The organism is Mycolicibacterium houstonense (genome assembly GCF_900078665.2).
Classification (GTDB): Bacteria; Actinomycetota; Actinomycetes; order Mycobacteriales; family Mycobacteriaceae; genus Mycobacterium; species Mycobacterium houstonense.
Genome location: NZ_LT546207.1, coordinates 856,569 through 1,045,257 on the forward strand (window position 1 = coordinate 856,569; position 188,689 = coordinate 1,045,257).

General features: G+C 65.3%; 154 protein-coding genes, 1 tRNA gene and 8 pseudogenes. 89 read left to right on the forward strand and 74 right to left on the reverse strand.

The genetic code is table 11. The features are described from left to right. Positions 1 to 202: 202 nt before the first annotated feature. The 8 genes from BN4332_RS04385 to BN4332_RS04420 all read left to right on the forward strand — a co-directional run bounded on the left by BN4332_RS04385 (position 203) and on the right by BN4332_RS04420 (position 11,492). Entirely contained in the window at positions 203 to 394 is a 192-nt protein-coding gene (locus tag BN4332_RS04385; protein WP_066897347.1) for a hypothetical protein, read from the forward strand. 530 nt (positions 395 to 924) lie between these two features. Further along, a complete protein-coding gene (locus BN4332_RS04390) occupies positions 925 to 1,335 on the forward strand; it encodes an MmpS family transport accessory protein (protein ID WP_084459175.1) in 411 nt (136 codons plus the stop codon). Next, entirely contained in the window at positions 1,332 to 4,229 is a 2,898-nt protein-coding gene (locus tag BN4332_RS04395) for an MMPL/RND family transporter (RefSeq protein ID WP_066897348.1), read from the forward strand. Before BN4332_RS04390 ends, BN4332_RS04395 begins: the two co-directional genes overlap by 4 nt. Positions 4,230 to 4,269: 40 nt before the next feature. After that, complete coding sequence (locus BN4332_RS04400) at positions 4,270 to 7,137, forward strand: MMPL/RND family transporter (protein ID WP_066897349.1); 2,868 nt, start codon at positions 4,270 to 4,272, stop codon at positions 7,135 to 7,137. Between the two features lie 100 nt (positions 7,138 to 7,237). After that, positions 7,238 to 7,576, forward strand: a complete 339-nt coding sequence (locus BN4332_RS04405; protein WP_066897350.1) for a hemophore-related protein — start codon at positions 7,238 to 7,240, stop codon at positions 7,574 to 7,576. A gap of 94 nt (positions 7,577 to 7,670) precedes the next feature. After that, complete coding sequence (locus BN4332_RS04410) at positions 7,671 to 8,642, forward strand: sulfotransferase family protein (protein ID WP_435405146.1); 972 nt, start codon at positions 7,671 to 7,673, stop codon at positions 8,640 to 8,642. Between the two features lie 66 nt (positions 8,643 to 8,708). Beyond that, the gene (locus tag BN4332_RS04415; protein ID WP_066897352.1) at positions 8,709 to 10,115 is read left to right on the forward strand and encodes a hypothetical protein; all 1,407 of its coding nucleotides are present in this window, start codon (positions 8,709 to 8,711) and stop codon (positions 10,113 to 10,115) included. Positions 10,116 to 10,220: 105 nt separating this feature from the next. Next, positions 10,221 to 11,492, forward strand: a complete 1,272-nt coding sequence (locus tag BN4332_RS04420; RefSeq protein WP_066897353.1) for a glycosyltransferase — start codon at positions 10,221 to 10,223, stop codon at positions 11,490 to 11,492. 28 nt (positions 11,493 to 11,520) lie between these two features. On the opposite strand, the gene BN4332_RS04425 is transcribed toward BN4332_RS04420, so the two are convergent. Then, positions 11,521 to 12,276: a GAP family protein gene (locus tag BN4332_RS04425; protein ID WP_235654011.1), complete on the reverse strand. Its 756-nt coding sequence runs from the start codon at positions 12,274 to 12,276 to the stop codon at positions 11,521 to 11,523. 292 nt (positions 12,277 to 12,568) lie between these two features. Between BN4332_RS04425 and BN4332_RS04430 the strand changes: the two genes are divergently transcribed. Next, the gene (locus tag BN4332_RS04430) at positions 12,569 to 13,873 is read left to right on the forward strand and encodes a glycosyltransferase (protein ID WP_066897355.1); all 1,305 of its coding nucleotides are present in this window, start codon (positions 12,569 to 12,571) and stop codon (positions 13,871 to 13,873) included. A gap of 86 nt (positions 13,874 to 13,959) precedes the next feature. Beyond that, positions 13,960 to 14,760, forward strand: a complete 801-nt coding sequence (locus BN4332_RS04435) for a class I SAM-dependent methyltransferase (protein WP_066897474.1) — start codon at positions 13,960 to 13,962, stop codon at positions 14,758 to 14,760. Between the two features lie 4 nt (positions 14,761 to 14,764). Here the strand turns inward: BN4332_RS04435 and BN4332_RS04440 are convergent, their stop codons facing one another. Beyond that, positions 14,765 to 15,553 carry a GAP family protein gene (locus BN4332_RS04440; protein WP_066897356.1) on the reverse strand — a complete coding sequence of 263 codons (789 nt, stop codon included), beginning with the start codon at positions 15,551 to 15,553 and terminating at the stop codon, positions 14,765 to 14,767. 279 nt (positions 15,554 to 15,832) lie between these two features. Here BN4332_RS04440 and BN4332_RS04445 point away from each other — a divergent pair, with 279 nt between their 5' ends. From BN4332_RS04445 to BN4332_RS04455, 3 genes are all read left to right on the forward strand, one after another. Next, positions 15,833 to 16,741 carry a class I SAM-dependent methyltransferase gene (locus BN4332_RS04445; RefSeq protein ID WP_084459168.1) on the forward strand — a complete coding sequence of 303 codons (909 nt, stop codon included), beginning with the start codon at positions 15,833 to 15,835 and terminating at the stop codon, positions 16,739 to 16,741. Positions 16,742 to 17,028: 287 nt separating this feature from the next. Beyond that, positions 17,029 to 17,868 carry a TylF/MycF/NovP-related O-methyltransferase gene (locus tag BN4332_RS04450; protein WP_066897475.1) on the forward strand — a complete coding sequence of 280 codons (840 nt, stop codon included), beginning with the start codon at positions 17,029 to 17,031 and terminating at the stop codon, positions 17,866 to 17,868. A gap of 170 nt (positions 17,869 to 18,038) precedes the next feature. Further along, positions 18,039 to 19,304: a glycosyltransferase gene (locus BN4332_RS04455; RefSeq protein WP_066897358.1), complete on the forward strand. Its 1,266-nt coding sequence runs from the start codon at positions 18,039 to 18,041 to the stop codon at positions 19,302 to 19,304. Between the two features lie 72 nt (positions 19,305 to 19,376). Here BN4332_RS04455 and BN4332_RS04460 read toward each other — a convergent pair whose 3' ends face one another. Beyond that, the gene (locus BN4332_RS04460) at positions 19,377 to 20,732 is read right to left on the reverse strand and encodes a cytochrome P450 (RefSeq protein WP_066897359.1); all 1,356 of its coding nucleotides are present in this window, start codon (positions 20,730 to 20,732) and stop codon (positions 19,377 to 19,379) included. Between the two features lie 659 nt (positions 20,733 to 21,391). Here BN4332_RS04460 and BN4332_RS04465 point away from each other — a divergent pair. The 8 genes and pseudogenes from BN4332_RS04465 to BN4332_RS04490 all read left to right on the forward strand — a co-directional run bounded on the left by BN4332_RS04465 (position 21,392) and on the right by BN4332_RS04490 (position 55,809). Next, the gene (locus tag BN4332_RS04465; protein ID WP_066897360.1) at positions 21,392 to 21,622 is read left to right on the forward strand and encodes an MbtH family protein; all 231 of its coding nucleotides are present in this window, start codon (positions 21,392 to 21,394) and stop codon (positions 21,620 to 21,622) included. Beyond that, positions 21,525 to 22,652, forward strand: a pseudogene (locus tag BN4332_RS35345) (condensation domain-containing protein); the annotation flags it as partial. The gene BN4332_RS04465 and the pseudogene BN4332_RS35345, both read left to right, overlap by 98 nt. Positions 22,653 to 22,778: 126 nt before the next feature. After that, positions 22,779 to 45,569: pseudogene (locus BN4332_RS04470) on the forward strand (non-ribosomal peptide synthase/polyketide synthase); the annotation flags it as partial. A 4-nt stretch (positions 45,570 to 45,573) separates the two neighbouring features. Continuing rightward, positions 45,574 to 46,212: pseudogene (locus tag BN4332_RS35350) on the forward strand (AMP-binding protein); the annotation flags it as partial. Then, positions 46,176 to 47,366: pseudogene (locus BN4332_RS35355) on the forward strand (condensation domain-containing protein); the annotation flags it as partial. The pseudogenes BN4332_RS35350 and BN4332_RS35355, both read left to right, overlap by 37 nt. 106 nt (positions 47,367 to 47,472) lie before the next feature. Then, positions 47,473 to 49,788, forward strand: a pseudogene (locus BN4332_RS35360) (condensation domain-containing protein); the annotation flags it as partial. Further along, positions 49,783 to 55,098 (forward strand): non-ribosomal peptide synthetase, encoded by a 5,316-nt coding sequence (locus tag BN4332_RS04485; protein WP_435405186.1) that lies wholly within the window; start codon positions 49,783 to 49,785, stop codon positions 55,096 to 55,098. The pseudogene BN4332_RS35360 and the gene BN4332_RS04485, both read left to right, overlap by 6 nt. Before the next feature lie 102 nt (positions 55,099 to 55,200). Then, positions 55,201 to 55,809 carry a hypothetical protein gene (locus BN4332_RS04490; RefSeq protein WP_066897364.1) on the forward strand — a complete coding sequence of 203 codons (609 nt, stop codon included), beginning with the start codon at positions 55,201 to 55,203 and terminating at the stop codon, positions 55,807 to 55,809. Between the two features lie 25 nt (positions 55,810 to 55,834). On the opposite strand, the gene BN4332_RS04495 is transcribed toward BN4332_RS04490, so the two are convergent. Further along, positions 55,835 to 56,509, reverse strand: a complete 675-nt coding sequence (locus BN4332_RS04495; protein ID WP_066897365.1) for a methyltransferase family protein — start codon at positions 56,507 to 56,509, stop codon at positions 55,835 to 55,837. A gap of 160 nt (positions 56,510 to 56,669) precedes the next feature. Between BN4332_RS04495 and BN4332_RS04500 the strand changes: the two genes are divergently transcribed. Next, the gene (locus BN4332_RS04500; protein ID WP_066897366.1) at positions 56,670 to 57,014 is read left to right on the forward strand and encodes a hypothetical protein; all 345 of its coding nucleotides are present in this window, start codon (positions 56,670 to 56,672) and stop codon (positions 57,012 to 57,014) included. 8 nt (positions 57,015 to 57,022) lie between these two features. Here the strand turns inward: BN4332_RS04500 and BN4332_RS04505 are convergent. After that, positions 57,023 to 57,096: transfer RNA gene (locus tag BN4332_RS04505), tRNA-Leu, on the reverse strand. Between the two features lie 83 nt (positions 57,097 to 57,179). Here BN4332_RS04505 and BN4332_RS04510 point away from each other — a divergent pair. From BN4332_RS04510 to BN4332_RS04540, 7 genes are all read left to right on the forward strand, one after another. Then, positions 57,180 to 57,806 carry a two-component system response regulator PdtaR gene (locus tag BN4332_RS04510; RefSeq protein ID WP_066897367.1) on the forward strand — a complete coding sequence of 209 codons (627 nt, stop codon included), beginning with the start codon at positions 57,180 to 57,182 and terminating at the stop codon, positions 57,804 to 57,806. 197 nt (positions 57,807 to 58,003) lie between these two features. Further along, a complete protein-coding gene (locus BN4332_RS04515) occupies positions 58,004 to 59,218 on the forward strand; it encodes a branched-chain amino acid ABC transporter substrate-binding protein (RefSeq protein ID WP_066897368.1) in 1,215 nt (404 codons plus the stop codon). Positions 59,219 to 59,301: 83 nt separating this feature from the next. Further along, on the forward strand, positions 59,302 to 60,339 hold the full coding sequence (locus BN4332_RS04520; RefSeq protein ID WP_066897369.1) for a branched-chain amino acid ABC transporter permease: 1,038 nt from the start codon (positions 59,302 to 59,304) through the stop codon (positions 60,337 to 60,339). After that, complete coding sequence (locus BN4332_RS04525) at positions 60,336 to 61,538, forward strand: branched-chain amino acid ABC transporter permease (RefSeq protein WP_066897370.1); 1,203 nt, start codon at positions 60,336 to 60,338, stop codon at positions 61,536 to 61,538. Before BN4332_RS04520 ends, BN4332_RS04525 begins: the two co-directional genes overlap by 4 nt. Positions 61,539 to 61,546: 8 nt before the next feature. Next, positions 61,547 to 62,389 carry an ABC transporter ATP-binding protein gene (locus tag BN4332_RS04530; protein WP_066897476.1) on the forward strand — a complete coding sequence of 281 codons (843 nt, stop codon included), beginning with the start codon at positions 61,547 to 61,549 and terminating at the stop codon, positions 62,387 to 62,389. Then, positions 62,373 to 63,122, forward strand: a complete 750-nt coding sequence (locus BN4332_RS04535; protein ID WP_066897371.1) for an ABC transporter ATP-binding protein — start codon at positions 62,373 to 62,375, stop codon at positions 63,120 to 63,122. The genes BN4332_RS04530 and BN4332_RS04535 overlap by 17 nt, the downstream gene beginning before the upstream one ends. Before the next feature lie 89 nt (positions 63,123 to 63,211). After that, entirely contained in the window at positions 63,212 to 63,538 is a 327-nt protein-coding gene (locus tag BN4332_RS04540) for a YnfA family protein (RefSeq protein ID WP_066897477.1), read from the forward strand. Positions 63,539 to 63,543: 5 nt separating this feature from the next. On the opposite strand, the gene BN4332_RS04545 is transcribed toward BN4332_RS04540, so the two are convergent. Next, entirely contained in the window at positions 63,544 to 64,431 is an 888-nt protein-coding gene (locus BN4332_RS04545; RefSeq protein ID WP_066897372.1) for an SCO6745 family protein, read from the reverse strand. Positions 64,432 to 64,439: 8 nt separating this feature from the next. After that, positions 64,440 to 65,156 carry a FadR/GntR family transcriptional regulator gene (locus BN4332_RS04550; RefSeq protein WP_066897373.1) on the reverse strand — a complete coding sequence of 239 codons (717 nt, stop codon included), beginning with the start codon at positions 65,154 to 65,156 and terminating at the stop codon, positions 64,440 to 64,442. A gap of 122 nt (positions 65,157 to 65,278) precedes the next feature. On the opposite strand from BN4332_RS04550, the gene BN4332_RS04555 reads away from it, so the two are divergent. Continuing rightward, on the forward strand, positions 65,279 to 65,794 hold the full coding sequence (locus BN4332_RS04555; protein ID WP_066897374.1) for a gluconokinase: 516 nt from the start codon (positions 65,279 to 65,281) through the stop codon (positions 65,792 to 65,794). Beyond that, positions 65,791 to 67,239, forward strand: coding sequence for a GntP family permease (locus BN4332_RS04560; protein ID WP_066897375.1), 1,449 nt, complete (start codon positions 65,791 to 65,793; stop codon positions 67,237 to 67,239). The genes BN4332_RS04555 and BN4332_RS04560 overlap by 4 nt, the downstream gene beginning before the upstream one ends. Before the next feature lie 63 nt (positions 67,240 to 67,302). Here BN4332_RS04560 and BN4332_RS35365 read toward each other — a convergent pair whose 3' ends face one another. After that, the gene (locus tag BN4332_RS35365; RefSeq protein WP_435405147.1) at positions 67,303 to 68,046 is read right to left on the reverse strand and encodes an RDD family protein; all 744 of its coding nucleotides are present in this window, start codon (positions 68,044 to 68,046) and stop codon (positions 67,303 to 67,305) included. On the opposite strand from BN4332_RS35365, the pseudogene BN4332_RS04570 reads away from it, so the two are divergent. The 4 genes and pseudogenes from BN4332_RS04570 (at position 67,945) to BN4332_RS04585 (ending at position 71,647) form a co-directional block, all read left to right on the forward strand. Further along, a pseudogene (locus BN4332_RS04570) lies at positions 67,945 to 68,963 on the forward strand (FGGY-family carbohydrate kinase). The gene BN4332_RS35365 and the pseudogene BN4332_RS04570 sit on opposite strands and share 102 nt — an antisense overlap. Then, complete coding sequence (locus tag BN4332_RS04575; protein WP_066897376.1) at positions 68,960 to 69,658, forward strand: MBL fold metallo-hydrolase; 699 nt, start codon at positions 68,960 to 68,962, stop codon at positions 69,656 to 69,658. Before BN4332_RS04570 ends, BN4332_RS04575 begins: the two are co-directional and overlap by 4 nt. Before the next feature lie 43 nt (positions 69,659 to 69,701). Next, complete coding sequence (locus tag BN4332_RS04580; RefSeq protein WP_066897377.1) at positions 69,702 to 70,520, forward strand: acyl-CoA thioesterase domain-containing protein; 819 nt, start codon at positions 69,702 to 69,704, stop codon at positions 70,518 to 70,520. A gap of 56 nt (positions 70,521 to 70,576) precedes the next feature. Beyond that, positions 70,577 to 71,647 (forward strand): M20/M25/M40 family metallo-hydrolase, encoded by a 1,071-nt coding sequence (locus tag BN4332_RS04585; RefSeq protein ID WP_066897378.1) that lies wholly within the window; start codon positions 70,577 to 70,579, stop codon positions 71,645 to 71,647. Between the two features lie 13 nt (positions 71,648 to 71,660). Here BN4332_RS04585 and BN4332_RS04590 read toward each other — a convergent pair whose 3' ends face one another. Next, positions 71,661 to 72,128: a GtrA family protein gene (locus BN4332_RS04590; protein ID WP_066897379.1), complete on the reverse strand. Its 468-nt coding sequence runs from the start codon at positions 72,126 to 72,128 to the stop codon at positions 71,661 to 71,663. Positions 72,129 to 72,276: 148 nt separating this feature from the next. On the opposite strand from BN4332_RS04590, the gene BN4332_RS04595 reads away from it, so the two are divergent. The 3 genes from BN4332_RS04595 to BN4332_RS04605 are packed head-to-tail and all read left to right on the forward strand — an operon-like array spanning position 72,277 to position 73,719. Next, a complete protein-coding gene (locus tag BN4332_RS04595; RefSeq protein ID WP_066897380.1) occupies positions 72,277 to 72,474 on the forward strand; it encodes a TetR family transcriptional regulator in 198 nt (65 codons plus the stop codon). A gap of 35 nt (positions 72,475 to 72,509) precedes the next feature. Then, positions 72,510 to 73,343 (forward strand): EamA family transporter, encoded by an 834-nt coding sequence (locus tag BN4332_RS04600; protein ID WP_066897479.1) that lies wholly within the window; start codon positions 72,510 to 72,512, stop codon positions 73,341 to 73,343. A 19-nt stretch (positions 73,344 to 73,362) separates the two neighbouring features. Continuing rightward, on the forward strand, positions 73,363 to 73,719 hold the full coding sequence (locus BN4332_RS04605; RefSeq protein ID WP_066897381.1) for a hypothetical protein: 357 nt from the start codon (positions 73,363 to 73,365) through the stop codon (positions 73,717 to 73,719). Positions 73,720 to 73,722: 3 nt separating this feature from the next. On the opposite strand, the gene BN4332_RS04610 is transcribed toward BN4332_RS04605, so the two are convergent. The 9 genes from BN4332_RS04610 to BN4332_RS04650 form a co-directional block, all read right to left on the reverse strand. After that, positions 73,723 to 74,568 carry an ABC transporter permease gene (locus BN4332_RS04610; RefSeq protein WP_066897382.1) on the reverse strand — a complete coding sequence of 282 codons (846 nt, stop codon included), beginning with the start codon at positions 74,566 to 74,568 and terminating at the stop codon, positions 73,723 to 73,725. Further along, complete coding sequence (locus BN4332_RS04615) at positions 74,565 to 75,440, reverse strand: ABC transporter permease (protein ID WP_066897383.1); 876 nt, start codon at positions 75,438 to 75,440, stop codon at positions 74,565 to 74,567. Before BN4332_RS04615 ends, BN4332_RS04610 begins: the two co-directional genes overlap by 4 nt. Before the next feature lie 4 nt (positions 75,441 to 75,444). Further along, a complete protein-coding gene (locus BN4332_RS04620) occupies positions 75,445 to 76,638 on the reverse strand; it encodes a polyamine ABC transporter substrate-binding protein (protein WP_066897384.1) in 1,194 nt (397 codons plus the stop codon). Positions 76,639 to 76,699: 61 nt separating this feature from the next. Beyond that, positions 76,700 to 77,881 carry an ABC transporter ATP-binding protein gene (locus BN4332_RS04625; RefSeq protein WP_084459178.1) on the reverse strand — a complete coding sequence of 394 codons (1,182 nt, stop codon included), beginning with the start codon at positions 77,879 to 77,881 and terminating at the stop codon, positions 76,700 to 76,702. A 270-nt stretch (positions 77,882 to 78,151) separates the two neighbouring features. Next, positions 78,152 to 79,618 carry an MFS transporter gene (locus BN4332_RS04630; RefSeq protein ID WP_066897385.1) on the reverse strand — a complete coding sequence of 489 codons (1,467 nt, stop codon included), beginning with the start codon at positions 79,616 to 79,618 and terminating at the stop codon, positions 78,152 to 78,154. 74 nt (positions 79,619 to 79,692) lie between these two features. Continuing rightward, entirely contained in the window at positions 79,693 to 80,763 is a 1,071-nt protein-coding gene (locus tag BN4332_RS04635; protein ID WP_066897386.1) for an isocitrate/isopropylmalate dehydrogenase family protein, read from the reverse strand. A gap of 16 nt (positions 80,764 to 80,779) precedes the next feature. Then, a complete protein-coding gene (locus tag BN4332_RS04640) occupies positions 80,780 to 81,631 on the reverse strand; it encodes an alpha/beta fold hydrolase (protein WP_066897387.1) in 852 nt (283 codons plus the stop codon). 95 nt (positions 81,632 to 81,726) lie between these two features. Beyond that, positions 81,727 to 82,638, reverse strand: coding sequence for a thermonuclease family protein (locus BN4332_RS04645; RefSeq protein WP_066897388.1), 912 nt, complete (start codon positions 82,636 to 82,638; stop codon positions 81,727 to 81,729). A gap of 124 nt (positions 82,639 to 82,762) precedes the next feature. Continuing rightward, positions 82,763 to 83,782: a hypothetical protein gene (locus tag BN4332_RS04650; RefSeq protein WP_160110804.1), complete on the reverse strand. Its 1,020-nt coding sequence runs from the start codon at positions 83,780 to 83,782 to the stop codon at positions 82,763 to 82,765. A gap of 215 nt (positions 83,783 to 83,997) precedes the next feature. On the opposite strand from BN4332_RS04650, the gene BN4332_RS04655 reads away from it, so the two are divergent. Both BN4332_RS04655 and BN4332_RS04660 read left to right on the forward strand, forming a co-directional pair. Next, positions 83,998 to 84,645 carry a LysM peptidoglycan-binding domain-containing protein gene (locus BN4332_RS04655; RefSeq protein WP_066897390.1) on the forward strand — a complete coding sequence of 216 codons (648 nt, stop codon included), beginning with the start codon at positions 83,998 to 84,000 and terminating at the stop codon, positions 84,643 to 84,645. Between the two features lie 176 nt (positions 84,646 to 84,821). Beyond that, positions 84,822 to 85,700, forward strand: coding sequence for an ESX-1 system-associated protein (locus BN4332_RS04660; RefSeq protein ID WP_096866832.1), 879 nt, complete (start codon positions 84,822 to 84,824; stop codon positions 85,698 to 85,700). A 68-nt stretch (positions 85,701 to 85,768) separates the two neighbouring features. On the opposite strand, the gene BN4332_RS04665 is transcribed toward BN4332_RS04660, so the two are convergent. Both BN4332_RS04665 and BN4332_RS04670 read right to left on the reverse strand, forming a co-directional pair. Next, positions 85,769 to 86,074, reverse strand: a complete 306-nt coding sequence (locus BN4332_RS04665) for a hypothetical protein (protein WP_066897392.1) — start codon at positions 86,072 to 86,074, stop codon at positions 85,769 to 85,771. 152 nt (positions 86,075 to 86,226) lie between these two features. Beyond that, positions 86,227 to 87,072, reverse strand: coding sequence for an alpha/beta fold hydrolase (locus BN4332_RS04670; RefSeq protein ID WP_066897481.1), 846 nt, complete (start codon positions 87,070 to 87,072; stop codon positions 86,227 to 86,229). 615 nt (positions 87,073 to 87,687) lie between these two features. Between BN4332_RS04670 and BN4332_RS04680 the strand changes: the two genes are divergently transcribed. After that, complete coding sequence (locus BN4332_RS04680; protein ID WP_066897393.1) at positions 87,688 to 88,989, forward strand: TrpB-like pyridoxal phosphate-dependent enzyme; 1,302 nt, start codon at positions 87,688 to 87,690, stop codon at positions 88,987 to 88,989. Between the two features lie 13 nt (positions 88,990 to 89,002). On the opposite strand, the gene BN4332_RS04685 is transcribed toward BN4332_RS04680, so the two are convergent. Further along, positions 89,003 to 89,884, reverse strand: a complete 882-nt coding sequence (locus BN4332_RS04685) for a L,D-transpeptidase (RefSeq protein WP_066897482.1) — start codon at positions 89,882 to 89,884, stop codon at positions 89,003 to 89,005. A gap of 311 nt (positions 89,885 to 90,195) precedes the next feature. On the opposite strand from BN4332_RS04685, the gene BN4332_RS04690 reads away from it, so the two are divergent. From BN4332_RS04690 to BN4332_RS04700, 3 genes are all read left to right on the forward strand, one after another. Next, positions 90,196 to 91,725 (forward strand): multicopper oxidase family protein, encoded by a 1,530-nt coding sequence (locus BN4332_RS04690; RefSeq protein ID WP_235654013.1) that lies wholly within the window; start codon positions 90,196 to 90,198, stop codon positions 91,723 to 91,725. Positions 91,726 to 91,836: 111 nt separating this feature from the next. Further along, the gene (locus BN4332_RS04695) at positions 91,837 to 92,226 is read left to right on the forward strand and encodes a BlaI/MecI/CopY family transcriptional regulator (protein WP_066897395.1); all 390 of its coding nucleotides are present in this window, start codon (positions 91,837 to 91,839) and stop codon (positions 92,224 to 92,226) included. After that, on the forward strand, positions 92,223 to 93,161 hold the full coding sequence (locus tag BN4332_RS04700) for a M56 family metallopeptidase (protein WP_066897396.1): 939 nt from the start codon (positions 92,223 to 92,225) through the stop codon (positions 93,159 to 93,161). The genes BN4332_RS04695 and BN4332_RS04700 overlap by 4 nt, the downstream gene beginning before the upstream one ends. A gap of 2 nt (positions 93,162 to 93,163) precedes the next feature. Here BN4332_RS04700 and BN4332_RS04705 read toward each other — a convergent pair whose 3' ends face one another. The 4 genes from BN4332_RS04705 to BN4332_RS04720 all read right to left on the reverse strand — a co-directional run bounded on the left by BN4332_RS04705 (position 93,164) and on the right by BN4332_RS04720 (position 96,318). Then, complete coding sequence (locus BN4332_RS04705; protein WP_074132967.1) at positions 93,164 to 93,601, reverse strand: hypothetical protein; 438 nt, start codon at positions 93,599 to 93,601, stop codon at positions 93,164 to 93,166. Positions 93,602 to 93,679: 78 nt separating this feature from the next. After that, on the reverse strand, positions 93,680 to 94,408 hold the full coding sequence (gene ripB / locus BN4332_RS04710) for an NlpC/P60 family peptidoglycan endopeptidase RipB (RefSeq protein WP_066897398.1): 729 nt from the start codon (positions 94,406 to 94,408) through the stop codon (positions 93,680 to 93,682). Positions 94,409 to 94,565: 157 nt separating this feature from the next. Then, entirely contained in the window at positions 94,566 to 95,594 is a 1,029-nt protein-coding gene (locus BN4332_RS04715) for an NADP-dependent oxidoreductase (RefSeq protein WP_200820259.1), read from the reverse strand. A 148-nt stretch (positions 95,595 to 95,742) separates the two neighbouring features. Further along, positions 95,743 to 96,318 carry a TetR/AcrR family transcriptional regulator gene (locus BN4332_RS04720; protein WP_066897400.1) on the reverse strand — a complete coding sequence of 192 codons (576 nt, stop codon included), beginning with the start codon at positions 96,316 to 96,318 and terminating at the stop codon, positions 95,743 to 95,745. A 47-nt stretch (positions 96,319 to 96,365) separates the two neighbouring features. Here BN4332_RS04720 and BN4332_RS04725 point away from each other — a divergent pair, with 47 nt between their 5' ends. The 3 genes from BN4332_RS04725 to BN4332_RS04735 all read left to right on the forward strand — a co-directional run bounded on the left by BN4332_RS04725 (position 96,366) and on the right by BN4332_RS04735 (position 99,280). Beyond that, positions 96,366 to 97,220 carry a phytanoyl-CoA dioxygenase family protein gene (locus BN4332_RS04725; protein ID WP_066897401.1) on the forward strand — a complete coding sequence of 285 codons (855 nt, stop codon included), beginning with the start codon at positions 96,366 to 96,368 and terminating at the stop codon, positions 97,218 to 97,220. A 94-nt stretch (positions 97,221 to 97,314) separates the two neighbouring features. Then, entirely contained in the window at positions 97,315 to 98,055 is a 741-nt protein-coding gene (locus BN4332_RS04730; protein WP_074132968.1) for a TetR/AcrR family transcriptional regulator, read from the forward strand. Between the two features lie 208 nt (positions 98,056 to 98,263). Further along, complete coding sequence (locus BN4332_RS04735; RefSeq protein WP_074132969.1) at positions 98,264 to 99,280, forward strand: AurF N-oxygenase family protein; 1,017 nt, start codon at positions 98,264 to 98,266, stop codon at positions 99,278 to 99,280. 59 nt (positions 99,281 to 99,339) lie between these two features. Here BN4332_RS04735 and BN4332_RS04740 read toward each other — a convergent pair whose 3' ends face one another. Further along, a complete protein-coding gene (locus tag BN4332_RS04740; protein ID WP_066897403.1) occupies positions 99,340 to 100,545 on the reverse strand; it encodes a DUF7373 family lipoprotein in 1,206 nt (401 codons plus the stop codon). A 267-nt stretch (positions 100,546 to 100,812) separates the two neighbouring features. Between BN4332_RS04740 and BN4332_RS04745 the strand changes: the two genes are divergently transcribed. Next, positions 100,813 to 101,166 carry a hypothetical protein gene (locus BN4332_RS04745; RefSeq protein ID WP_235654014.1) on the forward strand — a complete coding sequence of 118 codons (354 nt, stop codon included), beginning with the start codon at positions 100,813 to 100,815 and terminating at the stop codon, positions 101,164 to 101,166. 159 nt (positions 101,167 to 101,325) lie between these two features. Next, positions 101,326 to 102,033, forward strand: a complete 708-nt coding sequence (locus tag BN4332_RS04750; RefSeq protein ID WP_160110805.1) for a GNAT family N-acetyltransferase — start codon at positions 101,326 to 101,328, stop codon at positions 102,031 to 102,033. A 52-nt stretch (positions 102,034 to 102,085) separates the two neighbouring features. Here BN4332_RS04750 and BN4332_RS04755 read toward each other — a convergent pair whose 3' ends face one another. The 3 genes from BN4332_RS04755 to BN4332_RS04765 all read right to left on the reverse strand — a co-directional run bounded on the left by BN4332_RS04755 (position 102,086) and on the right by BN4332_RS04765 (position 103,969). Further along, the gene (locus tag BN4332_RS04755) at positions 102,086 to 102,889 is read right to left on the reverse strand and encodes a MerR family transcriptional regulator (protein WP_308208427.1); all 804 of its coding nucleotides are present in this window, start codon (positions 102,887 to 102,889) and stop codon (positions 102,086 to 102,088) included. Positions 102,890 to 102,997: 108 nt separating this feature from the next. Then, a complete protein-coding gene (locus tag BN4332_RS04760; RefSeq protein WP_235654015.1) occupies positions 102,998 to 103,336 on the reverse strand; it encodes a hypothetical protein in 339 nt (112 codons plus the stop codon). Between the two features lie 129 nt (positions 103,337 to 103,465). Continuing rightward, on the reverse strand, positions 103,466 to 103,969 hold the full coding sequence (locus tag BN4332_RS04765; RefSeq protein ID WP_074132971.1) for an SRPBCC family protein: 504 nt from the start codon (positions 103,967 to 103,969) through the stop codon (positions 103,466 to 103,468). Between the two features lie 60 nt (positions 103,970 to 104,029). Between BN4332_RS04765 and BN4332_RS04770 the strand changes: the two genes are divergently transcribed. Then, positions 104,030 to 104,416: a MerR family transcriptional regulator gene (locus tag BN4332_RS04770; protein ID WP_235654016.1), complete on the forward strand. Its 387-nt coding sequence runs from the start codon at positions 104,030 to 104,032 to the stop codon at positions 104,414 to 104,416. A gap of 31 nt (positions 104,417 to 104,447) precedes the next feature. Here BN4332_RS04770 and BN4332_RS04775 read toward each other — a convergent pair whose 3' ends face one another. Together BN4332_RS04775 and BN4332_RS04780 are read right to left on the reverse strand one after the other, a co-directional pair. Next, on the reverse strand, positions 104,448 to 105,926 hold the full coding sequence (locus BN4332_RS04775; RefSeq protein ID WP_066897406.1) for a zinc-binding metallopeptidase family protein: 1,479 nt from the start codon (positions 105,924 to 105,926) through the stop codon (positions 104,448 to 104,450). Between the two features lie 679 nt (positions 105,927 to 106,605). Further along, a complete protein-coding gene (locus BN4332_RS04780) occupies positions 106,606 to 107,583 on the reverse strand; it encodes a universal stress protein (RefSeq protein WP_084459172.1) in 978 nt (325 codons plus the stop codon). Positions 107,584 to 107,897: 314 nt separating this feature from the next. Here BN4332_RS04780 and BN4332_RS04785 point away from each other — a divergent pair, with 314 nt between their 5' ends. From BN4332_RS04785 to BN4332_RS34850, 3 genes are all read left to right on the forward strand, one after another. Beyond that, positions 107,898 to 108,914, forward strand: coding sequence for an AurF N-oxygenase family protein (locus BN4332_RS04785; RefSeq protein WP_066897408.1), 1,017 nt, complete (start codon positions 107,898 to 107,900; stop codon positions 108,912 to 108,914). Between the two features lies 1 nt (position 108,915). After that, positions 108,916 to 110,436 (forward strand): flavin-containing monooxygenase, encoded by a 1,521-nt coding sequence (locus BN4332_RS04790; RefSeq protein ID WP_066897409.1) that lies wholly within the window; start codon positions 108,916 to 108,918, stop codon positions 110,434 to 110,436. Between the two features lie 116 nt (positions 110,437 to 110,552). Next, positions 110,553 to 110,909 carry a WhiB family transcriptional regulator gene (locus BN4332_RS34850; protein WP_084459179.1) on the forward strand — a complete coding sequence of 119 codons (357 nt, stop codon included), beginning with the start codon at positions 110,553 to 110,555 and terminating at the stop codon, positions 110,907 to 110,909. 219 nt (positions 110,910 to 111,128) lie between these two features. Here BN4332_RS34850 and hsaA read toward each other — a convergent pair whose 3' ends face one another. Next, positions 111,129 to 112,307, reverse strand: coding sequence for a 3-hydroxy-9,10-secoandrosta-1,3,5(10)-triene-9,17-dione monooxygenase oxygenase subunit (gene hsaA, locus BN4332_RS04800; RefSeq protein ID WP_066897487.1), 1,179 nt, complete (start codon positions 112,305 to 112,307; stop codon positions 111,129 to 111,131). 107 nt (positions 112,308 to 112,414) lie between these two features. Then, positions 112,415 to 113,599 (reverse strand): 3-ketosteroid-9-alpha-monooxygenase, oxygenase component, encoded by a 1,185-nt coding sequence (locus tag BN4332_RS04805; protein ID WP_435405148.1) that lies wholly within the window; start codon positions 113,597 to 113,599, stop codon positions 112,415 to 112,417. A 433-nt stretch (positions 113,600 to 114,032) separates the two neighbouring features. Between BN4332_RS04805 and BN4332_RS04810 the strand changes: the two genes are divergently transcribed. Further along, positions 114,033 to 115,577 (forward strand): Rieske 2Fe-2S domain-containing protein, encoded by a 1,545-nt coding sequence (locus BN4332_RS04810; RefSeq protein ID WP_066897410.1) that lies wholly within the window; start codon positions 114,033 to 114,035, stop codon positions 115,575 to 115,577. A gap of 149 nt (positions 115,578 to 115,726) precedes the next feature. On the opposite strand, the gene nrdF is transcribed toward BN4332_RS04810, so the two are convergent. Continuing rightward, a complete protein-coding gene (nrdF, locus tag BN4332_RS04815; RefSeq protein ID WP_066897411.1) occupies positions 115,727 to 116,710 on the reverse strand; it encodes a class 1b ribonucleoside-diphosphate reductase subunit beta in 984 nt (327 codons plus the stop codon). Beyond that, complete coding sequence (ctaD, locus tag BN4332_RS04820) at positions 116,710 to 118,407, reverse strand: aa3-type cytochrome oxidase subunit I (protein ID WP_066897412.1); 1,698 nt, start codon at positions 118,405 to 118,407, stop codon at positions 116,710 to 116,712. Before ctaD ends, nrdF begins: the two co-directional genes overlap by 1 nt. Before the next feature lie 427 nt (positions 118,408 to 118,834). On the opposite strand from ctaD, the gene BN4332_RS04825 reads away from it, so the two are divergent. Beyond that, positions 118,835 to 119,428, forward strand: a complete 594-nt coding sequence (locus tag BN4332_RS04825; RefSeq protein WP_066897413.1) for an Rv1733c family protein — start codon at positions 118,835 to 118,837, stop codon at positions 119,426 to 119,428. A 195-nt stretch (positions 119,429 to 119,623) separates the two neighbouring features. Here BN4332_RS04825 and BN4332_RS04830 read toward each other — a convergent pair whose 3' ends face one another. Then, positions 119,624 to 120,631: an acyl-ACP desaturase gene (locus BN4332_RS04830; protein WP_096866834.1), complete on the reverse strand. Its 1,008-nt coding sequence runs from the start codon at positions 120,629 to 120,631 to the stop codon at positions 119,624 to 119,626. 279 nt (positions 120,632 to 120,910) lie between these two features. Here BN4332_RS04830 and BN4332_RS04835 point away from each other — a divergent pair, with 279 nt between their 5' ends. Further along, positions 120,911 to 121,615, forward strand: coding sequence for a DUF5642 family protein (locus BN4332_RS04835; RefSeq protein WP_066897414.1), 705 nt, complete (start codon positions 120,911 to 120,913; stop codon positions 121,613 to 121,615). Positions 121,616 to 121,684: 69 nt separating this feature from the next. Here the strand turns inward: BN4332_RS04835 and BN4332_RS04840 are convergent, their stop codons facing one another. Next, entirely contained in the window at positions 121,685 to 122,098 is a 414-nt protein-coding gene (locus tag BN4332_RS04840; RefSeq protein ID WP_066897415.1) for a CBS domain-containing protein, read from the reverse strand. A gap of 230 nt (positions 122,099 to 122,328) precedes the next feature. Here BN4332_RS04840 and BN4332_RS33135 point away from each other — a divergent pair, with 230 nt between their 5' ends. Next, on the forward strand, positions 122,329 to 122,481 hold the full coding sequence (locus BN4332_RS33135) for a hypothetical protein (RefSeq protein ID WP_160110807.1): 153 nt from the start codon (positions 122,329 to 122,331) through the stop codon (positions 122,479 to 122,481). A gap of 1,482 nt (positions 122,482 to 123,963) precedes the next feature. On the opposite strand, the gene BN4332_RS04845 is transcribed toward BN4332_RS33135, so the two are convergent. The 4 genes from BN4332_RS04845 to BN4332_RS04855 are packed head-to-tail and all read right to left on the reverse strand — an operon-like array spanning position 123,964 to position 126,873. Then, entirely contained in the window at positions 123,964 to 124,419 is a 456-nt protein-coding gene (locus BN4332_RS04845) for a TIR domain-containing protein (RefSeq protein WP_235654018.1), read from the reverse strand. A gap of 24 nt (positions 124,420 to 124,443) precedes the next feature. Next, complete coding sequence (gene thcA / locus BN4332_RS33140) at positions 124,444 to 125,094, reverse strand: Thoeris type III anti-phage system protein ThcA (RefSeq protein ID WP_160110808.1); 651 nt, start codon at positions 125,092 to 125,094, stop codon at positions 124,444 to 124,446. Continuing rightward, positions 125,091 to 126,233, reverse strand: coding sequence for a Thoeris type III anti-phage system protein ThcB4 (gene thcB4, locus BN4332_RS04850; protein ID WP_074132973.1), 1,143 nt, complete (start codon positions 126,231 to 126,233; stop codon positions 125,091 to 125,093). The genes thcA and thcB4 overlap by 4 nt, the downstream gene beginning before the upstream one ends. 46 nt (positions 126,234 to 126,279) lie before the next feature. Then, positions 126,280 to 126,873 (reverse strand): TIR domain-containing protein, encoded by a 594-nt coding sequence (locus tag BN4332_RS04855; RefSeq protein WP_235654019.1) that lies wholly within the window; start codon positions 126,871 to 126,873, stop codon positions 126,280 to 126,282. Positions 126,874 to 127,606: 733 nt separating this feature from the next. Between BN4332_RS04855 and BN4332_RS04860 the strand changes: the two genes are divergently transcribed. From BN4332_RS04860 to BN4332_RS04880, 5 genes and pseudogenes are all read left to right on the forward strand, one after another. Further along, positions 127,607 to 131,323 carry an NACHT domain-containing protein gene (locus BN4332_RS04860; RefSeq protein WP_160110809.1) on the forward strand — a complete coding sequence of 1,239 codons (3,717 nt, stop codon included), beginning with the start codon at positions 127,607 to 127,609 and terminating at the stop codon, positions 131,321 to 131,323. An 894-nt stretch (positions 131,324 to 132,217) separates the two neighbouring features. Beyond that, positions 132,218 to 132,682: pseudogene (locus BN4332_RS04865) on the forward strand (DEAD/DEAH box helicase family protein); the annotation flags it as partial. 101 nt (positions 132,683 to 132,783) lie between these two features. Then, positions 132,784 to 133,161, forward strand: coding sequence for an antitoxin VbhA family protein (locus BN4332_RS04870; protein ID WP_066897420.1), 378 nt, complete (start codon positions 132,784 to 132,786; stop codon positions 133,159 to 133,161). A 975-nt stretch (positions 133,162 to 134,136) separates the two neighbouring features. After that, a complete protein-coding gene (locus tag BN4332_RS04875; RefSeq protein WP_066897421.1) occupies positions 134,137 to 134,346 on the forward strand; it encodes a hypothetical protein in 210 nt (69 codons plus the stop codon). 113 nt (positions 134,347 to 134,459) lie between these two features. Then, on the forward strand, positions 134,460 to 135,011 hold the full coding sequence (locus BN4332_RS04880; protein WP_066897491.1) for a YaeQ family protein: 552 nt from the start codon (positions 134,460 to 134,462) through the stop codon (positions 135,009 to 135,011). 65 nt (positions 135,012 to 135,076) lie between these two features. Here BN4332_RS04880 and BN4332_RS04885 read toward each other — a convergent pair whose 3' ends face one another. The 8 genes from BN4332_RS04885 to BN4332_RS04925 form a co-directional block, all read right to left on the reverse strand. Then, positions 135,077 to 135,586 (reverse strand): ATP-binding protein, encoded by a 510-nt coding sequence (locus BN4332_RS04885; RefSeq protein WP_235654020.1) that lies wholly within the window; start codon positions 135,584 to 135,586, stop codon positions 135,077 to 135,079. A 16-nt stretch (positions 135,587 to 135,602) separates the two neighbouring features. Beyond that, entirely contained in the window at positions 135,603 to 136,061 is a 459-nt protein-coding gene (locus tag BN4332_RS04890; protein ID WP_096866835.1) for a GNAT family N-acetyltransferase, read from the reverse strand. 90 nt (positions 136,062 to 136,151) lie between these two features. After that, positions 136,152 to 136,364: a CsbD family protein gene (locus BN4332_RS04895; RefSeq protein WP_064848386.1), complete on the reverse strand. Its 213-nt coding sequence runs from the start codon at positions 136,362 to 136,364 to the stop codon at positions 136,152 to 136,154. Positions 136,365 to 136,466: 102 nt separating this feature from the next. Beyond that, the gene (locus BN4332_RS04900; RefSeq protein ID WP_066897423.1) at positions 136,467 to 137,021 is read right to left on the reverse strand and encodes a hypothetical protein; all 555 of its coding nucleotides are present in this window, start codon (positions 137,019 to 137,021) and stop codon (positions 136,467 to 136,469) included. Then, on the reverse strand, positions 137,018 to 137,794 hold the full coding sequence (locus BN4332_RS04905) for a hypothetical protein (RefSeq protein WP_066897424.1): 777 nt from the start codon (positions 137,792 to 137,794) through the stop codon (positions 137,018 to 137,020). The genes BN4332_RS04900 and BN4332_RS04905 overlap by 4 nt, the downstream gene beginning before the upstream one ends. Positions 137,795 to 137,796: 2 nt before the next feature. Continuing rightward, positions 137,797 to 137,979, reverse strand: coding sequence for a hypothetical protein (locus tag BN4332_RS04910; RefSeq protein WP_066897425.1), 183 nt, complete (start codon positions 137,977 to 137,979; stop codon positions 137,797 to 137,799). Between the two features lie 213 nt (positions 137,980 to 138,192). Then, the gene (locus BN4332_RS04920) at positions 138,193 to 138,501 is read right to left on the reverse strand and encodes a hypothetical protein (protein ID WP_066897426.1); all 309 of its coding nucleotides are present in this window, start codon (positions 138,499 to 138,501) and stop codon (positions 138,193 to 138,195) included. Beyond that, a complete protein-coding gene (locus tag BN4332_RS04925; protein ID WP_066897427.1) occupies positions 138,498 to 138,968 on the reverse strand; it encodes an Asp23/Gls24 family envelope stress response protein in 471 nt (156 codons plus the stop codon). Before BN4332_RS04925 ends, BN4332_RS04920 begins: the two co-directional genes overlap by 4 nt. A 150-nt stretch (positions 138,969 to 139,118) precedes the next feature. On the opposite strand from BN4332_RS04925, the gene BN4332_RS04930 reads away from it, so the two are divergent. Together BN4332_RS04930 and BN4332_RS04935 are read left to right on the forward strand one after the other, a co-directional pair. After that, positions 139,119 to 139,664: an RNA polymerase sigma factor gene (locus BN4332_RS04930; RefSeq protein WP_084459180.1), complete on the forward strand. Its 546-nt coding sequence runs from the start codon at positions 139,119 to 139,121 to the stop codon at positions 139,662 to 139,664. A gap of 71 nt (positions 139,665 to 139,735) precedes the next feature. Continuing rightward, positions 139,736 to 140,263 (forward strand): hypothetical protein, encoded by a 528-nt coding sequence (locus BN4332_RS04935; protein ID WP_066897429.1) that lies wholly within the window; start codon positions 139,736 to 139,738, stop codon positions 140,261 to 140,263. 13 nt (positions 140,264 to 140,276) lie between these two features. On the opposite strand, the gene allB is transcribed toward BN4332_RS04935, so the two are convergent. Next, the gene (allB, locus tag BN4332_RS04940; RefSeq protein WP_066897493.1) at positions 140,277 to 141,644 is read right to left on the reverse strand and encodes an allantoinase AllB; all 1,368 of its coding nucleotides are present in this window, start codon (positions 141,642 to 141,644) and stop codon (positions 140,277 to 140,279) included. A 224-nt stretch (positions 141,645 to 141,868) separates the two neighbouring features. Here allB and BN4332_RS04945 point away from each other — a divergent pair, with 224 nt between their 5' ends. After that, complete coding sequence (locus tag BN4332_RS04945) at positions 141,869 to 143,374, forward strand: NCS1 family nucleobase:cation symporter-1 (RefSeq protein ID WP_066897494.1); 1,506 nt, start codon at positions 141,869 to 141,871, stop codon at positions 143,372 to 143,374. A gap of 11 nt (positions 143,375 to 143,385) precedes the next feature. Beyond that, positions 143,386 to 144,108 (forward strand): aspartate/glutamate racemase family protein, encoded by a 723-nt coding sequence (locus BN4332_RS04950; protein ID WP_066897430.1) that lies wholly within the window; start codon positions 143,386 to 143,388, stop codon positions 144,106 to 144,108. A gap of 74 nt (positions 144,109 to 144,182) precedes the next feature. On the opposite strand, the gene BN4332_RS04955 is transcribed toward BN4332_RS04950, so the two are convergent. Beyond that, entirely contained in the window at positions 144,183 to 144,998 is an 816-nt protein-coding gene (locus tag BN4332_RS04955; RefSeq protein WP_066897431.1) for a bifunctional allantoicase/(S)-ureidoglycine aminohydrolase, read from the reverse strand. An 8-nt stretch (positions 144,999 to 145,006) separates the two neighbouring features. After that, on the reverse strand, positions 145,007 to 146,284 hold the full coding sequence (locus tag BN4332_RS04960; RefSeq protein ID WP_066897432.1) for a DUF6986 family protein: 1,278 nt from the start codon (positions 146,282 to 146,284) through the stop codon (positions 145,007 to 145,009). A gap of 177 nt (positions 146,285 to 146,461) precedes the next feature. Between BN4332_RS04960 and BN4332_RS04965 the strand changes: the two genes are divergently transcribed. Beyond that, complete coding sequence (locus BN4332_RS04965; protein WP_066897433.1) at positions 146,462 to 147,223, forward strand: IclR family transcriptional regulator; 762 nt, start codon at positions 146,462 to 146,464, stop codon at positions 147,221 to 147,223. 30 nt (positions 147,224 to 147,253) lie between these two features. Here the strand turns inward: BN4332_RS04965 and BN4332_RS04970 are convergent, their stop codons facing one another. Continuing rightward, complete coding sequence (locus tag BN4332_RS04970; RefSeq protein WP_074132980.1) at positions 147,254 to 147,901, reverse strand: TIGR03086 family metal-binding protein; 648 nt, start codon at positions 147,899 to 147,901, stop codon at positions 147,254 to 147,256. A 56-nt stretch (positions 147,902 to 147,957) separates the two neighbouring features. Between BN4332_RS04970 and BN4332_RS04975 the strand changes: the two genes are divergently transcribed. The 3 genes from BN4332_RS04975 to BN4332_RS04985 all read left to right on the forward strand — a co-directional run bounded on the left by BN4332_RS04975 (position 147,958) and on the right by BN4332_RS04985 (position 151,607). Beyond that, entirely contained in the window at positions 147,958 to 148,914 is a 957-nt protein-coding gene (locus BN4332_RS04975) for a helix-turn-helix transcriptional regulator (RefSeq protein ID WP_276079885.1), read from the forward strand. An 81-nt stretch (positions 148,915 to 148,995) separates the two neighbouring features. Then, a complete protein-coding gene (locus BN4332_RS04980) occupies positions 148,996 to 149,805 on the forward strand; it encodes an LLM class F420-dependent oxidoreductase (RefSeq protein WP_066897434.1) in 810 nt (269 codons plus the stop codon). Between the two features lie 116 nt (positions 149,806 to 149,921). Next, positions 149,922 to 151,607, forward strand: a complete 1,686-nt coding sequence (locus tag BN4332_RS04985) for a GMC family oxidoreductase (protein WP_066897435.1) — start codon at positions 149,922 to 149,924, stop codon at positions 151,605 to 151,607. A gap of 84 nt (positions 151,608 to 151,691) precedes the next feature. On the opposite strand, the gene BN4332_RS04990 is transcribed toward BN4332_RS04985, so the two are convergent. The 3 genes from BN4332_RS04990 to BN4332_RS05000 form a co-directional block, all read right to left on the reverse strand. Then, entirely contained in the window at positions 151,692 to 152,243 is a 552-nt protein-coding gene (locus BN4332_RS04990) for a nuclear transport factor 2 family protein (protein ID WP_066897436.1), read from the reverse strand. A gap of 379 nt (positions 152,244 to 152,622) precedes the next feature. Next, positions 152,623 to 153,774, reverse strand: coding sequence for an MCE family protein (locus BN4332_RS04995; protein ID WP_084459181.1), 1,152 nt, complete (start codon positions 153,772 to 153,774; stop codon positions 152,623 to 152,625). Between the two features lie 434 nt (positions 153,775 to 154,208). Further along, on the reverse strand, positions 154,209 to 155,618 hold the full coding sequence (locus BN4332_RS05000) for a flavin monoamine oxidase family protein (RefSeq protein ID WP_084459173.1): 1,410 nt from the start codon (positions 155,616 to 155,618) through the stop codon (positions 154,209 to 154,211). A gap of 375 nt (positions 155,619 to 155,993) precedes the next feature. Here BN4332_RS05000 and BN4332_RS34120 point away from each other — a divergent pair, with 375 nt between their 5' ends. Together BN4332_RS34120 and BN4332_RS05010 are read left to right on the forward strand one after the other, a co-directional pair. After that, positions 155,994 to 156,434, forward strand: a complete 441-nt coding sequence (locus BN4332_RS34120) for a TetR/AcrR family transcriptional regulator C-terminal domain-containing protein (RefSeq protein ID WP_235654022.1) — start codon at positions 155,994 to 155,996, stop codon at positions 156,432 to 156,434. A 33-nt stretch (positions 156,435 to 156,467) separates the two neighbouring features. Continuing rightward, entirely contained in the window at positions 156,468 to 157,526 is a 1,059-nt protein-coding gene (locus BN4332_RS05010) for a DNA polymerase III subunit beta family protein (RefSeq protein WP_066897439.1), read from the forward strand. Positions 157,527 to 157,614: 88 nt separating this feature from the next. Here BN4332_RS05010 and BN4332_RS05015 read toward each other — a convergent pair whose 3' ends face one another. Together BN4332_RS05015 and BN4332_RS05020 are read right to left on the reverse strand one after the other, a co-directional pair. Further along, positions 157,615 to 158,223 carry an LGFP repeat-containing protein gene (locus BN4332_RS05015; protein WP_066897440.1) on the reverse strand — a complete coding sequence of 203 codons (609 nt, stop codon included), beginning with the start codon at positions 158,221 to 158,223 and terminating at the stop codon, positions 157,615 to 157,617. Positions 158,224 to 158,368: 145 nt separating this feature from the next. Then, a complete protein-coding gene (locus BN4332_RS05020; protein WP_074132981.1) occupies positions 158,369 to 158,797 on the reverse strand; it encodes a cellulose-binding domain-containing protein in 429 nt (142 codons plus the stop codon). A gap of 213 nt (positions 158,798 to 159,010) precedes the next feature. Here BN4332_RS05020 and BN4332_RS05025 point away from each other — a divergent pair, with 213 nt between their 5' ends. Next, positions 159,011 to 159,661 carry a maleylpyruvate isomerase family mycothiol-dependent enzyme gene (locus BN4332_RS05025; protein WP_160110811.1) on the forward strand — a complete coding sequence of 217 codons (651 nt, stop codon included), beginning with the start codon at positions 159,011 to 159,013 and terminating at the stop codon, positions 159,659 to 159,661. A 70-nt stretch (positions 159,662 to 159,731) separates the two neighbouring features. Here BN4332_RS05025 and BN4332_RS05030 read toward each other — a convergent pair whose 3' ends face one another. Further along, positions 159,732 to 160,292, reverse strand: a complete 561-nt coding sequence (locus BN4332_RS05030) for a hypothetical protein (RefSeq protein WP_235654023.1) — start codon at positions 160,290 to 160,292, stop codon at positions 159,732 to 159,734. 905 nt (positions 160,293 to 161,197) lie between these two features. Here BN4332_RS05030 and BN4332_RS05035 point away from each other — a divergent pair. From BN4332_RS05035 to BN4332_RS05045, 3 genes are all read left to right on the forward strand, one after another. Then, a complete protein-coding gene (locus BN4332_RS05035; RefSeq protein WP_338066797.1) occupies positions 161,198 to 161,803 on the forward strand; it encodes an HAD family hydrolase in 606 nt (201 codons plus the stop codon). Between the two features lie 180 nt (positions 161,804 to 161,983). After that, on the forward strand, positions 161,984 to 162,436 hold the full coding sequence (locus BN4332_RS05040) for a DUF1942 domain-containing protein (RefSeq protein ID WP_066897445.1): 453 nt from the start codon (positions 161,984 to 161,986) through the stop codon (positions 162,434 to 162,436). A 78-nt stretch (positions 162,437 to 162,514) separates the two neighbouring features. Continuing rightward, positions 162,515 to 163,381: a coiled-coil domain-containing protein gene (locus BN4332_RS05045; RefSeq protein ID WP_066897446.1), complete on the forward strand. Its 867-nt coding sequence runs from the start codon at positions 162,515 to 162,517 to the stop codon at positions 163,379 to 163,381. Positions 163,382 to 163,397: 16 nt separating this feature from the next. On the opposite strand, the gene BN4332_RS05050 is transcribed toward BN4332_RS05045, so the two are convergent. Genes BN4332_RS05050 through BN4332_RS05060 form a run of 3 tightly spaced genes read right to left on the reverse strand, consistent with a single transcriptional unit; the run spans position 163,398 to position 165,056 of the window. Continuing rightward, the gene (locus BN4332_RS05050; RefSeq protein ID WP_066897447.1) at positions 163,398 to 163,982 is read right to left on the reverse strand and encodes a TetR/AcrR family transcriptional regulator; all 585 of its coding nucleotides are present in this window, start codon (positions 163,980 to 163,982) and stop codon (positions 163,398 to 163,400) included. A gap of 10 nt (positions 163,983 to 163,992) precedes the next feature. Continuing rightward, positions 163,993 to 164,331 (reverse strand): zinc-binding dehydrogenase, encoded by a 339-nt coding sequence (locus tag BN4332_RS33145; protein WP_160110812.1) that lies wholly within the window; start codon positions 164,329 to 164,331, stop codon positions 163,993 to 163,995. Then, positions 164,322 to 165,056 carry an alcohol dehydrogenase catalytic domain-containing protein gene (locus tag BN4332_RS05060; protein ID WP_220096853.1) on the reverse strand — a complete coding sequence of 245 codons (735 nt, stop codon included), beginning with the start codon at positions 165,054 to 165,056 and terminating at the stop codon, positions 164,322 to 164,324. Before BN4332_RS05060 ends, BN4332_RS33145 begins: the two co-directional genes overlap by 10 nt. 102 nt (positions 165,057 to 165,158) lie before the next feature. Here BN4332_RS05060 and BN4332_RS05065 point away from each other — a divergent pair, with 102 nt between their 5' ends. Then, positions 165,159 to 165,500, forward strand: coding sequence for an ArsR/SmtB family transcription factor (locus BN4332_RS05065; RefSeq protein WP_066897450.1), 342 nt, complete (start codon positions 165,159 to 165,161; stop codon positions 165,498 to 165,500). After that, on the forward strand, positions 165,497 to 165,967 hold the full coding sequence (locus tag BN4332_RS05070; protein ID WP_066897451.1) for an SRPBCC domain-containing protein: 471 nt from the start codon (positions 165,497 to 165,499) through the stop codon (positions 165,965 to 165,967). The genes BN4332_RS05065 and BN4332_RS05070 overlap by 4 nt, the downstream gene beginning before the upstream one ends. 4 nt (positions 165,968 to 165,971) lie before the next feature. On the opposite strand, the gene BN4332_RS05075 is transcribed toward BN4332_RS05070, so the two are convergent. Beyond that, the gene (locus tag BN4332_RS05075) at positions 165,972 to 166,517 is read right to left on the reverse strand and encodes a dihydrofolate reductase family protein (RefSeq protein WP_066897452.1); all 546 of its coding nucleotides are present in this window, start codon (positions 166,515 to 166,517) and stop codon (positions 165,972 to 165,974) included. 56 nt (positions 166,518 to 166,573) lie between these two features. On the opposite strand from BN4332_RS05075, the gene BN4332_RS05080 reads away from it, so the two are divergent. Further along, on the forward strand, positions 166,574 to 167,494 hold the full coding sequence (locus tag BN4332_RS05080) for an alpha/beta fold hydrolase (protein ID WP_066897453.1): 921 nt from the start codon (positions 166,574 to 166,576) through the stop codon (positions 167,492 to 167,494). A 15-nt stretch (positions 167,495 to 167,509) separates the two neighbouring features. Here the strand turns inward: BN4332_RS05080 and BN4332_RS05085 are convergent, their stop codons facing one another. Beyond that, entirely contained in the window at positions 167,510 to 168,223 is a 714-nt protein-coding gene (locus tag BN4332_RS05085; RefSeq protein ID WP_435405149.1) for a GNAT family N-acetyltransferase, read from the reverse strand. A gap of 38 nt (positions 168,224 to 168,261) precedes the next feature. Between BN4332_RS05085 and BN4332_RS05090 the strand changes: the two genes are divergently transcribed. After that, entirely contained in the window at positions 168,262 to 168,762 is a 501-nt protein-coding gene (locus tag BN4332_RS05090) for a DinB family protein (protein ID WP_066897455.1), read from the forward strand. 91 nt (positions 168,763 to 168,853) lie between these two features. Beyond that, positions 168,854 to 169,768 carry an MBL fold metallo-hydrolase gene (locus BN4332_RS05095; RefSeq protein WP_066897456.1) on the forward strand — a complete coding sequence of 305 codons (915 nt, stop codon included), beginning with the start codon at positions 168,854 to 168,856 and terminating at the stop codon, positions 169,766 to 169,768. A gap of 65 nt (positions 169,769 to 169,833) precedes the next feature. Here BN4332_RS05095 and BN4332_RS05100 read toward each other — a convergent pair whose 3' ends face one another. From BN4332_RS05100 to BN4332_RS05110, 3 genes are read right to left on the reverse strand one after another with little or no spacing between them, the layout of a single operon-like run. Beyond that, positions 169,834 to 171,435 carry a diol dehydratase reactivase ATPase-like domain-containing protein gene (locus tag BN4332_RS05100; protein ID WP_066897457.1) on the reverse strand — a complete coding sequence of 534 codons (1,602 nt, stop codon included), beginning with the start codon at positions 171,433 to 171,435 and terminating at the stop codon, positions 169,834 to 169,836. Continuing rightward, positions 171,432 to 171,791 (reverse strand): diol dehydratase small subunit, encoded by a 360-nt coding sequence (locus BN4332_RS05105; protein WP_066897458.1) that lies wholly within the window; start codon positions 171,789 to 171,791, stop codon positions 171,432 to 171,434. The genes BN4332_RS05100 and BN4332_RS05105 overlap by 4 nt, the downstream gene beginning before the upstream one ends. Then, positions 171,788 to 174,067, reverse strand: a complete 2,280-nt coding sequence (locus BN4332_RS05110) for a propanediol/glycerol family dehydratase large subunit (RefSeq protein WP_066897459.1) — start codon at positions 174,065 to 174,067, stop codon at positions 171,788 to 171,790. Before BN4332_RS05110 ends, BN4332_RS05105 begins: the two co-directional genes overlap by 4 nt. 260 nt (positions 174,068 to 174,327) lie before the next feature. Here BN4332_RS05110 and BN4332_RS05115 point away from each other — a divergent pair, with 260 nt between their 5' ends. The 5 genes from BN4332_RS05115 to BN4332_RS05135 all read left to right on the forward strand — a co-directional run bounded on the left by BN4332_RS05115 (position 174,328) and on the right by BN4332_RS05135 (position 178,723). After that, a complete protein-coding gene (locus BN4332_RS05115) occupies positions 174,328 to 175,758 on the forward strand; it encodes an APC family permease (protein WP_066897460.1) in 1,431 nt (476 codons plus the stop codon). A gap of 174 nt (positions 175,759 to 175,932) precedes the next feature. Beyond that, a complete protein-coding gene (locus BN4332_RS05120) occupies positions 175,933 to 177,012 on the forward strand; it encodes a PucR family transcriptional regulator (RefSeq protein WP_066897461.1) in 1,080 nt (359 codons plus the stop codon). 83 nt (positions 177,013 to 177,095) lie between these two features. Continuing rightward, positions 177,096 to 177,425 (forward strand): ArsR/SmtB family transcription factor, encoded by a 330-nt coding sequence (locus tag BN4332_RS05125; RefSeq protein ID WP_066897462.1) that lies wholly within the window; start codon positions 177,096 to 177,098, stop codon positions 177,423 to 177,425. Continuing rightward, positions 177,416 to 178,108 (forward strand): cation efflux transmembrane domain-containing protein, encoded by a 693-nt coding sequence (locus BN4332_RS05130; RefSeq protein WP_066897463.1) that lies wholly within the window; start codon positions 177,416 to 177,418, stop codon positions 178,106 to 178,108. The genes BN4332_RS05125 and BN4332_RS05130 overlap by 10 nt, the downstream gene beginning before the upstream one ends. Before the next feature lie 12 nt (positions 178,109 to 178,120). Continuing rightward, positions 178,121 to 178,723, forward strand: coding sequence for a methyltransferase family protein (locus BN4332_RS05135; RefSeq protein WP_066897464.1), 603 nt, complete (start codon positions 178,121 to 178,123; stop codon positions 178,721 to 178,723). 7 nt (positions 178,724 to 178,730) lie between these two features. Here BN4332_RS05135 and BN4332_RS05140 read toward each other — a convergent pair. The 4 genes and pseudogenes from BN4332_RS05140 to BN4332_RS05155 form a co-directional block, all read right to left on the reverse strand. Then, positions 178,731 to 179,980, reverse strand: a pseudogene (locus BN4332_RS05140) (S1C family serine protease). A gap of 334 nt (positions 179,981 to 180,314) precedes the next feature. Continuing rightward, positions 180,315 to 180,893: a GNAT family N-acetyltransferase gene (locus BN4332_RS05145; protein ID WP_235654025.1), complete on the reverse strand. Its 579-nt coding sequence runs from the start codon at positions 180,891 to 180,893 to the stop codon at positions 180,315 to 180,317. A gap of 93 nt (positions 180,894 to 180,986) precedes the next feature. After that, positions 180,987 to 181,397, reverse strand: coding sequence for a transglycosylase family protein (locus BN4332_RS05150; RefSeq protein WP_066897466.1), 411 nt, complete (start codon positions 181,395 to 181,397; stop codon positions 180,987 to 180,989). Positions 181,398 to 181,796: 399 nt separating this feature from the next. Beyond that, positions 181,797 to 183,155 carry an alpha/beta hydrolase-fold protein gene (locus BN4332_RS05155; RefSeq protein WP_066897467.1) on the reverse strand — a complete coding sequence of 453 codons (1,359 nt, stop codon included), beginning with the start codon at positions 183,153 to 183,155 and terminating at the stop codon, positions 181,797 to 181,799. Between the two features lie 139 nt (positions 183,156 to 183,294). Between BN4332_RS05155 and BN4332_RS05160 the strand changes: the two genes are divergently transcribed. The 3 genes from BN4332_RS05160 to BN4332_RS05170 all read left to right on the forward strand — a co-directional run bounded on the left by BN4332_RS05160 (position 183,295) and on the right by BN4332_RS05170 (position 185,384). Next, positions 183,295 to 184,311 (forward strand): TIGR03617 family F420-dependent LLM class oxidoreductase, encoded by a 1,017-nt coding sequence (locus tag BN4332_RS05160; RefSeq protein ID WP_066897468.1) that lies wholly within the window; start codon positions 183,295 to 183,297, stop codon positions 184,309 to 184,311. Positions 184,312 to 184,381: 70 nt separating this feature from the next. Continuing rightward, positions 184,382 to 184,771: a TA system antitoxin ParD family protein gene (locus BN4332_RS05165; protein WP_066897469.1), complete on the forward strand. Its 390-nt coding sequence runs from the start codon at positions 184,382 to 184,384 to the stop codon at positions 184,769 to 184,771. 34 nt (positions 184,772 to 184,805) lie between these two features. Continuing rightward, entirely contained in the window at positions 184,806 to 185,384 is a 579-nt protein-coding gene (locus BN4332_RS05170; RefSeq protein WP_066897470.1) for an ATPase, read from the forward strand. Between the two features lie 19 nt (positions 185,385 to 185,403). Here the strand turns inward: BN4332_RS05170 and katG are convergent, their stop codons facing one another. The 3 genes from katG to BN4332_RS05185 all read right to left on the reverse strand — a co-directional run. Beyond that, complete coding sequence (gene katG, locus BN4332_RS05175) at positions 185,404 to 187,659, reverse strand: catalase/peroxidase HPI (RefSeq protein WP_066897471.1); 2,256 nt, start codon at positions 187,657 to 187,659, stop codon at positions 185,404 to 185,406. 36 nt (positions 187,660 to 187,695) lie between these two features. Next, positions 187,696 to 188,127, reverse strand: coding sequence for a Fur family transcriptional regulator (locus BN4332_RS05180; RefSeq protein ID WP_066897472.1), 432 nt, complete (start codon positions 188,125 to 188,127; stop codon positions 187,696 to 187,698). A gap of 114 nt (positions 188,128 to 188,241) precedes the next feature. Continuing rightward, on the reverse strand, positions 188,242 to 188,689 hold a 448-nt coding region (locus BN4332_RS05185), incomplete at its 5' end, for a histidine phosphatase family protein (protein ID WP_066897498.1).

Genomic DNA, 188,689 nt, shown 5'->3' on the forward strand with positions numbered 1-188,689 from the left:
CGCCGCACCGGCGGCGCCGGTCGGCCCCGTCGCACCGGCTCCTGTCGCATCACCTCCGGTGGTCGTCCCGGCGGTGCCGGCGCTTCCGGCCCCCGTCCCGTCGGCGCCACCGGTGGTCGCGCCTCCCGCCGCTCCGAGTGCACCGGTCATTACCCCGCCACGGTCCGCACCTCCGGCGGCGCAGCCGCTTTCGGTTCCCGCCGTGCCGGAGTCCTTCCGGCTCGGGTACACCGACTATCTGCGCACCGCAAGCACCACCGATCTGCTGTTCGCCGTGCTGCCCGGGCTCGGCGGGATCGTCTTGATGACGGCGGCCGGCGGAGTCGTGGGCTTCCGGCAGGCTCGGGCCGCGCAGACCCTGCCGTCGCCACAGATCGCCCGCTTCCTGCCGTAGCGACCATCCGCTGTCACGTGCCGCATGCCGGTGCGTGAGGGTGGCCGGCCGGCCGGCCGGCTTCGGCGTGTGCTTGGATGGATTCATCATCATCCGACAGCCGGCCCACAGCAACGGCGCAGTTCCTAGTCCAATGCACTAACCGCGCTACTCGCGACCGGTCGCACCCGGCGAATCGGTCGCGGCGCGTGGGGCCGAGCTTGTCGTCTCTTGCCAGGCCGTCCAGGGCGTTCGGTGGTGTGCCAGCGGCTCGGTCTTTGCGGTGATTGTCAAGGCGTTGAACCGATTCCGACGATCTACGTCGTTTGCGCCATATTGACGCACCGGCATGGTTTACTCTTCGGGATCGGGTGCGCTCAGCGAGGCGCGCCGTATGTTTGTGGCAGCTTTCGCGCACGCTCAAGTCTGCGATGCAGCCGCATTCGTGGCTCATTGTTCGCATCCGATCTGCAAATGCATGTTTGAACACTTGCACGGTGTCGGCACGGAGACAGTCGGAGGAACTCGCGATTTTCAGGATCCTGAAGCGGCTGTGGATTCCGCTGGTGCTGGTAGTGGTCGGAGTCGCAGGCGGGTTCACCGTGTCCCGGTTGCACGGTGTCTTCGGCAGCCAGACCCGGCCCGCCTACACCAGTGCAGAACGTGAGGAGAAGCGCCCCCACGACCCCAAGCACCTGGTTTACGAGGTGTTCGGGCCCCCGGGGACGATGGCAACCATCAGCTATTTCGACGCCGATGCCGAGCCGCAACTCATCAGGGATGCGCCGCTGCCGTGGTCGATGGAGTTCCCCATCTCCGATGCCACGGCGATGGGAAACATCTCCGCACAGGGCAACACTGACAGCATCGGATGCCGTATCACCGTCGGCGACGAAGTCAAGGACGAGAAGGTCCGCCACGGCGTCAGCGCCTTCACCTTCTGTGTCCTGAAGGCAGCATGAGCACGGACAGCGAACCCGCAACGGAGCCGTTGCCGCTGAGCAAGCGACCGCCCTTCATCGCGCGGATGGTCCGTACCCTGTCGGTGCCGATCATCCTGGGGTGGCTGGCCGTCACCGTCATCTTGAGCGTCGCCGTGCCCTCGCTCGAGCAGGTGGAGAAAGAGCACGGGGTCGCGATGGACCCCACCGCGGCACCGTCGTTCGAGGCGATGCAGCGCATGGGCGAGCTGTTCGGCGAATCCGGTTCGAATGCCGTCGCGATGATCGTGCTGGAGGGCGAGCAACCCCTCGGCGACAGCGCACACGGCTACTACGACGAGATGGTCCGCCAGCTGGAGGCCGATACCACCCACGTACAACACGTCCAGGATTTCTGGGGCGATCCGCTGACTCAGGGTGCGGCCCAGAGCGTCGACGGCAAGGCCACCTATGTGCAGGTGACCCTCACCGCCAACAAAGACATCTCGGCGATCAAGTCCGTCGAGGCCATGCGGGCAATCGTCGACCGGATACCGCCCCCGCCGGGAGTCAAGGCATACGTCACCGGGCCCGCGGCTTTCGCCGCCGATCTGGGGCCCGCCGGCAACAGAACGGTTGCACTGGTCACCTCCCTGACCTTCTCGGTGATCTTCGTGATGCTGTTGCTCGTCTATCGGTCGGTCATCTCGGTCGTCCTCATGCTGGTGGTCGTCGCCATCGAATTGACCGTCGCCCGAGGGGTGGTCGCACTACTCGGCAGCCTCGGCGTCATCGGGATCACCACATTCGTGGTCAACCTCCTGGTCGCGCTCGCGATCGCGGCGGGTACCGATTACGGCATTTTCTTCACCGGGCGCTACCAGGAGGCGCGGCAGGCCGGCGAGGACAAAGAAACCGCGTTCTACACGACGTTCCGCAGCGTCGCGAAGGTGGTGGTGGGCTCCGGTCTGACCATCGCCGGCGCGGTTCTCTGTCTGCACTTCACCCGGCTGCCCGTCTACCAGACTCTCGGCGTTCCGACCGCCGTCGGCATGGCTGCCGCCGTGGCGGTGGCCGTCACGCTCGTTCCCGCGGTCATCGCGGTGGGCAGCCGTTTCGGTCTGTTCGAGCCCAAGCGCAAGATCACGGTGCGTCGGTGGCGGAGGGTCGGCACGGCGGTCGTCCGGTGGCCCGGCCCCATTCTCATTGCGACGTGCGCGGTTTCGCTCATCGGGCTGTTGGCCCTTCCCGCGTACAAGCCGAGCTACAACGACCAGCAGTACATCCCGCAAGACATCCCGGCCAATGTCGGGTATGCGGCGGCGACGCGACATTTCCCGCAGTCGCTGATGATGGCGCCGGACATCCTGCTGATCGAGGCCGACCACGACATGCGGAACCCGGTCGACTTCCTGGTGCTGAACAAACTCGCCAAGGGTGTGCTGGCGGTGCCGGGTGTCTCGACCGTTCAGGCGCCGACCCGGCCCGGCGGCGAGCCGCTCAAACACTCGACGATTCCGTTCATGCTCAGCATGAGCAACGCCTCGCAGACGCACCTGATGCCGTTCCAGAAGGATCGCATGGACGACCTGCTGGTGCAGGCCGAGGACATGACGAAAACGATCGCCATCGTGAAGCGGATGCAGGCGCTGACCGAAGAGATGGTCAACACCACTCACCAAATGGTCGCCGATACCCATGAGTTGCAAGAGACCACCAACCAATTGCGTGATCACGTCGCCAATTTCGACGACTTCTTCAGGCCGATCCGCAATTACTTCTATTGGGAACCGCACTGTTACACGATTCCGATCTGCTCATCCATCAGGTCGGTGTTCGACACGCTCGACGGCATCGATCAGATAACGGTCAAGATGGTCGATCTCGTCGCCAATCTCGATCGGCTCGACGAGATCCTGCCGCAGTTGGCCGCTCAATTCCCGGTGATGATCTCCACCATGGAATCCACCCGAACCATGATGCTGACGATGCACAGCACCATGTCCGGAATCATGGATCAAATGGAGGAAACCTCCAACAATGCCACCGCGATGGGCAAGGCATTCGACGCGGCGCAAAACGACGATTCCTTCTACCTGCCGCCAGAGGTCTTCGAGAACAAGGACTTTCAACGCGTCATGGACATCTTCCTGTCTCCGGACGGGAAGGCCGCGCGCATGCTCATTTCACAACGCGGCGATCCCGCGACGACCGAGGGCATGTCGCTGGTCGATCCGATAGAGACAGCGGCCGAGGAAGCGCTCAAAGGCACGCCGCTGCAGAACGCCACGATCTATGTCACCGGCACCGCGGCGTCGGTGAAGGATCTGGTGGAGGCGTCTACCTACGACCTGCTGATCGCGGCGGTCGCCGCGCTCTGCCTGATTTTCGGCATCATGCTGGTGGTGACCCGGAGCTTCGTGGCGGCCCTGGTGATCGTCGGCACGGTGGCGCTGTCACTGGGCGCGGCCTTCGGACTGTCGGTGCTCATCTGGCAGCACATCCTCGGCATGCCGTTGAACTGGGTTGTCCTCGCGATGTCGGTGATCGTGCTGCTGGCAGTGGGTTCGGACTACAACCTGCTGCTGGTGTCGCGGATGAAAGAGGAGATCGGGGCCGGGATCAACACCGGCATCATCCGGGCGATGGCCGGCAGCGGCAAGGTCGTGACGGCCGCAGGTCTGGTGTTCGCGTTCACGATGTTGGCGATGGTGGTCAGCGACCTCGTGACGATCGGCCAACTGGGTGCCACCATCGGCGTCGGTTTGTTGTTCGACACCCTCGTGGTGCGCGCGTTCATGACCCCGGCGATCGCGGCTCTGCTGGGGCGCTGGTTCTGGTGGCCGCAGCAGGTGCATCCACGGCCTCTCAGTGCATTACGGCCTGCCGGCCGAGGCCAGCTGGTGCGTTCCATCCTGTCGAGGGACGAGCGCTGACGGTGATGAACGCGGCTTCGTTCGGTGCGGTGAAGGCCGCATGAGCAATCGGCAGACCAGCGATCGGCCACCGTTGATCGCTCGGGCGATCTATCGACTGTCGGTGCCCATCATTCTCGGCTGGTTGGCGCTCATCGCGGTCGTCACCTTCGCCGTACCGTCGTTGGAACAAGTCGGACGGGAGAGCTCTGTCTCCCTGGTTCCCAAGGATGCGCCGTCGTTCCGGGCGATGCAGCGCATGGGCGAGGTGTTCAAGGAATCCGATTCCGACAGCGTCGCGATGATCGTGCTGGAGGGTGAGACCCCGCTCGGTGAGGACGCTCACCGCTATTACGACGAGCTGATCCGCCAGCTGCGAGCAGACACGACGCATGTGCAGCACGTCCAGGATTACTGGGGTGACTCACTCACCGCGTCGGGCGTTCAGAGCGCCGACGATCTGAGTGCCTACGTGCAGTTGAATCTCGCAGGCAACCAAGGCCAGGCGCTGGCCAATGAATCGGTGGAAGCGGTCCGGGGCATCGTCGAGCGGACACCGCCACCGCCAGGGGTGAAGGCCTACGTCACCGGCCCGGCGCCTCTGGTGACGGACATGAACCATGCCGGCGACAGCTCGATCATGAAGATCACCGTGGTCACCCTGGTGGTGATCTTCACGATGCTGCTGTTCGTATATCGCTCGATCGTCACCGTTGTTCTCCTGCTCGTGATGGTCGGGATCCAGGTCCAGGCGGCCAGGGGAGTGGTCGCGTTCCTGGGCGATCATGAGGTCATCGGACTGTCGACGTTCGCCGTCAATCTGCTGGTGTCGCTCGGGATTGCGGTCGGCACGGACTACGGAATTTTCTTCATCGGGCGATATCACGAGGCGCGTCAGGCCGGCGAGGATCGCCAGACCGCGTTCTACACCACGTATCGCAGCGTGGCCAAGGTCGTCGTGGCGTCGGGGCTGACGATCGCCGGTGCCCTGTTCTGCCTGAGTTTCACTCGGCTGCCGTATTTCGAAACGATGGGTATCCCTTCCGCTCTGGGCATGGCGGTCGCCGTCGCGGTGGCCGTGACGCTGGTTCCGGCCGTCATTGCGGTGGGCGGTCGCTTCGGGTTGTTCGAACCCAAGCGGAAACTCATGGTCCGGCGCTGGCGTGGGGTGGGCACCGCGGTGGTCCGGTGGCCGGTGCCGATTCTGGCCGCGTCGTGCGCCGTGGCGTTCGTCGGATTGCTGGCCCTGCCCGGTTATCAGACCAGCTACGACGACCGCCTTTACGTGCCGCAGGGCATTCCGGCGAATCAGGGGTATGCCGCGGCGGAGCGGCATTTTCCCGAATCGCGAATGACGCCAGACATATTGATGCTCGAGGCCGATCACGACATGCGGAATCCGACGGATTTCCTGGTGCTGCACAAACTGGCCAAGCAGGTCTTCGCCGTTCCGGGAATCGCCACGGTGCAGAGCATCACCCGGCCGGAGGGCGCTCCGATCGAACGCACGTCGATCCCGTTCCAGATCAGTCTGCAGAGCGCGGGCCTGCTTCAGATCATGCCGTTCGCCAAAGATCGCATGGACGGCATGGTGAAGCAGGCCGACGACATGCAGCGGATGATCACGCAGATGGAGGGCACCTACAACCTGATGCGGTTGATCGGTGAGATCACCCACAACACGGTCGAGTTGACCGGCGAGACAGCCGAACTCACCGATCAGCTGATGGCGACCGTGGCGAGTTTCGACGACTTCTTCCGGCCGCTCCGCAACTACCTCTACTGGGAAAAGCACTGCTACAACATTCCCGTTTGCTTCGCGATCCGATCGGTGTTCGACGCGCTCGACGGCACCGACAAGCTCAGCCTGCAAATGCACAAGCTGCTCGACAACCTGGTACGGGTAGACGGGCTGCAGGCGCAACTGGTCACTCAGCTGCCGCCGATGATCGAAATCATGAAATCCATGCGGACGATGATGCTGACGATGCACAGCACCATGTCCGGGATGATCGCCATCATGGACGACACCACGTCCAATGCCACGGCGCTGGGAAAAATCTACGACGCGTCCCAGAACGACGATTCCTTCTACCTTCCCCCGGAAGTGTTCGAGAACAAGGACTTCCAGCGCGCGATGAGCCTGTTCTTCTCGCCGGACGGCAAGGCGGTACGGCTGATCCTCACGCATCGGGGTGATCCTGGTACCCCGGAAGGTATCTCGCGCGTCGATGCCGTCCGGATGGCCGCCGAGGAAGCCATCAAGGTGACGCCCCTGGAGAATGCCTCGATCCACCTCGCCGGTACCGCCGCGACGTACAAGGATCTGCGGGACGGCTCCAAGTACGACCTGTTGATCGCGGGTGTGGCGGCGCTCTGCCTGATTTTCGGCATCATGCTGGTGGTGACCCGGAGCTTCGTGGCGGCCCTGGTGATCGTCGGTACGGTGGCGCTGTCGCTGGGCGCGGCCTTCGGGCTGTCGGTGCTCGTCTGGCAGCACATTCTCGGTATCGAGTTGCACTGGCTGGTGCTGGCGATGTCGGTGATCGTGCTGCTGGCGGTGGGTTCGGATTACAACCTGCTGTTGGTGTCGCGGATGAAAGAGGAGATCGGGGCCGGGATCAACACCGGCATCATCCGGGCGATGGGCGGCACCGGCAAGGTCGTGACGATCGCCGGTCTGGTGTTCGCGTTCACGATGTTGTCGATGGTGGTCAGCGACCTGCGCATCATCGGGCAGGTCGGGTCCACCATCGGGTTGGGTTTGTTGTTCGACACCCTGGTCGTACGTGCATTCATGACGCCGACCATCGCGGCCCTGCTGGGACGGTGGTTCTGGTGGCCGCTACGGGTCCGGCAGCGGCCGTCGAGCCCGGTACTGGGCCCGGTGGCCACACCCGCCGGGTCACTGGTCAAGCAGGAGACCTGATTTCGCGTCGCGGTCGACCTGCGCAAAGCGCGGGTGAGATCGAGCCCGGCCGATTACAGTCGGAGGGTCGGGCAGCAATGGTAGGGAGGAAATTTTGCATATGTTCCGTCTGTCGTTGACCAGAATGGCCATCGGACTCGGGGGACTGGCATTGTCGCTGACCGCTGGGGCCGGCATCGCATCGGCGGGGCCCAACCTGGACTCCGCGATCAACACCACCTGCACGTACCCGCAGCTGGTGGCGGCCCTCGATGCGCAAGACCCCCAGGTCCGGATGGCATTCGATCAATCGCCGATACTGCAGCGTGGTTTGCGTGAGTTCCTCACCGATGCACCGGAGAAGCGGGCACGGACGGCTCAAGACGTGGCGAACGCTCCGATGTTCCAGCCGTACCTCGGCACCATCGAGCAAGCCTTCAACACCTGCAACAACTTCTGATCCCAGGAATCGCAGGCGCGGGGTCGGAGGGCCAAGAGAATTTGCGGCATAGCGCAATTCGCGGCCACAGTGCCGAACAAACGAATATTCTTCCGTGGTGAGTCATGTCGGGAACGGCGGGTCCACGACCCGTCCAGTCGCGTTGTTCGTGTTGGGGGTCCCTCGATCCGGCACGTCGGCGGTCACGCGGGTTCTTTCGCTGTGCGGCGCCACTCTCCCGGCGGGGTTGTCGGGTGCAGATCCGCGTAACCCGCGTGGGTACTGGGAGCCACGGGCGTCCCTGCATCTCAACAACACCATCTTGCGCCGCTATGGCAGCGCCGTGTTCGACCCGTCACTGCGCCTGCAGGAGGACGGCGCGCTGGATGCCGATCAGAAGGCCGCCTGTATCACCAAGATCGGCGCGTTTCTCGCCACGCTGCCCGATGCCCCGCTCGTCCTGATCAAGGACCTGCAGATAACGCTGTTGTCCGACATGTGGTTCGAGGCCGCACGTCAGGCCGGCTATGACATCGCAGTGGTGAACATGGTGCGCCCACCACAGGAAGTCATCGCCTCAGGTGCTGCGGATTTCCTGACGGAGCCAGAACTCGGCAGTGCGTTGTGGCTGAAGTTCAACCTGTTGGCCGAGAGAGCCACCCGCGAACTGCCCCGTGTCTTCGTCGAGTACGCCAACCTCCTCGACGATTGGCGCCGGGAAGTGAAACGGATCTCGGTTGCGCTCGGGATCGATCTGGACAACCGGGATGACGACGCGATCGACGGCTTCCTCACCCCGGACCTCCACCGCCAGCGACACACCGGTCCGGTGACGGAACCCTTTGGGACCGAATGGATTTCTGCCGTATACGACGCCCTGAGTGCGGCCGCACGCGACGAGCCGCTGGACCGGTCCCTGCTGGACCGGATATATGCCGCATACCGCACGGGAGAACAGGGGTTCCGGGCGGTGTTCGAGAATTCGAACCGCTTGCACAAGCTCAACCGGTTCATCCGGCCGTCCATCCTGAAGCTCCGCTACGAGGCCGTCGCGATGGCTCACCGGCGCCGCGGGACGTGGGCCTGAGCCGCCCCGGCGGCATCCGCGACAACCGAACGCCGCTATGCGCACGGTGGAAGACGAAAGAGGCTGATGGTGGCACAACGAGTCGGTCGCGCGCGTGAGAGCACGCGTCGCACGCCCGAAGGATCTGCGCGACCGGACAATCGACTGGCGTTGGCAGATGAGGCCCTGCTGGCCGAGCATCGCGCCGCCGGCATGAATGTGGTCATACAGGTCACCTGGCTCTATGACCGCGCCGTCGATCTCGACGGGTTACGGCGATTCCACCATTTCCTCGGTCAAGGCCTGCTCGGTCGCCGCGTCGAGCGGCCGGCATTGCCGATCGCCCGGCACCGGTGGGTAGTAGATCGCGGGCCGGCAGACATCGAGGTGGCCGAATCGGTCCGTCCTCGCGGCGAACTCAGTACGTGGGTCCACGAGCGGTCGCAACGTCACGTCAATGCCGAAACCGGTCCGGGCTGGCACATCGGGGTACTTCCGCTCGATGACGGCCACACCGCCGTGAGTCTCGTCCTTTCACACAATTTGATCGACGGACTCGGGCTCGCTCTCGTCATAGTCGAAGGGGTGCTGGGTAAAACGCGTGAGCTCGGATACCCTGCACCGCTGTCGCGCACGGGTCTTCGGGCGCTGGGAGAGGATGCCCGACAGACTGCGCGGGACGTGCCGGACGTCGCCCGGGCGCTTGTCGCCGCGGTGAGGTCGGCCAGGAAGCAGGCTCGCACCACCACCACCACCGCTCACCGCTCGCCGAAGCGGCCGCCGGATGACGGCGCCGATGATGTCGTCCTGGTACCGGCCTTGACGATCTACGTGAGCCTCGATGACTGGGACGCGCGAGCAGAAGCACTCGGCGGAGCGAGTCACACCCTTGCCGCGGCCTTCGCCGCCAAGTTCGGCGAGCGGTTGGGCCGGGCCCGCGCATCGGACGGCGCCGTCACCCTCCAGATTCCGATCAGCGACCGCACCTCGGTCGACGACACCCGGGCGATGGCCTTGTCGTACGCCCGGGTCACCGTCGACCCGGCCCAGGCCACAACGGATCTGAGCGAAGTCCGGGCCGCGGTCAAACAGACGCTGAGCAGCTTGAAAGAGACACCGGATGAGACCAAACAGCTCCTTTGGCTGCCGTCCTTCGTGCCGAAGCGCATGCTGAAACAGATGGTCGCCAGGGCCCCGGCCGACCCCGACCAACCGATATTCTCTTCCTACCTCGGCGATCTGAGCTCGCTGATCAGCCAGGCCGATGGCACCCCGGCGCCGTACGCCAATGCTCGTACGACCGGGCAACGAGAATCGCGACAGCTCCTCGACCGAACCGGTGGTCGCGCCGTCATCCTGTCTGGGCGATTGAGCGGCAAGATCTTCATCAGCATCGGCGCTTATCAACCGGGCGCCGAGAACACCACAGGTGCGTTACGTGAACTGGCTGCGCGCACACTGGCCGAATTCGGGCTTACTGGCGAGATTCACTGACGCTCGCGTAGAACGCTGGGTAGCCTTACCGTTCGACCCCGAACAGCCGGTGCTACAACGTGTTCGCATCAGGTCGAGTGGTGATCTCATGTCGGAAGAAGCGCTATGAAGTTGGTGCTGGCGAGCTATGGGACTCGCGGCGATGTCGAGCCCTGCGTTGCGGTCGGCCGGGAGTTGCAGCGCCGCGGGCACGATGTGCGCTTGGCGGTGCCGCCTGATCTGGTCGGATTCGCTGAGGCCGCGGGGCTTGCGACGGTGCCGTACGGGCCGGACACGGCGGTATGGTCGGATGCGCACCGCGACTTCTGGATCCGGTTCTTCGCGAACTTCTGGAAGATCGGGAAACTGATCGAGCTGGTCCGTGAGATGCGTGAGATCGGGGAGTCGGTCGTCCGGTTCTGGGAGGAGATCACGGCGACGCTGACGTCGTTGGCCGACGGCGCCGACCTGCTGATCACCTTTCTGAATTTCGAGCCGCCGGCGCTGAATGTGGCTGAACATTACGGCATTCCGTTGGCGACGGTGCACGTCTCGCCGGTGCGGCCCAACGGCCGGATGTTGGCGTTCCTGCCGCCGTCGTTGGGCCGCTACACACTGATGCTCTACGAATGGGCAAACTGGCGCGGGGTGAAGAAGTTCGACGACGCGCAGCGCCGTCAGCTGGGCCTGCCGAAGGCCACCCGCTCCTCGCCACGTCGGATCACCAAACGGGGCTCACTGGAAGTGCAGGCCTACGACCAGGTTTGCTTTCCCGGATTGGCCGCCGAATGGGCGAAGTGGGAGAACCAGCGGCCTTTCGTCGGCGCGCTGACGATGGAATTGACAACCGAGGCCGATGACGAGGTCGCGACCTGGATCGCCGCCGGCCCGCCGCCCATCTTCTTCAGCTTCGGCAGTACTCCGGTCAAGTCACCCGCTGACACCCTCGCGATGATCGAGGCGGCCTGCGAGCAGCTCGGCGAGCGGGCGTTGGTGTGTGCCGGGTCGAGCGACTTCAGCCAGACAGTCGCATCCGATCGGGTGAAGGTCGTGGACACGATGAATTTCGCGGCGGTGTTTCCGGCCTGCCGCGCGCTGGTACATCACGGCGGCATGGGTACCATGTCCGCGGGTCTGCGCGCCGGCGTACCCATGCTGGTGTTCTGGACCGCGCTCGATCAGGCGCTCTGGGCGGCCCGCGTGAAACGGCTGAAAGTTGGTTTCGGACGGCGCATCTCGGCAGCGACCAGCGAAAGGCTGGTCGCCGACCTACGCACGATTCTCGAACCGAGATACCTTGCCCGGGCCCGCGAGGTAGCCACCCAGATGACCAAACCCGAAGACAGCGTTGCCAACACGGCGGACCTGCTGGAACGCTTCGCCAAATCCAGGCGATGACCGGCACCCATCGCGTCGGCGTGCGACGTCAGATGACGCCCAACCCTTTTACTATCTGCAACAACCCGATCATCACGAAGATGCCGATCATCACTTGGCGACGGTTGGCCAGCGCCCAGTCGTGCACGGGTTGGAGCACGGCCTGGGTCCGCGCCGGTGCGATCAGATGGCTCACGACGGCCACCTCGAAAACCGTGAACATCGCGACGACGAACAGGATCACGGCGACGATCTGTGTGCTGGTGCTGGCTCCGGAGGACACGACCGTGGTCGCCACGAACAGGACGAGAGGGAATCCGGGCAGAAAGCCCATGCCGCACACCAGCGCGACCCACAATGCGCCACTGTCCCAGGCTCGTTGCAGACGGCCGAACAGGCGGCGAATCGCGGATCCGCCTTCTGCTGACTCGGCCACGCCGACGAACGGCGACGAGATGGGCCCCGACCCTGCTGATTCCGGCGCGTTGGTGGACGCGGCCGTGCTCGGTGCCGGTACCCGGGATCGCCGGCGCAACCAGAACCGTACGGCGATCAACCCGGCGACGGTCAGGACCAGCACACCCAGACCGAGTTGTATGTGCCGGGTCGCGGCACTGGCCGCCGGGGCTTCGGGACTGAACAGGGGAGCCCGGTGCAGCAACATCACCGGGACCAGCAGCGCCGGGATATTGGTGATGAGTGCGCCGATCCAACAGACGAGCAAGTTGTGTACCGGTCTTGGGCGCGAGATCACCAGCAGGATGAGGGCCAGCAGCGCGGGATTGAACGCCATCAGAGTCGCCATCCCGAGTAGTGAACCCCACACGGCCCGGAACACTACCGGCTACGTAAATTTATTTTGGGTCATTCGCAACCCTGATCGATCTTGATCTGGCCGCACCCGCCGGCAAAGTGGCAGCCGGCCGGTACGGGCGCCGGAAAGCGACCCCGGATGGCGTGATCCCACCCGAAACATGCCCAGTTGCTTCCGGATTCACCTCGCCGGTTTTGGACCGCAACTGACCGGGGATGGGGATAATGGCCACTGCCTCGGGCAGCTCACGGGCGTGGCAACTGAAAGGTTAGAGGTCTCCGCGATGAAATTTGTGCTGGCGTTCTATGGGACTCGTGGTGATGTCGAGCCAGGAGTTGCGGTCGGCCGCGAGTTGCTGCGCCGCGGGCACGAAGTGCGGATGGCCGTATCGCCCGACTTGGTCGAGTTCGTCGAGGCGGCCGGTCCCGTGGCCATACCGTGCGGTCCCGATGTGCGGGTGTGGCAAGACCTGAACCGAGACTTCTGGTCCCGGTTCCTGCGGCAATTCTGGCGGAACTTCTGGCGGGTTCGGGATCTGGCCGGATTGCTGCGCGAAGAATGGCACCTTTTCGACCAGTACTGGCAAGAGGTCAGCCGGACGTTGATGTCGTTGTCGGAGGGGGCAGATCTGCTGTTCACCGGTGTGATCGGCGAGGAGGCCGCAGGCAACGTCGCGGAGGCTTGCGACATCCCGTTCGCCATGCTGCACGTTTTCCCGATGCGGCCCAACGGTCAACTCGTCCCGGCACTACCGGCCGGCTTGGCTCGCCCGATGATGAGGGCCTCCGAATGGCTGAGTTGGCCGATGATGAAGCGGCTCGAGGATCCGCAGCGCCGTGAGCTCGGCCTGCCGAAGTCCACTGGCCCGTCGGCATGGCGGGTGGCAGAACGCGGTTCGCTGGAAATCCAGGCCTACGACGAGGTGTTCTTTCCCGGGCTGGCGCAGGAGTGGGCACGATGGGAGGGCAACAGGCCATTCGTCGGTGCGCTCACGATGGAGTTGCCGACCGATACCGACGACGAGGTCGCCACGTGGATTTCCGCCGGATCACCGCCGATCTGTTTCGGATTCGGCAGTATGCCGGTCGACTCGGGGGCTGACATGTTGGCGATGATCAGCGCGGCATGCGCCGAGTTGGGCGAACGCGCGCTGGTATGCGCCGGCTCCAGCGATTTCACCAACATCGCACATTCCGATCACGTCAAGGTCGTCGACACCTTGAATTACGCAGCCACCTTCCCCGCATGCCGCGCGGTGGTACATCACGGTGGTGCCGGGACCACGGCCGCGGGTTTACGCGCAGGCAAGCCCACATTGGTCCTGTCCACCGACCTCGACCAGACGCTGTGGGGAGCCCGGGTCAAGCAGATGAAAGTCGGTACCGCGCGGAGGCTTTCGGCCACCACCCAGAAGTCGATGATCGATGATCTGCGCACCGTTCTCGAGCCGCTGTACGCTGCACGTGCCCGCGAGTTGGCCACCCGGATGACCAATCCTGCCGAAAGCGTCGTGACCACCGCGGATCTGCTGGAGAAGTTCGCCTCCCTCAAGCAGGTGTCGCCGCGTCCGAAGCTCCTGGATTTCTGACCGCTGCGACGTTGTAGCCAACCAGAGTTGGGCGCATGTCGATGACTTTGCGGCTTCGGCCCGGTTCGCGACCGAGATGATCCATGATGTTGTGCGTGGACAGCAGAATCCGCGATATAGCAACCATGCCCCGGGGCGGGCCGGACGCCTCCTGGCTGGACCGTCGATTACAGACCGACCGATTGGAGTACCTGGATCGCGACGATGTCGATGATCTGAAGCACAAGGTCATGGATTCACTCGACCGCGCCGGCCGGCGCCGGGGGATCGGTATTCATGACAAATGCGTCCAGATGGTGCTTCGTGAGGTGGCCGATGTGCCCGCTCCGAGGATCCTCGAACTCGGCGCCGGCCTCGGGGGATTGTCGCGAAAGCTGCTCGAGAAGCATCCCACCGCCCAGGTGACCGTGACCGATATCGAGCCGGCCTTCGTCGCGGGTATGGCCGCCGGCGATCTCGGCAGTCACCCCCGGGCCACCGTGCGCGAAATGGACGCCACCGAAATCGACGTACCCCCAGGCTCTTACGACCTCGCGGTGTTCGCGTTGTCTTTGCACCACCTGCCTCCTGAGCTCGCCGCCCGGGTATTCGCGGCGGGCACCCGCGCAGCGAAGAAGCTCCTGATAGTCGACCTTCCGCGGCCCCCGGCGCCGCTTCACATCGTGTTACTGGCGGCGGTGCTGCCCCTCATCAGGATCTCGCCGCTGCAGCACGATGGATTCATCAGTTCGCTGCGCGCCTACAGCCCGGCCGCGCTGCGCGCATTGGGTCGTCATGCCGACCCGTCGATCACCGTCGAGTTCCGGAGCCGGCGAGGGCTCGGGCCCACGGTGGCGGTCGCTAGTCGATCGACACGGCACCGGCAACCCGAGGGCAGTGGCGTCTAGTCCGTCAGATGCTGTTCAGGCCCTTGGCGATCAGCATGACACCGGCGAGCACGCACATGGCTACCAAGATCTTCCGATGGTGGGTCCACGCCCAATCGTGCAGCCTTTGCAGTGTCGATTCGGTCTTCGAGGGTGCAACGAGATAGCTGACCAGGACTATCTCGACTACCGCGAGCATCCCGACGATGAACGCGATCGTGGCGGCGATCTGAGTGCCGACAGCGGCGCCAGAGACCACGACGATCGCGAGCAGGAACAGCGCCACGTCGGGTGGCGTGCCGGCGAACGAGAATCCGATGACGAACGAGACCCACAGGGACCCGCTCTCCCACGCGTCGTGGCCGCGTCTCAGCAACCGCCGGAACACAGATCCGCCCTCGGCCGGCGTATCTCGTGCGCGGGCCAGCAGCCGCGAGACCGGAGTCTCCGGATTCGAATCCGAGACCAGCGTGGACGACCCGCCGTCGGCGGCCGCGACCTTCGTCCGTTGACGTACCCAGAAGTGCACGGTCAATGCCGTGGCAGTCGTCAGCGCGAGCAGACCCATGCCGATTTGAATATAACCGCCGGTCGAGCTCTTGGCCCAGGATTCCGCTGTGGTCTTGAACATGGGCGTGCGGTGCAGCAAGGTCAGCGGAATCACCAATGTGGGAATGCACGCGGTTACGCAGCCGGCCCCGAAGGCGAGCAGATTCTGTACCGGCCGCGGCCTCGAGATCACGAGCAGGGTGATGCCGAGGCGCATGGGATCGAGCCCGACCAGAATTCCCAGAGCAAGCACCGAACCCCACACGGCCGAAACACTACCGGGTTGCTGTTGGCTGTCAGCGATTTTGGCGCCTAGGTTGCTGTGAGTTTGCGGGCGTGGGCGGCCAAAGTCGGCCTGCCCGTGAGAAGTTCGCTCACCCAACCGCTGTGGTGGCTCAGGCGGTTTCGGCACGGGCGACCGACCGCGCCGGTATGCTTTCTCGGTTGCGTCGAGTTCCCTGAGGATGGTCGAGTGAACGCGGTTACCACAGATTGCCGACTTTGCGGATCGACTGGTCCCCACCGGACAATTGAAGTTCGTGAGATGATGTTCGGCACCCGCGAATCTTTTGAATACTTTTGTTGCGACGAATGCGAAACGTTGCAGATTCACACAGCACTCGAGGGCGAGGAACTACTGCGCCATTATCCGCCAAATTACTACTCGCACAGCGCGTCAGCTGAGCCGGGCGTATTCCGGTGGCTGGTGACCCACCATGACGAGTTCAAGCTGCGTGGGGGCGGTCGGGTGCTCGGTGCCATAATCAGGGCCCGGGTGTCTGAGGGAATCTTCCGCGTGCTTCTCGGCGGTGACGTCATCAGAATGCTCGCCGAGCTCAATATTGAGCATGATGCGCGAATCCTCGACGTGGGGTGCGGTACCGGCGGATTGCTCGACAGATTGACCAGGATTGGTTTCAACAATTTGCGTGGGGCGGATCCGTTCATCGACGCCGACGGCGAATCCGCCGAGGGTGTGCCGCTGATGAAGCGTGATTTGAGCGGTGTGCCCGGCGAATTCGATCTCATCATGTTCAACCATTCTCTCGAGCATGTTCCTGATCCGGTCTCGACCCTCAAGGCGGCGTACGAGAAACTCGCGGAGGGAGGCATGTGCCTGGCCCGGGTGCCGACGACGTCGTCAGAGGCCTGGGCCACCTACGAGGCGGATTGGGTACAAGCCGATGCACCCCGGCACATGGTCATCCCTTCGCGACAAGGAATGGCGGCGGCCGCCGCGAAGGCCGGACTGCGCGTGGAGCGGACGTTCGACGATTCGAATTTGGGTCAGTTTCTCGGCAGCGAAGCCTATCGGCGCGACGTCCCGGTGACAGACCCGAAGATCCTTCGAATGTTCGGGCCCAAGCAGCTGTGGGAGTGGGAGAAACGCGCCGTCCGGCTCAACCGGCTGGGTCGCGGCGATCAGACCGGGTTTGTCCTGCGCGCGATGTGAGGCGTCGGGTGGCGCCGCCGAGGTGAATCGCCGGGCATGCCGGTTGTTGCCTTGTGCAACGGCCGGTCTGAACCGGTTCGCCAGCCTGGCCTCCATCCATGCGCGGGGAACACGCAGAACTGCAGTCGTTTTCGCCGGCAAGTTCAGACATGTGGCTCGGCTGGGCCGCCCCCACCTCCGGCGCCCAATCAACCAAACCGGGCCGAATGCGCACCTGGTCGCGGCTACAGTCATCGAACCAAGCCATCGAAACCAGCTGGATATCCGCACCCCGGGGGCCCATTCACGTGACCGATCTCGACGTTCGATCTCTCTACCTCGACCTGATCCGAAGAAATCTGACCAGGTATGGGATGCCCGAGCGGATGCCCGCGCAATGGACCCTGCGGCGACGTCTCTACTTCAAGACCCTCAATCGAATGATGGTTCGCGGCGGGGCGCATCGACTCGCACGCACCACTCCGAACGACAGCCGCAGCACGCTGGTTCGGCACAAGCGGGACTTGGGCATCGATTGGCCGGCGGAGGCCGAGACGATGATCGGAATGCAGCGACTCACCAGTCTGCAGCAGTGTGTCGAGACGGTGCTGGCCGAAGACGTCCCCGGCGACCTGATCGAATGCGGAGTGTGGCGCGGCGGGGCCTGCATCCTGATGCGGGCCGTCCTGGCGGCGTACGGCGACCAGACGCGAAGTGTCTGGGTGGCGGATTCGTTCGAGGGCCTGCCTCCGGCGGATCCGGAGAACTACAAGGCAGACAAGGGGCTCCGGACGCAGAGCCTCGCCGGCATCCTGGGCGTGTCCGAGACCGAGGTCAGGGCGAACTTCCGGCGCTACGGACTGCTCGATGACCAGGTCCGTTTTCTTCCGGGCTGGTTCAAGGACACGCTGCACGATGCGCCGATCGATCGGATCGCGGTCCTGCGGATCGACGGCGATCTGTACGAATCCACGATCCAGGCGCTCGAAGCGCTGTACCCACGGCTCTCGACGGGCGGCTTCTGCATCATCGACGACTATCACGATCTCAAGCCATGCCGGGAGGCGGTGACCGACTACCGGGCCGAGCACGGGATCACCGCAGACATTGTCGACATCGACGGGACGGCCGTGCTCTGGCGCAAGTAGCGTGCGGTGGGACACAGTGCCATACAGGGGAATCCGACCGTTGTGCCGAACTTCCGGATCTCGCGTCAGCGGTGCACGTATCGCGTTATGCTGCCGAGCAGTTGAGCTTCGGCTGCGCCGCGGCCGCTGTGATTTGGCTCGTGCAAGGAAGTCAGAGGCGAGAATCTGCGATGAAGTTCGTCCTGGCGAGCTACGGAACACGCGGTGACATCGAGCCGTGCGTCGCCGTGGGCCGCGAGCTACTGGAGCGCGGACACGAGGTCCATATGGCCGTCCCGCCCGACCTGGTCTCCTTCGCCGAGGCGGCCGGGCCGTCCGCGGTCCCGTACGGCCCGGATCTACAGTCCGTGCTCGACGCCCACCGCGATTTCTGGACGCACTTCTTCCGCAATTTTTGGAAGATCCGCGAACTGGTCGAGTTGCGGCGCGAGGTCGTCGAACCGTTTCTCCAGTGCTGGAAGGACATCATCGCGACCCTGACGTCGCTGGGTGAGGGGGCCGATCTCCTGTTCACCGGTGTGAACTTCGAGGACGCCGCGGGCAACGTCGCCGAGTATTACGACATTCCGCTGGCCACGCTGCACCTGTTCCCCTTGCGGGCCAATGGACAGTTCGTTCCGTTCCTACCGGCGCCGCTGGGGCGGTCCGCGATGAAGGCATCCGAGTGGGTGGCCTGGCGCAACGCGAAGAAAGTCGAGGGCGTACAGCGTGGTCAACTGGCACTGCCGAAGGCGACGTCGCCCTCGCCGTGGCGGCTCACGCGCCGTGGCTGCCTGGAGATCCAGGGATATGACGAGGTCTGCTTTCCCGGATTGTCCGCCGAATGGGCGCAATGGTCTGAACAAAGGCCCTTTGTCGGGGCCTTGACAATGGACTTGCCCGGAGATTCCGATGACGAGGTTGCCGCGTGGATTGCCGCAGGTACACCACCGATCTTCTTCGGCTTCGGCAGCTTGCCGATGGAGTCCGGCGCCAAGACGCTGGCCATGATTGACTCCGCCTGCGCTGAGCTTGGCGAGCGGGCGCTGGTGTGTGCGGCCGGAACCGACCTGAGCGATGTCCCGCGATCCGGGCACGTCAAGGTCGTGGGCGCGATGAACTACTCGACCGCGTTTCCGGCCTGCCGCGCGGTCGTGCACCACGGTGGGCTGGGCACCACGGCCGCGGGCCTGCGCGCCGGTGTTCCCGCCGTGATTCTGTCGACCGACCTCGATCAGACGCTCTGGGGAAGGCGGGTGAAACGACTCAAAGTGGGAACAGCCCGGCGGTTTTCGGGCACCACCGAGAAAACCTTGGTCGCCGACCTGCGCACGGTCCTCGCCCCGGACTACGCCGCGCGCGCCCGTGAGATCGCCGGCCAAATGACCAAGGCGGCCGACAGCGTGATGGTCGCCGCCGACCTCGTGGAGAAGTATGCCGGCCTCGGTCGACGCTGACCGAGGCCGTTTCCGGTGTCGTGGCCTTCTATGGCTGGGACGAGTCGGTGTGCTGCCGCTGGCGGGGCATTCCTACGGAACCGGGGCGGTCGCCACGACGTTCCTGGTGGCCCTGATGTGGATCATGCCGCCGCGATGTGGCACGAAGGTGACGTGCTTTGCCCGCTGCTTCTCGTCCGGCGCCGTGGTGGTGCTCAACTCGACCCGGCACAGAATCTCCCGTAACACCAGCCGAATCTCGACCATCGCGAACGTGGCACCGAGGCACCGTCGGTTTCCGCCGCCGAACGGCAGCCAGGTGGTCGGGCTCAGGGAGGCGCCGAGCATGCGGTCCGGGTCGAACCGATCCGGGTCCGGATACACGTCGGCGCTCGCATGGACCAGTCCGATCGCCGGGTCCACCATCACTCCCGCCGGCAGCAGGTAGCCGCCGATCTCGGTCGGCTCCTTGAGAATCCGGCCGGAGCTGAACAACACGGGACGGATCCGCAGCGTCTCCTTGATCACCGCATCGAGGTATTCGTTTCCGGCCGCATCGCCGGCGGCGCTGGCATCCGCGGCTCGCACTGCCTTGGCAAGCGCGGCCGGATGGCGGGTAAGCCGCTCGAGCGCCCACGACAGTGCCGTGGCGGTGGTCTCGTGCCCGGCCGCGATCGCCGTCAGGAGCTGGTCGCGCAACTCGCTGTCGGACAGGGTGCGACCGTCGTCTCCCGTCGCCCGGACCAGCATTGCCAGCACGTCGGTGCGTTCGTCCAGGTTCGGGTCCGCCCGACGATCGGCGATCTCGGCGAACAGCAGTTCGTCGGCTTCCTCGAAGCGGCGGGCCACACCTCGCCACGGGTGGTGACGCCGCAGGCTTGGTTTCGTAATCGCTGGTGTTTCCCACGATTTCATGTACAGAAGCCGGGGGATGACTCGACGCAGCGCGGCCAGCCGAGCCGGGTCGCTGGCGCCGATGACCGTCCGCAGGATCACCTCCAGCGTGATCTCGGTGGTCTTGGGGGCCACCGGGAAACTCTTGCCGACCGGCCAGGAGGCGATGTTGGCGGCTGAGATCTCCGACATTTGAGCGGCCTGGCGTGCCACCGCGTCGCGGTGGAATGCCGGCATCGTCAGTCGACGCAGCGTGTGGTGCTCGTCGCCGTCGAGGACGAACAACGAGCTGTCGCCGAGAAGGCCACGAAAGAACCAATGGGCTTCGCCGGAGTGGTAGACCCGAGGGTCGCCGGCGTACACGGTCTTGATGTCGGCGGGATCGGCAAGGTACACCACGGTTCCCGACAGCGGGATGCGCAGCGTGAACACGTTGCCGTAGCGGCGCTGACATCCGGTCAGGAAGCGTAGACCGTAACTGGCCATCAATGCGGACTGCACCACCATGGGAAGTGGAGGTCCAGGCGGCAGTGCGGTTTTCGCGGTATCGCTCACTTTTGGGTGATCCCTAGCTGCTAGTCGGTTCATGCGCAAACATGACGGCCACGAGCTGCCACCGAGAATATGAGTGCCGGTCGCGGGGAGCGCCTGCCCCGGTCGATCCACGGTCGCAGCTCCGGGCTCAACGGTAAATCTCAACGGTACGAGTCTTGGGTGGGGTACGGGGCGAATTCGGCAGAGACGCCACGCGTTGCCCAGGTGCGCCGGTGAGGTTCGCGGTCAGCCGCGCGGGATGAATCGATGAGGGCATCGTCCAGGCGCGCACGATGGCGCCAAGCTGTGCTGGTGCTCAGCATCTGTTGATCGGATGAATTTGTCTTGCCGACGGGCCGTAGCGGCGCCTGCGGTATGGACCAGCTGACCGGGCCCTGGAACAAGTCTCGCAATCAGCAAACTTTTGATCGATTGGTAATGACATCGCAACGCCTGGTGGTGGCTGCATCGGCGAGTGAACTACATGTCGTAAGCCCAGCGTTGGTGGCTAATTCGCCATGTTAACGGTGGCTGTTGCGGTCGGCGACGCGATGGACGTCGTCCACCGGTTGGAGAACAGCAAATATTGACGATTTTCCTAAAACCCGCTGCGTCACCGTCCGTGTGAGCTACGTTTAGAACGTGTTCCATTTGACTCGCCTCGATGGTCGGGAGAACCGGTGAGCATCAATCCATTCGACGACGACAACGGCAGTTTCTTTGTCTTGATCAACGACGAGGAGCAACACAGCTTGTGGCCCGTCTTCGCCGACGTTCCGGTCGGCTGGCGGGTGGTCTTCGGCGAGGCGGACCGTGCCGCCTGTCTGGACTACATCGAGCAACACTGGCCTGACATTCGGCCGAAGAGTCTCCGCGAGAGGTTGGCACAGGGTCAGACTGTTGATCAGTAGGCCACCGACTGGAACGTCTGGAAGTGAGCATGCGCCACTTCCGCTCACCCGGGGCCAACTGGATATTTGGCTGTCCGAGGAGACCGGACTCGCCGGCGCCAAGTGGCAGCTGGGCATGCTTGCGCGGATCGACGGCGTCATCGAGCCCGCCCAGCTCGAACGGGCGATCCGTCACGTCCTGCGTGAAGCCGAGCCGCTCAGAGCAACTTTCACCGAAGTAGATGGCCGGGTCTTCCAAACCGTCGCCGACTACCCGGACGTCGAACTCGTCCGATACGACCTGACGGATTCGCCGGCTCCGGTGCAGGATGTCTATCGGGTAGCGTCATCGATCCGACAAGCACCGATGCCGCTCAGCGGGCCACTGTTCAAGTTCGCGCTGCTGCAGACCCGTGCCGACGAGTTTTACTTTTTTGTGTGCTGCCACCACATCGCGATCGACGGAATCGGGATGGGCCTCGTCTGCCACCGGATTGCCGCTGTTTACACAGCAATCGTCACCGACGCGCCGAATCCACCCGCGATCTTCGGGTCGTTGAAGAGTCTCGTCGATTGCGAGTCAGACTACGAGGCTACCGACGATTACCTCGAGGATCAGGCTTACTGGGCCGAGAACGCTCCGCCGGAGAACGAACCTCGTCATCACCCCGGACCCGGAGTCGCAAACCACGCCCGCGAGTATGAGCCTTCTGCACCGGTCCTGCTGAATCCCTGCGTCGTCGCCGGGGCCCGCGAACTGGCGAAATCCTTGGGGGTGCGCCGTGCGTCGGTGATCACCGCCGCCTATGCGTTGCTGGTACACGCCGAGATCGGGGGAGCCGAGGTCGTACTCGACTTTCCGGTCAGTCGAAGGGTGCGTCCCGAGGCCCTGAAGGTTCCCGGGATGGTGTCCGGCGTGGTGCCGTTGACGGTCAAGACATCACCGTTTGGCACCGTCGCGGGGCTGTGCGCGCACGTAGACGTGCGCATCGAAGAAGCGTTGCGCCATCAGCGATTCCCCCTGCGCGCCATCGAGAACAAGGCGAGATTCCAGGGCACCGGGCAGTCGTCGCCCCGCCCTGCCATCAACTTTCTTCCGACGATCCCAGTTGCGGACTTCGGTGGGGCCCCTGGGTCGGGTACCGCGACCCACACCGGACTGGTGGACCAGTTCGGTGTGGTTTTCCTGAAGAAGGATGACGATCTCCTGCTCAGCACGACGGGCGTAGGACAACTGTTCGCCGACTGCGACGCACGCGACGTGGCGGACCGCTTGGAACGGATTCTGGCCGCGATGACCGCCGACCCGGCTGCGTTGTTGGCGACCATTAGCGTCCGTGGTGAACTCGGTGAACTGGACGAGTGGGGCAACGGGGCTGCTGTGGGCAGCCCGGTGCCGACGCCGGCGCCGATTCCGGAGTTGTTCGCCGAGCAGGTGATCCGTCATCCGGAAGCCGTGGCCGTCAGCTTCGGCGACAGTTCGATTTCCTACCGCGGGCTCGATACCGCGGCGAATCGATTGGCACACTTGCTCGTCGAGCGAGGAGTCGGGCCGGGCCAGCGGGTGGCGTTGGTGTTCTCCCGGTCGGTCGAAGCCGTCGTGGCGATCCTGGGAGTGCTGAAAACCGGTGCGGCCTATGTGCCGATCGATCCGGCGGTGCCCGATGCCCGGTTGGACTTCGTGCTGGAGGACGCCCGACCTGCGGTGGCCGTCACCACCGCAGACCTGGCATATCGGTTGGATGGCCACGGTCTGGCCGTGATCGATGTGCACGACCGCGCCGTCTACGCTCAGCCAAGTACCGCATTACCGGCGGGACCAGGTCCCGACGACATCGCATATTTGATCTATACCTCGGGTACGACGGGTGTGCCCAAGGGCGTGGCGATTCCGCATCGGAACGTGGCGCGGTTGCTGGATTCAATCGATCGCGATGTGGCGTTGTCGGCCGGTCAGGTGTGGACGCAGTGTCATTCGTTGGCGTTCGACTTCTCGGTGTGGGAGATCTTCGGCTCGCTGCTGCACGGTGGCCGGCTGGTGGTGGTGCCCGAAGCCGTGACACGGTCGGCGGACGAGCTGCACGCCCTGTTGGTGGCTGAGCGGGTCAGCGTGTTGAGTCAGACGCCGTCGGCGTTCTACGCGCTGCAAGCCGCGGATGTGGCCCGGCCGGAGAACCGGTTGGCGCTCGAGGTGGTGGTGTTCGGCGGCGAGGCGCTCGAACCATCCCGGCTGCGTCCCTGGGTGGCCGAACATCCGAGGCTGCCGCGGTTGATCAACATGTATGGCATCACCGAGACGACGGTGCATGCCTCGTTCCGTGAGATCACCGGCGCCGATGTGGACAGTGCGGTCAGTCCGATCGGCGTGCCGCTGGCGGATCTGGCGTTCTACGTACTCGACGAGTGGTTACGTCCGGTGCACCCGAATACGGTGGGCGAGTTGTATGTCGCCGGTGCGGGTTTGGCCACCGGGTACCTGGGTCGGGCCGGGTTGAGTGCGTCGCGGTTTGTGGCGTGTCCGTTCGGCGCGTCGGGTCGCCGGATGTATCGGACGGGGGATCTGGTCTGCTGGCGCGCGGATGGTGAGTTGCAGTATCTGGGGCGGGCCGATGAGCAGGTCAAGATCCGTGGGTATCGCATCGAGTTGGGGGAGATCCAGGCGGCGTTGATGGCGCTGGACGGGGTCGAGCAGGCGGTGGTGATCGCCCGTGAGGATCGTCCGGGTGACAAACGCCTGGTGGGCTACCTCACCGGCTCCGCCGATCCATCGGCCGCCCGCACGGCGCTGGCGGACAAACTCCCGTCTTACATGGTGCCCACCGCGGTGGTGGCCATCGCTGAGTTGCCGTTGACGGTCAACGGCAAGCTCGACAAGAAGGCCTTGCCCGCACCGGAATACCAGCACACCGATGACTACCGGGCCCCGGCCACCCCGACCGAAGAGATCCTGGCGGGCATCTATGCCGAGATCCTCGGCCTGGACCGCGTCGGTGTCGATGCGTCGTTTTTCGAGTTGGGCGGCGACAGCATCCTGTCGATGCAAGTGGCTTCACGTGCTCGGGCCGCGGGTCTGACGTGTCGCCCCCGGGACATCTTCGTCCAGCAGACCGTGGCCCGGCTGGCCCAGGTGGCCGGGGCTGCACGGGTCACCGACGAGCCTGCGGACGAGGGACTCGGCCCGGTGGTGGCGACCCCGATCATGCGCTGGCTCAAGGACCTGGAGTCTGCCGGCGGCCCGATCGACGAGTTCAACCAGACGGTCCTGCTGCAGGCACCCGCGGGTGTTACCGAAGCCGACGTCGTAATCCTGTTGCAGGCCCTGTTCGATCGCCACGGCATGCTCCGGTTGCGTGCCGCGGACGACGGAGCCGGCGGTTGGTCTCTGACCGTGCCCGAACCGGGCTCGGTCGACGCCGCCGGGTGTGTGCATTCGGTGGACGTGCTGTCCGACGAGGCGCTGGTGGCGGCGAGGTCAGAGCTGAATCCGGCCGCCGGGGCGATGCTCCGCGCCGTGTGGGTGACGTCGACCAGTCAACTGGTGTTGGTCGCGCACCACCTGGCGGTCGACGGCGTGTCGTGGCGAATCCTCTTGGCAGACATCAACACCGCCTGGGCACAACATGGCGGCGGCCGGCCCGTCACCCTCGTTCCCACCGGCACGTCGTTCGCGCGATGGGCAGACCTCCTGACGAAGGCCGCGCGGAACCCGGACGTGGCGGATCAGGCCGAGATCTGGCGGCACGTGGCGGCACTGCCAAAGGCATTGCCCGCGCCGCAGCCGGATGTCGATACCTACGACGCTGCCGGGCAGCTGACCATGACGTTGGATGCCGAGACCACTCATCAGCTTCTCGGTGAGGTACCGGCCGCGTTCCATGCCGGGACACAAGACATTCTGCTGATCGCGTTCGGGATCGCGCTGGCCGAGTTCACCCGTGGCGGCACGCCCGTCGTCATCGACGTGGAGGGCCACGGACGCCACGAAGAGCTGGGCGGAAGCCCCGGGCTCGACCTGTCACACACGGTGGGCTGGTTCACCACCAAATACCCGGTGTCATTCGACTTCCATCGCGCACATCCGTTGCCCTGGGCGCGAGTGGTGGCCGGCGATGGCGAGATCGGCGCACTCGTGAAAGGCGCCAAGGAACAGCTTCGTGCCCTGCCTGACGGTCTGTCCTACGGCCTGGTGCGCTACCTGAACCCCGATGTGGATCTGTCCGCGCCGGATCCGGTGATCGCATTCAACTATCTGGGCCGGCTCGGAGGCGACGCCGGCCACGCCTCCGATGACACCTGGCGGATCCGCCCCGACGGCCTGTCGCTCACCCGGCGCGCCGGCGCGGTGCCCACCTCTCTCGGCCACAGCGTCGAGCTCAACGCGGCTGCCGTCGACGCCGACGGTGCCGTGCAACTGAACGCCGACTGGACGTGGGCCGTCTCAGTCCTCGATGGCGCGAGTATCGGCCGGCTGGGCCAGCTGTGGTTCGAGGCGTTGACGGGTATCTGTGCGCACGTCCGACGCGGCGGTGGCGGGCTCACGCCGTCGGATATCGCCCCCGCGCAGCTGAGCCAGCAACAGATCGACGACCTCGGCCGACAACACCTGATCGACGACATCTTGCCGCTGACCCCGCTGCAACAGGGGCTGCTGTTCCACGCCGGGACCGCACGGGGTGCCGCCGATGTGTACGCGATGCAGCTCGATATCGCGGTGAGTGGCCCACTCGATCACGAGCGGTTGCGCGAGGCGGTTCAGGCGGTCGTCCACAGGCATCCGCACCTGGCGGCCCGCTTCTGCGAACGGTTCGAACGGCCGGTGCAGGTGGTACCCGCCGATCCCGAGGTGCCGTGGCGGTGTATCACCGTGGCTGCCAACGGCATCGGGGTGGACGAGCAGGTCCAGGACATCTGTGCGGCCGAACGCGCCGCGGTCTGTGACCTCCGCACCGAGCCCGCCTTCCGCGCCTGCATCATCCGCGCGGCCGATGACCGGTACCGGTTCGTGCTGACGGCGCACCACATCGTGCTCGACGGTTGGTCGATGCCGATTCTGCTGCGAGAGATCTTCGCCGGCTTCAGCGGGCATCGGTTGCCGCCGGCCCCGCCGTACCGCAGTTTCCTGAGATGGCTGGCCGACCGCGACCAGCAGGCCGCACATGAGGCGTGGCGCGGGTATCTGGCAGGCTTCGACACTCCCACGTTGGTCGGCCCCGCCGATCGAAACAGTCTGGGAGAGCGCGGTATCGAGACATTCCGGCTATCCGAGGAAACCACCCGGGCACTCGGCGAGCTGGCCCGCACCCACCACAGCACCGCCAACGTGTCGTTGCAGGCTGCCTGGGCGGTGCTGCTCAGCTCACTGACCGGTCAGTACGACGTCGCTTTCGGCGCGACGGTCTCCGGGCGCCCGGCCGAGGTCGACGGCGCCGATTCGATGGTCGGGCTGCTAATCAACACGGTGCCGGTCCGGGTCACCCTGACCCCGGCCACCACGACCGCCGACCTCTTGCACCAGTTGCAAGGCGGCCACAACGACACGCTCGAGCACCAGCACATGGCGCTCAGCGATATTCACCGGATAGTCGGCCATGACCAATTGTTCGACACGCTGCTGGTTTTCGAGAACTACCCGATCGACCGCGCCACGTTGTCGGATGTCGGTGGGGTGGCCGTCACCGAATTCAGCTTCCGCGAATCCAACCATTACCCGTTGGCGGTGCAGGCCCTACCGGGCCGGGAGATGACGCTTCGCGTCGAGTTCGACTCCGAGGGCTTCGATCTCGATACCGTCGACGCGCTGATCGCACGTCTGCAAGCGGTGCTCGCAGCGATGGTCGCGGATCCGCAGCGGCCGTTGTCGTCGATCGATCTGCTCGAGGCGGCTGCGCACGCCCGCCTCGACGAGTGGAGCCACCTGGCGGCGCTGGCCGAACCAGCTACGGCGGAGACGATCCCGGCGTTGTTCGCCCGTCAAGTGGCCGGCACACCAGATGCTCCCGCGGTGACGTGCGAGGGCCGGTCGATGACCTATCGGGAGCTCGATGACGCCGCGACCCGGTTCGCGCACGTGTTGTCGGCACACGGTGCACGCCCGGGCAAGGTTGTGGCGCTGCTCTTCTCCCGTTCCAGTGACGCCATCGTGGCGATTCTCGCCGTGCTGAAAACCGGTGCGGCGTATCTTCCGGTCGACCCGGCGCTACCGATGCCACGCATCGAATTCATGATGTCCGACGCCGCGCCGGTGGTTGCGGTCACCACGGCGGGCCGGCGTTCGCGCCTGGCCGGGTGTGGCGTGCCAGTGCTCGCCATCACTGACTTCGCGTCGTCCGCAGCGGAACCCCGAACGGGCGCGGTCCTGCCGGGTCCCGACCCCGCCGACATCGCCTACATCATCTACACCTCGGGCACCACCGGCGTACCCAAAGGTGTTGCCATTGCGCACCGGAACGTGCCGGGTCTGTTCGGTTCCCTCGATTCCCATGTGTCATCGGGACCGGGGCAGGTCTGGACACAGTGGCACTCGTACAGCTTCGACGTGTCGGTGTGGGAGATCTTCGGCGCGTTGCTGCATGGTGCGCGGCTGGTGGTGGTCCCGGAATCGGTCGCCGCATCGCCCGACCACTTCCGTGAACTCCTGCTGACCGAAGGCGTCACCGTCTTGAGCCAGACACCGTCGGCCGCGGGCATGATCGCGGCCGACGGGCTGGAGTCGGTGGCCCTGGTGGTGGCCGGCGAGGCCTGTCCACCTGAGCTGGTGGACCGCTGGGCGGCCGCTCGGATGATGATCAACGCCTACGGCCCGACCGAGGCCACCGTCTACGCATCGATGAGCGCACCCTTGACCAGCGGGTCGGTCGTGCCGATCGGCGCCCCGGTGGCCGGCGGAGCGTTGTTCGTCCTCGACGCGTGGTTGCGTCCGGTACCTCCTGGGGTCGTCGGCGAGCTGTACATCGCGGGCCGCGGTGTGGGAAGCGGGTATTGGCGCCGATCCGGCCTGACGTCGTCGCGGTTCGTCGCCTGTCCGTTCGGGATTCCGGGCACCCGCATGTACCGCACCGGCGATCTGGTGCGGTGGGGCCTCGACGGTCAGGTGCACTACCTCGGACGCGCCGATGAGCAGGTCAAGATCCGTGGGTACCGGATCGAGCTCGGTGAGGTACAGACCGCACTCGCCGCGATCGACGGAGTGGCCCAGGCTGTCGTGATCACGCGCGAGGACGACCCCGGAGTCAAACGTCTGGTCGGTTACGTCACCGGAACCGCTGACCCGGTTCAGATTCGGATGCAACTGGCCGAGCGACTCCCGAGCTACATGGTGCCGTCGGCGATCGTGGTGATCGATGCGGTGCCGCTCACGGTCAACGGCAAACTCGACCGTCGGGCCTTGCCGGCACCGGATTTCTCCGGATCCGATCGCCATCGCGCCCCCGCCAATCCGGTCGAGGAGATCCTGGCCGACACCTATGCCCGTGTTCTCGGCTTGGACCGGGTGGGCGTCGAGGATTCGTTCTTCGACCTGGGCGGTGACTCGTTGTCCGCGATGCGTCTGATCGCCGCGATCAACTCGTCTCTGGAGGCGGGCATCACGGTGGGCTCGTTGTTCGACGCCCCGACGGTCGCGCAACTGGCGTTGCGGGTCGGCGGGGACGCCGCCCGATTGGAGCCGTTGGTGGCCGTCGAGCGGCCACCGGTGGTGCCGCTGTCGTTCGCCCAGTCACGGCTGTGGTTCCTGGACCAATTGCAAGGGCCGTCACCGGTGTACAACATGACGGCTGCCTTCCGCCTCGCCGGTGCACTGGATGCCGGGGCCTTGGGCTCCGCGTTGGTGGATGTGGTGGCTCGGCACGAGAGCCTGCGCACCCTGTTCGACGCGCCCGCCGGGGTTCCGCGTCAGGTCGTGACGGCCGCCGATCGCGTGGACGTGCCATGGGACGTCGTCGACGCGACCGGTTGGACGCCGGCACAGCTGCGGGCGGGCATCGAGGACACCTCCCGGCACCCCTTCGACCTGGCGACCGAGATTCCCGTGCGGGCCAGGCTGTTCCGGCTGAGCGAGGACGAGCATGTGCTGACGGCGGTGCTGCACCACGTCGCCGCGGACGGCTGGTCGGTCATCCCGCTCGTGACCGATCTGGGTCGGGCTTACGCCAACCGGTGCGCCGGGCACGGGCCCGACTGGGCACCGCTACCGGTGCAATACGCCGATTACACGCTGTGGCAGCGCGCACAGTTCGGCGACCTCGACGACAGCCGGAGCCGGATCGCCACACAGCTGGCCTACTGGCGGGACGCGTTGGCGGGGCTGCCCGAGCGTATCGAGTTGCCCACCGACCGGCCGTTCCCATTGATGGCCGACCAGCGCGGTGCCACCATGACGGTGGACTGGCCGGCCGAGTTGCAACGCCAGGTCGCACGGGTGGCGCGTGAACACAACGCGACCACCTTCATGGTGATTCAAGCGGCGTTGCTGACGCTGCTGTCGAAGCTCAGCGCGAGTTCCGATGTGGCCGTGGGATTTCCGATAGCCGGCCGCCGCGACCCCGCTCTGGATGACCTGGTCGGCTTCTTCGTCAACACGCTGGTGCTGCGGGCCGACCTGGCCGGCGACCCGACCGTCACCGAGGTACTGGCTCAGGTGCGCGCTCGCACTTTGGCCGCGTTCGACAACCAGGATGTGCCATTTGAAGTCCTCGTCGACCAACTGAACCCGGCTCGATCCCTGGCACACCACCCGGTGATCCAGGTGGCACTGGCATGGCAGAACCTCGCCGAGCACGACATCAACGATTCGTCCGCCGGAATGGTCTTGGGCGACGTGCAGGTCAGCCGGATACCCGTCGATACACACACCGCCCGGATGGATCTGAACTTCTCGCTGGCCGAACGCCGAACCCAGAACGGCGAACCCGCCGGCATCGGCGGAACGGTGGAGTTCCGCACCGACGTGTACGACGCCGACACCGTGGCAACCCTGGTCGTTCGGTTACGGCGGGTATTGACGGCCATGACCGATGACCCGGCCGCCCGGTTGTCGTCGATCGATCTGCTCGACGACGACGAGCACGCCCGCCTCGCGGCCCTCGGCAACCGCGTCTCGCTGACCCGCCCGGCGCCCAGACCGATCTCGGTTCCGGCGCTCTTCGCCGAACATGTCTCGCGGACCCCGGAGGCGGTCGCGCTCACGTTCGGTGAACGTACGTGGACCTACCGCGAACTCGACGAGTCCGCGAATCGACTGGCGCACTTGTTGATCGGGCGCGGGGCACGACCGGGAGAGTGCGTCGCGCTGCTGTTCAACCGGTCCGCCGAGGCGATCATCGCCATCCTGGCGATCCTCAAGACCGGTGCGGCATATCTGCCGATCGATCCCGCCGTGCCCGATGCACGGTTGGAGTTCGTGCTGACCGACGCCGGTCCGATTGCCGCGGTCACCACCACCGACCTGGCCGACCGGCTGCGGCGGCGCGGGGTGGCGACCTTCGATATCAACGAGCTCGGGGCCGCTGTGCATCCGCCGGGCGAGTTGCCGACGCCGCACGCCGACGATATCGCCTATCTGATCTACACCTCGGGCACCACCGGGGTGCCCAAAGGCGTTGCCGTCACCCACCACAACGTGACGCAACTACTCGAATCCCTCGATGCCGGGCTGCCCAGGCCCGGGGTATGGCCCCAGTGCCACTCCCTGGCCTTCGACGTCTCGGTCTGGGAGATCTTCGGCGCCCTGCTCCGTGGCGGTCGGGTGGTGGTCGTCCCCGAAGAGGTGACGGTCTCACCGGAGGACTTCCACGCCTTGCTGGTGCGTGAACACGTCGACGTGCTCACCCAAACACCCTCTGCGGTAAGGGCGTTGCCGGCCAATGGACTGGAGTCGGCAGCGTTGGTCGTGGTCGGGGAGGCCTGCTCGCCCGAGGTGGTCGACCAGTGGGCGCCGGGGCGGGTGATGATCAACGCCTACGGGCCCACCGAGACCACGATGTGTGTGGCGATCAGCGCGCCCCTGAAAGCCGGGCAGCCGGGATCGTCCGTTGTCCCGATCGGTTCACCGGTACCCGCGGCCGCACTGTTCGTGCTCGACGAGTGGTTGCGCCCGGTGCCGGCCGGCGTCATCGGCGAACTGTATGTGGCGGGTGCCGGTTTGGCATACGGCTATGTCGGTCGCACCGGGTTGACCGCATCACGATTCGTGGCGTGCCCGTTCGGTGGTGCGGGGATGCCCGCGACACGGATGTACCGGACCGGCGATCTGGTGTGCTGGCGGCCGGACGGGCAGTTGCAGTATCTGGGCCGGGCCGATGAACAGGTCAAGATCCGCGGATATCGCATCGAACTCGGTGAGATCCAGGCCGCTCTGGCCGGCCTCGACGGCGTGGAGCAAGCGGTGGTGATCGCGCGCGAGGACCGACCCGGTGACAAGCGGCTCGTCGGGTACATCACCGGTGACGCCGATCCGGCCGGCATCCGTGCCGACCTCACCGACCGGCTGCCCGCCTACATGGTGCCGGTCGCGGTCGTGGCGCTCGATGCGCTGCCCCTGACGGTGAACGGAAAGCTCGACACCCGAGCGCTTCCCGCCCCCGATTACGGCTCGGGCGACGACTACCGGGCACCGGCCGACGCCGTCGAAGCGGTCCTGTCCGACATCTACGCCCAGGTTCTCGGGCTGGAGCGGGTCGGTGTCGAGGACTCGTTCTTCGACCTGGGCGGTGACAGCATTCTGTCGATGCAGGTGGTGGCCCGGGCCCGGGCTGCGGGTCTGGTGTGCCGCCCGCGCGATGTGTTCGTCGAGCAGACGGTGGCGAGGTTGGCCCGGCTGGTTCAGGTAGCCGGGGCGTCCGGTGGTTCGCGAGGCCCGATCGACGAAGGCGTCGGGCCGCTTGCGGCCACTCCGATCATTCGGTGGCTCAACGGCATCCAACGCAACGGCCCGGTCGATGAATTCAACCAGACGCTGGTGGTGCAGGCTCCCGGCGGCGCCGATCTGGCGGACGTGGTGACATTGTTACAGGCGTTGATCGATCGGCACGGCATGCTCCGGTTGCGGGCCGTACCCGACGATGCCGGGAGCTGGTCGCTGACGGTTCCCGAGCCTGGTTCGGTCGACGTGCGTGGGTACGTGCGATCGGTGCCGGCGCTGACGGACGAGGCGTTGGTGGCGGCGCGGTCGCGGTTGAATCCGGCTGCCGGCGCGATGGTGAGCGCGCTGTGGGTGACGGACACCAGCCAGTTGGTGTTGATTGTGCATCACCTGGCCGTCGACGGGGTCTCGTGGCGAATCATCTTGGAAGACCTCAACATCGCCTGGACGCAACATCGCAATGGGCATCCGGTGGCCTTGCCGCCGACGGGTACGTCGTTCGCGAGGTGGGCCGAGCTGCTGCGCGCGCATGCCGAACACCCGGACGTGGTCGCCCAGGCCGACGCCTGGCGACGGTTGACGTCCGTTCCCGCGGTATTGCCTGCAGGGCGACCGGACGTGGATACCTACGAGACCGCCGGCCAGATGCGAATGTCGTTGGACCCCGAAACCACTGGCCTGTTGCTGGGTGAGGTGCCGGCGGCGTTCCATGCCGGTGTGCAGGATGTGCTGTTGATCGCGTTCGGGCTGGCGGTGGCCGAGTTCGGGCATGCGGCAGCCATCGACGCGGCGCCGGTCGCCATCGATGTCGAGGGGCACGGTCGTGTCGACGTTCTGGGTGGATCTCCCGAACCGGATATCGATCTGTCGCGCACCGTTGGGTGGTTCACCGCCAAGTATCCGGTGGCATTGAACTTCGGGGATCTGGCCGGCGGGCTGTCCTGGTCTCAGGTGGTCACCGGCGATGCGGCGCTGGGTGCCGCGGTCAAAGTCGCCAAGGAGCAGCTCCGCTCACTGCCCGCGCCGTTGACCTATGGGCTGCTGCGTTATCTCAACACCGATGTCGACCTCGACGGCGCCGAGCCGACGATCGGCTTCAACTACCTGGGCCGTCTCGGCGGGTCGACCGAACCGACCGACGACATGTGGCGGCTGTCCGCGGATGGCCTGGCCGAAACGGGCTCCGTCGCGGCGATACCGATGCCGTTGACCCACACCATCGCGCTCGACGCGGGCACCGTCGACACCGGGAACGGCCCGCAGTTGCAGGCGAACTGGACGTGGGCCCGGTCAGCGGTCGATGAGGCACAGGTCAACCGGCTCAGCAGATTGTGGTCGGAAGCCCTGTCCGGCATCTGCGCACACGTTCGGACCGGCGGGGGCGGCCTCACGCCGTCTGACATCGCGCCTGCCCGTCTCGGCCAGCACGAGATCGACGAGCTGTCGAAGCAGTACCGGATCGCAGACATCCTGCCGCTGACCGCGTTACAGCAGGGGCTCATCTTCCACAGCAGTAGCGCCGAGGGGCCCGACGACGACCTGTACGTGGTGCAGTTGGACATCACCGTCGCGGGCGCGCTCAACGAGCACCGCCTGCGGGACGCCGTCCAGGCGGTGGCCAAGCGGCATCCTCAGCTCGCGGCCAGATTCTGCGAACAGTTCGACGAGCCGGTACAGATCATCCCGGCCGATCCCGTCGCGGGCTGGCGGTATGTCGAATTGGTCACGGCCGCAACCGAGGAGCAGGTCCGGCAGATCTGCGCCGAGGAACGCGCGGCGGTGTGCGATCTGGCTCACCCGCCGGCATTCCGGGTGGCGGTGATCCGCACCGCACACCATCGCCACCGGGTGGTGCTCACCAATCATCACATCGTGCTCGACGGCTGGTCGCTGCCCATCTTGCTGCAGGAGATCTTCACCATCTACCACGGTCAGCGGCTGCCTGCGGCCACGCCGTATCGCAGCTTCATCAGCTGGCTGGCCGAGCGCGACGTCGACGCCGCCCATGCCGCCTGGCGAGAAGTGCTGAGTGGCTTCGACACTCCGACGCTCGTCGGCCCGTCGCAGAAGTCTGAGCTGGGGATGCGCGGGGTACGGGCCCACCGGCTGTCCGCATCCACCACCCGGGCGCTCAACGACCTGGCCCGTTCACACCGCACCACGGTCAACATCGTGCTGCAGGGTGCTTGGGCGCTGCTGCTGAATTCATTGACTGGCCAGCGTGACATCGCCTTCGGCACCGTGGTGTCCGGGCGGCCGGCCGAGGTGATCGGCGCGGAGTTGATGGTGGGCCTGCTGATCAACACGGTGCCGGTGCGTGCGGACATCTCCGCGACCACCACCACGACCGATCTGCTCGAGCACCTGCAACACGCGCACACCAAGACCCTTGAGCACCAGCATCTCTCGCTCAGTGAGATTCACCGCATCACAGGCCAGGACCGGCTGTTCGACACGCTGTTCGTGTTCGAGAACTACCCGGTGGACACCGGTGCGCTGTCCAGCGCCGGGGACGGCCTGCAGGTCCTCGAATTCACCAGTCACGAGTCCACCGACTATCCGCTGACGATGCAAGCCATTCCCGGCGACGAGCTCCGGCTGCGGATCGAGTACGACACCGCCGTGTTCGACACCGCCGCGATCGACGTCCTCACCGAGCGGATCGAGGCCGTACTGCAGGCGATGACCGCTGACCCCGGGCGCCCGGTATCGGCAGTGAATCTTCTCGACGAGGCCGAGCGCGCGCGTTTGGCCCAGTGGGGCAATCAGGCCGTGCTGTCCCACCTGGCGCAACCGGGATCGGTGCCCGAGTTGTTCACCGCGCAGATGGAACGCACGCCCGAGGCGGTGGCGCTGGTCTGCGGGGACCAGTCGATGACGTACCGGGAACTCGACGAATCGGCGAATCGGTTGGCGCACTGGCTGGTCGGCCATGGCGTCGGCCCGGGCGAGCGCGTCGCGCTGATGTTCCCCCGATCGGCCGAGGCGATCGTGGCGATCCTGGCGGTGCTCAAGAGCGGTGCGGCGTACCTGCCGATCGATCCGGCGCTGCCCGAGGCGCGGGTCGAGTTCATGCTGACCGACGCCGCCCCGATCGCCGCGGTCACCACCGCCGCATTCGCTGACCGGTTCAACGGTCATGGCCTGACGATCGTCGATGTACAGAACCCAGCCATCCGCACCGCCCCCGGCACACCGTTGGCGCTGCCGGCACCCGACGACATGGCCCACATCATCTACACCTCGGGCACCACCGGGCAGCCCAAAGGGGTGGCGGTCACCCAGCGCAACGTCGCCCAGTTGTTCGACTCGCTGCAGATCGGGGTACCGCTCGAGCCGGGACAGGTGTGGACCCAGTTCCACTCGTACGCATTCGATTTCTCGGTGTGGGAGATCTGGGGCGCACTGCTGCACGGCGGACGGCTTGTGGTGGTGCCGGATACGGTGACCCGCGCCCCCGAGGACTTCCACGACCTCGTGGTGCGCGAAGGGGTGACCGTGCTGACCCAGACCCCGTCGGCGGTCGGGGTGCTGCCCGTCGAGGGTCTGGACGGAACGGCGTTGGTGATCGGTGCGGAGCCCTGTCCGCCGGAACTGGTGGATCGCTGGGCGCCGGGACGGGTGATGGTCAACGTCTACGGCCCGACCGAGACCACGATGTGGTTGTGTGCCAGTGCGCCGCTAGAAGGCGGGCACGCCGGTCCGCCGCCGATCGGTGCGCCCACGGCGTGGGCCGCGTTCTTCGTGCTCGACGAATGGCTGCGCCCGGTACCCGCCGGGGTGGTCGGCGAGCTGTACCTGGCCGGGGCCGGCGTCGGCGTGGGCTACTGGCGCCGTTCGGGTTTGACCGCGTCGCGGTTCATGGCCTGTCCGTTCGGGGAACCCGGTGCTCGCATGTACCGCACCGGTGATCTCGTGCGGTGGCGAGCCGACGGCCAGCTCGACTACTTCGGCCGTGCCGACGAACAGGTGAAGATCCGCGGGTACCGTATCGAGCTCGGCGAGATCCAATCGGCGCTCACCGCGCTGGACGGCGTGGATCAAGCGGCGGTCATCGCGCGCGAGGACCAGCCGGGCGACAAACGCCTGGTGGGTTACATCACCGGGACGGCCGATCCGGTGGAAGCACGTGGCGAACTGGCGGAACGGCTGCCGGGCTACATGGTGCCCGCTTCGATTGTGGCCCTGGCGGCGCTGCCGGTGACGGTCAACGGCAAGCTCGACGTGCGGGCGCTTCCGCCACCGGACTACCGGGATGTCGACCACTACCGCGCGCCTGCCAGTCCCGAAGAGCAGATCTTGGCCGGAATCTACGCCCAGGTGCTGGGTGTGGAGCGCGTCGGCGCCGACGATTCCTTCTTCGATCTGGGCGGGGACTCCGTTTCGACCATGCGTCTCGTGTCGGCGATCAATGCCGCCCTGGACACCGAACTTTCGGTTCGCGTGGTGTTCGAAGCACCGACAGTCGCCCAGCTGGCGCTGTGTGTCACCGAACGGGCCGGACGGCTGGAGCCGCTGGTCGCCGGCGAGCGGCCCGCGGTGATACCGCTGTCGTTCGCGCAGAACCGGCTGTGGTTCGTCGACCAGCTGCAGGGGCCGTCCCCGGTGTACAACATGCCGGTCGGTCTGCGTCTGCACGGCCGGGTCGATGCCGACGCGTTGGGTGCGGCGTTCGGTGATGTCGTGGCCCGCCATGAGAGCCTGCGGACCCGGTTCGACGCGCCAGACGGAACACCTTGCCAGGTGGTGCTGCCCGTCGATCGCGCCGAGTTCGGGTGGGATGTGGTCGACGCCACCGGCTGGGCGCCCAGCGCACTGGACGAGGCAATCGATGCAGCGGTCCGGTACAGGTTCGACCTCGCCAACGAAATTCCCCTGCGCGCCAAGCTGTTCCGGGTCGAAGAGAACGAACACGTCCTGGTGGCCGTGGTGCACCACATCGCGGCCGACGGCTGGTCACTGGCCCCGCTGGTGCGCGATCTGAGCACGGCCTACGCCAGCCGGTGTGCGGGACGGGAGCCCGACTGGACCCCGCTGGCTGTGCAGTACGTCGACTACACGCTGTGGCAGCGCGGGCAGTTGGGTGACCTCGACGACGAGAGCAGCCCGATCGCCGCGCAGTTGGCGTATTGGGAAGACGCACTCGCCGGCCTTCCGGAACGCCTGGCGTTGCCCACCGATCGGCCCTACCCGCAGGTCGCCGATCAACGCGGCGCCACGGTAGAGGTGCACTGGCCGGCCGAGTTGCAGCAGCGTGTGGGCGCGGTGGCCGGTGAGCACAGCGCGACGAGCTTCATGGTGATGCAGGCCGCGCTCGCGGTGGTGTTGTCCAAGCTGAGCTCGAGTACCGATGTGGCCGTGGGATTCCCGATCGCCGGGAGGGGTAACCCGCTCCTCGACGAGCTGGTGGGATTCTTCGTCAACAACTTGGTGCTGCGGGTGGATCTGGCCGGCGATCCCACCGTCAGGGAATTGCTGGCCCAGGTCCGTACCCGTACCCTGGCCGCCTTCGACCACCAGGACGTGCCGTTCGAAGTTCTGGTGGAGCGGCTGAATCCCACCCGGAATCTGACCCATCACCCGCTGGTTCAGGTGGCCCTGGCGTGGCAGAACCTGCCCTGGCAGGACACCGGCCCGGCAGGCGGGCTCACGCTGGGTGACCTCGATTTCACGCCGTTGCCGGTCGAAACCAAGTCTGCCCGCATGGATCTGACCTTTTCCCTCGGTGAACGCTGGACCTCGCAAGGTGAGCCCGACGGAATCGGCGGGGCAGTGGAGTTCCGCACCGACGTGTACGACACCGCCAGCATCGAAACCTTGATCGCGCGGTGGCAGCGCGTCCTGACGGCGATGACGGCCGACACGAGCCTGCGGCTGTCGGCCATCGATCTGCTCGACGAGGCTGAACACGCCCGGCTGGATGCGTGGGGCAATCGGGCGGTACTCGAGACCGCAAAAGCCGCCACAGCAACGGCTTCCCTGACGATTCCGCAACTGTTCGCTGGTCAGGTGGCCCACACGCCCGAGGCGGTGGCGATCAGCTTCAACGGTCGACATATGTCCTACCGGGAGGTCGACGCGGCCGCCGATCGGCTGGCCCGCACCCTGGCCGCCAACGGTGTGGGTCCGGGATCCGGTGTGGCATTGCTGGCGGAACGCTCCGTGGAGGCGGTCGTTTCCATGCTGGCCGTACTCAAGGCCGGGGCGGCATACCTGCCGATCGACCCGGTATTGCCCGATGCGCGCATCGAATTCATGCTCGCCGACGCCGCGCCGACCGCCGCTATCGTCACCAGCGGCCTGGCCGATCGGCTGGCCGGCTGCGACCTGCGGGTGATCGACACCAGTGACATCGCAGCCGAGGCGGACCCGCATCCCGGCGCGGGCAGGCTGCCTGCCCCGGGACCGGACGATATCGCCTACGTCATCTACACCTCGGGAACCACCGGCGTTCCCAAGGGCGTGGCGATCACCCATCGCAATGTCACCGAGCTACTGGGGTCGCCCGACACCTTCCTGGCCGGGCAGACGTGGACGCAGTGGCACTCGTACGCCTTCGACGCCTCGGTCGAGGAGATCTGGGGCGCCTTGTTGCATGGCGGGCGGCTGGTCATCGTTCCGGAATCGGTGGCCCGCTCGCCAGAAGACCTGCAAACCTTGCTGATTGCCGAACAGGTCACCGTCTTGAGTCAGACGCCCTCTGCGGCGGCACTGCTGTCGCCGGACCGTTTGGGCCCGGTCTCGTTGTTGGTGGCCGGTGAGGCCTGTCCGGCCGAGGTGGTGGATCGCTGGGCCCCGGGCCGCACGATGGTGAACGCCTACGGACCGACCGAGACGACGATATGTGCCTCCAGGACAGCACCGCTGGCGCCCGAGACCGGAGCGCCGTCGATCGGAACGCCGGTGCCGGGTGCGGCGCTGTTCGTGCTCGACGCTTCGCTGCGCCGGGTGCCGCCCGGCGTGGTCGGAGAGCTCTACGTGGCAGGCCGCGGTGTGGCCGTCGGCTATCTGGGCCGGGCGGAACTGACCGGAACTCGTTTTGTGGCTTGCCCGTTCGGTGGCCCTGACTCGGCCGGACAACGGATGTACCGCACCGGCGACCTGGTGTGCTGGGATGCCGACGGGCAGCTGCGCTACGTCGGCCGGGCCGACGAACAGGTCAAGATCCGCGGGTACCGCATCGAACCCGGTGAGATTCAGGCGGTCTTGGCCGGGCTGGACGGCGTGGACCAGGCAGCCGTGATCGCTCGTGCCGACCGCCCCGGCGACACGCGGCTGGTGGGTTATGTGACCGGAACGGCGGATCCCGCCAAGCTGCGCACCCAGCTTGCCGAGCAGCTCCCGGCCTACCTGGTTCCGGCCGCGATCGTCACCTTGGCGACGTTGCCGTTGACTCCCAACGGCAAATTGAACACCCGCGCCCTGCCGGCACCCGAGTACCAGGACATCGACAACTACCGCGCTCCGGGAACGCTCACCGAGGAGATCCTGGCCGGGATCTACGCCGACGTGCTGGGTGTGGAGCGGGTCGGCGTCGACGATTCATTCTTCGACCTGGGTGGAGACTCACTGTCGGCGATGCGTTTGGTGGCCGCGGTCAACACCGCGATGGATGCCGGCCTTGCGGTGCGCATCTTGTTCGAGGCACCCACCGTGGCGCAACTGGCACCCCGGCTGGGTGGGGAAGAGGCGCGGCTGGATCCGCTGGTGGCCGGTGAGCGGCCGGCGGTGGTCCCGCTGTCATTCGCACAGTCCCGGCTGTGGTTCCTCGACCAACTGCAGGGCCCGTCACCCGTTTACAACATGGCGACCGCGCTGCGGATCCGTGGAAAGCTCGACGTCGACGCGCTCGGTGCCGCGCTGAGTGATGTGGTGGCTCGTCACGAAACCCTGCGTACCGTGTTCCCGGCCGCGGACGGAATTCCGCGGCAGTCGGTCGTGGACGCGGAGTCCGCGCGATTCGGTTGGGACGTCGTCGATGCCGGTGGCTGGACGGCAGAGCGATTGCACGAGGCGATCGGCGCGGCCGCGCGTCACACATTTGACCTGTCTCGTGAAATTCCGCTGCGCGCAAAACTTTTCCGAGTCTCGGAGGAAGACCATGTGCTGGCGGCGGTGGTGCACCACATCGCCGCGGACGCGTGGTCACTCACCCCGCTGATGGCCGATCTGAGCGTGGCCTACGCCGGCCGCTGCGCCGGGCACGCCCCGGCCTGGACCGATCTGGCCGTCCAGTACGTCGATTACACGCTGTGGCAGCGCGCACAGTTCGGTGACTTCGACGACGATCGGAGCCGTATTGCCACCCAGCTGGCCTACTGGCAGGAGGCGCTGGCCGGCATGCCCGAACGGCTGGCGCTGCCGACCGACCGGCCCTACCCGCCGGCCGCAGACCAGCGTGGCGCTCTCGTCTCGCTCGACTGGCCCGCCGAACTCCACCAGCAGATCGGCCGGGTCGCACGCGAACACAACGCGACCAGCTTCATGGTGATACAGGCGGCATTGCTGACCCTGTTGTCGAGGCTCAGTGGAAGTTCCGACGTGGCAGTGGGTTTCCCCATCGCCGGTCGTCGTGATCCCGCCCTCGACGAGTTGATCGGGTTCTTCGTCAACACATTGGTGCTGCGGGCCGATCTGAGCGGGGACCCGACGGTCGCGGAGTTGTTGGCGCAGGTGCGGCTGCGCAGTCTGGCCGCCTACGACCACCAGGATGTGCCGTTCGAAGTGCTCGTCGACCGGCTCAACCCCACCCGCTCGCTGACCCACCACCCCCTCGTGCAGGTGGCGCTGGGATGGCAGAACGTTCCGGGCCAGTCCGGTGACGGCCTGGCCCTGGGCGATCTGGTGGTCGATCAGATGCCCGCGGACACGCACACCGCACGCATGGACCTGAGTTTCTCCCTGGCGGAACGGCGGACGCCGGCGGGCGAGCCCGCCGGAATCACCGGGTCGGTGGAGTTCCGCACCGACGTGTTCGACACCGCGACCATCGAAACGATGATCAAGCGGTTCGAACTGGTGTTGTCGGCGATGACCGCCGATACCGACCGGCCGCTGTCCTCGATCGATCTGCTCGATCCCGACGAACACGACCGCCTGGAGGCCATGGGCAACCGGACCGTGCTGAACGGCCCCGTCGCGCCGGCGGTGTCGGTGCCGGAGTTGTTTGCGGCTCAGGTCGACCGTTGTCCCGGGGCGGTCGCGGTGACCTCGGGCGGTCGCTCCTTGACCTACCTGGAACTGGATGCGGACGCGAACCGGTTGGCGCACCGGCTCATCGAGCAGGGCGCCGGGCCGGGGTGCTGTGTGGCACTGCTGATGGAACGTTCGGCGGACGCCATCGTCGCGATGCTGGCCACGCTCAAGGCGGGGGCGGCATATCTGGCGATCGATCCCGCGCTTCCCGCTGCCCGCATCGCCTTCATGCTCACCGACGCCGCGCCGGTTGTCGCTGTCACCACCGCCGGCCTGGCCGACCGGCTGGGCGGACATCGCATACCGGTGATCACCTTCGACGATTCGGCCATCGACCAGCAACCCAACACCGCGCCTGCACCACCGGCGCCCGAAGACATCGCCTACCTGATCTACACCTCGGGAACCACCGGTCTCCCCAAGGGCGTGGCCGTCACCCACCACAACCTCGGCCACCTGGCACGATCCACGCCCCCGCACCTGCCGGCCGACCAGGTGTGGACCCAATGCCATTCGTACGCATTCGATTTCTCGGTCTGGGAGATCTGGGCCGCCCTGCTCGGTGGTGCGCGCATGGTGGTGGTGCCCGAGTCGATCGTGAGCTCACCCGACGAGTTCCACGCTCTGCTGGTCAGCGAGCAGGTGAACGTGCTGACCCAGACCCCGTCGGCCGCGGGCGCCCTGTCTCCGCGAGGGCTGGATTCGGTTGCGTTGCTGCTCGGCGGGGAGGCCTGTCCGGCTGAGGTGGTCGACCGCTGGGCACCGGGCCGGGTGATGATCAACGCGTACGGCCCCACCGAGATCACGGTGTACGCGTCGATGAGTGCGCCGCTAGAAGATGGATCCGGCGCCGCGCCCATCGGTGCGCCGGTGCCGACCTCGGCGCTGTTCGTCCTCGACGAATGGTTGCGCCCGGTACCACCGGGAGTCGTCGGTGAACTCTATGTCGCCGGGGACGGCGTGACGTGCGGGTATCTGGGCCGGTCAGGTTTGACCGCAACACGATTCGTACCGTGTCCGTTCGTCGACGCCGGTGGGGGAGCCCGCATGTATCGGACCGGTGACCTCGTGAGTTGGCGTCCCGACGGACAGCTGCAGTATCTGGGTCGCGCCGACGATCAGGTCAAGATCCGTGGCTATCGCATCGAACTCGGCGAAGTCCAGGCCGCGCTGGGCGGGCTGGACGGTGTGGGTCAGGCCGTCGTGATCGCCCGCGAGGACCACCCGGGCGTGACCCGACTGGTCGGCTACGTGACCGAAGTGGCGCCCGGGTCGGTGGACCCCGCCGGGACGCGAAATGCGTTGGCCGACCGGCTGCCTCCGTACATGGTCCCCGCCGCCGTAGTCGTCCTGGAAGCGCTGCCGTTGACGGTCAACGGCAAGCTCGACACCCGCGCCCTGCCGGAACCGGACTATCAGGACGCCGACCGGTACCGGGCTCCCCAGACGGCCGTAGAGGAGATCCTCGCGGGCATCTACGCCCAGGTTCTCGGTCTCGAACGGGTCGGGGTCGACGAGTCATTCTTCGACCTGGGTGGCGACAGCATCCTGTCCATGCAGGTTGTGGCCCAGGCCAGGGCACATGGCGTGCTGTGCCGGCCCCGCGACATCTTCGTCGAGCAGACCGTGGCCCGGCTGGCCCACGTGGTCGACGTCTTCGACGAGGACGCCGGTCCGGTCGACGACGGTGTCGGGCCGGTGACCGGGACGCCGATCATGCGGTGGTTGGAAGAGGTGGGCCGGGCAGGCGGTCCGGTCGATCAGTTCAACCAGACGGTGGTGGTGCAGGCCCCGCCGGGTGCCGGCGAGTCGGACGTCGCACCCGTTCTGAATGCGCTGCTGGACCGGCACGCGATGCTGCGTCTGCGGATCGACGAGAGCGACAGCGGCACCTGGTCATTCGAGGTATCCGAGAAGGGTTCGGTGCGTGCGCATCTGGAGAGTGTGGACGCCCTGTCCGACGAGGTACTGGTAGCGGCCCGGTCGAGGCTGAACCCGACGGCGGGCGAGATGGTCAGCGCGCTGTGGGTGGTATCCACCGGCCAGCTGGTGCTGACGGTTCACCACCTGGCGATCGACGCGGTGTCGTGGCGAATCCTGCTCGAAGACCTCAACATCGCCTGGGCCCAACACAGTCAGGGCCAGCCGGTCGTATTGCCCGTCGGCGGAACCTCATTCGCGCAGTGGACGACGCTGCTCGGTGAGCACGCACGGTCGGCGGCGGTGGTGGACCGGGCCGATACCTGGCGACAGGTGTTGGCGACTCCGTCGGCGCTGCCTGCGGTCCGGTCAGAACTCGACACTTACAAAACCGCGGGACATCTCACCGCATCGTTGGATGTCGAGACCACCCGTGTGCTGCTCGGTGAGGTGCCCGCGGCGTTCCACGCCGGAGTACAGGACATCCTGCTGGTCGCCTACGGCCTGGCGCTGACCGAATTCCTCGGGGTGACGTTACCGGTCGCCATCGACGTCGAGGGCCACGGCCGCAGCGAAGACCTGGGCGGAAGCGCCGACCGAACCATCGACCTGTCCCGCACCGTCGGCTGGTTCACCACCAAGTACCCGGTGGCCCTGAGCACGGCCGGCGACCGGGGCCGGCTCCCGTGGTCCGCGGTGGTGGCCGGTGATCCGGCACTGGGCCGAATCATCAAGGACGCCAAGGAACAACTACGAGCCCTGCCCGACGGATTGACCTACGGGCTCCTGCGGTACCTCAACCCCGATATCGACCTGGCTGGGGCCGACCCGACGGTCGGTTTCAATTATCTCGGCAGGATGGGTTCGCCCGGTCCGGCCCAGCCGCAGGTGGTCGCGGGCCTGTGGCGGCCCAGTGGTGACGGGGCGGCGGTCGCCGCCGTCGCCTCCGCCGTACCCATGCCGCTGGGCCACGCGGTCGAACTCAACGCGAGCACCGCCGAAACTGATGCCGGCCCAAGCCTTCACGCCTCGTGGACGTGGGCTCGCTCGGCTCTGGACGAGAAACAGGTCAGTCGGTTGGGCCGACTCTGGTTCGAAGCACTGGCCGGAATCTGCGCGTACGTGAACGCCGGTGGCGGAGGCCTGACCCCGTCGGACATCGCGCCGGCCCGGCTCACCCAGCCGGAGATCGATGAGCTGACCGCGCATCACCGGGTCGCGGACATCCTGCCACTGACGCCTTTGCAGCGTGGACTTCTGTTCCAGGCCAACGCGACGACCGGCAACGACGATGACCTCTACGCCATGCAACTCGACGTCACCATCACCGGCCCCCTCGATCCGCAGCGGTTGCGTGAGGCAGTGCGCGTGGTGGTCAGCCGGCACCCCAACCTGGCTGCCCGGTTCGACAAGCGCTTCGACGAACCGGTTCAGATCATCCCGGCCGAATCCACGTTGCCGTGGCAGTACCTCGACATGGCCACGGGCACGGTCACCCTCGATGAGCAGATGGCACAGGTGTGCGCGGCCGAACGCGCGTCGGTGTGCGATCTGGCGCACCAGCCGGCATTCCGCAGTGCCTTGATCAAGACCGGGGACACCGAACACCGGTTCGTCATGACCTACCACCACATCGTGCTCGATGGTTGGTCACTGCCGATCCTGCTGCGGGAGATATTCGCCGGCTATTACGGGCAACGCCTTCCCGCTGCCGCGCCCTATCGCAACTTCGTGGCTTGGATGGCCGATCGGGATGTCGAGGCGGCCCACGCCGCCTGGCGGGAGGTCCTCGCCGACCTCGCCACGCCGACGCTGGTCGCGCCGGGCCGGACAGCCGCGGGACGGCGTGCCACCGAATCGTTCCGGCTGCCCGCCGAGACGACCCGGGCCGTGAGCGAACTCGCACGCGCACAACACACCACCGCCAACACGGTGTTGCAGGCCGCGTGGGCCCAGGTGCTGATGTGGCTCACCGGTCAGCACGATGTCACGTTCGNTCCTGGGAGTGCTGAAAACCGGTGCGGCGTATGTGCCGATCGATCCGGCGGTGCCCGATGCCCGGGTGGAGTTCGTGGTTGCCGATTCGGGTCCGGTGGCCGCGGTGACCACCGCCGATCTGGCCGATCGCCTCGACCGACATGGCTTGCCGGTGATCGTCATCGACGACGCCGCGGTGACCGCTCAGCGCAGCACCGCGCCGCGCGCCGCCGCGGCGCCTGATGACATCGCGTACCTGATCTACACGTCGGGCACCACCGGTGTGCCCAAGGGCGTGGCGATTCCGCATCGGAATGTCGCCCGCCTGCTCGACGCGATCGATCGGGACGTGAAGTTGTCGGCCGGTCAGGTGTGGACGCAGTGTCATTCGTTGGCGTTCGACTTCTCGGTGTGGGAGATCTTCGGCGCGCTGCTGCACGGCGGGCGGCTGGTGGTGGTGTCCGATTCGGTGGCTCGGTCACCCGAGGATTTCCACGCCCTGTTGGTGGCTGAGCGGGTAAGCGTGTTGAGTCAGACGCCGTCGGCGTTCTACGCGCTGCAAGCCGCGGATGTGGCCCGGCCGGAGAACCGGTTGGTGCTCGAGGCGGTGGTGTTCGGCGGCGAGGCGCTCGAACCGCCGCGGCTCGCACCCTGGTTGGACNCGCCACGCCGACGCTGGTCGCGCCGGGCCGGACAGCCGCGGGACGGCGTGCCACCGAATCGTTCCGGCTGCCCGCCGAGACGACCCGGGCCGTGAGCGAACTCGCACGCGCACAACACACCACCGCCAACACGGTGTTGCAGGCCGCGTGGGCCCAGGTGCTGATGTGGCTCACCGGTCAGCACGATGTCACGTTCGGGGTCGCGGTCTCGGGTCGGTCGGCCGAGGTGGCAGGTGCGGGTTCGATGGTGGGCCTGCTGATCAACACCGTGCCGGTTCGCGCCACCATCACACCGGCCACCACCATCGCCGGTCTGCTCGACGCACTGCAACGCCAGCACACCGACACCCTCGATCATCAACATTTGGCGCTCAGCGAGATCCACCGGGCGATGGGTCACGATCAGCTGTTCGACACGCTGTTCGTCTATCAGAACTATCCGGTGGAGACGGTGGCGTCGTCGATGGGCGATGGGCTGGCCATCACCGCGGTCAACGGACGCGAGTACAACCACTATCCGCTGACCATGCAGGCGATGCCAGGTACCGAACTGGTTCTGCGAGTCGAATTCGACACTGATGTGTTCACCGCGAAACGCGTGAACAAGATCGTCGCTCGGTTCCAGCGAGTGCTGGACGCCATGACCGGGGAGGAACCGCGATCGTGACTGCCGAGGCCAACCGGCGATTGTTGTCGATGGATCTCGATGACGACGATGAACTCGAGGAACTGGACGAGTGGGGTAACCGGGCCGCCCTGACCGGGACGATGTCACCGTCGGGAACGATTCCGGAATTGTTCGCCCAGCAGGTGATCCGTGATCCGGGGGCGGTGGCGGTCAGTTCCGGCGGCTGCCACATCACGTACGCCGACCTCGACCAAGCCGCCAACCGGTTGGCGAACGTGTTGATCGAGCGCGGTGTCGGGCCGGGTCAGCGGGTGGCGTTGGTGTTCTCCCGGTCGGTGGAAGCCGTCGTGGCGATCCTGGGAGTGCTGAAAACCGGTGCGGCGTATGTGCCGATCGATCCGGCGGTGCCCGATGCCCGGGTGGAGTTCGTGGTTGCCGATTCGGGTCCGGTGGCCGCGGTGACCACCGCCGATCTGGCCGATCGCCTCGACCGACATGGCTTGCCGGTGATCGTCATCGACGACGCCGCGGTGACCGCTCAGCGCAGCACCGCGCCGCGNCGCCGGCTTTCTACGCGCTGAAAGCCGGGGTTGTGGCCGGGCCGGAGAACCGGTTGGTGCTGGGGGCGGTGGTGTTGGGCGGCGAGGCGCTCGACCCGCCGCGGCTCGCACCATGGTTGGACCGCCACACCACATCACCGCGGTTGATCAACATGTACGGGATCACCGAGACGACGGTGCATGCCTCGTTCCGTGAGATCACCGCCGCCGATGTGGACAGTGCGGTCAGTCCGATCGGCGTGCCCTTGGCGGATCTGGCGTTCTTCGTGCTCGACGATTGGCTGCGCCCGGTACCGGCGGGTGCGGTGGGCGAGTTGTATGTCGCCGGTGCGGGTTTGGGGTACGGCTACGTCGGGCGCGCACCGTTGACCTCGACGCGATATGTGGCGTGCCCGTTCGGTAGTCCGGAAATGCCGGCCACCCGGATGTATCGCACCGGCGATCTGGTCAGGTGGGGTACCGATGGGCAGTTGCAGTATCTGGGCCGGGCCGACGAGCAGGTCAAGATCCGTGGATATCGCATCGAGTTGGGGGAGATCCAGGCGGCGTTGATGGCGCTGGACGGGGTCGAGCAGGCGGTGGTGATCGCTCGTGAGGACCGTCCGGGTGACAAGCGTCTGGTCGGCTACATCACCGGGCCGGCCGACACTGCTCTGCTGCGTGACGCGCTGGGGGAGCGGCTGCCGGCCTACATGGTGCCGACGGCCGTCGTCGCAATCGAGGCGCTACCGTTGACGGTCAACGGCAAGCTCGACAAGAAGGCCTTGCCCGCACCGGAATACCAGCACACCGATGACTACCGGGCCCCGGCCACCCCGACCGAAGAGATCGTGGCGGGCATCTATGCCGAGATCCTCGGCCTGGACCGCGTCGGCGTCGCCGACTCCTTCTTCGATCTCGGCGGGGATTCGCTACAGGCCATGCGCCTGGTCGCCGCGCTCAATCGAACCCTGGACGCCGGCCTGGAAGAGCGGGTCGTCTTCGACGCTCCGACGGTCGGGGAGTTGGTACTTCGCATCGGTGGCGGCGCCGGCAACCACCAGCCATTACTGGCCGGTGAGCGACCGGAGCTGATGCCGCTGTCGTTCGCGCAGAGCCGGTTGTGGTTCATCGACCAATTGCAGGGCCCCTCACCGGTGTACAACCTGGCGGCCGGGTTGCGTCTGTCCGGATCGCTCGATGTCGATGCGCTGGGAATGGCCATCGCCGATGTCCTGGAGCGGCACGAGAGCCTGCGTACCTTGTTCCCGACGGTCGACGGGACGCCTCATCAGCTGATCGTTCCGCCGGATCAGACCGGGTTCACCTGGGACGTCGTCGACGCAGGCGAATGGTCGCCAGAGCGGTTGCAGCAGGCCGTCGAGGACACCGTGCGGCACGGATTCGACCTGAGTGCCGAGATCCCGTTCCTGGCAAAGATTTTCCGCGTCACCGACGACGAACACGTGCTGGTGGTCGTGGTGCATCACATCGCCGCAGACGGGTGGTCGATCACCCCGCTGGTGGCCGATCTGGGCGTGGCCTACGCCGGGCGGTGCGCCGGGCACGCACCCGGCTGGGCGCCGCTGGCAGTCCAGTACGCGGACTACACGCTGTGGCAACGTGCGCAGCTCGGCGATCTCGAAGACGCCGACAGCCGGATCTCCCAGCAATTGAGATTCTGGACCGATGCCCTGGCCGGAATGCCCGAATGCGTGGCGTTGCCGACCGACCGCCCCTATCCCTTGGTGGCCGACCAACAGGGCGACCGCATAGATGTGGACTGGCCGGCCGAGCTGCAGGAGCGGGTGGCCCGCCTGGCCCGCGATCACAACGCCACCAAGTTCATGGTGGTCCAAGCGGCGCTGCTGACCCTGTTGTCGAAGCTGAGTTCGAGTTCCGATGTGGCGGTGGGATTTCCCATCGCCGGGCGTCGTGATCCGGCCCTCGACGAGCTGGTCGGGTTTTTCGTCAACACCTTGGTGCTGCGGGTGGATCTGGCGGGAGACCCGACTGTCACCGAGGTGCTGGCTCAAGTACGTGCCAACAGCCTCGGCGCCTTCGAACACCAAGACGTGCCGTTCGAGGTGCTCGTCGAGCGGCTCAATCCGAGCCGGTCGCTGACCCATCATCCGCTGGTGCAGGTGATGATGGCCTGGCAAAACGTTCCCGGCCAGGCCGGCGGGTCGGGTGGTGCACTGGCACTCGGAGACCTGCAGGCCACCCCGCTGCCACTGGACACGCACACGGCACGCACGGACCTGTCGTTCTCGCTGGCCGAGCGTTGGACCGAAACCGGCCAGGCCGCAGGAATTTCCGGGACGGTGGAGTACCGCACCGATGTGTTCGACGCCACCACGATCGAAGCCCTGATCGCCCGGCTGCACCGTGTGCTCGAAGCGATGGCAGCGGATCCGGCCCGACGATTGTCGGCCATCGACGTGCTCGACACCGACGAACAGATGCGCCTGGACTTGGTGGGCAACCGCGCGACGCTGACCAGTCCTGAGCCTCAGCCTGCCTCGATCCCGGCCTTGTTCGCGGCACAGGTGGCGCGGGATGCCGATGCGGTGGCGGTCAGCTCCGACGGAAGTCACGTCACGTACGAAGATCTCGACCGGGCCGCGAATCGTCTGGCTCGCTTGCTGATCGAGCGTGGCGCCGGGCCGGGGCAGCGGGTGGCGGTACTGCTCTCCCGGTCGGTCGAGGCGATCGTCGCCATTTTCGGAGTCCTCAAGTCCGGCGCGGCGTATGTGCCGATCGATCCGGCGGTGCCCGATTCACGGCTCGAATTCGTCCTGGCCGATGCCCAACCCGCGGTCGCGGTCACCACCAACGATCTGGCCGACCGCCTGGCCGGGCACCCGGTGACGGTCATCGCCGTCGACGACGCTGCGGTGGCCGGCCAGGGGGACAGCGCGCCGCCCCTGGGGCCGACACCGGACGACATCGCCTATGTGATCTATACCTCGGGCACCACGGGTGTGCCCAAGGGCGTGGCGATTCCGCATCGCAACGTGATTCGGCTGCTGCGGGCGTTGGATGCGGATCTCGAGTTGTCGGCCGGTCAGGTGTGGACGCAGAGTCATTCGTTGGCGTTCGACTTCTCGGTGTGGGAGATCTTCGGGGCCCTGCTGCACGGTGGCCGGCTGGTGGTCGTGTCCGATTCGGTGGCTCGGTCACCCGAAGATTTCCACACCCTGTTGGTCGATGAGCGGGTCAGCGTGTTGAGTCAGACGCCGTCGGCGTTCTACGCGCTGCAAACCGCGGACGAGTTGTCGCCCGCGTCCGGGTCCGAACTCGAACTTGAGCTGGTCGTCTTCGGCGGCGAGGCGCTGGACCCGACAAGGCTGGGCGACTGGCTGGAAGACCACCCGGTACTCCCGCGGTTGATCAACATGTATGGCATCACCGAGACGACGGTGCATGCCTCGTTCCGTGAGATCACCGCCGCCGATGTGGACAGTGCGGTCAGTCCGATCGGCGTGCCACTGAAGCACCTGGCCTTCTTCGTGCTCGATCGCTGGCTGCGTCCGATGCCGGTCGGTGTGGTGGGCGAGTTGTATGTCGCCGGTGCGGGTTTGGCGGCCGGGTACGTGGGTCGGTCTGGATTGAGTGCGTCGCGGTTTGTGGCGTGTCCGTTCGGCGCGCCGGGTCGCCGGATGTATCGGACCGGGGATCTGGTCTGCTGGCGCGCGGACGGTGAGTTGCAGTATCTGGGCCGGGCCGATGAGCAGGTCAAGATCCGTGGGTACCGCATCGAGTTGGGGGAGATCCAGGCGGCGTTGATGGCGCTGGACGGGGTCGAGCAGGCGGTGGTGATCGCCCGTGAGGACCGTCCGGGCGACAAGCGCCTGGTGGGCTACCTCACCGGCTCCGCCGATCCATCGGCCGCCCGCGCCGCGCTGGCGGACAAACTCCCCTCTTACATGGTGCCCACGGCCGTCGTCGCGGTCGACGCGCTACCCCTGACGGTCAACGGCAAACTCGATATTCGCGCGCTGCCCGCGCCCGAATACCAGGACGTCGACCACTACCGGGCGCCGGCCACCCCGGTTGAGGAGATCCTGGCGGGCATCTTCGCCCAGGTTCTCGGGCTGGAACAAGTCGGTGTCGACGACTCGTTCTTCGACCTCGGCGGCGACAGTATTTCGGCGATCCAGGTGATCTGGCGCGCCCACAGTGCCGGCCTGACCGGTCGTCCACGCGACATCTTCGTCCAGCAGACCGTGGCCCGGCTGGCGCGGGTGGTCCGGTTGGCCGACGGCTCGGGCCGGGTGATCGACGACGGGATCGGCCCGGTGGTGGCGACTCCGATCATGCGCTGGCTCAAGAGCCTGGAAACGGCTGACGGCCCGATCGACGAGTTCAACCAGACCGTGGTGCTGCAGGCTCCCGCCGGAGCCGGCGAGGACGACATCGTAATTCTGTTGCAGGCCTTGTTCGATCGCCACGGCATGCTTCGGTTGCGCGCGGAGGACGACGGAGCCGGTGGATGGACGATGAGCGTGCCCGAGGCCGACGCGGTTGACGCCCGCGCGCACCTGCACACCGTCGACGTGTTGACCGAAGACGCCCTGGCGGCGGCTCGTTCGCGGTTGAATCCGGCGGCCGGGGCGATGCTCAGCGCCGTGTGGAGTTCGGCTACGGGCCAATTGGGACTGGTGGTCCACCATCTGGCCATCGACGGCGTGTCGTGGCGAATCGTGTTGGAGGACCTGAACATCGCCTGGACCCAGCATCGTGGCNCCGTGGTGCTGCAGGCTCCCGCCGGAGCCGGCGAGGACGACATCGTAATTCTGTTGCAGGCCTTGTTCGATCGCCACGGCATGCTTCGGTTGCGCGCGGAGGACGACGGAGCCGGTGGATGGACGATGAGCGTGCCCGAGGCCGACGCGGTTGACGCCCGCGCGCACCTGCACACCGTCGACGTGTTGACCGAAGACGCCCTGGCGGCGGCTCGTTCGCGGTTGAATCCGGCGGCCGGGGCGATGCTCAGCGCCGTGTGGAGTTCGGCTACGGGCCAATTGGGACTGGTGGTCCACCATCTGGCCATCGACGGCGTGTCGTGGCGAATCGTGTTGGAGGACCTGAACATCGCCTGGACCCAGCATCGTGGCGGTCAGCCGGTGCTGTTGCCGCCGGCGGCAACGTCGTTCACGGGGTGGGCGAACCTGCTTGCCGAGCATGCCCGCCACCCCGATGTGGTCGCCCAGGCCGGCACCTGGCGGCAGGTGACGTCGGTCCCCGCCGCGTTGCCGGCGCCGCAACCCGCCGAGGATACGTTCGCCACGGCCGGATATCTGACCGAGTTCCTGGACGCCGAGACCACCCACATGCTGCTCGGCGATGTACCGGCGGCATTTCACGCCGGTGTGCACGAGATCCTTTTGATCGCTTTCGGTTTGGCGTGGGCGCAGTACTTGGGCACCGAGGGCGCGCCGATCGCCATCGATGTGGAGGGGCACGGCCGCCAAGAGGAATTGGGCGGCGCGGTCGACTCCGAGATCGACCTGTCGCGCACGGTCGGATGGTTCACCACCAAGTACCCGGTATCACTGAGCTTCGGCGGCCGCGGCGGCGGGCTGCGCTGGACTCAGGTGGTGGCCGGGGATGCCGCGCTCGGGGCGGTGATCAAGGACGCCAAGGAGCAGCTGCGCGCGCTGCCGGACGGCCTGACCTATGGCCTGCTGCGCTATCTCAACCCCGACGTGGACCTTCCCGGAGCCGATCCTGTCATCGGCTTCAATTACCTCGGACGGCTGGGATCCCCGGCAGCCTACGCGTCGGGTGACGTGTGGCGCTTCAGCAATGAAGGCCTGTCGCTCACCGGCGCCGCCGGGGCCATTCCCATCGCGCTGGCCCATTCGGTCGAGCTCAACGCCGTCACCATCGACACCGACACCGGCCCGCATCTGAATGCCACCTGGACGTGGGCGCCCACCGTGCTGGACCGCACGGCCGTCACCCGGATCAGCAGGCTGTGGTTCGACGCCTTGGCGGGAATCTGCGCTCATGTCAGACGCGGCGGCGGCGGGCTGACACCGTCGGACATCGCACCGGTTCGGTTGAGCCAGCAGCAGATCGACGCCCTGCACGACGCAGATCCCATCGCCGACGTGTTGCAGCTGACGCCCTTGCAGCAGGGCCTTCTGTACCACGCCGGCATCGCGAACAGCTCCGGCGACGATGTCTATGCGGTGCAGCTGGATCTGGCGTTGAGTGGACCGCTCGACGTGCACCGGCTCCGGGATGCCGTGCAGACGGTGGTCGGCCGACATCCGCATCTGGCCGCCCGCTTCTGCCCACAGTTCGAACAACCGGTGCAGGTCATTCCCGCGGATCCGGTAGCGCCATGGCGATATATCACGTTGGACAGCAACGGGATCGGTATCGACGAACAGATCGAGGAGATCTGCGCGGCCGAACGTGCCGCAGTCTGCGACCTGGAGAACCAGCCCGCGTTCCGGGCCGCCCTGATCCGTGTCGCCCACGACCGGCACCAGTTCGTGCTGACCAATCACCACATCGTCCTGGACGGTTGGTCGATGCCGATCCTGATGCAGGAGATCTTCGCCGGGTACCAGGGGCTGCGGTTGCCCGCGGCGTCGCCGTATCGCAGCTTCACAACGTGGCTGGCTGAACGCGATCACCAGGCCGCTCACGCCGCGTGGGGCGAGGTGCTCGCCGGATTCGACACCCCGATCCTGGTCGGACCGCCGCAGCGGCTGCGGTTCGGGGAGCGTCGCGTTTACTCGTATCGGTTGCCTGCGAAGACCACGCGCGCAGTCACCAAGCTGGCGCGAACGCATCACACCACCGTCAACATGGTGTTGCAGGGCGCCTGGGCACTGCTGCTCAGCTCACTCACCGGCCGATCGGACGTCGCGTTCGGCACCGTCGTGTCGGGCAGGTCTGCCGAGGTCGACGGCGCGGATTCGATGGTCGGTCTGCTGATCAACACCGTGCCGGTACGGGCCACCTTCACGCCGGACACCACCACGGCCGATCTGCTGGATCAACTTCAGCGTGCCCACAACGACACGCTTGAGCACCAGCACGTGGCGCTCAGCGACATTCACCGCATCACCGGCCAGGACAGCCTGTTCGACACCGTCTTCGTCTACGAGAACTATCCGATCGAGGGCGGCACGCCACCCGGTGGCGACGGGCTGGCCATCACCGGGTTCAGCAGCCGGGACTACTACCACTACCCGATCTCGGTGCAAGCCGGGCCGGGCCGCGAGCTGGAACTCCGCGTCCAGTACGACACCGACGTGTTCGACGCGGAGGCCATCGAAGCGCTGATGGAGCGGTTCAAGAAGGTCCTGGGGGAGATGACGGCCCATCCGGGGCGCCGCCTGTCGTCCTTCGACCTCCTCGAAGGCTCGGCACGGCCGCGACCCGCCGGCTGGGTCGGTGGGGCTGAGCCCGAAGCCGCGGCAGCCTCCGACGTGGGTGCGACCGGCGATGCCTACCGTCCGCCGGCGACCTTGATCGAGCAGATCGTGGCCAGCATCTACGCCGAGGTACTCGGCGTGCACCGGGTCGGGGTTCAGGAGTCGTTCTTCGAGTTGGGCGGCGATTCGATTTCGGCGATGCGTGCCATCGCCGCGATCAACGGCGCCCTCGACGTCGAGCTGACGGTCCTCACGCTGTTCGACTTCCCGTCCGTGCGCGGCTTGGCCCAGCAGTTGGAGAACACGCCGGCGCAGTAGGGCGACGGTTCGTCGCGTGCGCATCGGACCTCGGGTATGAAGGTAGGCGCCCGCGATTCGCCCCGTTGATCGTCGGCCGAGCGGAAAGGTGCATCGACAGCGGTGGATGGCCGAGCCCCTACCTCACGGGCGGTCTCGATCGCCGCGCAGGAAGACTACGGTGACTACCGGCTCTCGTACCGCGTCAATCGTGCCCACGACAGGCGTATGCAGGTGGCCCTGCTTCTACTGCTCGTCGCGCCGTTCCCGTTTCTGCAGATGGCATACGAGGCCTCGCCGTGGAGCGGCAACGCAATGGGTCCCTCGACGTCCGGCATGTTGGCCTCGGGCATCACCGGCCTGCTGTTCCTCGGCCTGGCGCTCGTCGTAGCAGTCCCGCTGCTGACCGGTATGGTCCGGGGCAGGGGCGCCCACCTGCACTTTTTCGAACGAGGAGCCATCGCCGAACGCGTCCGTGGCCACCTCTACGCCTGGCCATATCAGCGCGCCACCGTCCGCTACGTCTGTTGGCGCGAGTCGAATGACGGCCAGTGGCGTGACCGTCCCCAGATCTGGGTCACGTTCCACGAGGACGACGAGACCATCTGTTTCGATGGACTCGCCCCGTCGGACCGGGCCGGGTTGCCGCACATCGCACGCGAATTCGGCATCAGCGATCAGCCTGAACACGTCGACGAGGTCTACCGGAACACGGCGCCCACACCGTTCTGACGCGGGGGTGAGCATGGCGCAAGCATCACCACATATATGGCACCAGTCGGTAGCGGGCCTTCTGCGCGTACTCGCGGTATCCGTCCAACTCTTCGACCAGGAGCTTCTCCTCATCGCGGATGCGGATGACGAGCATGGTCAGGCCGGCCACTACGGGCAGGAGCCCCCAATACGAGCCGAGCGCGAGGGGGAAGCCGATGATCGTCAGCAGGTTGCCGGTGTACATGGGGTGACGCACCACCCCGTACAGGCCGGTCGAGACGACCTTCTGGCCTGATTCCACCTGAACCGTGGAGGCCGCGAAGCTGTTCTGGATGACCACCAGGCTGGTGACCCCCAACCCGACGACCACCAGAACATCACCGGCCACGCAGATCGCGGTCGGCACCGCCGACCAGCCGAATCGATGGTCCAGTGCGCTGATCACCACCATGGCCGCCAGCGACAGGTACCAGGCGCCGATGAGGACCTTCTGCAGCATCCGGGTTTCGGCGGCCGGGCCGGCGTGCTTCCGGCGCCGGTGCGCCTCGGGATCTGCGCGCTGCAGGAAGATGCTCGGGATCCAGGTCGACAACGCGAACACCGCGAGAAAAACCCAGGCCTGCCAGAAGTCGAGCGTTCCGGCGAGCGAGAACAGCACCAGGCCGAATACGAAGAGTTCGACAACCCCGAATGCCACTACTCTCGCAACGGCTTTCACGAATCCTCCTGTCGGGCACCGCAGCGCCGACGATCGGCGGCCACAACGAAGCGCAGGCCTAAACTACCGTCGCTCACACGGGCGCCGGGTGGGATTGGCGCCAAGCAATAGCCGGCGGTGCTCACCTTGTCGCCGGACCTCTGCCGTAGCGTGCGGTCGCATGTATGAACTTCCCGATGACCGAGGGAAGATCGCCACCACGGTCGCCGCGGCGTCGGCTTGCGTCCTGCTCGCGTCGTTCCTCGTGCTCTTTCTCGTCATGAGGAGTGACGCGCTGACGTCGAATATGATGGGCGGCCGCTACCCGTCGACCGGGGCGGCGATGCGGACGCGCGGGGGAGCGGCGCTCAGCGTCGTGCTCGCGGTAGTCGGCTACGGCGGGCTGGTCCGGGCCGCGGTCCTCCGCAAGACCAGCGTGGTGAGAGTGCTGAGGGTGCTGTTCGGCGCCGCGCTCGTGGGATATCTACCCGTCGCGCTCTTCGTCTGCCTCACTGCTTTCCAGTGACGATGCGGTGCCCTCGGTGAGATTCGAACTCACACTGTACGGGTTTTGAATCCGTTTCCTCTGCCAGTTGGGATACGAGGGCGTCTCGATCAGTACTGCGGCCTACCACCATAGAGGATGCCCCCGCGGTCGCCGAACAGCGGCCTCCACGACACAATGTTCCCCATGACCGGCTCACCGACAGACGCAGACCGACCCCGCCGCGTGCTCGTCGCCGAGGATGAAGCGCTCATCCGCCTCGACCTCGCCGAGATGCTGCGCGAGGAGGGCTATGAGGTGGTCGGTGAGGCCGGCGACGGCCAGGAGGCCGTCGAGCTCGCCGAGTCGCTGCGCCCCGACCTGGTGATCATGGACGTCAAGATGCCGCGTCGTGACGGCATCGATGCCGCCTCCGAGATCGCCAGCAAGCGCATCGCCCCGATCGTGATCCTTACCGCGTTCAGCCAGCGGGAGCTGGTGGAGCGCGCCCGCGACGCCGGGGCCATGGCGTATCTGGTCAAGCCCTTCAACATCACCGACCTGGTTCCCGCCATCGAGGTGGCGGTGAGCCGGTTCAGCGAGATCGCCGCGTTGGAGAACGAGGTCGCCACCCTGGGCGACCGGCTCGAGACGCGCAAGCTGGTCGAGCGGGCCAAGGGTTTGCTGCAGAGCAAACACCAGATGACCGAGCCGGAGGCGTTCAAGTGGATTCAGCGGGCCGCGATGGACCGCCGAACCACCATGAAACGGGTGGCCGAGGTGGTGCTGGAAACCCTCGAGGACGCCAAGGAAGAACCCGCCCAAGAGAACTGATCGACCGGCCCGGTTGTTAATTGTGGGTTTCTGCCGGGCCGAAATTGCGCGTTCAGCCAGTACGAGCTGACGGAGCATTCCTTCAACATCCCGCACTCGGGCCGGTGGTTGGCTATGTTCTACCCCGAAGCTCCGGCGCCCCCCTTCAGAAGGTCAGGGCACCGGTGCCGCCGACAACTCTGACCCGGAGGTGAAGCGTGCGCGGTCGCGTGGCACGGAAAGCATTTGCTCTCGGAAGTGCGGGTGTGGTTGCCCTGGCGATTGCCGGTTGCAACCAGTCGGCGCCGGGGGGAGGCGAGGCATCGCCGACCGATCTGAAGATCGTCGAGAAGGTTCAGATCGACGAGAACGGTGCCGAGGTCAAGGCCGCCGAGGGGGTCACCCCCGCCGATCCGGCGGGAGACGGCAAGGCCACCTGCCCGCCGGTGATGATCGGCATGATGGGCGCGCTCAACGGTCCGGATGCCGCTTTGGGCATCAACATCAAGAACGGCGTGCAACTCGCGATCGACAAGCACAACGCCGCCAATCCCGGCTGCCAGGTGCAGCTCAAGAGCTTTGACACCGAGGGCGACCCGCAGAAGGCCACCGGGGTGGCACCGCAGATCGTCGACGAGCCGTTCATCATCGGCCTGGTCGGACCGGCGTTCTCCGGAGAGACCAAGGCGACCGGCGACGTCTTCAACCAGGCCGGGCTGGTGGCCACCACGGCGTCGGCCACCAATGTCACCCTGAGCGAGAACGGGTGGCGGACCTTCTTCCGCGGCCTGGCCAACGACGGTGTCCAGGGCCCCTCGGTTGCCAACTACCTGAAGAACACGCTCGGCCACAAGAAGGTGTGTGTGGTCGACGACAGCACCGACTACGGACTCGGCTTGGCCGAGGCGGTACGCGAAACCCTTGGCCCGGTGGCGGATTCGGCGTGCAACATCTCGGTGAAGAAGGGCGACAAGGAGTTCTCGGCGGCCGTCACCCAGATCAAGGGTGCCGCCCCGGAGTCGGTGTTCTACAGCGGCTACTACTCCGAGGCCGCGCCGTTCGTGCAGCAGCTCAAGGACGGCGGTGTGACCGCGACGTTCGTCAGCGCCGACGGCACCAAGGATCCCGAGTTCGTCAAGCAGGCCGGCGGATCGTCGCAGGGCTCGTTGCTGTCCTGCCCGTGCGGTCCGGCATCCGGAGCGTTCGCCGACGAGTACACCCAGAAGTTCGGCCAGGCGCCCGGCACGTACAGCACCGAGGGTTATGACCTCGGCACCATCCTGCTCAAGGGCATCGACTCCGGGGCCATCACCCGGCCGGCGCTGCTGGACTTCGTCCGCAACTACGACGGACAGGGCGTGGCCCGCAAGTACCAGTGGACTGACAAGGGCGAGCTGACCACCACCCTGATCTGGATGTACGAAGTCCAGTAGCCACCAGGCGAAACGCGTCCGAGACCGGCACCAGGACTCGGACGCGTTTCGCTTCACGACTCGGAGTCAGGAGCCGCCACCGGATGATCCACGAGTGCGTCGAGCAATCCGCCTGCCTGGCAGCCAATATCAGCTTCAACCTGGATGGCCTGCGAGACGGCTTCTGGCAGTTGACGATCGACGGCCTTTCGTGGGGCGCGATCTATGCGCTGGTGGCGGTGGGCTACACCCTGGTCTTCGGTGTGCTGCGCCTGATCAACTTCGCCCATTCCGAGATCTTCATGCTCGGGATGTTCGGTGCGTACTTCTGCCTGGACGTGATCCTGGGCTTCACCCCGAGCGGCAACGCCTACAACAAGGGCATCGCACTGACCGTGTTGTATCTCGCGATAGCGATGCTGTTCGCGATGCTGGTATCGGGTTCGGCCGCGGTCGGTTTGGAGCTCGTCGCATACCGGCCGCTGCGCAAGCGCAACGCCCGCGCGTTGACCTTCCTCATCACCGCGATCGGCATGTCGTTCGTGCTGCAGGAGTTCGTGCACTTCGTGCTGCCGAAGCTAATGAAGGGCTACGGGGGTAGTAACGCGCAACAACCGATCGTGCTGGTCCAGCCGAAGTCCCAGTTCACGATCTTCGGCGCCACCGTGTCGAACGTGACGCTGGTGATCGTGGGCGCGGCGCTGGTGCTCGCGCTGCTGACCGACATCGCGATCAACCGCACCAAGTTCGGACGCGGGATCCGCGCGGTGGCACAGGATCCGACCACGGCCACCCTGATGGGTGTCTCCCGGGAACGCATCATCATGCGGACCTTCCTCATCGGTGGCCTGCTGGCCGGTGCCGCGGCGCTGCTCTACACCCTCAAGGTGCCGCAGGGCATCATCTACTCGGGCGGATTCCTGCTGGGCATCAAGGCATTCTCGGCGGCGGTGCTGGGCGGCATCGGCAATCTCCGCGGGGCCTTGCTGGGCGGTCTGCTGCTGGGAATCATGGAGAACTACGGGCAGGCGGTGTTCGGCACTCAGTGGCGCGACGTCGTGGCGTTCGTCCTGCTGGTGTTGGTGCTGCTGTTCCGGCCGACCGGCATACTCGGTGAAAGCCTCGGGAAGGCGCGGGTATGAGCGAGCAGCACGGTTCAGAGGCCGCCGGTTCGGTGACGAGAACACTGCTGGCCCCCGGCGATGCCCTGCGGGATTCGTGGTCGGGCCTGCCGCGGGTGGGCAAGTGGCTGGTCGGCGTGGTGGGGTTCACCCTGCTGGGCCTGCTGCCGCTGTTCACCCCGAGCTTCCTGAACACACCCGGCATCAGTTTCGGCGGCACCATGGCCCAGTTCGCGATGGTCGCCATCATCGCCATCGGCCTCAACGTGGTGGTCGGCCAGGCCGGTCTGCTCGATCTCGGCTATGTCGGCTTCTACGCCGTCGGCGCCTATACCGTCGCCCTGCTGACCAGTCCCGACAGCCCATGGAACAAGGTGGGTCCCGACGGGTTCTTCAGCAAGGACTGGGCCTGGCTGTCATGCGTACCGCTGGCCATGGCCGTCACCGCGCTGGCCGGCCTGATCCTGGGCACGCCCACCCTGCGGCTGCGCGGCGACTACCTGGCCATCGTCACACTCGGCTTCGGCGAGATCATCCGGCTGTTGGCCGACAACCTGTCCGACATCACCAACGGTTCGCGCGGGCTCAACCAGGTGGCCTATCCGCGGGTCGGGGAGAGCGAGAAACTGCCCAACGGGGTGTTCTCCAGCGGTAATTCGGCCGGTGAGGCCAACTACGGCACGTGGTGGTTCTGGCTCGGCCTGACCCTGATCGTCGGCATCCTGCTGTTGGTCGGCAACCTCGAACGCAGCCGCGTCGGCCGGGCCTGGGTGGCCATCCGGGAAGACGAGGACGCCGCAGAGGTGATGGGCGTCAACACCTTCCGGTTCAAGCTGTGGGCCTTCGTGATCGGCGCCGCGATCGGCGGGCTGTCCGGGGCGCTCTACGCGGGCCAGGTCCAGTACGTCGCGCCGCCGACGTTCAACATCATCAACTCGATGCTGTTCCTGTGCGCGGTGGTGCTCGGTGGGCAGGGCAACAAGCTCGGGGTCATCTTCGGCGCCTTCATCATCGTGTACCTGCCCAATCGGCTGCTGGGGGTGGAGTTCCTCGGGATCAACCTCGGTGACCTGAAGTACCTGTTCTTCGGCCTGGCTCTGGTGGTGCTGATGATCTTCCGCCCGCAGGGTCTGTTCCCGGTCCGGCAGCAGCTGCTGACCTACGGGCGATCGGCCCGACAACTGTTGCGCGGCAACACGGAGAAGGAGCCGGTGCTGTGACCGATCCCATGCCCGGTGCGACGGAGAGTGTCGAAGAACTGGCCGGGGTACACCGCGACATCCAGGCCGCCGAGGGGGAGGTGCTGCTGGAGACCCGGGATCTCACCGTCAAGTTCGGCGGTCTGGTGGCGCTGGACTCGGTGAGTTTCGACATCCGTCGCGGTGAGATCCTCGGCCTGATCGGGCCCAACGGCGCCGGAAAGACCACGTGCTTCAACGCGATCACCGGGGTGTACCGGCCGAGCTCGGGGTCGGTGACGTTCGACGGCGCCCCGCTGGGCCGGATCAAACGCCACCAGATCACCCGCCGTGGCGTCGCCCGCACGTTCCAGAACATCCGGCTCTTCGGCGAGATGACCGCGCTGGAGAACGTCATGGTGGGAACCGATGCGCGACACAAGACCTCGGTGCCGGGAGCCCTGGTCCGGTCGCCGCGGCACCGCCGCGAGGAATGGTCGGCGATCGAGCGGGCGGCGGCATTGCTCCACTTCGTCGGGATCGCGCACCGCGGTGAGGAGAAGGCCAAGAACCTGCCCTACGGGGATCAGCGCCGCCTGGAGATCGCCCGGGCCCTGGCCACCGAGCCCAAACTGTTGTGCCTGGATGAGCCGGCCGCCGGATTCAACCCGGCCGAGAAGGCGTCGCTGATCGAACTGATCCGCAAGATCCGTGACGACGGCTACACCGTGCTGCTGATCGAACACGACATGCGGCTGGTGATGGGCGTGACCGACCGCATCGTGGTGCTGGAATTCGGCCGCAAGATCGCCGAGGGCCTGCCACATGAAATCCGCGAGGACCCGAAGGTCATCGCCGCGTATCTGGGGGTGCCCGATGACGAACTCGGCTGAGACCGGCGGGCCGCGCGTCCTGCTCGAGGTGCGTGACGCGGTGGTGCACTACGGCAGGATCAAGGCGCTGCACGGGGTTTCGCTCGTGGTGCACGAGGGGGAGCTGGTCACGCTGCTCGGTTCCAACGGGGCGGGCAAGACCACGATGATGCGGGCGATCTCGGGTCTGCGGCCGCTGACGTCAGGCTCGATCTGGTTCGAAGGGCGTGACATCTCCCGGGTCAAGGCCCATCAGCGTGCCATCGACGGGCTGGTCCAGGCGCCGGAGGGGCGCGGCGTGTTTCCGGGCATGACCGTCGTGGAGAACCTGGAGATGGGTTGCTACGGGCGCAAATTCGCCACGCGGCAGGAGCATGTCGAGCGATTGGACTGGGTGTACGAGACCTTCCCCAGGCTCGCTGAGCGACGCACGCAGGTGGGCGGCACCCTATCCGGGGGCGAGCAGCAAATGCTGGCGATCGGCCGGGCGCTGATGGCCCGGCCCCGGGTGCTGCTGCTCGACGAGCCCTCGATGGGCCTGGCGCCGATGGTGATCTCGCAGATCTTCCGGATCATCTCCGAGATCAACGCCCAGGGCACGACGGTGCTGCTGGTCGAGCAGAACGCCCAGCAGGCGCTGAGCCGGTCAGACCGGGCCTACATCCTGGAGACCGGCAGTGTGACCCGCACCGGCAATGCGCGGGAGTTGTTGGCAGACGACAGTATTCGCGCTGCCTACCTCGGTGTCGCCTAACCCCTCGGCCCCGCGAGCGTGCGGCTCTGCCGACGACACGCCGCACGGAGTTCGGCATTTGCGCACGCTCAGGGCACGCTGAGGTGGTGATGGTGGCCAAATCGATCGTGCTGTTCGTGCTCGCCGCGGTCTTGGAGATCGGCGGCGCCTGGTTGGTGTGGCAGGGTGTGCGCGAGCATCGGGGCTGGCTGTGGGTCGGCGCTGGTGTGCTGGCGCTCGGTGCCTACGGGTTCGTGGCGGCGTTCCAGTCCGACGCGCACTTCGGCCGGGTGCTGGCGGCTTACGGCGGGGTGTTCATCGCCGGATCGCTGGTGTGGGGCATGGTGGCCGACGGCTTCCGCCCCGATCGATGGGACATCGCCGGCGCCCTGGTGGCACTCGCCGGCGTCGGGCTCATCATGTATGCGCCGCGCTGAGTCCGTCAGCTCAGATGGGCGCTGTCGTCGTCGAGCTCGCTTCGGTTCAGACCCATCGGGGTCGCCGCGGGCACGTCACCGGCAGCCACCACGTGCCGCGTGATCGGGGTCAGCACCCTGAACAGCGTGGCGACCTCGTCGTCGGTCAACGCTTCGAGGGCGCCCAGCGCCAAGGCATCGGTGCGATCTTCGACCGCCTGCTTGGCCTCGCGCCCGGCGGCGGTGAGTTGGCCGTCGCCGTCGAGCCAGCCACGTGAGCGCAGCCGGTCGACGTAGTGCTCCCACTGCTCATCGTCGTAGTCGCGGCTGCGCATGATCATGTCGCGCGGCACCCGGCCGGCCGCGGCGTGCAGCACGTTGGATTCCCGGCCACTGATCCCCTCGGCGACGAGCACGGCGATGTGGGCGTCGCCGCGCTGTTCACGCAGCAGTGTCGCCGCGTGCCAGAGCTTGGCAACGGGCTCGTCGGGCCAGGGCAGCGCCCGATTCGCCGCGTAGAGGGGCCGCCCGTCCAGCGGAGCCGTGCGGGCCGCCTTGGCCGCGAGGTCGGCGGCCTGACGGGTGGCGTCCGAGTCGGTCACCCCGGATCGGCGCAAGGCCGCCACGGCCGAACTCAAGCGCAACTCCAAGATCTGGGCCGGCGTGGACATCTCCCAGACCGCGGGCAGGGCTTTGGCCACCCGCTCGGTGGTGAAGTTGTAGAAGGCCGCGGCGACGACCTCGGGCGCCACCACGCCCAGCGGCGCCGAGCGGGCGGCGAAGTAGCCCATCCAGAACCCGCGATAGCCCACTCCGTCGAGCGCCGCGCGGCATTCCGGGGCGAAGTAGGTGACTCCGTGGACCGGCTCGAACCGGTCGAAGAAACGGCGTGCCAGTGCGGGAGAGCGACCCATTCTGCTAGTTAAACATCGTGGCTCTCGCGGTCGCTCACCGCGGTGGCGGCCTCGTCGATGATGGCCCGCATGGCCCGCTCGGCGGCATCCTCATCGCGCAGGCGGATGGCTCGTGCCACCTCGTCGTGCAGCGCGATGGCCGCCGGGTCGGGGGTATCCGGCATCAGGCCGTGCTGAGTGCGCCCGGCCAGGACCTCGGCCACGACGTCGTTGAGCGCCCGGAACATCTCGTTGCCGCTCGCCTCCAACAGTGTCTGATGGAAGAGCTTGTCCGCCAACAGGTATGAGTCGAGATTGCCGGACCGGCCATGGACCACCATGTCGGAGACAGCGGCGGCCATGATGCGGCAGTGGTCCGGATTGGCCCGGCGGGCGGCAAGAGCGGCAGCGGCCGGCTCGAAACCCCGCCGAAGTTCGGACAATGACGCGAGTTGAGCGGCGCGGTCACCGGCGTGCAGGCGCCATCGAATCAGCCTGGGGTCGAAGACGTTCCACTTTCGCGCGGGCAGGACGGTGATCCCGACCCGGCGTCGTGATTCCACCATGCCCATCGATTCGAGCACTCGGATCACCTCGCGGGCGACGCTGCGCGACACGTCGTGCTCGGCGCTGAGCCGGTCCAGGGTCAGCACCTGGTCGGCCGCGAGCTCACCGGAGACGATTCCGGTGCCGAGTGCGGTCAACAGGCTGGCATGCAGCGCGCCGACGTTTGAGGGCGAGGACACAGATACATCCTGTCATATCTGGCAGATCGCACCTTAAAAACAGATGTTTCGGCGGGATCGTTGCAAAAGTATGCCTTTTGCGCCATGATGTGTGACGGCAAACACATTCGTGAGGCGGTTTCATGGGGTCACCAGTCGTGGTCATGGGCGTATCGGGGTCGGGCAAGTCGACGGTCGGCGCGGCGCTGGCGCAGCGGATACGCGTCCCGTTCGCCGACGCCGACGACTTCCATCCGGAAGCCAATATCGCCAAGATGTCCGCCGGGCATGCGCTCGACGACGATGACCGCTACCCGTGGCTGGAAGCGATCGGAGAGTGGCTCGCCGACCATCACGACGGCGGGGTGATGAGTTGCTCGGCGCTCAAACGCAAGTACCGCGACCAGTTGCGCAGGCACTGCCGCGACGTCGTCTTCCTGCATCTGAGCGGATCGCCGGAGGTGATCCGCCGCCGTCAGGCCAGCCGACCGGGGCACTTCATGCCGCCCGCACTACTCGATTCCCAATTCGCGACGCTCGAGCCGCTCGGACCTGACGAGGACGGCATCGTCATCGACGTGGACCAGAGCATCGACGCCATCGTCGACGAATACGTAGCTCAAACGTCCACTGCGGCAACAGAACAGGAGAATCGATGACCTCGGAGCTCACCCACCTCGCGGCCGGGTCCGATCTGGTGGAGCCGGTGGCGGGCGGCGTCCAACTGGTGACGGCCGCTCTCGCCGGCATTGCGCTGATCGTCGTGCTCATCACGATCGCCAAACTGCATCCGTTCCTGGCTCTGATCTTCGGCGCGCTGACCGTGGGCGTGGTCGCGGGGGAGAACGTGGGCGACGTGCTCGCGTCGTTCTCGAGCGGGTTCGGCAGCACCGCCGCCAGCGTCGGCATTCTGATCGCGCTCGGTGCCATGTTCGCCAAACTCCTCGCCGATTCCGGCGGCGCCGACGAGATCGTCGACACCATCGTCGGGCACGCCTCGCCAAGGGCGCTGCCGTGGGCCATGGCGCTGGTGGGGGCGATCATCGGTCTGCCGATGTTCTTCGAGATCGGCTTGGTGCTGTTGATGCCGGTGATCTACCTGGTGGCCCGCCGTTCCCAACTGTCGTTGATCACGGTGGGCATCCCTGCCCTGGCGGGCCTGTCGGCCATGCACGGGTTCGTGCCACCGCATCCGGGACCGGTCGCCGCGATCTCGTTGCTCAATGCCGATCTCGGCGTGACGCTGGCCCTGGGCGTGCTGGTCGCGATCCCGACGATCGTGGTGGCCGGTCCGCTGTTCGGCAAGTTGGCCGGTCGCTGGGTGGTGCTGGAGGTCCCCGACCGTTTCGACAGCCCGGACACCATGGGCAACACAGACGCCACGGCAACCGGTTCCGGCGACGGTGGCACCGCCACCACCACCGAGACCCGGACACGACCGAGCTTCGCAATCACCATGTTCAGCGTTCTGCTGCCGGTGGCGCTGATGATGGGCAAGGCGCTCGTCGACATCTTCGTCGACGACGAGTCACAGTTGCTGCGTCAAACGTTCGACATCCTCGGGCAGCCGCTGATGGCGTTGTTGATCGCGGTCGTGGTCGGGATGTTCACCCTCGGTGGCGGTGCCAGGATGACCCGCGACCAGATCGTGAAGAGCATCGAATCGTCGCTGCCACCCGTGGCCGGCATCATCCTGATCGTCGCCGCCGGTGGCGGTTTCAAACAGGTTCTGGTCGATACCGGGATCGGCACCCTGCTCGCCGAATGGGCCAAGCAGGCCAATCTGTCGGTGGTGCTGCTGGCCTGGGTGTTGGCCGTATTGATCCGGCTGGCCACCGGGTCGGCCACCGTGGCCACCATCACCGCGTCGTCGCTGATGCTCGGCCTGGTCGAGGGAATGAGTCCCGGCCAGGTATCACTCGTGGTGCTTGCGGTGGGCGCCGGATCGCTGTTCTTCTCACACGTCAACGACGCCGGATTCTGGCTCGTGAAAGAGTATTTCGGGATGTCAGTCGGCCAGACGATCAAGTCCTGGTCGCTGATGGAGACCGCGTTGTCGGTGGCCGGTCTGGTTGTCGTCCTGCTGCTGGGCTTGGTGATCTGAACCCGTAATGCCACGCCGCCGCGTGAGGTGCCTGTTGTCGAACGGCACCTCACGCAACGGTTTTCAGCCTCGGACCACCTGGGTGCCGCCGGCGAGCTCGTCGTGCTTGCCTTGCTTGGTCGCGCTGGCGCTGATGGTCACCGCGATAACGATCATCGCGATGATGCCCAGGAGGCCGCCCACGAACGGGATGATCGGAAACAGGGTGAACGCGTTGCGGATCGCCGACTCCTTGGCCGTCGGCTTGGGTGTGTTGCCCGCACCGTGCACCGCCAGACCGAGCAGCTTCTTGCCCGGTGTCGCTCCCGTCGCCACTTCGAGACCGACGAAGTANCCGGCCGCCAGCAGAAGACCACCGGCCACCTGCACCGCGGCGTTCACGCGTGCCACCGTGCGGGCATCGGTCGGCACGTTGGCGCCAACGGGCCCGGGCATCGCACTCATCGCGCCGAGCGTGCTGCGTGCCGTCTCGGTAGCGGCAGTGGGGTCCCGCAGGGTCTCGACACCGCGGGCGATGAACGTGGCAGACAACATGGGGCGGGCGATTCGTCTGATCAACATGGGGTAGTAGTTCCCCGAGCCCGCCGGGGCAAACCTGTGCGGTGCGGGAACGTCGACCGGCACAACCGACCCGAGGACCACCGTGCTGTGCACGCCTTGTTTGCACGGCCGCCAGACCCGGTATCCGGGTGTAGCTTCGCAGTCGTGAGTCTCGTGGCCGGCATCGACTCGTCGACGCAATCGTGCAAGATCGTCGTCTGCGATGCGGCATCCGGAGCGGTGCTGCGCTCGGCGTCGTCGCCGCATCCCGACGGTACCGAGATCGACCCCGCGCGGTGGTGGGATGCGTTGCAGAACACCGTCGCCGCGATAGGCGGTCTCGACGACGTCGACGCGGTGTCGGTCGGAGCGCAGCAGCACGGCATGGTGTGTATCGATGACACGGGCGATGTGGTCCGGGATGCCCTGCTGTGGAACGACACTCGGTCCTCGNCGGCGCCGGCGACAACGCGGCGGCCGCGCTGGGCCTCGGGGCCGGTCCCGGCGATTGCATTGTCTCGCTCGGAACCTCAGGTGTCGTCAGCGCGGTGGGTGACGCGGTGGCCCACGACACCGAGGGAATCGTGGCCGGCTTCGCCGATGCCACCGGCCGGCAGCTGCCACTGGTGTGCACTCTCAACGGCGCTCCGGTGCTGGCCGCCACCGCCGCCATGCTGCAGGTCGATTTCACCGAGTTCGACCGCTTGGCACTGTCGGCGCAGCCGGGGGCCGAGGGGTTGGTGCTGGTGCCGTACCTCGAAGGTGAGCGTTCCCCGAACCTGCCGAGCTCTCGCGGCGCGCTGCACGGCATCACGACCCGGAACTTCAACTCGGCCAACGTGGCCCGGGCCGCGGTCGAGGGCCTGCTGGCATCGATGGCCTACTGCATCGACAAGATCGTCGATCACGGCATACCGATCGACCACATCACCCTGATCGGTGGGGGAGCCCGGTCGGAGGCCGTGCGCAGCCTGGCGCCGGCGATCTGGGGACGACCGGTCGACGTCCCGTCGCCCGGCGAGTATGTGGCCCTGGGGGCGGCTCGGCAGGCGGCGTGGACCCTGGGCGGACACGATGCCCCGCCGAAGTGGGGTTCCGGTGGCGGGACCACCTACCGCGCCGACACCACGCCGTGGGTGGTCGACCGGTACCGGACCGTGCAATCGCTGACCCTCGGGCAGTGAACTACCTCTGGGAATCGCTGGGGCCAAGCGTGTGGCGCACCCGGTTGCCCTTTCTGGATGTGACGGTCGGACTGGTCGGCGGCAGTGCCTGCGCCATGCTGATCGATTCCGGCACCACCTTGTCCGAGGCTCGCGGCATCGAGTCAGATGTCGCGGCCCTCACCGGACATCGTGTCGCTCATATCGCGCTGACTCACAACCATTTCGACCATATTCTCGGGGCGTCGTGGTTTCGTGGTGCCGAAATCCACTGCGCGCCTGAGGTTGCGGCAACCATGTCGTCGGACCGGATTCGCCTGCGCGCCGACGCGATCCACCACGGCGCCGACGTCGCTGAGGTCGACAGCGCGATCGCCGCGATATCGGCGCCGGCGCGCCCGGTGTACGGCGGCGTCATCGATCTCGGTGATCGCGCCGTGGTGATCCGGCATCCCGGCCGCGGCCACACCACCCACGATCTGATCGTGACGGTACCGACGGAACCCACGGTCGTGTTCTGCGGTGATCTCGTCGAGCAGTCGGGGGATCCGGTGATCGACGCCGATTCCGATCTGGCGTCCTGGCCGGCCACGTTGGAGGCGGTACTGGCCGCAGGCGGCGACGATGCGTTGTTCGTTCCGGGGCATGGCGCCGTGGTGGATGCCGAGTTCATCCGGCGCCAACAGGCGTGGCTGAGGATTCGCCACGGTTCGTGATCCCGCCGGTGGATTTAGTTAGCCCATATGCGACGATTCGCCGATGACCGAGGTTGTCGCCCATTTCGTGCAGTCCGAGCAGGACCGGTTCCAGCCGACCCGCTTCGCCCAGAGCCACTGGGGTGAGGACCATCTGAACGGTCCGGCCCTGGTGGGTCTGGCCGCCACCGCGCTGGAGACCGCGTTCGGACTGCCCGAATTCCTGCCGGCCCGGTTGACCGTCGACCTGTTCAAGGCTGCCCGCGGGTTGCCCACCACGACGAAGGTGGCGCTGATCCGGGATGGCCGCCGGGTTCGCAACTCCGAGTGCGAGCTGGTGCAGGACGGGGTGACGGTGGCGCGCGCGACGCTCGTGCAGTATCGGTTGAGTGCCCCGCCGCGTGGCGAAGAGTGGATCGCTCCGACCAGCTTCGAGCCGCCGCCGACGCTCGACGGTGGCCGCACCACCTACATGGGCAGTGACGCCGGTGGTTGGGGCCGTGCGATCGCCGACCATCAGAACGCGTCCCGCAAGCGGTTCATGAACCGGACCATCACCGTGGTGCAAGACCGAGAGAACTCGCCGTTCGTGCGGGCGGCGATGGCGGCCGAGGGCACGAGCCTGGTGACCAATCTCGGCACCGCGGGCGTCGGCTACATCAACGGCGACCTCACCGTGGCGCTGTCCCGGCTGCCCGGCGACGATTGGATCGGTGTGCAGGCCGATTCCCATTGGGCCTCCGACGGCGTCGCGGTCGGCGCGTCCACGCTGTTCGACAGTGCAGGAGCGTTCGGCACCGGACTGATCACAGCCATCAGCAATCCGGCAGCTCAGATCGATTTCGCCAACGATCCGTTCCCGGAGCGCACCGCACCGCGGTGACCTGCCGTGCAGGGCCCGGAGGTTTCCGTAGCCGCGGTACCGGCAACTCAGCCCGGATGGCGGAATGGGGCGACGATCTCGAGGGTGAGCTGCTGCAGGAGCTGCTGAGGGCGTACGGCCCGTGCGGCCAGGAAGACGCGGTCCGCGATATCTGTCGTCGCGAGCTCGGACCCTACGCCGACGAGCTCTGGACCGATGCCGCCGGAAATCTCGTCGCCACCTTCGGCGGTTCGGACCCCGCGTCGCCCGCCGTCAGGGTCCTCGCCCATCTCGACGAACTGTCGATGCTCGTCAAACGGGTGGAGCCCGACGGCACCCTGCGATTGACGCCGCTCGGCACGATGTATCCGGCGAATTTCGGCCTGGGACCGGTCGCAATCCTCGGAGATGACGAAACCCTCTGCGGTGTCCTGGCATTGGGGTCAGAGCACACCACGCAAGAGACGGAGCGCATCTGGCGGACGAAACCGGATCAGGGCGACAAGGCACTGGACTGGCCGGACGTTTACGTGTTCACCGGTCTGGAGCCCGACCAGCTGGCGAAATCGGGAATCGGGCCGGGCACCCGGGTGTGCATCGACCGCAGCAAGCGCGAACTCATCGAGGTCGGCGATTATCTGGGCTGCTACTTCATGGACGATCGCGCCGCGGTGCTGACTCTGTTGCTCCTGGCTCGTCAGATCCACACGACCGGCCGGAGACCGGCCGGCGACCTCTATCTGGTGTTTACCACGAATGAAGAGGTCGGCGGAGTCGGGGCTGCGCATGCCTGCCGCACGCTGCCGGGCGATACCACTCTCGCCGTGGAAGTCGGGCCGACAGAGGCCGAATACGGCACCACGGTGACGGGTGGGCCGATCGTGGCGTACAGCGACGCGCAGTGTGTGTACGACAAGGCCGTCGCCGATCGGTTGTGCGCGATCGCGCGCGACCTTGGCCACACACCGCAGGCCGCGGTGCTCGGCGCGTTCGAGTCCGATGCGTCGCACACCAAGGCGGCCGGCTTGTCGCCCCGGGCCGGGTTGCTGTGCCTGCCGACGCTGAGTACCCACGGCTATGAGGTGATCCCGCGGTCGGCGATCGCGGCGGTGACCGAGGTTCTGATGGACTTCGTCGTGCCGCGTTGAGGGTCGGCGCAGGTCAGCGGCGGAATACCACCCACCGCATCGCGCTGTACATGTAGATCGCCTCGCAGCCGCCCGCAACGATCCGGGCCAGGTGGTACTCCAGTCCCAGAGCGGCCAGCCCGCTCGACACCCCCAGGATGAACGCCAGGTAGTTCACGATCACCACCGCCACGTACACCATCAGCTGGGGGCCGACGGCCGCATGGGAGCGGAAGTTCATGGTTCGGTTGAGGTAGTAGGCCAAACCGAAGGCACCGGCGTATCCGACCGTCACCGCAACGGGAAGCGGCACGCGGAATCCACCGTGCAGGACGGTCAGGATGGTCAGATCGACACCGAAGGTGAAGGTGTTTATCAGCACGAAGCCGAGGAATGTCGGTGGTACTGCGGAATTCAGCGGCGCGGGCAGCTTGCGCACGACCAGCACACAAAAACGGTGGAACCGTTCGGCCGCGGATATCCGGCTCGTTTCGCCTCGCACGTGGACACCGTGGCATCGGAAGGTGTCAGCACCGTGAGCAGTGAGCGAACTTCACTCCGAGATGTCTACTCCTTCATAGCCGGTCAGCATCTCGGTGTTGCGGTGGTGCCGTGACGGGCGCTGGCTAACGTTTGACAGGATGGGGCCCATGGCCGAACGCTGGACGACGCAACGCCGCTTGCAGCACGCCCGCAACGTCCTGCTGGCTGCTGCCGAGGAGAGGTTCGCGCGCAAAGAGTTTGACGGTGCCGCTCGCGAGAGCATCGCCGAGGTCGTCGGGTACGCCCGAGGCACCACCTATTCCCACTTCGGCAGCAACGTTGTGTCCGAGGGCAATAGCTCGTGACCAAGACCGGGCATCCGGCGCGCACCGGTGCGTTGATGGCCATGGCGTCGATGCTGTGCGTGCAGATCGGCCTTGCGGTCGCCGTCGGCCTGATCGACGACATCGGTGCCGAGGGCGCCGCATGGTTGCGCCTGGCATGGGCCGGCGTTCTGATGCTGGTGATCGTGCGCCCGCGTCCCTCGGCGTTCACCAAGTCCGCATTCTGGACCTGCGTCGCGCTCGGCGTCGTCACTGCCGGTGTCACGATCCTGTTCATGGCCGCACTGTCCCGGATCCCGCTCGGCACGGCCAGCGCGCTGGAATTCCTCGGCCCCCTCGGGGTTGCGGTCGCACACGGCAAGGGCCGGAGTCGAATCCTGTGGCCAGGGTTGGCGGCCGCCGGCGTGGTGCTGCTCACCGAACCGTGGTCGGGCCACGTCGATCTCCTCGGCGTGATCTACGCGCTGGGCGCCGCGCTGTGCTGGGCTTGCTACATCCTGTTGACTCAGCGGGTCGGCGACGAGGTGGCCGGCATCAAGGGCCTTGCGGTGTCCATGCCGGTCGCCGGTCTGGTCGGCACCGTGGCCGTCGGACCGTCGGTGTTCGGCCAGTTGACACCGCAGTTGCTGTTGATCGGCGTGGGGCTGGCGATCCTGTTGCCCGTGGTTCCGTTCGCCCTCGAGATGTCGGCGCTGCGCTATCTGAGCACCGCGGCGTTCGGCACGCTGATGGCGCTGGAGCCGGCCTTCGCGATGTTGGTGGGTCTGGTCATGCTGCGTCAGGTGCCGAACCCCGCCGCCGTGGTCGGCATCTGCCTCGTGGTGGCGGCGGGCATCGGCGCGGCGCGCACCGGAGCGCGTACTCCGCCGGTCCCGGCCGAGATCGGCTGAACTGGCTACCCTGGGGCCAATGGCACGCGGAATCTTCAATTCCCCAGTCGTCCACTGGTTCAATGCGGCAGCGGTCGGCCTGTCCCGGCTACCCGTGCTCGACCGGCTGATCGGCCACGGAGTGGTGGTGATCCGCTATACCGGGCGCCGGTCGGGCCGGACTTTCGAGACGCCGGTTTCGGTGCGGCTCGACGGCACGAAGGTGACCATCAACGTGATGACACCGGACAACAAGAACTGGTGGCGCAACTTCCTCGGCGAAGGCGGTCCGGTCACCTTGGTGAACCTGGACGGCAAGGACCGCACGGGCCACGCGGTCGCCCACCGTGACGGCCAGGGCAAGGTGGCCGTCACGGTGCGGCTCGACGAACCCTGACCGTCAGACGTCGATGCGCTTGCGCCGGTAGAGCGTTCCGGCCATCAGCAGCAGCAGGCTCACCACCAGGATCGCCGTGGCCAGCACGTTGATCTGCGGGGGTACCGCGGCTTTGACCGCCGCATTGACGTACAGCGGATACGTGACGGCGGAGCCACTGACGAAATACGTGATGATGAAGTCGTCCAGTGACAATGCGAACGACAGCATCGCCGCGGCCACGATGCCGGGAACGATCAGCGGCAGGGTCACCCTGAAGAATGTCCGGGTGGGGCTGGCGCCGAGATCCATCGAGGCGTCCTCGAGCGTCCAGTCGAAGCCGCGCACCCGCGCCCGAACCGTCATCGCGATGAAGCTCACCTGGAAGGCGATGTGGGCCAACACGATCGTGGTGTAGCCGGTGGCCCAGCCCAGATCGAGGAACAGTGTCAGCAGCGAGGCACCCATCACCACCTCGGGGGCGGTGAGTGGCAGCACCAGGAAGGTGTCGACCGCCTTCTGGCCGCGGAATCGTTGGCGCACCAGAGCGATCGCCACCAGCGTGCCCAATACCAGGGCGACGCCGGTAGACACCGCGGCGACGTTCAGGCTCAACTTGAGCGCCTCGGTCAGCGCCGGGTATTTGAACGGGTCCGCCCAGTTCTCGAGGGTGAATCCCTGCCAGGTGTAGTTGAACTTGCCTGCGGGCTTGTTGAACGAGAACAGCACGATCACGAAGATCGGCAGGAACAGGTACAGCAGCACCAGCCCGGCCACCAGTCGCAGCATCAGATCGCCCCACCTGGGGGAGCCCTTGACGACTGTGGGTTTGGGCTGTTCCAGCGCCTCGGTCATGGCCTGGGTGGTCATACCAGATCCTCCGTACCCAAAGCCCGGGTGTAGAGCAGCACACCCACCAGGATGATCGCCATCAACACCATGCTCAGCGCGGCGGCCGCGGGATAGTCCTTGACCACCAGGAACTGCTTCTGGATCACGTTGCCGATCATCGTGGTCTGCGTACTGCCCAGGTAGTCGGCGTTGATGAAGTCACCGGCCGCCGGGATGAAGACCAGCATGCTTCCGGCCAGCACCCCCGGCATCGACAGCGGCAGAATGACTTTCGTGAAACTGCGGGTGTTCGACGAATAGAGGTCCTTGGAGGCCTCGATCAACCGGGGATCGATCTTCTCCAGGCTCACGTACAGCGGCAGGATCATGAAGATGATCCAGTTGTAGGTGAGCCCGCCTATGACTGCCCAACTCGTCGACAGCAGACGCCCCTCGCTGGGCAACAGTCCGATGGCACCGAGCGTGCTGACCACCCAGCCGTCGTCGGCCAGGATGGTCTTCCACGCGATGGTGCGGATCAGGAACGTCACGAAGAACGGGAGGATCACCAGGCCGAGGATCAGGTTCTTGTATCGGCCTGCCTTGAACGCGATGACGTAGGCCAGTGGGAAGGCCAGCAGCGCGCACAGCACCGTCGCCACCAAGGCGTAGCCGAATGTCCGCAGGATTTGATCCTGGTACTCGCTGAAGGCGTGCAGGTAGTTGCCGAAGTTCCAGTCGAACTCCAATGTCGGCAGGTACACCGAACCACCTGACGTCGACAACGAGGTGCGGGCCAGCGAGAAGAACGGCACCACGAAGAAGACCGCGAGATACACCAGGGCAGGCAGGATCATCAGATACGGAGCGACCTTGCTCCGCTGCCGGCTACTGGTGGCTACTCCTGCCACGCGTTCAGCCCCCGGTCACTGCGGCGTAGAGGTCGTTGAACTCCTTGGTCTGCTCGTCGGTCAGCGCAGCCCACGATTTCAGGTTGTCCGACATCGATGCGGGCGGATTGATCAGGGGGTTGCTTGCGATGGCCGGATCGATCTTGTTCAGCTCGTCGGTCATATCCGACAGCACGGGCACGAACTGGGTAAAGGCGATCAGCTTGGCGTAGTTGGCCCGGTCGTAGACGTAGTCGATCCAGGCCTCGGCGGCCTTCTGGTTCTGCGTGGTGTAGGGAATCACCATGGTGTCGATGAACCAGTCGCCGCCGGATTCCGGCACCACGAACTTCAGGTCGGGGTTGTCGGCCTGAAGCTGGACCACGTCGCCGGAATATGCCTGCGCGACAGCGATATTGCCGGCCGCGAGGTCGTCGGCGTAGTCATTGCCGGTGAACCTGCGGATCTGTCCCTTGTCCTTCTGCTCGCGGACGAAGTCGACGGCCTTCTGGACGGCTTCGGTGGACGGTTCCTCGACGGAGTTGCCCTGCCACTGCATGATCATGCCCAGGCCGTCCTGGACGTCGGAGAACAAGCTGACCCGACCCTTGAACGCCGGGTCCCACAGGTCCTCGATCTTGGTGATGTCGCGTCCGGTGGCGGCGCGGTTGTAGGCCAGGCCGACCATGCCGGTCATGTACGGCGCAGTCACCTTGCGGCCCGGATCGACCTTCGAGTTCAACAGGTCCTGGCGCAGGTTCTTCTTGTTGGGGACACGGGTCTCGCTGATCTCGTTGAGCCACTTGAGGCCGTTGAGCCGGGCGGCCATGAACTCGGTGGGCACCACCAGGTCGGCACCCACGTCCTGCTTGCGGGCCAACGGTTCCTTGACCTTCGCGAACCACTGCTCGTTGTCGTTGAAGTCTTCCTTGTAGTCGACCGTCAGGCCAGAGGCGGTCTGGAATGCCGCTACGAATCCTCCGGCCATGTAGAGCGGCCAGTTGGAGATTCGCAGCAGGCCGCTCGCCGGTGAACCGTCATCGGGTGCTGCCGAAGTGGCTGGGGCACTGGAATTCTCGCCCGAGCCGCAAGCGGCCAGGACGGAGGGTCCCAGTGCCAGTGCGGCTGCTGCTGCGGCGCCGCCGCCCAGGAACCGGCGACGTGAGGTGCGGTTGGAAGCGAGCCGGGCAAGCAGGCGGGGGTCGGTGTTCTCGGGCATGTGCGGCCTTTCGGTGGATTCGGGCGCGGTCGTCGATGAAGGGGGGAGTGGCGGAGCCTGTCTAGGCGTCGTCGAGCATCTCCTCGAGATCTTCGGTGGTCGGGATGTCTGCGGCCGGAAGCACCCGCGAAGCCTCCGGCGACCAACTGACGTGTACGGGGTCGCCGGGACGCAGCATGGGCAGGTCCTGTTCGGGACCGACATGGGCGATGATCACCGAATCATCCGGTGCGGCAAGGGAAAGCCGGAGGACCGGTCCCTGGAAGGTCAGATCCTTGACCGTCGCTGCCACCGTCGCCACGTCGCCGGTGGGCTGATCCAGTGAAACCCGCACCCGCTCAGGGCGAATCATCAACGTGGCGTGACCGCCCGGTTCGATCGTGGTGTCGCCGGGCTTGGCCTTGAGCGTCGTTCCGAGCACATCGATTTCGACGAAGTCCCGATTCGCCCGGCCCGTCTGCCGGCCGGGCCACAGGTTGGCCTGGCCGATGAAACTGGCGACGAACACCGTTGCCGGGCGGTCGTAGATCTCGGTGGGGCTGCCGATCTGTTCGACGTTTCCGTTGTTCATCACCGCGATCCGGTCGCTCATCGTGAGCGCCTCTTCCTGATCGTGGGTGACATAGATGAAGGTGATGCCGACCTCGCGCTGGATGCGCTTGAGTTCGAACTGCATGGCATGACGCAGCTTGAGGTCAAGGGCGCCGAGCGGCTCGTCGAGCAGCAGCGCGCTGGGGTAGTTGACCAACGCGCGAGCCAGCGCCACCCGCTGTTGCTGGCCACCGGACAGCTGGCCCGGCTTGCGCTTGGCGAAGTCGGTGAGCCGCACGATTTCCAGCAGCTCGTCGACGCTGCGTTTGATCTCGGATTTTTCCTTCTTCATGCTGCGCGGTCCGTAGGCCACGTTGTCCCATACGGTCATGTGCGGGAACAGCGCATAGTGCTGGAAGACGGTGTTGACGTTGCGCTTGTGCGGTGGCACGCGGGAGACGTCGACTCCCTCGAGCCGGATCGCGCCCTCGGTGGGGCTCTCGAATCCGGCGATCATGCGCAGCGTGGTCGTCTTCCCGCAGCCTGAGGGACCGAGCATCGAGAAGAACTCGCCCTGCGCGATCGAGAAGTCCGCGTCGGCGACTGCCACGTAGTCGGCGAACCGCTTCGTGACATGGTCGATCTCGATGACGGGCGTGCCGCTGTCGCGCGGCGCGCCGTCCTGTCCCGTCGGTTTGTCGACGGCGGTGATATCTGGGCCGGTCAGCGGTCTCCTCCTCCGGTGCAGCCGTGGCAGCTGTCGGTAAACAATCGCGGATTCCCTCGGTCTGCGCAAGGGATTCCGCAACGATTTAACATTTTTACAATGGATTCCTTCGTCCAGTGGCGCTTTTGCTGCTTGTTCCATAGTTGAGCAACCACCGATGGCGTGATCGGTCCGACCTCGGGCGGCGGTGCCCGGCGGGCTCAAGTTTCGCAGTTCAGCGGGGTGTCCCGGCAGAAAAACCGGTGACTGGAGGAATCAGCCCCACTCGTGGTTCATCGCGCGCGACTCGGACAGCGCGCGCACCGACTCGCGATGGCGGTCCGGCGCGCGGGACACGGCGATCAGCGTCATCGCCAACGCGGCGGTCACCGCGCCGGCGACGAAGATTGTCACGAAGCTGACCTCGGACGGCACCAGGCGATGCCCGAGGAGCACCGCAACGATCGCCGCCGCTACCGAACTGCCGATGGTTCGCGCGATGGCGTTCATGCTCGTGGCGATACCCGTCTCACCGGCATCGACCTCACTGACGACAAGTGCGGGCAAGGCGCCGTAGCCCAGGCTGATGTAAGCGTTGGCCAAGACACCCGCCAAAACGACCTGCCAAGGCCGATCGTGGGCGACCGCGAGCATCACGAACCCCGCGATACCGGCCACCGCGGCCACGATCAACACGCGGCGGGCGCCATACCGGTCGATGTACCGGCCGCTGATCAGTGCCACGACGAAACCGGTGAGCGCCCCGGGCAACAGGAAGTACACGCTGGCCTGCAGCACACTGGCCCCGAATCCGTAACCGGCGGTCTGGCGCGACGTCTGCACGAACTGCGTGAGACCGAGGAAGGCGAAGTACAGGCCCATCCCGACCAGGATCGTGGCCAGGTTCGTCAGCAGGATGGGGCGGCGGGCCAGCATCGTGGTCGAGACCAGCGGATCGGTGGCGCGCCGTTCCCACCACCACCAGCCGAGCAGCACACCCACTCCGCCGATCAGGAACCCTATGGTGCCGGGATGCCGCCATCCCCAGGAGTTCCCCTGCGTGATCGCCAGCAACACCGACGACAGACCGATTGCCAGCCCGAGGGCACCCAGCCAGTCGATCGCACCGCGTGCGTCCGGCCGCCGGTGCGGAACGACGGCCACCGCGACCGCGATCACCACGACGGTGAAGGCCGTGGTGAGCCAGAAAACCCGGTGGTAGCCGGCGTCGCCGGACATCAGCAGCCCGGTGACGACCAGGCCGACACCGCCGCCGAACCCCAGCGTCCCCGACAGCACCGACATCGCTCCCACCAACCGGTCCTCGGCAAGCTCCTCGCGCAGGATCGCGATGCTGATCGGGTAGAGCGCATACGAGGCGCCCTGGAGAACGCGCGCCACCACCAACAGCGGTACCGACGCCGTGACGGCGGCCAGCACCGAGCCGGCCAGCACGACCGCCAGCACACCGAGCAGCACGTGCTTCTTGCTGTGGATATCGGCCAGTCGCCCGATCAGCGGTGTGGTGGCTGCGGCGGCCAGCAGATTGGCGGTCACGGCCCAGCTGACCGCTACCGACGTGGTGTTGAGCTGTTGGGCGATGATTCCCAGGACGGGGACCACCGCGGTCTGCAGGATCGCCACGGTGAGTGCCACCAGGCTGAGTCCCGCGATCAGCACACCGGGCCGCGGAACCGACTCGCGGGTGGGAGAGGCGGACCGGCTGGTTTCGGTCCTGGCCACGTCCGCTCCGATCGTTAGCTCATCTTGACGTTTGTCGATTATGGCTTTCGACCGTCGCGGGCTGCCACACGGGGCTACGCCTGCGGCAGGGCGGCGACGACGTGCTCGGTGAATGAGGAGGTCGAGGCCCCACCGCCGATGTCGGCCGTGCCCACGCCGGCGTCGAGGGTGCGTCGTACGGCCTCTTCGATGCGTTGCGCGGCAACCCGCAGCGCAGGCGTACCGCCGTCGCGGTCGGCAAGCCACCGCAGCAGCATCGCGGTCGACAGGATCATCGCGACCGGGTTGGCGATATCGCGTCCGGCGATGTCGGGGGCGGACCCGTGCGCGGCTTGGGCCATCGCGTGGGTGTGGGAGGCGTTCACTGACGGAGCCATCCCGAGTGAGCCGCTCAGCTGGCCCGCCAGGTCGGACAGGATGTCGCCGAACATGTTCTCGGCCACGATCACGTCGAAGGAGCCGGGATGGCTGACCAGTCGCGCAGCCAGGGCGTCGATGTGCTCGCCACGGACGTCGACATCCGGGTAGTGCGCCGCCACTGTCAGACACGCGTCGCGGAACAGCCCGGTGGTCTTGGCCAGCACATTGGCCTTGTGTGCGACAGTCACCGACTTTCGCCTGGTCGACGCCAGCCGGAACGCCTCATGGGCGATCCGCTCGGCGGCTGACCGGGTGAACACCGCCACCGCGAGCGCGACGTCGGGAGTCGGCATGAATTCGCCCGCGCCGTCGTACATATTGCGGTCGGCGTAGAAACCTTCGGTGTTCTCCCGGACGATGACCACATCGAGTTCCGGGCACACTGCGGTGACCGATTCACTGAGGGCACGCGCCGGCCGGATATTGGCGAACAGGTTGAAGTGCTTGCGGATCGCACCTCCGGGCGACAGTGTGCCCCGGAACCGGTCGGGGTAGCCGGCGTTGTCGTGCGGACCGAGGATCCATCCGGCGAGCCCGGACAGTGCGGCGAGCGTCGACTCCGGCAGCGGAGTACCGAACTCGGCGATCGCCGACCGCCCGAAGGGCAGCTCGCGCCACTGCACGCCGACCGAGACACCGCTCAACGCCTGTTCGGCCACCTGGATGGCCGAGGCCACGATTTCGGGTCCGATACCGTCTCCAGGCAACACTCCCAGGGTCAGCACCTGGTCACACTTCCGCTCAGACGGGATGGTCGCCGATCCATTGCACCATCATCTCCGCGACCTCGGCCGGCTTCTCCTCCGGGATCCAGTGCGAGGCCCCACCGAGGACCTCGAACCGGTACGGTCCGGTCACGTATCGCGCGGTGTCGTGCGCCGGTTTGGCGGTGATCGCGATGTCGCGGTCGCTCCAGACATACAGGGTCGGCACAGTGATCTTCGGCGGCGACGACCCCGGGCCCGACCGGTTCAGTGGCATGGCCCGATACCAGTTGAGCGCGGCAGTCAGGGCCCCGGGCTCGGCCATGTGTCGCGCGTCGCGCTCGGCCGCCTCGGGCGGCAGGCCGCTGCGGATCAGCGCTTTCACCATGGCCCTGCCGTTGCCGTCGCGCCCGAGCATGAGCCGCTCGGACAGCCGCGGTAGTTGGTTGACGTACATGTACCACGACGCCAGACCCTGTCGGCTGGTGACCATCGCTCGCAGGAACGCCATCGGGTGGGGCACCGACAGAGCAGTCAGCGATGCCAGCCGCTCGGGAGCGTGCCCAGCCAGGCCCCAGGCCACGGCCGCGCCCCAGTCGTGCCCGACGAGATGGACCCGATCGGCACCGCTCGCATCGATCAGCGCGAGGGCGTCCTTGACCAATTCCGCGGCGCGGTAGTCGCGGCGGCGAGCGGGCCTTGCCCGGGGCGAATACCCGCGCTGGTTCGGAGCCAGGCAGCGGTAACCGTGCTCGGTGAGGATCGAGATGATCGGCAGCCAGCTGGAATTCTGTTGTGGGAAGCCGTGCAGCAGGACGACCACAGGACCGTCGGCGGGACCGGCATCGAGGACGTCGAACACGAAATCCCCGCGGCGGTACTGATCCATACGCACCCTCATTCGGTAGAGCCGGCAACCGGTTGGGGAGGGCGCGGTGCGCCGACCCATCCCCGCATCATGCCAAGTCCACCACCGATGGGCGGCTAGGCCGCACCCACCAGGAGCGGTGAGGGGGTGAGGTTGAGCCGCGCCACCGCCTCCCGGACGTCTGCCTGCCACAACCACAATCGGTAGACCGGATCGATCTGGAAGTAGTCCTCGGGTCCGAACAACACCCGGGTCCGCATGTCGACGCAGTAGCGTTCACGCCAGCCGAACCGGTCGCCCACGGGCTCGCCGTCCACGATGATCGCCTTGGCGATGGCGTAGAGGCGTTCGGCCGAGCGGTATTCGTAGGCGGGCAGCGAGTGCTCGTCGGCCCAGATCCCGAGTTTTCGCTCAACCGCGTTCTCGGCGGCCTCGAGCATCAGCGGCAGGTCCAGTTCACCGGGGATGGACGGATAGAGGATGAAGGGTACAGCCCACCCGGCGCGCACCATGTCGAGGTTGAATGTGGAGCGTTCGGCGCGCGGAATCGATTGGAGTTCGGCCTTGGAGTAATTGGGCGCGACGTAGGCCAGCAGCCTGCCGTGGCCCTCGAACGGAGTGTCCGCGGTGCGTACGAACAGCAGGCGCTTGGTGCCGTCTGGACGGGTAAGTCGTTGTTCGGCATTGGTTTTCGCGAAGTCTGCGGCGGCAGTGCCCTGCGTGAACTGCAGGGTGCCCGCGGTACCGGTGGCGAGCTTGGGCACCAGGTAGTCGGCGAACCGGCGTGAGATCGGCACATCGCCGGGGCGCTCCTGGATCCACTGCGCCAGCTGGGCGAGTTTGAGGTCTACCCGGGCGGCCCCCTCGGCGGAGCGGGCGGTGACCTCGGGAGTGTCGATCGACAGCATCCGCACCGGCATGCGGATCGACGGGGTGTCGCCGTCGTGGATGTCGACCAGTGATTTGGTGTCCAGCGACGGCAGACTCACACCGCTCGGAGACCAGAAGATCTGTACCGCGTCGATCACGATGGTTTCCTTTTCTGTGGGCCGGACCGGGCCGGGTGACGCGAGGCTGACACCACGACGCTAGGTGCCGTTTCGCGTCATACGCGCGCGTAGTCCGCTACTCGATTTCCGCTGCCCGCGGGGGTTACGCGTTGTCTTTGGACGCGACGTTGTTGAGCAGGCTTTGAGCCTGCCGGTCCACCAGTCCGGTGATGCCCTGCTGCGATGCTCCGAAGAGCAACGAGTACGCCACCACGTGGGCGCTGTTGGTGATGTTGAAGCCCTCCCCGGCGATCCCCGCCTTGACCATCATCAAGCCGGCCACCGCGGTCAGCGCCCCGGTCGGCAGCTTCAGCAGCAACGACGCCATCGGCAGCGCGTATGCCGTCGATGTCCCCTTCATCCGGCGGATGGCGACCGCACCAACAAGACTGGCGCTCACCAAACCCAGCAGCTCTGCGATGGCGATGTCGGCACGAGGCATCGAGGTGCCGGTCGAGACCAGACCGAACGTGTCGGGCCTCAGCGCGCCCACGACGCCGAAGCAGACGGCCAACAACGCGAGCGCGGCCGTGGCACCGAGGAGGATGTTGCGGAAACTCCGCAGCCGGATGCTTTCGCTGTCGGACGCCGCGTGCACCGCCTTGGCGCTGTGCGCCAACGCTTCCCGGTCCTGGCCGGTCCATTCCGCACGCTCCATGATGGCACGCAGGGTCGTCACGGCCTCATGATTGTCGCCCAGCAGTTCCTTTCCGGTGGCCACGATCTCGGGCAGCCGGGCCCGGACGAGGTCCGGCCCGGCGAGGCGTAGCACCGCGATATCGATCGCGTGGATCCGAATCCAGCTGGCCTCAACGGCTGCCCCGTTCAGTAGTCCACGCAAGCTGGGCGGGGCATCGACGATCTGTTCGGCCTCCATCAGCCGGTGCCGCGCGTCGAGAAACCGGGGGTCGTCTCGGCACTCCGAAGGAAGCCCGTAGAGGTCGGCCCGCAGATCGGCGAGCCTGCCGCGGGCGACTTCTCGCCACACGGAGGACGGCCGGTGACGCAACGCGTTTCGAATGCCTGCCGGCGGCTGGTCGCCTGCCGGCGCCTTGTCGGCCCCGGCGAGGGTGAGTGCCGGGCGATCAACGGCCGGCGCGTGTCCGGCGGCCAGCACAGTCATGGCCACACCTCGTATCCCATCGTCATCACCGTCCGGTCTCGAACTGACAGGTGGAGCCATCTCAGGATGACTGCAGCCGCACTGGGCGGTCACGCGTAGCGGGCTACCTCAATCTCGACCAGGTTATCGGGTAGCCGGCTACCCGCGACGACGACCTGGCGGGCATCTGACACTGAGCCGATCGACGCCTCCACGCGATCAGAAAGGCAACGTAGATGAAGAACTACACCGTGGCGCCCGGGGACACGTTGTTCGGCATCGCGCAACGCGAATACGGCGACGGTGGTCTCTATCCCGTCATCGCCGAGCAGAATCACCTCAGTAATCCGGATCTGATCAGCGTGGGACAGGAACTGCTGATCCCGTACGTCACCTACCGTCATCTGTTCACGACGGACGACGGAACCACCGCCCGTAGACAACTCACCCAGTCCTTCTACGGGACCCAAGATCCGGGGATTCAGTTCATCTGGGAAGTGGTGAACGGTGTGGCACAACGCCCGATCCAGCGGGGAGCGTGGTTGCTGCTGCCCGATCTCGCCGATGTCGGTCACCACACCGTCGTAGCGGGGGAGAGCTTTGCGGGACTGGCGGGCCGGTGGTACGGCGACGACCACCTATCGGTCGTCATCGCCAATGCCAACAACCTCGATCCCGTAGCGGACCCAGCACCCGGTCAGGTGCTGCTCATTCCCGGGCTCAACCGACGTCGCCATGCGGCCGGCGACACCCTCGAGTCGTTGTGTATCGATGAGTACGGCGACCACGATGTAGTCACCCGCGCTGCCGTCGCCGCCGCGGCCAACTACCTCGGCCGGCCACACTCGCTGTTCGCCAACCAGGTGGTGTACTTCCCGTCGTGAGGCGAGAGTGGTTGTTTGCCAGCCGATCCCGGCGCCGCGCCGAGCTGAACGGGCGTGATCTCCCGGTGGCTGACTTGTGATCGCAACGTGGCGCTGATCTGGCGCTCGTCCGGTTGCAGCGCACATATCGGGTGTTGTACCAATCATCTGGTGTGCGCGGGAAGAAGGGCGATCGGATGACCGGGGCTGGCACAGCGGATGTTCCAGGGCACTGGCTGACCGCAGGCGAGGTCGCTCGGGCATCCCAGTTGCGTGAGGATCTGGTCACGCGTTTCTTGCCCGCCATGCAACCGCAGGAGAACCTCTACAGCCGTGATCTCGTGTCGGTGGCCCGCTTCGTCAAGGCCCTCACCGATCTGGGCACCCCCACCGCCGCCGTCGAAGTGGCTGTCGCCGAGCTACGCGCTCGCCCGGACGCCGCGTTCACCGTGGCCCTCGGCAGCGGGAGCGTCAGTCGTCGCAGGCCGCTGACGTCCCTGTTGAGCAGCAATCGGTCGCGGGCCTGGACCGCGGTCGGCCTCACGGCCGCGGCGGCCTTGATCGCCGGCGGGGTGGTGGCCGTCGCCTTGCCAAGGCACGACGATCAGCAGGCGGTCGCCGGCCCGGCATCGTCCGGCGCGCCCAAACCTGTTCCCGCCGAAGTGGTTGCGCCGGCAGTCATGAACGAGCCCGGCCCGCATTCCGCGCAGGCGTTCGCCGCGGCCAAGCCCGATCCGGTGTGCGGTCAGTGGCAGCGGGTCAGCGCCGGATTCGACGGCAAGCAGCAGGCCTGGGCCAAGACCGATCACCGGATTCCGGCGGCGCGCTGGTCGCCCAAACAGCGATCGGTGACTATGGCCGTCGTCCCGGTGATGCGCGAGGAAGCCGCCGAGCTGCGCCGCCTGGCGGACAAGGCCAAAGACCCACTGTTGATCGGCCTGCTGCGAGCCCAGTCTCGTTACGTCGACAACTATGCCGCCAAGCTGCCGAAGTTCCAGCCCGGCGACCATGCCGGCTGGAACGCGGCCACCGCGATGGACGGTGCGGTGAAGGCGGTGTGCACGACGCCACGTTGAGCTGCGCGAGGATCTCGTGGGGGCGCCCCGGTTCGGCAGTGCGGCGCCCCCACCGGAAACCGGTTCTCCTACAGCGGAATCCAAGTACCCAGAAACCAAAAGCCCCAGCCATGACCGTCCGCGGCGGGTACCGGGGTAACCCGCTGTCCGTTCCAATCGAAGGGCTGGTGATCGCGGCGGCCCTGATCGATGCCGCGATTGTGCCACTCTTCGGGGGCTGGGCCCCGGTCGTCGCGACGGTCGCAGGGAGCGCCCGGGCGGTCGCAGCCCTGGCCGGGATCAGCGGCGGCGGTACTCATTCCGGTGCCGAACAACCCGGCCAGGCCGACGCCTGCCGCCATCACCGAAACACCGACAGTCTTCTTGAAACGCATTGCCTTGCTCCGTTTCTCACCAGTGCGACGACGTGCCGCACGGAAGGCAACGCTAATTCGGTGGCTTGTGTCAGCCCTGTGTCGATCGTTGGTGCCCGCTGTGTGATCTCGACGGCCGAGGACGCTTCGGACGGCCGACGGGCCCGGATCCGTCAGCCGCGGGTCAAGAAGCCCAACACGGTCTGCTCGAAAGCCTGTTTCGCCTCGATCATGGCCCAGTGCCCGCAGTTGGGGAACACGTGGAGTTCGGCGTTCGGGATGGTCCGCATCGGGAGCAGGGCCATGTCGAGCGGACTCACCCGGTCGTCGCGGCCCCAGGTCAACAGGGTGGGGGCGGCGACCTTGTGCATCTGCGCCCACGGCATCGGCGCGTCTGAGGCACGCATGGCGGCCATCATTCCCGCGAATGCGGCCTTGCCGTACATGCGTTTGGCTGCCGCCAGCGTCGTGGGATCGGTCGCCAGCTCCCACCGCTGCTCGATCAGCTCGTCGGTGACCAGCGCCGGGTCGTAGACCATCGAGTTGAGCCAGTCGACGAGGCGCTGACGTGTCGGATCCTCGGTGAACTCCTGCAGCAGCCGGATTCCCTCACTCGGTCCCGGGCTGAACACATTGGTTCCGATACCACCGATCGTCACGAGCTTGCCGATGCGGTCGGGGTGATGAATTGCGAAATTGATGCCGACGCCGCCGCCCATCGAGTTGCCGACGATGTGGACGCACTCCACACCGAGGGCGTCCAGGAAGGGGCCGACGACGGCTTGCGCGGTCACCATCGGATGACCACCGATGTCGTCGGTGACACCGAATCCCGGGAATTCCAGGATGAGACAACGGAAGTGGCTTGCGAAGGTGGGGAGAATCCCATGGAAGTTGCGCCAACCGGTCACCCCTGGACCCGAGCCGTGCAGGAACAACAGCGCCGGTCCCTCGCCGGTGTCGTAATACCGCAACACTCCGGCAGGCGTGTTGATCTCCTTCAGTTCCAGGTCGGTCATGCCGAGAAACATACGGCGTCGCCACCCACACCTTCGTCGGCAGTCCCGCCCGATGGAACGCGCGATGTGAGGCCGTTCAGAGAAAGTTCCGCCACCGCAGGCGGTCACCTGCGATGACGGAGAGTGGGGTCGGTCCCGACTAGAACGTCGGCACGAACACTCCGTTCATCCAGACGCCCCAGTGGTTCCAGCCCTCATCCCAAACCTGAGGGTTGCCCGCACCCCAAGCCGGTGCCGCAGGCGCCGGCGGAGCCCATGTGGGCGGCGGGCCCGGGTTCGGACCCCCTGGAATCGTCATACCAATCATCGGCTGCGGGGGCGCGGCGCTTGCGGTGGCTGCGCTCAGTCCGACGGCCCCGGCCGCCATTGCCCCTGCAACAGCTGCGGTACCAATGATCTTGGTGATCTTCATGCCGTAGACCTCCAATCCGTATTCGGATGAATCTCACGGACCCGTTGGCTATCCGGTCCCGGCCTGTTGTAAACATCCTGAAGTCAAAGAAAATTCGTTCGAATGACGCGCCAAGGTCAGAGTGGTCAGGGGCACATGCTTTCGATCGCGGGAGCAATTGCACTGGTCGAGGGCTTGGAAGTGCGCCCGGCTACAGTGTCGGCATGACGCTGCACGCCGACGCCACCCATCCGGACCTGGTTACCGTCGAGGTGCCGACGCACTGGTACAACCTCGCCGCCGAGCTCGATCAGCCGATCCCGCCGCACCTGCATCCGGGCACCAAGGAGCCGGTCGGCCCCGACGATCTGGCGGCGCTGTTCCCGAGCGGGCTGATCGCGCAGGAGGTGTCGACCGAGGCGTACATCGCGATCCCGGACGTGGTGCGCGACATCTACTCGATGTGGCGTCCGTCGCCGTTGATCCGGGCCAGGAGGTTCGAGAAGTCGCTCAACACCGGCGCCCGTATCTACGTCAAGTACGAGGGGGTCAGCCCGGTCGGCAGCCACAAGACCAATTCCGCTGTGGCGCAGGCCTATTACAACAGCATAGACGGGGTGCGTAAGCTGACCACCGAGACCGGTGCCGGGCAGTGGGGCAGCGCATTGTCCTTCGCCGGAGCGCAGTTCGGTCTCGAGATCGAGGTGTGGCAGGTCCGTGCGTCGTACGAATCGAAGCCCTACCGCGGACATCTGATCCGGACCTACGGCGGCACCGTCCACTCGAGCCCGTCGAATCTCACCGCGGCGGGGCGCGCGATCCTGGCGAAGAACCCGGACACCAGTGGAAGCCTCGGTATGGCAGTCAGCGAGGCGGTCGAGGTGGCCGCGGGCGATCCCGATACCCGCTACGCCCTGGGCAGCGTTCTGAACCACGTCGTCCTCCACCAGAGCGTCATCGGCCTGGAGGCCGTCGCGCAGCTCGCGGCGTTCGAGTCCGGCGGTGCCGATGTGGTGTTCGGTTGCGCCGGAGGTGGTTCCAACCTCGCCGGGCTGGCCTTCCCGTTCCTGCGCGAGAAGATCCACGGTCGATCGAACCCGAGGGTGGTGGCCGCTGAGCCGGCCGCGTGCCCGTCGATCACACAGGGGGAGTACCGCTACGACCACGGCGACGTGGCCGGGCTGACGCCGCTGCTCAAAATGCACACGCTCGGTATGGATTTCGTTCCAGACCCGATCCACGCCGGGGGGCTGCGTTATCACGGCATGGCACCCGCGCTCAGCCACACCGTCGAACTCGGGTTGGTCGAGGGCCTCGCAGTCTCGCAGCATGACGCCTTCTCGGCCGGCGTCCGGTTCGCTCGTACCCAAGGCATCGTGCCGGCCCCCGAATCGACTCACGCAATCGCGGCCGCGGCGGCCCATGTGGCCGACGATCCGACCGAGCAGGTGATCGTGATCGGGCTGTCGGGCCACGGCCAGCTCGATCTGCCGGCGTACGCGGACTTCCTGGACGGCAATTTCTGAGCTGGCGCGGGTCCTAGATCTGCCAGTCGTTCGCGCCGTCCGGTTGGGTGTACACGCCGACAGAGTTCTTGACGACCACCGGGTCGCCGCTGCCGAAGTTGTCGAAGAACCACTGCGCATTCTCCGGGCTCAGGTTCGGGCAACCGTGGCTGACGTTGCGCTTGCCCTGATCGGCGACAGACCAGGGCGCACTGTGCACGAAGATCCCGCTGTTGCTGAGGCGTACCGCATTCTTGACCTTCAGGCGGTAACCTTCGCCCGAATTCACCGGCACGCCATAGGTTGACGAGTCCATCACGATGTCGGCGAACTTCTCGAGCACGTAATAGGTGCCGTTGGGGGTTTCGTAACCCGGCTTGCCGAGGGAGACCGGAAACGTCTTCTCCAGCCGTCCGTTGCGGTGAACCTGCATCTGGTGAGTTGCGTCGTCGATGGTGGCAACGACCGAGTCGCCCACGCGGAAGCTCGACTTCGTGCCGCCGGCATCGATATTGACCACCGTGCCCGCCGGCCAGAAATCAATTGGGCGCCAGCGAACTTGAGTATCGCTCATCCAGTAGAACTTTCCGGGCACCGGCGGGTTGGACGAGATGTGGATGGCGTCTTCTGCCATTTGGCGGTCGGCGATCGGCCGCTGGAAGGTGATGTAGATCGGCTTGGCCACGCCGACCATTGATCCGTTGGCGGGATTGAATGCGGGCGGGAGAAATGGGGATTGGCCGGTGAAGGGGAGCGGATTCTGGCCGGCCGGGATCCCGACGTTGGCCGCCTCGCCGATCGGTGCTCCGAACGGCAGCGGCGTCGAGCTCAGGTGTGGCGCCGGTTCGGCGGGTTGCGGGTGCCCCTCGGGTTCAGCCATTGCCGACGTGGCGGCCACCGTTGATGCACCGAGCATGACGGTCGCGACGATCGCGGTGATCCACAGGGGTCTGGCGGGGTACTGCACGAGGCCTCCATCGACGAGGTGTCATTGACGACCACGCCCGTTCGGGCGGATCCACAACCTGGTCCGACCCAGTCTACTAGGTACGTACGTGGATAGTAGATAGGTGAGCCCGATCACTACTTACGTGCGTACGTAGTTACTCCATATGTCATGAGGGCGCAGCTCCTGCGCGCTTCTTCAACGAACCTTCATACAACCCATACCGATTCCCTGTTCTCCGTCGCCAGGGTGGATGCGGGGGTGACACACCGTCGGCCCCGATGAAACCGACACCGGAGAGCCACGTCATGACCGAGATCGCCAGCCCACCGCCCATCAGTCGCCGCGGATTCCTCCTCGCCTCCGCGACACTGGGTGCGACGGCAGTCGCGGGTTGCACCCGGGACGCGGGCGCGGTGGGCACCATGACCACCCCCGATGCGATTGCCGCAGCCGAGGCCCGTCGCTCACACAGCGGCCGTACCGTGTCCACCATCCTGACCGCGCGGCGAACACAGGCGGACCTAGGCGGCACGGTCGCCGAGACGATCGCCTACAACGATGTCGTGCCCGGCCCGCTCCTGCGGGCATCGGTCGGCGATGACCTGGAGATCACCGTGCGCAATCGGCTCGGCCGTCCAACCTCGATGCACTGGCATGGCATCGCGCTCCGCAACGACATGGACGGCGCGTCCCCGGCCACCCCCGACATCCCAGACGGCCGCGATTTCACCTACCGGTTCTCGGTTCCTCATCCGGGGACGTACTGGGCTCATCCACATACCGGGCTCGACGCCGACACCGGCCTGTACTTCCCGATCATCGTCGACGACCCGAACGAGCCGGGCAGGTACGACGAGGAGTGGGTGGTAATGCTCGACGATTGGACCGACGGCGTCGGATCGAGCCCGATCCAGGTCTATGACCGGCTGCGCACGTCCACTGGAGCTGGGCACCACATGCCGGGAATGCATGAGATGCCAGGTATGAGCGGCGGCGATCGGGGTCCACTGGGCAGCGACCCCGGTGACGTGGACTATCCGATGTACCTGATCAACGGCCGGGATCCCCGGAATCCCACCAGCTTTCGGGTACGACCTGGCCAGCGGGTCCGGATCCGGTTGATCAACGCCGGTTCCGACACCGCGTTCCGGGTGGCACTGGCCGAGCACCGCATGACCGTCACCCACACCGACGGTTTTCCGGTTGTTCCCACCGAGGTGGATGCGCTACTGATCGGGATGGGTGAACGCTACGACGTCGTCGTCACCGCGGGAGCGGGCGTGTTCCCGCTGGTGGCCGCCGCCGAGGGCAAGAACGCGTCGACGCGGGCGCTGTTGGTGACCGCAAGCGGTGCGAATCCGCCACTCGATTACACACCGCGGGAGTTGCGGGGCCGACTCGGAACGGTCGGGTCATTCAGCGCACCTCCGGAAGTCTCGTTCGATTCCACCCCCGCGGATGCCGAGCTGCCGGTCGAGCTGGGCGGTTCGATGGCCGATTACCAGTGGACGATCAACGGTCGTGCGTTCGCGCATGCGCAGCCACTCACCGTGCGGGAAGGACATCGCGTCGCCATGGCCTTCCGGAATTCCACGATGATGTGGCATCCGATGCATCTGCACGGACACACGTTTCAGGTGCTCGCTAGCGATGGCCGTCCTGGCGCCCGTAAGGACACGGTGGCGGTCCTGCCGGGGCAGCGGCTGCGCTTCATTTTCGATGCCGACAACCCGGGAGTGTGGATGTTGCACTGCCACAACACTTACCACCAGGAGGCGGGAATGATGACCAGCATTGAGTACCGCTGACGATCTAGCGAAGTGCTACGTACTGACCTGACCAGTAGAACCCGTGCCGCGTCGGGACGCGGTTCACGCCTTGCCCGCGGTAGTCTCAGGTGACCGATCGGGGAGGGTGTAGTGCGGGTACGAGGATTCGGCGAACTCGAAGCCGACATCATGGATCGCATCTGGAACCGCGATCCCGCCGCAGTCACCGTGCGCGAGGTCTTCGACGAGCTCTCCCGGGAGCGTCGCATCGCGTACACCACCGTGATGTCGACGATGGACAACCTGCACACCAAAGGTTGGCTGGAGCGTGACCGCGACGGCCGGGCCTACCGCTACTGGGCGACGCTGAATCGCGAACAGCACTCGGCTCGGCTGATGCGCGAGGCGCTCGACGGCGGCGGCCGGTCGGATCTGGTGCTCAGCTACTTCATCGAGCAGATCGATCCGCAGGATTCCGATCGCTTGCGCGCCGCCCTCCGCACTTTGGCGAGACGATCGGCGAGGGCGAAGAAGCAGTGAATGTCGCCGCGGGCCTGCTGATTTACAGCGCGGCAATGGTGGTGCTGGCACCGCGGCTACTGAGCGTGCTCACCGGCAGCGGGGCGGCTCCGAGATTCGGGGTCGCGGTGTGGTTGACCGCGATCCTCAGTGTGTTGGCCACCTGGACGGCGATTCCCGTCCTGGTCCTGGTCGACGTGGTCTTCCACGATGGACAACGCAGATCGTTGCTGACGGCCTGCGTGCGGTTTCTCTGTGAGATCGCTGCCGGACGCGTGGGCATCGCGGCCCAACTGGCCGTGGTGGTGGTCGCTCTCGGCCTGCTCGCAACTGGCATCGGTGTGGCGATCAAACTGGCCCGCACCATTCGGCGGCTGAACTCCCACGCTCACGGGCACGCACAAGCAGTGCGGCTCGTCGGCCGTCCGACGGGTCAGGCGGACGTCTTCATCATCGACGCCGGGGAGCGCACGGCGTACTGCGTGGCGGGTCGGCCCCCGGCGATCGTGGTCACCAGTGGTGCGGTGGCCACGCTGGACCGGGACGGGTTGCTGGCAGTCCTGGCCCATGAGCGGGCGCATCTGGCCGGGCGGCATTCCGAGATCGTGACCGCGCTACGTGGGTTGGCGATGGTCCTCCCGCGGATGACGCTGATCACCAGGGGAGCCCGCGAGGTTTCTCGGTTGTTGGAGATGTGCGCCGACGACGCCGCGGCACGCCGCCACGGGCAACACACGCTCCTGACCGGGCTCATGGCCCTGGCGGGCGCGACGCCTGCCGAGGCCATGGGTGCGGCAGATGTGGCATTGCTGAGCCGGGCTGAGCGACTGGTGCTCCCGCCGGCGGTGTGGTCGCGCATCAGCACACGGCTGGGCCTGTGCGGTGCGATGACGGTGATTTTCATGGTCCCGCTCGCGACGTTCGTGCTGGGCACCTCAGGTCTGTTCTGTGGGTGACGTCAGTGTTCGCGGTCGAAAAGGACCAGCGTGTCGACCAAGTTGCCGTCGACGAAGTATGCGCGGCAGGTGAAGGGGTCGTGGATCGTGCTGCCGACCTCGGTTTCGGCCTCGACCGTTCCGGAGACATTCCACACCGTGATACGTGACTGATCGACATCCTTGAGCGGTTGATTGGTGGTCAGGGCGAACAAGTCACGGGTGTCGGGCTCGAGCTCAGCGACCGTCGCCCGCACGCCGGCAAGCTGTGCTGCCTCGGGTGAAGCCAGCTTGCCGCGCACATCGGTTTCGCACCGGTCCAGCACCGCGCGTTCCGCCGTGTCGGTGACGCCGAAGACGTTGGTTTTCACCGTGATCGCCGCGATGACGCCGACGATGACGGCGCAGACCAGCAGCCACATCCGGGCGCGAGGCCTGTTCGGAGATGGCTGGTTGCGCATTTCCCCACCTTTCCCGGTTCGTGGTCCTGGCAAACAATACAACTACGGCCTGCCACGCCTGTCCCGGCTGCCATCGCGTCAGTATTCGATGATGCGCGTGACGAACGGCGTCATTCCCGCGGTGCGAACCGGCGAGATCTTGACCGGGACTCCGGTCTGCTGGGCCTCGAGCATCTGACCACCGCCGAGGTAGAGCGCCTCGTGTTGTCCGCCGCCGGGGCCCCAGAACAGCAGGTCACCACGCTTGGCGTGGGACGGCGGCAGCTGGCGGCCCGCGGTGTACTGGTCGCCCGAGTAGCGGGGGAGCAGTACACCGACGCCGGCGAACGCGTAGCGAACGAGCCCGGAGCAGTCGAAGCCGACGGTGTTGGCACCGGAATCGACGCCACGGCTGGGGCCGGTCAAGCTGCCGCCGCCCCAGGAGTAGGGCACACCGAGCTGACTGCCGGCCCGCCGGATGACGTACTCCACGGCCTGCCGGCCATACACCCGGTTACCGCGAAGTGCAGGGCCCGCACCGGTGTCGGGTACAAGACCCAGGCTTCCCAGAAACTTTCGGCCCAGGTCGAACGTCGTCTGCGCGGCCTGCGCACTCGCCTGCAGCGAGGCATTGGCGATGGCGACCGGATCGCCGGGGGCACCTGCACTCAGCAGGTTGGGCAGGGTCGGGTCCCATTGTCCGGCGGCGGGCTCAGCGTGTGCGGCCGGTGCACCCAGCGCGGCCAGTGTGCCCGCCGCGAAAAGTCCGGAGCGCAACAGTGTTCGGCGATCCCAGACCGGTCGTTGTCCGTGCGGAAGCGAAGGCATCGCCGCATTCCCCTCCCACGTTGCGTAGGCGCCGGCAGTCGATATTGGAACCACCGAGCTACGTATAAACTACGTAGGTACGTACTCTATACCACAGTAGCCACAGGAGTCACAGCGTTACCGAATCACAACATTCGGCGGCGGTTTCGCCGTCCTGTCAGCCGCGGCTCGGGTCGTTGATCTTCACCAGCATCTTGCCGATGTTGGCCCCGGTGAACAGTCCGTTGAGCGCGTCGACGCTGGATTCGATTCCGTCGTAGACGGTTTCGCGGTGCACCAGGAGGCCCTGCTGTTCCCAACCGCGGAGTGCGTCGAACGCCTCGTCGAAGTGCGCCCATTCCTCGAGGGCGTTGAAGCCCTGCATCGTCGCCGTCTTGGACAGCAGGTTGACGTAGTTCGACGGCCCGGGGTGGTCGCCGGTCAGGTAGCTGGAGATGATGCCGCACATCACCACGCGCGCTTTGTGCGCAAGGTTGCCGAGCGCCGCGTTGAGGATGTCGCCGCCGACATTGTCGAAGTAGACATCGATCCCGTCGGGACACTGCTCCTTGAGGGCGGCGACGAGGTTGCCGGCCTTGTAGTCGATACAAGCGTCGAAGCCGAAATCCTCGACCACGGCCCGGCATTTGTCCGGGCCGCCGGCGATGCCGACCACCCGGGCCCCGGCGATCTTGGCGATCTGGCCGGCCACGGAACCGGTGGCGCCGGCCGCGGCCGATACGACGACGGTTTCGCCGGCCTGCGGCTTGCCGACACCCTTCATGCCGAAATAGGCCGTCGCACCGGTGGGCCCATAGATCGACATCACGGCCAGCGGATCGGTGTAGCCGACCACGGGCGTGCTGAAGAGGTCATCGCGGATGATCGCGTAGTCCTGCAGTCCGGTCAACGTGGTGACAACGTCGCCGACCTTGTAGGCATCGCAACGTGTTTCGACGACCTCGCCGATGCCGGCCACCCGCACCACATCGCCCAGCTCTAGCGCGGGAAGGTAACCCGGCTCGCCGTCCAGCCACGTGCGGGCGGCAGCGTCGATCCCGACATAGGTCGTCCGCAACAACGCTTCACCCTCGGCAGGCATCGGCGCGGGCGTGGTCACCATCTCCGTGTCGTCGTGGGAGACCAGCCCTTCGGGGCGGCGGCGCAGCAGGACCTGACGGTTCTGGCGGGTTGCGGAGTCTGTCATGGTGCTGTTCATTTCTCTGGCAGTCGAGATGGTCCTCCGAATCTTCTATTGATTCTGAGAACTTGTATCGGTTATCCGGAGTGCGCGACGAAATCGAGACGGGATGCGGCCATCTTCGCGCCATTGTCTACGCGGGCGGCCCGCCGGCCTAGGCGATGCCGAGGACGGCGGCGGTGAAGCGCCAAAGCGTCCGCGTCGCTTCGTCGGCGTTCGGCGTCGGCGTGGCCCGCAGTTGTTGTGCGATGCCATGGCGCAGACCGCCGATGACGTATGCACCGGCACTCTCGGGATCCAGATCTGCCGGCAGTTCACCCCGTTGCTGTCCGTGGCGGATGTTGGCGGCGGCGTTGTCCATCAGGTCGTGAATGTAGGCGGCTTCGAGCTCGGTCAGCTGCGGGTCGCTCGCGGTGCGGTTGAGCAGGATCGGTGCCAGCGGGTCGGCGAGGTGATAGGCGACGAAACGGTGGGTACGGTCACGCTCGCGAGTCGCCCAGTCGCCGGTGGGCAGGAGAGCATCCGCGATCGCGTGGCGCAACCCGTCGTAGAAGCCGTCGTAGATCGCCGCCAGCAGACCGCTCTTCGAACCGAAGTGGTGGTAGAGGGCGCCGGTGCTGAGTCCGGCGCGACGGGTCAGACCGCTCAGTTCGATAGCCCCGTTTCCGTGGACGAGTTCGTCACGGGCGGCGTCGAGTAACTGTTGACGTCCGATCGGGGCCCGTGCCATATTCGAACCATAACAGAAGTCAGTTATGTTTCGGGTAGGGGCAGGCCATGAGCACCGAAGTGACATCGTTGACCGAACTGGCCGGCGACCTGGCGGGTACGTACCGACGGACCCCCAGCAGCGGCCAACAGATCGACCCGGCGATCGCCGACGCCGACCTGGCCGCCGTACTGCGCGACGGGTACGTGATCCTGCCGGGCCTGCTCACCGACGCCGAACTCGACCTGATTCGGGCGGACGTCGAACCGCTGCTGGATCGGCGGGGCCGCAACGGATTCGAAGGGCACACCACCCAGCGGGTGTACAGCGTCTTGAACAAAACCCGGAGCTGTGACCGGATCGCCGACCATCCGCGCGTGCTGGCGCTGCTGGATCGGCTGTTGATGCCGAACTATCTGCTCTCGATGTTGCAAGTGATCAACATCCTGCCGGGGGAGCAGGCCCAGTTCTTGCACACCGACGACGGATTCTATCCCTTGCCGAGACCCCGAAAAGCCTTGAGTGCGGCCACAATCTGGGCCATCGACGAGTTCACCTCCGACAACGGCGCCACCGATATCGTCGCGGGCAGTCACGAGTGGGGCGACCGGTTGCCCGAAGCCGCCCAGCGCGAACCGGTGGTGATGACCGCTGGTTCCTGTGTGTTCTTTCTCGGGACGCTGTGGCATGGCGGCGGCGCCAACCGAAGCGCGAAAGCTCGCCTGGCGGTGACCGCGCAGTACTGCGAACCGTGGCTGCGCCCGCAGGAGGCCTTCACCTTGTCGATGACGCGCGACACGGTGCGGGCGGTGTCCGAGGACATTCGCCGGATGCTCGGCTACAGCATCCATCCGCCGTTCATCGGCCAGGTTGACGGCATGCACCCGAAACGACTGCTCGAACCTGGTGCGCAACCGGTTTGATGTGGTCCGCAGGCATCTCGACGCGGCCGTGAGACACTGAGCGGGCTGGCACGGCCCTCGGGGCTTCACGACGTCGGAAAGCGGGGATCGAGACGTGGGTACCGTTCCCACCTCCGCCGACGACCGTGCCGGCGATGCGGATCCGATCAACGACGCGCGTTGGTCTGAACACAATTTCGCTCGGCGCGCACGGCTTGTCGAAGCCGCCGTGGCACTGTTGGACGAGAAGCCGGTAGGCCGCGACGTGAGCGTCGAGGAGATCGCCACCCGGGCCGGCCTGGCCAGGTCGGTGTTCTACCGGCAGTTCGACAGCCGGGACGCCTTCGATTGTCGCGTTCGGACCTTCATTCTCGATCAGTGCTTCGACATGTACGCGGCAAACCTGGATTTCTCGACGGGATCGATCGACGAGATCGTCTTCAGGACCGCCGGCTCCCTGCTGACGTGGCGGATCGACCACCCTGCCTGGTACGCGTTTCTCGCCACCGGCCCGGCCGATTCCGACAGTCCGGAGCTGGACGCGGTGCAGAGCCTCAGCCGCCGCTTCGAGACGCTCATCGATGCACGGCTGTCCGAAATCGCGCAGTTGGTCGGCGTCGACTACGAACCGTTGCGCACACTGCCGTTTGCCGTGGTGACGATGGTCGACGGCACGTTCACGCGATGGCTGTCCGACCCGTCTCCGGTGCGGAGCAGGGCCCAGGTTGTCCGCGACGTTGCCGACTATGCCTGGTACATGCTCGACGGCGCGGCTCGGCGCCGGGGTTTGTCTGTTGACCGCGACCAGACGGTTGCAGAAGTGATCGACGGCGTGTCCGGCTCCGCTCCGCAATAGTCCGTCGACGTGCGGACGCTTGGACGTCCGCTTTCCCATGTCGCGTCCGCCTTCATCGAGACACGATGCGGGCAGCGGATTCGCGGCCGATCGTCGGGAACCGTCCTTGACAGGTGTATGGGACAGGGTGTCTCATACCCTTAACCAATGGGACTCGTTGTCCCGATAAATGGGCCGGGGTGCTCAACTGCCGAGGAGTAGCGACGTCATGGCATTAACGAAGGCGGTCCGTCGGTGGCGGGATGGGATGCAGGTCAGCCACGACGCGGATTACTGCACGAGGTTGGAGACCCTCTCGGCGGGCTCGGTGCGCCGCAACTTCAATCCCTATCTCGACATTCCGTGGGACTCGCCGGAGTTCACGGTGACCGAGAACGACCCGCGCTGGGTACTGGCGGCGGACAGTGATCCCATCGGGATGAGCCCGTGGTACCAGGCGCAGCCGCTGGAGAAGCAGATCGCGATCGGGATGTGGCGTCAGGCCAATGTCGCCAAGGCCGGGCTGCAGTTCGAGAACATGCTGATCCGGGGAATCCTGAACTACACGTTCTGGGTGCCCAACGGCAGCCCCGAATACCGGTATTGCCTGCACGAGGCGGTGGAGGAGTGCAACCACACCCTGATGTTCCAGGAGATGGTGAATCACGCGGGCGTGGACGTTCCTGGCCTGGTGCGATGGCTCCGATGGATGCACTGGTTGCCGCCGTTGTTCGCGAGCCCGATGCCGGTGTTCTTCTTCATGATGGTGCTGTGCGGCGAGGAGCCGATTGACCACATGCAGAAATCCATTCTGCGCGAGGGCAAGCCGATACACCCCGTCATGGAACGCGTGATGGCGATCCATGTGGCCGAGGAAGCCCGGCACATCTCGTTCGCCCACGAATTCCTGCGTCGCCGGATCCCGGAGATGCGGCGGCTCAACCGATTCGGGCTGTCGATCATCTATCCGCTCAGCTTCCGTCTGGCGGCCTCCCTCATCGCCAAGCCGCCGCGTTCCTTCTGGCGCGAGTTCGACATCCCCCGATCGGTGAAGAAGGAGATCTACTGGCGGGCCCCCGAGTCGAGGGCGATGCTCAGTGAGATCTACGGCGACGTGCGCATGCTGGCCGCCGACACCGGACTGATGAACCCGATCGCCAAGATCCTGTGGCGGATGCTGCGAATTGACGGTCGGGCATCGCGCTACCGGAGTGAACCGGCACGCCAAGCGGTCGCCTTGGCTTGAGTTGCTCGACCCAAAACCGTTCGGGCGCACGCTGAATCTCAGGAGAAGCGGCCGGCGGCTCAGCGCCGCGAGTCGAGCATCAGATACTGTGCCGCGGTGCGGTGGGCGACGTCGAGCTTCTGGCGGGAGAACACGCGGAAGGCATAACGGCCGGCGCCGGCGACGCATTGGAATATCTTGTTCTCAGGCTCGCCACGACCGGTTGTTCCGTCATAGCAATGAGATTGGGGCAGCCCGGGCACCGGCGGTATCGGTGTGAATTCCGGATCCTCGTCGGCGGCTTTGACCAGGGCTTCGGTGAACCGGCGCGCGGACGCGATGTCCTTGGTCTGGTAGACGACGGTTGTTCCTCGCACGACGGCATCGACGCCGGTGTCGGTGTAAAGCGCGTCCATGAACGCGGTGGTGCCTTCATAGGCCAGTCCACCCCGCGGGCCGTAGACACCGTGAGTGAAGTCTTTCGCGTCGCTGTCCTGCCTCAGCGTTGCGGCGTAGATGCCCGTGGGGTCGAGTGGAAGCTCACTGAGTTTCGCCGGATCCGTCGGCGTGAACTCATCGATCCTCGGCAGCTGTAGATCCAGCGTGGCGGCCACCAGGTCAGTGGCGGCGGCCACAGATTCCTGGGAGTTGACGAACTGGTACAGGACGTAGGGGCCGTGCGGCATGTAGCTCTCGGCGTAATGGGCGCCGTCTCCCGCGTCGAATGTGGTGCCCGCCGCCTCGGGGTGGCGGGGGATGGGGACACGGATGCGTGAACCGTGTGGGGCCGGCACCGCGGCCATCTGACGGGCCGCGTCGGCGGCGGCCGAGGCATCCGGGAAACGGGCGACCATCACCGTCATCGCCTTCGTCGGACCGAATCGCTGCGCGGCGAATCCAGCGACATAGTCGTGCGATTCAAGGATCCGTTGGGTATTGCTGGTGACGAATCCGTCGACGAGCGCCGCGGTGGGTAGCGGTATGGCGGTACCGAGACCGTTGAGGTTGCCCTGGGCTGTGATCGTCTTGTCGACGTCGCCGGGCAGAACGAGATACTCCGCCATCCGCTGCGACTCCACGACGTGGCCACGACCGCCCGCGGTTCCCAGCGGAGGGACGGGCTTGGTGGGGTAATTGCCGGCATCGAGAAGTGCGACGACGGCCCCGTCACCGTTCGCGGTCAGAGCCGGATCACGCACGGCGTGCCCATCCTGCACGGACGTACAGCCGGCGACCACGATCATCGATGTCGCCAAGACCAGTCCGATGCCATCGGTTCTCCGCACGGCCGACCTCCCCCCGGCTTCCCAACGGTCGCCAGTATCGCAGAGGTATGACCAGTGCCGACGCACCAATGTGTCGCGGCATTCGCTTCACCTGGGCGCCGATCCCTGGTCGTCATGTCACCGCGCGCCGCCGCCGAATGTTGGTCGTATGTGAAATTTGTTTGAACCGGCTAGGCGTTTCGTGTGGCAGTAGATATGCGTCAGGTATGAATTGCTGGCCACATTTTCAAACGTCGCTAAACTCGATTAAAAGCCGTGCCCCAAAAAATGGATGCACCGGAAAATATCGGAAAGGAAATCAAATTGTCGAGCGGCAGGATGGTGGGGAGCGTCGGCGCTGCCTCAGTTGCGGCCGTGCTGGGATTGTGCTCCGCTGCACCGGCGTCGGCAGCTCCGACCGGACAGATGTCGGCGCAATCAACAATCGATCAACTTGAGGCCCAGGGATTCCGGGTGATCCTGAACAAGGTCGGTAACGCACCTATGGATCAATGCACGGTGACCGCCGTGCGGCAAGGCACTGACGTCAAGCATTCGTGGGTGCAGCGAGGTCCGACCGGCCGAGTGAACAATCTGGTGCGATATACAACCGCATACGTCGATCTGATGTGCAAACGCTGAATATCAGGCCCACGAATTGGCATACCAATAGCTGCGTCGAGCTAATGTCTTTTGGTTTTCGAGCGGGGTGGAAGTTTTCTCCTAACGGTTCAGGTGGCGGATTCGAGCGCCGACGTTATTCACTGGACCGTCCGCGAGATCGCGGGATACGTTGCAGCGGTGTCCACGGAGATCGCCGCGCTTGAGTCACTCGCCGCCGAGATCGAGGTGGTCTGGGGAGCCAACAGCGTTGGCGCCGAACCGATGCCGCCCGTGGTGGTTGCGCGCGCCGACAACGAGTGGTGCGTTCACGTCGCACCGAACCTTCCGGGGAACGTTGGGCGCGAGGTGCGGGCGGTGGCTGCAAGCCTGTCCGGCGAATTCGCAGAATCCCTGTTGGACAGCTTCTCCCCGGTGCTGGCACCGGTGGCGGGACCGCTACGCCGCCAAGCCACCGTCAGCTTTGACTGTTCCCTGCCGGCGACGGTCAGTCCACCAGTTGGGGTTCGTGTGATCACCGACGTCGATGCCGACACGTACCGGTTGCAGATTGCGTCCGACTGGGGCACCCAATCCGACTGGGAACGGATGCTGGCCAACACCTTCCCTTGGGCGGCGGCAACCGACGGCGACCAAGTGTTGGCGATCTGCGAAACCGCGCGATGGTCGCCCCACGGCGCCGAGGCAGGTGTATGGACGTTGCCCGACGCCCGTGGCCGGGGCCTGGCGGCCGCAGTGGTCGGTGCCTGGGCAGACCACTGCGCCGAACGGGTTCCACGCCTGTACTACAGCACCGCCGTCGACAATGTGTCCTCACAACGCGTGGCGCAGCGTTTGGGGTTACCGCCCATCGGAGAACTGTGGTTTCTGACTCCCGACTGCGATTGATCTCAGCGCCCACGCCCCGCCCGCCCGTATGGGCGCGGGTGGCGTCCGGTGATCATCGCATCCTTTGCTCGGCGTAGGCGAGCATCGCTTCGCGCAGGTACTCGGCCAGCCGGGGATCCTGGGCGTCATAGTGGGAGCGCAGTTCTGAAGGCTGCCGCAGCGCCTCGGCCAAGGCGATGTAGCTGGCCTTGTCGGGGCTCCACAGCTTGCGCTGCACGGCCAGATCGTCATCGAGAACTGCGAATGTCTCCGCATCATCGGCGGCTACACCATCGCGCAACAGCGTCAGCATGCGCCGCGTCAGATCGGCACCCTCGGCGTTGAAATCCTCGAAGTCCGCTTCGGACCATCCGGCGATGTTTCCCCGGATCTCCGAAATCTCGGGTTGCACTGTGCTGCCGGTGCTTTCGACGCGGCGAGCTTCCAGTTCGTCAAGGTACTCGCGACTCATTTCGAATCCCTCGAAGATGTGCTCTGCGGGCATGTCGGTTCCCTCCTCCAGGTGCTTGATGGTGGCGGCCACCGTGGCCACCAGGCGGTCCAACCGGCCTCGTTCGTCGAGAAGCCTGAGGTGATGCCGGCGCAAGGCTTCGAGCGGATCGTGTTGTGCATCGACCACTTTTCCGATCGTGGTCAGATCCAGCCCGAGCTCGCGCAGCAACAGAATCTGCTGCAGCCGCAACAACTGCTCCCGGTCGTAATAGCGGTACCCGTTGGAACCGACCCGAGCCGGCCGCAAGAGCCCGATTTCGTCGTAGTAGCGCAGCGTCCGAGACGTCACGCCGGACATTCGAGCTGTCTCCTGGATCGACCAACTCACCGACCTGCAACCTTCCTCTCGACCACCACCATCCACGGTAGAAGTTGCCGCAACGAGAAGGTCAACACCGCGGGACTACACGAGTGAAGTGACGTCTCGCCGGGAGACATGCCGTCACAGCGACGAGATTGGTTGGTCGACGGCTCACGGGAAGGGGATAGGCGGAATTGCGGAAGGCAATGGGATCTGTGGAATCGCGGCGGGCAACTCGACGTGCGGTACCTCTGCCGGCAGGGGCGCCCGCGGGATCTCATTGGGCAGTTCTACGTTCGGGATTGCGCTCGGCAACGGGACCGGCGGAATGTCACTCGGCAACGGAGCGGGCGGAATGTCGGACGGCACCGGCAGGAGCGTCACGGCATCATCGGAGGCCATCGGCCGTGTGGCATCGACGGCGCAGCCGACCGCGACCACCGATATCGCGGCCGCCAGGGCGAAAGGCAGCACCTCTCGCCGCCACATCCGTTCCGCTCGACGGTGCATCTCTCGACCCCTTGCGATCTCATCGACGACGCTATCACCGCTACGCCATGCGGACCCGGTGTCGGCCGCCGAGCCCGGCCCGGATCATCGCCGCGGTTGAGTGGGCCGGGCTAGTGCAGGTCAGCTCCGTCAGCGGGATCGTCGTTCTGGCGCAACCCGTTGTCCTCCAGCGATATCACTGTGTTCAGTCTCCAGGTGCAATTTGAGATTGCGGAGCCCGGCCTTGGCTCGTCGACGCATCACCCTTGCAGCAACAGGCAACACGGTAAGGGCTGCGAGACGGTTCTCATTGCGGCTCATCATGCGCCATTGCACTTCGCAGGTATCGGGTCCGGTGTGAACAAAATCCATCTCCATACGTGGCAGGAGCGGGCGCAGGTCGCCGTGGGTAGCGATGCGCCGGGGCGCCACGGCATCTGTCACCCGAATGGTGACCGACCGGGTTCCGCGTAGTGGCATCGATACCGTCTCCGTGTATCTCTTTCCGATCGTCTCGAAGGGCAATTCGTCACTCGCGGCGATGGTCACGACCCCGGGGAACCATTCGGCGAAGTTCTCCAGGTTGGCCGCGAAATGAAAGGCTCTCACCTGTGAACACGCAACGGTGATAACCACATCGGCAAGCAGATACATGATTCCTCCTCATCGACCAGATGGCAGAAGGCTAAGCTGTAGACCCCGCTCTACAGTCAAGTGAAATCCACCATGAAAATCAGTGAACTGGAAGCGCATACCGGCGTCGGTCGCCACGCTCTGCGTTACTACGAACGTCAGGGCCTACTGGGAGAAGTGCGGCGCACCGCGGGTAATTACCGGGACTATCCGGAATCTCTGGTCAAAGAGATCAGATTACTCAGGAGCATGCAAACGCTTGGTTTCTCGTTGACCGAGATTCGGCAGGTGCTCGACGGACTCCGCTCCAGCGATATCGACTGCCTCGACGGAGCCCGTCTGCTGGCTGAAAAACGTCAGCGCATCGAGGAGAACATCCGCGATCTTCGGGATATCAGCAGGACGTTGCATCGTGAGCAGAAGCGGCTGGAACGCAGGGCGCAGCGGCATGGCATCCGCCTGAACTGATTGGCTCGGAAGTTCGCCTGCACCCTCTAAGTCACCGGCGTAGCAGACCTGACAACTTGGTTGCGGCCACTGTTGTCAACAGTGAGGCGACGCCCCGTAGTCGTGCGAGGCCGGTCGGGTTGTTCACCTGCCCGAAGTCGGTAATGCGCTCGGAACTGATCTGTCGATAGATCCGTTCGAAATTGTCGATCTGGCGGTGCAGTGCCGTGTTGTCGACCAGATTCGTCTCGTCGTCGGCTTTCTCGGCGAGCAGGTACTGCGGTGCAGTGACCAGTGAGATCGCCGGTATGCCGGCGTGCAGCAGCGGTTCTCCCTCGCCGAAGTGGATGAGCGGGCCGGGCTTGGAGATCCGTGGTACAGCACCGTCGTCGCTGCGCCACTCCTGCCGCGCGAGGTGTGCGAGTTCTGGGGTGGTTGCATACAGCAGTTCGGGCTCGATCCGCCCGGTCGCTCGAAGCTCGTTGGCGTCTGGATCGTCGACGAACTCTCGTGCTCCGAGGTGCTCGACCGCAAGGCCTGCGACGGCTCGCCGCTGACCAACGCCACCGGCCCATACCTCGGGATGGTCGCTCAGGAAGCGTGTGGTGGCTTGTCCCTTTGACGTCACGGCCGGGATTCGCAGGTGTCCGGAGGTGAAGACGAAGACGGTGGTGCGCTCGGGCGGATCAACCGCCGCGGCGCGGGCCATGGCCACGGCGGCGATATGCCCGTTCTCCTCGACCGCGTTGACACCGTCGGTGTGGGTGACGATCAAGATTGTCTCATCGGGCCGGGAACTGCCCTCAACGATCGTCCAAATGGTGCGCGTCGTGGCTTCGGGAATGAGTCGGTAGTCGAGGACCACACACGCCTGTTTGCCGGCTCGCGCGCCGGCGAGCACCGCCTCGCCCGCCTCGCCGCTGACAAAGACAGCCGGGATGCCCTGATAATCGAAAGTGAACGGAACGTACTGGCCACGCGCGTTGTCGTCACTTATGTTGCGCCACACGAAGATTACCGCCTTGACGCCTGCTTTGCGGGCACGCGCCAGGCCCTGGCCGGCAAGTGTCGACGCGATCAGGGGGTTACGCATCACCGGCCACGACGCATCATTGCCCCAGGTATCGACGATCGCCGAAAAGGGGAGCCCGAAGTTCCGAATCTCGACCACGGCGATCTTTCCCTGTGCCCTCTTCCACGCCGGGACCGGTCCACCCAGCGACACCAGCACTCCGGTCGTTCCGTCTGGTCCGGCGATCCCGGAGTAGGGAAACACTGATGCGATGGGTATCTGCGTGCCGGCCACCTGCAGCCCAGAACTGTTAGTGCTCACCGGCGCCCACCGCGTGAACGACAGCGTGTCGCTGTGCACGTCGAGGCCGGCAACAATGAGCTGTTGCTCGATGTGCGCGATGAGCCGCTCGTGCTCGGCGGTGCCCGTGACGCGACTCTTCAGGCGGCCCAACAGCGCAAGCTCTTGCTGGATCTGATCGGCCGTGATGATGGACGCGGGTTGCGCACAGTCAGACATGTCGGATCCTTCCTGCTGTCTGGCCTCCTGGTCGGTAAGCAATATGCGGTGGCGCAGTGAAGAGGAGGACATTCACCCGGGTACGAGGAACCCACCTTTGCCTCGTCCGGACAGGGGACGCCCCGCTGCGGAAGTTCAGCGGGGCGGCTGCGGCAGCGCGACCGACTGCTAGGGAGGCCGAGGCTATCTGAACCTCGGCCCAGTCGCGCCCCCCGTTGACCCATTCGAACCGCAGCACCACCAAACCTAGGTTACCGGTGGGCTACTTGCGTAGGGACTTTCGACCCTAAGCGGAGCGCTCAACGATCCTACGTTGCTGCGTATTTGGGCAATGGTGCAGAAATGGCCTTCCTGCATGCACAGACCGAGTTGAGGGAAGCTAGGGCCTTGTGACCCTTTCAAGGTAAGCCTGCGCTGATCCAAACTGGGGTCTCCCCAGAGCGAGAGGCGTACCTGATTGCTCAATATCGCGCACCGAAGTGGGTGTGGTTGCTGCTGGTTGTCGCGCTGCTCCTCATCTTCGGGCGGTGCAGCGATGCTGATGACAAAACAAGCGCCGCGCGCTCGGCAATTGGCGATCAGTCGATTCGGTGCATCGCGTCGGGCGTCCTGTCGACCAGCGTCGGGTATCCGGCGACACCGCCGTCCTCGGCGCGCCGCACGTAGTGTCCTGGGACCCTTACGGCTGACCGCTGCGGTTAGAGGAGGCGCTCGACGGCACAATCATCACCGGGCACGGTGCGTGATGAATGAGCGCGTGGCTGGTCGAGCCCAAAACTGCACCCACAAATTCGCTGCGGCCCCGACTACCAACCACGATCAGTTGCGCTTCATGTGCCCAGCGCATCAAGGCCCACGCCGTCCGGCCGGTGGTCACTGCGCAATGGGCGAGAACCTCGGGATGGTGTTCGCTCCATCGCGCGATGCGCTCGGCCAGCGATTGCCGCTGCTGCGCTTGGTATTCCAGCCACCATTGTGGTTCGGATACCTGGTCGGTGAGGCTGGCGGGCAGCTCACCGCAACTGAAGACGGCGGTGAGCTCGGCGCCGCGCAGTGCCGCCTCCGCGAATGCCCACTCTGTCGCGTTGTCGGCGGCCTCAGAGCTATCGACGCCTACTACGACTGTGCGCCGCTGTTGTTCTTGAAACTCGATTCGTGACCCCCGCACAACGACGACTGGGCCGTAGCCGTGCGCGCTCACGGATACCGCCACCGATCCGGCATGGACGGCTCCGCGCGTTTCGGCGCGACCCGAACCCACCACCGTCAGCAATGCCTCTCGTGACAGGGCAATCAGCATCGGCAGGGGTCGGCCCGAAATCCACGATGTCTCAACAGCTACTTCCGGGCTCACCGCCGCTATCTCCTGGCGGGCCTCAGACAACATGTCGACGGCCCTGGACTCCAGGCAGTTGAGTATTCGGCGCCGTGACCAGGGGCCCAACTCGGTCTCTGCCTCACGCGGATCAACGATGTGGACCAGCCGCACCGAGATGTTCCGCCGTTTCGCCTCATATGCCGCCCATACGGCTGCGTCGAGGGCTGACGGCGATCCGTCTATCCCGGCGAGTATGTTTGCGGAACTGCCGGTCGATGTTGCCGTCCCAGGCAATAGAACTCCGATCTCTTCTCGGCACCGACGTCGCGATGAAACCAACCCCGTTCAGTGCTCTTGACATTCGGATCAATCCGACTGCTCGGCGCTTCGTCTGGCGGCGTCATTCCGGGCCGGATCCCGTGCCCTTTCAGCCAGCGCGTCCCACCCAGACTGGCGCACCCAGGTAAACCGAATGAAGGGTCTTTGGTCCTCAACATCGCCGACCTGCGGTGGCCGAGATGGGCATAGCACCTGACCGGGGTGGCTGCCAATAGGGTCTTTCGGCCCTATCCGCGGAATGGGATACCGCCGGTACCGTTTGTGTACACGGAGCGGGTAGATGTAAACCGCTGACAGTAGGGAGGTTGGAATAAATGGCCCGGACCAGAACGATCAGTCGCTGGCGCAAGAACATGGAGGTCGGCGATGACATCGAGTATGCCGATCTGCTGACGACGCTGTCCGAAGGATCGGTGCGGCGCAACTTCAACCCCTACAAGGACATCGAGTGGGAGACACCGGCGTTCGCCGTCAAAGCGGAAGACCCGCGGTGGATCTTGCCGGTGTCTGATCCGATCGGAGCTCATCACTGGTATCAGGCTCAGCCGGTCGAGCGGCAGATCGAGATCGGCATGTGGCGTCAGGCCAACGTCGCCAAGGTCGGTGAGCAGTTCGAGAACATCCTGATCCGCGGGCTGATGGAGTACTCGTTCTGGGTGCCCAACGGCTCGCCGGAATACCGGTACTGCCTGCACGAATCGATCGAGGAGTGCAACCACAATCTGATGTTCCAGGAGATGGTGAACCGCATCGGCAAGGACGTGCCCGGCATGCCGCGCTTGCTCAAGTGGCTGCAGCCGCTGATCCCGTTGACCGCAGGGCCGCTGCCGATCCCGTTCTTCTTCGGCATTCTCGCCGGCGAGGAGCCCATCGACCACACGCAGAAGAACGTGCTGCGCGAGGGCAAGGCCCTGCATCCGATCATGGAACGGGTGATGGCGATTCACGTCGCCGAGGAGGCCCGGCACATGTCCTTCGCGCACCAGTACCTGCACAAGCGGGTACCCAACCTGCGCTGGCACCAGCGGTTGCTGCTGTCACTCTACGTACCGCTGGTCATGCGCATCCTGTGCTCGGCGATCATCGTGCCGCCGCGCGCGTTCTGGAAGGAATTCGACATTCCGCGCTCGGTGCGCAAGGAGCTGTTCTTCGGTTCGCCCGAATCCCGCAAGATACTGCGCGACATGTTCGGCGACGTCCGGATGCTCTGCCACGACACCGGCCTGATGAACCCGATCGCCAAGCTGATGTGGCGCATCTGCAAGATCGACGGGCCGCCGAGCCGCTACCGTAGCGAACCGCAGCGCGAGCACCTGATCCCGGTAGCCTGACATGACCGTTACTGGGCATGTCGATGTGTTGATTGTCGGCGCTGGGATCTCGGGCATCGGCGCTGCCTATTATCTGCAGCGCGAACATCCGGCCCGCAGTTATGCAATCGTGGAGGCGCGCGGGGCCACGGGCGGAACGTGGGATTTGTTCCGGTATCCGGGGATTCGATCGGATTCGGATTTGCATACCTTTGGTTATCAGTTCAAGCCGTGGCGTGACGAGTATGCGATCGCCACCGCCGACAAGATCCTGGACTATCTCCGGGAGACGGTAGCCGAGAACGGCATCGACCACCACATTCGGTTTCACCACAAGGTGCTTGGCGCAGCGTGGGATTCGGCCGCGGCGGGCTGGACGGTGGACATCGAGCGGACCGGTGCCGAGGGTTCGGACCCAGAGTTGATCCAGATATCGGCGAGCTGGTTGTTCTGCGGGGGTGGCTATTACCGTTACGACCAGGGTTACACGCCTCATTTCGAGGGCGCTGAGCGTTTCACCGGGCAGATCGTGCATCCGCAGAACTGGCCCGAGGGTATGGACTACTCGGGTAAGAAGGTGGTGGTGATCGGTAGTGGTGCCACCGCGGTGACACTGGTGCCGGCGTTGGCAGGCACGGCGGGCCATGTCACCATGCTGCAGCGTTCGCCGACATATGTGATGCCCGTGCCCGCCAAGGACGCGTTTGCCAACGCCGCCAAGCGATTATTGGGAGAAGAGCGGGGTTATGCGCTGACCCGACGCAAGAACATTCTCAAGCAGCGCGGCGTTTATACGTTCTGTCAGAAGTACCCCCGGGCGGCCCGGGCGGTGATCCGGTGGTTCAACGCCAGGAAGCTGCCCACCGGGTATCCGGTCGATGAGCATTTCAATCCGCGCTATGACCCGTGGGATCAGCGGTTGTGCGCCGTGCCGGACGGTGATCTGTTCACGGTGCTCGCCGACGGCAGCGCGTCTGTGGTCACCGACCGCATCTCGACGTTCACCGAGACTGGCATCCTGCTGGAATCCGGCCGCGAGCTGGAAGCCGACATCATCGTCACCGCAACCGGTTTGAACATCCAGTTGTTTGGCGGGATGACGCTCACCGTGGACGGACAGCCGGTGGATGTGCCACAGACCGTCGCATATAAGGGAATGATGTTGTCGGGGGTGCCGAACTTCGTCTTCGCTTTCGGTTACACGAATTCGTCGTGGACTCTGAAGATCGATCTGCTGTGCGAACACTTCTGCCGCATCCTTCGCTACATGGACGCCTACGGCTACGACATGGTGTACCCCGTCGCCGATCCTGAGGTGGAAACCCTTCCCTTGCTGGACTTCGGGGCCGGATATGTTCAGCGGGCTCTGGCCGACATGCCCCGCCGTGGTGTTCGCGGACCGTGGGTGATGTCGATGAACTACAACCACGACGTCGACATGCTACGCAACGGTCCCGTGATCGATCGGAACCTCGAGTTCGAGAAGGTTGCGACCAAATCCGGCTCCCAGACAGCGGGTTCCCTGCCGCCTTCGGCAGGCTGAACGATCACGCCCGGCGAGTCTCCGGCACTTCGGTGTCGGGACTTCCGCCTCTAGTGGCGGCCGCGACGCAGTGGTCGAATTGTTCCATCCGACCGGCAGTTCCGAGAGGAGTGCACATGAGCCACCTTTCCGCCCCGCATCGTGAGCCTCGCCTTGTCGAACTGGCTGACGTATGCGGGGGAGAGGTGCCCCCAGAATCTCACGCGCCTGCGGCAGCGTCCCTCGATTGGCGTTCCCGAGGTAGCTGCCGCGGTGTCGACCCCATGGTGTTCTACGGTCCCGACCGCGAAAGAGCCGCAGCGCGGCGACGACGCGTGGCCCAGGCGAAGGCGATCTGCCAGTCGTGTCCCGTCAGAATCACCTGCCTCACACAGTCGCTCGAATACGCCGAGCCCTACGGGGTCTGGGGAGGAACGACATCCGACGAACGCAGCAGCATCCTTGAGCAGTCAGGCAAACGTGCAGACCACTAGTGAGCCGCGCGGACATCAGGAGCCGCGGCGATACCGAAGTCGTGACCCCAGAGGCTGACAGCGGTGGAGTCCCGCACCACTCACTGGCGATCGTCGACGGGGCGGCCGTCTTCGACCATGCGGAGAACCTTCAACCCGAAACTCGCGCCAGGACCGCGAAGTCGGTGGCCGCGATGTGCAGGTAGCCCAGCGACCGGCCGCCGTTGACCCGGTCATCGATCAAACCATCGTGTCGGCCGAGGGCAGGCCGAACTCGTGGTTGCCGAAGATCAGGTAGGCACGCTCGGGGTCGTTGGCCGCGTGGACTCGACCAGCGTGCGCATCACGCCAAAAGCGCTGCACCGGAGCATCATTAGACAGCGCAGAAGCGCCGGAGGCCTCGAAGAGCCGGTCGATCGATGCGATGGCGCGGCCGGTAGCGCGCACCTGATCGCGGCGGGCACGGGCCCGCAGTGCGAACGGGATCTCCTTGCCGGACAGCAGTAGCGCGTACTCGTCGGCGACGTTGCCCGTCAACTGTCGCCAGGCGGCGTCGATGTCGCTGGCCGCCTCGGCAATCCGGATCTTGGTGAACGGATCGTCCTGGGCTTTCTCGTTGACGTAGGCGGCGCGGACCCGCCTGCCCTGGTGCTCGACGTGGGCGTCGTAGGCACCGTAGGCCATGCCCACGATGGGCGTTGAGATGGTGGTGGGATGAACCGTGCCCCAGGGCATCTTGTATACCGGTGCGGTGTTGGTCTCATACCCGCGCGCCGTACCGTCGTTCATCGCTTTGAAGGACAGGAAGCGGTGCTCGGGTACAAATACCTCATCGATGAGGAGGGTGTTGCTGCCCGTGCCGCGCAAGCCGACCACATTCCAGACATCGTCGATCGCATAGTCGGTACGCGGAATGAGGAAGCTGCCGAAGTCGACCGGGCGGCCGTCCTTGATGACCGGGCCTCCGACGAAAGTCCAGTCGGCATGCTTACAGCCGGACGACCATTTCCACTCGCCGCTGACAAGATAGCCTCCGTCGACCGCCTGGCCCGAGCCCATCGGAGCGTAGGAAGAGGACACGCGCGCAGACACGTCGTCACCCCAGACGTCTTCCTGGGCTCGCTGTTCGAACAGCGCCAGGTGCCAGTTGTGCACGGCGAGGATGCCGGCCACCCAGCCGGTGGAACCGCAGGCGCTTGCTAGCCGCCGGACCGCTTCGCAGTAAACGGTGGGATCGCACTGCAGGCCGCCCCACTGTTCCGGCTGCAGGAGCCTGAAGAACCCGATCTCTTCGAGTTCCGTCAAGGACTGGTCGGGGATCGAGCGCAGGTTTTCGGTGGCTTGCGCACGCTCCCGCAGTCGCGGCAGCAGTTCATCGACGCCGTCGAGAACTGTCTGGGTGTCGCGGATCGCGTGAATATTGCTGTGGTTGTGTGAAATCACTGAACTGCCCTCCCAGGGCTGAGCTGATCGACGGACAAATGGGCTGAAATGAATTGGGCGTCGAACGGACGAACCGATTCGACCTACCGCCGATCGGGAACGGCCACGGTCGATGTTTCGCGTTTCCGAAGGGTTTCCGAGACTTCCGTGCGCCAGTACTCATTGGCCGCCGTGGTGTCGACCTCGTACTCGAACCGGTCGGTCATCTCTGGAGTGACATCGGCGGCGTCGACGTAGAACTGTTCATACCATCGTCGCAGCTGATAGACCGGCCCGTCCTCTTCCACGAGTAGCGGATTGTCGATGCGGGTCTTGTTCTTCCAGATCTCGACGTCCTGCAGGAAACCACGGCTGACGCCGTCGGTGAACGCCCGCAACAGCATGTCGGTGGCCTCATCGCTCAGCCCTTGTGGACGGCGAACCATGATTCCCCATTGCAGCACAAACGAGTCCGGTGTCACGGGATAGTGGCAGTTGACCAGGATCGCTTCGACTTCGTATCCGCTGTAACTGTTGTGCAGCCGGTTGATCATGAACGACGGCCCGAAGTAGGACGCTTCGGAATCGAGGATCTGCTCGCCCGCATAGTGCGAACCGCCCAGGTTGACGTCGGGCCTGCCGATCGTCCGAAGGTACTGGGACGCTACCTGACCTTCGAAGACATTCTTGAAATACGTCGGAAACCCGAAGTGGATGTAGTAGAAGTGCGCCATATCGACGATGTTGTCGACGATCTCTCGACAGTTGGAGCCGATGAGCTCAGTGCGCCAGGACCATTCCGTCCAACCCTCATCACGAAATTCCGGAATGTCGGGGATGTCCAGATGCGGCGACGGTGCGTTGCCCTCGGGGTCATGCCAGACGAACAAGAGACCTGCACGGACACTCGATACCCACACACGTGTACGAGCAAGTCGGGGAGCACGCTTCGCATACGGGACCTGGGTACAACGGCCATTGCCGGCCCACCTCCAATCGTGGAAAGGACATGCGACGGCGTCGCCCTTTACCTCGCCTTGTGACAGATCGCCACCAAGATGTCGGCAGTACGCGTCAAGGACGTGCACCGCACCCTCACTGTCGGCGAAGACGACCAACTTCGTTCCGAACGCGGTGATCGAGTGCGGCTTGCCATCGACGAAATCCGACAACATTCCGAGACAGTGCCAGCCCCGGGCAAATCGCGCCGGCGCCGTACCGACAGCGATCTCACGCACCGCGGCACCAGTCGACTCGTTCGTCAATACGGCCACCTCCAGCCACCTCATAGGAAACGAGAACACGTTCCTTAACCCGATCGATTGCCACGCTAAGTGCAGGTCGTCACCATCGAATAGGGACGAAGGTCCCTAGTTCGGATCTTCGCGCGGCAACCGCGCTGGCCCGTGCCGGCGGTCCGCCCTCATTGACGTGCAGTCGTTTCAGCAACGTCCGCGATGAACCATGCTGTTGTGCAAGGTGATTCACGGTTCGCGCGGCGAACTAGGGACCAAGGACCCTTTTCTGGCCCACGCGCCGACGGCAATAGTGATTGGCGCACCGCAAAGTCGTCGCCCAGTCCGAGAATGTGGGGGAGTCCGCAGCCGTGGTCCAGCTGAATGGTGCGCGGCTGCCGTTCTCTCGACGCTGAGCTCAAACGCTGGGAGGCGGAAGACGCTGGGCGCCCGACGATTTCGCCCAGATTACATAGAAAGGCCGTTTGTGCAGGTCACCAGCATCGGACATGCCGGTTTCCGGATCGATACCCTGGCGGGCAGCATCCTGTGCGACCCGTGGGTGAACCCGGCCTACTTCGCCTCGTGGTTCCCGTTCCCGGACAACACCGGTCTGGATTGGGATGCCCTGGGCGATGTCGACTACCTCTACGTCTCGCACCTGCACAAGGACCACTTCGACCCGGAGAACCTGCGCCGCCACGTCAACAAGGACGCGGTGGTGCTGCTGCCCGACTACCCGGTGCCCGATCTGCAACGCGAGCTGGAAAAGCTGGGCTTTCACCGGTTCTTCGAGACCACCGACTCGGTCAAACACACCGTGACCGGCCCCAAGGGCGATCTCGAGGTGATGATCATCGCGCTGCGCGCCCCCGCCGACGGCCCGATCGGCGATTCGGGCCTGGTGGTATCCGATGGCGTCACCACCGTTTTCAACATGAACGACGCCCGCCCGGTCGATCTGGACATGCTGCACGCCGACTTCGGCCAGATCGACGTGCACATGCTGCAGTACTCCGGGGCGATCTGGTACCCGATGGTCTACGACATGCCGGCCCGGGCCAAGCAGGCCTTCGGCATCCAGAAACGTCAGCGCCAGATGGACCGCTGCCGCCAATACATCGCCCAGGTCGGGGCGACGTGGGTGATCCCCTCGGCCGGCCCGCCGTGCTTTTTGGACCCCGAACTGCGTGACCTCAACGACGATCACGACGATCCGGCCAACATCTTCCCCGACCAGGTGGTGTTCCTGGACCAGATGCGCCGCCACGGCCACGACGGCGGGCTGCTGATGGTGCCCGGTTCCACCGCCGATTTCACCGGCTCACACCTGGATTCACTGACCCACCCGGTCGAGGACCCCGAACAGATCTTCACCACCGGCAAGGCGGCCTACATCGAGGACTTCGCCCAGCGGATGGCCCCGGTGCTGGCCGCGCAGAAAGCCGGCTGGGCCCCGGCCACCGGCGAGCCGCTGCTGCCCGGGCTGCGCGCCTTGTTCGAGCCGATCATGAGCCAGACCGACCAGATCTGCGACGGCATCGGCTACCCCGTGGAGCTGCGCATCGGCGCCGAGACGGTGGTGCTGGACTTCCCCAAACGCGTGGTGCGCGAGGCCATCGCCGACGAGAAGTTCCGCTACGGCTTCCAGATCGCCCCCGAACTGGTGCGCACCGTGCTGCGCGACAACGAACCCGACTGGGTCAACACCATCTTCCTGTCCACCCGGTTCAAGGCCTGGCGGGTCGGCGGATACAACGAATACCTCTACACATTCTTCAAATGCCTAACCGATGAACGCATCGCCTACGCCGACGGCTGGTTCGCCGAGGCCCACGACGATTCCTCCTCGATCACCCTCGACGGCTGGGAAATCCAGCGCCGCTGCCCACACCTCAAAGCCGACCTGTCCAAATTCGGTGTCGTCGAAGGAAACACCCTCACCTGCAACCTGCACGGCTGGCAATGGAACCTCGACAACGGCAAATGCCTCACCACCAAGGGCCACGAACTCAGGCGGACCACATTGTGATCAGCCCACGCTGGCGCTGATCGTCACCGCGCCCAGCAGGCCGGCATTTTCGGGCGGCGGGTGATGCATGCCTCGGCGCCGATGTCGTACGGTACGAAATCCCCATGGGCGCGTTCTTGTTTCGCGACACCGTTGCCAGGTGGGTAGTGCTACCAGTTCCAGTCGTCGTCGGTGGTGGTGACTCCGGTGCCGATGACATACGCGTTACCGCTGCCAGAGAAAAAGTCGTGGTTCTCGGCTGCACCGGGATCGAGCGCGGACAGGATTTCCGCGGGAACTTGGCTGTCGCCAGGCGCGAACAGCGGATCGAAGCCAAGATTGGCGAGTGCCTTGTTGGCGTTGTAGCGCATGTAGGGCAGGACTGGTTCTGTCATCCCCAGCGGGTCGTAGAGATAGTGGGCGTAGTCGGTTTCGTTTTCGTAGAGTTCTGTGAGCATGGCGTAGGCGAAATCGCGCAGTTCGTTCTGCCGCGCGGTCGTTTCGTTGTGGAATCCGCGTTGGAACTTGTAGCCGATGTAGTGCCCGTGCACGGCCTCGTCGCGAATGATCAACCGGATGATGTCAGCGGTATTGGGAAGGATCGAACGGGCTGCCCAATGCAGCGGCAAGTAAAAGCCGCTGTAGAACATGAACGACTCCAGCATGACCGAGCTGATCTTCTTTTTCAGTGGGTCGTCGCCGCGGTAGTAATCGTGCACGATATGAGCTTTGCGCTGCAGGTAGAGATTGCTGCGTGACCAGGCGAACGCTTCGGAGATCTCCCGTGTCGAGCACAGGGTTGAGAAGATGGAGCTGTAACTCTTGGCATGAACCGACTCCATGAACGCCATGTTCGTGTAGACGGCCTCTTCGTGTGGGGTCAACGAATCTGCGAGCATCTCAATGCAACCCACGGTTCCCTGCATGGTGTCCAGCAGTGTGAGGCCGGTGAACACCCGTACCGTAAGCAGCTGCTGGGCTTCACTGAGGCTGCTCCAGCTCGCCAGGTCATTGGACAACGGCACTTTCTCGGGGAGCCAGAAGTTGGCTGTCAACCGATTCCATACTTCGACGTCCCTGGAGTCGGTCACGTCGTTCCAGTTGATCGCTTCCAGAGGCTCCGTGATCGGCTCGTCCGCGCTCGGTGTGGTCATCAGTCCGGGTTGTGGCCGACGTGGGCTTCGGTGCGCATCCGCTCGACCATGTGCGGGTAGTGCAGCTCGAACGCCGGGCGCTCGGAACGGATCCGGGGCAGCTCGGTGAAGTTGTGCCGCGGCGGCGGGCAGGAGGTCGCCCACTCCAGCGAGTTGCCGTGGCCCCAGGGGTCGTCGACTGTGACCGGCTCGCCGTAGCGCCAGCTCTTGAACACGTTCCACACGAACGGCAAGACCGAGACACCGAGGATGAACGATCCGATGGTGGACACCACGTTGAGTGCGGTGAAGCCGTCGGTGGGCAGGTAGTCGGCGTACCGACGCGGCATGCCCTCGTCACCGACCCAGTGCTGCACCAGGAACGTCGCATGGAAGCCGATGAAGGTCAGCCAGAAGTGGACTTTGGCCAGGCGCTCGTCGAGCAGGCGTCCGGTCATCTTCGGGAACCAGAAGTACACACCGGCGTAGGTGGCGAACACGATGGTGCCGAACAGGGTGTAGTGGAAGTGCGCCACCACGAAATAGGTCTCGGTGACGTGGAAGTCGATCGGCGGACTGGCCAGCAGCACGCCCGACAGACCGCCCAGCAGGAAGGTAACCAGAAAGCCGATCGAAAACAACATCGGGGATTCGAAGGTGAGTTGGCCGCGCCACATCGTTCCGATCCAGTTGAAGAACTTGATGCCGGTCGGAACGGCGATCAGGAACGTCATGAAGGAGAAGAACGGCAGCAGCACCGCACCGGTGGCGTACATGTGGTGCGCCCACACGGCAACCGACAGGGCAGCGATGCTGATGGTGGCGTAGACCAGGGTGGTGTAACCGAAGATCGGCTTGCGGCTGAACACCGGAATGATCTCGGATACGACCCCGAAGAACGGCAGGGCCAGGACGTACACCTCGGGGTGACCGAAGAACCAGAACAGGTGTTGGAAGAGCATGAGGCCGCCGTTGGCCGGGTCGTAGATGTGGGCGCCGAGCCGGCGGTCGGCGGCCAGACCGAACATCGCGGCGGTCAGCAGCGGGAACACGATCACCACCAGCATGGAGGTGATCAGGATGTTCCACGTGAAGATCGGCATCCGGAACATGGTCATCCCCGGTGCGCGCATGCAGACCACCGTCGTAATCATGTTGACCGCGCCGAGAATGGTGCCCAGACCGCCAACCGCGATTCCCAGGATCCACAGGTCCGCGCCGACTCCGGGGGAGTGGATCGCATCGCTCAGCGGCGTGTAGGCGGTCCAGCCGAAGTCGGCCGCGCCACCCGGGGTGATGAAGCCGCCCAGGGCGATCAGTGCGCCGAACAGGAACAGCCAGTACGACAGGGAGTTCAGCCGCGGGAATGCTACGTCGGGTGCGCCGATTTGCAGCGGTAGGATGAGATTGGCGAACCCGAACACGATCGGGGTGGCGTAGAACAGCAGCATCACCGTGCCGTGCATGGTGAACAGCTGGTTGAACTGCTCATTGGACAAGAACTGCATTCCGGGTTCGGTCAGCTCGGTGCGCATCAGAAGTGCCATCACGCCGCCGATCCCGAAGAAGGTGAAGCAGGTGACGCAGTACATGATGCCGATCAGTTTGTGATCGGTTGTGGTGATGAGCTTGTAGATCAGGTTGCCCTTGGGGCCTGTCCGTTCGGGGAACGGACGGCGCGCCTCGAGTTCTCCGATTGGAGGGGCTTCGGCAGTCACTAACAAATCTCCTCTCGATACCCACACCCACGCACCGACGATCTGCGCTTCCCACCAGGTGTCCGGTTGGCTACCACTGTTTCTCGCTCAGTCCCGGCGAGGAAGGGCCATAAGTCCCCAATCGAGTGATGCCGCCGTGCCGCCCTGGGCCGCGGCACGGTAACCGCCAGAACAGGTCCAACCCCCTGAGAATCAGGCACTTTCGCCCCTTCCGGTCTGGCGTCGCGGCCAGTCTCGGCCGGGAGAACGTGCGAAAATCAGTGCATCTGGACGGAACAGCCCTGCGGCATAGAGGCTTTCGTCCTTCGAACTGATGACAAAGGTCACCAAGAATTGGCGCATGGAGCGGTCTTTATGCCCTGGCGCTGGTGCTGCGGCCGTCTGCACGATAGAAAACCCGGGATTCGACACAAGGAGGTTTCGGTTGATGCACTTCACCTTCGGCGCCGGACGTTGTTGGATCGTGCGGGCACTGGGGGCCAATCCGATAATTCGGCTGACCGATCGAGCAGAGGCAGTCGGTGCCATCCTGGTCATCGTTCTGATCCTGACCGCCACGGCAGCAACTGCTGCGATCAGCACCGCCGTCCACGACAGCAGATCTCACCTATATGCCGAGCAGGCCGCCACTCGCCACACAGTGCAGGCCCGCGTGACGGCGCGAAGCAAGGAGACCGCCGGGGGAACCGGGAGGCGGTTCGAAACGGCGGCTCGCTGGACAACCCCATCCGGAGAGCGTTCTGGATCCATCGTGCTGACGCGGCCGGCGGAAGCGGGAGATGAGGTCGACATCCTGGTCGATCCCACCGGGCGGCAAGTGCCCCCGCCACCCCCTCAGTGGCAAGCCGGCGTAGACGCGGTGACCGTCGGAGTTGCCGTGTGGCTGATATCTATTGGTGTGATTGGTCTGGCAGCATCCTTGGCGCAGCAGTGGCTGATGCGTCTGCGTTTTCGAAAATGGGACGACGAGCTACGCCTGCTGAAAAGCGACAGCGGAGGGTTCAAGGGGAAGCAGCGCTGAAGCGCGGAACGCCTCGTGGCGACCATGGATCGGATGACCGACGAGTCGCACGATTGACACTTCCCACGTACTGGCGTAGATCGAGGCGTGAACGACAGTCGTCGAACCCGTTCAGCGAGGGCGCCCGAGTCGACGGTATTCACAACTCGCGCACCACATTCCAGCCCGCTCAAATACTTGTCCAGCTCGTGCCGGTCAAGCAAGTCTCTCGGCCTTGCGAGCTACCCGGCTGAGCCTGCGCTCCTTGGCGGCGTCGAACTTGACGCAGGATTCTTCGAGCTTCTCAACCAAGGCACCCAGATCATCCCGGGCGCGCGCTCCTTCACCGGTGAAATCTTCGCGTTCGAAGATGCGCCACTTCCTGAGCTGAGGCATCACGATCTCCTCCAGGTGAACGCGCGGGTCGTAAATCCCACCCACCGCAATGGTCACTGCCTTGCGGCGAAACGATGGAATGGTGTAGCCCGGCATAGTGAAGTTGTCGAGGATCCGGTAGACCGACGCGATCGCTTGATTCGGGGCCAGTTCGAAGCCCGCCGCCGAGATGTCGCGGTAGAACAGCATGTGCAAGTTCTCGTCAGCCGAAACTCGTTGCATCAGTTGATCGGCAATTGGATCATTGCAGGCCTTGCCGGTGTTGCGGTGTGAAACCCGGGTAGCCAGTTCCTGGAAGCTCACATACAGGACGGAGTCGAGAAGACTGTCGGCGAACAGGTTGCCCTGCTGGTTCTGGCCGGGGGAGAAGCCTCGGGTGATCTGTTCAACACGCAGTTCTTCGAGTTCGATCGGGTCGGCGGCACGCGTCACCACGAGGTAGTCGCGGAGCGCCACGCTGTGCCGGTTCTCTTCGGCGGTCCAGCGGTTGACCCACTGTCCCCAGGCGCCGTCCATGCCCATATTCATCGCGATTTCACGGTGATACGAAGGCAGGTTGTCTTCCGTGAGTAGGTTGACCATTAGGGCGAGCCGGGCGACCTCCGACAACTGTGACTGCTCGGGGTGCCAATCCTGCCCGCCCAGGGCGTAGTAGTTCTTGCCGTCCGACCACGGAATGTAGTCGTGAGGGTTCCATTCCTTCATCATCGACAGATGTCTGTTGAGCAGGCGCTCCGCCACCGGTTCCAACTCATGCAGCAATCGCAGATCGTCCGAGTTCTTCGACAAGATCACTCCTGAGTTCGTAACTGTAACTTGCAGTTTCATTCAACGGATCGCAGGGAAGCGTTGGTAGGGACTTTTGTCATTGCTCGCATTTGCCGGGGGAGACCGGTGTGATTGCGACATCAGGACTTTCGGCCCTGTCGCTGCGCAGCAGGAGAGGGGTAGTCAAGTGGCATGCCGCGATCGAGGTACCCGAAGAAGCAGTGGCAAAAGGTGCGGCACAAGCTTGGTCCGCGCGCGCACCGCGGCGTGCCAGGGGAGTTCCTGAAACGTGCTCTGCCCATGGCAGCAAATGAGCACCGCACATCTCGGAGAGGCCTCGTGTTGCTCGCCACGACGACGATTGCCGTGGCCTCCGTCTCAGGAGCAGCAGGCTGGGAGCTGAACAGTCATATCAAGGGGGCTTCCACGGCTGCTGACGATCAGTGGCTGATCAAGTTGGTGGATCTGGCCGGCCAGTTTCCCTCAGGGTTCCACCTGACCTCTGCCGACACCACTGACGTGACCGAACAGTCTCTTCGCAGGCCGGAGTCGTTGACGCGCGGGGCTACCGTTATCCCGGCATATTGCGCCAACCCGGCCGAGCAAGCCGTCGGCGCATCGCCGCCAGCCGGGGCCATCGTCGCCAGCCTCACCGGAATAACTTCCGACCGCCTGCTGGAAATTACCGCCCTGGTGTCTTCCCAGCCCATTCCGCTCCGGGTTTCGCCGCCACACTGCGACGCGGTGGTGTTCTACCGGGCCGGCCTCATTCAGGGCTTCACCGGCCCGATTTCGCTGCCTCCGACCCCGGAAGGAGTAGCGGTCAAATCGAGCCAAGCCGTGCGGGCCCGTTACACGATCACCGATGGCAACGGACCCAGCATCGATACCGTCCGCTACGTCTACCGGGTACTGCTCGACGACCTGCACTCGGTCACTGTCACTTTCATCGGCCGGATCAACCCGGGGCGAATTGGTGACATCGACACGACACCGGCCGACGAACTGTTTTCCCACGCGCTGGCCACGCTTCGGTCACCCTGATTTCCGTGAGCACCGGTGCGGCAGTGCCCGGTCCAGCTGCGCACGCCGATGCGGCAATCGTCCGTGGGCTCAAACTGAGGGTTCGGCCTCAGATGCATAGACGCCGAGCAGATCTCGGGCGGAGACGATGCCTACCAACACACCGGCGCGTTCTACCAGAATGTGTCGAATGTGGCGGTCGGTCATCCGAACGGCCACTTGTTCGACGGTGGCGGAGGCCTCGCACCAGACCAGATTCGTGGTCGCCACGTCAACGGCACGTACCGAAGCCGGATCCTGTTGGGCGGCGATGACACGTATGACGTCACGTTCGCTCACCAGTGCCGCCGGCCGGTCCTGGTCGCCAACCACCACTGCGCCGATCCCGGCCTCGGCCATGGCCTGCGCTGCCCTCGCGACCGTGGCGTCGGAGGGCACCCGAATCACCGCATCACCGACGAGATCCGCCACAGATATCAAACCCGCTGACAATTCATCGACCATGGCACGATCGTCGCACCGGGTGCCGGTGACGTATAGGGACCTAAGTCCCCGCCGAACTGACGGTTCACAGGCCGAACCTGAACTACTGGGCGATCTGGAACCTCAAGGGTCCAAGGACTCTAGATTCGATGAGGCCGATCAGCTGAGCTGCTAGATACCCGCGTGGGTGGCAAACCGATCGGCCCCAGGCCTTGCCACGTGGGCCACCGCATTGAGGGAGGAGCATCCAAATGTTGTTGCGCATCGTCGTACTGCGCACCGCCGTGGCAATTGTCGCCGCTGTCTTCCCGGTCGGCCTGTTCGCCGTGCTGGCCAGCGCTGCCCAGCCCAAGCGCCGCGACAATCCTGACCGCGCAAGACATCGCGGCTCTCACCACGACTGACCGACCGTAACTCATCACGCTGCCGAAGCGGCACCGAAGTGCCTTGGTGACTAATTCCGCAGCAGCAGAGGACATTTCCGGTCAGGGCGCCCCGCTGGATGGACGTACAGCGGGGCGGCTGCGGCAACGCGACGAGCGTGGGGCGGTCGGGCCCTGTGGCCACGTCGCGTCCCTTGACCAGATAACCCACGGGCACCGCAGCATGGTCTAGGTTATTTTGGCGGTGGGCGTTCGGGTAGGGACCTTTGGCCCTAAACGGCGCACGGTGTCACCAACGCGCTTGTCGGGCAGCGAGTCTCAAGAGATGGCAGCGGCCCGGATACTGTCACGTTCCACAGTGCCGCGGTGCCGGCGCATCACAGCTGTCCAAAGTCGAAGCCCATCAGTAACTTTCGCCCTAGTAGCCCCGGCGGGAGAAGTGTCACAGTGACAAATCCCCACGCTTGCCTCGGACGTGGTACATAGGCGGTCGAAGTGAGCCTTAACCCACGATGACGCCCGGCACTTGGCCGTTCTGGCCCAGCTGCTGCTCCACACGACCCGTCAGGAGCGCAGGGGCGCCTTTGTCCGGCGCCATCGCCGACAGCATGATCGAAGTCGCGAATCCTCACCACGGACCCCTTCAAGCCCCGGCGAGCTATCGGCCCCGGAATCCAATGGTCGACAACACAATTCACCATCCGTCGCCATCCAGCCACAGGTACCTACAAACGTCACGTGACGTATGCACCCAGCGAAACGTCGACACGGAAGAGGCGGCAGTCGAGTCCGGTAGGTGATCTAGGCGTCTGCTTCCGGCGATGTCGGATGATTCCGAGAATGTCAATCCGACACCCGCCACGTAGACACACAGGAGTGCACAGGTTGTTGACGCGGCGCCGCCATGCCAGAGACGCTGGCCGTGGTCAGGACTGGCACAACCCTCAGGGATGGCCTCGATGTCCGATCCGGGAAAAGCTAAGAGTGGACCGACGTTTTGACCTGGGCACTCTCAATTGGTTGCGGATCGACTCGATGTGATTTGTCCGGGAACACCTGAGAGTGCGGGATGAAATCCGGGATGACCTAAAGGTCTCGGACACAATGCGTGAAGGCAGGCTGCGGCAGAGGCCGAGGCACGTGAAGCGTGATCGTATGTGTACGACGTGAAGTTCAGTCTCGCGAAGTACGTTGGTTACCGATGTCGCTGCGAAAGGGTCGCACATCGCTCCAAGCGGACGTCAGGGCGCGCGAACTAGGCCAGCAAGTCGATATCACCGATAGCGGGGAAGTGGGGGGTCAGGGTCTTTGGTCCAGTCAGACTCTGATGGTGGCTATGCCTCTGTGCCGGTAGACCTGCACCACATCGTCAGCTCTCAAGTACGGAATCAACCAGCTTCATACGCCCAAAGGTTTCCCGCGAGGGGCCGAGGCTCCTTTCCAACATGTTTTCAGCTGCTGTCGGCTGTGGCCATCGACTCCAGGGAGCTGTGCTGAATAACCCTACCGACCGGCCTTGTTAGCGGCCGCCTCGATCCAGGCACCCAAGTTTATGTACCCGTTGTCCATGTTCCAACGGTAGATTGGGTATTCGGCGGGCAGTGGGTTTAATCCTGCAGTGTCGGTATTGCCGAAGCGATCTTGGATTCTCTCGATGCGGATACCTAGGAGACCGTTGCCCCTGGCCATACTGCGTTCGATCTCGTACTTCACGTAGGTACGGGAAGCGGTCTCCCGTCCGATGAGTACGACCGTCACGCTGGTATTGACCAGGGCAGAGTCAATCATGGCCTTGATCGCTGCGTCGCCCTTCTTCTGTGCGTCTTCCCAGAGTGAGGCATCGAAGTATCCTGCTGCCTGGCGGTTTTGCGTCACCCAGCTGTTTCGAACAACGTTGGCGCGCCATATGTCTCGCTCGTAGTGGAAGCTAAAGAACGCGCGTCGAGCCATGTTGTTCATCTCTTGGTGCCAGGTGCATAGTGTCTACGTTGAGTTGGCGATGTCATCGACAACTGCGCGAGCAATCGCTGGGTAAACCGTTCCACTCGCCAGACGCTCGCGCAATGGAGACTGCGTTCGCGTCGATTCGGCCAGCGATCGTGCTTCACCCCCTGGAAAGCCAAATGCGTAGGTCGGGCTCTCAGGTCTAAGATCACTGAACAGCTGGTGCTCCACCGGGATGCCCCCCATTCCGCCGATGAATATAGCTGCGGCAGGCTGTGTTTCGTCGATCATCTGCCTACGCATGATATCGAGGCTCCGGGGTGCCCGCGCTGGGTCTGGAGGTTCGCCTTCAGCCGCTGGCGTCCGAATTATCGTACCGATTCCGGCGGCTTCGAATCGCAACGTTTCCTCGGGCAGAATCTCGTCGAATACAGCGGATTGATATACCAAGACCCGTGGAGCATCGACCGATTCCAGCTCGGCCGCGACGTAGAGCAGCAGAGGAGCGACCGTCGGATGGGCTGCGGTTACAAGCGTTCCTCCCGCGCTGAACACCGCACGCGCCGCAGATACGACCGCGTCAGTAATCTCGAGCGCATCAAAGGCGCCGTGCCAACGCAGAGGGTTGGGGATGCTGGCGGAGAGAAAGATTGCAATTCCCGTAAGTCGTTGCTGGTCAGGCTTGATCACCAGCGTGCCCCAATCGCATTGTCGGGTATCAATTCGAGACCTCGGTCTTTGGTGATCCACTCCAAGTGGCCGCGGGTCGGCTGCCCCAATTGGCGCGCTGCATGAACCAGTAGTGCGTCCGCGCTAGTGTCAATCTCGGTGCGCGTTTCATCAAGGCGTTGAAGGTCTTGGGCGTTCGGCAATCGGGGTGTTACACCGACAATTGAACGACCGACCGCATGGGAGATATCAAGAGACCAGTCCCGCAGTGGAACGCATCGCGCGCCAGCTGCGCGTGCGGCATCTTCGACATTGCGTACGAGCATTCGTCGTCGCCTGACGATGCCCTGTGCGTGGGCGAGCTCGACCTCGCGGATGACTCGATCTAGTCCGTCAGGTGTGAGCACTTCGTAGCCGTGACTGTCTGTTGTTACTTCGTCAGGTGTCAGCTGCACTCGCGGAACGCCTGCGCTCCCGGGAAGCGTTTGGGGATTGCCTGGCCATTGGAGGATCAAGGTGCCCATGGTGTGACTGAGAGCGTAGTCGACTTCGTCGAAAACCCAGTCGGACAGATACGCGAGTGGCGTCTCGAGTACCAGCAGGAAAGCGTAGCTTTCGAGTGCGTCGGCAATGTGGGCTTGAACGTCTGCGCCTTTAGGTATCGCAAACCGGTCGATGAACGGTACGAAGCGATTGTGTGTCAACTCATCGTGGAGTTGTTCTGCGGCACCCAGCCCATCGTCGCGCTTGTGGCTGAGGAACACGCGTCGGTCCTGGTCCTCGATACCGAGTTCTTCAAAGAGGAGTCGAGCTAGTCTGCGCTCAGGCTCGACACCGGACCATTCAAATCCGTTGAATGGCGACAGTTCTCCGGGAACGACCGCTTGAAACTGACCGAGGTCTTCGACTACCGGGATAACGACGCGACCTTGCGAGATGGCATCGTTCACCGTGTCAGCCAAGGTTCTGCTGGTCCGTGCAGCTGGACCGATTAGAGCGACGGCTACCGAAGGAGCTAGAGGTGACGGTGTGGATTCCGTGACATCGACGCTGACGGACCTGTGCATGCCGATCGTTAGCAATTCGGAAGCGACCGCCTGGCGAAGATCTGCGAGCCAATCATCGCGGTCGGCGTGCACGACCTGAATCTCATAGGTCACAGACAATGCGCGATCCTTCCCATTGCTCGGCAACCATTGTGTGGTGTTACGGACACGAGTTCGTCGTGCGCAGTGCCCGGCTGTTGTCAACAAGATTGCTTTTCGAAGTGCGGTCGCTGAACGCGGCTTCAATATTGTCTCGGACTTTTGACGTTGAGCTCGGGTATGCCAGGTATCGGGCGTACGAAGCTGTTTGGTTGTCCTTAATCCAGTTGTCTTTGACGCGGTCTGGGAGTGTGGCGCTGTTGTTCATCGATGGCAAGGGGTAGACGAGCAGACCGCTGCGCTTGTTGACAGTGTCGTTGCGCAGCGAGGACGAGATTTCCCAATCGACGAACTGCCGACCCCAGGTGCACGCGCCGAGCAGCACGATCGTGACTGTTGAGTCGGACAAGTAGAGTTCGCGGATGCGGCGCTTGATGTAGTCCTCGTCGTCACTGTCGATGAAGTCGTCCTCGACTGTGACCCCGACTGATCTTGGTATGAACTCTGAACCGAAGTCGTCCAGGAACGTTTCGACCTCGGACAGATCGTCAACGTGGTAGGAGACGAAGCACTTATGCCGTGTGGAATCGACCTTGCGAGCCGACGCCAGCTCTGCGACGCGCTGCGCCTGACGCATGAGCTGCTTCGATGACACCTGATAGCCACCTGGCATGGACTCGTCCTCGCTAACTGTGAGATGGATGGAGCCGGCGACCGCTTGCTACGAGAATTGGGCAATCCCGCCGTCCAATGCGCCTCCCCATAATTACATGGGGGTATTTTGCACTATCACGCGGCGGTTTGCGCCGAAGTTCATAGACAACGGAGCAGGCGGGCGCAGCGCGGCAGCGGACGCTCGACGACCGGAACCGAACTCGGCGACTATGCGACCACGCTTTCGGCCACGGTGATGACAAACACGCTAGCTCGCGAGGTTGTCCGCGAAGCCTCCCCAGAATTACCCGCTCCCCGGTTCTCGCTACGGGCCTTGGCTCTCACGATGGTCGCTGTCCCGATATCTGCCCGGTAGAACCGTTCCTCGGACCGCAACCCATGCCAGCGGCGTGCTGGCCTCTTCATTGCCTGAGCGCATCGACACGGTGGGACGCGGCGCACGCCGACACTTTCGCACCGGCGTCACCCAGCCAGCGCTGATCAACCGGTCCAGTGAGCATGGGTTGGCAGGAACGCGGCCGAGAACTGCAACAGAGAGTGCAGATCCCGGAACGTTCGCTCTGGGCGCAAGGACCATGGCTTTGCTGCGAGTGGGCATCAAGGTGTTGCACGAGACAAACCGATCGCTGTCCGCGCCTACTGCCTCACCCACCGTTGGCCGCCGCCCGCAGTTGATCGTGACTCGAATGGCTAATCGATACAACGTCAGCGGCATGTTGCAGACCGAACCGTCCGCATTGACGACTACGAATAGCGGTGCGTCAACCATAATCAGAGGGGTGGCCGTATCGTCATCGCCGTCGTCGAGGATGCCTGTTGGGCCCTACTGGTACGAGAACCTTGGTGAGGACCAGTTCCAGAAGCTGTGTCATGTTCTTATCGCCGGCAAGTACGACAAGGTCACGTGCTACCCCGTCGGGCAGAAGGATGGCGGGCGAGACATCACGCAACAGAGCGGCTCCGGTGAAGTCGTGTACCAGGTCAAGTGGTCCAAAGATTCGGTGAAAAACCCTCTCACCTGGCTAGAGAATGCGGTCACCGGGGAGTCCGCCAAAATCAAGGCACGGGTAAAGGCCGGTGCAAACCGCTACGTTCTGATGACTTCAGTTGCTGGTACAGCGGCCGCTGCGACTGGCCCGAATGAATTCGGCGCTGGCACTATCGACAAGCTCGACACGATGCTTGCTGGATACGCGACGGAGTACGGCCTGGACTCTATGGAGTGCTGGTGGCGCGACGACATCGACGCATTGGTGTCTGCGCTGCCGCTATCGGTGCTGTGGCGGTTCCAAACGATGCTGGCCGGCCCTGAAGCAATGCGGTTTCTTCTATCGGCCGACCAGGAGGAGTCCACTGAAGCCAGGCTCGCACTGCTGGTCCGCAAGGCTGTCCAAGCGCAGTGGTGGCAGGACGTCAAGGTGAAGTTCAAGCAAGCCGAACTCGATAACGATGATCTCGAAGATCTGTTCGTTGACGTCAAGGCCTATCCGAACCCGACTCGAAATCTTGATCAGATCGCGGTCAGTCTGGTGGACCCGAACCCTATCGGTGCGGTCGAATACTTGGTCCGCTCACAGAAGCCGTTCTCGCTCGTACGAGGCGAGCCAGGTCAGGGAAAATCGACTCTGGGTCAGTACCTTTCGCAGATCTATCGGTCGGAGTTCGTCCCAGACGAACCGGGAACTAAGATCAAGCGTCCTGCACTGAAGCCTGGCCAGTCTCGAGTCCCGTTGCGGATTGACTTGCGTGACTATGGATCTTGGCTGGACGGCTGCGATCCATACGCGGACTCGACCTTGACTACGAAGTCACCGGCGAAGCTGCGAAAATCAGGCGCAATCGAGCGATTCCTCGCGGTCTTCCTTGCGGCGCTCACCGAATCCGACAGCATCGACATCGCAACCGTCGATGATCTTCTACAACGGTTTCCGGTAATGATTGTGTTCGACGGCTTGGACGAGGTCGCTCATCGTCAGACGCGTCAACGAGTCGTCACCGAGATCGAGAAGTTCGTAGGCCGATGGAGGGGTGGTAGCACAGTCCCCCCAAAAATTGTTGTCACGACTAGGCCGAACAGCTCGGAGCTACCCGAACCCAGCGCCCAATGGTTTGAACCAATCTCACTGCTGAAGCTAGATCGTGAGCTACGCGTGAGCTACCTGCGGAAGTGGTGCGCTGCGCGCGGGATCGTCAACCACGCAAAACGCGAACTGATGCATAGTTTCGATTCACGTACCGCCGAGCCGCACATCGCGCAACTGGCGGAAAACCCAATGCAGTTGACGATCCTGCTCTATCTTCTGCACCTGCAAGGCCATTCAGTACCGGACAAGCGGACGCCGCTCTATGACGACTATATGAAGACCTTCTTGAACCGCGAGGCCGAGAAGAGTGCATCGGTGCGCGACAACCGGGACAACCTTGAGGAGGTGACCGCCTATCTCGGTTGGCATTTGCAGGGGCTGGCCGAGCAGCAAGGTAGCAATGGACGGCTGGGCACCACCGACTTGAAGACGGAAATCTTCCGGTACTTGACGGCGGCCCAGAAGGACACGGCTTTAGTCGATGCGTTGTTCACCGACGTGACCGACCGAGTCTGGGCGCTGGCGAGCAAGTCGCAGGGGACGTTTGAGTTCGATGTGCAACCGGTACGCGAGTTCTTCGCCGCGAAATATCTCTCTCAGTACGCATCGGCGGATAAGTCGGAAGTACTCAAAGCCCTAATCCGGCGGCCGTTCTGGTTCAACACAAGCCGATTCTTTGCCGGATTTGCACACGCGAACGAGCTCGGCGGATTGGTTGACGGTCTCACGGAAGAGTTCATCGAGGCCAGACATCCGCTGTCGGAGCGCGTCGCAACGTGGACACTTCTGGCTGACGGCGTGTTCTCCTCCAAGACCACCGCCCAAAGGCGTGCGGTCGATCTGCTGTGTGATGACCTCAGTATCCGTCTGCTAAGGCACGGCAACGCTTCCTCCGAACCCTTGCCTACACTGCCGGCCGATCGTGGGTCGGCGATGTTGCGTGAGCGGTTGCTGGCTGCGGCAGCGGCACGGCCTGCCGAGGTCGTGTCACAGGAGCGGGTCAGCTTGGCGGCCAGCCTCGAAGCGGATGTGCATCCAGTGGGTCAGTGGTGGCTAGAGCATGCCCGGCCAATGTTCGGTGGCCCAGACGAATTGGCGTGGCTGCGTCTTGGCGCCCCGGTCGCTGCGGGACGCCTCCTCGACGAGATCAACGACCTTCCCGCACTTGCCCTCGCTGACTTTGCCGCGGTATCTGCAGGAGTCGCTGCTGGCATCGCGCCACTATCCGGGTCATCGGTCGAAAGTAAAATGGTGCGGGCGGTCCTAACCGGGCACTGTTCCGACGTTGTATCGCCGCGGACCGGTCTGGTCCCCGATCTTGTTAACGCGCTAGCGCCGCGTGAATTCATCGCCTTAGCCAAATCAGAGGACCGAAGTCTATTCGAGATGCGTTCCCCGCATTGTGATGAGCTGCTGCCAACGCTGAAGCGGCAGGATGCATTCCGGCGTCTCAAGAAGGTTGATCCGGTATTCGGCAAGGTGCAGAAAGCAATGAACAGGGTGCGCCTCTCGCCCAACACCGTTGCGCCTTGGAGCGATGCCGCCGAGCTTCTGCGTAGTGTTTACGGGCCGTCCTGGTTGTCCGCCGACATCGCCGTGATCGGCGCTGCGATCGACCTTAATAAGCGGCGTGATGTCGGACCGATGGACCCGAAGCGCTCGACGTTTGGCCCTGAGATCGACTATGGCCGCCTGGTCAATGACATCCGGCGAAATCGGAATCACATGCAGTGGTGGCTAGATCAGCGTATCGCGCTAACCGTGTCAGATCGCGCAGTGTGGGCCTTAGCCCTCGTCGCTGTCGCGGCTCCCACGGTTGTAGAGGCATGTTTGAGTGGGCTCAAGGAAGATACTGACGCACTTGATTCCGGCCAACTGGCAGCTCTTTTGACCAGCTCCAGCCGGCTAGGACTGTCGCATATCAGTCGCCGACTGCCACCAGATCTTGCCGCGACGGCGATTGACCTTTCTCTTCCTGTCGGTCTGATGATTGCTCACCACACAGACATCATGATGGCTGAGCCGAATCTACTAGCTGCCTTTACACCTCGGGTCGCTGAGCAGGCGGCCAAATTCGGCCCCGCAGGATGGCCAGCCTTGCACATCGCAGGGGTTTCGCTGCTCAAGACCGAGTCGCATGACTGGCTCGCAGTGCTTGAGGCTCATGGCCCAGCCGCAGTTGGCGGGGTGGCGCAGGGCCCCATACCCGATGAACTCTGCAAGCGGATCCTGTCCACCCCTGATCGGTACCCGCTGCAGTGGGTACTGATTGCCGAGGCGTCCCGATCTTCGCGGAATACGGAAACCCCGCTGCTGTCCTCAGCCGGTTTGTGGTTCGAGGATTGACACAGCGTTCTCCGATCCGAAAGGAACGAAAGCGTGCCGGTGCTGTGAGCTGCGTACTGTTGTAGTCTCCGGTCGGCCAATGCTCGACGAAGCTGCGCTCCGTACAGGCGACTCGGGCCCGTCGACCGTGTGAACTGACGAGTGTTGACACATAGCGTCAGCTGCTCAGCAAAGGCACTGGCAGGATGCAGAAGTTGATGCGCGGCATCAAACCGCCACGGTGATGACCGACCGGATTTGAACTGCGTCCGCAACCGGGCGTTAAAAGCTCAGGAGGGCACGTGAGGGACGTCTGGGTCGATATTCATCGTCGTGCGCGGTCGACTCTCCACGTCTGATGGTCGACTCTTCCGAAAAGCCACTCCTGAGCCTCATCCACAATACTCTTCGTTGCCGGTTTGTCGCGAACATCGTGTCAACCCGTCGCCGACCCTAGCTGTCAGATCCAGTGTCACTCTCATCATTTCGCGGACTCGTGCCACCGAGTTCGGCCGTGCTCCGGGATGACGTGACGGTGACGGATAGTTGGGACGGTTGTCGAGCGCTGTAGACAATTCTCCCGCTGCCCGGAATGTCCGCGGAAAGGCGAGAGCGCGGGATACATTGCGCAACAACATGCGATTGCAGGAACGCAGCTGTCGCTCTCCGATTTGGCCGGCCTATGCGGCCCGCGCCCGCGGCGGCTCGATACCGCGGGCGCGGGCGAGTGAGCCCGCGACTAGAGGTCAGGGTGGGGCAGTGGCCAAGCGTTAGGTCGCGCATGTCCGCGAGGATGCAGATGATGGCTCAAGACAGCTGCGTCGGTGTGCCGCCCGCGGCGAGCGACAGGGTTTCATATGTAGGTGACACTTCCCACCTCTTTGGCCGGCGCGTTGTGGCCACACCCAGCGTGACGCGGTGAAAGCCATGGCGAACTTTCTTGCGGGCAGTGGCGGCTCGCCGAGTGGTGCCGGGCTGGTCACCATGCCGACCGGTACCGGCAAGACAGCGGTCATTGCTGGCCTGATCGACAGTCGGCCGGATCGTCATTGGCTGGTGCTGGTGCCCAGGCGTGCGTTGGTTCGCCAGATCCGCCGCACGCTCGACACAGGATTGTGGGATCGACTGCAGCGCCCCAAACCATCCCAGTTCCCCGGTGTGCGTGAGCTGCCTGTCACCTCACGCATCGATGAGCTTGCCGACACCGCCACCGCGACGGTGTTTGTTGGCACGTTCCAGAAAGCCTTGCGTATCCAAGCAGAACTGGACGGCGACCCGGTACGACGCGATGCGTGTTTTGCGGGGTTCAACGCTGTGCTGGTCGATGAAGGTCACTATGAACCCTCACCGCAATGGTCGTGCGCGATACGGTATGCGTAATCTGCTGCGGGACAGTGACTTTACCGTTACCGCAGCAGGGGAGAAGTGTCACCGTGACGAAAGGGTCGCCCTCCGCGGGTACCGCGTCATACACTGACGGAGTGAGTGGCGAGACCGCCGATCATGAACCCGTCGACTTGGCCAACCTGGCCGAGTTGCTACACAACAGCGGCTTGTCCAGCAAGGATCAACATGCCGTGCGAACAGCCGTCGTCGATAGCATGATCGAAGGCGCGACACCCAACCGCGACTTAGTGCAACGGCTCATCGAACTCGCCGCCGGGCGAATCACCATCAACGAATACCAAAGCCAAGTACTCAAGACAGCTGACGCCGACCCCTGCGCCGGCAACACGATCACCGCGGCGGCCCGGCCGCGGCGGTTCGGCCAGCTACCCGACCTCGGGGTACCAGACAACTTCGACGACCCACTTCGAGGCACGGAAAACCCTGCGCAGGAAGGCAATTCGGCCAGCTAGCCTCGATCGGCCACATCCAGCCCCACACCACACAGTTACGTCACTGTGACGATTAGGTAGGGCATCCGTCGGATCTCGAACCGCGTTGCGGGAGTAGTTAGCCGGCACTCTCAGGCAGTCGCGGACGATCCGAGAGCAATCAGTCCGGCACTGTCATATCATCGCGGATTCGGCCGGCGATCACGGCATTCAAGCGGCCGCGGTGGGCCGGGAACATCGAACACGCTGCAAAAACAGCACTCTCAGATGGTTCCGGAAAACAGGGCAGAATCGGATTGCTCTCATGCTTTCCCGGATTACTGTCAACTAGTTCCGGATCGGACACTCGAAGGCACGCAGTACGCCATTGGTCATCACGTATCGCCAGTTTGGATCTGTACCGATAAGCTACATTATGTCAGGCTGTAAGTTGGTTATTCGAGTCCCGCCGGCGCGACACACCGTTCCCCGTCCGCCGTGCCAGGGTCGGACGCATCTTGGGCCGGGCCTGCTGACCAACACGACCCAGCCGATCTGGAGGTAGCACATGGCCGCAACGAGGATTGTTGTGGGCGCAGTCAGTCTTTCGCGATAATGCGGCTGTGCTCCGTCGTGCGCCGTTTCCGCTCCTAGCGCAAATGCCTGCAGAATTGCAGGACGTGATTCTGGACTTCCGTTGGGATATCGAGCGACTGCACGCACTGGACCTGCCCACGTGCACGGTCGCGGCCAGCGATCTGGCTTGGCATCTGGACCTATCTGCGCGGGGACGGTCAGATCGTGGTTCTGGATGGAATACACCGGCTCCTGAAAGCCTCACTCACGGACCGAACAGACATCCCAGTGCGCGTACTAGCGCCGCATCGGTTCGACGCTATCGCCGTGCCTGACCCGCGCCGGTGGCGGTCCGGTCGCGGCCGATCCCCAACCGAGCCTGGTGACGTTAACGTGCTCCGTCAAGTATGAGTGCTTTCGTTCGGGCCGTAGGCTCACGGCATGCACATCGTGACTCTGGCCAGCACCGCCGCAACGGCGACGCTGACGGTGGCGCTGGCGGCCTATTCCGCGTTGATCCTCGCCAGCATCGCAGTCGCGATCGACGCCGCCCGCCGGCACCGACGGCGCCGGGCGATCGCCGCCGCAGTGATGGTTGGGGTGCTGACCCTGGGCGGGCTGGTTATGGCGATTCTCAGCAGCGTCGCATGAACCTCACAACGCGGTGCGCGTGAACACCGGATAGTTGGCGCCTGACACGGCGGCCCGACCACTCAGGGCGGCCCGACTTGCTCGAGGCACACCACCTGGGTGGACACTATGACGTGGCCCTTTCTGCAACAGTCTTCAAAGTCGAACTTGGCGTCTCCGATGTCGACCACGGTTACTACGCCGATCACACGCTGACCGTGGCCCGTCATCCCAGTGAGACCGATGAACGGATGGTAGTGCGGTTGTTGGCCTTTGGGCTGCGCGCACACCGACTCGGCGACGTCGACGGTGAGTTGGCGTTCGGGCCGGGCTTGTCCACCCCTGGCGTACCGGACTTGCGGCTCGCCGACTACACCGGCCGGACCCTGGAGTGGATCAACGTCGGCCAGCCCGACGAACGCGTCTTGGGCAAGGCGGCCAGCCAGGCCGACCAGGTGCTGCTGTTCCCTTTTGCCGCCGGCGTGGCCACCTGGTGGCGCACCGTCGGCCCCAAAGTCGCCGGGCTGCCGAACCTGTCGGTGGTCCAGATACCGCACGCAGCAGTGCAGCAACTGGCCCAGACTGTCGAACGACGGGTCTCGGCGCAGGTGATGGTGATCGAAGGCCAGGTGACGATGACCCTAGGCGGAGTCGACGTCACCTTCACACCCGAGCAATTGCAGTGAACGTCTGAGCCCGGGCTGCTAGTCGATGGCGTTAGCGCCCAGTTCTGGGCAGATGGATCAATGCACTAGCGGGCAGCGAGTGGATCGTCGGCGATACCGACCAGGATATCAGCAATCTCCGATACCGTTGCGGTGGTGACGATCTCGTGTGTAGCCGCCTCTCGCAACAGAGGCTCTACCGCAGCAATGTCACCCAAGATCTGCGACCGTTGCTCGGCAGTCTTACCGAACGGGTTGTTCGTGCGCCGGGCTATTCGATCGAGCACCACCTCGGTCGGGGCGCTCAAGAGCACAACCGCATCAAAACGCTCATAGAACCGCACCTGGTTGGCCACGGTGCCTTGGATGAACAGCGGCCGCCCGCGCGGCCGGCCCAACAACTCGTTGATCAACGCTTCCCGCCACAGCGGCTCACCGTCGACCATTTCAATCCACGAGCCCTCGTCCGTATCAACGGTGTCGAAGCCCCTGCGGGCAAGCTCGGCTAACACCGTTGACTTCCCGACTCCGGACATCCCCGTCACCAACACCGCGCGCCCCGACATGGACAACGATCCAACCACCTTCCGGGCCACCCGGCGATCACACGCATCAGAGCGTATGGATCTCCATCAGCGGCAGTTCACGGCCAGGGATAGAGCTGGATTCGACGCTTCCGGTTCGATGGGCGCCCATGGCGCGGTAGAACGATTCGGCGTTCGGGTCGGAGGTGATGGTGAGCCGTCGGATGCCGATGTCGCGCGCGGCGCGAACCGCGTGGCGGAACAGCTCTGCCCCTACGCCGGTACCGATGGCCTCGGGAGCGACAAACAGCATGTCCAATTCCGCAGACGGAGGGTCACCGTCGATGGTGACGAATCCGACGATGGAGCCACAGCGTTCGGCGATGGCGGCGCGACGCGTGGCAACCTCCGACGGAGTAATGGTCAGCTCGGGTCGGAAGGATTCGAGAAGGCTCTCGTTGTAGCCCCAGTGCCCTTTAGACCGAACAGCCAGCTCGGTCAACAGAGCTGCTTCCTCGGGCCGGCCCGGTCTGATCGTGATGGCCATGCCGGTCAGTCTTCCAGACCCCGTTTTGAAGCGGTGACTCAATATGACGTCCCGCCCGGTACTGAACCCGGACGGGACAACATACTTTGGTTACGCGTTGCCGGTTAGCCGGTCTTTGATGGATTCCACACCGTCCTTGACCTTCTCGGCGGTATCGGCCACCTTCTGCTTCACTGCTGCGATCCCCTGATCAGCCTGCCCTTCGGCTTTGAGATCGTCGTTGCCGGTGGCCGCGCCGGCCGCCTCTTTGGCGCGTCCCTTGAGATCGTCGACCTTGTTGCGCGCATCGTCTGCAATCCCCATGTCCTGCAGTCCCTTTCGTGTCGGAGCAACCCATCGACGGTCACCCACTCTTTACCGATCCAGCGTACTCCCCTCGTTTCTGCACTGGATGCCTATCCCCCGTCAGATCACCTGCGGGCGTGCCTTTTCCGGTCGCACGTGCTTGACCAGCAGCTGAAATTCGAAGTCGGCGCCTGCCGCCCGCTGGGCATCGGCAGCACATCTGCGGGCCAGCCGGTGAACCTCGGCGGCAGACGTTTGCGGGGGCACCTGCACGGTGACGCGCATGATCGGCCTACCGCGTTCGATCCGAGTGCGGGCCTTGGCGCCCTGCACGGCGGGATGACTTCCCACATCGACAGCGACCGCGTCGGCGATCCGGTCGAGATTCACCGCGCCGGCGTCGCCATTCACAGTGCGCACCGCGGCAGGGCGCAGGTGCAGCAGCAGCAGCCACAGCCCCAGCACTACCGCGATGAGGCCTACCCCACCCAATACTGCCGGCCACCAGGGCCATTCGGAGGTGCGTGTCAACACCCCGGGCTGCAGGCGTTCGGCCGATTCACGGGCTACCCGGAGGTTCACGCGGTATCCGATCAGCCAACCGCCCGCCGTGAGCAACACCAGGGCCACGACGGCGGTCAGCAGTCGATCCATCACGCGGACAACCGACGTCATTGTTCATCTCCTTCGGAGGCCGCGTCGCGCACCGACTCGGAACGCCAGGCCTCGACCGCGTGCCGTTGCACCCACACCCCGTCGCCGACTGGGTGATACGCCATCCGACGCGGTTTAACCGCGACGATGAGCAGGATCGCCCCCGCGAGCACCGCCACGACCGCACCCGGCCACGTCCACCATTGCCATTGGGCGCCCCCGGCCCAGTCGAGCACCGGTGTGATCCACGCGGCCCCACCGATCCAGTCGACGTCGATGAGGGCATCGCGCACGGCCACTACGCCGGCCGCGATGACCATCAGCGCAATCAGTACGCCGGTGATTGTGGAAGCTGCGGTACGGCGCGGGGCGAATCGTCCGCGGCTGCTGGCGGTTCCGGCGTTCAGTTCGGTATCCGCCGCGTACGCGTCGGCGACCTGTGCCGGCGTCCTGTCGCTGACGATTCGGCTGATCCGCACACCCAGGTGACGCGGCTGCTCACCGAGCGACAGCGACAATTCACGCGACACCGCGGATTCGACCTCGTTGAGGATCGTCGTGCCGTCAACCGGCCAATTCGCCGCAATATCTATGTCGACCGCGCGCGACTGCGATCCGCCGCCGATGCGCACCGCGGGCAATGTCCCGCCCGGCACGATGGTGCGCCGGCGGACAACGCCTGGCACCGAGAGCGCCGCGTGCTCGATCAGCCGCTGCCGCACGCGGTCGCTGATCACTGTCTGGCCGCGTTCGGGTTGCGCCACAAGCGCGGCCACCACCGGTTCGGTTGTCACCCTCAGCTCCTGGGACGGCGCCCGAGTGCCGTCAGATCGACCGTCCCGTCCAGGTGGGCCCCGATCGCTGCGCCGGCACCGCCGAGGATCAATGCCAGCAGGAAGCCGATCAGACCACCGGCGGCCGCGGCGATTGCCAGCAGCAGGCCGGCGAAAAGACCTATCACAACGTACTTTTGGTTCATCGTTGAGCTTTCTTCGAACTATTGACGCGGCGGATGCGCCTGCGTCTGGTGAGGTACGCCGCGAGCCGTCCCCGGCAGGTACGCCGGATCCGGATTGCGGGTCGCGATGCACCGCGATCAAATGCGGCGAGCGCTGCAATCAGGGCCTCGGCAGAACCGCCGATGTCGGGATGATGCCGACGGACGGCGTCGCGGCGGGCACGACGATCGAATTCAGTCACCGCACGCATCGTGTTGCTCGACCACCGCAACATCGCCGACCACCACGTCGACCGGAACTCCCGCGGCGGCGCTAGCGACGCGCTGCACCTGTTCGGCGACATCGAGTAGGTGCTCCCGCAACTGCAGCACCACGTGGACTTCTCCACTGTCGGCTCCGAGTCGTATACCGCGAACGGTCCGGCCAGGCAGATGCGTCGCCGGGACGCCCGGCCCGAAGTGCAGCCCGATCACACCGTCGACGGCGGTCACGGTCTGCACCACGCGGTCGACGCGGTCAGCGATCGGTGCCGTCTGACTCATACGACGCGGGGCTCGCCGGCATTGTCGCCCTCGGCGTCATCGTCGTCGGCGAAGTGGACGTCATGCACCGTGATGTTGACCTCGGTGACCTCAAGCCCGGTCATGTTCTCGACCGCGGCGATAACGTTGCTGCGGATACCGTCGGCCAGATCGTGGATCGCGATGCCGTACTCCGCCACGATCCCGATATCCACAGCGGCCTGTCGCTCACCGACCTCGACACTGACCCCCTGAGTGAGGCTCGGCGAACCCGGGAGGGTCTCCCGTAACTTGCCGACAACGCGTGCCGCCTGGCCACCGAGGTCGTACACGCCATCGATCTCGCGGGTCGCGATCCCGGCGATCTTGGAGACGACGATGTCGGCGATGGTCGTGGCACCGTGGCCGGCCACCTTCGCGACGTCCTTGCCCACCCGGTCGACGGCTACATCCGAGCTAACTTCCCGGGGCTGGGTTGCTGCGGTCATCAACTTCTCCTTCTAGGCTGATTCCCCGAACATTTCGTTCGGCACAATGGGTTAGTCGGGGGCGGGTGCGCGGAGCGCACGCAAATGAGACGTAGGCCACAATGACGGAAGAACGCGACGGGGGTGGCAGTGGCAGCGGGCAGACTTGGACTGTTGGAATGGCTCTCCGACGATGCGCTGGCCCGCCGCGCCCAACGTGGCGACGCGGAGGCCTTCGACGCACTGGTGGTGCGCCACGCGCCGGCGCTGCACCGGTTCGTAGCAAACACTTACCCGGACCGCGACGAGTGCGATGACATCGTGCAGGAGACGTTTATCACGGCGTGGAAGGCGCTGCCCACGTTCGCGTTTCGATCGCAGTTCCGCACCTGGTTGTATTCGCTGGCGTCCCGCAGAACCATCGACGCCCTTCGGCGCCGGCGCCCGCAGACCGGGCTCGACTCGACCGCGGATACCCCGGACCTCACGCCGGGGCCAGGCCAGCGCGCGTTAGCCGGGGACTTCATGGCGGCACTCAATCGCGAACTGGCCCTGCTGCCCTATCCAGCGCGGGCGGCCTGGTGGCTGCGCGAGGTGTACGACCTGCCGCTCTCAGAGATCGCCACCGTGCTGCACACCACCGAGGGATCCGTGCGGGGCCACCTGCAACGCACCCGAAAGCGGCTCGCCGCGGCGCTTGAGGAGTTCCGCCCATGACTGCATCGAAGCAATCGGTCCGGCCCGGCGACTATGCATCGGGCACCGCGTCACGTAACACTGGAGGGTGGATGCGTAGCACAGCCACGGACGATTACGACGCCGTCGAACAGTCGACGGCGTGGATCGCCGATGCCACGCGCAACCTGGCGGGGCTGCAATCGTCACCCGAGGTAGGCGTCAACCATGCAGTCGATCCACGCTGGGGAGAAGGCAGCTCAGCCCTCGACCGCCTCCGCACCACCATCGCTCATCACATCGCCGCGCTCCCGCGCCAAGGACGCCCAATCCACAGCGCTCGCACCGGGATCAGCATCACGCACCTGGCGCTGGCCAAAGTGCTGACATGGCAACTGGCCGAACCCGCCGCTGCCGCCGAGGCGGCAGTAGCCGACGTGGAGGTGCAGGTTGACGGGTACGCCGTTTCGGAGGTGCATATCCACCTGGTGGCAGTCGGTGCCGACCCGCGTGACACCACCTACCTACACGATGGCGACCGGCTGCGCGAGCACGCAGCGGCCGTCGTCGCCGAGATAATCGGGGACACCCCTCACATCACGCTGACATGGGAGGACATCGCTCTGCCGCCCGACGCGTAGCCGGAGGTTGGTGCTACACGCCGCCGCGGCGCAGCATCCGACCCTGTGGGGTCTGGAAGTCAATCTTCTTGCCGCGCAACCAAGTACTCGTCACGACACCGGCGAGTGCACGCCCGTCGTACGGGCTGATCGGGTTCTTGTGGTGCAGCTTGTGCACGTCGACGACCTGCGCAGATTCGGGCTCGAAGATCGCGAAATCGGCGTCGTAGCCCAGCGCGATCTTGCCCTTGTTGTTCAGGCCGGCGAGCTCGGCGGGTTTGGCTGCCATCCAGTCGAGCACCTGTGTGAGTGCGATCCCGCGGCGCTTGGCCTCGGTCCAGATCAACGACAGACCCAGCTGCAGCGACGCGACACCACCCCAGGCGACGCCGAAGTCGCCGTTTTCGACGTCCTTCAGGTCGACCGTCGACGGTGAGTGATCAGAGACGATGCAGTCGATCGTGCCGTCGAGCAGGCCCTGCCACAGCAGTTCCCGATTCGATGCCTCGCGGATCGGCGGACAGCACTTGAACGCGGTCGCGCCGTTCGGGATCTCCTCGGCGAGAAGCGTCAAGTAATGCGGGCACGTCTCGACAGTGATCTTGACGCCGTCGCGCTTGGCGGTGGCGAGCATGGGCAGCGCATCCGACGACGACAGATGCAGGATATGCGCGCGGGCACCGGTCCATCGAGCGCGCTCGATGACCTCGGCGATCGCCACATTCTCGGCGCCGCGCGGCCGTGACGCCAGGAATCGTTCGTACCGGTCCCCCTCGGCCGACGGCGCATGGTCGATGGCGCGGGAGTCCTCGGCGTGCACGATCATCATGGAGTCGAAACCGGCGAGTACGGCCATGTCCTTCTCCATCTCATCGGCGTCGAGATGCGGGAACTCGTCGACACCAGAGTGCAGCAGGAAGCATTTGAAGCCGAACACGCCTTCGTCGTGCAGACCGCGCAGATCGCCGGTGTTGCCCGGAATCGCGCCGCCCCAGAAGCCGACGTCGATGTGTGTCTTGCCCGATGCAGCCGCGCGCTTGGCATTCAGTGCTTCGACGTTGACCGTCGGCGGAATCGAGTTCAGCGGCATGTCGATCAGGGTGGTCACACCGCCCGCCGCGGCCGCGCGGGTAGCGGAGTCGAACCCCTCCCACTCGGTGCGGCCCGGTTCATTGACGTGCACATGCGTATCGACCAAGCCGGGAATCATGACCTGTTCGTCGGTGAGTTCGACGATCTCCGCGCCGGTGAGGCCGCTGCCCAGCGGCTCGATCGCGACGACGCGACCGTCGCGGATACCGATCTCGCGGGCGACGATTCCCGCCGTCGTCAGTGTGCGCTCGCCGCGGACCACCAGGTCGAAATCGGGTTGGTTGGACCGCTCCCCTGCGTCGGCGATCATCGGCTTCTCTTCCATGCTGCGAGCATAATTCCTCATCGTGGAAATGAAACTCCGTAACGTGGTGGACTCTAGATGTGAGCGTCGACACAGTCAATCGCTCGAAAAGCTTGACAGGTGGTAGGCGGATACGACTTACTTACTGAATCTGTGGAATATTACTTCCACAGAGTGGAATGTTTGCGACGGCGTTCAGCGTCGTCGCTCCGACCGTGACAGGCGTATCCATGACCACAGAGTCCACCGGGCTGATCGGCGACTCCAACCGTACCGATGCAATCCCGTTCGCCGATGTGAGTCCGCATCTGTACAACGCCGATCTCGCGCCCACCAAGCGCGAAGGCCGGCGGTGGGGCGCGTACAACATCTTCACGTTGTGGGCCAACGACGTGCACAGCCTGGGCAACTATTCGTTCGCCATCGGACTGTTCGCCCTCGGCCTCGGTGGATGGCAGATCCTGGTGGCGCTCGGCCTCGGCGGCGCCTTCCTCTTCTTACTGCTCAGCCTTTCCGGCTTCATGGGTGAAAAGACCGGTGTCCCGTTCCCCGTGATGAGCCGCATCGCCTTCGGTATCCGCGGTGCACAGGTGCCCGCCATCATCCGTGGCGCGGTCGCGATCGCATGGTTCGGCATCCAGACCTACCTCGCATCGGTGGTGCTGCGCATCTTGATCATCGCGCTCGCACCGTCGGCGCAGACGCTGGACTCGAACCGCTTCCTGGGATTGTCGACGCTCGGCTGGATCTCGTTCGTCGCGCTGTGGGTGATCCAGGTGGTCATCGTCAGCTATGGCATGGAGATGATCCGCAAGTACGAGGCGTTCGCCGGTCCGGTCATTCTGATCACGATGGTCGCGCTCGCGATCTGGATGCTCAACAACGCCGACTGGTCCATCGCGTGGACGACGCCCGACTCGCTGACCGGCGTCGACATGTGGATGAAGATCGTCGGCGGCGCCAGCTTGTGGGTCGCGATCTACGGCACGTTCGTACTCAACTTCTGCGACTTCACCCGCAACGCGACGTCCAAGCGGGCGATCGTGAAGGGCAACTTCTGGGGCATCCCGCTCAACATGCTCGTATTCGGCGGCATCGTCATCACTCTGGCCGGCGCTCAGTTCCGCATCGACGGACGCATCATCGACGCGCCCGCCGACATCGTCAAGGAAGTCCCGAACACCGTGCTGCTGGTGCTCGCGGCGCTCGCGCTGCTGATCCTGACCGTCGCCGTGAACATGATGGCCAACTTCGTCGCACCGATCTATGCGCTCAACAACCTGTTCCCCAAGCACCTGAACTTCCGTCGCGCAGCGTTCATCTCGGCCGTCATCGGCCTGGTGATCCTGCCGTGGAACCTCTACAACTCCCCTGCCGTCATCAACTACTTCCTCGGTGGCCTCGGAGCCATTCTGGGACCGCTGTTCGGCATCATCATGGCCGACTACTGGCTGGTGCGTCGCTCCAACATCAACGTTCTGGCCCTGTTCACAACCGACGCCGACGGTGAATACCACTACGCAAAGGGCATCAACGTGCGTGCCGTGGTCGCCCTCGTCATCACGGCGGTAGTCGCCCTCCTGCTGGCGTTCGTTCCCGCGTTCAGGGTCGTCTCGGAGTTCTCCTGGTTCATCGGCGCAGGGCTCGGCGCGATCGTGTACCTGGTGGTGGCAGACCGCCGGGGACCGTTCAACGATGTCTCCGGCGAGCCGATCGCCGTCGCCAGCACGCACTAGTAGGGACCGCCATGAGAATCCTCGTAGCCAACGTCAACACCACGGTTTCGATGACCGATGCCATCGCCGAGTCGGCGCGCGGTGTCGCGTCGCCGGGTACCGAGATCGTCGGCATCACACCGCGTTTCGGTGCGGACTCATGCGAGGGCAACTTCGAGAGCTACCTGGCCGCCATCGCGGTCATGGATGCGATCACGTCATACCCCGAACCGTTCGACGCGGTGATTCAAGCCGGCTACGGCGAGCACGGTCGGGAAGGTCTGCAGGAGTTGCTCGACGTCCCGGTGGTGGACATCACCGAGGCGGCCGCGTCGACGGCCATGTACCTCGGGCACAAGTACTCGGTCGTCACCACGCTCGACCGCACCGTCCCGTTGATCGAAGACCGTCTCAAGCTCGCCGGCCTCGACGCACGATGCGCGTCGGTCCGGGCATCCGGCCTCGGTGTGCTGGAACTGGAGTCGGATCCGGATCGCGCAGTCGAGGCGATCGTCCACCAGGCGCGCGAGGCAGTCGAAAACGATCACGCCGAAGTGATCTGTCTGGGCTGCGGCGGCATGGCCGAACTCGAGGAGAAGGTGAAGGCCGCGACCGGCGTCCCGATCGTCGACGGAGTCCGCTCGGCGGTCACCATCGCCGAAGGTCTGGTCCGGATGGGTCTGTCCACGTCGAAGGTGCGCACCTATGCGACTCCGCGTGAGAAGAAGGTCATCGGCTGGCCTTTTCAGCCGTAGGCCAATGCCATAGCCATGCCATAGAAGAAATAGACGTGACCGGGCGCCTCTTCCGAGGCGCCCGGTTCGACGTGTCAGAGCATGATCTGGCGGTTGACGTCCTTGTACAGCAGGTACCGGAAGTTCGACGGCCCGCCCGCGTAGCACGCCTGCGGGCAGAAGGCGCGTAGCGACAGGAAGTCGCCTTCCTGAACTTCCACCCAGTCGCCGTTGAGGTGATAGACGGCCTTGCCTTCGAGCATCAGCAGGCCGTGTTCCATGACGTGGGTCTCAGCGAACGGAATGGTGGCGCCGGGCTCGAAGGTGACGATGTTGACGTGCATGTCGTACCCGAGATCCTGCGGATCGAGCATGCGCGTCGTGCGCCATTTGCCATCGGTCCCCGGCATCGCCGACGGTTCGATATCCCGCTCGTTGCCGAACTTCACCGATACCGGGTGGCCCTCGATGGCCTCATAGCGTTTGCGGATCCACACGAACGTCGCGTCGGCGTCGCCGTTGTTGTGGGCCGACCAGTCAGTGCCCGCCGGAAGGTAAGCGAAGCCCCCCTCGGTGAGGGTCTGCGACTGGCCTGCCGCGTCGACGGTGAGCGCACCGGAGGTGACGAACAGGAAGCTCTGCACCTCGGGTTGCGGCTCCGGTCGCTGCGCCCCGCCGCCCGGTTTGACCTCGACGATCGCCTGGTAATACGTCGTCGCACCACCGGCGACCGGTCGGTTGATGATCCATGCGCGGGTATCGGTCCACTCCGGGAACACCGAGGTGACGATGTCCGAGAGGACACCGCGCGGGATCACCGTGTAGGCCTCGGTGACGATGGCGCGGTCGGTCAGCAGATCGGTCTGCGGGGGCAGGCCGCCCCTGGGCGTGTAGTACGACGCTTTGGTCACTGGGGGGGTCACTGATTGCTCCTGGTTGTGCGGCCGAGCGCGATGTCGCGCACGGTGGATTTGGGGAGGTCGGTGGCGGTCTCGATCTCGTCGGTGGTGAGGGCGCCGCACACGCTGCCACGGTGGATCACGTTCGCCAGTGCGCGAGCGGTGGCCGGCTCGTCCATCACGGTGGAGTCGAGCTGGTGGACGTAGTTGCGCAGGCGGGTCGCCGCTGGGGCGAAGGCACCGCGGTAGAACGCGTAGGTCGCCAGGTATCGGGTGACCAGTTGGGCAGGGTGCATGTCCCAGCCCTGGTAGATGCCGCGTTCCAGGTGGCGCCGGACGAGGCGCGCGTGCAGCTTCCACGCCATGGCGACGTTGTCGGGATCGCCGACCGGCAGGATGTTGGTCGAGCCGTCGGACATGTGGACACCGGTGCCTGCTACGGCGAGTTGCATGACGTTCTTGGCGTGGTCGGCTGCCGGATGCTCCATCGACTGGTAGGCGGCGGCGATGCCGAGCGACGCCGAGTAGTCGTAGGTGCCGTAGTGCAGCGAGCTGACGCGGCCCTGGCCGGCGTGGATGAACTGGGCGACGGGTGCGCGGCCATCGGCGCCGAGGATGGCCTGCGGTGTCTCGACCTGCACCTCGAAACGAATGCGGCCATCCGGCAGTCCGTTCGCAGCTTCCAGAGCGCTTGCGACGTCGACCATCGCCTCGACCTGGTCGACGGAAGTCACCTTGGGGAGGGTGAGGGTGAGGCCGTCGGGCAGCCCCCCGGACTCGACGAGTCCGCTGACGAACATGTCCAGCGTGCGCAGTCCCCGCGCACGGGTGCCTGCTTCGAAGCACTTGAAGCGGGTGCCGACGAACGGCGTCGAGGTACCTGCGTCGAGCGCCATCCGCAGTGCGGCGACCGCCTGTGCGACATCGGCGTCCTCGGTCGCATCGTCGAAGGTGCCGTAGCCGTCCTCGAAGTCGATGCGGAGGTCTTCGATCGGCTCGGTGGTCAGCTTGTTCTCGACGAGGGTTGCGAGCGTCTCGGGCGCACAGTCGGTTCCGCTGCCCGCGCCGACGAGCGCAGCCACCGCGTCGAGCCCGCCCGCGTCCTTCGCGGTACCGAGAGCGATGGCGCCCCAGTCGGCAGGCATCGTCGCCGAGTACCGGTTGCCCGGGACGTAGACGGTGTGGATCGGCTGCCGACGGCCGTCATCACCCGGGTATTGGTTCACCAGTAGCGCGTCGGCGGCCGTGAGCCGGCGATCGACGTCGGTCAGCACCGCATCGTCGAGGCGTCGTGTCACTGGTTCCCCTCCCCCGTCCGGAAATCTCCGTGAATACAGAATTCCACATTGTGGAGTTTAGCGTGAGTGTTATCGGAGCATGACGTCCCGATGTCTGCCGGAATATTTTTTCCATATTGCGGAAACAATCTTGGGGATGTTTGATGGAACGACAAAGTTCGACCGGGAGTGGACTGTATGGCGGAGAAATCGGGCGGCGTGCAGTCGGTGGAGCGCGCGTTCGAGTTGATGGAATTGATCGGACGTGCCGGCGGAGAGTGCTCGCTGACGGAGTTGTCGGCGGAATCACCATTGCCCCCGCCGACAATTCATCGTCTCCTGCGCACCTTGGTCGGACTCGGCTATGTGCGTCAACTGCCCAATCGCCGCTACGCCCTGGGCCCGAGGTTGATTCGGCTCGGTGAAGTGGCGAACCGCCAGCTCGGCGCGGTCGCCGCCCCGGTGCTGCAGTCGCTGGTCGACGAACTGTCGGAGACCGCGAGTCTGGCAGTGCTCGACGGTGACATGGTGATCTACACCGGCCAGGTGCTGCCGCCGAAGCTCATGCAGACGAACACTGAGGTCGGCAAGCGCGTCGGACTGCACACAACCGGCGTGGGCAAGGCGGTTCTGGGTGAGTTGGACGATGCACGCATTCTGAAACTGGTCACGCAGTCTGGATTTCCCGCGCCGACCGAGAACAGTGCGTCGACCCTGTCTGCGGTGTTCGCGAACGTCGAACGGGTGCGCGTCGACGGTTATGCGATCGACAACGAGGAGTCCGAGATCGGTGTTCGGTCCGTCGCGATGGCGGTGCCCGGCGCTCCGACGCCGATGGCAATCGGCATTTCCGGGCCCACGGCTCGCGTCGATGCGGACTTGATCGCTCGAGCCGTTCCCGCACTGAAGAAGGCAACCGGCGTGATCTCGGAGGCCCTGATCGGGGCGAAGGAGCGGTAAACCCCGTTTTCGACTCCGCCCCAGCGGCTTTCACCAGCGGCGCGGATCCCGGCCGTTCCAGGCGACGAGGCGGTCGATGGCGGAGGCATCGTCGGGGATCGGGACGGCCTCGGCGAACGGGACGGCGACCTCGTCGAAACCCCTTGCCGCCGAGATCTGCTCATACAGATCACGGCGGTTCTCCGCCGGGAGGATCCTGCGTGCCCCGTCGAACGCCGCGGCCACGACCGTGTCGTCCCAATCGGGCTGCCGGCCGGTCGCCGTCGCGAGATCCCAGGTGTGGACGGTCAGCTCGGAGAAGTAGGACGCCAGCACTTCGGCGCCGCTGCCTTCGATCCACGGCAGAGCCATGGGTCGGACCAGGATGGCGTCATCGCTCCAGGTATCCGCGGCCCGCCTCCCCGACTCTCGCCACGCGACGGTCCAGCGATCGTCGGCGACAGCGATTTCGGTCACTGCCAATGGATCCTCGCCGTGGCCTAGCGCGGCAACTCGGTCAAGCACGCCGACGAGGTGGGCGAGCAAGGCTCGCACGTCCATCTCTGTGCACGGCGTCGGGTCCGTCAGTTGCTCTGGCCGGACGCCGGCGATAACGGCCGCGCCGGTAGCGATGGCACGGTCGAGGATCAGCCGGGGATCCTCGGGGTGGCCCGTTTGGGAACTGGTCGATGTGATCATGGGGTCATTGTGCGGACCGAAACCGGTCACCTAGTGGCCGGTTTGATGGAAGTGTGATGCAGGTGCGAGCCGATCGGCTGGTGGCCATCCTCCTCCTGCTCCAACAACGTGAGCAGGTCACAGCGTCGGAGGTCGCGCTGGAGTTGGAGGTTTCCGAACGGACCGCCCGCCGCGACCTCGAAGCGTTGTCCGTTGCCGGGTTGCCCGTGTACTCCGTGCAGGGCCGAGGGGGCGGGTGGCGGCTCTTGGGCGGCGCTCGCACCGACCTCTCCGGGCTGACGGCGGGCGAGGTCCGTGCCCTGTTTCTGGTAGCCGGACCGGCCTCGACGGCACCACCGGGCGTGAAGGCCGCACTGCGCAAGCTCGTAGGCGCGCTCCCCGAGCCCTTCCGGGAGCAGGCCGAGGCTGCCGCCACATCGCTCGTCGTAGACCCGGGGCACTGGGGATCCAGCCGGCTCGAGCCCCGACGTCCCCGGTTCCTCGACGACCTGCAAGAGGCGGTGATCCGCGGCGTCCAGGTACGCCTGCGCTACGTCGACCGCACGGGCTCCGAGACCGAGCGAACCGTCCATCCACTGGGCATCGTCGCCAAGGGCCCCACGTGGTACCTGGTCTCGAATACGGAGGCCGGTCGACGCACCTTCCGGATCGACCGTGTCTCGTCGGCCGAGTTGACCGGCGCTTCCGTCCAACGACCCGAAGGATTCGACCTCGCCGAGAGCTGGCGCGAGATCGCCGACGAGATCGACCGAAAGCGCACCCCCTTCGAGGCCCAGGCCTTGTGCAGTCCCGACGGGCTCGGCCTGCTCCGCATGGCGTTCGGGGTCCGCCTCGAAGTAGGCGGTTCCGCGCCAGACGGTCGGGTCGAGATCGTCGTCCGCGGCCGCGACGAGTACACCCTCGCAGGCGAACTCGCCGGACTGAACGATTGGCTCGAAGTCACCGGCCCGCAAGGGGTGCGCGACCACCTCGCTTCGATCGGCCTCGCGCTTGTGACGCGGTACATCCGCTGACATCGACGTGCCGAACCGGAATAAAGTCCTCACCTAGGCAACTTGGCTCTGGAGTCGCCCTTTCCCGACTCAGGAGCCATCATGACCCGTCCCGTTCGCGTCGCCGTGCAGATCCAGCCCGGTGGTACGCCCGACTACCGCACATGGCGCGACGCCGTCCTCGCCGCCGACGACCTCGGCGCTGACGTGATCTTCGGTTACGACCACTTCCACCGCCCGGCGATGGAGGCCATCGTCGACGGCAAGCCCGTCCTGCTCGCCGAACAGCCCGACGTTGCCAACTTCGAGGGATGGACCGCGCTCGCGTCGTGGGGTGAGATCACCTCGCACGCCGAGATCGGCCTCCTCGTCACCGGCGTCGGTTACCGCAACCCGGACCTGCTCGCCGACATGGCGCGCACCGTCGACCACATCAGCGGCGGCAGGCTCATCCTCGGCCTCGGCGCCGGGTGGTACGAAAAGGACTACACCACATACTGTTACGACTTCGGCACCTTCGGTACGCGCTTCGACCTGTTCGATGAGAGCCTGCTCCGCATCGAGAACCGGCTGGCGGCGCTGATCCCGCCGCCGGTGCGCAAGCTGCCGATCCTCATCGGCGGCACGGGCCCCAAGCGCTCGCTGCCCGCCGTTGCCCGGCACGCCGACATCTGGCACGCGTTCCAAGACCTCGATGCGTTCCGCAGGTCCAGCGACCGCGTCGACGAGTTGGCAGCGACGTTCGGCCGCAATGGCGCCGATATCGAACGCTCGACACTGTGGCAGAACGCCGACAGCGCCGACGCCTTCCGCGAGGCCGGGGTCACGCTGTTCCAGACGGAGCTCACCTCCGACGACGGATACGACCTCACGTCGCTCAAACAGGTGCTCACATGGCGGGACAACGGGTGACGAGTTAGGCACCCCGCCCTCCTCTGGTGCCAACACGGGACCGAATATGCAGTGATCGGATACCTCGTCACGCACACTGGGTGTCGCACCCGACGCCATGGAGGAACGATCTCGGAATGAGCCCCGCCGCCGAATTCGACTTCGTCATCGTGGGAGCAGGTAGTGCGGGCTGCCTGCTCGCCAATCGGCTCAGCGCCAACCCCGACCACCGTGTGCTCTTGATTGAGGCCGGCGGAAAAGACGACTGGTTCTGGATCAAGGTGCCGGTGGGCTATCTGTACACCATCGCCAACCCCCGAACTGACTGGTGCTTCACAACCGAGGCCGACCCGGGTCTGGCCGGCCGCAGCATTCACTACGCGCGGGGCCGGGTGATCGGTGGCTGCTCGTCGATCAACGCCATGATCCACATGCGCGGTCAGGCAAGCGATTACGCGCTGTGGGCGCAGGCCACCGGTGATGACCGCTGGCTTTGGGGTGGTCCGGACAGCCCAGGCGAAACGCTGGCGATCTACAAGGAGTTGGAGGACTACTTCGGCGGAGCCGACGACTGGCACGGCGTCGGTGGAGAGATCCGTGTCGAGCGACCGCGAGTGCGCTGGAAGATCTTGGACGCCTGGCAGGCCGCCGCCGCCCAGACGGGCATCGGCCCGATCGAGGAGTTCAACCGGGGCGACAACTCCGGCAGCGCGTACTTTCACGTCAACCAAAGGCGTGGCCGTCGCTGGTCGATGGCCGATGCTTTCCTGCACCCCATCGCCCACCGGCGCAATCTCACCGTCTACACCCAGACTCAGGCGTTGGGCCTGCTGATCGACGAGCAGGTCCACGAGGATCAGCGGCGCGGCGCGTGGACCACCGCCCGTCACCGCGTCACCGGCCTGCGGCTGCTCAAGGACGGCCAGATGATCGACGTCCGAGCCCGCCGGGAGGTGATCCTGAGCGCCGGAGCGATTGGCTCGCCGCACCTCATGCAGGTCTCAGGTCTGGGCCCGGCCGGACTGCTCACCCAGCATCACGTGCCGGTCACCGTCGATCTGCCGGGAGTGGGCGAGAACCTCCAGGACCATCTGCAGCTGCGAACGGTCTATCGCGTCCGGGGCGCCCGGACCGTCAACACGCTGTACCGGAACTGGATCACCCGCGGCGGCATGGGACTTCAGTACCTGACGCTGCGATCAGGACCGATGACCATGCCGCCGTCCACGCTGGGGGCTTTCGCGAAAAGTGATCCGGCGCTGGCGAGTCCAGATTTGGAGTGGCATGTGCAGCCCTTGTCATTGCCGAAGTTCGGCGAACCGTTACACCGCTACGCAGCGATCACTCCCTCGGTCTGCAATCTGCGCCCCAGCTCGCGCGGCCACGTCCGCATCGCCAGTGCCGATCCGCTGACCAACCCCAAGATCTCCTGCAACTACCTGTCCACCGACGCCGATCGTCAGATCGCCGTGAAGGGCCTCCGGATGACCCGGCAGATCATGGCGGCGCCGGCGCTGGCGCAGTACGCCCCACAAGAGTTGCTGCCGGGCCCACAACTGGTGAGCGACGAAGACCTGCAGCGGGCCGCCGGTGAACTCGGTACGACGATCTTTCACCCGGTGGGTACGTGCGCGATGGGAGCCTTTGACGCACAAGGTGTTCCGCGGTCAGACGGTACGGTGCTTGACACCGATTGTCGCGTGTATCGCGTCGCCGGCCTTCGGGTGGTAGACGCCTCGGCGATGCCCACCATCACGTCGGGCAACACCAACGCACCGGTCATGCTGATCGCGGAGCGCGCAGCGCGGGCGATCCTGAGATAGGTCTGGCCTACAACGTTTCTCAGCTATCTCAGGACCTGCCGTCCTCTGTAGAGCCGCTTTACTGCTGCAAAGGCAAGGTGAGCGTCACCGGGCGGTGTTGTGCCCGAGGAGCGAGAAGAACGCGTACGACGGGTCGTCGGGGCCGGGGCTGCCCAGGGGCGTGGCACGCGTCATGGGATGGCTCGTGTCGACGATCGATGGGTCGTGAACGTGCGCCCAATCAGTCACGATCTGTCGGGCGGTGAATCCCCATATACCGTCGCGCTTCTCGTACTTGTCCAGATATCGACCGCCGATGATCAACTCGGTTTCGCCGTCGCCCACAACGAACGTGTGCGTGGCGATGCTGTAGATCTCCCCCTCCGCGCGGTCGCCGCTGATCGCGAAGTTCGTCGTGGTGATGTGGTGTTGCATCGATCGGAGATACGGCCGCGCATCAACGAGTGTGCGTACGAATTCGTCGACGGATCCCGACGAGAAGGAACCATGGTCATCTTCCGCGTCCTGGTGGTACAGGCTGCGCAGCGTCGCGATGTCCCCCCGATCGACCGCCCGGCAGTACCCGTGCACGAGCTTGCGCAGCGCGAATTCGTCGAGCATCTCCTGTAGTTGCGGGTCTGATGTGGCGGACGACATCCTGACAAGCTAGCCGAGGCACCTGACGGCTCACGCGCAAAGCGCCTCACGGACGGTCGCGGAGTGGAAACACGATCACGACACCGCCGACACCGACTCGAATGGCGAGGACGGCCAACAGGCGCTTCCTTGTCCCGACGGCCTGGACGCGTTCATGAGTCTGGTCGAGGAGCTGGAGCCCTGGAGCACCGCGACCGGGGCTCTGTGGTGCCCTACCAACCCTTACAACCACAACCACCACCGGCAGCCATCTCCGCCTGATGTATGTCATCGGTTGATTGCCCGTAGCGGCCGAAACTCGCAGTGAGTTAGCGCAATCGGGTGCCAACGCGGCCAGCGCAATGCTGGCAAGTGGGTCGCCGCTCCGCTCGTCCAGAGCCTAGGGATTGATGGTGTTCTCACCGATCTGGCGGCCCCACACATACTCGGTGACCAGTGGCTGGCCCATTTCGAGATGGTTGTACGGGGCGATGGAGGCGCCGGTATCCATCACCAGATATGGGGCCGGCCACAGGTCTTTCGTGATCGGCTGCCAGCAGCCGGGCCGGCCCTCGGGTCCGCCCTTGGCATTGACCCGTGGCAGGTTGTCTGGGTAGACGTATGGGTTGCCCGCGCCGATCAGAAAGTCGTGCAGCTCAAGGGCGTAGCCGTTGCGGGTCTGCGCGGCGAACTTCGGCGCGGCCTCCGCGTAGTTGCGGACCGAACATGCCAATGCCGGGCTGTTGCGGTCCAGCATCTCGGCGACCGGCAGCAGGTCCTGGCCACCGCGGACCAGGTAGGGGCCGCCGCGTTCGAAGATGTCGGCGCCGGTGTTGCCGAAGCCGACGGCGGCCACCAGGGCTTGGTCCAGGTTGCCGCGCTGCTCGTTGAGCGTGCGGGCGGTGGTGACAGCATTGCTCAAGCCGTCGAACAGGTCCGGGCTCGCATCCGCGTACAGCTCGCCCAGGTCAGCCAGCCCGGCCATGTCGCGGCGGATCTGCGGCATGCGTGGGTTCAGCTCGGTCAAGATGTCATTGCCGTCCACGATGGACTGGCCGAACTTGTCCCCCAGACCGTCGAGGGCTTGCGCGGTGGCCGTCAACGTCTGGTTCAGCTTGATCGGATCAATCTGCTCGGAAATCGCCGTGATCGTCTCGAACAGAGAGTTGAATTCCGTCGTCACACCTTGAGCGCGGATCGGCGTCGCGGGCGAGACCCGCTGCGGCGACGGGTTGGGCGGCGACAGGAACGAGATGTACTTGTTGCCGAACACTGTGGTGGCCCGCAGCTCGGCGGTCACATTCTCCGGAATCAGCTTGAGGTACTGCGGCTTGACGTCCAGCGTCAGCTTGGCCTCCGGCTTGTCGTCCACGGTGACGACGTCGACGGAAGCCAGCCGCCCGATCGGCACACCGTTGAAGGTGACCTTTGAGCCTGGGTCCATCGAGAGGCCGGCCCGGCCGGACAGCACGGTCAGCTGGGTCTTCTCGTCGAAAGCCCCGCGGAACTGCATCCAGGTCAACGTCAACACCGCGACCACAACGATGATCATTCCCGCGCACGCCGTCTTGTACGGCGGGTCGTACCGCCAGTTCTTGAACCGCCGTCGGGGCTGGGCCCGCACAGTCGCGATGGATGAGGCCACGCACAAACCTCCGACTTGTTGACGCGGCCAGCCAGTTGATGAGCACAGAGCAGCCAGCGAATGAGCGAGCTGAACTCTCGCAAACAATCAGAGACGACCGCAACTACAAGTCGCCTAGTGCGGCAAACATCAAATCGCTACAGACAGGAGAGCTCCGTCACATTCGTTGTGGCCAAGTAACCGGGGTCATGCCCCATGTGCGCAGGAAGCCGGCGCACCGAAGTCGGCATCGGAACTGCCGCTCCCGCAAACGCGTTGGGCTCGCGTTCCCTCACCAACGTGCTTGCAATCGGCTTCGCGCCGGGTGGCTCAATGGATTGGTGCGACCACTGCGGTTGCGGTCATAGTGCCCGGACCACCTCACGCGCAGCGCGTGCACCGGCCTGTACAGCGCCGTTCATGAATCCAATCCATTCGTCGGCGGTCTCGACACCGGCCCAATGCAGTCGGCCGACCGGAGTCTTGAGACTTGTGCGGGCAGAGGTCAGAACTCCGGTTGGCAGTCCCCCTTCACATCCGAAGCTGAAAGGCTCATCGCGCCAGCGCTTTTCCTCATAGTGGTACGGGTAACGAGCCTGGTGCCCGAACAACCGTGCATAGGTATCCAACACCGCCTCCTTGCTGGTGGCCGCATCGCCGCCGGGATTGCCGGGTTCATCGGTGAGGTAACTGGCGAGTACACCGACCGACCCGTCCGGTGGTGACGCATCGAGCACTCCCGGCACCGCCGCGGAATCAGTCATCGCGGAGCCGGACAGCCCCGCTGCACGCCAGAACGGTTTGTCGTACACGGCGTTGATCTTGCGGCCGTGCACTGGCTGCCACGCCGAACGCAGGCGTGCTGCCGCTGCCGGAAGTGCCGGTGTGAATGTGATGTGTTGGCACGCTGCGGGGCTCGCTGCGACGATGACGTGACGGGCCTGGTAGGTGGTTTCTCCGGAATGGATGAACACATCATCGGCGGACCGTTCGATTCGTGACACCGGTGTGTCGAGGACCAGGCGCGCACCCAGCTGGTCGGCGATGGCCAACGACAGTGACTGTGTCCCACCGGGAAAACGCAACACGCTGGTCTGGCTCGCCAGCAGCGAACCGATTCCTCCCCAGGTATTGAACAGGTGCAGGACGAACAGGAGCGATGTCGTCGGCGGAAAGTAACCGAACAGCGACTCCAGCAGCCGGCGCGCCTGGCGGTTGGGCATGCTCTGCTCGAACCAAGCCCCGACTGTGCAGTGGTCGAGGGCGTCGGCATCGGGAGCGTCCCAGGGGGCGTCCCGGGGCACTGCGGATGCCAGCTCGTCGAGACGCTCGATCGCCAGTGCGACCTCGATCAGAGCTTGTGGTTCCATCGGTAACGCAACCCAGCGCGATGCGAACGTCACGATGGCGCGCAGGATCTTTCGCAGGACACGCGAGCGCGGCAGCGACGGTATCCGGGTGTCGCCGAAGTCGAATGGTCGCACCGCGCCATCGAAATCGAACAGGAATCGTCCCGAGTCGACGGTGTCAAAAAGTGGGATGTCGAATTTCCGCGCCAGTTGACGGATGTGCCTGTGCGCGGGGTACACGAGCGTCGCCCCTGCATCGAGCGTGACGGTGGCCGTCTCGGCATTGAGCGTTCGTCCACCCACCCGGGTGTTGGCTTCGAGCACCACGGTCGAGTCGACCCCGGCGTCGAGTAGCTCGACCGCCGATGCCAACCCCGACAGGCCGGCGCCCACGATCACCACGTCCCTGTCGATAACTGCCATGCTCCCGCCTATCGAGTCGTCGTTCGTACGGTGTACGAGGCTTTCGTTCAGCGTACGCGCATCGGTAGAATCTGGCCGGTGACGACCCCCAGCCCGACCGATTCCGTGTGGCTTCGCGCGGCGAAAAAGCCACGCAGCGAACCGGGATTGACGCGCGATGCCGTAGTCAGTGCCGCAGTGGAACTGATGGATGAGGGCGGTGTTGCCGCACTGAGCATGAGGAAACTTGCGGCCCGACTGAACAGCGCCCCGATGACGTTGTACACCTACGTAGACACCAAGGCTGACATCCTCGAGTTCGCACTCGATGGAGTCTTCACCGAAATGCTCACAGCCGCCGTGCGCTCTGATTGGTGGGAAGACGACTTGACGGCCATGGCACAGGAAATGTTCGAGGTGTTCCTCCGGCATCCTTGGGCGCCCGCGTTGCTCGGCAGTAAGCCGCCGATTGGACCCGCGGCCGTCGCCCACCTCGGCATGATTCTCGAGGTGCTCTCCGACGCGGGTCTCGGCGACGGTGATCTCGAGTCCGCGCTGGCGGCGTACTACTACTACGTGCTGGGCGCCGCCACGGCCGAAACAGTCTGGATGCAGGCCGGCCGGCCGCTGAGCACCATCGCCGACGATGAGCTGCTGTCCGCCCTGACGTCCGCCGACGGCCGGGACACGGCACCGGTGATCGACTTCTACCGGGCCTCCCCGCCAACGGAACCGGGCCGCCGGTTCCTGCTCGGATTACGCCGCATCATCGATGGACTGCGCCCTATCGCCGCCGGAGGTCACAACTCGGTGGCGGTGGATAGTCCTCGACATTGACTTTCAAGTGGGTTGAGGGCCGACGATGTTCGGGTGGCTGACCTTGAGTTGATGTCGATCGGCGCGTTCGCAAAGCTCGCCGGACTGACTGCGAGCGCATTGCGGTTCTATGACGACGCAGGCTTGCTTCATCCCGAGCAAGTCGACCCGATCACGGGCTACCGACTGTATAGCGAGTCGCAATTGGTTCGCGCCTCGCAGCTGCGCCAGCTGCGAGAGATTCGGATGCCGCTGCCCACGATCGGCAGGTTCCTCAACGCCGATGCCCAAGAGGCGTCGCTGCTGATTGACGACCAAGTCGCCAAGGTCGCCGAGGACGCCGCCGAAGTAGAACGAGCCGCCGCGCGACTCAAGGCTTCCCTGGGCGAAGCGTCTCACTTCAGTATTTGCGCGCTCTCGGGTCCGGTCCTTGCAGCGGCGATTGACCAGATCGTGGCCACCACGGTTCACGATCCCGAATTCCCGGTCCTGAATGGTGTGCGTTTGGAAGCAGATCCTGACGGCATCTCGCTGACGGCGACCGATCGCTACCGCTTGGTCACGCGGACGCTGGTGCCGAACCAACCGTCTGCCGGTTCGTGGGCCGGAACTTTGGCGGCAGATGATCTCCAGGCCGCAGCTTCGCGACTGCGACGAACCTCGATCGTGGCGTTGGAAGCGAGCGAATGGAGCGTCGACCTGCGCGTGACCGACGGCTCCGTGATGCACTGCCGCCTGCTCACCGAGGTCTTTCCTGACTACCGGCTCATGCTCAGTTCACTTCCCCCCGTGTCACATCGCGCCACCGTCGAAAAGCACGAGGTGGTCAGGGCTCTGGAGCAACACGCACCAGACAAGGTCGGCCTTCGGGTGGTGGCCGGCCGGCCGAGCCTCGTGCTGCCCGACCACACCGTGGAGCTCAAGGGCGCCATGTCGGGCCCGGATCTGACGATCTGGTTTGAGCTAACCACGTTGTACCCAGCGGTGAGCCACGCACTCGGCAGCGACTTGATGCTCGACCTCCGCGGGCCCGACCAGCCCGCATCCATCCGGTCGGCCGACGACGGCGACTTCACCACGCTCGTCATGCCGTGTCTGAATTCCTCGCCATGACGTAGGCACGCTGCTCTGAACGACGGCCCGAAATCCGGTCCCTCGCCGGCGGACCCGTCGACCCGTTCCGGGCCTCGTACTCAGCCGCCTACAGACCAGACGGGACGACCTTGCCGTTGATCGTCACCTCGACCTGGCCGGTGGTCGTGTTGTACGAGACCTTGCCGTGGTCGAACGTCTCCACAAGCAGATCGTCGACGGCGGTCTCATCGCTCGTGGGGGCGCCCAGCGGGCCCACTGAGCCGTTCTCGCCGGTGACCGCCGGCACGCCGTCCGGATCGCGTGGGACGTTCCAGGCCTCCCGGATCTTGCCCCAGGTGATATATGCCGGCGTGCCGGGGTCGCCGTTCCTGGCGGTGATAACGCCGCCCTGGAACTGCTGGAACAGCACACCGCTCTCCCGCGCTCCCGCGTTACGGTCACCCGTCAGGGGCTTGCCGAGGGCGTCCTTCTGGCTCTGGGTTGCCGACGAGTATTTGGCGGCGATCGGGCCGGTCAGCGTCACCTCGACGTCACGCTCCCCGATGAGCTTCACCTCGCTGGTCTGCCCCGGCGTCTCAACCGTAGAGGTGACGATCAACGAGACCTGGGGCGATAGTGACGAATCGACCGCCTGGCCGTTGCTGCAGCCCACCGTCATCAGCGCGGCGGCCGCCAGGCCGACCAGTGCCGTGTGGCGGTGTGTGATCGTCCCCATGAGCTCCCTCTCGCGGCTTCGTATGGCGGGTCATCTTGCATTGAACCCCGCCGGCCGGACTATAACGGAACCACTTGACTGGCGCAGGCGATCGCGGTCAGTCGCCTATTCGGCTCGTAGTCAGGGAGTCTCGGATTCATCGCCGCTAAGTGCACGGATATTGCCCATTGAGTACGCAATTCGCCGGCGGCGAGTAGAAGCCGCTCAGCACGCCTCTCATCCCGCCTTGGGCGGTACCGCCCGGCGCGATGATGCGATTCCAGTTCGCGGGGGTGAGCACGTAGTGCGTGCCATATCGAGTAAACGTGCTACTCCACGTGTGCGAGATGGATTCGCCTGGCGGCAAGTCGAATTCGAGCCGCCAATCCGTCATGGGCACCGCGCTCGCGTTCACGATGGTGAAGTGCCCGATGAAACCGGTCTGCCACGTCGATGAGACCGTCAGCCTCGCGGCAGCCGCAGCACCATGAGCGACCGGGACCACGACGAGTCCGGAGATGACAGTCATCACCGCCGCCAGAGTTACGTAAAGCGCTGCGCTCCAGCGCTTCACACAACTGCCCAGTCCGGTCACAGCAGCAAACATTAAAGCGGAGCCACCGACATCAGTGCTCGCATCGCCGGGAAGCTGCGCTACCTTTGCTCAACTGAAACCGTCCCGATACCTAGGCCTCCAGGGCGTGGACGAGGCAACGAACGAGCAGGCGGACGTGCGACGCAGATCCTCGATGCTCGAATCGCGGAAATGGTGACGACCGCCCTCGTCCCTGCGGTAACACTGTTGGACATGACGATCGTTGAGGACGTCAAAGCCGAACGTGCAGCATTCGCGGACTTCCTGATGGCACTGGGTCCGTCAGCGCAGACCGGTTGCGGTGAGTGGACTGCGATGGACCTCGCGGCCCACCTGGCGGGTGAGGAGCGCAATGGTGGGGTGACGACGTTTGTCGCCCGGTCACTGGTGGCACGTGGGGTTTCGGTGCCTGCGGCCCCCAGCCTGGTCGACATCGCGATGCGCTTGGAGCGACGCCACGGGTTTTCCGCGCTGGTGCACCGGCTGCGCCGGCCGATTCCGCGGCTGCTGCTACGGCCTCGCGTGGCGCCGCTGACCCTGTTCGAGTACTGGACGCATCACGACGATCTCATTCGCGGCAACGGCGGAGTCCACGCCGCGCCGACGACATTGACCGAGGCCATTCCCCTCGTACTGCGTTATCAGCTCAAGAAGCTGCCCGCCGGTGTCCGCGTGACGGTCGGCACCGCCGATGCCCGCTTCCGATGGTCGGTCGGGCCGACGCCGGGTCGAGACGTAACGGTCGCCGGCTCGCCCCCGGACCTGGTCCGATGGCTGTCGGGGCGGTTTGCGCTAGGCGAGATCACCATGACCGGACCCGACAACGCGGTGCAGGCACTTCGGGCGTTCACAGGTCGCGTGTGACCACGGGAGGCGACCTCTGAGACCGCGGACCCACGGCGAGGACTCACATGGCCTCGCCCCCCCCTGAGCGTCAGGTCGCCGGATGCGGCGAGACACCGGTGGCCCGGCCGTACAGCTCTGCGGCCGCGCTCATCGACGCCTTGACGGTGTTGTAGTAATGCGTTCCAACCCCACCGTGGTACTTGAGCAGCTGCGGGTTCTGCGCGAGCGTGGCTGCCAGCACGGTGTCGCTGGTGATGCCGTACTTCTTGAACGCCTCGGTGAACCGGGCAATGAACCGGGAGATCGCCTTGTTGGGGTCTTGACGTTCGGCCACCGTGCCGAAGCTGGCCTTCTCCTGGAACAGGCCGATGACCTCGTCGGCCGCACCACCCGGCCCGCCGTAGGCCTGGACACCGCCGGAGGCCGTCGGGCGGAAACTCGACTCGATCTTCGCGGTGGCGATGACGGTCTTGATCTGGTCCTCACTCAACTTGGCCGCCCTGCCCTGGCTGACGATGGCCCTCACGATGTCTTGAGCATTGGAGTCTTTGGTCACCACAACCGGTGCCGGGGTGATGGCTGCGGCCGGCCTGGGGACGGTGTCGCCCGTGGGCCGATGCTCGACCGCGATCGGCACATCTGGGGGCACGGGCCGAGAAAGCAGACTGGCGCCACCTAGGCCGGTGGCGACGAGCAGGGTGGCGGTGATTGCCTTTACACTCTTTAGTTTTCCGAACGTCTCCGGCGATCGGACGACTTTGGGCATGGTCTTGCTCTCCTGAGTGAGGGTTTGAACTTGTAGATCCGTGGACCGGACACGATCACCCCCTCCAACCCCGCACGTCAGCGCGAAACAGGGTCGAACCTCGCAACGGCCACCATGCGCAGACGAGCAGCGCACGACCAGATGCGCACCGACAGGAGTTTGCTGCGTGGATTGCAGCCGCAGCGAAGCAGAACCGGCCTGCCGCCGACAACTCGTATGCGTGGCAACCACCACCCCTGTTGCCACATTGTGAGCTACGCCATCTTGCCAGGTGATACGGCATCGTAGTGATTAGCCAAGGACTGTATTGGAACATTCAGGATCTGGCAAAACGCCCCCAGCCGGGCCGAGCGCGAACGCTGGCCACCCATGAACGACGCGTGCAGTTCATTTGCCGTACGCCGGCATGGCGGGACGCCTCAGGCTCCGAGCTAAGCGAGCACGTCGCCGAGATCCCAGTAGACCGGCGGCACCGAGCCGATGTCGATCCCCCGACGTGAATATCGAGCCGCGCTCCAATGAGATGCCGTGCACGATAGATCAATTCGCGGGCTGCGCTGGCCGCATCCGTTGGCGGGTCGCCGTCGCTATCCCAGAAGGCGTCCGCTTCGGTGCCCGCTCCCTCCCGCACACGATGAATCGTCCAGTCGGCCAAGGGATCACCCCACGACGCCGCGTCAAAGTCGAGCACCCCAGTGATCCGGCACTGCACCCGGCAAGTTGGGGCGTGACTTCGTTCGCTCAGATGAGATCATCGTGATGTGGGCGGCCTACAACTACCTGCGGATGTGCGGGCACTCGTCTTCGATGTCGGAGAAACCCTCGTCGACGAATCCCGCACCTGGTCCGACCAAGCCCGACAGGCCGGCGTCACGCCCTTCACATTGATGGGCGTTATCGGGGCACTGATCGAACGCGGCGAAGACCACCGAGCCGCGTGGGACATGCTCGGAATCCGCCGTCCGACAACCCCTCCCACCATCACCACCGCCGACCTCTATCCCGACGCACTAGCCTGCCTCCGGGCCGCCAGATCCGCCGGGCTGATCGTTGGAGTTGCTGGAAATCAGCCGGCCGGCGCGGTCGAACAGCTGGCAACGCTCGGCTTCGGCGCCGACTTCGTCGCCTCCTCGGCCGAGTGGAACGTCTCGAAGCCGTCCGCCGAGTTCTTCACCAGACTGACTCGTGCCGCCCACCTCGACGCCTGTCAGATCATGTATATCGGTGACCGTCTCGACAACGACATCCTGCCCGCGCGGTCGGCAGGATTACGTACGGCACTCATCCGTCGCGGCCCGTGGGGACATCTTCACGCCCGGTATCCAGAGGCCACATTGGCTGATTTGCAGCTTGATTCGTTGGCGCGACTAACCGAGACGCTTGATCCAGACTGATCGCATCCATCGCAGCTGCACCTCTGATGCCCATGGCCCAAACCGGTGGCCCGGATGAGCCCGCCGAAAGCCTTGCTGCCGTGAACCGAGCAGGTTTGAAGTCCCATCGTTTGGCTACACCCCGGTTGAACCGAACGCAATAGCTCCTGCACAGCAGGAGAATGGCGGAGGGAGCCTGACGTGGCATTCACGAAGATCGCTTTGAAATCGACCATAGCCGCCGCTGGCATCGCGGCGGCCGGGATTCTGGCACCAACGGCATACGCCGATCCGACGGCCTTGGAGTTCGGCGAAACGGCCGAGATTCCGAGTCCCGGTGGCGCCATCGATTACACCGTGAGTAACTTGCAACCCAGCGGTCACAACGACGGCATCTGGTATTCGGACGTCACGGCCCGAGCCGTGAGTGGCTTCCCCACCCCGAACATCGCCGATTTCAACGCGCGGGCGGTCAACAGCTCCACCTACGCGAACATGAAGGGAAACCAGACCGACGGCCTGCCTAACCAGCCGATCGCCATGGGCACCCAGACAAGCGGGCGGGTTTACTTCGACGTCCGCGGCGGCACGGCGCCCGACAGCGTGGTTTACCGGGATGCCGGGGGAACCGACAAGGTGGTCTGGAAGGGCTGAGCGCCACCGGGTTGAGCTCCAGAACTCCAACATCTGCGAACATCGTCGGGTGTCTACCCTCGCTGTGAGGTCGCACCGATGACCGTCGAAGGCGACCTCGACTCGCTCTACGGCGTACCGCCGGAGCAGTTCACCGCGCGGCGCAAGGATCTCGCGGCTGCGGCGAAGAAACGTGGTGACGCTGACGCGGCCAAGGTGATCGGCGCGGCACGACGACCGACGACAGCGGCCTGGGTGGTGAACCGGCTGACGCTGACCGACGAAACAGTGCGCCCGAGGGTGACCGAGCTGCACGAAGCCCTGCGTGCCGCGCACGCAGCCATGGACGGGCAGCGCATCCGCGAACTGTCCTCGGTACAGCGGCAGTTGGTGCAGGAACTGGCCCGTGCCGCGTTCGCGGCCGCGGATGTGAATCCCACGGCGTCGGTGCGCGACGACGTCACGGGCACCCTGCAGGCGGCAATCGCAGATCCGGAGGTGGCTGCGCGGCTGGGGCGGCTGTCCAAGGCCGAAGAGTGGTCAGGCTTCGGCGACTTCGGCGCGTCGTCCGCAGTGACCACGAAAGTTCGGCCCACCACCGGGTCGACGTCGAAGACTCCCCCACCGCCGTCGGAAACCAAGCAGCCAGAGCGGGACTCCGCAGCGATCGATGAGGCCCGACACACCCGCAACACGGCCGCCTCCGAAGTGGAGGCCGCCCGCGACACGCTCGACGATGCACTCGCCACGGTGTCCGAGCATCGGGCCAAGGTCAAGACCGCACGTCGGCGATACGAGAAGCTGCTGGAGAGCCTCGCCGCCGCCGAGCACGACCTGGAGGCGGCGGCGACAGAGCTCGATGAGGCAGAGCGCTCGGCGAAAGGTCTGCAGAAACGGATGGAGACGGCCGAAGCGGCTCTGAGGCAAGCGGATTCGCGGCTGGACCGACTCAGGGAAAGAGAATGACAGGCGAATCCGACCGCTACGGGCCGAGCAACGCCATCGCCGGCTCGATCAGCGCGAGCAGACGTGTACGTGGGATACCGTCGCGGGCCTGGACGGAAATGCCGTGCAGCACGGCCGCATAGGCGTCGCCCAACGCCTGCGCATCCGTACCGGCAGGGAGTTCGCCCGCGGCAACGGCGGCGCGCACACGTTCGACCAGTGAGTCGGTGCGCCTGCGCCGATGCTCGGCCAGCCATTGCCGGACCACATCATTGGCCGGTGAGCAATTGGTGGCCGAGCTGACCACCATGCAGCCGCGCGCACCACGCTGCGTGTACACGTCGACCGCCTCGCGCAGCATCCGCTCGAACGCGTGGCGGACCGTCGGCTCTTCGGCGAGGGCACGATCGGCGAACCCGCCCTCCTGTTGCTCGTACCGATCGATGGCTTCCCGGAACAACGTCTCCTTCGACCCGTAGGCCGCGTACAGCCGCGCCGAAGCCAGCCCGGTGGCCGCGACGAGATCGCTCATGGACGTGCTCTCGTACCCGCGTTCCCAGAACACCTGCTGGATCTTCTCGAGGACTTCGTCCCGGTCGAATTCCCTTGGTCTGCCGGCCATTCAACTCACCTCAGAATCGGTCGATCACCACGACGCCGGTTGTGCCGAACGACGCCATCGATTCAAGCACCGAGCTCACCTCATCGAGGCTGACGGTACGAGAGACGACCTCGTCCGGACGGAGCCGACCCGCATCGATCATCGCGAGCATCGGACCGAACTGGTGTCCGGCCATGCCGAACGCATTCTGGAACTCGAGTTCCTTGATCAGCATGAGATCGATGGGTACCGCGATCTGACCGCCGTCGGCCGCCACGGTGTGACCCAGCTGCAAGTGGCGACCCCGGGTACGCAACGAGTGCAACGACGCCTGGCAGGTCTGTGCGAGCCCAACCGCATCTACCGACACGTGGGCACCGCCCCGGTCAGCTCGACGATCTCGGCGGCAGCCTCCGGCGCGGCGGCCGTGGTGGTGTGGACGGCTCCGAGTCGGCCTGCCGCAGCGACCTTGTCGACGGCAATGTCGACTGCGATCACATTGGCCCCTGCGGCGGCGGCGATCTGGACTGCGGCCAAGCCCATACCTCCGCCCGCCCCATAGACCGCGACCCATTCGCCGGGGCGTACCCGCGCCTGGTCGACGATGCCGTGAAAGGCCGCGATGTAGCGGCAGCCGAGACTGGCCGCGGAGACGAAGCTCAACGACTCCGGCAGCGCCACCATGTTGACGTCGGCGAAGCGGACGACCACATACTCGGCGAAAGCGCCCCAATAGGAAACTCCGGGCACCAACGTGCCGCCGTGTTCGCACACGTGCTGATGGCCGGCCCGGCACATCCCGCAGTCGCCGTCACCCGGATTCATCGGGAACGTCACCCTGTCCCCTGCGCGCCAGCGCCGGACCTCGGAGCCGACTTCCTCGACGACACCGGCGAATTCGTGGCCCAAGACGAAGGGAGCAGCGACACGAGGCCCACCGGCCCAGAAGTTCCCCGACCACAAGGCCCAGTCCGTGCGGCAGATGCCGTTGGCCATCACCCGCACGATCGCTCCGTCCGGCGGGCAGGTCGGCTCCGGCACTTCCTGCACGACCAATGGTTGCCCGAGTTCCTCGATCACCGCAGCCCGCACCATCTCCTCCATTCTTTGTCGCTCAACAAAGAATAACCTCACAGGACGCCACCCGCGAACACTTAGCCCTTGCGCTAAGTGTTGCCATATTGGATACTTAGCCTCGTGGCACAGTATTCGGCCGAACTCGATGAGGTCTTCCTGGCGCTCGCAGACCCGACCAGGCGCGCAGTGATCCACCAGCTCGGGCGCGGGCCGGCGAGCGTGGGCGATCTGGCCGGCAAGGCCACCATGACGCTCCCCTCGTTCATGAAGCACGTGCGGATGCTCGAGTCGACGGGCCTGATCCGCACGGCGAAGGTCGGCCGCGTCCGCACCTGCCAGCTCAACCAGGAACGGCTCACTGTCATCGAAGACTGGCTGACACAGCAGCGGCGCGTCTGGGAGGAACGCACCGACCGGCTGGAGCAATTCGTCACCGCATCCGAGAAAGGAAACCCGACATGAACCCTGATCTCGACCTCAGCGTCGAGCGGATCATCCGCGCACCCCGCAAGGCGGTTTGGGAGGCCTGGACCAACCCGGACAGCTTGGCGCAGTGGTGGATCCCCGCGCCGATGCTGTGCCGCGTGGAACGCTTGGACGTCCGCCCGGGTGGGGCGTTTGTCACCCGGATGAGTGAGGACGGCGGCGAGTTCGTGCCGCATCTGGATGCCTGTTTCCTCCGGGTCGACGAGTTCGAGCGGTTGGTGTTCACCAACGCCGTGGACAGCGGCTGGCGACCGGCCAGCCCGGCTCCCATCTCGATGACCGCCGAAGTCACGATGCGTGATCACGCCGACGGCACCGACTACCGCATCATCGCCCGCCACGGCGACCCGGCCGCCAAGAACCGCCATGCCGAACTCGGCTTCGCCGAAGGTTGGGCAACCGTCGCCGATCAACTCTCGCGATTCACCGAGAGCAGGCGCTGAGAAGCTACGTCGGCTCGTATCGCATCGCCACCGCGCCGGACCCGAACTCCCGCCGGCCCACGAGCTTCAAGTCGACATACGTCGACAGGCCGGCGAACAGCGTCCGCCCATGGCCCACCAGCCTGGGATGCACCACGAACTCGTACTCGTCGATCAATCCCAGCTCTGCCAACGCCATCGGAAGCGTCACTCCTCCGACGTACAGCCCGGCACCCTGCTCACGCTTGAGCTGCTGTACCGCGGAGGCCAGATCACCCCGCACGAGCTCGGCGTTCCAGTCCACGCGTTCCAAGGTGCTCGAGACGACGTACTTCTTCATGGCGTCGATCGTCCGGGCGAAGGGCTCCATCCACTCGGGTCGCGTCCCCGGTGGTGCCGGTGACCGCCACGCGTCCTCCATCATCTGGTACGTCACCCGGCCGAACAGCAGGGCATCGACTCTGTCGAACATCTCGATCGCGTGCCGATGCATATCGGCATTCGGGACGAGGGCGCGATGGTCACAGCATCCGTCCAGCGTGACATTGATCGAATACCGAAGAGGTCTCATTTCGGGCTCCTGACGCCGGCCGGCAAGTAGGGTATCGCCGCTACATCTGATGGATCATGCCTGTTGCAACCGACAAGGTGGCCGAGTTGGGCTTGACTGACCGAGGTTTCAAGAACGCGGACGCGCGACGACGCTACATGTCCGTGTACGACGAGGTACGAGCATTAACGCCCCATCCGGACGTCGTACACGACGTGCCAACCGAATTCGGCACCGTGCGCGTCTACCAACATGGCCCAGATGGCGGTGTACCCGTCGTGCTGATCCACGGCTTCTTTCTCACCTCGGCGATGTGGAGGGAACAAGTCGCCGGTCTGTCAGGTGACTTCACCCTGTACGCGATCGATGCGTTGGGCCAGCCGGGTGCAAGCATTCAGGAGCGAACGATGTTCACGCCCGCGCAGTGCGCGCGCGGCATCAACGCGGTTCTCGATGGCTTGACGCTGCGTGATGTCCACCTGGTGGGCCACTCCTACGGGGGCTGGCTTGCCGCTCACACGGCGGCACGCGCGCCCCACCTGTTGGCGACGGTGACACTGATTGACCCGGCCAACACCGTCGCCCGCCTATCGCCGAGATTCTGGAGGAGCTTGGCAGTCGTGATGACCCGCCCCCGGTCCGCGGGAGCCGAACAGGCTGCTGATTGGATTGCGGGACACCCCGCACCGGGCAGCTACATCGGTCGGCTCGCCCAGCTGTTCGTGGCCGGCTTCGACGCCTTTGGGCCACCGATACACACACCTGCTCCCCGGTTCCCGAGGGAGCGTCTCTTGCGCACAGTGCGTCTTCCGGTCCAAGTGCTCCTGGCAGGAAATACTGTTCATGACTCAGGTAAGGCGATCGAGTGGATCGCGTCGGCAGTGCCGTCATGGCGATATCACATGTGGCCCAATGCTTCACACATGTTGCCAGCCGAGGCCTCAGACGAAGTCAATGCTCAAATACGTCAGTTCGTGATCGCGCACCACAACGCTTGACCACCTGGTGGGCAATCAGACCCCGAAGGCTTCGGCATAGGCGATCTCACCGCGCGGAGTGGCCTCGTCAGGCTGGAGCGCAAGGGCGAGGAAGTTCTGGTCGGGCGCCTCGAATGGCGCGGTGATACCGAGGCGCGATGCCGGTTCGAACCCGAAACGCGGGTAGTACTCGGCGTGTCCGAGCACCACAACGAGGTTCTCCCCCATACGTCGCGCCTGCTCCAGCCCCGCTCGGATCGCCGCGGAACCAGCGCCGGAGCGCTGGGCTTCGGGCGCGACAGCGCAGGGACCGAGTGCCAGAGCAGGCTGGCCTCCCACGGTGCATCGCGTGAGCAACGCATACCCCACGATCGAGCCGCTCGAATCGAGCGTGACGGTCGACAGTCCGTCGATCCATGCAGTCGGGTCCTGACGGAGTGCGTCGACGAGGTCGGCTTCGAGCTCGGTGGGGAATGCCGCTGCGTTCACGGCGTGAATACGCCGGATGTCCTCGGGTCGTTCGGCCCGGGTTCGCCACACGTCCACCCTGCTCATCTCCCCCGTTTCGGCGCCACGCCCGAATAGTATGGTCACAGGTACGAGAGCATCCAGCGATTTTCCGCGCTCACGTCCAGGCCCGTTCGCCGCATGATCCCCCGAGCGTGGCATCTCAGTCCCGGCGGCGATGACCCCGGACACCGGCGTTTCCCAGACCGGCTCACGCACGGCATTCAGCGATGATGCGGACATCGCCGACCCTTCCCCGAACCAGAATGGAGTGAAAACCTATGGCCACCAAAGTGATCACCACCGGATCCGAGCGGACACTGCTCGAGAATGCGCTGGACCGCAATCGCGAAGCGCTCATCGAAACCGCACGCGGCATGACTGATGCACAGGCCCGCCGACGACTCGTGACGTCGTTGACGACGCCTATCTCGCTGATAAAGCACGCCGCCGCCGCCGAACGGATTTGGTTCCAACGGTTCTGGGCGGGACTTGAGGCGTCCGACTGCGACGGATACTCCGAACGCGACGAGGGCACGTTCGCCGTCGGTGATCACGAGTCGCTCGCCGACGTCATCGCCGAGTTCGAACGCGCGAGCCGGCGATCGCGGGCGATCGCATCCCGCTTCGATCTCGATGACACCAAAGACAATCCGCGCGAGGGCACCGTCAGCATGCGCTGGACGTTGCTTGCGATGATCGAAGAATTCGCCCGACACGCGGGCCACGGTGACATCCTGCGCGAACAGATCGACCATCCCGGCCCACCCGCTCGCGCTTGAATCGGCGTTTCCCCGGCCCCGGATAGTTCCCGGCGCAGGCGTGCGTTCTACGGGAAGGCAGGTCATTTTCACAGCCCTCAGGAGGAGAAGCATGAGCTTGGACAATCTTTCGCACCTCGGGAGCCGAGGTGTCGACGAGCTGGTTCCGTCGCGCTACGCGGTACAGATCGGTGACATCGAGGTGCTGGTGATCAGCGACGGGGTGCTACCGATCACCGCGTCGACCCTGGCGACCAATGCCGAACCGGCCAAACTCGCCGGCTGGCTCGGCGACAATTTCCTGTCACCCGAAGTGGTCGACTGGCCGCTGAACGTGGTGGTGGTCCGCAGCGGCGATCAGACCATCCTTGTCGACGCCGGCCTGGGATTGGAGTTCCCGGACTTTCCGCGCGCCGGGCAGACGGTTCAACGGCTCGAGGCCGCCGGCGTCGATCTGGGCTCCGTGACCGATGTAGTGCTCACCCACATGCACATGGATCACGTCGGTGGGTTGATCACCGAGGGGGTCAAGGAGAAGCTGCGGCCGGATCTGCGGGTCCACGCCGCGGCCGCCGAGGCCGAGTTCTGGGAGGCCCCCGACTTCTCCCACACCGTCATGCCGCAGCCCATTCCGGATGTCCTTCGCCGGGTCGCCTCGCAGTTCCTGAACGATTACCGCGGCCAACTGCGGACCTTCGAGAAGGAGTACGAGGTGGCGCCGGGAGTGATGATCTCGCGCACCGGCGGTCACACGCCAGGACACAGCGTGGTCCGGCTGGCATCGGGCGGCCAGGCGCTGACGTTCGCCGGCGACGCGGTGTTCCAGGTCGGCTTCGACAATCCCGAGTGGCACAACGGGTTCGAGCATGATCCCGAGGAGGCCGTGCGCGTCCGCGTCGATCTGCTGACCGAACTGGCGGCGACCGGTGAGGCACTGGTGGCCACCCACCTGCCCTTCCCGTCCGTCTGCCGAGTGGCGGTCGCCGGCAATGCCTTCCGGTGTGTGCCGGACGTCTGGGATTACTGAACCGGCCGGCCGTCTCACCGAATCGGTGAGACGGCCGGTTCCGGACACGAATCAGACGAGCGGGGTCAGCCCGTCAGGTCTTCCTGACGCATCGCCATGACGACCAGCCCGTAGGCCACCGCAAAGCGATGCCCCAGTTGCGCGCCGACGTTGCCCCGCCCGACGCTGACCTCAGGTCCGAGTTGTTCACTGACCGCCCGGACCAATTCGTCGTCGCCGGCGCCACCGCCGACCAGCAGGACCCCGGTGGCGCCGGGTGCGGCCTGTTCGAGGCCTCTCATCACGTTGCCGCCGATCACCAGTCGCTTGGCGGCGAGTCGCCAACTGCGCCATTCTGTTCCGGACATCCTCGATGTGAACGGCAGCAGGCCGCTGGGTGCCGTGGTGAGGAGCCAGCCGGTGCATCGGCCGTTGATCGGCTTGTCCAGGAACTGGCGCCGGCCGTGCTCGTCCTCGACGAGCTGGACGGTGACGGCAGTGACCGCCTCGGCACGCTTCGCGTACTCCGCTGCGCTTCTTGAAATGTCGAGCGCGCAGGCCGTAGCAGTGGTGAGCAGCTGGCCGGCGCCGGGCAGTACGACGCGGGCGCCATCGGACACGACGTCAACGGTGCCTCCCCCGACATCGACGACCACCACGTCGGGAGTGACGCCCGGGGTGCTCAACGCACCGACGCGCGCGGCGGCAGCTTCTGATTCGATGCTCGCCACCGGTGCCCCGAGCGCCCACTCGAGCTCGTCAGCTGTGGCAGGCGGCGCGTCCGTTCCACCCATGGTGGCTCGCACCAGGCTGTCGACCACGACCGAACCTCGACGTGAGTTGGCCTGGTGGGCGATGTCGGCCAGATGGATCACATGGGCCGGCCCGGCCGGTTCATCCGCGAGAGCGGTCGGTTCGGTTGTCTGACGGTCCGGCATACCGGGCGCCGGCCGGCCGTCATCGAGGGACACGACCGCACAGGCGCTGTCGAACAACTCGTCGGCGATCATCCGTGCGTCGGCACGTTCCTCGTCGCCGAGAGCGAATACGTCGGCCAGCCAGAACGGGTCGGTCAACCGCTGCAGTGGTGTCGTCCCCTGGCGGACCTCGACCGCGACCAGTGTCGCCGAAAGCAGCTGCCCCACACCGATATCGTCGACCACCGGCATCGCGATCCCGAGCCGGTTCGCCACCAGCACCGCCTCATCGTTCTCGGTGAGCACCGCGACGATCTGCCTGCCCTGTTCGACCGCCGCGGCCACCGCGCCGGCCACCTCTCGGTAACCCCGGTCCGAGGTCGCGCAGGCCACGACCGGCCGGCCGGGTTCGATCGTGTCGAGATGTTCGACCGGCACCGGCACACCGACGCCGACGCCGTCACCGGCCGTGGTAGCAGCCGAGCGGGTGGCGATGGTGAGTCGCCCGGTGCGGCGGGTCTCCAGTTTGACCCGCTCGACAGACGAGTGAACCGGCGGGGTCGGGGCGAACGCGGCCCGTTCGATCACCAGTCCGCTTGTCTCGGCGAGGCGTTGGGCCAACTGGGCGGCACCATGGACTGCCCGCACGGATCCTTTACCGCCACGCGTCGGCGTGCGCGCGCTGGCCAGTACGTCCAGATCGGCTCCCGCCCGGCACAGAACGACTTCGGTGGTGGCGTTGCCGATGTCGATGCCGGCCCAGACGGTCATCGCAGCAGGCCACGCCGCCGGTAGACGACGGCGGCCTCGCGGACGAAGGCGGCACAGATCGGAGCGCTCTGCCCGTCCAGCCGCTCGGCGAGATCCATGAGCTCGGGAAACGTGGACCGTCCCGGTCGCAGCGCCTCGTACGCCGAGAGCATGTCCTCGGAGCTCAGCGCCGTCATCTCGGCTGCCCGTCGTAGATTCATCGCCAGCTGCGCAGAACCAGTCCGTTCGGCGATATCCGCCTGTGCGAGCAAGGTTTCCCGGCTGATCCGGATGTCGTCGAGAGCCAGGTCGCCGCTCCGGGCGGCTTCGACTGTCACCTCGGTGAGGTTGCGGCCGGAATGTGATGACGTGGTCATGACGTGAGCTCCAGTTCGATCTGGGTACGGCTGGTCTCGTCGCGTTGTTCGGACTGTTCCCGCTCGATGGCGACCATGGAGACCACCTGGGTGTGATACCGCGCGGTGATCGCCTCTTCGGTGTAGGCGTTGCGCATCGGGGCCGGCGTCGCCCCCTTGGCGTGCCTGCCGGCGTTGATTCCGATCAGCCGGTACATCTGCGGGGTGATCAGCGGTGCGACGCTGAGCAATTCGAGGTTCGACAACGGCGTGAGGTCCCGGCGGTGGATGATCGTGGTGCCTTTGGCCTGCAGCCCCACGGCGATTCCGGATCCGGACAGCTGCGCGGCGGACTTGCCGATGGCTCCGAGGTCGATGGTGTCGGTGATGCGGACGAGCCGCGGCACGCACTGCTCCTCCTCGAGGCCGGCCAGGATCTGTTCCAGCGCCTCATAGATGGTCATGCCGGACAAGGTGCGAAACAGCTTGGTGCCGAATGCCGGTGACACACCGATCACCACCTCACGCGGATCCTCGCCCACCCGTGCCGGGCCGACCGGAATCAGCCGATCCACCTGGGCGTAGGTGGCCTGCTCCTTGACCAGGTCGGCCACCGACCGGGCCTGCCGCACGGCATCGATCTGAGCCTGGCGCTCGGCTGACGGCCGGTAACCCGTTCCCGGCCCGCGATAGTCGTTCGGATCCTGCAATGCCGACAGGACGTTCATCTCCTCGTCGAAGATGGCAGCGGTTTGCAGGTAGTCGCCGGTGACCCTGGCCTTGGCCATGCCCAGCACGCGGTCGGCGAGGTCGGTGAAGCCGGTCTCGGCGAGTGCGGTCACGACATCGAGCACGGTGAGCCCCGACTGGTCGATCATCCTGGCGGCGCTGAGCACCTTGACCCCGTCGGTCTCGGGCAGGTCCTTGGAACCCTGTGCTCCCACAACGGCTTCCACGTGATCGTCGTCGAAGTCGGCAAGGCCGAGGTATTCGAAGACTGCGCGGGTGGCTTCGGCGGCCAGCCGTCGCATGGCCTCCAGCGTCGTCGGGTCGACCGACCGAAGTCCCCCGTCGACGCCCCAGTCCCGCTGCAGCACCAGGTAATCGTCGAGGTCGCTGGCATTGAAGTTGGAGGGCCCGAACATGTTGTCGTAGGCAGGCACCGACCCGAACCCGGAGAAGATGAAATCCGAACCGGACAGCAGCACGGGCAGTGTCCGGCTGGTCCGGCGCATCGTGGACTCGGAGACCAGGCTGTCGTTGCCGCTGCAGGACTCCAACCCCCGCAGCATCACCATCAGGTTCTCGGCGATGAGCTCGCGGACGCCACCGGGGACCGAGGCGGTGATCGCCGCCCCGTCGATCCCGCCGTTCTGCACGCCCTGTGCGCCGATGCCCTTGGCCAGCGCCACACAGCGAGACTCCAAGTAGTTCATGGACTTTCGCTCGGCCTGCCCCATCAGCACCTCGGATCCTGCCCCGCTCGACAGCCGCATCTTGATTCCGCGCGAGGCGTACGACGAGGTCAGAAATGCCTTGGACCACGGGGTGTCATCACCATCGGTGAACACCTGCTCGGTGCCGTAGACCGACACCGTCTCGGCGTAGGAGACCAGACCGCGCACGCCCAACTCCAGCTCGCGGGCCTCCTCGACGGAACACTGGGTCAGCGCACCGGGCGCGGGCACCTGGGAACCGATCAGCAGTCCCACCGCAACGGCCGGGGCGTCGTCGAGCACCGGCACGGTGGCCTCCAATTCCCGGAAGCCGTACACCACCGCGGTCGCCGCATCGGCGGCGATCAGCAGCGGGTCGTCGAGCCGATTGGTGACGTGCGCCTGATTGGCCGGCGTCCGGCGCGCGCGCATCTTCATCATCGCCATCTGGATTTCGACCGGTTGCAACATCGCGACGACGCGAGCCATCTTGGCCGGAGTCAGTCCCGAGCACACCCGCAGCACCTGCTCCCGGGCCACGCTCGAATCCACGATCATCCGGGCCAGCTCGGTTTCGTCCATCGCCATCGACCGGGGCGCCTCGGTGTGATCGATGGCGTATCGAACGACGAACTCGTCGATCGTGTCGAAGCTCGCCGCCGGCGTCGAGTCCATCTCCAGCACGGTGCCGTCATCGGCCACCACCCAGGACGGCTCCGGATCGTAAGGCGATCGGTGCGAGATCATCCCCAGTTCGGGGTCGGCCTCGGCGAACCCATCGAGGTTGACCCGCTGTTCGTCCAACAGCCGAATGCGTCCCAACCGATGGTCCTGCTCGCTCTCCGAGCTGTTCAGGTGCATGGCGCTCGCCGTACCTCTCTCCTCGCGTGACGGCCACAGCATTGACCGAACGTTGAGCGCGGGACAACGCCGCGCACCGAGCTTCCAACACACTGTGTGACGCCGGCGGCACATTCGGCCGCTGCTGTGACCCGGCCTACAACAAGGTGTTGGAAAGACCCGTCACACCTCTGGCCGACGGCTCTCCGGTCTCGCAAACTTCATCCCCGGAACTCGACGGAACCCGCGATCCGCGGCTCCGGTAGCACAGGAGGTTGCCCATGTCCCAGGTCGTCGACGCGGACGACACGCGTAGGCGCGACACATCGCCGGATGGCCGGCCGGCCAAGTTGCGCGGCAACCTCGGCGTGCCCGCCATCGTCCTGATGGTGGTGGCCGCCGCGGCGCCACTCTCGACGATCGGCGGCAACGTGCCGATCGCGATGGTGCTCGGCAAGACGACGGGCATCCCGGTCGCCTTCCTGGTCGCCGGCGCGGTGTTCCTGTTGTTCGCGGCCAGCTTCGTCGCGATGTCGAAGTACGTCACCAAGCCGGGCGCCTTCTACGCCTACATCCAGATGGCCCTCGGCCGCGCGGCCGGTGCCGGTGCCGCCGTGCTCGCGCTTCCGGCATACATGGCGACGCTGCTGGGCGTGGCGGCCTACGACGGGGTCATCCTCGCCGGGCTCATCGAGCGCTTCGGCGGGCCCGAGATCCCATGGTGGCTGCTGACCGCGCTGGTCCTGGCGGCCGTCGCCTGGCTGGGTTACCGCGACATCGATCTCAGCGCCAAGGTCCTCGGGATCTTCCTGGTCTCAGAGGTGGCCATCCTGGTCGTGCTCGACCTGGTCATCGTTCTGCAGGGCGGCGAAAAGGGCATCACCGGTGACTCTTTCACCCCGCAGGGCCTGGCCGGCGGTGTCGGTATCGCTCTGCTGTACGCGCTATGGGGCTTCGTCGGCGTCGAGGCGACCGCGGTCTTCCGCGACGAGGCCAAGGACCCGGACCGAACCGTCCCACGGGCGACCTACTGGGCCGTCGGCATCGTGGCGATCTTCTACGCCTTCTCGAGCTGGGCCCTGATCGAAGGCAACGGGGGCCCGGACGCCATCGCGGCCGCCGAGGCCGACCCCGACAACTTCATGGTGAACACGGCACAGCAATACCTCGGCATGCTGGGCCGCGACCTCACCACGGGCTTCTGGTTCATCAGCGTCTTCGCCTGTGCCCTGGCCTTCCACAACATCGCCTCGAGGTACACCTTCGCGTTGGGCCAGAGCGGCGTCTTCCCGAAGCGTCTGGGCGCCGTCCACGGCCGTCACGGTGCACCGTCGAACGCGTCGCTGGCCATCACCGTGGCCTCGTTCGTGATCATGGGCATCTTCGCCGCGCTCCAGCTGGACCCGGTGCTGCAGATCTTCGGACCGCTCGGTGGCCTCGGCATCTACGCACTGGCGATCCTGTGGTTGCTGACGACGATCTCCGTGGTGATCTTCTTCAGCCGCCGCGGTGACTCGACCCGCAAGGTGGTGCTGGGCTCGGCCGCCACGCTCGCCCTGGCCGGGGCGCTGGTGCTGGTCGTGTCGAATCTGACCCTGATCGTCGGTGGCAGCTCCACGCTTGCGGTGATCTTCGGTGCGATGCCGCTGGTGTTCTTCGGGGCCGGCATGCTGCTGAGCCGGCGGTCGACCGCGGACCTGACCGCGGAGTGAGCGGCGAGGGCATGCTCGCCGATTCCCCGCGTCGGCGAGCATGCCCTCGCGTACTGCGAGAACGTCCCCGATGCGCTGGTACCGTCGTGCCCGGGGGTGTGGGTGTGCCGCCGCGGTCTCGCCGACAGCAGCAGGGAACCTGGGGGCCGACGGTAGATCAGGAGAAGGCGCAGCATGTCCCGGGAATCGTCGCTGAGCGTGGCGGAGGCCTTGACTGTGGCGCCGTTGGACCGCGGTTCGGTGGTCGCCGGTCACCGCGGGCTGACCCGTGAGGTCGCCTGGGTCGACATCATCCACGCTCCCGCCGAGTCCTTCATCCGCCCCGGCGATCTCGTGCTGTGCACCGGGGCCGATATCCGGCAGCCGGGCAATCGGGAGTTCCTCACCTATCTCGTGTCCTCTCATGCGGCGGGGCTGATATTGAGCCCGCCGCCGGAGATCACCGTCCGCGAACTGCTCAACTCGCTGGTTCCGCTGGCCGATCGTCACGAGTTCCCCGTGGTGATATTGCCGTGGGAGATCGCCTTCGCCGATGTTCAGAAGAACCTGTTCCCGCTGTTGAGCCCGTCCGCTCCCGGCACGCAGGTGGAGATGGCCATCGGACGACGCCAACGTGACGACACCGGCTGGAACGATCACGCCTCGGCGTTCGCCGAAGCCCTCGACGAGTTGGCGCTCTCGGCCGGTGTCGCCGTCCATTGTTCGGCGACCGATGACCTGGTGATGTGCCACTTCTCCTCGGCCCCGTCGACGTCCACGGTGTCGGTGTTGGTCGCGTCCGCCCAGCGGCTCAGCGCGCTGCCCGAGGACCTTGTCAGTTGGGCACTGCTGCCTCCGGTCCATGCGCAGTCCGCCCCGATGACGGCATCGGTGCCGCCGGCCCTGCCCGGCCGGCCGGCCGGGTCCCGCCAGTTCGCCGAGGTCCTGCGCCAGGATCCCCAGTCCATGGCGACGATCCTCGAGACGTTGCAGCCGCTGATCGATTACGACAAGACCCGCCGAGGGCAACTCGTCCACACGTTGGAGATCCTTCTCAACGAAGCCACCAACATCAGCGCGGCAGCGCGAGCGCTATACCTCAACCGGCACTCCCTGATGTACCGGATCAAGCTCATCGAAGAGCTCACCGGCCTCTCGCTCAAGGATCCCGCCGATCGCTTCCAGCTGGAGGTCAGCGTGCGCGTTCACCAGATCAACGAGGCGCGCAGCGACGGTCCCGGACCCGGATCCGTCACCACCGCCTGCTTCCCCTGACACGCTCACGAGCGGCCGCGGTCTGCCGCTTGACCAATAGTTCATCCTTTTCTGAATACACAAAGCAATGTACCGTTGGCCTCGTGGAGACACTGACCCAGGTTGAGGTACTGGCCCGATTCGGCCACGCACTTTCGGACCAGACACGGTCCACGATCCTGCTGGCGCTCAAGGATTCCCCCGCATATCCGGCAGATCTGGCCGAGTCGGCCGGGGTGTCTCGGCAGAGCATGTCCAACCACCTTGCCTGCCTGCGCGGTTGCGGCCTGGTGGTCGCGGTACCGGAGGGCCGACGCACCCGCTACGAACTCGCCGACCCCAAGCTGGCCCACGCCCTGAATGATCTGCTGCAGGTGGTGCTGGCCACCGACCCCGCCCAGTGCCCTGATGCCGCATCCGAAGGATGCTGCTGATGGATGGAGCCGGCGGCACGCCATCGGCAGCTCTCTCGTCGGCCCGCCGGGAACTGCTGCACCGGCGGATCCGATGGTTGGTCGCGGCCACCATCACCTACAACGTCGTCGAGGCCATCATCGCGATCAGCGAAGGCACTCGGGTGTCCTCCACGGCCCTGATCGGCTTCGGGTTGGACTCGGTGATCGAGGTGTCCTCGGCCGCCGCAGTCGCCTGGCAGTTCTCCGGCCCGGACCCGGAGGCGAGGGAGAAGATCGCACTGCGGATCATCGCGGTGTCGTTCTTCGCGCTCGCCGGTTACGTCACCATCGAATCGATCCGGTCGCTCACCGGGGCCGCCGACGCTCGGCATTCGACAATCGGCATCGCGTTGACGGCAGCCAGCCTGGTCATCATGCCGGTGCTGTCGTTGGCTCAACGTCGTGCCGGGCGCGAACTCGGCTCCCGCTCAGCAGTGGCCGACTCCAAACAAACACTGCTGTGCACCTACCTGTCCGGGGTGGTGCTCGCCGGACTGGTCCTCAACACCGCCTTCGGCTGGAGCTGGGCCGACCCGATCGCCGCTCTCATCCTCGCCGGGGTGGCGGTCAATGAGGGACGCGACGCGTGGCGCGGCGAAACCTGTTGCGATACCGCGCGTCTCGATGCGGATGTGTGCATCGATGGCTGCAACGATCGATGAGGTGATGACGACATGGCATTGACCGCGCTGATTCTCTATCTGACCTTCGCCGCGCTGGGGTTCGGATGGCGAAGTTGGGTGCAATATCGGCAGACCGGGTCCACGGGATTCCGCGGGATACACGGCCGTCCCAGATCGCTGGAGTGGCTGGCCGGCGTGGGCTTCATCGTCGCGATCGTCATCGGCCTGACGGCGCCGGTGCTGCAGCACCTCGGGCTGCTGAACCCGATCTCCCTGCTGCGGTCCCCCTGGATTCAGACGGTGGGCACGGTGCTGGCCGTCGCCGGGATCGGCACCACGCTGTATGCCCAGCGGGACATGGGTGAGTCGTGGCGGGTCGGGGTCGATCCCAGTGAGACGACGACGTTGGTCCGCCGCGGTGCGTTCGGCTGGGTGCGCAATCCGATCTTCACCGCGATGCTCGTCTTCGCCGGCGGCATCACGCTGATGACCCCGAACCCGTTGGCGCTGGCCGCATTTGTGGTGCTCTTCGCGACGATCGAACTTCAGGTCCGGGTCGTCGAAGAGCCGTACCTGCAGCGCACCCACGGGCAGGCCTACGCCGACTACCGTGTGGCGGTCGGGCGGTTCCTGCCCGGGATCGGGTTGAACTAGGCCTCGTCTAGGCCTGCTGTGTGCCGAGGGTGACGTCCACGGTGCGCGAAGCGCCCGACGGATCCTCATAGGTCAGCGTCACGGTGTCACCCGGCGCCTTGGACCGCACGGCCGCAACCAGGGCGTCGGGACCGTCGATCACCTGGCTGTCGAGCTTGGTGATCACGGCACCCTCCGGCAGGCCCGCTGCCGCTGCCGCACCACCGTTGACGACACCGGCGACCGCCGCACCGTGACTGTCATCGCCGGCGAGTTGCACACCCAGTGACGCATGCCGGACCGTGCCGGTCGAAACCAGTTCGTCGGCAATCCGTTTGGCCTGGTCCACCGGAATGGCGAAGCCCAGACCGATCGATCCGGCCGGTCCGCCCTGTGAACCCTGGCCGCCGCCCAACGAGGCGATCGCCGAATTCACCCCGATGAGGTCACCGTTCATGTCCACCAGCGCCCCGCCCGAGTTACCGGGATTGATCGCCGCGTCGGTCTGAATCGCGTTCATCACCGACTGCTGGCCGGTCTGGGCGTCGCCGGTGGCGACCGGGCGATCCAACGCGCTGATGATGCCGGTCGTCACGGTGCCCTGCAGTCCCAGCGGCGAGCCGATCGCGACGACGTTCTGGCCCACCTTCAGGTTCTTCGACGAACCGAGCGTGATCGGAGTGAGCCCGGAGACATTCTGCGCCTTCACCACCGCAAGATCGTCGGCCGGATCGGTACCGATGACGGTGAACGGCGCCGTGGTGCCGTCGGACATCGTGACCGTAGCCCGCAAGTCGCCACCGGTACGGCCGGACGGACGGCTCGACGGGCCGTCCGGCGAGTACTGGTCCTCGCCGGGGAACAAGCCACGCGGCAGGCCGGGGAACTGGCGGTCAGGGGCAGCGTCGGCGGACAACGGTCCCCGATCGGCGGAGCCGCGGGCCGCCTCGGCGACGACATGGTTGTTGGTGAGGATCAGGCCATCTTCGCTGAGCACGATGCCCGAACCTTCCGCGCTTCCCTGCCCGGTCTCGATCTGCAGCTTCACCACGCTCGGCAGCACCTTGGCCGACACCTGCTCAACCGACCCGGCCGCGGCATCGTTCCGAGGCTGGCTCGGCACAGAACCCGTTGCCGGCGAGGGCTTTCCGGCCGGCGCGGCGGCAGGCGCCTGGGCAACCGGCGTGGGGTGCCCGGAGTTGTCCACCANTTGTCCACCAGTGCGACCGCGGTTGCCGCGCCGGCGGCCATGGCGACGACGGCCGTGCCCGCCACCAGCACGCCGACGCGGGACTTCTTCTTCGGCTGCGAATCCCGCTCCACCAACGGCGACTCGAAAACCTGGGTCGCCGCCTCGGGGTGCAGCCCGTACGGCGGGGACGGCTGCCGATACCCGGACCGGCTCCACGGGCTCGGTTCCTGTTGCTCCATGGACCGATTCGCATTCCACTCGCGGTTGCCAGGTTGCGACGACTGTCCCGACCACTGATTCATTGCCAAAGCTCTTCCTTTGCGACACCGACATATATGCGCCGTGCCGGCGCCTGTCTAGATGTTGCAGTGACGTACTGAGGGTTTGCTGAGAATGAGTTCTGCGCTGGCCAAGACTTTTTCACCGCCGCAGGAAAGTCGCCAACCGCGTCGTAGCCAACGTCTGTTCGGCGTCGAATTGGTCGAACGTGCCCACGTGCGTGAAGCCGAGGCGGTCGGCCAGCCGAAGCGCGGCCAGATTTGCTGACTGGGTGACGATCACCACCGGTTGGTCGGCGAGCTCCCGAGCGGCGCGCCGCAACAACGCTGTGGCGGCCTCGGTGGCATATCCCCGACCACACGCATGGGTGCGGAAGACATAGCTGAGTTCGAGCTCATTGCCGCCCGGCTGCACGTGGCCCGGCACCGTCGGACTGCGCCGATCCAGCGTCACCATGCCCAGCATGCTGTCGGACTCCCGGTCGGCCACGACATAGCAGCCATCCGCGGCCAACAGGGCTTGGGCTCCGACCGATGCGACCGCGGCACGGACTTCGGCTTCCGGGCGTGGGCCACCGAGGAACTGGCGGACCCGCTCATTGGTCTGCGTCTCGATCAATCCCTCGGCGTCGCCGTCGCGGCCCTTTCTCAGCAGCACGCGCCGAGCCTCGATGCGCGAGACGGTGAGGGTGGGCCGGGGATGGTCCATCGGTTCTCTCATCCCGCCATGTCTACCAACACGTTCCGACGAGGTAGTTCAGCGCGGCAGGAGAAACTCACCGCCCTGGTCTCGACCCGGACCCGAAAGTGCCTATCAGGCCAGCGGATTGAGCACCACTGTGCACAGGCGGGGCAGGTTCGCCAGCGGTATCCAGGCCACCATCTGCCGACAGGTGCCGGTCGCCATGCCGATCGGGCCGCCGCACACGGGCCAGGCACCCAACCCCTGCGTGCGGAGCACGTTGCGGGCGACGCGGATCTGTTCTTCACGGGTCGCCGCCGCGGGCGATCCCGTTCCTCCGTGCGAGGCCCACGTCGCCGGGGTGAACTGCAGCCCACCATAGAAACCGTTGCCGGTGTCAGCGGCCCAGTTTCCGCCCGATTCACATTGGGCCATCGCATCCCAGTTCGGTTCCGCGCCGGCGGTCGGGACTGCCAGGAGAATTTGTGCCACGGCGATCGCACCGGCGATCGCGAGCACCGTGACGACCTTGCGCACGCGCATGTCGATCCCTTCGTGGCGCCGTGCGCTGCCGCGCAGGGCGATTACGGCAGGGGCTCGGTGAAATTCCACCCCATTCGTGATGCAGAGTTTACCGATGGGGCGAAAGTAAAATAGCCGTGCTAGAGAGTCTAATTATCTTCTTTGAGTTTATTTAATAGTTATGCGCCCCGTGAGGCCGGTGGGAGCAGGCCGAACGGAGCTTCCACACACAATTCGCGCAGCTAGAAGGCCGAAGGCGGGTAGCCGCGGCCAAGCGAGCCGCCAGGGCGGATTTCTCAAAGTCCCGCGCACAAGCAGTGTGCAAATTGAAAACTATTGCGCATAAAGTTTCTAATGTGCCCGCAGTGATGAAATTGAATTCTGATACTTATGCGGTTAGTGAGAAAGAAGTGAATAGTGTTACAGAACGTTACTTGGCGCTGCGGGGCGCAGCCGGGCGATGATCCCGTCGAGGTCGCGAAGGAACATCTCCGGCCGCAAGATGTGACCACCGGGTACCTCGTGTGCCTCATGGGGTATCCCGGCCTGACGGAGCCGGTCGCGGAACTCCCGCTGGCCCGCCAGCACCTGCGTCTCGTTCACGCTGTCGAACCAGTTGAGCGGATCCGGACTGGTGCCGGCGACGAGGAAAATGCGCTTGTTGCGGTAACTCTCGATCCTCTCCACCGGGTTGTCGGCACTGACCCTGGCCTGATCCCAGAACGGGGCGCCGTAGACAGTGCCACCCCCCAGATCCAAGACGGCCGAGGTGATGTTCGCCCAGTGCACCACCAGTCCGAAGTCACGGCGCAGGCTTGCCGGGCCGGAATGGGCGCTGACCGAGGCGAAGTGGCCGTAGTACTTGGCGGCGTACTTCAGTGCGCCGAAGCCCCCCATCGAGAAGCCACCGACTCCGCGACCGTCGTATTCGGCGTAGGTGCGGAAGTTCGCCTCGATCCAGGGCAGAAGCTGAGCGATGTGGAACGTCTCCCAGTTCCTGGGCCCGACGAACGAGGTGACCGGATTGGAGTACCAGCCCGCATGGCCGCCGTCGGGCATCACGACGATGATCGGCTTGCCCGCGGTCCAATTACGGATTCCGATGAAGTCGAAGAACCGGAAATCCGCGTCGGTGCCGCCGCCGTGGAACAGGTACAGCACGGGGTAGGTACGCCCACCCGTGTGGTAGTCGTCCGGAAGCAACACGTTGACGCCGGGGTTCCATCCGACGGCCACTGTCTGAAAACGGTAGTACCACAAGCGCGGATCGCTCTCATTGCGGTCCACGATCCGCAGGCCGAACCCGTCGGTGCGGCCACTGAAGATCACGAGTGTCTGTCCGACGTTGATCGCGCCCGGATCAGCGATCCCGTTGACGCCGGCGATCGGCGGATAGAACGAGGCGTCGCCGTAGAAGCGTGCGGCCAACGCCGACAACGTATCCCCCGCGGCAACCTGGTATCGCCTGAGCTCCGGGATGATCAGCTGCTGCCCGGCATGGATCTCGGCGTCACCGGCCATGCCGTTGGCCGCGGCGATCAACCGATGCAATTCGGCATTTCCGTAGAAGCGCGCGGCGACGGCCGGCAACGTGTCGCCCTGGGCGGCGTGATATCGCGTGAAATCCGGAAAGACCAGCCGCTGCCCGACGTTGACGACGTCCGGATCCGGTAGTCCGCTGGCGGCGGCGATCAGCGGGTACAGATCCGCTTCCCCGTAGAAACGCAGCGCCAACGCCGAAAGCGTCTCCCCCGCCACGACCGTGTGAATTCTGACCATGGGTCCCCCTCCTTCAGTTGCAAACAGCTGCGGTTGACGGCGATGCCGATTGCCCTGATGCCGACGAGTCTAGGCCTCCCGTGGCGTGAAACGGTTGACTTCTAAGGCTTTACGCGTGTCTGGCACGTAGGCTGCCCACGTGTACGTCGACGTGATGACCGTTCCGCAGCCGTTGGCGAGAATCGGTGAACTCGCCCGCCGCACCCAGTCCGCCGGTTTCTCCGGGCTGCTGCTCACCGAGACCGGCCGTACCGCCTACCTCAGCGCGGCGGTCGCGTCACAGCTCGCGCCCGGCCTCGAGCTCTCGACCGGTGTCGCCGTTGCCTTTCCGCGCAGCCCCTTCATCACCGCGGCGTCGGCCTGGGAACTCCAGGAGGCCACCGGGGGCCGGTTTCGCCTCGGTATCGGCACCCAGGTCCGCACTCACGTCGTACGGCGCTACGGAGTGCCGTTCGAACATCCGGGTCCGCGGCTGCGCGACTATGCGCTGGCCGTGAAGGCGTGTTTCGCCGCATTCCGCACGGGCAAGCTCGACCATCACGGCGATTTCTACGACCTCGACTTCATCACGCCACAATGGAGCCCCGGCCCGATCGGCGAACCAGATCCGAAAATCGATATCGCCGCGGTGAATCCGTGGATGCTGCGCATGGCAGGCGAAGTGGCCGACGGCGTACACATCCATCCGATCGGTGAGCCTGGCTATATCGCCCGCCACGTGCTGCCGAATCTGGCCGCCGGTGCGGCGACGGCGGGTCGCTCCCCTGACGACATCGCCAAGATCGTGCCGGTGATGACCATCGTCGGTGACAGCGACGAAGAACGCGCCAACGAGCGGGAGTTGGTGCGGGCCAGCATGAGCTTCTACGGAAGTACGCCGAACTATGCGTTCATCTGGGACGAGGCGGGGTTCGACGGCACGACGGCGCGGCTGCGGGAGCGGCAGAAGGCCGGCGACTTCGCCGGCATGGCGGCCCAGATCACCGACGATCACATCGCGGCCTTCGCCACCGAGTCGACCTGGGACGGGTTGGCCGACGCCCTGACCACCAAATACCAGGGCATCGCCACCCGGCTCGTGCTCTACAACGCGCTGGGCGGCCCTGACCGTCTCGAGCGGTACGGCGAGATCGCACGACGGCTGTCGTCGCGGTAGCCTCGCGGTAGCTCCCGTCTCCGTAGCATTCTGCTACGCTGGTTTCAGACTGCTACAACGGAGGCCTGTCATGACCGAAACCGCAGATCGGGTGACCCGGTTCGCCGCTGACCTGGTGGACAGCGCGGCCGTCGAAGGCGCACGTCAAAGCCGGTCGGCCAAGCAGCAGCTCGATCACTGGGCCCGAGTCGGCCGGGCCGTCTCGAGCCAGCACAGCGCGGCGCGCCGCAAGGTGGAGTCCGCCCTGGCCGGCGACACCCTCCTGCGCGATCTGACCGCCGAAGAAGGTGCGGTGTTCAACGCCGAGATCGCCGCGTCCATCGAAGAGAACCTGGCCGCCGCCGACTACGGCGCAACCCTGGCCGGCCGCGGGATCACCACCGTCGCGCTCGACGAGAACGGCGACATCGTCCAGTACCGGCCCGACGGCAGCACAGCTGTGCTGGCAGATCAGCGGTGACCGTCGCCCGCACTGACATGGGCTGCACCCGGCGGTGAAGCGCCTCGACCTCGTCGTCGGATGCAACGGGGCCGGCAAGTCCACCTTCGTCGAACTCACGCTCTCGCGGCTGCTTCCGAACAGTCCGTTCGTCAACGCCGACGAGATCGCCAAGCGCCGCTGGCCTGACGACCCCGCTCCGCACTCGTACGAGGCGGCGCTCGTAGCCGCGGGGACCCGGGCCAAACTCATCGAACGTGGCGACTCGTTCATTGCCGAGACGGTGTTCTCGCACCCGTCCAAGCTCGACCTCATCGACGAGGCGCTGGCTGCCGGTTACACCGTCGTCGTGCACTGCGTGCTGATCCCCGAGGACCTCGCCGTGCAACGGGTGCGCCATCGGGTTCAGGCCGGCGGCCATGACGTCCCCGACGCCAAGATTCGCGAACGTTACCAACGTCTTTGGAGTCTGGTCGCCGTCGCCGCCACACGTGCGGATTCGGCGACGTTCTACGACAACAGCACCATCAAGGGCCCGCGGATCGTCGCGCAGATCACCGGCGGATTCGTCGTCGGATCGCCGACCTGGCCGAAATGGACCCCGGCAGCCCTCATTTCCCGCTTTCCGGGTTAGGCGTCACCGGCGGATCGGCTCAGTCCAGGTCGAATCTGTCGTTGTTCATCACCTTGACCCAGGCCGCGACGAAGTCCTCGACGAACTTGGCCTTGTTGTCCTCCTGTGCGTAGACCTCGGCAACGGCACGCAGGATCGAATTCGACCCGAACACCAGATCATTGGCGGTGGCCGACCAGCGAACCTGGCCCGTGGCACGGTCCCGTCCCTCGTAGACGTTCTCGGTGGTCTCCGACGGCTTCCATTCGGTGCTCATGTCGAGCAGGTTGACGAAGAAATCGTTGGTCAACGCGCCCGGCCTCTCGGTGAACACCCCGTGCTTGCTGCCACCGTGGTTGGCGCCGAGGGCCCGCAGCCCACCGACGAGCACCGTCAGTTCGGGCGCTGTCAGATTCAGGAAGTACGCCTTGTCGACCAGCAGCTGTTCGAGGGGCGCCTTCTCACCCGGCCGCACGAAATTCCGGAACCCGTCGGCTCTCGGTTCGAGCACCGCGAACGAATCCACGTCCGTGTTCTCCTGCGTCGCGTCGGTGCGTCCCGGCGAGAAGAGCACATCGACCTCGTATCCGCCGTCCCTGGCGGCCTTTTCGATGGCCGCGGAACCGGCCAGGACAATCACGTCGGCCAGCGAAACCTTCTTGCCCCCGGTGGCCGAGGCGTTGAAATCCTGCTGAATGCGCTCCAGCACCGGCAGCACCTTGTCCAGCTCGGATGGTTCGTTGGCCTCCCAATTGCGCTGTGGCTCCAGCCGAAGTCGGGCCCCGTTGGCGCCGCCACGCTTGTCGGTGCCGCGGAAGCTCGACGCCGCAGACCAGGCCGTCTTCACCAATTGCTGCACCGAGAGGCCCGATTCGAGCACCTTGCCCTTCAGGGTGGCGATGTCCTGCTCATCGATCAGGGGATGGTCCACGGCGGGCACCGGGTCCTGCCACAGTTGCGGTTCGGGAATCCACGGGCCCAGGTAGCGGCTGATCGGGCCCATGTCGCGGTGCAGCAGCTTGTACCAGGCCTTGGCGAAGGCCTCGTTGAGCTCCTCGGGATGGTCGAGCCAACGCCGGGTGATGGGACCGTACGTCGGATCGACCCGCATCGACACGTCCGTGACGAGCATCGTCGGCTTGCGCGGCGGCCCGCCGAACGGGTCCGGAATGATGGCGTCGGCGTCCTTGGCCTCGAATTGCCATGCACCACCAGGACTCTGGGTCAGCTCCCATTCGTAGCCGTAGAGAATCTCCAGGTAACTGTTGCTCCACTTCGTCGGCGTGGTGGTCCAGACGACTTCGAGGCCACTGGTGATGGTGTCGCCGGCTTTGCCCGAGCCGAAGGCGCACTTCCAGCCCAGGCCCTGCTGTTCGATCGGTGCGGCTTCCGGTTCGGGGCCGACGAGATCACCAGGCCCGGCGCCGTGCGTCTTGCCGAGGGTGTGACCACCGACGATCAACGCAGCGGTCTCCTCGTCGTTCATCGCCATCCGGCCGAACGTCTCCCGGATGTCGTGCGCCGCCGCGAGCGGATCCGGCTTGCCCTCGGGGCCTTCGGGATTCACGTAGATCAGGCCCATCGTGGTGGCACCGTACGGATTGGCCAGGCTGCGGTCGCTCTCATTGGTGCCGCCGTAACGCTTGTCGGTGCCGAGCCAGGTGTCCTCCTGTCCCCACAGGATTTCCTCCGGTTCCCAGATGTCCTGGCGGCCGAACGCGAAGCCGAAGGTCTTGAAACCGGCGGACTCCAGGGCCACGTTACCGGCGAAGATGATCAGGTCGGCCCAGGAGATCTTGTTGCCGTACTTCTGCTTGATCGGCCACAGCAGCCGGCGCGCCTTGTCGAGACTGACGTTGTCCGGCCAGCTGTTGATCGGGGCGAACCGTTGTGCACCCTGTCCGCCGCCGCCGCGGCCGTCGAAGATGCGGTACGTGCCCGCGGCATGCCAACTCATCCGGATGAACAGACCGGCATAGCTGCCGTAGTCGGCCGGCCACCAGTCCTGTGACGACGTCATCAGCTCGAGCATGTCGGCCCGGAGCGCCTCGACATCGAGCTTCTGGAATTCCTTGGCGTAGTCGAAGTCCGCACCCAAAGGGTTTCCCTCGGCGGGCTGCTTGTGCAGCCTGGTGACGTCCACCTGATCGGGCCACCAGTCCTGATTGGTCAGCGGCGCATGAGCCTTGGGTTTCGGCGACTCGATGACCGGGTTCTCGGACTCGCTGCGACTATGCGTATCGGTGTCGGCCTGCGGCGGGCGGGCATCGGAGGTGTCAGGGGTGTTCGGGGGCATTGCATTCCCTTTCATCGGTGTGTGATGGGGCTGCCATCAGGAACTTCGAGATCGCGAGCAATCAGGACACTGGCCCCAATAGATGACCTCGGCTTCGTCGATGGCGAACCCGTTGTCATCCGAGGCAGTCAGGCAAGGGGCGGCGCCGACCGCGCAATCCACGTCAGCGATGGCGCCGCACGACCGGCAGACGACGTGGTGATGATTGTCGGCGACCCGGGTCTCGTAGCGGGCCAGCGAACCGCTGGGCTGGATCCGCCGGATCAGCCCGGCCGCGGTCAGCGCATTGAGCGCGTCGTACACGGTCTGGTGAGACACGTCGGGTACGTGCTCGCGGGTGGCGCGAATGATCAGTTCGGTTTCGGCGTGTGGATGCTCGCTCACCGCATTGAGTACCGCCAGCCGGGGGCGGGTGACGCGAAGCCCGGCCGATCTCAACATGCCTGTGAAGTCGAGGCCAACAGCCATCACCTCGAGTGTGGCCGCTTACTTGGACGGTATCAAGGTTCTGGCCACATTCGTTGCCGGGCAACACCTCTCAATGCGCACCGACGCCCGTACGGCGGTGTTCGGGCCCGATCGTCACCGATGGCCGAGATGGCGGACATCGCCGAGTTCGGCCACCTGGCGGTTGCGAAAGTAGTCGTCCTCACGCAGGGTGGTGATGCTGCCGGGGCCGGCCGCGAAGTTGACGTAGCCGAGCGCGGTGACGGGCATCCGGATCCAGGCGGCGATCACGAAAGTCAAGGCGAAACCATGAGTGACGATCACCTGATGCTGCCCGCCGCTCGCGGTGATGGTGTCCATCGCGGCGTAGACCCGCCGCGCGAAGGCCTCTTTGGTCTCGGCACCGCGCAGACCTTCATCGTGGGTGAGCCGGTCGCCCCGAGCCGGCGGGGCGACGAATCGCTCGTCGAGCCAACGTTGCGGGCGCCCCTCGGCCTCGCCGTACGATTTCTCGCGCAGCCGCGGGTCGAGCACGGTGTCTGTGCGCAGGAGCGCGGCAATCGGAGCGGCGGTGCGTTGCGCG

Coding starts and splice junctions, on each gene's coding strand:
- BN4332_RS05110 (WP_066897459.1), bottom strand. CDS start 174,067: ATGCACCTGAACAGCTCGGAGAGCGAGCAGGACCATCGGTTGGGACGC.
- BN4332_RS04520 (WP_066897369.1), top strand. CDS start 59,302: ATGATCCACGAGTGCGTCGAGCAATCCGCCTGCCTGGCAGCCAATATC.
- BN4332_RS04690 (WP_235654013.1), top strand. CDS start 90,196: ATGAAACCGACACCGGAGAGCCACGTCATGACCGAGATCGCCAGCCCA.
- BN4332_RS04595 (WP_066897380.1), top strand. CDS start 72,277: ATGGCCGAACGCTGGACGACGCAACGCCGCTTGCAGCACGCCCGCAAC.
- BN4332_RS05090 (WP_066897455.1), top strand. CDS start 168,262: ATGGCCACCAAAGTGATCACCACCGGATCCGAGCGGACACTGCTCGAG.
- BN4332_RS04830 (WP_096866834.1), bottom strand. CDS start 120,631: ATGAAACTGCAAGTTACAGTTACGAACTCAGGAGTGATCTTGTCGAAG.
- katG (WP_066897471.1), bottom strand. CDS start 187,659: ATGCCCCCGAACACCCCTGACACCTCCGATGCCCGCCCGCCGCAGGCC.
- BN4332_RS04725 (WP_066897401.1), top strand. CDS start 96,366: ATGAGCACCGAAGTGACATCGTTGACCGAACTGGCCGGCGACCTGGCG.
- BN4332_RS04510 (WP_066897367.1), top strand. CDS start 57,180: ATGACCGGCTCACCGACAGACGCAGACCGACCCCGCCGCGTGCTCGTC.
- BN4332_RS04455 (WP_066897358.1), top strand. CDS start 18,039: ATGAAGTTCGTCCTGGCGAGCTACGGAACACGCGGTGACATCGAGCCG.
- BN4332_RS04985 (WP_066897435.1), top strand. CDS start 149,922: ATGAGCCCCGCCGCCGAATTCGACTTCGTCATCGTGGGAGCAGGTAGT.
- BN4332_RS04420 (WP_066897353.1), top strand. CDS start 10,221: ATGAAGTTGGTGCTGGCGAGCTATGGGACTCGCGGCGATGTCGAGCCC.
- BN4332_RS04825 (WP_066897413.1), top strand. CDS start 118,835: ATGCACTTCACCTTCGGCGCCGGACGTTGTTGGATCGTGCGGGCACTG.
- BN4332_RS04500 (WP_066897366.1), top strand. CDS start 56,670: ATGTATGAACTTCCCGATGACCGAGGGAAGATCGCCACCACGGTCGCC.
- BN4332_RS05145 (WP_235654025.1), bottom strand. CDS start 180,893: ATGAGAGAACCGATGGACCATCCCCGGCCCACCCTCACCGTCTCGCGC.
- BN4332_RS04705 (WP_074132967.1), bottom strand. CDS start 93,601: ATGCGCAACCAGCCATCTCCGAACAGGCCTCGCGCCCGGATGTGGCTG.
- BN4332_RS04600 (WP_066897479.1), top strand. CDS start 72,510: ATGGCCATGGCGTCGATGCTGTGCGTGCAGATCGGCCTTGCGGTCGCC.
- BN4332_RS04950 (WP_066897430.1), top strand. CDS start 143,386: ATGAGAATCCTCGTAGCCAACGTCAACACCACGGTTTCGATGACCGAT.
- BN4332_RS04445 (WP_084459168.1), top strand. CDS start 15,833: ATGATGTTCGGCACCCGCGAATCTTTTGAATACTTTTGTTGCGACGAA.
- BN4332_RS04935 (WP_066897429.1), top strand. CDS start 139,736: ATGCGTAGCACAGCCACGGACGATTACGACGCCGTCGAACAGTCGACG.
- BN4332_RS05155 (WP_066897467.1), bottom strand. CDS start 183,155: ATGGTCAGAATTCACACGGTCGTGGCGGGGGAGACGCTTTCGGCGTTG.
- BN4332_RS04670 (WP_066897481.1), bottom strand. CDS start 87,072: ATGACCGACCTGGAACTGAAGGAGATCAACACGCCTGCCGGAGTGTTG.
- BN4332_RS05015 (WP_066897440.1), bottom strand. CDS start 158,223: ATGGGGACGATCACACACCGCCACACGGCACTGGTCGGCCTGGCGGCC.
- BN4332_RS04655 (WP_066897390.1), top strand. CDS start 83,998: ATGAAGAACTACACCGTGGCGCCCGGGGACACGTTGTTCGGCATCGCG.
- BN4332_RS04995 (WP_084459181.1), bottom strand. CDS start 153,774: ATGATCATCGTTGTGGTCGCGGTGTTGACGTTGACCTGGATGCAGTTC.
- BN4332_RS05075 (WP_066897452.1), bottom strand. CDS start 166,517: ATGAGACCTCTTCGGTATTCGATCAATGTCACGCTGGACGGATGCTGT.
- BN4332_RS04900 (WP_066897423.1), bottom strand. CDS start 137,021: ATGACGTCGGTTGTCCGCGTGATGGATCGACTGCTGACCGCCGTCGTG.
- BN4332_RS04580 (WP_066897377.1), top strand. CDS start 69,702: ATGACCGAGGTTGTCGCCCATTTCGTGCAGTCCGAGCAGGACCGGTTC.
- BN4332_RS05085 (WP_435405149.1), bottom strand. CDS start 168,223: ATGTCCGCATCATCGCTGAATGCCGTGCGTGAGCCGGTCTGGGAAACG.
- BN4332_RS04925 (WP_066897427.1), bottom strand. CDS start 138,968: ATGACCGCAGCAACCCAGCCCCGGGAAGTTAGCTCGGATGTAGCCGTC.
- BN4332_RS04715 (WP_200820259.1), bottom strand. CDS start 95,594: ATGACAGACTCCGCAACCCGCCAGAACCGTCAGGTCCTGCTGCGCCGC.
- BN4332_RS04685 (WP_066897482.1), bottom strand. CDS start 89,884: ATGCTCGGTGCATCAACGGTGGCCGCCACGTCGGCAATGGCTGAACCC.
- BN4332_RS05115 (WP_066897460.1), top strand. CDS start 174,328: ATGTCCCAGGTCGTCGACGCGGACGACACGCGTAGGCGCGACACATCG.
- BN4332_RS05135 (WP_066897464.1), top strand. CDS start 178,121: ATGGCATTGACCGCGCTGATTCTCTATCTGACCTTCGCCGCGCTGGGG.
- BN4332_RS04875 (WP_066897421.1), top strand. CDS start 134,137: ATGCACATCGTGACTCTGGCCAGCACCGCCGCAACGGCGACGCTGACG.
- BN4332_RS04895 (WP_064848386.1), bottom strand. CDS start 136,364: ATGGGGATTGCAGACGATGCGCGCAACAAGGTCGACGATCTCAAGGGA.
- BN4332_RS04610 (WP_066897382.1), bottom strand. CDS start 74,568: ATGACCACCCAGGCCATGACCGAGGCGCTGGAACAGCCCAAACCCACA.
- nrdF (WP_066897411.1), bottom strand. CDS start 116,710: ATGACCACACCGAGCGCGGACGAGCCGATCACGGAGCCTCTGGAAGCG.
- BN4332_RS04745 (WP_235654014.1), top strand. CDS start 100,813: ATGGATGCACCGGAAAATATCGGAAAGGAAATCAAATTGTCGAGCGGC.
- BN4332_RS34850 (WP_084459179.1), top strand. CDS start 110,553: ATGAGCCACCTTTCCGCCCCGCATCGTGAGCCTCGCCTTGTCGAACTG.
- BN4332_RS04860 (WP_160110809.1), top strand. CDS start 127,607: ATGTTGCAGACCGAACCGTCCGCATTGACGACTACGAATAGCGGTGCG.
- BN4332_RS04735 (WP_074132969.1), top strand. CDS start 98,264: ATGGCATTAACGAAGGCGGTCCGTCGGTGGCGGGATGGGATGCAGGTC.
- BN4332_RS04530 (WP_066897476.1), top strand. CDS start 61,547: ATGCCCGGTGCGACGGAGAGTGTCGAAGAACTGGCCGGGGTACACCGC.
- BN4332_RS04430 (WP_066897355.1), top strand. CDS start 12,569: ATGAAATTTGTGCTGGCGTTCTATGGGACTCGTGGTGATGTCGAGCCA.
- BN4332_RS04650 (WP_160110804.1), bottom strand. CDS start 83,782: ATGACTGTGCTGGCCGCCGGACACGCGCCGGCCGTTGATCGCCCGGCA.
- BN4332_RS05000 (WP_084459173.1), bottom strand. CDS start 155,618: ATGGCAGTTATCGACAGGGACGTGGTGATCGTGGGCGCCGGCCTGTCG.
- BN4332_RS04765 (WP_074132971.1), bottom strand. CDS start 103,969: ATGTATCTGCTTGCCGATGTGGTTATCACCGTTGCGTGTTCACAGGTG.
- BN4332_RS05050 (WP_066897447.1), bottom strand. CDS start 163,982: ATGGCCGGCAGACCAAGGGAATTCGACCGGGACGAAGTCCTCGAGAAG.
- BN4332_RS04415 (WP_066897352.1), top strand. CDS start 8,709: ATGGTGGCACAACGAGTCGGTCGCGCGCGTGAGAGCACGCGTCGCACG.
- BN4332_RS04640 (WP_066897387.1), bottom strand. CDS start 81,631: ATGGATCAGTACCGCCGCGGGGATTTCGTGTTCGACGTCCTCGATGCC.
- BN4332_RS05070 (WP_066897451.1), top strand. CDS start 165,497: ATGAACCCTGATCTCGACCTCAGCGTCGAGCGGATCATCCGCGCACCC.
- BN4332_RS05045 (WP_066897446.1), top strand. CDS start 162,515: ATGACCGTCGAAGGCGACCTCGACTCGCTCTACGGCGTACCGCCGGAG.
- BN4332_RS05100 (WP_066897457.1), bottom strand. CDS start 171,435: ATGACCGTCTGGGCCGGCATCGACATCGGCAACGCCACCACCGAAGTC.
- BN4332_RS04775 (WP_066897406.1), bottom strand. CDS start 105,926: ATGTCTGACTGTGCGCAACCCGCGTCCATCATCACGGCCGATCAGATC.
- BN4332_RS05060 (WP_220096853.1), bottom strand. CDS start 165,056: ATGGTGCGGGCTGCGGTGATCGAGGAACTCGGGCAACCATTGGTCGTG.
- BN4332_RS05025 (WP_160110811.1), top strand. CDS start 159,011: ATGACGATCGTTGAGGACGTCAAAGCCGAACGTGCAGCATTCGCGGAC.
- BN4332_RS04785 (WP_066897408.1), top strand. CDS start 107,898: ATGGCCCGGACCAGAACGATCAGTCGCTGGCGCAAGAACATGGAGGTC.
- BN4332_RS04540 (WP_066897477.1), top strand. CDS start 63,212: ATGGTGGCCAAATCGATCGTGCTGTTCGTGCTCGCCGCGGTCTTGGAG.
- allB (WP_066897493.1), bottom strand. CDS start 141,644: ATGATCGCCGACGCAGGGGAGCGGTCCAACCAACCCGATTTCGACCTG.
- BN4332_RS04890 (WP_096866835.1), bottom strand. CDS start 136,061: ATGGCCATCACGATCAGACCGGGCCGGCCCGAGGAAGCAGCTCTGTTG.
- BN4332_RS04395 (WP_066897348.1), top strand. CDS start 1,332: ATGAGCACGGACAGCGAACCCGCAACGGAGCCGTTGCCGCTGAGCAAG.
- BN4332_RS05130 (WP_066897463.1), top strand. CDS start 177,416: ATGCTGCTGATGGATGGAGCCGGCGGCACGCCATCGGCAGCTCTCTCG.
- BN4332_RS04425 (WP_235654011.1), bottom strand. CDS start 12,276: ATGGCGACTCTGATGGCGTTCAATCCCGCGCTGCTGGCCCTCATCCTG.
- BN4332_RS04920 (WP_066897426.1), bottom strand. CDS start 138,501: ATGAGTCAGACGGCACCGATCGCTGACCGCGTCGACCGCGTGGTGCAG.
- BN4332_RS34120 (WP_235654022.1), top strand. CDS start 155,994: ATGGCACAGGAAATGTTCGAGGTGTTCCTCCGGCATCCTTGGGCGCCC.
- BN4332_RS04400 (WP_066897349.1), top strand. CDS start 4,270: ATGAGCAATCGGCAGACCAGCGATCGGCCACCGTTGATCGCTCGGGCG.
- BN4332_RS04435 (WP_066897474.1), top strand. CDS start 13,960: ATGTTGTGCGTGGACAGCAGAATCCGCGATATAGCAACCATGCCCCGG.
- BN4332_RS04975 (WP_276079885.1), top strand. CDS start 147,958: ATGCAGGTGCGAGCCGATCGGCTGGTGGCCATCCTCCTCCTGCTCCAA.
- BN4332_RS04910 (WP_066897425.1), bottom strand. CDS start 137,979: ATGAACCAAAAGTACGTTGTGATAGGTCTTTTCGCCGGCCTGCTGCTG.
- ripB (WP_066897398.1), bottom strand. CDS start 94,408: ATGCCTTCGCTTCCGCACGGACAACGACCGGTCTGGGATCGCCGAACA.
- BN4332_RS04405 (WP_066897350.1), top strand. CDS start 7,238: ATGTTCCGTCTGTCGTTGACCAGAATGGCCATCGGACTCGGGGGACTG.
- BN4332_RS04620 (WP_066897384.1), bottom strand. CDS start 76,638: ATGCCCGAGAACACCGACCCCCGCCTGCTTGCCCGGCTCGCTTCCAAC.
- BN4332_RS04545 (WP_066897372.1), bottom strand. CDS start 64,431: ATGGGTCGCTCTCCCGCACTGGCACGCCGTTTCTTCGACCGGTTCGAG.
- BN4332_RS04805 (WP_435405148.1), bottom strand. CDS start 113,599: ATGAGGTGGCTGGAGGTGGCCGTATTGACGAACGAGTCGACTGGTGCC.
- BN4332_RS05150 (WP_066897466.1), bottom strand. CDS start 181,397: ATGCGCGTGCGCAAGGTCGTCACGGTGCTCGCGATCGCCGGTGCGATC.
- BN4332_RS04840 (WP_066897415.1), bottom strand. CDS start 122,098: ATGGTCGATGAATTGTCAGCGGGTTTGATATCTGTGGCGGATCTCGTC.
- BN4332_RS05120 (WP_066897461.1), top strand. CDS start 175,933: ATGTCCCGGGAATCGTCGCTGAGCGTGGCGGAGGCCTTGACTGTGGCG.
- BN4332_RS05180 (WP_066897472.1), bottom strand. CDS start 188,127: ATGGCTGTTGGCCTCGACTTCACAGGCATGTTGAGATCGGCCGGGCTT.
- BN4332_RS04990 (WP_066897436.1), bottom strand. CDS start 152,243: ATGTCGTCCGCCACATCAGACCCGCAACTACAGGAGATGCTCGACGAA.
- BN4332_RS04555 (WP_066897374.1), top strand. CDS start 65,279: ATGGGGTCACCAGTCGTGGTCATGGGCGTATCGGGGTCGGGCAAGTCG.
- BN4332_RS04845 (WP_235654018.1), bottom strand. CDS start 124,419: ATGAACAACATGGCTCGACGCGCGTTCTTTAGCTTCCACTACGAGCGA.
- BN4332_RS04525 (WP_066897370.1), top strand. CDS start 60,336: ATGAGCGAGCAGCACGGTTCAGAGGCCGCCGGTTCGGTGACGAGAACA.
- BN4332_RS04790 (WP_066897409.1), top strand. CDS start 108,916: ATGACCGTTACTGGGCATGTCGATGTGTTGATTGTCGGCGCTGGGATC.
- BN4332_RS04680 (WP_066897393.1), top strand. CDS start 87,688: ATGACGCTGCACGCCGACGCCACCCATCCGGACCTGGTTACCGTCGAG.
- BN4332_RS04760 (WP_235654015.1), bottom strand. CDS start 103,336: ATGCACCGTCGAGCGGAACGGATGTGGCGGCGAGAGGTGCTGCCTTTC.
- BN4332_RS04585 (WP_066897378.1), top strand. CDS start 70,577: ATGGCGGAATGGGGCGACGATCTCGAGGGTGAGCTGCTGCAGGAGCTG.
- BN4332_RS05095 (WP_066897456.1), top strand. CDS start 168,854: ATGAGCTTGGACAATCTTTCGCACCTCGGGAGCCGAGGTGTCGACGAG.
- BN4332_RS04660 (WP_096866832.1), top strand. CDS start 84,822: ATGACCGGGGCTGGCACAGCGGATGTTCCAGGGCACTGGCTGACCGCA.
- BN4332_RS04535 (WP_066897371.1), top strand. CDS start 62,373: ATGACGAACTCGGCTGAGACCGGCGGGCCGCGCGTCCTGCTCGAGGTG.
- BN4332_RS04720 (WP_066897400.1), bottom strand. CDS start 96,318: ATGGCACGGGCCCCGATCGGACGTCAACAGTTACTCGACGCCGCCCGT.
- BN4332_RS04605 (WP_066897381.1), top strand. CDS start 73,363: ATGGCACGCGGAATCTTCAATTCCCCAGTCGTCCACTGGTTCAATGCG.
- BN4332_RS05105 (WP_066897458.1), bottom strand. CDS start 171,791: ATGACCACGTCATCACATTCCGGCCGCAACCTCACCGAGGTGACAGTC.
- BN4332_RS04970 (WP_074132980.1), bottom strand. CDS start 147,901: ATGATCACATCGACCAGTTCCCAAACGGGCCACCCCGAGGATCCCCGG.
- BN4332_RS05080 (WP_066897453.1), top strand. CDS start 166,574: ATGCCTGTTGCAACCGACAAGGTGGCCGAGTTGGGCTTGACTGACCGA.
- BN4332_RS04980 (WP_066897434.1), top strand. CDS start 148,996: ATGACCCGTCCCGTTCGCGTCGCCGTGCAGATCCAGCCCGGTGGTACG.
- BN4332_RS04965 (WP_066897433.1), top strand. CDS start 146,462: ATGGCGGAGAAATCGGGCGGCGTGCAGTCGGTGGAGCGCGCGTTCGAG.
- BN4332_RS04665 (WP_066897392.1), bottom strand. CDS start 86,074: ATGCGTTTCAAGAAGACTGTCGGTGTTTCGGTGATGGCGGCAGGCGTC.
- BN4332_RS33135 (WP_160110807.1), top strand. CDS start 122,329: ATGTTGTTGCGCATCGTCGTACTGCGCACCGCCGTGGCAATTGTCGCC.
- BN4332_RS04560 (WP_066897375.1), top strand. CDS start 65,791: ATGACCTCGGAGCTCACCCACCTCGCGGCCGGGTCCGATCTGGTGGAG.
- BN4332_RS05165 (WP_066897469.1), top strand. CDS start 184,382: ATGACCGAAACCGCAGATCGGGTGACCCGGTTCGCCGCTGACCTGGTG.
- BN4332_RS04945 (WP_066897494.1), top strand. CDS start 141,869: ATGACCACAGAGTCCACCGGGCTGATCGGCGACTCCAACCGTACCGAT.